The organism is Thermomicrobiales bacterium, assembly GCA_041390825.1.
In the GTDB taxonomy this organism is placed as follows: Bacteria; Chloroflexota; Chloroflexia; order Thermomicrobiales; family UBA6265; genus JAMLHN01.
In genome coordinates this window covers 1-174,781 of record JAWKPF010000010.1, presented here as the reverse complement: position 1 = coordinate 174,781, position 174,781 = coordinate 1, and the positions used below count along the sequence as shown (strand labels likewise).

General features: G+C 62.4%; 151 protein-coding genes and 1 pseudogene. 69 read left to right on the top strand and 83 right to left on the bottom strand.

Going from position 1 to position 174,781, the window contains the following annotated elements; all coding sequences use genetic code 11:
• Positions 1 to 153: 153 nt before the first annotated feature.
• Positions 154 to 399, top strand: a complete 246-nt coding sequence (locus tag R2855_06970) for a type II toxin-antitoxin system Phd/YefM family antitoxin (protein ID MEZ4530759.1) — start codon at positions 154 to 156, stop codon at positions 397 to 399.
• A gap of 423 nt (positions 400 to 822) precedes the next feature.
• Here R2855_06970 and R2855_06965 read toward each other — a convergent pair whose 3' ends face one another.
• Entirely contained in the window at positions 823 to 1,086 is a 264-nt protein-coding gene (locus R2855_06965) for a hypothetical protein (protein MEZ4530758.1), read from the bottom strand.
• 111 nt (positions 1,087 to 1,197) lie between these two features.
• On the opposite strand from R2855_06965, the gene R2855_06960 reads away from it, so the two are divergent.
• On the top strand, positions 1,198 to 1,527 hold the full coding sequence (locus tag R2855_06960; protein MEZ4530757.1) for a hypothetical protein: 330 nt from the start codon (positions 1,198 to 1,200) through the stop codon (positions 1,525 to 1,527).
• A gap of 177 nt (positions 1,528 to 1,704) precedes the next feature.
• On the opposite strand, the gene R2855_06955 is transcribed toward R2855_06960, so the two are convergent.
• Positions 1,705 to 4,227 (bottom strand): hypothetical protein, encoded by a 2,523-nt coding sequence (locus R2855_06955; GenBank protein ID MEZ4530756.1) that lies wholly within the window; start codon positions 4,225 to 4,227, stop codon positions 1,705 to 1,707.
• Positions 4,228 to 4,540: 313 nt separating this feature from the next.
• Between R2855_06955 and R2855_06950 the strand changes: the two genes are divergently transcribed.
• The 3 genes from R2855_06950 to R2855_06940 all read left to right on the top strand — a co-directional run bounded on the left by R2855_06950 (position 4,541) and on the right by R2855_06940 (position 8,278).
• Positions 4,541 to 6,301: an ABC transporter ATP-binding protein gene (locus tag R2855_06950; GenBank protein ID MEZ4530755.1), complete on the top strand. Its 1,761-nt coding sequence runs from the start codon at positions 4,541 to 4,543 to the stop codon at positions 6,299 to 6,301.
• A gap of 120 nt (positions 6,302 to 6,421) precedes the next feature.
• On the top strand, positions 6,422 to 7,438 hold the full coding sequence (locus tag R2855_06945; protein ID MEZ4530754.1) for a cation diffusion facilitator family transporter: 1,017 nt from the start codon (positions 6,422 to 6,424) through the stop codon (positions 7,436 to 7,438).
• Positions 7,439 to 7,489: 51 nt separating this feature from the next.
• Positions 7,490 to 8,278, top strand: coding sequence for a DUF305 domain-containing protein (locus R2855_06940; GenBank protein ID MEZ4530753.1), 789 nt, complete (start codon positions 7,490 to 7,492; stop codon positions 8,276 to 8,278).
• Here R2855_06940 and R2855_06935 read toward each other — a convergent pair.
• The 5 genes from R2855_06935 to R2855_06915 form a co-directional block, all read right to left on the bottom strand.
• Complete coding sequence (locus R2855_06935) at positions 8,184 to 8,681, bottom strand: hypothetical protein (protein MEZ4530752.1); 498 nt, start codon at positions 8,679 to 8,681, stop codon at positions 8,184 to 8,186. The genes R2855_06940 and R2855_06935 overlap by 95 nt on opposite strands.
• 54 nt (positions 8,682 to 8,735) lie before the next feature.
• Positions 8,736 to 9,575, bottom strand: a complete 840-nt coding sequence (locus R2855_06930) for a class I SAM-dependent methyltransferase (protein ID MEZ4530751.1) — start codon at positions 9,573 to 9,575, stop codon at positions 8,736 to 8,738.
• Positions 9,576 to 9,876: 301 nt separating this feature from the next.
• Positions 9,877 to 10,713 (bottom strand): KilA-N domain-containing protein, encoded by an 837-nt coding sequence (locus R2855_06925; GenBank protein MEZ4530750.1) that lies wholly within the window; start codon positions 10,711 to 10,713, stop codon positions 9,877 to 9,879.
• A 120-nt stretch (positions 10,714 to 10,833) separates the two neighbouring features.
• Positions 10,834 to 11,016 carry a hypothetical protein gene (locus R2855_06920; GenBank protein MEZ4530749.1) on the bottom strand — a complete coding sequence of 61 codons (183 nt, stop codon included), beginning with the start codon at positions 11,014 to 11,016 and terminating at the stop codon, positions 10,834 to 10,836.
• Positions 11,017 to 11,242: 226 nt separating this feature from the next.
• The gene (locus tag R2855_06915; protein MEZ4530748.1) at positions 11,243 to 11,491 is read right to left on the bottom strand and encodes a hypothetical protein; all 249 of its coding nucleotides are present in this window, start codon (positions 11,489 to 11,491) and stop codon (positions 11,243 to 11,245) included.
• 70 nt (positions 11,492 to 11,561) lie between these two features.
• Between R2855_06915 and R2855_06910 the strand changes: the two genes are divergently transcribed.
• The 3 genes and pseudogenes from R2855_06910 to R2855_06900 all read left to right on the top strand — a co-directional run bounded on the left by R2855_06910 (position 11,562) and on the right by R2855_06900 (position 14,388).
• Positions 11,562 to 12,824, top strand: coding sequence for an aromatic ring-hydroxylating dioxygenase subunit alpha (locus R2855_06910; protein ID MEZ4530747.1), 1,263 nt, complete (start codon positions 11,562 to 11,564; stop codon positions 12,822 to 12,824).
• A 56-nt stretch (positions 12,825 to 12,880) separates the two neighbouring features.
• A pseudogene (locus R2855_06905) lies at positions 12,881 to 13,252 on the top strand (sigma factor-like helix-turn-helix DNA-binding protein).
• Complete coding sequence (locus R2855_06900) at positions 13,249 to 14,388, top strand: anti-sigma factor (protein ID MEZ4530746.1); 1,140 nt, start codon at positions 13,249 to 13,251, stop codon at positions 14,386 to 14,388. Before R2855_06905 ends, R2855_06900 begins: the two are co-directional and overlap by 4 nt.
• Before the next feature lie 136 nt (positions 14,389 to 14,524).
• Here the strand turns inward: R2855_06900 and R2855_06895 are convergent, their stop codons facing one another.
• Together R2855_06895 and R2855_06890 are read right to left on the bottom strand one after the other, a co-directional pair.
• The gene (locus R2855_06895) at positions 14,525 to 15,271 is read right to left on the bottom strand and encodes a sulfite exporter TauE/SafE family protein (GenBank protein MEZ4530745.1); all 747 of its coding nucleotides are present in this window, start codon (positions 15,269 to 15,271) and stop codon (positions 14,525 to 14,527) included.
• On the bottom strand, positions 15,268 to 16,008 hold the full coding sequence (locus tag R2855_06890; protein MEZ4530744.1) for a sulfite exporter TauE/SafE family protein: 741 nt from the start codon (positions 16,006 to 16,008) through the stop codon (positions 15,268 to 15,270). Before R2855_06890 ends, R2855_06895 begins: the two co-directional genes overlap by 4 nt.
• Positions 16,009 to 16,268: 260 nt before the next feature.
• Here R2855_06890 and R2855_06885 point away from each other — a divergent pair, with 260 nt between their 5' ends.
• From R2855_06885 to R2855_06850, 8 genes are all read left to right on the top strand, one after another.
• The gene (locus R2855_06885) at positions 16,269 to 17,252 is read left to right on the top strand and encodes a hypothetical protein (GenBank protein ID MEZ4530743.1); all 984 of its coding nucleotides are present in this window, start codon (positions 16,269 to 16,271) and stop codon (positions 17,250 to 17,252) included.
• A gap of 186 nt (positions 17,253 to 17,438) precedes the next feature.
• Positions 17,439 to 17,981, top strand: coding sequence for a hypothetical protein (locus R2855_06880; protein ID MEZ4530742.1), 543 nt, complete (start codon positions 17,439 to 17,441; stop codon positions 17,979 to 17,981).
• A 156-nt stretch (positions 17,982 to 18,137) separates the two neighbouring features.
• The gene (locus tag R2855_06875) at positions 18,138 to 18,647 is read left to right on the top strand and encodes a pyridoxamine 5'-phosphate oxidase family protein (protein MEZ4530741.1); all 510 of its coding nucleotides are present in this window, start codon (positions 18,138 to 18,140) and stop codon (positions 18,645 to 18,647) included.
• A 55-nt stretch (positions 18,648 to 18,702) separates the two neighbouring features.
• A complete protein-coding gene (locus R2855_06870; protein ID MEZ4530740.1) occupies positions 18,703 to 19,740 on the top strand; it encodes a phosphotransferase in 1,038 nt (345 codons plus the stop codon).
• A complete protein-coding gene (gene eno / locus R2855_06865) occupies positions 19,741 to 21,300 on the top strand; it encodes a phosphopyruvate hydratase (GenBank protein MEZ4530739.1) in 1,560 nt (519 codons plus the stop codon). It abuts the gene before it with no gap.
• Positions 21,281 to 22,378 (top strand): tRNA 2-thiouridine(34) synthase MnmA, encoded by a 1,098-nt coding sequence (mnmA, locus tag R2855_06860; GenBank protein MEZ4530738.1) that lies wholly within the window; start codon positions 21,281 to 21,283, stop codon positions 22,376 to 22,378. The genes eno and mnmA overlap by 20 nt, the downstream gene beginning before the upstream one ends.
• A gap of 37 nt (positions 22,379 to 22,415) precedes the next feature.
• Positions 22,416 to 22,967 carry a hypothetical protein gene (locus R2855_06855; GenBank protein ID MEZ4530737.1) on the top strand — a complete coding sequence of 184 codons (552 nt, stop codon included), beginning with the start codon at positions 22,416 to 22,418 and terminating at the stop codon, positions 22,965 to 22,967.
• Positions 22,964 to 23,428 (top strand): GNAT family N-acetyltransferase, encoded by a 465-nt coding sequence (locus tag R2855_06850; GenBank protein ID MEZ4530736.1) that lies wholly within the window; start codon positions 22,964 to 22,966, stop codon positions 23,426 to 23,428. Before R2855_06855 ends, R2855_06850 begins: the two co-directional genes overlap by 4 nt.
• A gap of 310 nt (positions 23,429 to 23,738) precedes the next feature.
• Here the strand turns inward: R2855_06850 and R2855_06845 are convergent, their stop codons facing one another.
• From R2855_06845 to R2855_06835, 3 genes are all read right to left on the bottom strand, one after another.
• Positions 23,739 to 24,986: a serpin family protein gene (locus tag R2855_06845; protein ID MEZ4530735.1), complete on the bottom strand. Its 1,248-nt coding sequence runs from the start codon at positions 24,984 to 24,986 to the stop codon at positions 23,739 to 23,741.
• Between the two features lie 103 nt (positions 24,987 to 25,089).
• Positions 25,090 to 25,467, bottom strand: a complete 378-nt coding sequence (locus R2855_06840) for a VOC family protein (GenBank protein ID MEZ4530734.1) — start codon at positions 25,465 to 25,467, stop codon at positions 25,090 to 25,092.
• A 74-nt stretch (positions 25,468 to 25,541) separates the two neighbouring features.
• A complete protein-coding gene (locus R2855_06835) occupies positions 25,542 to 25,700 on the bottom strand; it encodes a hypothetical protein (protein MEZ4530733.1) in 159 nt (52 codons plus the stop codon).
• A gap of 261 nt (positions 25,701 to 25,961) precedes the next feature.
• On the opposite strand from R2855_06835, the gene R2855_06830 reads away from it, so the two are divergent.
• From R2855_06830 to R2855_06820, 3 genes are all read left to right on the top strand, one after another.
• The gene (locus R2855_06830) at positions 25,962 to 28,745 is read left to right on the top strand and encodes a tetratricopeptide repeat protein (protein ID MEZ4530732.1); all 2,784 of its coding nucleotides are present in this window, start codon (positions 25,962 to 25,964) and stop codon (positions 28,743 to 28,745) included.
• 72 nt (positions 28,746 to 28,817) lie between these two features.
• Complete coding sequence (locus R2855_06825) at positions 28,818 to 29,579, top strand: hypothetical protein (GenBank protein ID MEZ4530731.1); 762 nt, start codon at positions 28,818 to 28,820, stop codon at positions 29,577 to 29,579.
• Positions 29,580 to 29,680: 101 nt separating this feature from the next.
• A complete protein-coding gene (locus R2855_06820; GenBank protein MEZ4530730.1) occupies positions 29,681 to 30,988 on the top strand; it encodes an MFS transporter in 1,308 nt (435 codons plus the stop codon).
• 44 nt (positions 30,989 to 31,032) lie between these two features.
• Here R2855_06820 and R2855_06815 read toward each other — a convergent pair whose 3' ends face one another.
• Positions 31,033 to 31,527: a hypothetical protein gene (locus R2855_06815; GenBank protein ID MEZ4530729.1), complete on the bottom strand. Its 495-nt coding sequence runs from the start codon at positions 31,525 to 31,527 to the stop codon at positions 31,033 to 31,035.
• A 196-nt stretch (positions 31,528 to 31,723) separates the two neighbouring features.
• Positions 31,724 to 32,254, bottom strand: a complete 531-nt coding sequence (locus R2855_06810; GenBank protein ID MEZ4530728.1) for a hypothetical protein — start codon at positions 32,252 to 32,254, stop codon at positions 31,724 to 31,726.
• A gap of 306 nt (positions 32,255 to 32,560) precedes the next feature.
• Here R2855_06810 and R2855_06805 point away from each other — a divergent pair, with 306 nt between their 5' ends.
• The 6 genes from R2855_06805 to R2855_06780 all read left to right on the top strand — a co-directional run bounded on the left by R2855_06805 (position 32,561) and on the right by R2855_06780 (position 37,198).
• Positions 32,561 to 33,211 (top strand): SH3 domain-containing protein, encoded by a 651-nt coding sequence (locus R2855_06805; GenBank protein ID MEZ4530727.1) that lies wholly within the window; start codon positions 32,561 to 32,563, stop codon positions 33,209 to 33,211.
• A 97-nt stretch (positions 33,212 to 33,308) separates the two neighbouring features.
• Complete coding sequence (locus R2855_06800; protein MEZ4530726.1) at positions 33,309 to 34,034, top strand: YceI family protein; 726 nt, start codon at positions 33,309 to 33,311, stop codon at positions 34,032 to 34,034.
• Between the two features lie 66 nt (positions 34,035 to 34,100).
• Complete coding sequence (locus tag R2855_06795; protein ID MEZ4530725.1) at positions 34,101 to 34,334, top strand: hypothetical protein; 234 nt, start codon at positions 34,101 to 34,103, stop codon at positions 34,332 to 34,334.
• 45 nt (positions 34,335 to 34,379) lie between these two features.
• Positions 34,380 to 35,108, top strand: a complete 729-nt coding sequence (locus R2855_06790; protein ID MEZ4530724.1) for a response regulator transcription factor — start codon at positions 34,380 to 34,382, stop codon at positions 35,106 to 35,108.
• Between the two features lie 63 nt (positions 35,109 to 35,171).
• Positions 35,172 to 36,707, top strand: a complete 1,536-nt coding sequence (locus R2855_06785) for a HAMP domain-containing sensor histidine kinase (GenBank protein MEZ4530723.1) — start codon at positions 35,172 to 35,174, stop codon at positions 36,705 to 36,707.
• A 230-nt stretch (positions 36,708 to 36,937) separates the two neighbouring features.
• Positions 36,938 to 37,198 carry a GlsB/YeaQ/YmgE family stress response membrane protein gene (locus R2855_06780; GenBank protein ID MEZ4530722.1) on the top strand — a complete coding sequence of 87 codons (261 nt, stop codon included), beginning with the start codon at positions 36,938 to 36,940 and terminating at the stop codon, positions 37,196 to 37,198.
• A 131-nt stretch (positions 37,199 to 37,329) separates the two neighbouring features.
• Here R2855_06780 and R2855_06775 read toward each other — a convergent pair whose 3' ends face one another.
• Positions 37,330 to 38,139, bottom strand: coding sequence for a DUF3224 domain-containing protein (locus tag R2855_06775; protein ID MEZ4530721.1), 810 nt, complete (start codon positions 38,137 to 38,139; stop codon positions 37,330 to 37,332).
• 149 nt (positions 38,140 to 38,288) lie between these two features.
• Between R2855_06775 and R2855_06770 the strand changes: the two genes are divergently transcribed.
• Entirely contained in the window at positions 38,289 to 38,897 is a 609-nt protein-coding gene (locus tag R2855_06770) for a hypothetical protein (protein MEZ4530720.1), read from the top strand.
• Between the two features lie 56 nt (positions 38,898 to 38,953).
• Here R2855_06770 and R2855_06765 read toward each other — a convergent pair whose 3' ends face one another.
• The 11 genes from R2855_06765 to R2855_06715 all read right to left on the bottom strand — a co-directional run bounded on the left by R2855_06765 (position 38,954) and on the right by R2855_06715 (position 51,485).
• Entirely contained in the window at positions 38,954 to 40,096 is a 1,143-nt protein-coding gene (locus tag R2855_06765; GenBank protein MEZ4530719.1) for an amidohydrolase/deacetylase family metallohydrolase, read from the bottom strand.
• 514 nt (positions 40,097 to 40,610) lie between these two features.
• Positions 40,611 to 40,907, bottom strand: a complete 297-nt coding sequence (locus R2855_06760) for a GIY-YIG nuclease family protein (GenBank protein ID MEZ4530718.1) — start codon at positions 40,905 to 40,907, stop codon at positions 40,611 to 40,613.
• 79 nt (positions 40,908 to 40,986) lie between these two features.
• Positions 40,987 to 42,060 carry an LLM class flavin-dependent oxidoreductase gene (locus R2855_06755; protein ID MEZ4530717.1) on the bottom strand — a complete coding sequence of 358 codons (1,074 nt, stop codon included), beginning with the start codon at positions 42,058 to 42,060 and terminating at the stop codon, positions 40,987 to 40,989.
• Positions 42,061 to 42,266: 206 nt separating this feature from the next.
• Complete coding sequence (locus R2855_06750; protein ID MEZ4530716.1) at positions 42,267 to 43,397, bottom strand: NAD(P)-dependent oxidoreductase; 1,131 nt, start codon at positions 43,395 to 43,397, stop codon at positions 42,267 to 42,269.
• Between the two features lie 185 nt (positions 43,398 to 43,582).
• Positions 43,583 to 44,782: a Gfo/Idh/MocA family oxidoreductase gene (locus R2855_06745; protein ID MEZ4530715.1), complete on the bottom strand. Its 1,200-nt coding sequence runs from the start codon at positions 44,780 to 44,782 to the stop codon at positions 43,583 to 43,585.
• Complete coding sequence (locus R2855_06740; protein ID MEZ4530714.1) at positions 44,779 to 45,573, bottom strand: sugar phosphate isomerase/epimerase; 795 nt, start codon at positions 45,571 to 45,573, stop codon at positions 44,779 to 44,781. The genes R2855_06745 and R2855_06740 overlap by 4 nt, the downstream gene beginning before the upstream one ends.
• Before the next feature lie 8 nt (positions 45,574 to 45,581).
• Positions 45,582 to 46,418 carry a carbohydrate ABC transporter permease gene (locus R2855_06735; GenBank protein ID MEZ4530713.1) on the bottom strand — a complete coding sequence of 279 codons (837 nt, stop codon included), beginning with the start codon at positions 46,416 to 46,418 and terminating at the stop codon, positions 45,582 to 45,584.
• Positions 46,415 to 47,374: a sugar ABC transporter permease gene (locus tag R2855_06730; protein ID MEZ4530712.1), complete on the bottom strand. Its 960-nt coding sequence runs from the start codon at positions 47,372 to 47,374 to the stop codon at positions 46,415 to 46,417. The genes R2855_06735 and R2855_06730 overlap by 4 nt, the downstream gene beginning before the upstream one ends.
• Positions 47,375 to 47,474: 100 nt before the next feature.
• A complete protein-coding gene (locus R2855_06725) occupies positions 47,475 to 48,770 on the bottom strand; it encodes a sugar ABC transporter substrate-binding protein (protein ID MEZ4530711.1) in 1,296 nt (431 codons plus the stop codon).
• A gap of 485 nt (positions 48,771 to 49,255) precedes the next feature.
• A complete protein-coding gene (locus R2855_06720; GenBank protein ID MEZ4530710.1) occupies positions 49,256 to 50,404 on the bottom strand; it encodes an aminotransferase class I/II-fold pyridoxal phosphate-dependent enzyme in 1,149 nt (382 codons plus the stop codon).
• A gap of 133 nt (positions 50,405 to 50,537) precedes the next feature.
• Positions 50,538 to 51,485, bottom strand: a complete 948-nt coding sequence (locus R2855_06715; protein ID MEZ4530709.1) for a hypothetical protein — start codon at positions 51,483 to 51,485, stop codon at positions 50,538 to 50,540.
• 276 nt (positions 51,486 to 51,761) lie between these two features.
• On the opposite strand from R2855_06715, the gene R2855_06710 reads away from it, so the two are divergent.
• Entirely contained in the window at positions 51,762 to 52,628 is an 867-nt protein-coding gene (locus tag R2855_06710; GenBank protein MEZ4530708.1) for a hypothetical protein, read from the top strand.
• Between the two features lie 8 nt (positions 52,629 to 52,636).
• On the opposite strand, the gene R2855_06705 is transcribed toward R2855_06710, so the two are convergent.
• The 14 genes from R2855_06705 to R2855_06640 all read right to left on the bottom strand — a co-directional run bounded on the left by R2855_06705 (position 52,637) and on the right by R2855_06640 (position 68,374).
• Positions 52,637 to 54,343: a DUF885 family protein gene (locus R2855_06705; protein ID MEZ4530707.1), complete on the bottom strand. Its 1,707-nt coding sequence runs from the start codon at positions 54,341 to 54,343 to the stop codon at positions 52,637 to 52,639.
• Positions 54,336 to 54,929: a YdeI/OmpD-associated family protein gene (locus R2855_06700; GenBank protein MEZ4530706.1), complete on the bottom strand. Its 594-nt coding sequence runs from the start codon at positions 54,927 to 54,929 to the stop codon at positions 54,336 to 54,338. Before R2855_06700 ends, R2855_06705 begins: the two co-directional genes overlap by 8 nt.
• 27 nt (positions 54,930 to 54,956) lie before the next feature.
• Positions 54,957 to 55,568 carry a carbonic anhydrase gene (locus R2855_06695; protein ID MEZ4530705.1) on the bottom strand — a complete coding sequence of 204 codons (612 nt, stop codon included), beginning with the start codon at positions 55,566 to 55,568 and terminating at the stop codon, positions 54,957 to 54,959.
• A 103-nt stretch (positions 55,569 to 55,671) separates the two neighbouring features.
• Entirely contained in the window at positions 55,672 to 57,042 is a 1,371-nt protein-coding gene (locus tag R2855_06690; protein ID MEZ4530704.1) for a dihydrolipoamide acetyltransferase family protein, read from the bottom strand.
• Positions 57,043 to 57,354: 312 nt separating this feature from the next.
• Positions 57,355 to 58,365, bottom strand: coding sequence for an alpha-ketoacid dehydrogenase subunit beta (locus R2855_06685; GenBank protein ID MEZ4530703.1), 1,011 nt, complete (start codon positions 58,363 to 58,365; stop codon positions 57,355 to 57,357).
• 85 nt (positions 58,366 to 58,450) lie between these two features.
• Positions 58,451 to 59,446, bottom strand: coding sequence for a thiamine pyrophosphate-dependent dehydrogenase E1 component subunit alpha (locus tag R2855_06680; protein ID MEZ4530702.1), 996 nt, complete (start codon positions 59,444 to 59,446; stop codon positions 58,451 to 58,453).
• A complete protein-coding gene (locus R2855_06675) occupies positions 59,447 to 60,592 on the bottom strand; it encodes a M24 family metallopeptidase (protein MEZ4530701.1) in 1,146 nt (381 codons plus the stop codon).
• A gap of 77 nt (positions 60,593 to 60,669) precedes the next feature.
• A complete protein-coding gene (locus R2855_06670) occupies positions 60,670 to 61,566 on the bottom strand; it encodes an LLM class flavin-dependent oxidoreductase (protein MEZ4530700.1) in 897 nt (298 codons plus the stop codon).
• Between the two features lie 273 nt (positions 61,567 to 61,839).
• Positions 61,840 to 62,874, bottom strand: a complete 1,035-nt coding sequence (locus R2855_06665; protein ID MEZ4530699.1) for a C-terminal binding protein — start codon at positions 62,872 to 62,874, stop codon at positions 61,840 to 61,842.
• Positions 62,875 to 63,002: 128 nt separating this feature from the next.
• The gene (locus tag R2855_06660; protein ID MEZ4530698.1) at positions 63,003 to 63,902 is read right to left on the bottom strand and encodes a carbohydrate ABC transporter permease; all 900 of its coding nucleotides are present in this window, start codon (positions 63,900 to 63,902) and stop codon (positions 63,003 to 63,005) included.
• Positions 63,899 to 64,840, bottom strand: a complete 942-nt coding sequence (locus R2855_06655) for a sugar ABC transporter permease (GenBank protein MEZ4530697.1) — start codon at positions 64,838 to 64,840, stop codon at positions 63,899 to 63,901. Before R2855_06655 ends, R2855_06660 begins: the two co-directional genes overlap by 4 nt.
• Positions 64,841 to 65,260: 420 nt before the next feature.
• A complete protein-coding gene (locus R2855_06650; protein MEZ4530696.1) occupies positions 65,261 to 66,589 on the bottom strand; it encodes an extracellular solute-binding protein in 1,329 nt (442 codons plus the stop codon).
• Between the two features lie 203 nt (positions 66,590 to 66,792).
• Positions 66,793 to 67,617, bottom strand: coding sequence for a glucose 1-dehydrogenase (locus tag R2855_06645; GenBank protein ID MEZ4530695.1), 825 nt, complete (start codon positions 67,615 to 67,617; stop codon positions 66,793 to 66,795).
• Positions 67,607 to 68,374: a GntR family transcriptional regulator gene (locus tag R2855_06640; GenBank protein MEZ4530694.1), complete on the bottom strand. Its 768-nt coding sequence runs from the start codon at positions 68,372 to 68,374 to the stop codon at positions 67,607 to 67,609. Before R2855_06640 ends, R2855_06645 begins: the two co-directional genes overlap by 11 nt.
• Before the next feature lie 339 nt (positions 68,375 to 68,713).
• Here R2855_06640 and R2855_06635 point away from each other — a divergent pair, with 339 nt between their 5' ends.
• The 4 genes from R2855_06635 (at position 68,714) to R2855_06620 (ending at position 72,830) form a co-directional block, all read left to right on the top strand.
• Positions 68,714 to 69,976: a hypothetical protein gene (locus R2855_06635; GenBank protein ID MEZ4530693.1), complete on the top strand. Its 1,263-nt coding sequence runs from the start codon at positions 68,714 to 68,716 to the stop codon at positions 69,974 to 69,976.
• Between the two features lie 325 nt (positions 69,977 to 70,301).
• On the top strand, positions 70,302 to 71,531 hold the full coding sequence (locus R2855_06630) for a hypothetical protein (protein ID MEZ4530692.1): 1,230 nt from the start codon (positions 70,302 to 70,304) through the stop codon (positions 71,529 to 71,531).
• A 35-nt stretch (positions 71,532 to 71,566) separates the two neighbouring features.
• Positions 71,567 to 71,743 (top strand): hypothetical protein, encoded by a 177-nt coding sequence (locus R2855_06625; protein MEZ4530691.1) that lies wholly within the window; start codon positions 71,567 to 71,569, stop codon positions 71,741 to 71,743.
• A gap of 529 nt (positions 71,744 to 72,272) precedes the next feature.
• Positions 72,273 to 72,830 carry a transposase gene (locus R2855_06620; protein ID MEZ4530690.1) on the top strand — a complete coding sequence of 186 codons (558 nt, stop codon included), beginning with the start codon at positions 72,273 to 72,275 and terminating at the stop codon, positions 72,828 to 72,830.
• A gap of 646 nt (positions 72,831 to 73,476) precedes the next feature.
• Here R2855_06620 and R2855_06615 read toward each other — a convergent pair.
• Genes R2855_06615 through R2855_06600 form a run of 4 tightly spaced genes read right to left on the bottom strand, consistent with a single transcriptional unit; the run spans position 73,477 to position 77,356 of the window.
• The gene (locus R2855_06615; GenBank protein ID MEZ4530689.1) at positions 73,477 to 74,586 is read right to left on the bottom strand and encodes a metal ABC transporter permease; all 1,110 of its coding nucleotides are present in this window, start codon (positions 74,584 to 74,586) and stop codon (positions 73,477 to 73,479) included.
• Positions 74,583 to 75,575: an iron chelate uptake ABC transporter family permease subunit gene (locus R2855_06610; protein ID MEZ4530688.1), complete on the bottom strand. Its 993-nt coding sequence runs from the start codon at positions 75,573 to 75,575 to the stop codon at positions 74,583 to 74,585. The genes R2855_06615 and R2855_06610 overlap by 4 nt, the downstream gene beginning before the upstream one ends.
• A 3-nt stretch (positions 75,576 to 75,578) precedes the next feature.
• On the bottom strand, positions 75,579 to 76,376 hold the full coding sequence (locus R2855_06605; GenBank protein MEZ4530687.1) for a metal ABC transporter ATP-binding protein: 798 nt from the start codon (positions 76,374 to 76,376) through the stop codon (positions 75,579 to 75,581).
• Positions 76,373 to 77,356: a zinc ABC transporter substrate-binding protein gene (locus R2855_06600; GenBank protein MEZ4530686.1), complete on the bottom strand. Its 984-nt coding sequence runs from the start codon at positions 77,354 to 77,356 to the stop codon at positions 76,373 to 76,375. Before R2855_06600 ends, R2855_06605 begins: the two co-directional genes overlap by 4 nt.
• A gap of 281 nt (positions 77,357 to 77,637) precedes the next feature.
• Here R2855_06600 and R2855_06595 point away from each other — a divergent pair, with 281 nt between their 5' ends.
• On the top strand, positions 77,638 to 78,993 hold the full coding sequence (locus R2855_06595; protein ID MEZ4530685.1) for a hemolysin family protein: 1,356 nt from the start codon (positions 77,638 to 77,640) through the stop codon (positions 78,991 to 78,993).
• Between the two features lie 159 nt (positions 78,994 to 79,152).
• Here R2855_06595 and R2855_06590 read toward each other — a convergent pair whose 3' ends face one another.
• From R2855_06590 to R2855_06570, 5 genes are all read right to left on the bottom strand, one after another.
• Positions 79,153 to 79,989 carry a cyclase family protein gene (locus R2855_06590; GenBank protein MEZ4530684.1) on the bottom strand — a complete coding sequence of 279 codons (837 nt, stop codon included), beginning with the start codon at positions 79,987 to 79,989 and terminating at the stop codon, positions 79,153 to 79,155.
• A gap of 210 nt (positions 79,990 to 80,199) precedes the next feature.
• Entirely contained in the window at positions 80,200 to 80,505 is a 306-nt protein-coding gene (locus tag R2855_06585) for an XRE family transcriptional regulator (protein ID MEZ4530683.1), read from the bottom strand.
• 182 nt (positions 80,506 to 80,687) lie between these two features.
• The gene (locus tag R2855_06580) at positions 80,688 to 81,722 is read right to left on the bottom strand and encodes an ABC transporter permease (protein ID MEZ4530682.1); all 1,035 of its coding nucleotides are present in this window, start codon (positions 81,720 to 81,722) and stop codon (positions 80,688 to 80,690) included.
• 43 nt (positions 81,723 to 81,765) lie between these two features.
• The gene (locus R2855_06575) at positions 81,766 to 83,307 is read right to left on the bottom strand and encodes a sugar ABC transporter ATP-binding protein (protein ID MEZ4530681.1); all 1,542 of its coding nucleotides are present in this window, start codon (positions 83,305 to 83,307) and stop codon (positions 81,766 to 81,768) included.
• A 107-nt stretch (positions 83,308 to 83,414) separates the two neighbouring features.
• Positions 83,415 to 84,515, bottom strand: a complete 1,101-nt coding sequence (locus tag R2855_06570; protein MEZ4530680.1) for a sugar ABC transporter substrate-binding protein — start codon at positions 84,513 to 84,515, stop codon at positions 83,415 to 83,417.
• 513 nt (positions 84,516 to 85,028) lie between these two features.
• Here R2855_06570 and R2855_06565 point away from each other — a divergent pair.
• Together R2855_06565 and R2855_06560 are read left to right on the top strand one after the other, a co-directional pair.
• On the top strand, positions 85,029 to 85,805 hold the full coding sequence (locus tag R2855_06565) for an SDR family oxidoreductase (protein MEZ4530679.1): 777 nt from the start codon (positions 85,029 to 85,031) through the stop codon (positions 85,803 to 85,805).
• A gap of 112 nt (positions 85,806 to 85,917) precedes the next feature.
• Positions 85,918 to 87,069 (top strand): PQQ-dependent sugar dehydrogenase, encoded by a 1,152-nt coding sequence (locus R2855_06560; GenBank protein ID MEZ4530678.1) that lies wholly within the window; start codon positions 85,918 to 85,920, stop codon positions 87,067 to 87,069.
• Between the two features lie 27 nt (positions 87,070 to 87,096).
• Here R2855_06560 and R2855_06555 read toward each other — a convergent pair whose 3' ends face one another.
• Entirely contained in the window at positions 87,097 to 87,474 is a 378-nt protein-coding gene (locus R2855_06555) for a cupin domain-containing protein (protein ID MEZ4530677.1), read from the bottom strand.
• 114 nt (positions 87,475 to 87,588) lie between these two features.
• Here R2855_06555 and R2855_06550 point away from each other — a divergent pair, with 114 nt between their 5' ends.
• Positions 87,589 to 88,062: a MarR family winged helix-turn-helix transcriptional regulator gene (locus tag R2855_06550; protein MEZ4530676.1), complete on the top strand. Its 474-nt coding sequence runs from the start codon at positions 87,589 to 87,591 to the stop codon at positions 88,060 to 88,062.
• Positions 88,063 to 88,295: 233 nt separating this feature from the next.
• Here the strand turns inward: R2855_06550 and R2855_06545 are convergent, their stop codons facing one another.
• The 6 genes from R2855_06545 to R2855_06520 form a co-directional block, all read right to left on the bottom strand.
• Positions 88,296 to 88,868 (bottom strand): sigma-70 family RNA polymerase sigma factor, encoded by a 573-nt coding sequence (locus tag R2855_06545; GenBank protein ID MEZ4530675.1) that lies wholly within the window; start codon positions 88,866 to 88,868, stop codon positions 88,296 to 88,298.
• A 221-nt stretch (positions 88,869 to 89,089) separates the two neighbouring features.
• The gene (locus R2855_06540) at positions 89,090 to 90,553 is read right to left on the bottom strand and encodes a GMC family oxidoreductase (protein ID MEZ4530674.1); all 1,464 of its coding nucleotides are present in this window, start codon (positions 90,551 to 90,553) and stop codon (positions 89,090 to 89,092) included.
• Positions 90,463 to 90,714 (bottom strand): FAD-binding protein, encoded by a 252-nt coding sequence (locus R2855_06535; protein ID MEZ4530673.1) that lies wholly within the window; start codon positions 90,712 to 90,714, stop codon positions 90,463 to 90,465. Before R2855_06535 ends, R2855_06540 begins: the two co-directional genes overlap by 91 nt.
• Positions 90,711 to 91,223: a hypothetical protein gene (locus tag R2855_06530; protein ID MEZ4530672.1), complete on the bottom strand. Its 513-nt coding sequence runs from the start codon at positions 91,221 to 91,223 to the stop codon at positions 90,711 to 90,713. Before R2855_06530 ends, R2855_06535 begins: the two co-directional genes overlap by 4 nt.
• 42 nt (positions 91,224 to 91,265) lie before the next feature.
• Entirely contained in the window at positions 91,266 to 92,276 is a 1,011-nt protein-coding gene (locus R2855_06525; GenBank protein MEZ4530671.1) for a hypothetical protein, read from the bottom strand.
• Positions 92,277 to 92,476: 200 nt separating this feature from the next.
• On the bottom strand, positions 92,477 to 93,421 hold the full coding sequence (locus R2855_06520; GenBank protein MEZ4530670.1) for a hypothetical protein: 945 nt from the start codon (positions 93,419 to 93,421) through the stop codon (positions 92,477 to 92,479).
• A gap of 287 nt (positions 93,422 to 93,708) precedes the next feature.
• Here R2855_06520 and R2855_06515 point away from each other — a divergent pair, with 287 nt between their 5' ends.
• Both R2855_06515 and R2855_06510 read left to right on the top strand, forming a co-directional pair.
• The gene (locus tag R2855_06515; protein ID MEZ4530669.1) at positions 93,709 to 94,476 is read left to right on the top strand and encodes an MBL fold metallo-hydrolase; all 768 of its coding nucleotides are present in this window, start codon (positions 93,709 to 93,711) and stop codon (positions 94,474 to 94,476) included.
• A gap of 88 nt (positions 94,477 to 94,564) precedes the next feature.
• On the top strand, positions 94,565 to 95,548 hold the full coding sequence (locus R2855_06510; protein ID MEZ4530668.1) for a DMT family transporter: 984 nt from the start codon (positions 94,565 to 94,567) through the stop codon (positions 95,546 to 95,548).
• 962 nt (positions 95,549 to 96,510) lie between these two features.
• Here the strand turns inward: R2855_06510 and nadE are convergent.
• Together nadE and R2855_06500 are read right to left on the bottom strand one after the other, a co-directional pair.
• Complete coding sequence (gene nadE / locus R2855_06505; GenBank protein ID MEZ4530667.1) at positions 96,511 to 98,406, bottom strand: NAD(+) synthase; 1,896 nt, start codon at positions 98,404 to 98,406, stop codon at positions 96,511 to 96,513.
• 109 nt (positions 98,407 to 98,515) lie between these two features.
• Positions 98,516 to 99,463 (bottom strand): universal stress protein, encoded by a 948-nt coding sequence (locus R2855_06500; protein MEZ4530666.1) that lies wholly within the window; start codon positions 99,461 to 99,463, stop codon positions 98,516 to 98,518.
• A 168-nt stretch (positions 99,464 to 99,631) separates the two neighbouring features.
• Between R2855_06500 and R2855_06495 the strand changes: the two genes are divergently transcribed.
• Positions 99,632 to 100,696 carry an SIS domain-containing protein gene (locus tag R2855_06495; GenBank protein ID MEZ4530665.1) on the top strand — a complete coding sequence of 355 codons (1,065 nt, stop codon included), beginning with the start codon at positions 99,632 to 99,634 and terminating at the stop codon, positions 100,694 to 100,696.
• A gap of 123 nt (positions 100,697 to 100,819) precedes the next feature.
• Here R2855_06495 and R2855_06490 read toward each other — a convergent pair whose 3' ends face one another.
• Both R2855_06490 and R2855_06485 read right to left on the bottom strand, forming a co-directional pair.
• Positions 100,820 to 102,001 (bottom strand): AI-2E family transporter, encoded by a 1,182-nt coding sequence (locus R2855_06490; GenBank protein ID MEZ4530664.1) that lies wholly within the window; start codon positions 101,999 to 102,001, stop codon positions 100,820 to 100,822.
• Positions 102,002 to 102,127: 126 nt separating this feature from the next.
• The gene (locus R2855_06485) at positions 102,128 to 103,615 is read right to left on the bottom strand and encodes a helix-turn-helix domain-containing protein (GenBank protein ID MEZ4530663.1); all 1,488 of its coding nucleotides are present in this window, start codon (positions 103,613 to 103,615) and stop codon (positions 102,128 to 102,130) included.
• A 193-nt stretch (positions 103,616 to 103,808) separates the two neighbouring features.
• On the opposite strand from R2855_06485, the gene R2855_06480 reads away from it, so the two are divergent.
• Positions 103,809 to 104,591, top strand: coding sequence for an ECF transporter S component (locus R2855_06480; protein MEZ4530662.1), 783 nt, complete (start codon positions 103,809 to 103,811; stop codon positions 104,589 to 104,591).
• Between the two features lie 135 nt (positions 104,592 to 104,726).
• Here R2855_06480 and R2855_06475 read toward each other — a convergent pair whose 3' ends face one another.
• Positions 104,727 to 107,537 carry an ABC transporter substrate-binding protein gene (locus R2855_06475; GenBank protein ID MEZ4530661.1) on the bottom strand — a complete coding sequence of 937 codons (2,811 nt, stop codon included), beginning with the start codon at positions 107,535 to 107,537 and terminating at the stop codon, positions 104,727 to 104,729.
• A 792-nt stretch (positions 107,538 to 108,329) separates the two neighbouring features.
• Between R2855_06475 and R2855_06470 the strand changes: the two genes are divergently transcribed.
• Complete coding sequence (locus R2855_06470; protein ID MEZ4530660.1) at positions 108,330 to 113,990, top strand: LAGLIDADG family homing endonuclease; 5,661 nt, start codon at positions 108,330 to 108,332, stop codon at positions 113,988 to 113,990.
• Positions 113,991 to 114,286: 296 nt separating this feature from the next.
• Here the strand turns inward: R2855_06470 and R2855_06465 are convergent, their stop codons facing one another.
• The 6 genes from R2855_06465 to R2855_06440 all read right to left on the bottom strand — a co-directional run bounded on the left by R2855_06465 (position 114,287) and on the right by R2855_06440 (position 118,385).
• A complete protein-coding gene (locus R2855_06465) occupies positions 114,287 to 114,529 on the bottom strand; it encodes a hypothetical protein (GenBank protein MEZ4530659.1) in 243 nt (80 codons plus the stop codon).
• On the bottom strand, positions 114,526 to 114,849 hold the full coding sequence (locus tag R2855_06460; GenBank protein MEZ4530658.1) for an AbrB/MazE/SpoVT family DNA-binding domain-containing protein: 324 nt from the start codon (positions 114,847 to 114,849) through the stop codon (positions 114,526 to 114,528). Before R2855_06460 ends, R2855_06465 begins: the two co-directional genes overlap by 4 nt.
• Positions 114,850 to 114,942: 93 nt before the next feature.
• Entirely contained in the window at positions 114,943 to 115,560 is a 618-nt protein-coding gene (locus R2855_06455) for a dihydrofolate reductase family protein (GenBank protein ID MEZ4530657.1), read from the bottom strand.
• Positions 115,561 to 115,816: 256 nt separating this feature from the next.
• Positions 115,817 to 116,572, bottom strand: a complete 756-nt coding sequence (locus R2855_06450) for a hypothetical protein (GenBank protein MEZ4530656.1) — start codon at positions 116,570 to 116,572, stop codon at positions 115,817 to 115,819.
• Between the two features lie 187 nt (positions 116,573 to 116,759).
• A complete protein-coding gene (locus R2855_06445; protein ID MEZ4530655.1) occupies positions 116,760 to 117,851 on the bottom strand; it encodes an amidohydrolase family protein in 1,092 nt (363 codons plus the stop codon).
• 69 nt (positions 117,852 to 117,920) lie between these two features.
• Positions 117,921 to 118,385, bottom strand: coding sequence for a hypothetical protein (locus tag R2855_06440; GenBank protein ID MEZ4530654.1), 465 nt, complete (start codon positions 118,383 to 118,385; stop codon positions 117,921 to 117,923).
• Positions 118,386 to 118,792: 407 nt separating this feature from the next.
• Between R2855_06440 and R2855_06435 the strand changes: the two genes are divergently transcribed.
• The 8 genes from R2855_06435 to R2855_06400 all read left to right on the top strand — a co-directional run bounded on the left by R2855_06435 (position 118,793) and on the right by R2855_06400 (position 130,974).
• Positions 118,793 to 120,547 (top strand): DUF4352 domain-containing protein, encoded by a 1,755-nt coding sequence (locus R2855_06435; GenBank protein MEZ4530653.1) that lies wholly within the window; start codon positions 118,793 to 118,795, stop codon positions 120,545 to 120,547.
• A complete protein-coding gene (locus R2855_06430) occupies positions 120,544 to 121,698 on the top strand; it encodes an iron-containing alcohol dehydrogenase (GenBank protein ID MEZ4530652.1) in 1,155 nt (384 codons plus the stop codon). The genes R2855_06435 and R2855_06430 overlap by 4 nt, the downstream gene beginning before the upstream one ends.
• A gap of 191 nt (positions 121,699 to 121,889) precedes the next feature.
• Positions 121,890 to 123,719 (top strand): DUF349 domain-containing protein, encoded by a 1,830-nt coding sequence (locus R2855_06425; protein ID MEZ4530651.1) that lies wholly within the window; start codon positions 121,890 to 121,892, stop codon positions 123,717 to 123,719.
• A gap of 178 nt (positions 123,720 to 123,897) precedes the next feature.
• Positions 123,898 to 124,848, top strand: coding sequence for an LLM class flavin-dependent oxidoreductase (locus tag R2855_06420; GenBank protein ID MEZ4530650.1), 951 nt, complete (start codon positions 123,898 to 123,900; stop codon positions 124,846 to 124,848).
• Between the two features lie 1,125 nt (positions 124,849 to 125,973).
• Positions 125,974 to 126,921 (top strand): LLM class flavin-dependent oxidoreductase, encoded by a 948-nt coding sequence (locus R2855_06415; protein MEZ4530649.1) that lies wholly within the window; start codon positions 125,974 to 125,976, stop codon positions 126,919 to 126,921.
• 191 nt (positions 126,922 to 127,112) lie between these two features.
• Positions 127,113 to 129,392: a LuxR C-terminal-related transcriptional regulator gene (locus tag R2855_06410; GenBank protein MEZ4530648.1), complete on the top strand. Its 2,280-nt coding sequence runs from the start codon at positions 127,113 to 127,115 to the stop codon at positions 129,390 to 129,392.
• A 246-nt stretch (positions 129,393 to 129,638) separates the two neighbouring features.
• On the top strand, positions 129,639 to 130,184 hold the full coding sequence (locus R2855_06405) for a hypothetical protein (GenBank protein MEZ4530647.1): 546 nt from the start codon (positions 129,639 to 129,641) through the stop codon (positions 130,182 to 130,184).
• Between the two features lie 73 nt (positions 130,185 to 130,257).
• A complete protein-coding gene (locus R2855_06400; GenBank protein MEZ4530646.1) occupies positions 130,258 to 130,974 on the top strand; it encodes an isochorismatase family cysteine hydrolase in 717 nt (238 codons plus the stop codon).
• Here R2855_06400 and R2855_06395 read toward each other — a convergent pair.
• Complete coding sequence (locus tag R2855_06395) at positions 130,895 to 131,689, bottom strand: ABC transporter permease (protein ID MEZ4530645.1); 795 nt, start codon at positions 131,687 to 131,689, stop codon at positions 130,895 to 130,897. The genes R2855_06400 and R2855_06395 overlap by 80 nt on opposite strands.
• Entirely contained in the window at positions 131,689 to 132,492 is an 804-nt protein-coding gene (locus R2855_06390; GenBank protein ID MEZ4530644.1) for an ABC transporter ATP-binding protein, read from the bottom strand. The genes R2855_06395 and R2855_06390 overlap by 1 nt, the downstream gene beginning before the upstream one ends.
• Positions 132,493 to 132,677: 185 nt before the next feature.
• Here R2855_06390 and R2855_06385 point away from each other — a divergent pair, with 185 nt between their 5' ends.
• The 4 genes from R2855_06385 (at position 132,678) to R2855_06370 (ending at position 138,657) form a co-directional block, all read left to right on the top strand.
• Positions 132,678 to 133,718 carry an ABC transporter substrate-binding protein gene (locus tag R2855_06385; GenBank protein ID MEZ4530643.1) on the top strand — a complete coding sequence of 347 codons (1,041 nt, stop codon included), beginning with the start codon at positions 132,678 to 132,680 and terminating at the stop codon, positions 133,716 to 133,718.
• A 172-nt stretch (positions 133,719 to 133,890) separates the two neighbouring features.
• Entirely contained in the window at positions 133,891 to 135,327 is a 1,437-nt protein-coding gene (locus R2855_06380; protein MEZ4530642.1) for an HD domain-containing protein, read from the top strand.
• A 67-nt stretch (positions 135,328 to 135,394) separates the two neighbouring features.
• Positions 135,395 to 135,610 (top strand): hypothetical protein, encoded by a 216-nt coding sequence (locus R2855_06375; protein ID MEZ4530641.1) that lies wholly within the window; start codon positions 135,395 to 135,397, stop codon positions 135,608 to 135,610.
• A 170-nt stretch (positions 135,611 to 135,780) separates the two neighbouring features.
• The gene (locus R2855_06370; GenBank protein ID MEZ4530640.1) at positions 135,781 to 138,657 is read left to right on the top strand and encodes an AAA family ATPase; all 2,877 of its coding nucleotides are present in this window, start codon (positions 135,781 to 135,783) and stop codon (positions 138,655 to 138,657) included.
• Positions 138,658 to 139,029: 372 nt separating this feature from the next.
• Here the strand turns inward: R2855_06370 and R2855_06365 are convergent, their stop codons facing one another.
• A complete protein-coding gene (locus R2855_06365) occupies positions 139,030 to 139,446 on the bottom strand; it encodes a hypothetical protein (protein ID MEZ4530639.1) in 417 nt (138 codons plus the stop codon).
• A gap of 859 nt (positions 139,447 to 140,305) precedes the next feature.
• Between R2855_06365 and R2855_06360 the strand changes: the two genes are divergently transcribed.
• Entirely contained in the window at positions 140,306 to 140,812 is a 507-nt protein-coding gene (locus tag R2855_06360; GenBank protein ID MEZ4530638.1) for a hypothetical protein, read from the top strand.
• 633 nt (positions 140,813 to 141,445) lie between these two features.
• Here R2855_06360 and R2855_06355 read toward each other — a convergent pair.
• The 6 genes from R2855_06355 to R2855_06330 all read right to left on the bottom strand — a co-directional run bounded on the left by R2855_06355 (position 141,446) and on the right by R2855_06330 (position 146,963).
• Positions 141,446 to 141,778, bottom strand: a complete 333-nt coding sequence (locus tag R2855_06355) for an IclR family transcriptional regulator C-terminal domain-containing protein (GenBank protein ID MEZ4530637.1) — start codon at positions 141,776 to 141,778, stop codon at positions 141,446 to 141,448.
• 245 nt (positions 141,779 to 142,023) lie between these two features.
• Positions 142,024 to 142,758, bottom strand: a complete 735-nt coding sequence (locus R2855_06350; GenBank protein MEZ4530636.1) for a hypothetical protein — start codon at positions 142,756 to 142,758, stop codon at positions 142,024 to 142,026.
• A 157-nt stretch (positions 142,759 to 142,915) separates the two neighbouring features.
• Positions 142,916 to 144,223, bottom strand: a complete 1,308-nt coding sequence (locus R2855_06345; protein ID MEZ4530635.1) for a dihydrolipoamide acetyltransferase family protein — start codon at positions 144,221 to 144,223, stop codon at positions 142,916 to 142,918.
• Complete coding sequence (locus tag R2855_06340) at positions 144,220 to 145,206, bottom strand: alpha-ketoacid dehydrogenase subunit beta (protein ID MEZ4530634.1); 987 nt, start codon at positions 145,204 to 145,206, stop codon at positions 144,220 to 144,222. Before R2855_06340 ends, R2855_06345 begins: the two co-directional genes overlap by 4 nt.
• A gap of 21 nt (positions 145,207 to 145,227) precedes the next feature.
• Positions 145,228 to 146,295 carry a thiamine pyrophosphate-dependent enzyme gene (locus tag R2855_06335; protein ID MEZ4530633.1) on the bottom strand — a complete coding sequence of 356 codons (1,068 nt, stop codon included), beginning with the start codon at positions 146,293 to 146,295 and terminating at the stop codon, positions 145,228 to 145,230.
• A gap of 257 nt (positions 146,296 to 146,552) precedes the next feature.
• On the bottom strand, positions 146,553 to 146,963 hold the full coding sequence (locus R2855_06330; protein ID MEZ4530632.1) for a hypothetical protein: 411 nt from the start codon (positions 146,961 to 146,963) through the stop codon (positions 146,553 to 146,555).
• 1,860 nt (positions 146,964 to 148,823) lie between these two features.
• Between R2855_06330 and glnA the strand changes: the two genes are divergently transcribed.
• The 8 genes from glnA (at position 148,824) to R2855_06290 (ending at position 159,451) form a co-directional block, all read left to right on the top strand.
• Positions 148,824 to 150,248, top strand: coding sequence for a type I glutamate--ammonia ligase (glnA, locus tag R2855_06325; protein ID MEZ4530631.1), 1,425 nt, complete (start codon positions 148,824 to 148,826; stop codon positions 150,246 to 150,248).
• Positions 150,249 to 150,451: 203 nt separating this feature from the next.
• The gene (locus tag R2855_06320; GenBank protein MEZ4530630.1) at positions 150,452 to 151,819 is read left to right on the top strand and encodes a glutamine synthetase family protein; all 1,368 of its coding nucleotides are present in this window, start codon (positions 150,452 to 150,454) and stop codon (positions 151,817 to 151,819) included.
• Between the two features lie 226 nt (positions 151,820 to 152,045).
• The gene (locus R2855_06315; GenBank protein MEZ4530629.1) at positions 152,046 to 153,659 is read left to right on the top strand and encodes an NB-ARC domain-containing protein; all 1,614 of its coding nucleotides are present in this window, start codon (positions 152,046 to 152,048) and stop codon (positions 153,657 to 153,659) included.
• A gap of 1,032 nt (positions 153,660 to 154,691) precedes the next feature.
• Entirely contained in the window at positions 154,692 to 155,006 is a 315-nt protein-coding gene (locus R2855_06310; protein MEZ4530628.1) for a hypothetical protein, read from the top strand.
• 879 nt (positions 155,007 to 155,885) lie between these two features.
• Positions 155,886 to 156,488 carry a hypothetical protein gene (locus R2855_06305; GenBank protein ID MEZ4530627.1) on the top strand — a complete coding sequence of 201 codons (603 nt, stop codon included), beginning with the start codon at positions 155,886 to 155,888 and terminating at the stop codon, positions 156,486 to 156,488.
• A gap of 2,002 nt (positions 156,489 to 158,490) precedes the next feature.
• Complete coding sequence (locus R2855_06300) at positions 158,491 to 158,637, top strand: hypothetical protein (GenBank protein MEZ4530626.1); 147 nt, start codon at positions 158,491 to 158,493, stop codon at positions 158,635 to 158,637.
• A 313-nt stretch (positions 158,638 to 158,950) separates the two neighbouring features.
• Positions 158,951 to 159,097: a hypothetical protein gene (locus R2855_06295; protein ID MEZ4530625.1), complete on the top strand. Its 147-nt coding sequence runs from the start codon at positions 158,951 to 158,953 to the stop codon at positions 159,095 to 159,097.
• A 99-nt stretch (positions 159,098 to 159,196) separates the two neighbouring features.
• Positions 159,197 to 159,451, top strand: a complete 255-nt coding sequence (locus R2855_06290) for a hypothetical protein (protein ID MEZ4530624.1) — start codon at positions 159,197 to 159,199, stop codon at positions 159,449 to 159,451.
• A 216-nt stretch (positions 159,452 to 159,667) separates the two neighbouring features.
• Here R2855_06290 and R2855_06285 read toward each other — a convergent pair whose 3' ends face one another.
• From R2855_06285 to aceB, 5 genes are all read right to left on the bottom strand, one after another.
• Entirely contained in the window at positions 159,668 to 160,066 is a 399-nt protein-coding gene (locus R2855_06285; protein MEZ4530623.1) for a hypothetical protein, read from the bottom strand.
• 24 nt (positions 160,067 to 160,090) lie between these two features.
• Positions 160,091 to 160,252 carry a hypothetical protein gene (locus R2855_06280; protein MEZ4530622.1) on the bottom strand — a complete coding sequence of 54 codons (162 nt, stop codon included), beginning with the start codon at positions 160,250 to 160,252 and terminating at the stop codon, positions 160,091 to 160,093.
• A 519-nt stretch (positions 160,253 to 160,771) separates the two neighbouring features.
• A complete protein-coding gene (locus R2855_06275) occupies positions 160,772 to 161,500 on the bottom strand; it encodes a PH domain-containing protein (protein MEZ4530621.1) in 729 nt (242 codons plus the stop codon).
• 41 nt (positions 161,501 to 161,541) lie between these two features.
• Positions 161,542 to 162,078: a PH domain-containing protein gene (locus tag R2855_06270; GenBank protein ID MEZ4530620.1), complete on the bottom strand. Its 537-nt coding sequence runs from the start codon at positions 162,076 to 162,078 to the stop codon at positions 161,542 to 161,544.
• Positions 162,079 to 162,399: 321 nt separating this feature from the next.
• Positions 162,400 to 163,968 carry a malate synthase A gene (aceB, locus tag R2855_06265; GenBank protein ID MEZ4530619.1) on the bottom strand — a complete coding sequence of 523 codons (1,569 nt, stop codon included), beginning with the start codon at positions 163,966 to 163,968 and terminating at the stop codon, positions 162,400 to 162,402.
• A gap of 142 nt (positions 163,969 to 164,110) precedes the next feature.
• On the opposite strand from aceB, the gene R2855_06260 reads away from it, so the two are divergent.
• Both R2855_06260 and hxpB read left to right on the top strand, forming a co-directional pair.
• Positions 164,111 to 164,959: a potassium channel family protein gene (locus R2855_06260; GenBank protein ID MEZ4530618.1), complete on the top strand. Its 849-nt coding sequence runs from the start codon at positions 164,111 to 164,113 to the stop codon at positions 164,957 to 164,959.
• A 7-nt stretch (positions 164,960 to 164,966) separates the two neighbouring features.
• Positions 164,967 to 165,629, top strand: coding sequence for a hexitol phosphatase HxpB (gene hxpB, locus R2855_06255; protein MEZ4530617.1), 663 nt, complete (start codon positions 164,967 to 164,969; stop codon positions 165,627 to 165,629).
• Between the two features lie 247 nt (positions 165,630 to 165,876).
• Here the strand turns inward: hxpB and R2855_06250 are convergent, their stop codons facing one another.
• Together R2855_06250 and R2855_06245 are read right to left on the bottom strand one after the other, a co-directional pair.
• The gene (locus tag R2855_06250; protein ID MEZ4530616.1) at positions 165,877 to 166,602 is read right to left on the bottom strand and encodes a PIG-L family deacetylase; all 726 of its coding nucleotides are present in this window, start codon (positions 166,600 to 166,602) and stop codon (positions 165,877 to 165,879) included.
• Entirely contained in the window at positions 166,599 to 167,882 is a 1,284-nt protein-coding gene (locus R2855_06245; GenBank protein MEZ4530615.1) for an ROK family transcriptional regulator, read from the bottom strand. Before R2855_06245 ends, R2855_06250 begins: the two co-directional genes overlap by 4 nt.
• A gap of 257 nt (positions 167,883 to 168,139) precedes the next feature.
• Here R2855_06245 and R2855_06240 point away from each other — a divergent pair, with 257 nt between their 5' ends.
• The 6 genes from R2855_06240 to R2855_06215 form a co-directional block, all read left to right on the top strand.
• A complete protein-coding gene (locus R2855_06240) occupies positions 168,140 to 169,732 on the top strand; it encodes an ABC transporter substrate-binding protein (GenBank protein MEZ4530614.1) in 1,593 nt (530 codons plus the stop codon).
• A gap of 117 nt (positions 169,733 to 169,849) precedes the next feature.
• Complete coding sequence (locus tag R2855_06235; GenBank protein ID MEZ4530613.1) at positions 169,850 to 170,773, top strand: ABC transporter permease; 924 nt, start codon at positions 169,850 to 169,852, stop codon at positions 170,771 to 170,773.
• Between the two features lie 3 nt (positions 170,774 to 170,776).
• A complete protein-coding gene (locus R2855_06230) occupies positions 170,777 to 171,712 on the top strand; it encodes an ABC transporter permease (protein MEZ4530612.1) in 936 nt (311 codons plus the stop codon).
• The gene (locus R2855_06225; protein MEZ4530611.1) at positions 171,709 to 172,719 is read left to right on the top strand and encodes an ABC transporter ATP-binding protein; all 1,011 of its coding nucleotides are present in this window, start codon (positions 171,709 to 171,711) and stop codon (positions 172,717 to 172,719) included. Before R2855_06230 ends, R2855_06225 begins: the two co-directional genes overlap by 4 nt.
• A complete protein-coding gene (locus R2855_06220; protein MEZ4530610.1) occupies positions 172,716 to 173,729 on the top strand; it encodes an ATP-binding cassette domain-containing protein in 1,014 nt (337 codons plus the stop codon). Before R2855_06225 ends, R2855_06220 begins: the two co-directional genes overlap by 4 nt.
• Positions 173,726 to 174,781, top strand: a 1,056-nt coding sequence (locus tag R2855_06215) for a methyltransferase (protein ID MEZ4530609.1), incomplete at its 3' end; no start/stop codon positions are given. The genes R2855_06220 and R2855_06215, both read left to right, overlap by 4 nt.

Here is a 174,781-nt window from a genome sequence, read left to right as displayed (position 1 = left end):
ACTCCTGAAGACCCTGGCCAGCGCCCATCTTCCGCTGCAAAACCCATCGGGTGTTCGAGCCCGTCCGCGGACACCGCTCGAGATCGGCCATTGACGATACCAGCCGGACGCAATACAGTTATCTGGCTAGATGAGCTAGACAGGACGTGCCCAATGATGGAATGGCAGTTGGCGGATGCCAAGAATCGATTTAGTGAAGTCATTACAAAGGCTGAGACCGAAGGGCCGCAAAAGGTGCTCCGGCGCGGTGTGCCGGTTGCCATGGTGGTGTCGATCGAGGAATACGAACGCCTCCGAGGACCCAAACGGTCACTCAAGGATTTGCTACTCAATGGCCCGGACCTGAGTGGTGTCGAGCTCGAACGCAACCAGGCCCCGTCTCGTGAGTTCGATTGGTGAATGTCCTTCTCGACACCTGTGTGATCTCTGAAATCCGGCGACCAAATGCGAATCCGCGGGTTGTGAATGCCGTCGAAGGAATCGACGAGTCAGCGATTTACCTGAGCGCGATCACGATCGGAGAAATCGTCCGAGGGATCGAGCGACTTGAATCTGGCCGGAGACGATCCGGTCTCGAAGTCTGGCTTGAAGAAATCGAGCGGAACTGGGAAAAGCGAATTCTCCCGATAGATTCCGCCGTTGCGCGGATTTGGGGAGAGGTTTCTGCGCGACTCGCTCGATCGGGCATCGTGGTGACCGATGCCGATGGCCTCATCGCTGCCTCAGCGATCCACTATGAGATCCCCGTAATGACCAGGAATGTTCGGCATTTCCAGCATTGGGGAATCCAGGTTATCGACCCATGGTCTCGGTAAGCCCCAGTTACGCCACGGGCCGATCCGATGCGCGCACGTCCACCAATCCATGGTCCCTCGCGTACGGACCGATCTCCCGCCAGTCTTCCAGCCCCCATCGATCACAAATCCGCCCGGCAATCTCATAGACCGAGCTGAGACCACGATCGCGGCGTGCCGCCACGGTGGCGATGTCGCATCCGTCCGCGAGTTCGCGCACCACGCTCATCTGGCGTTTGGTCAACTTGCGCGGGACGAAGCCGTTCTGTGAGTTCAGAGACGATTCAGACATGAGAACTCCCCCTGCCGGCTGTACTGCCGAACAGCCAACTTCGACACGAACCCCGCCCCCCTAACCCCGCCGCACGTGGGAGATGTGACTCCGCGGACTCGGGATCGGATAGTGAAATCCGAGCGAGCCTGCGTGGCGGGGCAGGGGCAGGACAGGCCGGATGCCGATCAGACCGTCGTGGTCCTTTCGACGCCCGGTGAGGAAAATGGAAACCGGGAGCTGGCCGGCTTCCATGCGACAGAGACCGATCGGGTGATCGCGTGCCGGGTCATCCAGGTGTTCGCCCGCATACCCAGCGCAACCGTGATCAGCTCCAGCATCGCCAAAAACAGGAACACCCCCGGCATCTCGCTGGTGACAGCGCTCATTCGCAGCAGTGTGGCGGCATCGGCTGACAAACAGCGCAGATCCCCCGGCCACAACCGTGATGCTGCTCCGTGAAGGAGTGGGCGACTTAAGCGGTATCCTCCCAGCGGCTCGACGCAAACACGCCGTCCGGGGGCAAGGCCAAGAAACCATCAGGTACATTCCTTGTTCATCAACGATAATGAGCCAAACTCTCGATGTTGACAAGAGCAGAATGTGGAATTTCGATCCGGATTTTCCGGGTTTCGCCGATTATTTCGGCGGAACGAAGCCAGGCCGCGCTTTAGGCGGGCTCACCAGGCCGTTGTTCACTGCAAATGGGCCGATTTCGTCCCAAGCGGTGAGCGAGAGCCGATCGAGAATGCGGTCCACCAGTTCATACGTTGCGCTCAAGCTGCGTCCCCGGCGGTGCGCAATCGTGGGAATGTCATAACCCTGCACCAGGTCTTGCACGACGGTCAGTTGCCGTCGCGTGAGCCTGGGCACCGGTTGCGCGGCGGCCGTGAGCTGATGCGGAAGTTCGACCGAGTCGGCCAGAGCGGCTTCCACAACGGCGTCGGGCGCAGCTCGTCCCGCATCGTAGGCGGCCTGCCAGTCCGCTGCAGGCATCTGCGCTTTGAGCTCGGCCTCGGTTTCGTGGTGCGTCATGAGCTCGCTTGGGAGCAGCGAGCCGCCGACCCGGTCCATTAGCACCCCAGCCGCACCGAAGTAGGTGGCGGCCTGGGAGTTCGCTCCCTGCATCGCGGCGATACACGCCAGACCGGACAATGCTCCCCCCGCGCCCCAGAAATCGCCCATGACCCAAAACTGGCGCAACGCATCGTAAAGTAACGCGGTGGCTTCCGGAATGCGGGCGCGGTCGGTTTCCGCGAGATCGCGCATCGCTTCGGCGGCGAAATAGCGTCCTGCGGCCATGCCCCATTCGTAGCTGGTCTCGGTGTGGAGGGCTTGCGCGTCCTCGAAAAGTGTGAGCGCTTGCTCGGTATCCCCGGTAAGCCGGCAGACCTGTCCATAGATGAGGTAGCAGGCGCCGAGACCGTTGTTGTCGTTCCCCAGCCGGAAGAGCCGCTCCGCTTCCTCCACGCACTCCATCATCGAAAGGACGTTTTCCAGGCCCTTACGGAACTCCTGCAACGCCATGACGAGATAGAGCATGGCGCGCGCTCCATAGAACTTTGTCGGATTCGCCGCCGCTAGCCCGGCGTCCACCACCTGTTGGCAACGCGCGTCGTCTCCCTGAATCCAGGTAAGGAAGGCAAGCCCCGGCATATGGCTGCAGTAACACCACTGCGGCAGACCCGGCCGGAAGATCCAATCGTCGATATAGCCGCGCCCTTCGGTGACCAGTCCGCGGGTTTGCCAGTAGTTCCAGAGGCCGCCCGAAAGCCGTATGCCAATTTCGCCACCGGCATCGCCCAGTGTTGCCGCCCAGGCCAGCGCCGCGCGCAAGTTCTGGAGGTCCGCGTCGATGCGCTCCCGTCCCCATTCGCGGTATTGCTTATGCCAGAATCCTTCGCACGATGCTTCGGCGAACGCGATCAGGGCGGCCGCGTGCGCATGCCGAACGGCTGGCAACAGATCGTCCCGTTCCAGTTGCCGCAATCCGAACTCGCGAATTGCCTCCAGCATGTCGAACCTGGGCGCCCCATCGATCTCGCCAGTTTGATAGACGAGCCGATGATCGACCAGGGTTGCCAGCGCAAGCACCGGGTCGGTTGCCAGAGAGGGCAGTGCTCGGGCAATCTCGGGGTCCTGAGGCCGCTCGGTAGGATTACCCAGCCCATCGATATCGAGTGCCCATGGCGCGGTGTACCCATCGGCAAAGGGATAGCCCGCGCCGGCCTCGCGCCCATGGGCCATCTTCTCGACGAAGTCCCGGCTGAATCCTCCAGAGAAGACCGACAAGCGCAGCATGAGCGCCTGCTCGTCCGCAGAAAGGAGTCCGAAGCTCCAGGCGATCGCATCCAGCAGGCTTTGGTGGCGGGGATCGGGCGCTGGCGTGCGGAACCTGAGTTGATCTGGTTTCCACTCCAATAACTCGCGCGGTGAGAGCACGGTCATCCAACTCGCCAGCAACTCGATCGCCAGCGGCAATCCGTCGTACCGTGCGCAGAGTTCCTCGATCACCGGCCCGTCGTTCGGCCGCAGCCGGAACAGGTCATTGGCTCGTTGCGCTCGCGTGACGAAAAGCTGCGCGGCATCGCTCAGCGTGCGACGGTCGCTCGGTTCGGAGCGATGCAGGGGCAGCGGATTCAGCTCCAGCCGCCACTCGTCGGGCAACCCGGAAGGTCGTCGCGAGGTGAGCACGATCCGCAGTTCGGGACAGTCCGCCAGCAACCGCGCTACGACTGGATTCGCCCCCGGGATGAGATGCTCATAGCAATCGAGCAGCAGGAGCGTGGGCGCCGCTGCCAGTTCCTCATGCACGATCGCGTCGAGCTTCTCCGATTGGTCGAGAATCCCCATCGCCCGCGCGATCTCGGGCACGATATCGTCCGGCCGTTCGATGGCCGCCAGGCGCACCACCAGCGCCGCGTCTGGAAACAGTTCGTCCGCGGCGCGTATTGCTTCCAACGTGAGCCGCGTCTTGCCGACGCCCGCGGTACCGATCACGGTGACCAACCGCCCCGGCGCCGTCTCGATGCCGAATCGCAGGTCCTCCAGCTCTTGTTTGCGTCCGATGAACGTATCGGTCGGGAAGACGTGTGGGTCCCCGCCAGTGTTGTACGACGGTCGTTCTTCTCGCACCAGCTGCGGCGAGTAGGTGAATGTCACAGCTTGCCTCGTGTGGCCTGCGAACGGTGTTCGAGTTGGCAGGCGCCTAAGCATTGGGAACGTGAATTGTGGGCTGCTTCAGCTTACCCGAAATCGCGATGATCTGCGTTGCGGATGGTGAGCGCGCGGCACGTTCCCTGAGGCGCCATTGCTGGGGTCAGCCTGGCGCGGTTCGGTACTCTGATACGCACCAGCATCTGCGAGTCACGCTCAGGTACGATAATGTGTGGCGTGCTGGAGCGCGGCTCGCGCGCCCATTGCCTTCGTTGCTTCCGGCCGCTGTTCCTGGCGGTCGTTCTGATCCAGAGGTCGTATGGCTGCCACGGCGGCGGATGCCGGAACGATTTCGCTCGTCCGCCAGTTCTTTGCCTATTACCGTCCGCACCGCGGGCTTTTCGCGCTCGATTTCACCTGCGCGGTGATCTCCGGCGTGCTCGAGCTGGCGTTTCCCCTGATGGCGGGTCTCTTCGTCGATCGCCTGCTGCCCGGCAAAGACTGGACGAAGATCATCCTCGCGGTCGTGGCGCTGCTGCTCGTCTACGTGCTCAATTCGCTGCTGATGATCGTGGTCACCTACTGGGGCCACAAGCTTGGCATCAGCATCGAGACCGAGATGCGGCGCCGCAGTTTCGACCACCTGCAGAAGTTGTCCTTCCGTTTCTATGACAACAACAAGACCGGGCATCTGGTCGGTCGTGTGACCAAGGACCTGGAGGAGATTGGCGAAGTCGCCCACCACGGGCCAGAAGATGCGTTCGTGGCGATCATGACCTTCGTCGGCGCGTTCGTGCTGATGTTCCTCGTCAATGCCAAGCTGGCGATCATCACGCTGCTCGTGGTGCCACCGGTCACCTTCGCCACCATTCACTACGGCGGCCGCATGGCGGTTACCTGGAAGAATCTCTTCCGCAGTGTCGGCGAGTTCAACCACCGCATCGAGGAAAACGTGGGCGGCATCCGCGTGGTGCAAGCGTTCGCAAACGAGGATCACGAGCGCTCCCTCTTTGCCAAGGACAACGATCGCTACCGTGACACCAAGCTGGACGCCTACCGCATCATGGCCGCCAGCATGACCCTCAACTACGCCAGCATGCGCTTCACGCAACTGGTGGTCATGATTGCCGGGGCCTACTTCGTCATCGACGGGCAGCTCAGCGAGGGCGAGTTCGTCACCTTCTTGTTGCTGGTCAATGTCTTCTTTCGGCCGATGGAAAAGATCATGGCCGTGCTGGAGATCTATCCCAAGGGAATCGCCGGCTTCCGCAGCTACACCGAACTGCTCGCCATCGAGCCGGATATCGCCGACAAACCGGATGCCATCGACGTCGGCCGGTTGCGTGGCGACATCCGCTTCGAGAAGGTCCGTTTTGGCTATAACTCGGAGCGCCCTATCCTCAAAGGCATCGATCTGGACATCCGCGCCGGAGAAACCGTCGCCTTCGTCGGTCCGTCCGGCGCCGGAAAGACCACCATCGCCTCACTACTGCCGCGGTTCTACGAGGTCGACGCCGGACGGATCACCATCGACGGTATCGATATTCGCGATATGACCCTTGCCTCACTGCGGCGCGAGATCGGCATCGTGCAGCAGGACGTTTTCCTCTTCGGCGGCACGATTCGCGAGAACATCGCCTATGGGCGGCTGGATGCCACCGATGAGGAGATCGAGCAGGCCGCGCGCCGCGCCAAGCTCGACACCATGATCGCCGAGCTGCCGGCCGGTTTCGAAACCGTCATCGGCGAACGCGGCGTGAAACTCTCCGGGGGCCAGAAGCAACGGCTCGCCATCGCGCGCATGTTCGTCAAGAACCCCCCGATCCTCATCCTGGACGAAGCCACCAGCGCGCTCGACACCCAAACGGAACGGCAGATCCAGGCCAGCCTGGAAGAACTCGCCGTGGGCCGCACCACCCTCATCATCGCTCACCGGCTGGCAACGATTCAGCATGCCGACCGCATTGTGGTCGTCGATGACAGTGGCGTGGTCGAGCAAGGCAGACACCAGGAACTCATCGCCCTCAACGGTGTTTATGGCCGCCTCCACGCCGCCCAGTTCGACCCGATCCCAGCCTGATCGAGTCCAGAGCCCTGGGTCCTGAGCCTGGAGACGTTTGCTGAGTTCCAGGTGAACGCCGCGCTTCGTTCGTCGCAGGCCCCAGAGCTCAGGGCCCAGGACTGCACTACCATTCCAGCAATGGACGACCACCACCTCGACGACCACGATCACGACGCCTCGCACAGTCACTCCGCGTTGGGGGACCGGTCCGCCAAGCGGAGACCGTTGACGATCGCGCTGGCGATCACCACGACCTTTCTCATCATCGAGGTCATCGGCGGTATCGTTGCCAACTCATTGGCGCTGCTTGCCGATGCCGGCCACATGGCCACCGATGCCGGGGCATTGCTCCTCTCGCTCTTCGCCGCCTGGCTGGCCGGACGACCAGCCACTCCACGCCGCTCGTTCGGGTTCATGCGCGCCGAGATCCTGGCCGCCGCGGTCAATGCCGCGGTCCTGATCATGCTGTCGCTCTACATCTTCTACGAAGCCTGGCAGCGCTTCTCCGATCCCCCCGAAATTCGCTCGGGTCTCATGCTCGCGGTCGCGGCGGCCGGACTCGGCGCCAATGTCCTCTCTGCCTGGGTGCTGTCCCGCGGGGGCGGTCATCAGCACGATCTCAACACGCGCGGCGCCTTTCTGCATGTGATCGGCGATCTGCTCGGATCGGTTGCCACCATCGTGGCCGCGCTCATCATCATGGCCACCGGCTGGACCGAGGCCGACCCTATTCTGTCCGTCGTCATTGGCGGGCTCATCGTCTTCAGCGCATGGAAGCTGCTCAAGGAAGCGGTCGATATCTTGCTGGAAGCGACCCCGAACGATATCGATCCGCAGGCTGTCCGTTCCGCCCTCAAGCGCGTTCCTGGCGTCGCCGAAGTTCACGACCTGCACGTCTGGACCGTGACCTCCGGCGTGGTCGCCGCGAGCGCGCATCTGGAAATCACCAACGCGCGCGACTGGTCACACATTCTGCAAGACGCCAGCCACCTGTTGGCTGACGAATTCGGCATTGCGCACACGACCCTGCAGCCCGAGTCGTACATTCCCGATAGCGCGGGCCCACGCGACTGCTCGCTCGATTCCGACGAGGGGCTGGCAATCTGCCAGACGGTGGGAGTGAAAACGGAGAAGATAGGAACCGCGAATTCGTAGCGATCCGAGATAGTGAGCGAAGTCCGCTCCCAGTCGCTGAAAGGTGTACCCATGGCCGAAGCCGAATCGTCTGCACGAACCAACATTCCCACCTGGGTGCCTGTTGCCCTGGGGGTGCTGGCGTTGGCCTTGGGCGCGCTGGCGCTCTACTTCTTCGTGCGGGATGAGAACGATCACCCCGCCAACGATTCCGCCGATGTTGGTTTCGTGCGCGATATGAGCGTGCATCACGCCCAGGCAGTAGAGATGGCCAACATTGCCTACCGACGCACCGACGATCCCGCCATCGCCCTGATGGCGCGGGATATTGCCGATACCCAGCAGTTCCAGATCGGCATGATGACCGGATGGCTCGATGTCTGGGGCTTGCCCGTTTCCGCTGGCGACCCAGTCATGTCCTGGATGGGCGACTACGACATGACGCTGCCCAGCCCGCCTCCCGGTCTCGAAGACGACGACATGGCCGGCATGGACCATTCCGCCACACCGGAGTCCGGCGGCGCAGAAACCCCGCTCATGCCCGGCATGGCGACACCGTCCGAGGTCGCCGCGCTTGAGACGCTCCCGGTCGACGAGATGAATGCCCAGTTCCTGCGGCTCATGATTCGCCATCACCAGGGCGGTGTGGCGATGGCCCAGGCCGAGCTCGAGCTCGGCAAGGACGAAATGGTCAAGAACTTCGCTCAGCAGGTGGTCAACACCCAGGACGCCGAGATCGCCACCATGACCACCATGCTGAACGAGCTCACCGCCGGTGGCGCTGCGCCGGACGACGGTTCGATGCCGGACATGGCGACTCCGATCGCGGCAACCCCGGAATCAACAGCCGAAGGGCAATAAAGGCCAGGGCGGCTTCCATGGCACGGTCGCCACCGTCATCCCAATTGGCGATAACCCAGGCCGGAGCGCGATGGCCGAGAACGGGGTTCATCCCGGAAAACCATGCTCGCGCGGTCGGTTCATCGTCGACCAGCGAGATCAGCACGGCGATCTGATAGGCGTCTCGCAGCTTGCGCTCGCTCTCAGGTTGCGGTTTGCGCCCTCCGTTGGCCCACTTGCCGACCGCCCTGGCATCCGAAACACCCGCGAGATACGCGGTCCATTTCTGACCGAGCAACTGCTGGACATACGACGCCACGTCGGCGATCGATGCGCGCACTGCCAGTTCATGCGCGCGGCGAAGCTGTTGCTTCGCGATATGCTCGGAATCGAGCGGTGCAGTCGGATCGTTGATGGCTGACATGACGATGCCTTCAGGTTGCCAGGAGACTACCCGAAACACCACCCGAAATACCATCTACACGCGCTCGAACACCCCCTGCACCACCGTGATCCGGCCGCTTGCCAGATTGCGGCCGACGTTCTGAATTCGCTCCACGAAGGCGGGACCGAACAGGATCATCGCTCCCGGCGGTTGCTGTGACGGACCGCTCCGCTCACCCGGCGTGCTTCCCTGGCCGCGGTCGATGAAGGCGAGCACCTTCTGTGACTCATCGATCCAGGCCAGTTCCCGAAACCCGTGTGCCGAAATCAGGTTTCGCATTTCCTCAGCGGGACGCAGGAAGCTATACCGGGGATCGCTTGCCCATGGCATCGGATAGTCCACCGCTTCACCATTCCCCAGCATCACCTCATGCATCGCCAGACGTCCGCCCGGCGTCAGCACGCGGTGAATCTCGGTATAGAGCGCGTCCTTGTCCGCGATGTTCATCGTGCTGTGTTGCGTCCAGACGCCATCGAAACTGGCGTCTGCGAACGGCATGGCCGTGCCATCGCCCTCTTCGAAATCGACCAGGTCGCTCAATCCCACCCGCTCGGTCAGGACCCGGCCTTGCATCACGAACGTTGGTGTGAGATCGAGCACCGTCACATGCGCGCCCGAGCGTGCCGCCAGTACCCGCGCCGGACCACCCAACCCGCCGCCGACATCGAGCACCCGAGCGCCGGCGGGAAACTCCGCCAGCGACATCAGATCGACCGTGGCTGCCATTCCGCGCGCATGGAAGTTGTCGAACGGCGCCAGGGCATCGAGGGTGGGATGTTCCGGGTCGATCCCCTGCGCGCGCAGTTGCTGATCGATGCGCGCCAGCGCATCTTCGGACGAGTAGTGCGATGCAATCGGATTGGTTGTGGACATGCGACGCTCCGGACGGTGACAGGGACGAAGAGAGGACGTACCGGTTCCAGGATCATAGTCCCCTCCTGCCCAAAATGGAACACTCTGCCCTGACGAGGTTCGGTTCAGGTCTCACGATCGCGACTTACTGAAGAGTCGTTCACGGCGTCTCCTGCGTTGGATCGTGACTTGCGAACGAACCACCAGGGAAAAACGCGCTCCGCCCCCTCCCGTCATCGTTCGACTTTGGGTCGAGCACCCTTCCAACCAGAATGTTCGGCGCGCCGTCGATGCGCCGCCTTGTATCGCTATCGCGCGCGTTCTATCCCTGGAGCTTTCGAAGTGTCGACGAGTGGTTGATCATTGCGCTCATGTGCCGAATTGCAGTTTCGTTCAACCGCTGAAGCCGTTCTTCTGCTGAGATCCCTTCGCGAATGTACTCGGCGTTCAAATTTTCCAGGTTGGAGAGCACGACGAGCTGTTCCACAGTCGCATAGTCGCGGATGTTTCCATCCTGCTGTGGATTCTGATCCCGCCACTGCCTCGCAGTCATACCGAAGAGCGCGAGGTTCAGCAAATCCGCCTCATTGGCATATGTGATCGCCGCTTCCTGAGCATCGATCATCGCTGGTATCAGGTGACTCTTGATTGCATCGGTGTGGATTCGGTAGTTGATCTTCGCAAGTGACCGCTTCAGGTCCCACCCGTCAGCCAGGCGCTGACTCTCTTCTGCCTTGAGCCGCTGGAACTCCTTGATGAGGTAAAGCTTGAACTCGACGGAGACCCAGGTCGCGAACTCGAAGGCGATGTCAGAGTGAGCGAAAGTGCCTCCATACCTCCCAGGACGCGACACGATTCCAATTGCCGCCGTCCGCTCGATCCATTGTTTCGGTGTCAATGCGAAGGTGTTCAGCCCCGCCTGCATTCTAATCCCGTCGAATTCGACGGGATTAAAACTGGGGTTGTTCAAGATCTCCCAGGTTCCAAGGAACTCCAGTGTGGTTCGGCTGCGAATCCAGTTCCGAATGAGATCATCAGACTGGTCGGGATTCTTCGATCGAGCGATATCGGTGAGGCTGATGTAATCTCCGCCCTCCTCCGAACGAACGGCAATGGCCGTCCCTTTGACATCGATGGTTGCTTTGGCGCCCTTACGCATCGGAAATCCTCACACTCCAAATAGGCCTAAAGAGATATGATCGTTGATGAACTCCGGCCTGATAGCCCCTAATTCCATGGGCACAACTCGACGGCCTTTGGTCCTGAAAAGCCGGACTCGTCACCAGGCCGGCGTAGCCCTCGCATCGATGATGCGCCGAACCGGGTTGTTCGTCGCATGCGCCTCGACGAAGTGCTCGATCGCCGGCAAATCCCGGTCCAGCTCGTGGAAGACTTCACCCAGTGCGTACAACTGGTGATGCGTCATCGGTACCCCAGGTGCGAGCCGAACATTCGCGGGCACGTCATCATCCGGGTAGAATCGCCATCCCGTCTCATCCGACAACGCATTGATCCCGATATGTGCAAGCACTTCTTTGGCAGCCGCCAGGTTCCGAAATCCGGACGATGTTTCTCGGCAACCGGGAGTTCTTTCTCCATCCGCAGAGTCTGTTTCCCCAGAAAGCATGGGGTATGTGGAGCCCCGACCCTGCCCCCCATACGATTCGTGAGTGGTTAGTCGGCAGTCGTCAAACGCGCATCACGATTTCCCATCCCCAGCATCGTCCCAGGTCCAGGACTGCACGGGTTCCCTTCACTCCAGTCGGGATGACGTTCGAGAGCGACACGGCCCACCAAGCCAGTACTCTTGCCCATTGCCCATTGCCCATTGCCCATTGCCCATTGCCCATTGCCCATTGCCCATTGCCCATTGCCCATTGCCCATTGCCCGTTGCCCGTTGCCCGCCAACAACTGCCAACTGACGACTGACAACCAATCACCATCCGCCGCGTGCTACTCTTCCGGCACTCCTCAATTGGAAGTAACTCGTCGAAGGGCCTATGGCAATGGTCGAGCAAAGAGATCGGGGAACGCAGCCACCAGTTTCGCCGGTGTCGGCGGCTGAAGTCGCGCGAACGCGCGTCGATCTCCGTCGCGCCTCGCTTCTGCCACCCGCGGTCTATCACGATCCGGCCATTCTGGAATACGAGCAGGAAGCCTGGTTTGCCGATGGGTGGGTTTGCGTTGGGCGGGACGAGGATATCCAGCGCAAAGGCGACTACTTCCTCACCCAGCTCTGCGGGGAAAACATCATCGTCGTACGGGACAACGACCAGAACGTGCGCGCCTTTTTCAACTTCTGCCGCCATCGCGGCGCAACCATCGTCAAGGAAGAGAAAGGACGCGTGCCCCGCTTCCAGTGTCCATATCACGCCTGGGTCTACGATCTCGACGGCGCGTTGCACATGCCGCGGTTCTGCGACCAGCTCGAGCACTTCGACCTGAAGGAGTGGGGACTCGTTCCGGTCAATGTCGGCGTCTGGCAGGGGCTCATCTTCCTCAATATCAACAACAATGCCGCCCCGCTGCTGGAATCGCTGGGCGACATGCCGCAGTTCTTCGACCGGTTCGATCTCGCCGCGCTCCGGCGGGCGCAACTCATCGAATACGATGTCCAGGCAAACTGGAAAGCCATCATCGAAAACTACTCCGAGTGCTACCACTGCCCCGGCGTGCATCCACAGCTGAACAAGATCACCCCATTCAACATGGGCGACTGGATCGAAACCGAAGGCCCCTGGCGCGCGAGCTGGATGCCGGTGGTCGGCGACTACGACACGCTCACGATGGACGGCCAGATGACCGAGCATGGACGCGGTTTCCTGGACGGCATCACCGAGGATGACCACAAAAAGGTCTACTACTTCGTCGTTTGGCCGAACCTGCTCATCAGCTTGCACCCCGACTATCTCATGACCCACCGCGTCGTCCCGATCACCCCGGGTCGCACCTATGTCGCCTGCGAGTTCTTTTTCGACCCGGAGCAGATGGCGCAACCCGGTTTCGACCCCTCCGACGCCACCGAGTTTTGGGACCTCACCAACCGGCAGGATTGGGAAGTTTGCGAACTGCAACAGCAAGGCACCGCCTCGCGGGCGTACACTGCCGGACGATTCACCGCCATGGAAGGCGGGGTCTATGCGTTCGATGTGAAGGTCGCCGACCGCTATGCCAACGACGGCGTCGTCACGCATATCGAGGAAATCAGCAAAGCCGATGCCAGCGCCAAGCTTGTCGGCAGGATCAAGAGCCGTGCTGTTGCCGATTGACCCATATTCCGTGGAATCCGCAGTGATCCTCGCGCCTCGTTTCTGCGTACTGCAGGTGGACGGAAATCGCACGGGCGATTTCCTACCCAACGCGCAGGCCGAGGCGTCCCGTGCAGGTTCATGCGAATGTTGCCAGCCAAAGGAGCTCGCGCCAGGTGTCTGACGCCGACCTCCCGGAAGCTGGTTCGGAGCCGGATATGAAAGCGGTGTTGAATGCCGCGCTTTCCCGGCTGCCCGCGGAACAGCGCGAGGCGATCGAATTGGCAGTCGGCGCGCGCATGAACTATCGACAAATCGCCGAGCGAACCGGCGTTCAGGGCATCACCGTCCAGCGTCGCATCAATCGCGGTCTGCTTGCGCTGCAGGTAGCCCTGCGCGACTACCCAATGCTCGAATCGTTCAGTTATCCGGAAAGCGACCGATCGTGACGCACGATGATGTAACTCCCGCCCCCAATCAGGAACAGGACGACGCCGCCCTGTCGCACGATGCGATCGGGGCGTACATCCTGGGCGCGCTGCCGGATGACGAGCGCGCCGAGTTCGAAGCCCACCTGCGTGGTTGCCCGGCTTGCCAGCAGGAACTGCGCGAGCTGGGTCCCATCGCCGCCCTGCTGCCGCGTCTCTACGACGACCTCGACCTGCCTGGAATCGATCCCCTCCCGGTCGATCTCGATGCCTCTGCCGGCGTGCGCGAGCGTATCGTGGCCGAGGCGGTCTCCACTGGCGTCGCCGGAAGAACCGCCGTCGAATCGATCGACGTCACCGAGCTCGTAGGCGAGCCGCCCACCATCGAGGCGGTCGATGCCTCGGTGGAAGCGACGGTGCCAGAACTCACCGATCCGGTCGTCCCCTCGATCGCGAGTCCGGCCGTCGACGCTGCCGTGGCGATGGACGAAGCTGCCATCGCCGCGCAAGTCGCGGCCGACGAGGCCGCCGCCAGTGTCGACGATGCAGCGTCTGCTGTCGCCGCCCCGAAACGGCGGCCGCGCGGACGCATCGCGCCGGGCGAAGCGCCACCGGAGGCCAACGTCGTCTCGCTTCCGAAGCAGCGCAGTTCGATCTTGCCCTGGGCCATTGCGGCCGCCAGCCTGATTCTGGCTGTGGGCTCGATTCTCTGGGCGCTGGCGATGATGGGCCAGATCGACGATCTCGAGGCCGAGCGAGATTTCCAGGATCAGCAAGTCGCGCAGCTCAATAGCGAGCGCGAGGCGTACCTGGCGGATACCCCGGCATTGGTCTATCCCATGGTCTCGACGACGACTGGCTCGACCGATGCGCGCGGCATGGTCTATATGGATCCCGACCCCAGCGGTTGGGGTGGCATCATCGCATTCCGCGGCATGGGCCAACCTCCCTCCGGGCAGGTTTATCAACTCTGGATGATCGAGAACGGTCAGGCCGTTCCCGGCCCGACCTTCATGCCCGATTCCAGCGGAGAAGCGATGGTGCAGGTTCCTGGCGACGCCGCTACCTCGCAAGCCATGGCTGTCACCATGGAGCCAGACGGCGGTAGCCAGACGCCATCCACGACCCCCATTCTGCAGGGAGATTTGACGGCATAGCCGACGTGTCGGGGAAGTGGAATGCCGACTGGTGATCCACACGCACGCTGCCTGTTCCCCATCGGGTGAGCGCTTGTTCCCGGGCGACGCCATTGCATGGACTCCGCATGGAACATGCCCCCGGCATGGACTCGCGCTATCGGAGAGACACTACCGCCGCGGTCGCGCCGACCAAACCGGACACCAGCAACAGCCCGAACACAATCGTTCGGAACCGCTCCACCGACAATCGACGCACCAGACGTTGCCCGATCATCGTCCCAAGTACGACGGGCGGGACGACTACAAGCGAGCGCACGAAATCCTCCCGGCCCAATAGCCCCTGCTGCACCAGCGCCACAATCGTCACAGGAATGATGAGGTAGTAGTAGACGGTGATCGTCGAGCGAAACGCCGAAACGCTGTAGTCCCGGCTGCTGAGCAGGAAAACCACCGGCGTTCCATCCATCCCGGTCGTTGGCGACAGAATTCCGCTCAGCAGTCCGGCGACTGGTCCGGCGGCGGGGTCGTGCGCGTGTTTGGGACGCCACCCGCGCATGAGCAGTAGTGCCGCCACGATCACGACCAGGCTCGCCAGGAGCTTGATGTACTCCGGTTCGACCGCCCGCACGATCAGAATTCCGATCCCAATCCCCAGCCAGGCGGCAGGCAGCATTGCCCCGATCGTGCGCAGATTCGTCGTCTGCCAGGTATCGGTCAGCAGCATCCAGCGGGTGGCCAGCGCCAGGATGAGCAACATCGCCGTCACCTGCACCGGCTCATACAGCAGCAGAAGGGGAGGCGCCGCCACCAGGGAAAAGCCGAATCCCGCGGTGGCGGCCACGATCCCGCCGAACAGAGCGATCAGGAGCGTCAGGACGAGCGTGCGGTCGAGCTCGATCATCCGAACAGCGCCTGCAACGCGGTCACGATGCCGGTCGTTCCGGTCAGCAGCAGCATCACGAGGGTGATCTTGCGGAACTGCGATTGAGAGACGTATCGCAGGACACGTCTCCCGACGAAACCTCCGATGATCGCCGCTGGCAGCAGGCGAACTGCCACCTCGATTTGCTCCCACCCGACGATGCCGCGCGCGATCAGCAACGAGAGCCCGATGAAATTGACGTAATAGAAGTAGGCGGTGATGCTCCCCCGGAACTGCTGCATATCGTATTGCCGGGTGGTGAAGAGCAGGACCACGGGCGGGCCGGACATTCCCGTGGAGGTGCTCAGCGTTCCGGACGCCAACCCGGCCAGCGGCGCGGCAAATGGGTGATGCACCGCGTCGATACGCCAGCCGCGCAGCACCGAGATCGCGAACAGGATCACCACCATTCCGGCAATGAGCTTGATCAGCGCCGGCTCCAGCCGGTGCAAGAGCACCGTCCCGACAAAGACCCCAATCGTCGCGCCGGGGATGAGGGCGCCCACGGTGCGAATCTGCACCGTCCGCCAGGTGCTGAGCAGCACGATCCAACCGCTCGCCAGCGCGAGCGAGCTCCCGACTGTGGTCACGGTGGCGGGAGGAAAAAGCATGAGCAGCAACGGAACCGTCACCAACCCGAAACCGAACCCGGCCAATCCGGAGACGATTCCGCCGACCAGAGCGATGAGCATTGCAAGCAAAATGGTTTCCGACATCCGCTCCCCTCGCGCGGCATCGTATCCCGCCGCGCGGGGGAGCGTCTGCAGACATACGCTGAACTCAGTAGACCGCGAAATCCCGCAAACGACGTATGGTTCTGGCGAGCGGTCTGGATTACGATCTGAAACAGAGATCGATGCCTTGCGTGGTCTGCGGAGAGGAGGGCGAAACAATCGAGCGGACTCGAGCGGAATAAGCGGTGTCGAAGATAAGGCGTTGTGTGAGAACCACCATTATTGTTGGAGGACGAAATAGCGTGAAAGCTCGAATTGTTGTCTTGGCGGGTCTTGTATTGGCCCTCGGATTGCTTGCTCCGGTAACGGCTGGATCCCGCGTGCGTGCGCAGGAACCGGTCGATTGCCGCGGATTGCAGGCGTATGCTGATCAATACCATGCCGTCGGGCAGACGTATCAGCAAGCGATGTCCGGGATCGATACCTCGAACATCGAGGGCTGGACTGCCACCGAGTTCGCGGCCGCGCATGCCGCGGTCGATACGGCGATTGCCGGTGTGAACGCGTTGACCCCGCCTGCCATCGCGGTCGAGATGCAGGCCCAGGCAGTTTCCTCGCTCGAACTCTTCAAAGAGATGTTGACCGCAATCGAGCAGGAAGGCATGCTCGGAGCGCTCCCGTATATCGACCAGATCAACTCCGCGGGTGATGCGCTCGACGCGATCGTGCTTCCCATCGAAGAGCACTGCAATGTCGCCATTCTGGACAACGATGACGACGGAACCCCGGAAGTGGGTGTTGGCGTGGCGCTCGATCCGGCGCTCGATCCCAGCGCGCCACTCGGTGACTACACCAACCCCATCCCGGTGGGAACGGCACAGCAGACCGTCGATAGCTGGACGATCCAGGTCGTCTCGGTCACGCCGGACGGTACACAGGCTGTTCTGAACGAGAACTCGTTCAACGAAGCGCCAGACGCGGGTCGCCAGTTCTTCATTGCCACCATCACGGCCGTCAATACTGGCGCCGCTCCGGCCACCTTCGATGGCAACTTCCGCTTGCGGGCGCGTGGCGCCGATGGCACGATCTATACCGCCTTTGGCGATGCCTGTGGCGTGACGCCAAATGAATGGGATCAGGACATGAACGTGGCGCCGGGCGCTTCCCAGACGGCCAACCTTTGCTGGTCGGTTCCCTCGGACCAGGTGCAGAATCTGCGCATGTTCGACAAGCAAGCCGAAAGCTCCGGGCTCGTCTACTGGTCGCTCGGCCAGGACGTCGTCTAGCGAGGCGCATTGTCGCGAACTGCTCGGGCGGCGGGGGCCAGATGGCTCCCGCCGTTGTTGTTTATCCCAACGTGTCCGGTTCATCGGCGCGCATCGATCTGGGCTATGCCAATCGGGAGCACTCTGGTAAAGTCCGATCAGGTCCGACTATGGGATCTGTTTTCGTGTGCATCTGGGGGAACGTGGATGAAACGTAGTCTTGGAATGATCCTGGCGCTGGCAGTGCTGGCGCTGAGCATGAACGGGCTCATGAGTGGCGCAATCGCTCAGGATGCGACGCCGACGGTCGATCCGGCCATGGTCGAAGCTTCGCCCATCACCGAAGAAGATTGCACCGGCGTTACCGAATACGCGCGCATTCTGGTCGTGCTGGCCTCAGGGCTCGCCGCGGCTGCATATGGTCTGCCGTCCCAGCAGATCTCCGAATGGTCCGATGAGGCGTACACCAAATTCATCGCAGCGCTCACCTGGGTCATCGAAGAGCTCACCGGCGCAACACCGCCGGAAGCAGCCCAGAAGCTGAACGACTACGCCATCGTGGCCATCAAGACGGTCCAGGGCGCAATCGTCTTCATCCGCACGTCTGGTGTCGGCGGCATGCTGCCGTTCGCCGATCAGCTCGACAAAGTCGACGACGTGCTCACCACGATCATCACCACCCTGGAAGAGGCTTGCCCAGGTAGCACCGAAGGCATCGGCACCCCGATCGCCTCGCCGGCCACCGCCTGACACCCCGGCGCTCGCGCAGATTCAGAAGGAACCGCCTGGTCGATTCGGCCAGGCGGTTCTCTTGTCTCGATCTCGATGTCGAAACCGCTTCGCTGCGAACGACAATGACGCAGGATCTGGAACGATCGGTCATGGCGGGAAGAAGGTGAACTGAACGTGGACGCAATCGATTTCGCGGCGTTGCCTCAGGGGGATCTGCGATTGCTGCACGCTCCAGCCGCGCAGGAGATGCTGCATTCGCTGGAACCGGCTCGGGTGGCCTATCTCGGGCCTGACGGTTACCCCCGCGTGTCCACCATGCAGTTTCACTGGACCGGAGAGGAACTGGTGGTGACCTCGGTAGCGTCACTTCCGAAGGTGCGCGCCATTCGCGCGCATCCGCGGGTGCAGGCAACCATCGACACCTTTGCCATTACCTCCGGTGTGCCGATGCGCGTGCTTGCCATTCGGGGTGACGCATCGGTGACCGAGGTCGAGGGCGTGGTGGAGGAAGCCTATCTGGCCAATTGCCGCTATATCGGCAAGGACGCTGCCGATGGCTGGGCGCAGTGGATCAGTCAGCCGGGCACACGAATTGCCCGCATCGCGATTCGTCCGCGGTGGGTGAGCCTGCTCGACTATCAGACGCGCTTTCCCGAGGGTTGGCCCGACCACCTGCGCCCGTGATCCGAAGGGCAGCGTGCCCTTTGCAATGACGCCACGGCTCGGGATAATGCGTCGTATGGATGACGCATTGGACATCGAGCGCGCACCCGAGTTGCTTGCCTGGCTTCGAGCACACGGTTGGATCGGTCCGGACGAGCAACCAGCCATCGAGGTGCTGCACGGCGGTGTCTCCAACAAGACGGTGCTGGTCGAACGGGCCAATGGCGATGCCTGGGTGCTCAAGCAGGCGCTTCCCAAACTGCGCGTGCAGGTCGATTGGTTCTCGCCGGTCGAGCGGGTGCATCGGGAAGCGCTTGGGCTCCGCTGGCTGGAGCGCATCGCCCCGCCAGGAACGATCACGCCCCTCGTCTTCGAAGACGTTCCCCAGCATTGCATTGCCATGGCTGCCGTTCCGCAACCGCATGAGAACTGGAAGCAGATGCTCCTGCGCGGTGAGGTCGTTCCCGATCATGTCGACCAGTTCGCCACCCTGCTTGCCACCATTCATCGCGACAGCGCGCTCCGGAGGGCCGAGCTGGAGCCGGTCTTTGACGACCGCAGCTTTTTCGAGAGCCTGCGCCTGGAACCCTATTTCGGCTTCACCGCCGGGGAGGCGCCAGCAGCCCGTCGATTCCTGCTCGATTTGATCGAAGAAACCCGCGCGCACGTCGAAACGCTGGTGCATGGCGACTACAGCCCGAAGAATGTCCTGGTCCATGATGGGCGGCTCGTGCTGCTCGACCACGAGGTCATCCACTTTGGCGATCCCACCTTCGATCTGGGCTTTTCCCTGACACACTTCCTCTCGAAAGCGCATCATCTTCCATCTCGACGTGATGCCTTCGCCGAGGCGACGCGGCAGTACTGGGAACGCTATCGACAGTTGGTCGCGGAAGAACCATGGGCGGACGATCTGGAGGGCCGCGCGGTGCGCAAGACGCTGGGCGTCATGCTTGCCCGGGCGCGCGGCCGCTCTCCTCTTGAGTATCTCGACCAGGCCGCGCGCGATCGCCAGGCAACCGCCATCATTGCGCTGATGTCGGCTCCGCCAGCCACTGTGCCGGCACTCACCGACGCATTCCTCGATCGTATTTCCGCACTGGAGTCTGCCTAGATGCCCGCCATTCGTACCCTGACTGCTCAGGAAATCCTCGACAGCCGGGGCCGCCCGACGGTCGAAGTCTGCTGCACGCTGGAAAGCGGCGCGCGCGCTTGTGCGTCGGTACCGTCCGGCGCATCGACAGGCTCGGCGGAAGCCCTGGAGCTCCGCGACGACGATCCCGGGCGCTATCGCGGGCTGGGATGCCGCACGGCCGTGCACAACGTCGAGCGTCCCATTGCCAGCGCCGTCGGCGGAATCGAATTCGAGAACCAACGGGAACTCGATGCCACCCTGATCGCGCTGGATGGCACTCCGAACAAGTCCCGCCTGGGCGCGAACGCCATTCTGGGAGTGTCGCTTGCCTACGCTCGTGCCGTTGCCGCCGAGCGCGGCGTTCCGCTCTATCGCCAGTTCGCCGACATCTTCGAGCCGAACATGGACCTTCGGTATCTGCCCCGTCCCACCGTCAATCTCTTCTCCGGTGGCAAGCATGCTGGCGGTCAGGTGGAGATTCAGGACATTCTGCTGGTCGCCAATGGGGCGGAGACGATCGACGATGCTCTCGCATGGACCTGGGCGGTCTACCAGACAGCGGCCGAGCTGATCGCGCAGCGCTACGGTGAGCGCGCGCTGAAAGCCGACGAAGGCGGATTGGCGCCCTCGGCCAAATCGATCGAAGAGTTGTTCGAGCTCGCCATCGATGCCATCACCGACAGCGGCTTTCGACCGGGAATCGACCTTTCGCTCTGTCTCGATGTCGCGGCCAGTCACTTCACGAGCGGAGAGGGGTATCGGATCGCGGGAGAGTGGGTCTTTCCAGGTGGGCTGATCGACCGCATTGGCCGATGGGTCGACACCTATCCGATCGTCAGCGTCGAGGATGGGCTCGCAGAGAACGATTGGGACAACTGGCCGGCGCTCCTCGAACGGATTTCCCCCCGGGCGATCGTGCTTGGCGACGACTTGCTCACCACGAACCCACGCCGTATCGAGAAGGCCATCGAGACCGGCGCGGCGAATGCCCTCTTGCTCAAGGTCAATCAGATTGGCACGCTTTCGGAAGCGGCCGAAGCCGCGCGTATTGCGCGCGCGGCTGATTGGAAGATCGTCGTCTCGGCGCGTTCCGGTGAAACCGAAGACAACTGGTTGGCCGATCTCGCGCTCGGCTGGCAGGGTGACGACGCTCAAGGTCGGCCCGTCACCCAATCCGAACGTCTCGCCAAATGGAACCGTCTGCGCTCGAACGGGAAACCGGTCTCCCCGTCACTCCCTGGCCAAACGGCGCCTGATTCGCGTCGCTGTCCCGGCGCTCCCATTGCGGCCGCCGTTTGGGCGTCCACGACCGTTCCAGCGCCGGACCAACGTCCCCTATACTTACCGGCTGCAATTCGGGCGGACTCGCCACAGCATCGAACGAACCAACATGTCCCTCCAGCTCAAGCCCATCATCAATCCAGGCCACCCTGCCGACCTCCCGACCGACGCCGAATCGCTCCTTTCCGAGGAGAAGATCGGGCCACGGGACGGGGCAGGCAAGACGGTTGTGGTTGCCATGAGCGGCGGGGTGGATAGCGCGGTGACCGCGCTCATCATGCGCGAGCGCGGCTACCGCGTGATCGGCATGAATCTGCGCCTCTTCTCGCCGGACGATCCGGAGCACTCGGTCAATCCCTGTTGCGGTATCCCGGCCATGGACGATGCGCGCGCCACCTGCGCGCTGATCGGCGTCCCGTTTTACGCGATCAACATGGAAACCGAGTTCGGGCAGCATGTGGTCGACAAGTTCGTCGATGAGTATGCCCACGGCCGCACTCCAAACCCGTGCCTGGAGTGCAACCGGCATGTCAAGTTCCGCCATCTGGTGCAGCGCGCTCGCATGCTCGGGGCCGATTGCCTGGCGACCGGGCACTACGCGCGCGTGGTCCACGGAACCGACGGTCAGCCGCACCGGCTGTATCGTGCTGTCGACCAGCGCAAGGACCAGAGCTACGTTCTCTACACGATGGATCAGGACCAGCTCGGTTACATCACCTTCCCGCTCGGCAACTTGATCAAGCCGGAGGTTCGCCAGTTGGCGCGCATCTTTGGCCTGCCCGTCGCCGAGAAGGAGGAGAGCCAGGAGATCTGCTTCGTCGGCAAGGGATCGTATGCCGATTTCGTGGCCAAGCGGCGCCCCGATGTCACCCGTCCCGGCGAGATCGTGACCACCGACGGAACCGCCATCGGTCAGCACAAGGGACTGGTGCATCACACCATCGGGCAGCGCAAGGGAATCGGCGTGCCCCGCCCGGAACCGCTCTATGCGTTGCGGCTCGATCTGGCGGAAAACCGGCTCGTGGTCGGTTCCCGGACCGAGGCGGAGGCCGTGCGCGTGACGGCTGAGAGCGTCTCCCTGACCCAGGGAACCTGGCCGGAATTGCCGCTGGAGGTCACGGTATCGGTACGCTATCGAGGCACGCCCATGCCGGCAACCGTCTCGTTTGGGTCCGAGGCCGAGCGATTGGCAACCATCGAATTCGATACCGACCGGCCGATTGCCGCGCCGGGACAGGCCGTTGTCTTTTATGATGGAGATGAAGTGCTCGGCGGCGGTACGATTGCCACGGTCCAGCGCGCCTGGGAAGGCGCTGAGGCGAAGGCGGCCGGCTGACGCCGCAGGTCCAGAGTCCAGAGGGTGAGGGACGGGATTGACTGACACGTATATGGGAGGCAATCGGGACGACGACCCGATCTTTGCCTCCAGCAATCCATCGGTGCAGCCGGTTCCGCCCGGGTTCGAGCCAATCACCGATCCATACGCGCAGCCCGATCTGGAAACCCGTCTCATGGGCCAGACCGAGGAACAGAAGAACACCACCCTCTACTTCATCCTTGGCGGCACCGTTATCCTGCTCCTCTTCATCGCGCTCACCGCGTTTCTCTACTACCTCGGTGGCGACGATCAATCCGCCCTCGAGCGGCTGATGAACATCGCGGTGATCTATATCGTCTTCCTCTCGGCGGCAATCGTCATCCTGCTGGCTGCGGCGACAGTTGCCTTCGTCTTCCTGACCCTCCAGTTGCGCGACAAAGCGTTGCCGGCGATGGACGAGCTCACCAGAACGCTCAAGAACGTGCGCGGGACAACCGAGTTCATGAGCGAGGAAGCTGTCAAGCCGGTCATCCAGGCGGCTGGCAAAGCGGCCCAGGTGGGCGCCGCCTTCCGGGTCTTCCGCAACGCCAGCAAGCGAAAGTGGTGAGCGAGCACCAGATCATCCGGCCGGTGCGCATCGACGAGGCGCAGGCTTTGCACGAGCTGACCCAGCGCTCGACGATGCATTGGGGGTACGAGCCGGAATTTCTCGAATGGGAACCGGAAGCGATCGCCGTTACGCCTGAGTTTCTGGAAAATGCGCTTGCCAGCTTCGCGCTGGAAGAGCACGGGACCCTTGTCGGCTACTACACCATCACCGGCACGGCCGAGCATGCGCATCTCGACAAGCTCTTCGTCGATGCTCCCTACATTGGCGCCGGCCGCGGCAAGCTCTTGTGGAATCACGCCATCGCTACCGCGAAATGGCTGAACGTGCAGAAGCTCGATTTCTATGCCGATCCGAACGCAGCCCCCTTCTACCGCGCGATGGGCGCTGTCTGGATCGGCGAAGAAGAAACCTCCCGCCCGGGCTGGAACCTGCAGTTCTTCGAGGTCCCGCTGCGGTAGCCCCCCCACCGAGCACCCATCCCGCCATCCCAGCCCCCGTCCCGCCACCCCACCCACTACCCCGTAGTCCCGCACATGCACCCTGCCATCGCGCAAACCATCCCGTCATCCCGAGCTTGCCGAGGGATCTCTTGTTGCGCTGAAACCTGCTCTCCGAGAGGGTGCCATGTGACCGGGGAACAAGAGATCCCTCCACTTCGGTCGGGATGACGGAGGGGTGGCAGCGGGCTCCAGTCGGGATGACGGAGGGGTGGCTGCGGTCAGGGCAGGCTCTCCACATCGGTCGGGATGACGGAGGGACGCGTGCGGACTACGTTCCGCTTGGATCCATCACCCGGCCGATGAAGAGGATCGTGCCCGTTTGCATGTCGCGGATCAGGAAGATGAACGGGCGATCGATGTTGACCTCCAACGGCGGATCGGTGGGCGCGGCCGCGCCGACCATCAGCACCGCGGTCGCCGCGGCCGCCTCGGTGCCCTCTTCGTCGACACTGATGAACGCCTTGTGCAACACATCGCCGATCCAGAGCGGTTCCGTCGATCCCGCTTCCTGCATGCCGGAGAAATCAGCCAAACTACTATTGAACGCGTCGGTCATGCCCATCGCCTGGAGCGTGATTGCCAGGCTGGTGGAGTAGTCGAACTCGAACTTCGGCATGGAGAGAACGAGTTCGCGGCTTCCGGTGCTGGCCAGCGCGGCGGCGAGCGATTCCGGATTCAGGTCCGCCTCCACCTCGCCGAACCGTCCATCGTCCGGCAGGATCACGGTAAAGGCGAATTGGCTCTCGGCATAGGGCAACTGGATAACCTGATATCCCTCACCGGCGGCATAGCTGAAGAACTCCTGCTGGTGCATGAAGGGCACACTGGTGGTCGAGCCGTCTGCACGGTGGAAGTCGCCATTCGCGGTTTGGTTGACGTCGAACGTATCCAGCCATCCACCGTAGAAATAGATCGCGTTCGCGAGCACCATGCGGGAGTCTCTGGTGATCGCGCCCTCGGGCACGATGTTCTGAATCTTGTCCTCGGTGTGCTGAGCCACCCAATCGTTGATCTCTTCCCGGACGCCATCTGGATCGTTCTGGAAGTCCGCCGGTTGCAACCCCGCGCCGTAGTGTTCGGCCAGGGTGTCGCTGAAGATCGAGCTAAACGGGAAGGTCTGCTCGCCCCAGAGCCCGTTGGCGATCTGCAGCGATCGGGGCGGGTAGCCATAGTCGGTATTGGCTGGTCCCGTTCCACGGGTCACCAGATCGTCGTTCAGCGTCTGAAAGGCAACAGGCACCCGATCCGGACCCAGAGTGAAGTGGAGCACCTCGGCCATTTGCTTGGCGGTCGCTCCTTCGGCTCCGGCGTAGGTCATCGCCAGCGCCTGGGAGATGCTGTAGGGCGAGATGAACAGGTTGCCGTCGTCGCTGTTCATTGCCGCATAGAGATCGAGCGCGAATGCGGTGTTTCCATCGACAAGTTCAGTGACCGGATCGCTCTGCGCCACGACGCCGAGTCCTCCGGAAAACGTGAGCACCAGGGCCAGCGCCAGCAGCGGAAGGTTTCGTCGCATTGCATCCTCCTTTTCACGAAGAACGTATCCGGATGATACCGGGAGCGTCCTGAGAGGGAAACGTGCGGGGCGGGAGAAATGTTCCGGACAGCGTGTCCGTCGTTCACACCCACTGGACGAGCTGATAGATGATGCCACCTGGATCGAGCACCTGGAAATAGCGCTCGCCCCACGGTTCGGTCTGGATGGTGGTCGGGAAGATCAGGTCCTGACCCTGTAGCCGCTCCCACTCGGCGTCGATCTCGTCCACGACGAACACCACCAACAGGCCCATGCCGGCCGCCGCCGCGTGTGTGGCCGGCTTGAAGCTCGGCAAACCCACTTCCAGGAAGATGATGTTGAAGCCGGCATCATCACGAGTGAGCGAGATGAAGCCGGTCGATTCCATCTCTCGTCGAAAGCCGAACAGCGTCTCCAGAAACTCTGCAGATCGTTCCACATTGGGAACATTGAGGGAAATGGCGGATTGGGTGATGCGCATTTGTCCTCCATTCATTGGTCGGAAGCAGAGGCGCGTAGAACGCGGCAGCGTACGACCCGTGAGACGGAACGAGCCTATGCGCGGTTCTGCCGCAACACGCTCGACAGCACTCCCATCCCCAGCCCAATGACGATTCCCAACAGAAGATGATCGAACATCACCCCGATTGCCACCCCAATCACGAGTCCCGCCAGCCATATTCCGGCAGCGGTCTTGATGTCGAAGTCGTTCATCGGTTCATTCCACGTTCCGCATTCTGATCGAGGGAGTGCTTCGGCCGCTTCCTTTTGTTATCGGGCACGCGCGCTTGCCCGCATGGTCCAGTCTGCCAGAAACGGGAAGCTCGAGCTTGCCTCTCGTTGCCCACGACTCCCGCAGGAAGGCGTCACGACCGATGCTCACCCACGTGTACAATCCGAAAAACACAAGGCATTTGGAGGTCTGACATCGACGTCAACGAGACCGCCACGGTCGCCCACTCGTCTGACGGGCCAGTGCCGCTTCGGCGCACCTTTCTTTTCACCGATATCGAAGGCAGCTACCGGCAATGGGAGCGCCATCCGATTGCGATGCCCGCTGCGCTTGCAGTCCATGATGCGATCCTGCAACGAGCGGTGGCGGCGCAGAATGGGCACGTCTTCAAGACCATCGGCGACGCTATATGCGCGGTGTTCGACCACCCGCTGGATGGCGTTCGCGCGGCCATAGCCGCCCAGCAGGAACTCTTCGCAACCGATTGGCAGGTCCTCGGGCTCGTCCAGCCGATCCGCGTGCGCATGGCGCTGCAGGACGGCGAGGTGGTGGAACACGACGGCGATTTCTCCGGCCTGGTGCTCAACCGCATCTCCCGGCTCTTGCGCGCCGGGCACGGTGGACAGGTACTCCTCAGCCGTTCGGTGGCAGATCAGATCGAACGGGCCGGTATCGATCAGGTCGGGCTGCGCGATCTGGGCGAGCGCCGCCTGCGCGATGTCCCCGGCGCGCATCACATCTACCAACTCGAGATTGCTGGCTTGCCGCACGCGTTTCCACCGCTGGAGACACTCGATGCGGTTGCCCACAATCTGCCGGTGGCGCTCAATACCTGTCTCGACCGCGAGGCCGAGTTGGCCGAGATCCGCCGTCTGCTCCTCGATTCGCCTGCCCGGCTGGTGACGCTGCTTGGTCCGGGCGGCATCGGGAAGACCCGGCTGGCGCTGCATGCCGCTTCCCAACTGATCGACGTCTTTCCGGGAGGCATCTGGTTTGTCGATCTTTCCGGCATTCGCGACACCGCGTTGATCTCCACCGCGGTCGCCTCGGTGCTCAGTGTGCGCGTCGAACCAGGGATCGATACCCAGCGCGCGCTCATCGAAGCGATCGGCGACCGGGAAATGCTCCTCGTGCTCGACAACTGCGAGCAAATCGTCGATGGCATCGCCCGGTTCATTGCCGGACTCCTGCCGACCGTGCCTCGGCTGCGCGTGCTGGCCACCAGCCGGGCGCCGCTCGAATTGCGGGGCGAGCAGCGGATCGAGATTGGGCCGCTTCCCATCGAGAAGAACGACGATGCCGGTCCTGCCGTGCAACTGTTCATCGAGCGAGCCCAGCAGATCCGCCCGTCGTTCGAAATGACCGAGACCAATCAGGAATCGGTCTACGAAATTTGCCGCCGCGTCGATGGCATCCCATTGGCGCTCGAGTTGGCCGCCGCGCGCGTGGCCGTGCTCAGCCCGGAGGCATTGCGCGCCCGGCTCTCCTCCCGGCTCACGCTCCTCACGTCCACCAGCCGTGACCTTCCCGAACGCCACCAGACGCTGCGCGGCGCGATCGAGTGGTCCTACGCGCTACTGAGCCCCGAAGAGCAGAGCGCCTTCCGCACCCTTTCCGTTTTCCAGGGCGGTTGGTCCCTCGCCGGCGCCCAGGCGGTCATCGGCCTGGACGATGTGGCCACCATGGAAATCCTCGCCTCCCTCTGCGACAAGAGCCTCGTCCGCCTCTCCGAATCCGACGACGCCGAACCGCGCTACTCCATGCTCGAAACGATCCAGGAGTATGGAATGGAGCTGTTGACGGCGAGCGGTGATCTGGATACGAAGCGAGTGGCGCACGCCGAGTTCTTTGTCGATCTCTCCGCGGAAGCGTCGCAATTCATTCAGGGCGGACCGCACCAGATGCGATGGCTCGGCATTCTGGACAGAGAGATCGCAAATCTCCGGGTCGCCCTGGAGGGAGCGCTCGACTTGGGCCATGCCGCATCGGCGGTCGATCTCTCGATCAACCTCTGGTACTACTGGTCGACGCGGGGACTCCTGGAAGAAGGCCAGCGCCGGCTAGCGAGCGCGCTCAATCTCGCCTCGGAGGTGGATCAGCGGTTGCGTGCTCGTGCGCTCCTGGCGCTCGGCAATCTTTGCGTAGAGCGGGGGGAGTTACCAGCAGCCGAGGTGCTCTACCGTCAAGCGCTGCAGATTTCACGATCCGAAGACTATGCGCTCGGCATAGCCCAATCACTTTCAGTTCTTGGTATGGTCTCGGGTATGCAAGGGCAGTCCGAGGAAGAGTATGCGTACCAGATCGAAGCGCTCGATCGTTGTCGGTCGCTTGGCGTTCCCCGGGGAATCGCGTCCTCGCTGGTCAATTTGGCGGTGTGGGCGCTCAACATGGGCAAGTTCGACGATGCCCTGGCATACCTGGATCAGGTCCGCGCGGAACAGGAACGGCTACAAGACGATGTCGGACTGACGTTCGGCAAGGCGTACAGAGCGTATGTCTTGCAGAGCATGGGCAAGTTCGACGAGGCAGCGAACCTCTTCGAGGAAGCTGAGGAAGAGTCGCTTCGCAGCGATATGCTCGATGGAGTCTGCTTCGCACAGGTTGGCCGGGCGGTGGTCGAACTGGAACGCGGCAATCTTGCGCTCGCATTGCTGTTGGCGGAAGAAGCGCTTGCGGGTTCACGGATCCGCGGCGATCGAATCTTCATCGCGAATGCGTTCGATGTGCTGGCCATGGTCTGCTCGAAATCCGGAGACCCGCAACAGGGCGCCGAAGCGCTGGGTGCAGCGCATCATCTTCGGACCGTGACGAATACGCCCACGCCAGCATACTGGGCGCCTCGTGTCGCTCATGCGCGTTCGAACCTGGAGGCGTTGCTCGGTTCTCGCGAGTTTGCGAGGCATTGGGAGCGTGGCCGTCAGACAGAGATGCGCTCGAACTGGCTCGTCGTTGCTCCTCCCGAGCTGCTCGAGCTGGTCGCAAGCGCTCCTCACGAGTCTCGCTCTTGCCCCGCGGCCGCGCCATGATATGCTGTCGCCAGCCCACAACGTACAGGTCATTCTGAGTCGAGCCGCGGTCGAACCGGCTGAGGAGCACGCATGTCTCTCTTCGATTATCCGTTGGTATTGGAAGCACGGATTCCGTTCATCATCGAAGCGGCCGCGCGCTATCGGTTGCAGGCCTGGGAGCTGAATCTCACCAGGAGTGGATGTGATGACGAGGGCGAAACCTACGACGTGCCAGCGGGGCTTGGCGCGGGATACCTTGGGATTGTGTGGGATGGATCAGTCAGCCTGACGGTACGAGATGACGACACCCGATCGCATGAGGTCACATCGGGACTCGGCATTTTCTTGTTCGACACCATTGCAAAAATTGGTTTGGGCGCCGGTGCATCGGCGGCACGGGTAGCAGTTGTCGCGGTTCTCGATTGGGATGCTCCGGACCCAAGTCTGGGACTGCCGGAACGAGGGAAATGTGGCGAACTGCCGTTGCCCGACTTCCCAAGCAGTGGACAGACCGTCATCGCAATCCTTCGGCAATTGCAGTTTTGGGACGATCAGAACCCAACGCCCAATCCACAAGAGCCGGAGCTTTGGCCTCGTCCAGGGTTTTTTCTGACAACGATCGACGGACCGCAGGCGGGCCGGCAGTGTGAGCGAGTCCTCGAAGCTGATGACGATGGTGGTCTTGATTTCATCATGCTCCCCCAAGAACAGAACGCGTCATACAGTATCGGGAATGGCGGAAGCCCCTTGGCGTATGTGCTCGACTTCTATGTCGAGGGCGACGACGTCCCCACGAGAGGAAGCGGCGGTGGCACGGAGCCTGGATGCAAGATCCGTTGTTGGGGACCGTGAGTATCGCTGGTGGTTGGATATCTCCAGCACTGAATAGACCGAGAACCCCGTATAGTTCCCGATTGGCCGGGTAGTCGTCCGGCAATCGTCAGGGACTCACCGTGCTCCGCCTCCGACGCCCGCAGCTTGGGCTTCCACAACCCGTCGTGCCCATCTTCTGGGCGCTCATCCTGATCGAGTCCGCCTACGGGGCGTATCTCGGCATCCTGCCGCTCTGGATCGAGAAGCTCGGCGCGCCGATTGCCATCGTCGGTCTGTTGCTTGGGGCCAATGGCATCCTGCGCCTCTTCGTCCTCTTTCCTTCGGCCAATATCGCCAACCGTTTTGGCTATCGGCGCACCATCATGGTGGCTCGAGCAGCGGCCCTGGTTGGCCTGGTGGCGGCCGCGCTGGCGACCCATTGGCAGCAGCTGCTTGTGCTCATCATTGGCATCGCCATCGGTGAGATCGTCTTTCCGCTGCTGCAAACCCTGGTCGCTGCCGAAGCGGGCGAGCAGCGAATGCGCGCCTTCGCGCTCATCTTCACGGTCGGTCCGTCAGTCGCGCTGGCGATCGGGCCGATCATTGCCGGCGCGCTGGTGGCCGTGGCGGGTATGCGCGCCGCATTTCTGCTGGCCGCAGCGCTCACCGCGGCCTCGTTCTACTGGCTGCGCAAGATCGAAGAACCTGTCTCACACAAGGAACGCGATCTCTCGCAGCAATCCGGCTACCGGGAAGCGATCGCCGATTACCGCATCCGCACCATCACATTGCTGCTGCTGGGCGTGGTCTTCACCTGCTCGTTGGGCGTCGCCTTTATTCCGACCTTCCTGGAGGACGTGCGCGGGTACCAACCGGCATCGATCGCCACGTTCTCGGCGCTCGGCGCGGTTGGCTCGGCGCTCTTCGGCATGGCGGTCGCACGCACACGCAAGCTGCAGAAAGAGCCCTTCCTGGCGGTTGCCATCTCGCTCGGGATGATCGTGATCTCGCTCGTGCTGTTCCACGCCAGCGCGCTCCTGCCGGTCATCCTGTTTGCCTATCTGCTGCGCGGCGGCTTCTTTTCCGCCTGGGCCATGCTCAACGCGTCGCTTGGGGTGAACGCTCCCGCCCGGCACCGTGCCCGCGGTTTCGCCATCGTGGAGATGGCCGGTGGTCTGGCGTCGTCGTTCGGTCCCATCGTGGGCGGGGTGCTCTATGCGAAACGCAACACTCTGACGTTCGAAGTCGCCATCCTGCTTGGCATCTGCCTCATCCCGGTCGTCCTCTGGGTCAACCGCACCGCGCGCCATTGGCCGCATGGGGACACGGAACCGGCGCCATCCATCGAAGACGAGCCCATCATTGGCGAGATTCCCGAGATTGCCCCCGAGATCGTTCTCGAGACCGCCACTGTTCCGCAGTCCGTCGGGGCAGGATCGGAGAGCTGAAGCCCGAGACGATTCCGGCCGCGAACGGCGGCTGGGCGCTTCGGCTATCGGCTTCGGATGACGCCGATTCCCTGACGAACTTCCCCCAGGTGATACGCGCTATGCGCGGCCAGCGCGAACGCGCCGCCAACGAGATCGGCGTTCCAGTCATGGGTCTCACGTGCAAAGGTCACGACCCATTCGTAGGAGTCGTTCAGCCGTCCGATCAATGCTTGCCATTGGGTGTCATCGACTGGTGCGATCTGCCACGATCCCTCCCAATCGGCCTTGGCGGTGAAGTTGGTGGCCAACCCTTCGCGCAGCGCCTCCACGTAATACGCGGTGTGCTGCACCTGCGCGGCCAGGCTCGCCGACTGGTTCGACACGGGACTGTTCGCCTCCTCGGCGGTGATGTCCGCAAGCGTGTCGAAGAACGAGTTGTCATCATCCAACAGGTAATGCGGCCCGGTCGTGTGCTGGAAGATCTCGTTCCAGATCGCGAGGAATTGGTCGCGGAAGTCATTGACGGCGATTTCGTTGGTGATCGTGCGTTCGGTCACGGGTTGGCTCCTGCTGCCTCGAATGCGTGCGCTCGGTTGATTCGTCAATGAAACGGGGGAGCGCTCGATTTGTCAGAAGCCGGCAGCTTGTCCAGCCGAATCTGACGGGACTCGCAGGAACGGCCCATCGTCACTCCGCGCGCTCCCGCTGTTGAAACGCTGGGCAACAACGCTCAGCAATCACCTCGATTCCGTATCAGGTGGGCAGATTGCCGACCTCTTTCAGGATCGACCAGCAGTTGATGGCAGAGTTGATCAACAGGAGAAAGATCGGCAGCACCATCCAGTCGATCAGGGTGCTCTGGTCCAGGATCAAGCTGCACCCAATGGCGCAGGCCGCGACATAGGCGGCAATGATGTAGCTGAATCGCTTCAACCCGGCATGGTTCTTCGACCAGCGCGGATCCGGATCGGTACGCAAACTGCGCATGTCCAGCCAGACCTGCCGGAGCCCGAGCAGCGACACCGCCGCAATCGGGATGCCGAGCCCCGGACCCGACGGATCGGGTATCAGGAAGAGCAGCGAGAACGTGAGCATGAGCATCAGCCCATGGAACGTTTCCGAGCACCAGATGCGCAGGCCAGGCGGTGACGAATCGCTCATGATCCTCGGACTGAGCGCCAGCGCCACGAAGAGCAACCCAACCAGCACCCCGGCGATTCCGGCCACCGCGGAATAGAAGGCTGACCAGTCCTGCAGTTCGCTTTCGATGCTCAACACAGCCATAGAACGGTCCGCAAGTGAAGCCAATGGATCCATGCATCACCGTACCTGTTTGGCTGGAAAGACACAATCCCTGGGAAATGGGAAATGGGAAATGGGAAATGGGAAATGGGAAATGGGAAACGGCGCACCAGGATTGACTCCAAGCGTATTCTCAGGAAAGCTGCAGAACACCCACAGAGACGAGTCCTAGGATAGTCCCAGATCGATCGAAGTCACGATCGAACGAACAGGGAACATGCGGCTCGGTCGCGACCCTCCCCGGGGCCGAGCCGCCTCGGAAGAGGATGAAAGGAACGGAGGACGGCCATGAACTCCCACACATTGATCAAGGGCGTCTCTGTTGTTGCAACCGCATTGGCCATCGCGCTCGGCGGAGTCGGAGTGGTGTCGCCGGAGACCGGTCTGGTCCGCGTTGCCGCACAGGCATCCGCCACCGCTGCCTTCACCGTTGGGCAAGCGGTGGTTGTGAACGCGGATGCGCTGAACATGCGCGCGGATGCCTCGATCGACGCTGAAATCGTCACCACCTTGCAAAACGGCACCTGGGCCACCGTTGTGGACGGCCCGGTCACCGGTGGCGACTACTCCTGGTATCAGGTCGAGTACGACGACGACACCGGATGGGTCGCGGCTGAATATCTGGTCGATGCCGCCACGGGCGGGTCATTGACCGCTGGATCGACGGTCATCGTCAATACCGAAGCGCTCAACCTGCGAAGCGCCGCCGGCAGCTCGTCCGAGGTCGTCATGATCCTGGACGGCTCGACCGAAGGCAGCGTGGTGAGCGGACCGGAGACCGCCGATGACATGGACTGGTACCAGGTCGATTTCGACGGCACGCAAGGATGGGTGAGCCGCACCTATCTGGCGGTTCCCGCCACCGAAGCCGATGCAACTGGCACGGTGACCGGTGTGCTTGCGACCGCAACCGCGGTTGCTACGGACGACGCAATCTAGCGTCACATTGCATGAAGCGATTGGCAGACTGGGTTTGTTGCGCGCTCACGGTGAGTCGGCGCCCACCTGCTGAAGGCACTATGGAGGTAGTGTACGGATGAATCTCGATCTTCTCGCTCGCCGGGCTCCCGGCCTCACCATGACCGGCCTCGCGCTTGCTGGCGCTGCGGTCACCTTGCTCCCGGGCGCCGCTGCCGCGCAGACCCCGACCGCCTATGGTGTGCTGGACACCGAGCCGGCGACCATCGACTGCTCGGCTATCGAGACCGACCCTGCCGCGCTCGGCGCCGCTTCGATCTATGTGGTCGACCCCGCCCAGTCCGAAGCCCGCTATATCGCCGAAGAGGAACTGGCCAACGTGGGCGCGAACACCGCCGTTGGATCCACCAACACCATCCAGGGAGCGTTCCTGTTCGACGCGGACGGCAACCCGATTCCCTGCTCGACTATCTATGTCGACGTCCGCACCTTCGAGAGCGATTCGTCCCGGCGTGACAACTTCCTGCGCGGCAACACCCTGCAGAGCGACCAGTACCCACTGGCTGAGTTCGTGGTGACAGAGATTCAGGACTTCACCATGCCGGCCGATGGCGAGGAGACCACGTTTACCCTCGTGGGCAACTTCACACTCCACGGTGTCACCAAGACGGTTGCCTGGGAGACGACCGCCACCCGCACTGGCGACACCCTCACGGGCTCGGCGAATACCGAATTCGACATGGCCGATTTCGACATCGAGAAGCCGATCGTTGGCTCGGTGCTCTCCATCGAGGACATCATCCAGCTGGAGATCGACCTCGTGGCGGTAAACTCGGCTGCCTAGCATGACCACACGGCTGTCCGCGCCCTCGAATGGGCGTGGGCAGCCTGCCGCGCGGGAGAGATGACGATGAAGCAGAACAACCGGAAGTGGGTCATCGCCGCGATTGCGATCGTTATCCTTGTTCCGTTCGTTGTTATCGGTGGGTTCGGGCTTTACGGGTTGAGCCAGACGGATCAGCTTCCCTGGCAAACAGCGCCAACCCGCATTCCGATCACTCCGGTAGAGATGCCGAGCTTTGGCTCCATCGGCGGCACGCCGGTACCAACCTCGGTTCCCGAATCCAGTCTTCCCGCAGCCTGATCGCCAGACCGGCACATGCCAGTCCCTTCGTGAAAGAACTCCCAAATGCAGACAATGACCCCAGACCAAATGACCGGCAAGCGAATCCTGATCGTCGATGACGAAGAGCCGATTCGCGAACTGCTCACGACCGCGCTGCGGTTTACCGGATACCAGGTCGAAAGCGCGGCCAGCGGACTGGAGGCCCTGCGCGCGGTATCCAGCTCGCCCGATCTCATCGTCCTCGATGTCAATCTGCCGGATCTCGATGGTTTCGAGGTCTGCCGCAAGATTCGCAGCGGCGGCGATCTCACCCCCGTCATCTTCCTGACCGCGCGCGACGATGCGTCCGATCTGCGGGCCGGGTTCTCGCGCGGCGGCGACGACTACCTCACCAAGCCCTTTAGTCTCGAAGAGTTGCTGCTGCGTATCGGCGCGGTGCTCCGGCGCACGAGCGCTCCCGAAGTGGAGCTCTCCCGCTTGCAAGTGGGCGATGTCGTGCTCGATGAAGATTCGTTCCGCGTCTGGCGCGGCAATGAAGAGATCAATCTCTCTCCGACCGAGTTTCGTCTCCTGCGGTATCTCATGCTCAACCGGGAACGAGTGGTCTCGAAAACGCAGATCATCGATCATGTGTGGGATTACGATTTCGCGGGCGATCCGGCGTCGGTCGAAACCTATGTCTCCTACCTGCGGCGCAAGCTGCACGATCGCGATGCCCAGTTGATCCGAACCGTGCGGGGTTTTGGATACTCGATCCGGGTTCCGGACAGCGCCCCGGCCGGCATGCGTTAGGAACGCGGCCACGTTCCGGCGCCGCGCGCCGGGAGCCCAGATCATCGACACCTGGGGAGGTGTGTGGTGAGAATCCAAACCAGACTGACCCTGGCGATCGCGGGTGTGCTGCTGATCACCATAGCCTCACTTGGCTATGTGCTCGTGCGGGACACCCGCGCCGCGCTGGTGCAGGATGTGGATGACGACATCATCGCCAATGCCCAGAAGAAGGGTCCGAAACCCGGTGACCACAGCAGGTACCCAGCGAATGCGTACGGCACCCCGTACACGCTCGAGGGTCATGGGGGACCCCCGCCCTGGAAACCGGCCGAATGGACCAAAGCCACCCCGGTGCCGAACGCCGCAACCGTCATCGATGACAGCGATGATGACAGCACCCGCGAGGTTTTCGAGCGGAGCGTGGCCTCATTCTCGTTTGCGCCGGATGGCACGGTGATCTGGAGTGAGCCGAGCGGCTATACCGACGATCCGGATTCTCCGCCGCTTCTGCCGGAAGTGCCCAGCGCCGAGCTCACCGCGATGCTCAACCGGATTCAGACCGTTCCCTCGGAAGATGGAACGTTCGACTACCGCCTGCTCGTTTCCATGCGCGACAACGGTGACTATCTCTTTACCGCTCGCTCGTTGAAAGAGGTCGAAAACTCGATCGATCGGCTGATCCGCACCATTCTCGTCGCCGGTTCGCTTGCCGTCGCGGCGGCGGCTGTCGCTTCGTGGCTCGTCATGCGGCGCGGGTTCGAACCGGTCGATCAGATGATCGGCACCGCCGAGAAAATCGCCGCTGGTGACCTGACGCAGCGTGTGCCGGAAGGCGATCCGCATACTGAGCTCGGACGTCTTGGCAGCGCGCTCAACGAGATGCTGGGTCAGGTGGAGCAGGCCGCTCTGGCGCGGGAAGACAACGAAAACCGCCTGCGCCGCTTCGTGGCCGATGCCGCGCACGAGTTGCGCACCCCGCTCACCTCCCTGCGGGGTTATGCCGAGCTCTATCGCCAGGGCGCGTTGAAGACGCCGGAATCGGTGGATATGGCGATGGGCCGTATCGAAGCGGAGTCGCGCCGCATGGGCCGCCTGGTGGACGACTTGCTCTTGCTGGCACGGATGGACCAACAGCGCGGGTTGGAAATGGCCCCGGTCGACATCGGCGAAGTGGTCACCGAGGCCGTCACCGACTTCGAAGTGGTCGATCCAACGCGCCCGGTCAGCTATCAGCAGTCGGGCGATCCAACCGTCATTGGCGACCGCAACCGCTTGCGGCAGGTGATCGACAACCTGCTCACCAATGTCCGCACCCACACTCCGGCGGAAACACCGGTGCATGTGGTGGTGGCGCCGGAACCGGGATTCGTCGACATCTCGGTCGAGGACGAGGGCCCCGGTATTCCCCGGGAAGATCAGGAGCGTGTTTTCGAGCGCTTCTGGCGCGCGGATCCGGGTCGGGTGCGCAGCCGTGGCGGGACCGGGTTGGGACTCGCGATCGTCGCATCGCTCGTGCAGGCGCATGGGGGATCGGTAGCGGTCGAAAGTGAAGTGGGCCGTGGCACCAAGTTCACTGTGCGCCTCCCCATCGCTCCAGCCGCTATGGACGCCGACTAGCGCACAGGGAATCCCCAGCGTGACAGCGTTCTGCGCGGCTTGTGCCGAAAATGGCATACTACATCCCGAGCAGTAGCATTCGTACGCACGAAATTCGCGCATTTGCGAGCGCCTACCCTCTTGACGTTGTCAGTTGGGAACAGCATTATGAGATGGCGCACGAGTGCAACTGCTGGGGCGGACCAGCAAAGACGCTGGCGTGGAGAGTAGTTCAGAGGAGGTTGGGTTCCATGGGGTTGATTTCCTGGGTTATCTTCGGCGCCCTGGTCGGTTGGCTTGGCAGCAAGCTTGCCGGCACAGATAGCCAGCAAGGATGGATTGCCAACATCATCCTTGGCATCATCGGCGCGGTCTTGGGCGGCATTGTCTGGGGCTGGATCGATGATGAGAAGTTCGTTATCGACTGGTCGATCGGCAGCCTGATCCTTGGCGTCATCGGCGCGTTCGTGGTTTCGTGGGGGTATGCATACCTCATGGGCCGCAAGGCATAACGCCTGCTCGACGAAATCGCAAAGCGCCGGGGCAAGCGCCCTGGCGCTTTTTTCGTTGCCGTCGATTGCCCGATCGGCTGCGGAGCAGAACCCGCCCGTGACACCGGCGCCGGCGGCTCTGCCTGAGACGCTCAGGCGGCCTTGGCGCGCCGTTTGCGAACCGGTGTCGGTTCAGGGACCGGGATGGCAACCGGGGCCGGCGGCGGGAGCTGCTTGCGTCGCGATGGCCTCGAGGATGTTTTCTCCGGGGCTGGATCGGCTGAGGCAGCAATGGGAGCCGGAATGGGTGGCGGAGCCGCTTTCCGCGTTCGCCTGGGTTTCGGGGGATCGACGACGTTCTCGACCGGGGCGGCTGGTGGTGCTGCCGTGCGCGGCCGGGTTCGCCTCGGCGAAGCCGTGGTACTTGTCTCGTCTGCCGATGTTGCTGCTCTCGTGCCCGGTTTCCGTTTCCGGCTCTCCGTCGCGGCTTCCCGCATTTCAGACTCGGCAACCGGCTCCGGCGCCTCGACGTCCGCTGTGGCTGTCTTCGTTGCGGCACGCGGCTTGCGCAGATCGAATTCGAGTCGATACCGACCTGGCTTGCCATCTGGCAGAGAAAACGTGCCGCTGCCGCGGATATGCGCAAAGTCGCCCGATCCCGATCTTGGCACGATGGTCCATTCGCCACGCGGTTGCCCGTTGGTGTACGTGCCGGTCACGCTGAGGACGAAGGCGCCTTCCCGCTCGCCCAATCGGCCATAGACCCGTTGGAAGCCGTGGAAGCGGCCGTCTCCCTCGCGCGGGAGCACCGCGGTGAACTCCGCCATGCTTTCGCCTTCCAGTTGGCCGGTGAACCGGCAACTCTGGCTGATGCGGGCGATGCGTGGCGCTCCACTGATGCCGCCCAGGATGTCTTCCACCTGACCGTCGACGATGAATTGGCCGCTGGCGCGTTCGAGCATAGGACCCCTCCCAGTGTGCGAACAAATGTTCGCACACTTGGGCAATTGATTCAAGCCCAATCGTCTGCTGCAGCGCCATTGCAACTTCGAGAACTCCCCGGTAACGTGGTGATCATCAAACCCGTGACCGTTGGATATGAGCAGGCGCGATGACATACGAACAGACAGTCGATGTGCTGGCGATCGTTGGTCTCTTCCTGGGCATTGTGTTTGCCGCGTACTATCAACGCGCCACCGTTGCGCAAATGACCCGCGAGTCGGACGCTACGGTCGAGTCGTTGACCGCCCTCCACGCGCAAACTGTTCAGATGCAGCAGCAGACCGCCGAGATGCGTGCCGCGATGGCGAACGAATCGCGTCCGGTTCTCTTTGCCACGGTCGCGAATTCCGATCCGCCGACGCTCATCATCGGCAATCATGGCCGCAATCCCGCCAGCGACCTGCGCGTCTCGCTCAGCCTGCCGTTGCGGGACGCCCGTGGTCACACCATCGACGAAATCGACAGCTTTCCGGCGTTGCCCGGCTGGTATCGACTTGTGTTCGAGCTCGCGGCCCCGACGATCGAAGGGGTCGATCTCGCGAAGTCACAACCGGACGCTGGCGGAAACTGGGAGGTGCCGGAGGATTTCGTGCTGGAAGCGACCGTCAACTATCGCGACGCGCTCTCCGGTGCTGAATATTCACAGACGCTCAAAGCAGAGGTCACTGGCAACAATAGCCCGATCCGTCTGGAGCCGATCCCAAATGAAGAGGCGTGACCGTTCGGCTGTGAGTCCAGCGCCGCACGATGTTGCCACCGCGCAACGCCCGGGACTCATGCTTCGGTTCGCACCACACGCCCGCCCTTGACGACGACTGTTGGCACGAGCTTCATGGTCGTCTGCCGCACGACGCCATGCGAATCGACCAGATCGAAGCGTCCCTCGCGCTGATCGATCACCACAGCATCGCCTTCGGCTCCGACCGCAAGCGTCCCGATTCTCCCTGGCATTCCAACCGTCTTTGCCGGCTCGACGGTCACCCGCTGCAGCGCGTCATGCAACGGCATCCCGAGCAACAGGAATTTCGACACGGTCGTCAAGAGATCGAAAACCGGCCCCTCGACATTGTGGCTATGCAAATCGGACGAAATCGTGTCGGGCAGAAAGCCTTGTGCCATGGCTTTGGAGCAGACATCCCACGAGAACGATCCTTGCCCGTGACCGACATCGAAACGCACGCCCCGGTCGCGCGCCGCTTGCACGGCCGGTTGGATGCGGCCGTTTTCGTCCAGAATCCCATGCCGCAAGCCGTGGTACATGTGGGTCATGATGTCGTCTTTGCGCAGCACGGCCAGCACCTGATCGATCGAATCTGCCCATGAGTCCTGCGGGTGGATCATCAGGGGCAATCCGGCTGCGTCGGCAGCTTCCCGCGCGAGAAAGAGGGGGCGAATGCCCGACGCTTCGCTGCAATTCAGCCCGCGGGTGAGGCGGACCTTGACCCCCAGGATCACATCCCGATTTGCCTCGATCGTCGCCAGCGCCTTGGGAATGTCGGCCCACTTGATATCGTCCAGCTCGCCGACTTCTTCCGACAGCATCCCCATCGACGAGATATTCAGCATCGCGAGAATACGGGTTTCGCTTGCTTCGATGATGTACTTGCGGAAGCCCTTGAAGGTGTCGGCGCCGGCCGATCCGGCATCGAGCACCGTAGTGGCTCCGTGCGCCAGGCAGGTTGGATCGGGCGGGATTCCGTAGTGCGAGACCCCCTCGTAGACGTGCACATGCGCGTCCACCAATCCGGGTGTCACCAGCTTGTCGCGCGCATCGATGGTGACCGCGTCGCCGGGATCGATCCTGGGCGCAACTTCCGCCACTTTCCCATCGCGAAAGCCGATATCGAGGTATCCATCGACCCCGCTCCCCGGATCGATCACCCGCCCGTTCTGGATGACGAGATCGAAACGCTCCATGCTCACCCTCCGATGTCGAATCGAGTCGATGTCACTCTTGTCATTGAGGATTGTGCGTCCAATGCGAGTTGTCTGGTCGAGTGAACCGGTGATTGGACCGCGCCGCCGGGAGAGATTCTTCACTCCGTTCAGAATGACACCGGTTGGACAGATCGCTCATGCAAGTGCTCTGACACTCATACCTTGTCCCACCCCCGTCATTCTGAACGCAGTGAAGAATCTCGCTTCGTCGTCCTCGCCACACGAATCGGTCTCCACTGCGTTCCCTTGCCCCACCCCTGTCATTCTGAACGAAGTGAAGAATCTCGCTTCGTCGTCCTCGCCACACGAATCGGTCTCCACTGCGTTCCCTTGCCCCACCCCTGTCATTCTGAACGAAGTGAAGAATCTCTCTTCGTTGGAGTAGCCCAGAGACTCGATCGAGAAGTCAGAGAGGTTCAAAACACCGGACGATTGAACGACGTGAAGCATCTCTCCCTTTGCGTTTCCCAGCATCGCGACCAGGGTTCGAGTTTCAAGCGAACCAGTCGGCCGCGAGATCGAGCCAATGAGGGTTTGCTTCGCGCACCAAGGCGAGCTTTTTCTCCCGCTTCCAACCCTTGATTTGTTTCTCGCGCGCGATCGCGTCGTCGATCCGAGAACACGATTCGCAGTACACGAGCATGGTGCAGTTGTACTGCTGGGTGAATCCATTGTGGTTTTTCTGCCGATGCTCCCAGACGCGGCGGTGCAGGTCGTTGGTGACTCCGACATACAGCGTCCTGGAGATGTTGGACATGATGTACACGTGGTAAATGCGTTGGTTCGCCATCTGTCAATAGCTCCTGACGCAACCGACGGAGAGATTCTTCACTTCGTTCAGAATGACAGGGGTGGGGCACGGTCTCGCGTCAGGCGCGTTCGAAGCGTGGCGCGACCTGCTCTGCGAAGAGCTCCATGCCCGCCAGGTTCGGGGCGTCCATGAACCAAATCATGAAATGCGAGATGCCTTCGTCCATGTACTCCCGCAAGCGGGCCTCGACCTGGTCGGGGGTGCCGATTACCCAATCCTCCGCCAGGCGGCTCGGGATCGTGTCGCTCGCGCCGGAGACGAACGCCCTGAAGTCGTCGTCCGTGGCGTAGCTGCTGACGAATCCTTTCACCTGTCCGCGCTCATCGGCCGAGGCGTCGGCGAGCGTCGCCAGATCCCGCAGGCGCGCGCGAATTGCCTCGATGTCCTCCGCGACCAGCAATTGCGTTTCGAGACTCAGCTCGAGCTCATCGAAATCGCGATGTTTCCGCTCGCATGCCTCGCGCACCAGGCCGAGCCGGCGACGCAGCTCCGCAATCGACACCGGCGTCGAATTCCACCCCTGCCCATAGGTCGCGCAGGCATCGAGCGTGTTGGGATTGACCTCTCCGAACCAGATCGGCGGGTGCGGCTGCTGGATCGGATGCGGGGTGCAGAGCGCTTCGTGGGTCGAATAGTGCGCCCCCTGAAACGTGACCGGTTCGTCCGACGACCAAAGCTGCAGCATCAGTTCGGTCGCTTCGGTCAGCATCGCCACCCGTTTGTCGATCTCCTCGTCCCAGGGCAACCCATAGGCAAGGTATTCCCGTCCGCTGAACCCGCAGTCCATGAAATGAATCACGCGTCCGCCGGAGATTTGATCGAGGGTGGCAACCATCTTGGCGGTCAACGCGGGATTGCGGAAGAGCACCGCCAGATGGATCATGCCGAGCTTCGCGCGCGTCGTCGCGCCAGCCAGAGCGGAGAGCACCGTCCACCCTTCCAGGATGGCGTCGTCCTTCCCCAGCATCAGATGGTCCGCCACCCAGAGCGAGTCGTATCCGAGCTCGTCGGCGCGTTTCCCCATCGCCATGCAGGCAGCCGGGTCGATCTCCGCGAATCCCGGCGTGCGGAACAGATTCGGTCCCGGCGCGGCAAAGATCGGCAAACAGAACCCAAATCGAGTTGGCGGCATTGTTGACTCCTCTTCTCACCTACCGGTCGTAGCGAAGGGCCTCTGTACCCTCTCGTGGCGACGGGCTCTTGCAATTCCGCATGGTCGCCGACACGCCGTGATCGCGCTTCGCGCGATGGCAGGGCACAGAGTCCCTGCCCTACGATCGCGAACCGTTCCGGTCGTAGCAAAGGGCCTCCGTGCCCGATGATCGTGAACCGGCGCGGCTACACCAACCATTTCAACGGTTCACCCCGCAACGATCGCAAGACGTTGAACCAAATCTCCTGCGAGTCGCGCACCCAGGTCCATGGGCTTTGCCAGGCATCGTGCGGGGTGAGTGTGACGCGGTCGCCAGGGAGATCGTGCAGATCGAGCAGCGGATCGTCGATTGGCAACGGCTCCTCGTAATACACATCGAGCGCCACACCGCCGATCTTGCCGCTCGCAACCGCCTCGGTCAATGCACCCTGATCGACCAGCTTGCCACGCGCGGTATTGATGAAGAGCGACGTCGGTTTCATCAGCCCGATCTCACGCGCCCCGATGATGCCGCGGGTCTGATCGTTGAGCGCGAGTTGCACAGACAGAATGTCCGACTGGGCGAAAATCTCATCCCATGCGGCATAGGTGAGACCGTATTTCGCTTCCAGCTCCGGGAACCGCTCGATATCCCAATAGATGACCGGCATATCGAACGCTTGCGCGTATTTCGCGATCGGCCGGGCGATCTCGCCCATGCCGAGCAGACCAAGCGTGACATCGCCCGCGTACTGCACCCCGGGGAACATGCCCCAGTTCGCGGTGTAGTGCCGTTCGCGCATGTAATCGCGGATGGCGGGAAGCCGTTTGAGCCAGTTCAGCACGAAGGCCCAGACATGCTCGGCCACGGTGATGTAGTTCACCAGCGGGGTGGCCGCCGCGGGTACCCCGAGCTGCCGCGCGGCCTCGACCGGCATACCCCGATAGTCCTGCCCGAGATGCTGTACGAGTTTCAGGTTCTTCATCTCGAGCAGCGCCTCGGCGGGAAAGCGCTGCTTGTGAATCACCAGATAGTCGGCGTCCCTGGCCTCGGCCGCGATCTCGTCGATATCTTTGGTCGGACGCAGATTGGCTGCGTAGTCCTGACCGAGGGAGCCAAACGCGCCATAGGCCTCGTCCGCGCTGTTGAACCAGATCAACTCGACATCGTAGTCGGCAAAGAGCTCAGCGAAACTCCTGGCCCGTTTCGGGCCTGCCGGATCCTCGCGCAGAAAGTGCTCGACCTGGTTTGGCTCCCAGCTCGACCAGGGCCGCACCCCCAGCACCGTGTTCCCGATACTGTCCCAAACGACGATTTTCACCTTTTGCTTCGCCACGAATTCCCCCCGTACGCCGCCGGAATGGCGGCGCCCGTGGCCGCCAATCGGTGAATGCTCGAAAACGAATGTATCCACAACCATCCTCCGAATCAGAGGCATGGCTGTTGGCAACGATTTGGCGGCCTTCGGCCGCAGGCGGGCACGGGTCCCGCCACTACGGACGGCGGGCACAGGTCCCGCCACTACGACCGGACGAGCGCCTCCTCGACTTCACGTTGATAGGGCAAATCGTCGCTGGTCAGGAGTTCGTCGACCGAGACGAAGCGGCCCAGCCGGTCCGATTCGAGGAACCCGTACGAGATCGCCAGCGAACGCAGGCCGAATGCGCCGTCGACCTCGGGGTTTCTCCCGGTCAGGATGGCATCGGCGAAGTCGTCGAATTCGATGGCGAGCAAGTTGGCGTCGGTATCGGCCCAGGGGAGCGCGTAGGAGGTGAGACGATCTCCGCCGAAAAGCGCGGCGGTCGTCTCGTCCAGATGAACGTCGGGCACGAGCGCCAACAGGTCGGTGTCTGGAACGACGCGATCCTCGCCGTTGGCGCGCAGGCTCAAGCGCAACGGCTCTCCGGTTCGGTCTCCGGGAATACCCAGCGACCCTGACGTGCCGTAGACGGTGCGCGTGAAATGCCCCTCGCCGCGTCCGGCCACGTTCAGGATCATGGTCGCCAGCGCGCCGCTTTCATAACGACCCACCCCGATCGTGAGGTCTTCGGCATCGGCTGGGAACATCGTGCCGTCCGTGCCTTTACGCTCCCGGTCGATCACCGCCCCGAGTCCGGCGATGGTCTCCAGTGGGCCGAGCAGATACTCGAGGATGTCCGCGTAGTGCACGCCCATATCGATGGCGATACCGCAGGAGCGTTTCAGATGCCGCCAGGGGGTGATGATGACGTTCTCGCCTGACCCGGAGGACGATTGCACGATCAGGAAAGGCCGTCCCAGCACCCCGCCATCGATCAGGGCTTTCGCTAACCGATTGATCGGATCGCGCCGGTAGTTTTCGGCCACCGAGAGCACCCGGTCCCCTTGCGCCGCCAGCAACTCGCGTCCTTCGGCGATGGTGAGGGTGATCGGCTTTTCCATTTGCACATGCCGCCCGGCCCGCAGCGCCTCGATCCCGATGCGTGCGTGCAGATTCGGCGCGGTGGTGACATCGAGCGCAGTCACCTCGGCGGGCAAATTGGCGGGATCGGCATAGGTGGCTGGACGCGCGCCCAGCAACTCCTCGGCCAGATCGGCCATCGCGTTTGCGCTCGTGTCGATCGGGTCGCAAACGGCCACCAGGTCGAAGCGCAACCGGCCGATCTCCTGCAGTTTCTTCAGGCCGAGCACATGCCGGCGTCCCATGACGCCGCATCCGGCGATTGCGAGGGGGATGCTCATGAGGCAGGCAGCTCGAGCGAGTAGCCCAGCTTCTTGACGAACGCGGCGTTGGCGTGCGCGCTCGCCAGCGGAGAGACATCGCTGCGGCTTTGCTCGACGATGACCCAACCGGGGAAAGCGTTGTCGGTCAGTTCCCGGAAGATCGCGGCGAAGTCGATATCGACCGTCCCTTCGCCCATTTCCACGAACTTGCCCCGCGCCCAGTCCTTGAGATGGATGTAGCTGGTGCGGTCGCGATACTTGCGGATGTGCGCGATGGGATCCTCGTCGACCAACGCGATATGCGAGGCGTCGAGACAGAGGGTCAGCACCCTCGTCTGATCCATCAGCCGGTCGATCTCGTCCTCGGTCTCGATCGTGCAGGCCACATGCGGGTGATAGGCGACCGCAACGCCCTTGTCCGCGCCGTAGATTGCCAGTTCTTCGCAGAAGCTGGCCAAATCGGCATATTCCTCATTGCTGGGTGGACGCCAGCGCAACCGGCTGCCGCCGACGAGACCGATCGCTTCGGCCCCGAAGAGCGCGGCGTAGTCGATCTGATTCTTGAGTTTGGTCAGTTGGTCCTTGCTGGTCGGAACCTCGACCGCGCCGAAGTTGGTGGCCACCTGCAACCCGCCCAGCTTCTTCCGCAAGTGATCCGGTGTGCCGAGCCAGTCGAGCGGATGGACGAAGAGCTCCACCGCGCCCCAGCCAGCCTGGCGGATCTCGTCGAAGACTGCGTCCAGATCGGGGGTCGTGCCCCAGTTGATCGTGCTGTAGCCGAACCGAAGTGCATGTTTCTCCGATGTCACCTGCCTGGTTACCCCTTCTGTCCTGTCATTGCGATGCCTTCGACGAACCATCGTTGCGCCACGATGTAGAGGATGAGTATGGGCAGAATGGAAAGGGTGACGGCGGCCATCATCACCCCGCGGTCCTGGCTGCTGTTGGCGCTCAGTTCCGCCAGCACCATGGGGAGCACCTTCAGGTCGTCCGAGCGCACCACGATGACCGGCCAGAGGTACATCTTCCAGGCCGTCAGGAAGGTGATGACGGCGTAGGCCGTGATCACCGGGCGGGACAGCGGGATGGTGAACTTCCAGAACTGCTGCCAGTAGTTGGCTCCATCCAGCCGCGCGGCTTCGTACATCTCGTTCGGCAGGCGCAAGAAGAACTGCCGGAAGAGAAAGGTGCCAAACGCGCCCTGCGCCAGAATCGGCACGATCAGTCCCTGGTAGCTGTCGACCCATCCCAGCCTGACCACGACCAGGAAGGTGGGGATCAGCGTGACCTGCGGCGGGATCATCAGCGTGCTGAGATAGAGGACGAAGAAGAGATTGCGGTACGGGAAGTTGATCCGCGCGAACGCGAATCCGCCCATGGTCGTGAAGAGTCCCTGGAAGAAAACGATCGTCAACGCGAAAAAGGCGGAGTTGAAGAAGATGCGCCCGTTGACCTTGTCGAGCGCGTCCGGATAGTTGCTCCAGGCGATGGGGTCCGGCCACCAGGTGGGCGGGTAGAGATAGACCTCCTGGCTCGTTTTCAGCGACGTGACGAGCATCCAGTAGAAGGGAAAGAGCGCAATGAGCGCTCCCACGAAGAGAACGCCGAAGAGCACCGCTCGCTTCGAGATTCGGCGGGCTGGAGATTCCTTCATGCGTAGTGCACCCATCGCTTCTGCAGGATCCAGTTGAAGAGCGTGACCGCCAGCACACCCAGGAAGAGGACGTACGCCTGCGCCGAGGCGTATCCCATCTTGAAGTTCTCGAAGGCGTTCTTGTAGATGTCGTAGATGAGCACGTTGGTCGATTGCAGCGGGCCGCCCTGGGTCAGCACGTTGATCACGTCGAACCCGCCTACCAGCACGCCGATCATGGTAATGAGGAAAACGAAGAAGATCGTCGGTGTGATCATCGGCACGGTGACCGTGCGGAACTGCTGCACGCTCGACGCGCCATCCACTGCCGCCGCGTCATAGAGATCGCGCGGCACTTCCTGCAATCCCGCGGTGTAGAGAATGATGTTGAACGGCACCAACAGCCAAACCGACATCACGATCACCGCCGGCATCGACCAGGTGAGACTGAAGAGCCAGTCGATCGGCTTGATCCCGACCAGGCTCAACCCGTAATTGATCAGCCCGAAGTCCTTCGCGTACAGCCATTTCCAGATGGCGGCTGCCGCGACGGGCGATGTGACGATGGGGAGGATGTAGATCAGGCGCAACGGCCTGGTCAGCAGACCGGCATTGACGAGCAGAACGGCGACGATGAGCGGCAGGATGACGACCGGAATGGTGGTTCCCACCGCGTAGTAGATCGACCGCCAGATCAGATCGGGTGTCTTGGGACTGTTGAAGAAGTTGACATAGTTGTCCAGCCCGATCCACTTCTTGGGCTTGAGAACGCTGTAGTTGTAGAAGCTGATATAGAGCCCGTATCCCACGGGATAGGCCGTGAAGATTAGAAAGAGCACCAGATTGGGCCCGAGAAAGAGCAGCGCCCAAAGGGCCGCGTTCCAATCCTTCTTTTCCTTCACCTTGTAGCGATTGCGATGCCAGAAACGAGGATTCTCGAGAGCTTGAAGCTCGGATTCGGTTGCTGCGAGTTGCATGGACACGGAGCGCCTTTCGCCAGAGCGCGCATTCGATCGGGACAAAAACGGGATGGGAGTCCGTCACCGATCTCCCATCCCGCAACCGCAATCGTGAACCCTATTCCTGCAGCGAGGCGGTTGCTTCCGCTGCCATGTTGTTCACGGCTTCTTCGGGAGTCATCTGCCCAAGCAGCACGCCATCGACTCCGTCTTGCATCGCCTGGTTGAAGGGACCGGTGCTGTAGAACGGGAGCGGCGGCGGCACCATGGCGTCGTTGGTGGCGTCGACAAAGACCGCGTTGTTGGTTGGCGGCGGCGGAAGATCGCGCCAGGCCGGGTCGTCGTAGAACGTCTTGATCGGCGGAACCGTCAGGTAGTTCTCCATGAAGACGACCATGCCGTCCGTGAAGATGAACTGCATCAGTTGCCATGCGGCGCTGGGATCGGCGGTCTGGGAGGACATGGCGTAGCCCTGCGTGCCCATGCCGGTCTTGCGCATCACGCTCCCCTTGGGAACCACCTCGACATCCCAGTCGTCCTTGAGCTGGTCACGATAGGTTGGGGTGAGCGCGCGCACCGTGAAGGTCATGGCGGCCATGCCGTTGGCGAACGGAGTCCAGGGACCGCCGACCGTGTCCTGCACCGAAGGTGGAACGAACCAGCCGTTCTGCAATCCGGTGAAGATCACGTTCCAGGCCTTGATGCCTTCTGGCGAGTTGAAGACCGCTTCGGTGTTGTCCTCGCTGAGGATCTGGCCACCTTCGGCGATGACCATCGGCACCCAGTAGGCCCACCAATAGTAGGCGGCGGTGACACCGTATTGCGTGGTGGCGTCGCCGTCCTTGATGGTCAGCGCTTCGGCCGCCGCGAGCATATCGTCGTAGGTCCAATCGGGCGTCGGATAGGCCACACCGGCCGCATCGAACTTGGTCTTGTTGTAATAGGTGACCACCACGTCGGCAGCGCGCGGCAGGAAGCCGATCATGCCGTCGTACTCAGCCAGGGAGAGGAAGAGCGGGTCGAAATTGCTCAGGTCATACCCGGCGGCCTCGGCCAGCGGTTTGAGGTCCGCGGTCAATCCTGAATCGAAGAAGGGCTTGGTGAAGACATCGGCGCTGACGAAAAGATCGGGCAACGTGCCCGCCACGACGTCGGCCAGCAGCTTTTGGTCGTAGGTCGTGCCGTCGTACTTGAGTACGGTGACCTCGAAGTTCGGGTTCGCTGCCACGAACATATCGGTCACTTTTTGCAGCATCTCGGGCTCAGTGCCTTCGAGATTGTTCGTCGCCCAGGTCAGCTTGTGGGTTTCGTCCTGCGCGTACGTCTTACCGGTTGCGGTATAGGTGAAGAGGGCGCCGGCGCCCAGTGCGAGAGATCCCAGAACCTTTCGCCGTGTTGTGCGGTGAGAATCCAAAGCGTACCTCCGCCTCGTGCTTGCGAAATCGCAAATATCACCGAATCCGGCCTCGACGCCGGATGCTCTCCTCGAGCGTTGAATCGCGAGTATGTTCTGACCACCATTGGCGCTCTTGCCGGCCGAACGCGCACCGCCTTTCCGGTCGAAACCGCTGTAACAAAGTGAACGATCGGTACGATAGCATACCTATCCAGCGGTAGTGTCAATTGTCTACGAAATTGCGATGGTCGGCACGACGCTTCTGGAAGCTGTCCAGGCGAGACGAGACCGATCACGGAAAACGGGAGGAGTCTTTGGCATCGAGAAGATTCGAAGTGCTCGATCGAAAAGGCGTCTGCCCTGTTCCGTGCAGCCCAACCGCGACTTCATTCCGTTGGCGCCACTCGGACTGACAGACTTTCCCTCAGTCTTCCTCGCAGCTTCCTTCGAGGGACTTTCGAGCGGAATCAGTGATTGGCGCCGGGTGCACATGTCGTGCGGGACTATCCCGGAATCCGCTCCAGGGCGTTATCCAGATCGGCCAGCAGATCGGCCTCGTCCTCCAATCCGATCGAGAGACGCACCAGATCGGTGCCGTAGATCGGCCAGGCGAGCGACGATGTATCCCCCAAACTGGTCGCAAAGGTGATGACCTTCAGCGATTCGACGAAGGGCGCAATCGACTCCGCCCCGCCGTTCAGGGAGATCGTCAGCATTCCGCCCATGGGCGCATGCTCGCCCATCAACTTCACCGCGGTGGCATGACCGGGATCGTCCGGCAAGCCCGGGAAGTGCCAACGCGCCACTGCTGGATGCGCTGCCAGGAAGGCCGCGACGGCGCGCGCGTTGTGCGAGTGCCGTTCCATGCGCAGCGGCAGGGTGCGCATCCCGGTCATGATCAACCAGGCCGCAAACGGGCTGAGCGTGTTTCCAAGCCGCAGCCCTTTGACCCGAATCGGCGCGACTGCTTCCTTCGAACCCGAGACCACTCCGCCCAGCACCTCGCCATGCCCGGCCAGATACTTGGTGGCGCTGTGGATGACCAGATCGGCTCCATCTTCCAACGGCCGGTAGAGCGCCGGAGAGAGAAAGGTGTTGTCGATGATGAGTTTGAGGCCATGCTTGTGCGCCAGCTTGGCTAGCGCTGGCACATCGGCGACAACCAGCCCAGGATTGGAGAAGACTTCGGTGTAGATCGCCGTGGTTTGCGGGGTGATGGCCGCTTCCACTGCGTCCAGATCGGTGATATCCACCCGGCTGAACGTGATGCCGTACTGGGGCAGATCTTCGTTCACCAGCTTGTTGGCCGTGTTGTAGATCTGGTCCGCCATCACGATATGGCCGCCACCGGCGCCCACGGTCAGCAAGGTCGCGCTGATCGCGCCCATACCGGAAGCAGCTGCCACGCACGATTCGGCCCCTTCCAGATCGGCGACCTTGCGCTCCAGGTGGTCGACCGTCGGATTGCCGTCGCGGGTATACCCCCAGATGTTGGGCGCGCCCTCCCAAAACTCATCGAACCGCTGCATCGTTCCCAATGCAAACGTGCTGTTCTGGTAGATCGGCACACCGTGCGCTCCGGTGAGCGGGTCGGCTTCCTCACCGGCATGAATCGCGCGTGTCGTGAATCCGAGCTTGTTGGGGGTGGTCATAGTGATGTGCTCCTCAAGTGGAAATGGGAAATAGGAAATAGGAGATAGAAATGGTTTGAATAGCGAGGGGGCGTGCTTACGACGCCGGCCGAGCTATTTCCCATTTCCTATCTCCTATTTCCGCATGCGTGCGTTAGTGCTTCGTCGAATACTCGAGTCCCTGCGCTGCGCACCATGCTTTGTAGTCGGCCTCGATGTGATCGGCCCAGACGGGAACGTCGATTTCGCCGCTGGTGTACTTGCCCTTGTCCAGCGTGTCCTTGCCGAAGACATCGCGTTGGCGCGTATCCTCGGAATGGAGCACGACTTCCTCCGCCAGGTGCGCGGGCACGAAGGTAATGCCCTCGCGGGTGCCCAGAACGACATCGCCCGGCATCGCGGTCGCGTTCCCGATCCTGATAGGAATGTTGACGCCTACCAAGGTAACTTCCGCGATGGCTGTTGGGTCCACGCCACGGCAATAGACCGGGAAATCGGTGAGTTCCAGGATGCGCGCGTAGTCGCGGATGCCGCCATGAATCACCATGCCGGTGCCGGTGCGGCGTCGCGCGGCGGTGGAGAGGTTGTCGCCGATGAACGTGCCGTCATGGATTTTGCCGAAGAGATCGACCACCAGCACATCGTTTGGCAGGAGCTGGTCGATGATCCAGGTGTTCTGGCCGCCGGTGCGCCCCTCATCTGCCCCAATGCCTTGCACCATGTCTTGCAGGTCTTGCCGTTGCGGCACGAACTGCGCGGTCACGACCCGGCCTGCCAGCGGGACATCCGGCTGGGTTTGCAGCCACTCGCCCTCGAACTGGAAGTTGTAGTTGGTGTGCGCTTTCTCCAGAATGCCCCAGGCTTCGTCGTTGGTCACGAGCTTCATCCGCTCGATGATGTCATCCGACACCTTGGGACGGCCGTCCTCGAGTCGTTCGCCGGTCCAGGCCGCGGTGAGCGCGGCCACACGCTCGGGGGAATTGAAGATCATCCTTGCTCCCTTCGGGGTCGTCACCAGTCCGGTTTTCGATTCGGCGATAGTGAAGGAACCGCGCCATTGCCGCAAGTCGATATCGGATTCGGTGATGATGGAGCGCAACAAGCGAATGCTGGACGCGGACAACTGCGCCGCAAGTGATATACAGTCAGCGCATGCGGGTACTGCAGAGCGGGTCCCGACCTCTCTTTTTTTATTCTCCCTTCGGCAACACAACGAGTCCAAACCCATCGTATCCGGTGTAGTTGGTGGACGGGTGCAAACCTGAAGCGATATGCGTGGCGTCGTTTGAACCGCTCCGGAACCTTCCCGACCCCGACGACGTTTCTATCTGTAGCGAGAGCTAACGCTCGCGCGACTACAACGAACGGAGACCGCCGAATGAAGCGCATAGCTGTGATCGCCCTCGCCTCCATCTTGCTCGTGGGAATAGGACGTTCGACCTCTGCCGCTCAGGACGGAACGCCCACCATCCTGCATGCCAACGGCTGCACGGTCGAACCCATGCCTCAAGACCGCATCGACGAGCTGGCCGCGCTGGCAGCCGCCTCGCCCGATGCCGGACTCCCGACCCAGGCGGTCGCCTTGCCAGATGGAACCTCGATCACCGCCGATGTCCAGGCGCAGCTCCGGGAGACCCTCATCCAGATCAGCGCCTGTTCGTGGGCGAACGATCTTCCCCGTTTGCTCTCGCTCTATAGCGAGCACTTCATCGTGTCGCAGTTCTTCGCTCCGGAGACCGTGCCGATCGTTCCCGCGCCGGAACGGACACCGGCCGATGCCGAGCCGGCGCCTATGCCGACCGACCAGCAGCCGATGATCTTTGCCGCAGTTCTGCTTCCCGACGGGCGCATCGCGGCGTTGGTCAGCCCGAACTCCTGGGGCAGCAACCGGCAGATCGTCTGGTTCGTGCAGCAGGATGGCCGCTGGGTGGTCGATCAAACGACGCCGGCCATGGAATCCGAACTTGGCGGAACGACTGGCGCGGACATTCCCACGGAGGCGCAACCAATGGTCGATCTCGTGCTCCAGGACGCCGCCGCTCAGCTCGGCGTCGACCTGGCGTCTCTCACCGTCATCGCCGTCGAAGCGGTCGATTGGCCCGATTCCTCGCTCGGCTGCCCCGAAGAGGGTGGGGTCTACGCCCAGGTCATTTCGCCGGGTTACCGAATCACCGTAACTGATGGCGCGACGACATTGGAGTACCACACCGGCCCGGACGATATCTTCGTGAACTGCTCCCAGTAGAGGCGACCTTACGAACCGGACACGTTCAGCATCGACGCGGCAGTCAGCGTGACCGGGATCGCCCCATAGCTCAGGAACGTGTCGTGAAATGCCCGCAGGTCGAATCGGGGGCCATCCCGGTCCTCGATCGTGCGGCGCAGCTCGTCGATTCCGGCCGCGCCAACCAGCTCGGCCATTCCGGCGCCCGGATGCATCGAAATCCAGACAGTTTGTTCCATTGCCTGGCTGGACGGCAGCCCCACTTCGTCTCGGTACATGCGCGCTACGCGCACGAACGTGAGCTCACCCGTGTGCAATCCGACATCTGCTACCGCCTGGGCGGCGATTTGCAACCGCCGCTGGGCTTCGGCCAAACGGAGCATCGGCGTCAAGACACCGGCTTCTTCCATCAGTTCGACCGCATAGCACGCCCACCCGTCCGAGATGGCGTTTCCGCTGAAGAAGAGTCGGCGTGTCGTTCCAACCGTGGCCGCCAACCGGCCGATCCGGGTAGGGGTGTGCCGGGCGGCCACGCTCTGCACATGGCGCCCGAGACCGGCGTTACGAATGGCGTAGTCGAGCAGGATGCGCGCGTCGTTCGTTTGCCGCAGGATCCGCTGTTGATCGGCGTCAGGCAGTGATCGATCCAACGCGGGGTAGAAGAGACGCGCTGTTCCGTCTGGTTGGAGGGGCGGAGCTCCGCGATAGACCGGAAAGCGGATCGCCTGCCAGAGGTCCGCTTCCATGGGAGCGATGGAAAGAAAGCGAACGGGTTCGCCCGGCCAATCGACCAACCGAGCCTGCACCGCAACCGCGCGGCCCTGCTCCCACGCGTCCGGGAATGCCGCGTCATATCGTTCGGCGTCGGGGTGGGTATCGGAGAGCCGTTGCACGAGTGTGCGGCTTCCTGCCCGCCAGTCGATGGCCCGCGCCAGCTCACGCAGCTCCTGGGTGGCTTCGATCAGTTCGGCATGCGCGTAGTCGAACCACCATGCTGGGTCCTGCGTGGCCGGCAGCAGATGCCCCTGGTGGAGATAACGGCTGAGCGCATCGCTCCCGGCCTCAGGGATACCGGTGCGCCGTTCCGCCAGGACATTGCGCAGCCAGGTCGCATGCTCTTCGAACGCATCTGCGGCGATCTGTGACGCAGCCACAACGTCCGGCTGCTCGTTCCCCGTTTCCGCAAGCCACCCGGGCAATCCGGTACGGAAATACGCCACGGCGGCGTCGGCCTGCCGTATCGCCAGTTCGGTCCAGGAGAGGGGAGCCGAGCGCAATCGCATTCTGGATGTTTCCAGGAACGCCGGAATCGCCTCCATCCGTGCGATCGACGCCTCGAGCGCTTCGCTGGATGGCCGATCGGCACCCAAGAGCAATGCCGCGACCGCGCCGATTGCCTCACTCGTGTGAAATGCGGGGTTGCCCGCCTGAAAGAATGGGGAACCCGTTTCCCAAAGCCAGAGTTGCAACGCGCCGCGCGCCAGGATGCGATCGTAGGTCTGCGCTTCGGAAAGACCCTCGGCGGGAATGGCATCGAGCGAGGCGATCAGCGCGCGAATCCGCTCGGTCCATGCCGTATCGCCTGAGGACGAGTAGTCCGGCAACGCATGGTCGTGCTGGTGTTCGCCCAACCAGGTCGCGTCGATGGGAAAGCGGCGGAACACATCGGCGAAAAAGCCATCGAGCCACGCATCGAACGCGGCGGCGGACGCAGCGGTCCGAGCGGGATCAGTCACGCATTCCTAACCCATCGAGAATCCTGGGGACGTATTTCTCGACCCGGTCGGCGCGGGTCTTGGACTGTTTCGCGCCGGAGAAATAGAGCAGGTACTCCCGTTGTCTCCCGGGGGTAAGCCCGGCGAATGCTGCGCGAAGCGCGGGATCGCCTGCCAGTCGCTGCTGAAACTCCTCCGGCATGGCCGTTGGCTCTTCGGCGTCGAGATCGACCGTCTTGCCCGACCGATGCGCCTCGATTGCCTGCTGAATGCACGCCTGCAATGCCCCAGTCCGTGCGGTGATTTGTTCCACATCGGTAAAGCGCGCTTGCCGCGCGATGCGGCTGTTCGCTCCCACCTTGACCAAAATGCCGTCCGGGTCATCCAGCAAGGCGCCGTTGAAAAAGAGCAAGGCGCAATACGCCTTGAATCCCTGGATCAGCACGATGTTGCCGCCGTTGTCGGTGTAGCAGGGCTTGCCCCACTTCATGTCTTCGGTCAGACCGCAGCCCAGCGCGATGGCGCGCAACTGCTCCGACTCGGCTTTCCATTGCGTTTGGCGAGCCAGATAGGCGTCGACTTTGGGATTCGTTGTTGGGTTCGTCACCGTCAGTCTTCTCTCGTTCTGGGGCGGTCAATCCACGAGCACCACGCGCCCGGTTTCGAGCTCATAGACCGCTCCGACCACGCGCGTCGTTCCATCGGCCTCGGCTTCGTTGATGACTGGCGAGATCGTGGTCAAACGCTGCACCTGCCGGCGGACATTCTCTTCGATTGCGGCGCGCAGCAGATCTTTGGGTTGTTTTTCCTTGGCAATATGCACCGCCGGTTCGACGGCATCGATCAGATATGGCAACCGTCCCGGCAGATGGGACCGCTCCTGCACGATCTTGACCGCGGTGGAGAGCGCCCCGCATTGGGTATGCCCCAACACGATCAACAACGGCACCTGCAGGAAACGTACCGCATATTCCAGGCTCGCCAGGCCGTATTCGCTGAGGAAGTTCCCGGCCACCCGCACCATGAAGAGATCGCCCGGTCCGCGCAGAAAAATCAACTCGGCGGCCACCCGGGCATCGGCGCAGCCGAGAATCGCCGCGATCGGTTCGTGATCGTCGACGGTGGCGGCGCGGCTGGCGGTGAAGTCGGTCAAATCCCAACCGCCCTGCACGTACCGCTCGTTGCCGGCGAGCAGTTCGGCCAGCGCCTGGTCGGGGGTGGGTCGCGCCACAGACGGATCGCTCATGGTTGGTTGCTCCTTCGTCGCGGCACGCATGCCCGGATCGTCCGCGCAAGTATCGACTGCGATCCCCGCGTGCTCCACCCCGTCCCAATGACGCCTCGCTCGCCTATCGCGTCAACGCAACCAACGGGTGTTCCACCATTCCCTTGATGCGCTGCAGGAAACGCGCCGCCGGCGCGCCATCGACCACCCGGTGATCGAAGGTCAGGCTGAGGTACATCATGCGCCGAACAGCGATTTCGCCCGTATCGACATCGATCACTACCGGTTTCGGCACGATCCGCCCGACGCCAAGAATTGCCGCTTCTGGCAGATTGATGATCGGGGTGAAGGCGTCGATCTCGAACATGCCCAGATTGCTGACCGTGAAGGTGCTTCCCGTGAGCTGGTCGCCGCCGATCGAACCGTTGCGCGTCCGTTCGATCAGCTCGGCGGATTCCGCGGCAATGTCGTGGATCGACTTGCGGTCGGCATCGCGCAGCACCGGGGCGAGCAATCCGCGCTCGGTATCGACCGCGATACCGATATGCGCGCCCGCGTACTGATAGAGCGTGTCGCCATCGAGCCGCACGTTCAGTTCCGGCCGATCGATGAGGACTAGGGCGGAGATGCGGACGATGAGATCGGTGATGGACGGCGCTCTTGGCCCTGTGTCCTGAGTCCTGGACCCTGCGACGAGATCGCGTTTCAGGCGCTCGCGGAAATCCCACAGGTCGGTGGCGTCGGCTTCGGTCGTGAGGGTGACCGGCGCGACCGTGCGCGCGGTTTCGCTCATGCGGTCGCGGATCGCGCGGCGGATCGGTCCGATCGGAGCCGATGTCCCGTCGGTGACTCCAGCGTATGGTGTCGCCTCACGGGTCACATCGGCGCGGGTGATGCGTCCGCTTGGGCGGCTGCTCGACACACTGCGCAGATCGACCCCGATCTCTTCTGCCAGTTTGCGCACGCTCGGCGTGGCGCGCGGTTCCGGCGCTGAAGCAGGCATCGCCGCAGCCGCCGCGCGCACATCTTGCTCGCGAATCCGGCCGCTCCGTCCGGTGCCGGTAACGGCCGCGAGATCGACGCCCAGCTCCACTGCCACCCGGCGCGCGCGCGGACTCACCGGCATGCTCCCGGCATGATTGCCATTGGCGTTCACTGGCCCGGTATTCGTCGGAATGTCATCGTCGATCGGCGAGCCAAGATCCTGCGGCTCAGGAGATTCGCTGCCAAACGCATAGGCAGGCGGCGCTTCGCCGGGGGCGAGAATGAACGCCAGTGTCGCGCCCACTGGCGCTTCCACTCCGATCGGCGTTCCGTCCGGAATATAGAGCACGCCGGAATCGAGCGATTCGACCTCGGTGATCGCCTTGTCGCTTTCGACCGCGAAGATATGCTCCCCGGCTTCCACCAGATCGCCGCTCGCTTTCAGCCACTCGACCACGGTGCCGGTTTCCATGGTCCAGCCGAGACGCGGCATCACGATTTCACTTGGCACCGTTGACTCCTTGCGGTTTCCTTGTTCGATGTTCGTCGTAGCGCAGAGACCCGTGCCCTGCGATCGGCCGAAGGCCGATACTGTCGCCCGACGGCCCGACTTCGAATCGGACACAAGGCGCTTGGCCACCTCGGTCATCGCGCTTCGCGCGATCGCAGGGCACAGGTCCCTGCGCTACGATCGGATGTAAATGTTGCCCGACGGCCCGGCTTCGAACCGGAATCACCGCGTATCGCAATGACGGTTATCGCGCTTCGCGCGATCGCAGGGCACAGGTCCCTGCGCTACGATCGGCGGCGGCTTTCGCGTCGACTATTCCGCCAGCAAGTCCCGCATCGCCTGCAGGATCTGCTCGCGCGACAACGTCACGGCGTTCTCCAGCACTGGCGAATAGGGCACCGGCGTGAAGATGCCGTTCAGGCGCTGGACCGGCGCGTCGAGCTCGTCGAACGCCTTTTCCATCACCACCGCGGAAATCTCCGCGCCCATGCCGCACGGTTGGAAGTCTTCGTCGACGATCAACAACCGACCTGTTTTCGCGACCGAGGCGAGAATGGTCTCCTCGTCCAGCGGCGCGATCGAGCGCAGGTCGATCACCTCGATCTCCACCCCTTCACCGGACAGGATCTCGGCCGCCTGGACCGACTTGTCGACCATCGCGCCAATGGCGACCACGGTTGCATCGGCGCCCTCGCGCCGGATCGCCGCTGTGCCGAACGGGATCAGCTCGTCCGCTTCGACCGGGGGCACCTCACCCTTCACATTCAGCAAGAGCTTGTGCTCCAGGAAGAGCACCGGGTCCGGTCCGCGCAGAGCAGTCTTGAGCAACCCCTTGGCGTCGCGCGGGGTGGTCGGAATCACCACCCGGAAACCGGGAAGATGCGCGAAAATCGGGTAGTAGTTGCCTGAGTGGTGCGTTGCCGACGCCCCGCCGATGCCGATGCACCCGCGCAGCACGATCGGCATTTCCAGCCGCCCGGACGACATGTATTGGATCTTGGCGATCTGGTTCACCATCTCGCCAAAGGCATCGAGCGCGAAGTCGAGAAACATGAAATCGACCACCGGCCGCGTGCCGGTCATGGCCGCTCCGGTGCACATACCGATGAAGCCGCGCTCCACGATCGGCGTGTCGCGCAACCGCTCCGGTCCGTACTTCTCGTAGAGTCCGAGTGTGGTGTTGAAATTGCCGCCGCGCTCGCCGATCCCTTCGCCCACCACGAAGATGCGCGGATTCCGCTCCATCTCCTCATCGAGCGCCTCGCGCGCCGCGGTGGTAAAGGTCAGCTCGCGCATCTCGGTCGATGTTCCATTCGAAGTCACGATCGCAACCATTGCGTCCTCATCATGTCGTCATCCCCCCACTCCTCATCTCTTCCCAACGGACTCCGGACTCCGGACTCCGGACTCAGGAACTCGTCCCATAGATGTGGAGCGCGGCGGTGTCCGGCTCCGGATAGGGACTGTTCCTGGCGAATTCCAGCCCCTCCGCCACCACGTCCTCGATCTCCTGCCGCACCTCGTCGATCTGCGCCTGGGTGGCGATTCCGCGATCGAGCAACCGCGCCTCCAGCAAGGCGATCGGGTCGCGTTGCTTCCAGGCCTCGATCTCCTCCATGGTCCGGTACCCGCCGTCACGCATTCCCTCGGCGTGCGGTCGGGTGCGATACGTCTTCCCTTCGATCAAGGATGGCCCGCCGCCGCGCCGGGCTCGGTCGATGGCAGCCGCGGCTGCTTCCGTGACCGCGAGCACGTCGTTGCCATCGACGGTCACACCCGGGATGCCGTAGGAGCGCGCCCGCTCGGCCACATCGGTATTGCGCGTGGCGTAGTCGAACGGCACTTCCGTCGCGAACTGGTTGTTCTCGCAAACGTAGACCACCGGCAATCCCCAAATGGCGGCCAGATTGACCCCTTCATGGAAGGCGCCGTTGTTCATCGCGCCGTCGCCGAAGAACGCGACGCTCACCTGATCGGTTTTCATGAGCTGGAAGCTGTACCCCGCGCCGGTGGCTTGCAGAATGTTCGGCCCGACGATGCCCGTCGTGCCCATCAGCCCAACCTCAGGCACGAAAAGGTGCATGCTCCCGCCCCGGCCTTTGGAAACGCCGGTCGCCTTGCCGAAGAGCTCGGCCATGACCTCCCTGGCCGGCGCGCCTTTGGCCAGCGCATGCCCATGACCGCGATGCGTGCTGAACACCACGTCATCGGCACGCAAATGCGCGCAGACGCCGACCGCGATCGCTTCCTGCCCGACATAGGTGTGACACGCCCCGGGAATCAGCCCCTGGGCGTACGACCGCGCCAGCGCTTCTTCCACCCGGCGAATGCGCAGCATCTCGCGCAAGAGCCAGAGCGCTTGCTCGGTCGTCAATTCGAGCGTGCCTCCAGTCGATACCGACATCTACGAAATCCCCCATGCGAAGGTCGAAAGAACTTCAGGACCGCTTGCGGTGACCAGCACCATCTTTTCCGAACGCGCGCCGAATGTGCCGTTCTTCCCTTGATAGGCTCCGGGCTCGACGGAAAAGACCATGCCCGGCTCGATTACGGAATGATCGTAGGGCACCAGCCGGGGCAGCTCGTTGACCGACACCCCGATCTGGTGGCCGGCGTAGTGCGCCATCGGTAACCCGTGCCTGGCAAAGGCGGCTTCCGCGGCATTGGCGGCGTCGCTCGCTTTGGCGCCTGGCTTGAGCGCGGCCATGGCGGCTTCGCAAGCGTCCTGTGAGGCCGTGGCATAGCGTTTCTCTTCCGAGGTCGGCCGTCCGGCCACGATGTGGGTATTGGTGCAGTCGAACCAGTAGCCCTGGAAGCGGCCGCTCAGATCCATCAACGCAGCATCGCCCACCGCGGTCACCCGGTTGCGCGGCCCATTGGGGTAGCGCACTTCGGTGGAACGCGGCCCGGTCACCAATTCGCCCGACAGGGGAATGTCCCGACCCGCTTCCATGAAGATCTGGTTGCTAATCTCGCACCACATGGCGATTTCGTTTCGCCCGGCTTCGTCACAAAGCCGGTCGAGGGTCGTGTGCCCGATATCGGCCAGCTTCGACGCGCCGCGCAACAAGCCGATCTCTCGCTCGGTCTTGATCCATCGCGCCCGTCGTAACGGTTCGGCCGCCTCGACCTGTTTGCCAGCAATCAGCGGCCCCGCGAGCAATGGCGCCGCTTCCGATTCGACCGCCACGGTCGCTTTGGCCGAATCGAGCCCGAGCTGGGCCAGCGCACTGGTCAAGCTGGCGGAGTAGACCCCGCGTGGATCGGTCGCCACGAAGCTATCGAAGGTCGGAAACCCGATCACCTCGAAGCCGGGCGCGTTTTCGCGCAGATTGGCAGCCACGCCATCCGGCGCGATCACGATGCCGCGCTCGTCCCGTGCGGAGATCACCGCCAGCCAGGGCGCCACCGTGGTCGCCGCCAACGCCCCAACCGGCACCGGCTGCTCCACGTTCGTCACATACGTGACGTTCTCGATCGAACCCAGCACCGCGCCATCGGCCCCGATCCGCCGTAGTTCCTCGCAGGTTTTCAGAAGTTCGTGGTTCATACGTTCCTTCGAGCGTGGAAATAGGAAATAGGAGATAGGAAATCGTTCTTCCTTTGCCTCCGGCTATTTCCCATTTCCTATTTCCTATTTCCGAACTCGGCCGCCACGTCCTCGAACAACCCCACCGCTTCCGTGTCCGGGAAGTCCATGAAGTTGATCTGCATGTAGTCGACGCCGGCGGCTTCGTATTCGCGCAGTTGGTCGCGTACTTCGTCCGGTGTCCCGGCAATCATGTGGATCCCCTCGCGCGGCGGCGTGCGCATGACCTTGTCCGGATCGGCCGAAAGGCTGAGCATGTTGAACGCGGTCGGCCGCACAGCATCGGCGGCACGTCCCGCGGCCACCGATTTGTCCCGCAGCAACGCCACCTTTTCCTTGAAGAGTTCAGGGGTGGCCAGATCGGCATTCCACCAATCGGCCTCGCGTGCCGCGATGCCCACCGTGCGGTTGCCGTTGCCCCCGATCATGATGGGCGGAAGCGGATCGGGCGCCGGCAGCGCGATAGCGTCGGTGACCCGGTAGTGCTTGCCCGTGACCGTCACGCGCTCTCCGGTCCAGAGCGCCTTGATGACCTGCAACGCTTCTTCGAGCTGGTCGAGCCGCACTTTCGGTTCGGGAAAGGCGTAGTCGTACGCCAGATACTCGTCCTCTTTCCAGCCGGCGCCGATTCCGAAGACCAATTTGCCGCGAGAGAGGAATTGCAATGTCGCGGCCATGTTCGCCAATTGCCCGGGATTCCGGTAACTCTGGCAGAGCACGATCGACCCCACCGTCAGGTCGGGAAAGCGGGCCGAGGTATGGACCATCTGCGTCCAACCTTCCAGGTACGGCATCTCGCCCGCTTGCAGGTGATCGACGAACCACAAGCCCCACCCGTTTCGGTTGGCGGCTTGCAAGATGACCTCGTTCGCCTCGACCATCTGCTGCATGGTGCCCGATCTGGGCACCGGCGAAACCATGACCCCGAATTCCATCGCTCTCCCGCTCTCTTCCGTTTCTGTTTCCGTTGCCGCATCCCTCTGTGGCTGCTCAGCCACCTCGGGCGCCTGCTCCGATTCAATCTCGTTCGCGTCCGTAGCCGCAGCCTTCCGTGGCTGCTTTCCTTGCCTCGATCGAAGCTCCTGAGACGAACATCGTTCATTGCCTTTTCGGCAGCCACGGAGGGCTGCAACTACGGGTTTGGTGCGGTCCGTCTCGGTCTCACAACGGCGGCGTCTTGTCGAGACTGGCAGCCACGAGGGCTGCACCTACGCAACTGGAGCGTTCGCCAATACCCGAGGCTGGGCCTCGTTCCGCGGAGCCGGCGGGGCATTGACCGGATACTTCGGCGCATGTCCGGTGAGCACCCGGAACGCTTCCTCCGCACCGCGCACCCGCACGTCATGCACGGCTTCCACCGACGATGCCGCCAGATGCGGAGTCACGATGATGCGTGGTTCGTGCAGCACGGGATCGTCGACCGGGCACGGCTCGACCGGCAGAACATCGATGCCTGCGCCGGCCAACTGCCCGGACTGCACGGCTGCCACCAGGGCTGGCACGTCGACCACCGGGCCTCGTGCGGTGTTCACCAGGAACGCGGTCGGTTTCATGAGCGACAGCGCGCGCGCATCGATCATGCCGCGCGTTTCCGCATTCAAGAGCACATGCAGCGAGATGATGTCCGCGGTCGCCATCAGGGTGTCGAAATCGACCGAAACCGCCCCGACCGAATCGAAATCGCCCTGGGGGATGTAGGGATCGTAGGCAATGACCGACATACCCAGGCCAGACGCTTTGCGCGCCGACGCTTTGCCGATGCGCCCCAACCCGATCACCCCGAAGGTCAGGTTCGCCAGCCGTTTGATGGGGGTGTGCCCCATATAGCGCCAGGTTCCCTCCTGCCCGGTCTGCCGGTGCTCGAAGAGATGCCGCACCAACGCCAACGAAAGCGCGATGGCATGGGTCGACACCTCGTCGATCGAGTAATCGGGCACATTGGTGACCCAGATACCGCGCTCGGCGGCGGCTTCGTAGTCGATCGCGTCGTACCCGGTGCCGACGCGGGTGATCAGCTCCAGGTTCGGCATCTGATCCATCATCTCGGCGGAGACGATGTGCAACCCGGTCAGCAACGCCGAGGCGTCCTGCACCTTCGGCCAAATGTCCGGATCGGTTAGTTGCTTGCCGGTGACCAGCCCACCCTTGGTGGCAATCACCTCGAAATCCCCTTTGCCGAGAATCTCCAGCTCCGGCCCGATCTCGTCCGGATTCGCATACGCCAGCACGATTTTCTTGGTCATTGGTCTCCTCTGAATGCGGAAATAGGAAATGGGACATAGGAATTTGTTTGTATGTTGTTCTGAACCAGTTCCCTTAGCTCATTCGAACTCCCATTTCCTATCTCCTATTTCCCATTTCCGCCCTGTCGTTAACCCTTCACCGCTCCGGCCGAGATGCCCGCCACGATATAGCGCTGCATCGCCAGGTAGAAGATCACCGGTGCGATCGAGAAGAGCGTGCCTGCTGCCAGCAGAAGCTGCACCGGGGTATCCAGCATGGTGATCATGTTGGCCAGGCCAACCGAAGCCGGTCGCAACTCCTTGCTCTGGATCATCGTCTGCGCGAAGAGATATTCGTTCCAGGCGTAGAAGAAGGCCACCACGCCCACGGCCACCACACCCGGCAGCGCGATCGGCATGACGATCTGGAAAAGGGTGCGCATTGGTCCCGCCCCGTCCACCATGGAGGCTTCCCGCACTTCGGTGGGCACGGTGTCGAACATGTTCTTCATAACCCAGACGCAGATCGGCAGAATGAAGGCTGCGTCGATCAACGCCAGCGCCGGCAAGCTGTTGCGAATGTCCTGGTGGATCAAGGGAAAGTCCGTGTAGATCTTGAAGATCGGCACGATGATGAGCGCTTCGGGAAGCATCTGCGTCATCAGCAGGAAGATGGCGAAGAGTCCCCGGCCCCGCCAACGCAACGCCGAGATGGCATAACCGCCAAGGATTGCCAGCAGCACGCAAATCACCGTGGTGACCGTGGAGAGATAAATCGAGTTCAGAATCCAGCGCGCCACCGGTTCCTTGTCGAAAACCTGCTGGAAAGCCGAGAGCGAGAACTCCTGCGGCCAGAGCTTCGGTGGGTAACGGAGCGTGATCTTGGTCGACTGCACCGTGGTGACCAACATCCAGTAGATCGGGAAGAAGGTGATGCCACAGATCACCAGCACTACCAGCGCGAACCCAAGCTTGCTCAGCCGGTCGCGAAGCGTGGGACCTTTCGCGCGGTGCGTCGCTGTTGGCAGGGGGGTGATGTTGGCGCTCATACGCGGCCTCCTTCCAGCTCCTGCCGTCGTTGGACATAGAGGAAGATCAACGAAATTGTCAGCACGATCAGGAACCCGGCCACGCCGATGGTGGCGGCATACGAAAAGTCATAGAAGCGGAATGCGGTCTGGTAGATCCGAATGACGATCGTCTCGGTCGCTCCGGCTGGACCGCCGCCTGTCATCAGCCAGATGATGGTGAACTGCTTGAAGGCGTAGATCGATGCCAGCACCACCAGCAGCATCAACGTCGGCGTGATGTACGGCAACGTCACCGCGCGGAATGCCTGCCACCTGGTGGCGCCGTCGACCCGAGCAGCCTCGGTCAGCTCGCTCGGCACCGTTTGCAGCGACGCCAGAATCACCAGGCTATAGAAGGGGAACCCCTTCCAGGCGGTGATGAGGATCAGCGAAATCAATGCCAGATTCGGGTCGAGCAGCCATTTCGGATTTGCATCGACCCACGGCAACCAGTTGGCGAAGACATTCATCACGCCGAACTGGGGATTGAGCATCCAAATGAAGATCAACACTGCTGGCACATCCGGAAACGCCCATGGCAGGGTGATGATGCCGCGCGCCGCCGAACGCCCGAAGAATGCCCGGTTCAGCACCACGGCGGAAAGCAAGCCAAACAAGATCGATACGACGATGACTCCGCCCATGAAGAGGAAGGTCTGCTTGACCGACCGCCAGAAGAACTCGTCGTCGATCAGACGCCGATAGTTTTTCAGCCCGACCCATGTTGGCGGGGTGCCCAGGTTTGCCTGGGTGTAGAAGCTCGATTTGATGCCCTGATAGATCGGATAGAGTACGAAGATCCCCTCGTAGAACAGAATCGGAATCGCGAGCAGATATGGCAAGAACGACGGCCTTCGTCGCTTGGCCGGCTGCGACCGATCGCTCGAAATCGATTGCGTCCCCACGGCTACTGACATCGCTTCGACATCCTGACGGCCCTTGCCATCCTGAAGAACGAAGGATCTCCCCGCCGCTGCGAGTGTCCCGTCGCGGTCTGGTTTCGCATACGGCGCAATCGGTTCCCCATTCGAATCTTCGGTGACCTCGTTCCCACGAAAGAGATGCTTCACTGCGTTCAGAGTGTCAATTCGGCCGGTCGTGTCCAGCCTCGGAGAGGCTTCGCGCTGTGAACCCCAGGCTTCGACCTGGGGAACGCGGCAGATTCCGGGAGCCTCCGGCCCAAAATGGCGAGAGGACACGGAGGTCCTCCACGACAGCCGGGCGAACAGGGTCGGAGACCCTTGGCTTCTCATAGCCCCACCGTTCAGGGTGGGGACAATGGTGTTGGACGAAGGCTTCCCGTCCGGCCAGTTGAGGCCGGACGGGGTTTGCATCGCCTATGCCGACAGCCGGCTGGCCAGTTCCTCCGCCTGCGACTGCGCGGCGGACATCGCGTCTTCCACCGACTGACCGCCGGAGAGGACGTTCTGGAAGTTCTGCAGCACGATCTGCCCGAACTCCTGGTTGTTGAAGATGAAATCGCCCACCATCTGCGGCGGAGTGGTCATGTTGATGCCCTGGAATCCGGTCAGCCAGTGGATGCTGGCGAAGTAGTCTTCCAGACCGCCGACCTCGTAAGCCGGGATCACGTCCAACTGGCGGGTGAGCAGGTTGCGATAGTTCTCCGGGGCGTACAGCCAGGTGAGGAACTCCATCGCCGCGTCGCCCTTCTCGCTCTGGTTGTTGATCGTGATCGGATGAATGCGCGCGATCGTCTTCTTGCTCTGCCACGGCAGCGCGTAGGTGTTCATGTTCGGGTAGAAGTCCGGCGCCGAGTCCTTGTAGACATTGGCGGCGGCCGAAACGATGAGCTGCTGCGCAATCTGCTGGTTCGCCCAGAGCTGGTTCGCGGTGGCGTTGTCCACGCCTTGCGGGAAGCTGTTGTCGTATGCCTGCTTGAAGAGGGTGAGCGCATCCAGAATCGGCTGGCTGGTAAGCAACGGAGTCGACCCGTCGGCCCAGACACCGTCGTAGATGCAGCCCCACTGCTGCAGCGTGAACCAGAACGACTCGGCTTCCGACATCAGGTGGTCGTTGAAGAGACCGAACTGATTCGGTCGATTGGTGAGAGATTGCGAAACTTCCATCCACTGCGCAGGATCGACCGGGAGTTCGGTAACACCGGCCGCTTCGAACAACGAGGTGTTGTAGAAGAGCCCGAAGACCACCGTCACCACGTCGAGACCCATCACACCGCCGTCGACAGTGATATAGTCGTGCGCCTGGCTGAGGGTAGTGATGTTGTTCGCTTCGAGCACCGGGTTCAGATTGGTGAGCACGCCCGCCTTGAGCAGACGCAGCACCAGGTCTGGCGTGGTCTGGAAGAGGTCGCCATCGAGTTTGCCGGCCTGGAGCTGGACGATGATGTTGTTCGTGAAGTCATCGAACGCCCAACCGGTCATGTTGACCTTGATGTCGCTCTGCGACGCTTCGAAATCGGCAATCATCTGGGTCCATGCGTCACCACGTCCCGGCTCGTTGTAGAACCAGGTGTAGTAGTCGAGCGTAATCGGCTCGCCCTGCAGCACAGCCGGCGCAGCAAAGACCTTGCTCGCCTTCGGATGCACTCCGGCCGCCAAACCGGCAGCGCCCGCCGCCGCGCCCGTCTTGAGGAACTTGCGGCGTGACCAGCTTGGGGTGACGATCGTCGTCTTCTTGTCGTTCATTGACTGAACCTCCTGAAAATGGTCCGTTCGATCGGCATCGATGCGAATGGGTTCATATGCGTTCGAGACGTGAGGCTGAATTGCCCTCCTTTCCGCAGTGTGCCGCCTGATTCAGGAAATGCGCTCCATCGAGTCCAGTGTCCGATGCCCCTCATCCTCGCTCCGGACTCCGGACTCCGGACTCCGGACCCTGAACCCCGAACCTACGCCGTCGTCCAGGTATGGCTCCCGCCTGCATTCAGCGCCAGATTGCCGCCGTCGACCGGGAGCAGCACGCCCGTCACCATCGATGCGGCATCGGATGCCAGGAAAATTGCCGGTCCGGCCATCTCCTCGGGCGTCGCCAGCCGGTTCATGGGAATGCCGGTCAGGAAACGGTCCATCAACGCCGGATCGAAGGTGGGCGAGTCGAGCCATTTCTGGAACCCGTTGGTCATGACCTGGCACGGCAGAATCGCGTTGACCCGGATTCCGTGCTTGGCCCATTCGACCGCCAGCTCCTTGGTCATCATGTTCAGCGCCCCTTTGTTGACGCTGTGCGAGAGATTTCCGCGGCCCAACGCCGCCGCACCCGCGATCGAGCTGATATTGATGATGCTTCCGCCGCGCCCACTTTCGGTCATGCGCCTGAAGGCGTGCTGAGCGCAGAGCAATGAGCCGGTCACCCCGATCGTCAGCACCGTGTTCCATTCGTCCAGCGGGTGATCTTCCGGACGGTGCCGTTTCGTGGCGCCGACGTTGTTGACGAGAATGTCGAGCTGGCCGAAGTTTTCGTCCACCGCCGCGAACATGCGCACGATATCGTCCGGACTGCCCATGTCGGCGGTCAGCGCCAGCGCGCGCCGTCCCTGGGCTTCGATTGCGGACCTGGTCTCGCCCAGCCAGTCATCCTGGAGGTCGCAAAAGACGACATCCGCTCCCGCGGCCGCCATGCCGATGGCAATCGCCTGTCCGATGCCATTGGCGCCTCCGGTGACCAACGCTACCTTGCCATCCAGCCGGAACAACTTGGCGGGATCAAAAACCACGAGCTGCGTTCTCCTTCGATGCTGCGGCGCTTGCCGCTTGTTGCTCGAGTTGCCGTTCCAGACTGCGGCTGACCCGCTCGTACGAGCCGCCCAGATGTTCCCGAAGATGTGAAACGGCGCCGTCCGGATCCGCCTGCGCGATGCAATCCAGCAGAACCTGATGCCCGCTCACCAGCATTTCGCGGAAATCGACATCGGCCACGTTGCGATTGAGCAGCAGGACATGAATCTGCGGACGCATATTGGTCCAGGTGTCCTTCAGCCGGCGATGGTTGGCCGCGTCGTAGATCAGGTCGTGAAACCCGAGATCGAATTCCGCCGCCTCTTGTTCGGTAATGCCGCGGTCGATCGCGTTCTGCATACCATCGATCACGGATTGCATCTTGCCGATCGCGACCGGGTCGGAGAACGTTGCCGCCCGTCGAATGGCCAGTTCCTCGATGGCCAGCCGCAAGGTGTAGAGCTCTTCCAGGTCGTTGCGGGAAAGCTGAGCCACCACTGCGCCGCGGTTGCGGTTGATCACCACCAGCCCCTGACGTTCCAGTTCGGCCAGCGCCTCGCGCACGGGGCCGCGGCTCACACCCAGGGCGCGAGCCAGAGCCTCCTCCCGCAAGCGTTCCCCGGGAGCGAACGCCCCGCTCAGGATCGCGGCTCGCAGGCGAGAGGCGACATCGTCGGAAAGCGCGCGCTTTTCCGGCATGGAAAGCACCGCGGCCAGATCGTTGCTGATTCGTTCGTTGCTGCTGCGTTGCGGCATAGCGCCCTCACCTTCGGGGGCTTGCGTCGGGTCGGAGTCGGCAGTGTTGCCTGTTGATTGTAAACAATCCGCCATGCTCGGGAACTTGTCAAGAGGGGAAAACCGCCTTGCGTCGATATGTTTCGAATCCGGCTCCAATCTCCGCAGATTTTCGGAAGACATGACATAACAGATCTGCTCTGTTGGCATCAGCCATCGACTGGTTCGCCTGCGTAACCTTCGCCGCTACGCATGCTGTCACGTTTCTTCTCCAAGATCCGTCCTCTCTGATAACCGGGGAGAACGCGATCGCTCTCCAGCCCTACGGAAGGCGCCTGAAATGACCATCGTTGGTCGTCTGTGGCACGTTCGAGCGCCGGAACCGTGATTCGGCCGGCGTTGCTGGTTGCTCTTGCGCTTGGTTTCTTGACCGCGTTCGCGGCCGGGCTGCTGGGCATGATTGTGGTCGCACCGGATTACTCGGAATCAGGAACGGCGATTCCGGCGCATCATACGGATCTGGTGGTCAAGGCCTTCTACAGCGACATCAATGCGTGGATCGCTGGCAAGGATCATGCGCTCGAGCACATGCTCGGCCCAGACTTCGTCGATCACACAACATCGGAATCCCCTGACCGGAACGCGACGGAGTTCTTGAGCTACCTGAGCACCATCCGGACATTCGAGCCGACGCTTCGCTTCAACGTCCTCTCGATCGAGGGAAGCGACGCGATCGTTTCTGTCGATCTCGAGCGTGTTGGGGTCCATCTTCCGTCCATAGAGGGATGGAGGATCGAGCTACCAGAGCAACCGCCGCTCCGCGAGATCTTACGGATCGAGGACAGTCTGATTCAGGAGCGCTGGGGTCCCGACGATCTCTGGCCTGGTATCGCAATGGCGGCCCAGCGTTCTGTCCCGATAGGGCCTGAGTTGTATCAGGAGCCGTCCATTCAGCGCTTCGAGCTGAACCCCGGCGCTCCCATCAACTTGATTGCGAAGGGCACGGTCATGCTCTGGGTCGAGTCAGGTGAGCTTGGGATCGACCTGAGCGGGACGGATCAGACAGGAGCGACCAAGTTTTCGGCAGAGCCACTTGCGGCGGGTGACATGCGGTTTGTGCGGCCCACTGGCGAACTGCGCGTGCGGGCGGTAGGTGAGGCGCGTGTTGCGCTGTGGACGGTGAGCGTGGGCAGGATCTTCGCGCGCTCGTACAAGATCAGCGGTCCTGAATCGGAGCTTGAGACGGGAATTCGGGCGGAGGCGATCATCAGACGCGCGGTCGATTTCCAGGCCGACACCGCCCAGCTTTCTGTGCTCATTGTTACGCTGCCAGTGGGGGCGACCCTCTCGACGGGTGCGGCGGATATGAACGCTGCCGCGGTCGTGGCGGGTGAGCTGCAAGCAGATCCGAAAACGGGAGAGGTCTTCTACTTCTTCGGCACAGTCGGATCTCGGATATTGAGGAGTGCGGTGACTGCCCTCTCTTCCGAAGGCTTTGCCAGCCGGGGCGGCAGCGCGGCGTCCTATCAGGTCGTGGGTTCCGCACCTGCCACGCTGGTGCTTCTCTCGGTTGACACCGAGTCCTCTGCAGATAGTCACCCGGTTCGCACCCGCTCTGGTTGACCGCGCTTTACGGCCACGCATCAACCTGTTGAGAGCTCGCATGCTTTCCGAAGTGGAAAGCCCCGCAGCCAAGCCGCAAACCAACCAGCCACTCTGTCGCAGCAGCAGGAACCCAAAGCGAATCGTTAGTGAAGCTCGATGATATGACATAACACTCGTGCTATGCTCTGAGTAGCCACCATGCGCAGAACGCGCATAGACCGTCACGTTTTCGCCCCGATCCGTTCACCAGGAACATTGGTGACCGCGGCCGCTCTTTCACTCGACGGAAGGCGCTTCCTATGACCACCACTTGCCGCATGCGGCACATTCGAGCACTGGTCCCGTGACCCGGCCGGCGTTGCTGGTTGCTCTTGCGCTTGGTTTCCTGACCGCGTTCGTGGCCGGTCTGCTGGGCATGGTTGTGGTCGAGTCGGGCCAGACCGAATCACGTTCAGCCGTTGAAGCGCAACCAACAGAACCGGTGGTCGAGGCTTTCTACGACGGCATCAACGCCTGGATTGCCGACAAAGACCCGGTGCTCGAGCAGGTGCTTGCCCCAGGATTCGTCGACCACACGGCATCAGAGTCATATGGCCGGAGCACGGAGGCGTTCCTCGGCTTCCTGAGTGATGTTCGGGCCGCCGCGCCATCGCTCCGCTTCGACATCCGTGCGATCGAAGGAAGCGGCGCGATCGTGTCCGTAGACCTCGAGCGGTCTGGAATGCAGATTCCTTCCATCGATGGATGGGAGATCGAACTTCCGGCGGAGCAGCTGTTTCGCGAGATCTTGCGGATCGAGCATGGTCTTGTCGCTGAGCGCTGGAGTCTCGACGGCGTGTGGCCCAAAGGCTTGGCGTCTGCCCAACGAACGATCTCGATTGGGTACGACGAGTATCAGCAACCATCCATCCAGCGCTTCGAGCTGGACCCGGAGGGGGCATTCAGTTTGGCCGCGCATGGGACGATCATGCTCTGGGTCGAGTCGGGGGAACTGGAGATCGACCTGAGCGGGACGGATCAGACAGGGACAGTCACACTTCCGACAGAACCGCTCGCACCGGGCGACGTGCGGTTCGTACAACCCGACGGCAACCTGGCCGTGCGCGCGCTTGGAAATGAGCGGGTTGCGCTGTGGACGGTAAGCGTGGACACAATACTCGTGCACGCCAATGCCATCAGTGTCCCGAATACGAGTCTCCCGACAGGAATCAGACAAGATGCAAGCGTTGGACTCCGAATCCAGCTTCCGTTCGACGCTGTCCGGCTTTCCATTTTCATCGTGACCTTGCCTGTGGGAGCGGCGATCTCGACGAACGCAGCGAGCATGCACGCCGTCGCGGTCGTTACGGGGGAGTTGCACACGCAACCCGAAACTGGCGAGATCTTCTACTGCTTCGGAGAATCCCGATCGCGATTGCTGTCGGATGCTGCAACCGCCCTCTCTTCCGAAGGCTTTGCCAACCAGAGCGGCAGCGCGGCGTCCTATCAGGTCGTGGGCTCCGCACCCGCCACGCTGGTGCTTCTCTCGATCGCTGCCGAGACTCCTGCGCGCAGCCATCTGGCCCTACCCTAACCCGGTCGATCAGAGTCCCCAGGAAAGCAGCGGCGATGCTCTCGCTCAAGAACGATCTTGCTGGAGTGGTTCTCAAGCTGTTAGGCGTGCTTCTCGCCGGTCAGCTCGGCTGGATGATGGCTGGAGCGTACGACGATGGCGGAAGCAACCCTCCGCCTGCCCGCGACGTGCGTCCCGTCGTGGAAGCGTTCTACGAAGTGATGAACTGCTGAGTCGCCCAACTCTCCCGAGCGCCCGTTTCCGGCGATGTCTTCTGCTACACCGACCAGGAGTCTCCTCGACTCCTCACGAGCGTCGAAACCGCCGACACCGGTCAGGGATTCGCTGCCGATTCCGGCGCCATTGCCACCTATCGAGCAATCGCGACGTCGTCCGTTCTGCTGCTCTCGATCGCTCCATCCGCAACCAACGCCACCCCAGCTCCTCCATCCGTGTCGGGCCACGATGCCCCCCTCTTTCCGTAGCTGCAGCCCTCCGTGGCTGCCATGCCCACATCGCAGGGTCCCCCTTCTTTCCGTAGCTGCATCCCTCTGTGCCTGCCATACCCACACCGCAGGGTCCGCCTTCTTTCCGTAGCTGCAGCCCTCCGTGGCTGCCATACCCACATCGCAGGGTCCGCCTTCTTTCCGTAGCTGCAGCCCTCCGTGACTGCCATTCCCTTACCGCGGGGTCCCCTTCCCAAGACCTTTCCAAACCTGTGGCTACCCCCCAAAGGCGACATCGCTGCGGTATCCTCGCGACATGACCGCCCCGCCTTATCGCCGCCGCAATCTGCGACTCCCCGCGTTCGACTATTCCACTCCCGGGACCTATTTCGTCACGATCTGCGTTCAGAATCGGGCATGCATCCTCGGAGACGTGGTCGACGGCGAGACCGTGCTCTCCAGCGTCGGACATTTGGCCGCAATCCATCTTCAGATGGCGGCGGATCGATTCAACGACGTCGAGCTCGATGCTCACGTGATCATGCCGAATCATGTCCACCTCTTGTTGAATCTTGGCTGGAATGTAGGCGCGCCTCTCGAACCGGTTCGAGCCGTAACCGAAGCACCCATGCCAATGCCAACCTCGCTCGACCGAATCGTGCACTGGTTCAAATCCGCAACCACCAACGAGTACATTCGGCGAGTGCGCTCTGAAGGTTGGCGCAGATTTCCCGGGACACTTTGGCAACGCAACTACTACGAACATGTCGTTCGCGATCAGTCTGACCTGGATCGGATTCGGACCTATATCGCGAACAATCCTGCAAAGTGGGAGATGGATACGGAATACCTCCCTGAGTGCAGGGGTTTCTAGACTCTCCCGTTTTCGCACCCCTCTTCCCGTCGCCGCAGCCCTCCGAGGCTGCCCTTGTCTCCCCGTAGCTGCAGCCCTCGGTGGCTGCCTTCCTCTCTGCGTAGCTGCAGCCCTCCGTGGCTGCTATGCCTACATCGCATTGCTCCCTTCCAGCGACCTCTTCATATCAGTAGCTGCAGCCCTCCGTGGCTGCCCTGTTTGCACCGCCATGCTCGCCCTCCTGAGGCCTTTTCATACCCCCGTAGCGGCAGCCCTCCGTGGCTGCTGTTCCCACTCAGTAGGACTCTTCCTCGTACGCCATAGGCAAGGTCCACCGTGGCATTCAATTGCGCGTCGCGAAAGCAGCCACAAAGGGCTGCGGCTACGGGGAGAGAGGAGGCAGCCACGGAGGGCTGCGGCTACGGGGAGAGAAGGAAGGCAGCCACGGAGGGCTGCGGCTACGGGGAGACAAGGGGCAGCCACGGAGGGCTGCGGCTACGAGAGGAAGGCCACGGAGGCGCGGCTGCGCAGAGAAGGAAGGGCAGCCACGGAGGGCTGCGGCTACGGGGAGAGAAGGAAGGCAGCCACGGAGGGCTGCGGCTACGGGAGAAGAGGGCAGCCACGGAGGGCTGCGGCTACGGGAAGAGGGTGCGAAAACGGGAAGGAGTTACCGCACCAACGCTGCCTGCGCACGGGCGCGGCCGGTGGCAGTCACCGACAACACCCCGTTCTCTTCGGTGACCACGCCGCGCCGCCGCGCCAGGTCCACAATCCGCGCCGTGAACCGCGGGTCCCAGTGCAAATGCTCGTCCAACCCATCGACCCGATTTTCGGTCAACGCCTCGGCGGTTCCCTCGTGGTTCATGACATGAATCGCCAGCATGGTTTGCGCGAACTCGACTTTCTGCCGCTCGCGGCGCAGAACTTGCGCTACCAACCCGCGTTGCGGCGCGAACAGCAACACACCCGCGAAGACGATGCCGATCATGGTCGCCATGGCGCCCGCAATCGAAGCGTCCAACCAGTGCGCCATCCAGTACCCGGCGATCGAGGAGAGCACCCCGATCGCCACGCTCAGCGCCAGCATCCGTTTCAGATCGTCGGTGAGCAGATACGCCGCCGCAGGCGGTCCGATCATCAGCGCGACCACGAGGATCGACCCGACCGCGTCGAACGCGCCCACCGCCGTCACCGACACCATCGACATCAGGCCATAGTGCAAGAGCGCTGGCGCGAAACCCAGGCTCGCCGCCAGCGCGGGGTCGAAGGTCGCCAGCTTGAGCTCTTTGAAGAACGCGATCACCAGCGCCACGTTCAACGCCAGAATCGTCCCCATTACCCAGAGCCCCATTGGCCCCAGATCCCATCCGCCGATCTGGAACCGGTCGAACGGCGCGAACGCCAACTCGCCCAGCAGCACCGCATCGATATCGAGATGCACATTCCCGGCATAGCGTGAGATCAGAATCACGCCGATGCTGAACAGCAGCGGAAAGACGATTCCGATCGCCGCGTCCTCGCGCACCAGCCCGGTGCGCTGCAACCATTCCACCAGCACCACCGTCAGGAGCCCGACCGCCGCGGCGAAGAAGATCAGGATGGGGGAGGTGGTGCTTTCCACCACGAAGAACCCGATCACAATCCCGAGCAGAATCGAGTGGCTGATCGCGTCGCTCATCATCGCCATGCGGCGCAATACAAGGAACACCCCTGGCAACGCGCAGGCAGCCGCGGTCGCCGCGGCAATCAACTGGATATCGAGCTGCGCGCTGCTCATCGCGCTCCTTCTCCCGGCAGGGTGCGCGGCCCGCCATGGGCAGCGTCGGCTGCCGCCATGGCGCGCATCAGTTCCTCCTTCTTCTTGCGCCGGGCGAACCAGGCCCAAAGCAGTCCGCGGTTCGGCGCGAAGCAGAGCGAGAAGAGCACGATGGCGCTCACGCACACCACGATCACCGGGCCGGTTGGGAGATGCTTTTCACTGGCGCTGATCGTTGCTCCGGAAACCCCGGCCAATGCTCCGAAGAGCGCCGAGAGCACCACCATGGTTCCAAGCCGGTCCGTCCATTGCCGCGCGGCTGCCGCGGGCGCCACGATCATGGCGCTCATCAGGATCACGCCGACCCCCTGCAATCCGATCACGATCGCCACCACGATCAAGGTCGTCAGCAGCACATCGAGCACCCGCACGGGGTAGCCGATGGTGGCCGCGAAATCGGCATCGAAGCTCAGCAGTTTGAACGACTTCCAGAGCGCCAGCAGGATGCCCAATGCCACCGCGCCCACCAGCGCCATGTTGCGCACTTCGCCCTGGATCATGGTGGCTGCTTGCCCGAAGAGAAATTTGTCCAGGCCGGCCTGCGACGCGTGCGGCTGCCGTTGGATATAGGTCAGCAACATGAGACCGAACCCGAAAAAGACCGAGAGCACCAGCCCGAGCGCGCTATCGAACTTGACCCGCGAGGTACGCACGATGCCGAGCACTGCCAGTGTCGCCAACCAGCCGGCAATCGCCGCGCCGGTCAGAAGAACGACGTTGCTCTTCTCGCCGGTGACGAGATAGGCGATGGCAATTCCCGGCAACGCGGCATGCGACATGGCGTCGCCCACCAGGCTCTGCCGCCGCAAGACGGCGAACGCGCCCAACGCCCCGGCCACGATGCCGATCACCGCCGCGCCCAATGCCACCGTGCGCAACGTGTAGTCGAAGATCAGATCGTGCAGTACGTCTGGCACGGCCAGCAGGTTTGCGATGACCAGGTGCTCCATCGATCAGGCCGCCGAATCGTCTTCGAGCCCCAGCGGATCGTGGGTATGCCCATTGCCGTTCCCGTTGAGATTGACGAAGGCCACCACACCGCCGTATGTGGCGCGCAGATTCTCGTCGGTGAAGACATCATCCACCGGACCGCTTGCGATCTTGCGCACATTCAGGAGCGTGACCCAATCGAAGTACTCCGGCACGGTCTGTAAATCGTGATGCACCGCCACCACGGTCTTCCCTGCCGCCCGCAGCTCGCGCAAGAGCTCGATGATCGCCCGCTCGGTGGTGGCGTCCACCCCCTGGAACGGTTCGTCCATCAGGTAGATGTCGGCGTCCTGCGCCAACGCCCGTGCCAGGAAAACACGCTGCTGCTGGCCGCCCGAGAGTTGGCTGATCTGCCGCGTGGCGAAGCTCGCCATACCGACCTTTTCCAGTGCCTGCAATGCTGCGTCGCGCTCCCGCTTGCCCGGCCGTTTCAGCCAGCCAAGCGCGCCATAGCGTCCCATTTCGACGACGTCGAGCACGTTGGTCGGAAAGTCCCAATCGACGCTGCCGCGCTGCGGCACATAGGCGACTTTCTCTCGTTGCTCCCTATACGGCTTCCCCTGGATCTGCACGCTTCCCGCCACGGGCTTGATCAATCCGAGAATGCACTTGATCAGGGTGGTCTTGCCCGCGCCGTTCGGTCCCACGATGGCCATCAACACACCTGCGGGGACCTGGAGATCGACGTCCCACAGCACCGGATGCTCGTGATACACCGCGGTCATGTCGGCCACGTCGATAGCCGGTCGTTGCTCGCTCATGATTCCGCTGCTCCGTCCTGCCTGAGTGCGTGCGCAATGGTGTCGATGTTGTGCCGCACCATGCCGATATAGGTTCCGTCCGGGGTACCCGGATCGCCCATGGCGTCCGAGTAGAGCGATCCGCCGATCTGCACGTCGTAACCCTGCGCGCGCACCGCTTCCTGCAGGGCGCGCACGGTGCGCGGGGAGACCGAGCTTTCCACGAAGATCGCCGGAATCTCGTTTTCCACGATGAAATTGGCCAGCGACTGCACATCGCCCGCGCCTGCCTCGGTCGCGGTGCTGACACCTTGCAAACCCAGAACGTCGAATCCGTAGGCCGCCGCGAAGTAGCCGAACGCATCGTGCGCGGTGATCAACACCCGCTTGTCTTCCGGAATCGTGTTCGCCTCGGCGCGCACATATTCGTCCAGCGCGGTCAGCTTTTCCTGATAGGCCTGGGCTCGTTCGTCGTACTCTGCCGCGTGGGTGGGATCGACCTCGACCAATGTGCGCCGCACCGACTCGACTGCATCCGACCACATCGAGACATCGAACCAGACATGCGGGTCATAGGTCGATGCTCCAGATCCGACCACATGCAGCTCGCTGCGCGGAATCAGGTCGGTGACGGGTACGGTCACGATACTGTCCCCCATCTTTTCGAAGACTTCCGCCAACTTCGCTTCCAGATGCAAGCCGGAATAGAAGACGATATCGGCTTCGTCCAGCCGCTCCACGTCCCCTTCGCTCGCCTTGTAGAGATGGGGATCGACGCCGGGTCCCATCAGCGTCGTCACGTTCAGGCGGTCTCCCCCGACTTCCTTGACGATATCGCCCACCATCCCCGTGGTCGTGACCACGTTGATCGTCCGGTCGGAAAAGTCGGGGGTCGTTTTTTCGGGAATTCGTCCGCAACCTGCCAGGATCAGCACCGCCAGCAGCGCAAGCAACAAGAATCGCCAGCCGCTGGCAACACCCCGCAATCGAACCCGATTCATGAACATCTTTTCTGGCAGTTTGCCTGCGAGCAGACTGCATCGAATGAGGAAACACCGCGATCCGCCGCACCGGCGCCGCGGTTTAGTCACGACTAATTTTCCATTTCCATTGCCAACTTGTCCAGCCCTGTCGATACAAACCTGCTTCTGGGAGAATTGACGCGGACGAGCGAATCTCTGCCGACGCCCATTTGCTCGGCGATTTGCTCCCGAAACGTTGGCCGGCCGCACGGACGATGTGGCCGCGCTCCGATTCCGCGAAAGGCTCTCACGCTCTCTCTATGACGCGCCTGTTGGTCGAACTCCTCGTCGTCGTGTTGCTCCTCGGCGTCAACGCGTTCCTGGCCGCTTCCGAGCTCGCGCTCGTCTCCGCCAGCAAACCGCGCCTGCGAGCACTCTCCGAAGAGGGAAACAAGTCCGCCGCGCGCGCGCTCGACCTGGCCGAGAATCCGGGCCGCTTTCTGGCGACCGTGCAGATCGGCATTACCGTAGCGGGGTTCTTCGCCGCCGCGGTGGGCGCTGTTACCTTGACCAACTATGTCGACGATGGACTGAGCGACGTTCCTGTGGGGTTCATTGCGAACAACGCCGCGGCCATCGCCTTCGTGGTGGTGACCATTCTGCTTTCGTTCTTCAGCATCGTGTACGGGGAGCTGGTTCCGAAGACGCTCGCGGTCAGCCATGCCGATTCGATCGCTCTCAAGATTGCCAAGCCCATTCACATTCTTTCCCGTCTCATGCGGCCCATTGTGCTGCTGCTCACCGGGGTCACCAATTTCACCCTGCGGCTGCTCGGCACCGACAAGCGGTCCAACATGCCAAGCGTGACCGAGGCCGAGATTCTCGCCATGATCGAAACCGCGCACGACGAAGGCGTGGTGGAAAAGAGCGAAGCCGACCTGGTGGAGGAAGCGCTCTCCTTCGGCGGTATTCAGGTGCGCAGCGTGATGGTGCACCGGGTCGATGTCGAGACGATTCCCGGCGATATGACGTTGCACGAGGCGATGCGTATCTTTTTCCGCACGGGGTTCTCACGCTTGCCGGTCTACCGCGACACTCCAGACGACATCATTGGCGTGCTGCACATCAAAGACTGTTTCCGGCTGCTCTTCGACAATCCCAACGCCGGAGCCATGCCAGCCGCTGAGCTGGTGCGTCCCGCCTTCGTGGTGCCGGAAACGCGCCCGATCGACGACACCTTGCAGGACCTGCGATCCCAGCGCACACACATCGCCATCGTGGTCGACGAATACGGCGGCTTGGCCGGGATCGTGACGCTGGAGGACCTGATCGAGGAGCTGGTCGGCGAGATTTCCGACGAGTTCGACCCCGGCTACGAACCGCTGCATGAGATCCAGCCCGATGTCTTCGACGTGGACGGCCGGCTTTCCTTGCTCGACCTGCTCGACCGGCTCGATCTCTCCCGCTCGGCGCTCGGTGAGGTCGATGCCGAGTCGGTCGGCGGTCTGGTCACCGATGCCCTCGAGCGCATCCCCGTCACCGGCGATGTGGTCACCATCGGTCCGCTCATCATGGAAGTCAAAGCGATGGACGGCTACCGCGCCGCTCTGGTCCGTGTCACCCACCACCATGAGGCGGCCGTCGACGACGCCGATCAACCGTTGCTGGACGCGTAGACGGGTTCGGGGTCCTGAGTCCGGAGACGGTCGAGTTGCTCGTTGCTGGTCGTCAGTAGTCAGTCGTCAGTTGTCAGAGAAACACTCAAGCCCGGATACGCGGAAACGTCTCCGGACTCAGGACTCCGGGCTCCGGACTCAGAACCCAGGACTCCGGACTCAGGCCCCCGCCGGCACCAATGCCACCGCCCGGCCCGGACCAGCGCTTCCGCCCCGAATGTTCAACGGCAGATAGACGAAATAGGCGCCTCGCTCGGGGATCGATTTCAGATTCGCCAGCAGCTCGATGTAGAGCATTCCTTTGCCCAATCCGAAATGATGCGCTGGCGCTGGGTCGTCCACCCCACCGACGCTCACGCCATCCAGCCCCAATGTCGTCACCCCGCGCTCCAGCAGCAACTCCAGGCAGGGAATCCCCGGCGCGGGCCAACCCTGTCCCTTTCCGGACAGGAATGGATCGGCCGCATACGCGCCGCCGTCCGGCATCGGCAGATAGAAATCGTCCCAGTCGCTCCGGAACAGAACGATATCGCCGGGTTCCAGTTTGCCGTGCTTCTCTTCGTGCGCCAGCACATGCTCCGGCATGATCTGCGGGCTCTTGCCGTCCGGACCGCCGGTCTTCAGGTCGGTGGCGTCGACCACCCGTGCCGGACCCATCATGCGTGCCAGCGGAACCTTGTCGAGCGTGACCAATCCCCATTCGCTGGCATGCGGGAGTCCCGAGTCCGGCGGCGGAATGAAGTGCGCCGGTGAATCGATATGCGTGCCGCAGTGTTCGTCCAGCATCAGAAAGGCCGTGTAGTAGGGGCCGCGAAACCCATGGAACGGTTGCTGCGGATGGCTCTGCGGCGCGTACCAGTTGTAGACCTTGCGCTGGAACGGCATGTGCGTTGGCCAGTTGCCCGGCAACCCTTCGGCCAGCGGCACCGTCAGGTCGACGATCTCCACATTCCCCAACGCCGCCGCCAGCGCGGCGAAACCCCCCTGATCGCTCATGACATCCTCCGTCGCCTTCGTCGACTCATGTGAAGATCGTACCGCAGGCAGCGGAAGTGGAAGCGGAGTTCAAATCGGTTGCCAAGACACGTGCCTGCCGTGCGAATGCCGTCATCCCGACTGAGGCGGAGTGGAGGGATCTCCTCGTCACAGCGAGGGCAACGACGCCACGCTTCGTTGAGATGGCCGGCATCTCTTTGCAGGACCGCTCTACGCGATCGTGTAGCGCGTATCTCCCAATTCGACCTCGATGCGCAGCTTCCCACCCAGCGACTCGACATACCGCCGCAGCGTTTCCACCCGCATTTGCTCGACATCGCTATGCTCGATCCGCACGATTGTGTCCTGACTCATGTGCAGATCTTTCGCCATATCGACCTGAGTCAGGCCATACGTCTCTCGCAGCTCACGCAGCCGGTAGCCACGCACCCTCGCCATCATCTCCGACCTTATCTCGTCGATGCGTTCGTAATCCGTCGCTCCTGCCAAAATCACTTCCTCAAACGATCTCGCCATCTCGATTGCTCCATGCTTACAGACGCTTGCCGTACATAGTACGCGGCGCTTCAGCACACCCATCTCGCTCAATTGGGGATATTCCCAGAGAGGCGCCTCTGCCGTACTGGAACGCTGGCCAGATCGGAAAACGCCCGTGTCCGAACTGGGACACGGGCGTTTTCGGCCGGAATCGAGATCGGTTACTCAGCTCGGCGCTGGTATTTCTCCAACCGCAGCGCCAGCACGTTGAGCAACAGGGCGCAGAGCAGGATGATGCCGGTCAATGCTTCCTTGAAGTAAATGCTGATGTCCGGCAGCAGGTTGAGCCCGTTGGACAGCACCGCGAAGATCAACAGACCGAGCACGGTGTTCAGCATGCCGCCTTCACCGCCGAAGAGCGAGGTCCCGCCCAGCACCACCGCTGCAATGGTGTCGATCAGCATGTTCTGACCACCAGCGGGGCTGGCCGAGCTCAGGCGCCCGATGAAGAGAATGCCGGCCATACCGGCGGTCAGCCCGGAAATCATCATGACCAGCATGATGACCCGGCGGGTATCGACACCGGACATCTCCGCCGCCTCGCGGTTGCCACCAGTCATGTAGACCTGCCGCCCGAAACGGGTATAGGCCAGCACGACGTGCCCAACGATCAAGACCGCCACCGCGATCCACCCGATCACCGGCATGCCCAGGAAGATGTTGCCGGCGCGCGCAATGCGCGGCAGCACATCCGGCACATCGAAGATCGGTTTACCGTCATTGATATAGGTAGCCAGACCACCGGCAATGGTGAGCATGGCCAGTGTCATCATGAAGGAGGGGATGCCGACGTAGGAGATGAAGAACCCGTTGATCAGACCCAGCAGCGCGGCGACCAGAATCGCAACCAGGATGCCCCAACTGCCCAGATTGATCGGATCGCCCACCCAGAACCATGCGCAAAGCATGCCGGCAAATGTCGCCACCGATGCGATGCTCAGGTCGATCTCCGCGCAGAGCAGCACGAAGGTGATGCCCGTCGCAGCCACGGCAATCGGCGCCACCTGCGTCACCACATTGCGGAAGTTGCTCAACCGCAAGAAGGTGTCGGTGGTGATCGAGAAGAAGATGATCAACACGACCAGGCTGAGCAACGGCGCAAGCAACCGCGCGTTGCGGGTTGCCAGGGCCATGATCGTATCGGACGAGCTCCGGCCACCCTGGCTTGGCTGAAGCGCTGGACTCACGTTGGACATCGTCGTTTTCCCACCTCTTCCTCGAACAGCCTCGAACAACGTACTACGCGTAGAGCAGCAGATCTTCCTTGCTCACCTGCTCATCGACGAACTCTTTGGTGATCTTTCCGCGCGACAGGACCAGGATGCGGTCCGATTCGGTCAGCACGGTTTCTGGCTCGGTCGAGAGGAGCAAGATCGCCACTCCTTCCGATTTCAGCTCTTTCACCAGGTCCAGCACCTCGCGCTTGGCGCCAACGTCCATACCGCGGGTCGGTTCGTTCAACATCAGGACCCGGGGTTGTTTGGTGAGCCATTTGGCGAGCACCACCTTTTGTTGATTGCCGCCGCTCAGGTGCCCTGCCAGCATGGTGGGGCTGCCGGGACGCACACCGGTTCGCTGCACCAGCGTGGTTGCCGTGCTGATCTCGGAATCGTGCCGGAAGACCGGTTTCACCAAATGGTCCAGGTGCGCGAGTGTGATGTTCTTGTAAATCTCGTGTTTCGGGAAGAGCGTGGCGCGCCGGTTCTCTGTCAGATAGGCGATTCCCAGTTTCTTGGCCGCCACAGGGCTCGAGGGTTTGATGACCTTGCCGTCCAAGGTCATCGTGCCGGATTTCGGCTTCAGGACGCCGAAGATGGCGCGGGCGATTTCTGTCATGCCCGCGCCGAGATAGCCGAAGAGTCCGAGGATCTCGCCCTCATGCAGGGTAAAGGAGATGTCCTCGAAATCACCGGGGGCGGTGAGCGCGTCGATCGTTAGCACGGGGTTGGTTTCGACGCGTGGCGGCAGATGCACACCCGCTTCGTATGACTCCGCCAACTGATCGGCGTCACGCCCGATCATGAGGTTGACCAACGCATGCTTGGACAGTTCCGATACCGGCATGGTGGTCACTTTTTTCGAGTTCTTGAGCACGGTCACCCGGTCGGCAACCGCCAGCACATCCTCCAGGAAGTGCGAAATGAAGATCAGGCTCTTGCCCTGGTCGCGCAGATCGCGCATGAGTTCGAAGAGACGCTCGGATTCCGGGACAGAAAGCGCCGAAGTCGGCTCGTCCAGGATGATCACATCCGCGCCGGAATTGATCACCCGCGCGATCTCGATGAGTTGCTGATTCCCCAGCGAGAGCTGTTTGACCCGCTCGTCGACATCGATATCGATATCGAAATCGGCCAACTGCCGTTTCGATTCGGTGCGAATCCGCTTCCAGTCGACCAATCCAAACCGGTTGCGCGGCTGCCGGCCCAGGAAAACGTTCTCGGCCACTGAGAGCGCCGGCATCAGGGTGAGCTCCTGATAGATCATGCCGATGCCCGCGGCCTTGGCCTCCGCCGGTGAGCGGAAGCGCACGACCTCGCCATTCAGCAGCATCTCGCCCGAGTCCGGTCGCTGCACCCCGCTCAGGATCTTCGACAGCGTGCTCTTGCCCGCGCCGTTCTCACCGATCAGTCCATGGATTTCGCCCGGCAAGAGGTCGAAATCGACATCGTCGAGCGCGGTCGCGCCGCCGAAGCGCTTGGTGACACCGCGCAACTCCAGGACGGGACGCGCCGCCTGCGCTGTTGGGGTGCCTGCAACCGGATCAGCCACACTGGAAGCCATGAAGTGAGTCCTGAGTCTTGAGTCCAGAGCCCTGAGACGAATGACCGGAGGCCGGAATCCTGGTGTGACTCAGGACTCCGGACCCCGGACTCAGGACAAACCGATGCCTAGTACTGGTAGTTGTCGTACAGCCAGATGTATCCCGCGGCGTTGTCGGCCGTGATCGGGCCGCCGTCGGCGCGGATGAACTTGGGAATCTCGCCGTCGTGGTTGTCGGTGCCGGAGGCGTTCAGGTAGCCGGCCCAGACCGAGCCGCCATGAATGCGGCCGGACGGGTTGATGACCGAGGCGTACAGCGTGCCGTCGAGGATAGCCTCGCAGGCGTTGCGTCCGCCGTCGACACCCACCAGCTTGACCTGATCGGCCATGCCAGCGCCGTCCACGATGCTGGCTGCGGCTAGCGCCATGTCGTCCGAGTGGAAGTAGCCGCCGACCACGTTCGGGAAGCGCTGCAGCAGGTCCTGCCACAGGCTGGCGACGATATCCGTCTGCCACTCGCCCGGGGTCTCGTCCACAACCTTGACATCCGGGTACTTGGCGACTACCTGCTGGAAGCCGTCATAGCGTCCTTGCGAACCGGTGTGACCGAGCTGGCCGCGGGTGTGGATGACCTCGCCCTGGTAGTTGATGGCCTTCATCAACTCTTCCGCCACCGTCGAGCCCATATAGATGTTGTCTGGCTCGATGAAGGTCAGGAAGTTGTATTCCATGTTGGCGTCCGGATCCTGGATGAGCCGGGTGTCCATGATGATCAATGGAATGTCATTGCCGATGATGGCATCGGTGCCATCGACCAGCGCATCGGACGATGCCGGGTGCAGGGCCACGAAGTCCCAATCTTCACCAGAGATCGTCTGCAGCGCTGAAAGCTGAAGCGCCGGGTCGAACTGACCGTCGAACGCCTCGACCTCGACACCCAGCAGGGAGCCAACGAACTTCGAGGTCTCGATACCGTGGGAAACCCAGGTCGACGCCGCGCCGACTTCGACTGTCGCCATGCGGTACTGCGGCGCCGGCAGGTCTTCCGGCAGGATGTTCAGATTCGCCAGCGCCTCGGCGTGGGTGACGCCGGGCCGCAATCCGGACGCAGCCACCAGGCCAGCCAACGCCGCGCCACCGCCGATGAAGCCACGGCGGCTAATCGACTGGAGCGCCGCGCGATGTTCCTTGCGCGACATCTCATGGAAACGGTTCCGAAGCTGAAGCATGGGTTCTCGATCCTCCTCGATCTTGGTGCTCGGTCCACCGGCGCGCGCGCGCCGGTACCGGTTGACCGCGCGTCAGTCCAGAGACGCAACGGGTATCCAGGCCATACGGAACTCCGTTCAGATGGATAGCTTGCGACACCGATTCGTGTCGGTCCGATCCACCGTCACGGACGAATTCTGACCCGCTTTGCGACAACCAATGAGTAGCGGGGTCTGGCGCCCAAGCCCAAGCTGTTCATTGCGTGTGCGACGCGTATCAGAGACACGCTGACGGTACCATAGGGCCCCAACCGCATTCAACCGAACATCGCATTTTGTTCCCGGTAGACACAGTGCCCTCGAAACCCGTTCATCGGTCGTGGGGACTCGCCGCGCCTCGTGAATCAGGGTCACCTATCCTCAGCAGCCATTACGCAACGTTTCAGTCTCCTCCCAGCCTGGAGGCCGAACATTGGTATGGTGAGCGGTGCGGCGCTTTGGCCGCGCTCACCAGGCAGGAGCAACGAGTCGGCAATGGACGTTCCACGAAATCTCGAGGGGAAGGTGGCGCTGGTGACCGGCGCCGGATCGGGCCTTGGCCAGGCAACGGCAGTCGAGCTCGCCCGCAGAGGCGCGCGCGTTGTGTTTACCGAGTTGCCGGACCGGCTCGACCGCGCGGGCGAAACGCTCGATCAGATCGAGTCTGCGGGCGGTTCCGGGCTGATTCTGGGACTCGACGTCACCGATCTCGAGAACATTCGCCAGGTGGCGGCAGCCACGGCGGCGGTCGACGGGCACATCGACATGCTGGTCAACAACGCTGGCATCAACATCCGGCAAGACGCATTCGATGTTACTGAGGAGGCGTGGGACAAGGTGATCGACACCGATCTCAAAGGCGTCTTCTTCATGGCTCAGGCCGTGGGGCGCATCATGCGCGACCAACATCCCCAGGGAGGCTCCATCGTCAATGTCGCGAGCGTCATGGGCCTCGGCGGATACTACCAGCGTTCGTCGTACTGCTCCGCCAAAGCCGGGGTCGTCAACCTGACCAAGGTGCTCGCCCTCGAATGGGGACCGGTGAACATCCGGGTCAATGCGGTCTGCCCGGCCTTTGTCGACACCCCGCTCACCCGGCCTATGTTCGAAAGCAATCCCGCATCGTATGACGACATCATCTACCGCACGCCATCCGGCCGCCTTGGCACGCCGCAAGAAGTCGCCAACGCCATCGCGTTCTTGTGCGGTCCGGAATCGTCCTATGTCAATGGCTTGCCACTGACCGTCGACGGCGGCTGGACCGCCACGTAGCGAGGTCCGGAGTCCGGAGCTCCGAGTCCGGAGAGACGCAACGGCCGCACGTCGTTGGGCTCAGGACCCAGGACTCAGGGCCCCGGACTCCAGACCAACCACAGGAGAACCCATGCGCCTCACGCGCCGAACCTTCATCGCCAGCCCGGTTGCGCTCGGGCTATTGACCGTTCCTGAGCTCGTGGTGGCGCAGGGGGTGGACGGACTGCCGATCGCGTTCGAGCAGATCTACGACGGGCTGGACCGCCCGGTGGGGTACATCGAATCGAACGACGGTTCGGGCCGGTTCTTCATTGTCGAGCAAGGCGGCCGGATTCTCGTCTCGGTCGGCGGCGACGTCTTGAGCACCCCCTTCCTCGATATCTCCGACCAGGTGTCGTCTGGCAACGAGCAGGGACTGCTCGGTATGGCGCTCGACCCCGGGTTCGGTGAGAACCGTCGCGTCTTCGTCTCATATACCGATACCGAGGGCAACTCCCAGATCGTGCGCTACACCGTCGGCGAGGAGAGCCCGAACCGGCTCGATCCCGATTCCGCCGTTACCATCATGACGCTGGAGCAACCCAACTCCAATCACAATGGCGGCCACATCGAGTTCGGTCCGGACGGGTTTCTCTATCTCGGCTTCGGCGATGGCGGCGGACAAGGCGATCCGGACGGAATCGCCCAGGACCCGGGCACACTCCTCGCCAAAATCTTGCGCATCGATGTCACCGGCGGCCAGGAACCGTACGGTATCCCCGCCGACAATCCCTTCGTCGACGATCCCAGTTTCGCCCCCGAGACCTTTGCCTGGGGATTCCGCAACCCGTGGCGCTTCAGCTTCGACCGCGAGACCGGCGACCTCTGGATCGGCGATGTTGGACAGAACGACATCGAGGAAATCGACCTCATCCCCGCCGGCTCCAGCGGTCAGAATTTCGGCTGGAGCGTGCTCGAAGGGAACGACTGCTACCAGGATCCCGATTGCGATCCGTCCGAGTACACCGCGCCGGTCGATCAATACACGCATGATTACGGTTGTTCCGTAACTGGCGGCTATGTCTACCGCGGCGGCTTCATCTCCGATCTGGCTGGAACCTATCTCTTCGCCGACTACTGCACCGGCTACTTGTGGGGACTCATTCCCAATGGCGATGGCTCCTACACTGCCACCGACTACATCGAAACGGAAATGAATCCCTCGTCGTTCGCCCAGGACATGTCTGGTGAGCTCTACATCATCGACCTCAATGGCGGCATCTACCGCATCGTTGCGGGGTAACGGGCGAACGGCATGGATGCATTGTCGCTACCGGGACCACACCGGCTCGGCTCGCTCTCCGTTCGCATGAAAGATCCCGATGCCCGCCGGAGCGATCAGCAACCACTCGGCTTCCGTATCCCCGGCATTCGCGAGCCGATGCTCGGTGCTGGCCGGGATCACCAGGGTGTCGCCTGCGTCGAGGACCACACGGTTGCCGCCGATGTGGACCTCGACGATACCCGCTGTCACGAGCATGACCTCTTCCCGGTCGTGCGTATGCGCCGGATTACCGCCACCGGGTTGCTGCCGTTGCCGGATCACACTCACCTCCCGCGCCCCGTGGTTTGGCGTGGCGATTCCGGCTGTGCGGTTGGCCCCTGGCGTCTCCACATAGGCGATCTCTGATGCTCGAATGATGTTCACGTCGAATCTCCCTGAAATGCGCATAGTCGACGGCTGGCCAGGCACGTGATACAGTCAACCAGGTTGTCTAACAAGAAAGTAAACCTGATTGTCCAATCTGTCAAGCGGCGTCGTATGACATCCCACGATCCGGAACACGACCAAATCCAGCACCTGCGTGACCACCACATCGGCCGCCTCTTCCTGCAAGCGCATCGGGTCTACAGCGCCCACGCCATCGACGCGCTGCGCGCCCGGGGATATTCCGAGCTTGGCGCCGCTCATGCCGCCATCCTGCCCCACATCGAGGTAAACGGCACCCGCACGACAGTCATTGCCGAGCGCGCTGGTGTGAGCAAGCAGGCTGCCGGGCAGGTGGTCGACGATCTGGCGCGCCAGGGGCTGGTCGAGCGGATTCCCGACCCAGCCGATGGGCGCGCGGCGCTGGTCGTCTTCACGGATGCAGGGTGGGAATATCTGCGCACCGCTTCATCGATCAAGCAGGAAATCGAATCCGACTACATTCATCTGCTCGGCGAAGCAGCGTTTCGCGCTCTTTGCGAGAACCTGGCTCGTATCATCGACCACGAGAAACACCGCGCCGATTGAGCGTTCCCGATTCCCGAGACGACGCACTCGAGCGCAATCGGCAGATCGCTCCGCGCCGATCCACCGTTGAAACGCTGGGCTCAACCCCCTGGCAATCACCCGGGTTCCGTTTTACACACCGGGACCGCCCCTTTTCGTCGCGCAGAGCACTGGATAAGGCACCCAGGGGGCGGGAGAGGGAAGCAACCCGAAGGCTCAGCCACGCTCCGGACTCCGGACTCCGGGCCCCGGACTCACGTCTCCTCGGTCAACTGCTGCCGCAGCTTCTTCAACCCCAACCGCATGCGGCCCTTCACCGTCCCGAGTGGAACGCCCGTCCGCTCCGCGATCTCCTGATGGGTCAAACCGTTGAAAAACGCGAGCGTGATGGCCTCGCGCTGCTCGTCAGGCAATCCCATGACCGCTGCCTGGATCTGCTCCGCCTGCAATGCCTCGACCGCCTGTTCGTGCGGATCGTCGTTGTCCCCCAGGAGATAGTCCACCTCCTCGAGCGGACGGTTCTGACGAGCTCTCCCCTCCCGGCCTCGATGCCGGTCGATAGCGGCATTGCGCACGATGGTCAGCAACCAACTCTTGACGCTTCCCCGCTCTGGGTGGAACGACGCATGGTTGCGCCAGACCTGCAGGAACGCGTCCTGCAGACAGTCCTCCGACGCTGCGGTGTCGTCCAGAATGCGATAGGCGACCGCCATCGCCACCCGGCGGTAGCGGTCGTAGAGCTGCCCGAGCGCATCGGCATCCCCCGCGCCGAGCGCGGCGATCAATGCTTCATCGGTCGGAGCGGGATCGGCGAATGAATCGATCATGCGCAAGCAGCTTTTCGAATCAAGAGCAACAGTGTCCAGTATGCGGCATTCAGCGCAACTATTTAGGTTTGCCTAAACAGGCAACCTCACCTACACGTATGATCGACCCCGCTGCGTCCCATTCATATCGGTCATTCGACCTATTCGCGGGCCCACTCGCTCTCTCTGGACCCTGGACCCTGGACTCTGGACCCAGAACTGATGACCTCGCCCGACCACCGCTAACCCGCGATCTCATCGATATTGGCCGCCAGGTGATCGGCGCAGCGCAACGCCACCGACCCGATCGTCGAGGTCGGGTTGATCGCCCCGCCGGTCGGCATCAGGCTCCCGTCCATGATGAAGAGGTTCGGAACCTCCCATGCCTGGCCGTACTGGTTCGTCACCGACGTTTCCGGATCGACACCCATGCGGCACGTTCCGTAGAGGTGGAAAGCTGGCGGCGCGTAGTCCCGCCCAAAGCGGTCCCAGCGGTTGACCTTGATCTCCCATGCGTCACATGCGTTCATCAGATCGACTGCCCGGTCGATGGCGAAATCCATCATCCGCCGGTCGTTCGCATGTAGGCGGTAGTCGATCTTCGGCGCTGGCAATCCGGACGAATCGGTCAGCGTTTCCGAGAGCGTGACCCGGTTCTCCGGCAACGGCAAATCGTCCCCCATGCAAACCACGCTGATCCCATGCCCGAACTTCTTCCGGAACTCTGCGTGATGCCCTGCTCCCCAGGGAATCGTGTTGCGCGAATGCGACCCGAGCGCCTGAAACCCGGCTCCGTTCATGCGCACGATGTGCATCGTGAAGCCATTGATGAACCCGCGCGAAACGTCGGTTTCCGCGAACTCGGACGAGATCAGCACTGCCGATTCCACCCCCTTGTGCGGGTCGGTGATCTCGTCCACCCATCCTTCGACGATAGCGAGTCCGTGGTGCATCAAATGCCGTCCGACCAGATCGTTTCCGTTGGCCAAGCCGTTCGGAAAGCGGTTCGTCGCGGAAAGAAGCAGCAACCGCGGCGTGCCCACGCCATTTGCTGCCATGACAACGACCCGCGCCGGCTGAAAGAAGCGCTGCCCGGACATGAGATCGACGTATTCGACCCCGGTTGCCCGGCCCGCGTCGTCGCTGGCGATCCGTTCAGCCCGCGCATAGGCGCGCAATTGCGCTCCGGCCGCCAGCGCCTTGGGCCAATAGGTAAACGACATGTCGTTCAGCGATCCGCGCGGACATCCCGACTGGCAATTGCCGCAGTTGTTGCATGGCAGGCGACCGTCGTACGGATCGGCGATGATCGCTTCCGGCATCGGCCACCAATGCCACCCGAGCCGGTCGAACCCCCGCGCCACCACCGGCCCGATCGGCCCAGGGGGGAGGGGGCGCGTCTGGTACGGCATCCGCTCCGGCATAGCCCGGTCGCCCATGCAGCCCGCGATCCCGCTGACGCGGTCGACCTGGTCGTAGAACGGCTCCAGGTCTTCGTACGTGAAGGGCCAATCGGGCTGGCAGCCGTGTTCGGTCCCCTTGCGGAAATCCGAGGGACGCAAACGCGGCCACGTCCCCGTGTAGTGCACGGTCGATCCGCCTACCCCGTTCCACATCAGGGTCGCTTCGTCGCGCGTATCGACCGGATAGTCCGTCTCCCACTGCCGAATGTTGGCGAGGTCGCGAAGCTGGTCAGCCGCTCCCATTCATAGTCCGGCCGTGCATGCGGATGCGCCGCAGGCGTCGTCCAGCCCCCTTGTTCCAGGCAGACGACCTGTAGACCCGCCTGCGCCAGGCGCAACGCGGCTACCGCCCCGGCCATCCCGGAACCGACGATCGCCACATCGACCGGATCGAACGCGCTCATGCGCGTTCCCTCCCAGTCGGCAGGTCCAGATCGGCCAAACTGGAGATGTCGATCCGTTCCATCATGAAGGTCCACTTGAACCAGCCCTTGGGTTCCAGCGGCAAATCGCGGCCGGGTACGAAGCCAAATGGGGTCAGCTCATATCCCAACGGCTGCGGCGCATCGTTGTAGATATGCCCATCGAGCCGGATCGCCTCGATCACCGGCGGTGTGGCGTAGTACGCCAGATAGGCTGCCATCAGCAGATACGCGAAGAACTCTGGCTTCTCCCTCTCCAGCCGCCGCAGGGCCGTCACCCGTTCATCGGGGGACAACTCGGGGAACGCCCGCCCCTCGATCGCCAGATCGTCGGCCAATCGATCGAAGATCCCTCCGCCGTAGCGCTCCCGCAACCGGTTCGCCACCACCGCCTGCGTTCCGGTCAGCGACGCCGCAGGATAGTTCCCGTCGCCGGGCAGCAAGGCATCGCAAAGTGCAGCCATCAGCTGAGCAGATTCGACCGGATTCATTGCGTCTCCCGTATGTCCCGAACCAGCTGGCTTTTGCGGCTGCTACCGATCGGTAGCAGCCGGCGTGCCGCTCGATTGGCCTGGCATCATCGACAGATAGACCCGCTCGTCGCTCGGACCATAGTTGTCGTAGAGCACCAGCGAATCCGCGTCGGCGCTTGCGATCGCCCAGCAGACATTACCCTCGATGGTTCCGCCTGTGAAGAGCTCGCGCGTCGGAAGCTCGTTGGGAATCGTGCCGCAGTCATCGTCGAATTGGTTGTACCCCACTGCCGATTGCCCAACGGCGTTGAGATCCGAGACATAGAACTGATCGGAGGTTGCTCCGACATAGGTGAGGCGCACAGTCGCCAAGAAATACTGTTGCCCGTCCGCGGGCGGTTCATTGAACGTGTTCTCTGCCAGGATCATCTCGGTTGCATCGGGAGTGACCGAAACCACGGTCAGCTCCCAATCCGGATGAATCCGCGCGGTTTCTCCCAAAGGGATCGGGTTCGCCCGGGTGCCGGCGCCAGTACTCGTCGTGCCGGTTGCGCTTTCGTCGGTCCCGGCCACCGGTGTCGCAGCGCTTTCTTCATCGTCGATCACGTCGGTCAGCTCGACTCCGCACGCGTCTTCGATTTGCTGCGCGGCGGCATCGAGATCCGTTTCGTTCGTTTCCAGCTGCTCGGCAAACATCAGCATGCCGAAAACTCCCGTAGTCGCCATGGTGGCGAACACGTCGCTCAGCAGCCCGAACTGTTGCAGCAAGAGCGCATGGAACTCTTCGGCGATCGCCGGCGGTTCGATCTCTCCGAAGGTTTCCTGCACGTTGGTGATTGCTTCGCTGGCGGCGGTGAATTGCTCGCTTGTCCAGGTATCGAGGTTGTCTTCATCCGATGCTGGGAACGTCTCTTCGAGCTCCTCGCCTGTTGCCTCCAACGTTGCGATGTACTCCTCGATGCCGGTGCAATCGGCGTCTTGCCGTGCTGCGGTAGGACTGGGTGCCAGGAAGCCTACCGCCGACAATGCGAGAATAAGACCCAACGAGAAGCGCCAGACCGCGGTGCTCACGATGTTCCTCCGATACCTTCCAACGATGACGTAAATGGTGCGCGGCGTGTTCGTATGACACCCCTGCGCGCACGATCCCGAAAATACCGCATACGGAACACAGATGCATTCCGGTGCCCGGAGAGCGGAGCGAATGGCCATACGTCGCGTGGGTCTATCTACGGTCTGCTACGGACAGGCGCCAATTGCAGCCACTAACCTCATCGATCTGCGGGCAGTACCGCGGACTTCTCCGCGTCCGACTCTGTCAACGCCAGGTACACACGGTCTTCCGGGGCTACGGAACTCGAATACATCACCAGTCCATCGATATCGCCTGTGCGGATCGACCAACAGATCCATCCATTCATCGTTTCCCCCGGTGAGATTTCGCGAATCGTGAGTGCGTCCGGGACCAATCCACAGTCATCATCGAATTGCCCATACACCACAGTCGATGGCCCCACCGCCCTGAGGCGGCCGACTGGAAAGGAGACCCCTTCCGCGCCATCGTTGGTCACTTCCATCCTGACGAGAACGTAGTGTTCACCATCTGGGGGCGGGTCGTTGAGCTCGTGGTGCGCCAGGATATCCTCGTCGCCGTCCGGAGTAACCTCAATCACGGTCACACTCCAGATACCGTCGTACACGACGGTGGATCCGATGGGAAACGGGGCGTCTCTACGGCCCGTAGCCGCGGGCGAAACGACGATCGACGCAGCTCCGATTCCGACCTCTTCGACACCATCGCCGTCGTGGTCGTAGATTGCAAGCGCACATTGTTGTTCCAACGCGAGCGCCTCATCAGCTATCCGCGCTGTCAAGTCGTCGACTTCTTCCTCCTTACCCAGGATGCCGAGAAACCCGATCACAGCCATGACATCGACCATGCTTGCCATCGCCTCGACTCCCTGTACCAGAAGGTCGTGGAAGGTCTGTGCGACTGCGGGCGGATCGAGCCTGTTCAGTTCTGCAAGATAGGTGCGTAAGAACTCCGCGGCAGCACGAAAATCGTCTTGTGTTGGTGGTTCGTCTGGGTCTCGCCCGACGTCGGTCGAGACGACTGCGCGATGACTCCCGATGGCAATCTCATCGAGATAAACAGCCAAAGCGGCGCATTCGGGTGGTTGGTTCCAAGCTGCGGCAATCGTGGTGAACGGGATCATACCCAAGACGATTCCGAGCAAAGCTGTACGTGCCAGTCTCCCTGCTGGCCGCAGATTGTGCTCTGCCATTGATTTCTGGGAGGCCATAGGACTCCTCTCGGGTCGCAAGTCGGCATGGTCAGTGTACCCAATCAGGCTGAGCATCTGCTCCGGGCACGCCTCGGTGATTCGAACCGTCCGGACCGGTCACGCGGACCGGCTCCGCGCGGTGTTCGGGGAACCGAGGGCCGCTATACTCGCCCAGGAACCGGGCCTTCCCGGACGAACAGGACTGCGCGCCGCTTTCGATGCTCACCCTCACATTCCTTGGCACCGGCACCTCCAACGGCGTGCCCATGATCGGCTGCGAGTGCGACGTTTGCACGTCCACTGATCCGCGCGATTTCCGCAACCGCACCTCCGCCTATCTCGTTTGGGGCAATCTCCATCTGCTCATCGACACCGCCACCGAGCTCCGCCTCCAGGCGCTGAACTTCGGCATCCGCGAGGTAGACGCGGTGCTTTTCACCCATGCCCACGCCGACCATACCGGCGGGTTCGACGAGTTGCGCCGCTTCAACGAGATCGCGCAGGCGCATCTTCCGGTCTATGCCGGTCCCGATACCGCTGCCGTCTTGCGCGAGCGATTTGCCTATGCGTTCGAAGACATCTTCCCCTTCTATGGAGGCAAACCCGATCTCACCCTGCACGAGGTGCGCGGTCCCTTTGAGATTCAGGGGAAAACCATCGTACCCATTCCCGTCGTTCATGGCCGCACCAATGTGCTCGGGTACCGATTCGGTCCGCTTGCCTATGTCACCGATGCCAAGATCGTGCCCGAGGAGTCGGTCGAGTTGCTGAAGGGGGTCGATACGCTCGTCATCAACGCCCTGCGTCAGAAACCGCATCCAACTCATCTCAGCTTCAGCGAGGCGATCGAACTCATCGAGTGCGTCTCCCCTCGTCGCGCCTACCTCATCCACCTTTCTCACGAAACGAGCCATGTGGCCGCCTCTGCCCTTCTTCCGGATGGCGTCGAGGTCGCGTATGACGGCCTGACGATCACCGTGGACTGACCTTCGTTCTCACAGGCGAAACCGTCGATCGTTCGTATTGGTAGTGCGATCTGCGCACGTCATCGGTAACCGGGAACAAGTGACAACCGTGACCACCCGAACTGAATCGATCGATTCCCGGCCAGCGCACCAATTCGCATTTCTCCCCGAACTTGCGCTCTTCTTTACCGTTTCGCTCTGGGCCTCGACCTTCATCGTCACCAAGGACGCGTTCACCCATTTCAACGTTATGGCGTTCGTTTTCGTCCGGTTCGGACTGATGATCGCCATGGCGTTCGCCATCCTGGCGGTCATCCGTGCGCGAAACCCTGCGACACGCACCCTCCCGGAACGAGCCGACCTGTTCCGATACCTTGGAGCCGGTTTGGCCGGGTTCACGGTCTATCAGCTCGGCTTCAATCTGGGACTCGACCGCACCTCGATCTTCTCCGCCTCCCTGTTGATCTCTACCAGCCCGCTCTTCACGATCCTCATACTGACGCTCATTGGCGAGCGCCCACCCGCTGCGGCCTGGATCGGGGTCGCCGTCGCGGTCATCGGCGTCGCGATCTTTCTCAGCGAGAAACAGGGCGGAGAGCATTCCGCCGCCGGCGACCTGCTCTGCATCATGGCCGCCATCGCGTTCGGCGTCTACGGTGTCATCAACCGTCCGTTGGTCGCGAGCTATCCAGCCGCCACCTACACCGCCTGGACCTTGTTGTTTGGCGGCGTTCCGCTCATGCTGGCCGCGCTTCCCGCGGCTCGCGATCAGAACTGGGGCGACCTGACCGGCCGCAGTTGGCTGGCGGTCATCTATATGGTCATCTTCCCGGTCTATGTGGCCTACATGCTCTGGAACTTCGGAATTGCCCGGCGCGGAGCTGCGGTCGCCACCAGCTTTGGGCTCCTCGTCCCCGTCATCGCTGGCATCCTCTCGGCGTTGCTCTACGACGAAACCTTCGGGCCCCGGAAGCTCATCGGCGCGGCGCTCGTTCTTGGCGGATTGCTTTTCATCCGCATTGGGCCGCGCTGGATCGGCCAACGTGCCGCCAAATCCACGATTCCTTCCAGAGGAAACCGGCTGGACGCTTGAGGACGGCCCGCCATCGCTCCGCGCAGTCCCACCGTTGAAACGCTGGGCTATACCCCTCAGCAATTCCCCGGATTCCGCATGAGATCCATCGCAACAAGCGTGATCCTATGGTGGCGATCTTTTTCTGATCGAGGAACAGGACAGCTATCTACGCGTGGCGTTGTTGCTCTCGGAAGGCGGAGCGTTGCATCACTCGGTCATGAGTGCATGGCGCGCAAGGCGCAAAGACTTCGGTGAGGTGCGAACGTGAGCAAAGCCGACGCAAATGTGATTCCAATTGAGAAACATGCAGGTGGACGTTGCTGGTTCGGCAAGCTTCTTCGAACGCTGAATTGACACGAAGAAGTAAGATAAGAGTGCTGGCTGCCTGAGGTAGAGAGTCTCCTATCTACGGTCGGATCAACCTGAAAAGGTAAGGCTATGCGGGAACGAGGAGCCCCGCCAGGCAGCTAGGTTTCTCTTTTCCACACCAGGCGACCTTGTCGGCCTTCGCGAGCATAGTCTTCGTGACGGGTTTGTCGCGCGCTGAGTATCGATGCGGCTAGCTCTTCTTTCAGGGGTAGCCAAATTGCTGCTCGCAGATAGTAGCTTCTCTCGTTGTCCAGGAGCCGCCAAAAGATGGCAATCTCTCCATCGCTCCTGTTCCGATGAATTTCGTCCGGATCGAGAGCAGTCGCAAGCACATGTGGAAGCAGGTGCCTGGTTTCTGGGTGCCGCGACAAGAGGTGTTCGAGCCGCTCGTGCGTCAAGATCATGCGGTCACTCTTGAGATCCGGCCAAGAGCGAAGCCGCTCTATGGGTAACCTCCCGATAGTCGCTAACTCACCCTGCCGCAGGAAGAGCACATTGCGTGCGATGCGTACTATTGAATCCTCGACTGTGAAAACTCGACGAACCGAGTCCGATTGCTCGTCAGGGGGATTCACCCCATGGCTTGACGTCATTTGGCTTTGTGATCGCAGCTACCGCGTCCACTCCGAACTCGTCACCACCGGCAGCTGCAACGCCCGTTCCCGCTCAAGATCCAGATTCCCGATGTGCAACGACAACGGCGACTGCACCCACTTGTAGATCGACTGCAGGAACAAGCGCACAAACTTCGCCACGTATCCATCGATTGTCTCGCGCGGGATCTCCGGGAACATCTCAGCGACGACGATCTCCACATCGGCCGGCGTCATCTTCTCCCCCGCAAAGAGATAGAAGCACGCGTCCAGCACCTTGAATGGCATCAACTCTTCTTCGCCGGTCTGATTTGGCGCCAATTCCGGACCGGCGGGTTTCTTCAGCACCGCAGCAATGCCCGGATACCCGCGCGTCTCCAGCAGATAGTCGAGCAGGTACATCACCACCGTCTTTGGCACATTCGCCAGCACCGCCAGGGCGCCCATCAGGTCGCCGCCAATCGTGGTGTACCCCACCGCTTTCTCGGTCATGTTCCCGGTTTGCAGGAAGAGACCCGACGCAGAATTCGACCAGTTCCACATACGCTGAGCCCGGATGCGCGCCTGGATGTTCTGTTGCGTGATCGGCGTGAGTGTCTGCCCCTCGTCCAGCATCGCCAGTGCGGCCTGCATCTCGCGCTCGAAGGCATCGTCGATCGACTCGATCGTCAGTGGCACGCCCAGATCGGCGCAAATCGTCTGCGCTGCAATCCTGGTCTCTTCTGATGAGAACCGCGACGGTTGATAGAACGCCCGGATCAGCGATCCTGGGTCATCCGGCCGCGCGGTGCTCGCATACCGATGCGCGATCAGGAGCGTAAGGAGCGAGTCGCGCCCGCCGGAGAGTGAAATGCCGATCAGCGCGAACGCCCGGTTCTTCTCGAAGTAGTCTCCGATCCCGAGCGCCAGCGCGTCCAGAATTTCCTCGCACAGCTGCGCTCGCGCCGAGACCATGGGAGCGTCCGCCGGCAAGAAAAAGCTCTTGTGGGCCGGAACCGGGTAGGTAAGGGTTGTCCGCTGCGCGGCAGTGGAAAAATCCTCGGCCGGAATCACCAGCATGTCCGGCGCGTCAAAGGTTTCCAGATAGTCGTGCAGGTCGTTGCGCCAGGTCGTGTTCTCGGCTCGCAGGCGCAAGGTGCGGTCCAGATCGACCACGGCGGTCGCGAACCCGCGCTGGAATCGCGTCGCTTCCAGCATGATCTTGCCGTTCTGGTTCACCCAGCCGCCGCCGTCGAAGATCAATCCGTCGTTCGAGCCGATCAGATTGGTGTACGCCAGGGTGCACTGGTTGTCCGCCGCACGGGTGGAAATCAACTCCCGCCGTGTCTGGAACACGCCAACCCGGAACGGCGACGCCGAGATATTGGCAATCAGCTCGGCGCCGGCATAGGTCCGCCGCCGCATGGGTCCTTCGGAGCTCCAGAGATCTTCACACACCTCCACGCCCAGGACGCCGAAATCGAACTGCACCACCAGATCGCCAAAGGGCACCCCCCGGTGCTCGTCGACGTGCAACGGCACCCCGCGCGACATCGTCCGCTGCTCGTAGAAGACGTTGTAGGTGGGTAGCTTCTCTTTGGGAACCAGCGCGCAGATCTCGCCCCCGGCGATCACCGCCGCGCAGTTGTAGTGCAACCCTTGATGATCGATTACGACCCCGGCCACCAATACCATTGGCAGATTGGCGGTGCGCGCCGCGACCGAGACCAGCGCGTCCCATTGCCGCTCCACGAACCCCTGCCATTGCACCAGGTCTTCGGGTTGATAGCCGCCGATCACCTGCTCGGGAAACAACCCGATCGTGACCGATTCCGCGGCCATCGCCTGTGCCATCGCCACCACCTGATCGGCGTTCGAATCGACCGCCCCCACCGTGGCATTGATATTCCCGAGCCCGATTTTGATGAGCCGCATGTGGCGTGTTCCTTATCGAGTCCAGTGTCCAAAGTTCAGAGATGGTCCTGAGCCCTGGGTCCTGAGTACTGAGATGACTCTGGACCGTTGTCGTCTCAGGGCCCAGAACTCAGGCCTCGGCACCCTCGCCCGTCGCCGGGACGAGCACCACCGGCGCGATCCGTTCGTTGATGATCTTCTGCGCCACGCTGCCAAGCAGGAACTTCCGGAACCCGGTGCGGCCATGACTCGTCATAACAATGAGATCGCCCGGCTCGGAGTAGTGATGAATCGCTTCCACGGTGCTCCCCTGCAACACGGTCTTGGTGATCCCGGCAGGAATATCTCCCAGCAGCTGCACGCCTTTGTCGAGCGCCTCGTCTGCTTGCGCAGCCAGATCGCTCTCGACCGAGTCGTAGAGTTCGGGAGTGATCGGCGCCAGGCCCTGACCCACCATCGAGAACTCGAGCGATGGATTGATGACCTGCACCAGCACCACCGGCGCCTTCGCTTCGCGCGCGAGCCGCGCCGCAACCGGCAACGCTTGCTCGGCAGTCTCGGAACCGTCCAGCGGGACCAGAATGCGGGTGATCGCCACCGATTGGATCGGATCATCCACCGGCGGCGCCGGGTGGATGATCAGGAGCGGCACCGGCGTCGAACGCATCAGCGTGTCGGCCACGCTCCCGAACGCCCAGCGGCTCAGCGCGCCCCGTCCGGAGCTGCTGATGGCCAGCATGGTCGCGTTGCGCTCACGCACGACGGCTTCGATCGCTTCCGCCGCGCTGCCGGCAAACGATTCCACTTCCGGTTTCTTCTTCAATACCGGATCCCAGCGCTCGCCGATCTCCGTCAGCCGCGCTTTCGCTGCCTCGCGTTCTTGCGCCACGAGGTCTTCCATTGTGATCTCCACATCGCCGAAGAGCCCGCGTGACGGACCGGAGGGGTAGACCGACTGGAAGAAGAGCAACGTGCCGCCCCGGTCGCGCAGCGCCTCGGCATAGGGGATCACCTGCTCGGATTGCTCAGATCCATCGAGCGGCACAACGATCAGCTCATGTTCGGGCGTCTTGGCCATGGACGATCCACCTTTCTCGAGATGGCGCGCCGGTTCTCGACCGGGCCGCGCGACGACTGCATTCCTGCGGTAAGTATCGGCGATCTGGTGCGTGCTCACCGGCCAACACCCAGACCTCTGCTACCATCGCCGCGCGACGTCGTATCTCATCGTTTCACAGGAGCATCCATGCCGCCGACAACTGATTCCTTCATGTACCAAACCATGCATCGCCAACCGGCCGATCTCCGCAACCTCATCGACAACGGTTGGGAACAGGCTGCCGAAGCAGCCGAAGTCATCGAGTCTGCTCGCCGGGTCTTCGTCACCGGCATTGGCACCAGCTACCATGCCGCCCTTGTCGGCGCCTGGTTCATCCGCGCCACTGGCAAGGACGCCCGCGCGGTCTCCTCGTTCGATCTCGCGTTCTATCCCGAATCCTGGACGCTGCATCCCGATGACGCCGTGGTGGTGATGGCCCACACCGGCGTCAAGACCTATTCGAAGGTCGCGCTCGAACGCGCGGTCGAGGCCGGCGCGGCGGTGATCTCCGTGGGTAGCGCCACCGCGGAGCACCCCGGCTCGCAGAAGATCATCCGCACCATCGAGCGGGAAAAGTCGGCCGCCTATACCTCGTCCCACCTCAGCGCCATGACCGCCCTCGCGCAGATGTCCTATCTCCTCGGCATGGAGTGGAATGCGTCCGGCATTCAGGGTTGGAAGGATCGGCTGACCGAGCTGCCCGATCTGATTCAGGGCATCCTCGACCGCCAGGATGACGTCAAGCCAATCGCCGCCAAAGCGATCGAGCGACGCACCTATGTTGCCGGCGCAGGACCGAACGAAGCGACCGCGCTCGAAGCAGTGATCAAAGTGCGCGAAGCCGCCTATGGCTGGATCGATGCGCTCGCCGCCGAGCAGTTCCTGCACGGTCCGCTCATCGGCGTCCACCCTGGCGATCTCGGGGTCATGATCAACGTTCCCGGAGCCGCGATTCAGCGCACGAGCGACATCGCCCGTGTGCTCGACGGCATCGGACTCGATCTCTGGCTCGTCGGCCAGGGTGTTCCCGCGATTCGCAATGCCACCGTCTTTGCCCTGCCCGACTTCCCCGAGATCCTGTCTCCGCTCCTGGCGGTGGTCCCCATGCAAATGCTCGCCTACGAGATGGCTGTCCTCAAGAACCTCAATCCGGACACCTTCCGCCGCGACGACGACACGTTCAAGAATGCATTGAGCGTGCTTACCTTGTAGCAGGCGGTAGGCAGCCGTCAGTAGTCAGTGGAGGCGGGGGCAGCGGCTGCGTGCCCTGACCGGGGTTGCAAAAACGGGTGTAGGAAGGCGGAAAGCGGCCATCTCGCCGCTACCGCTCTGCAGCTACGCCCCGCGTTCCCACACCTTGAGCGAGTTCATCTCGAATCCTATGGCGCCGCTCGGCAGCAGTCCTTCCTTGGCTGCGTCAGGACGCAGCCCATCCACCCGCCGCAACACATACACGCTGAGCGCCCGCAGGATCGCCGCTGCGGGGAGCGCCAGCACGACTCCCACCGCTCCGGCCACTTCGCCTCCAATCGCCAGCGCCAGCAGTACGATCACCGGCGGGAATTCGATCGAGTTCGACTGAATCTTGGGCGAGATGAACCACCCCTCCAGCGCCTGGATCAGTCCGAAGACCGCCACCATCCAAAGCGCCTTGTCCGGTTGGGTCACCAGCACGACCGGGAAGGAGACGACAAACGCGATCCACGGTCCCAGGATCGGCACGATCTCACCGAGAAAGGCGATCACCCCCAACGCCAACCACATCTCGATGCCGACTGCCCAGTACGCTGCCGCGGTAATCAGTCCTACCACCACCGAGCTGATGATCACCCCGCGGGTATATGCCGCCATGATGCCATCCGCGATCGCCGCCACCGCCAGTGTGTCATCCACCCAGCGTTCTGGCATCAGCTTGCGGATTTCCCGCTGCGCGCTCGGGCGATCGATCAACACATAGATCATGAAGACCGGCACGATGATGAAGGCAAGCACCGCCTCGATGATCGACCCGGTTGCGCTGAAGAGATAGTCGAGTAGTGTCGAGGCATAGTTCAACAGCGTCTGCCCCAGGTTGCTGAAGTTTTCGTTGATCCACGCCTGCGCCTCTTCGGGAGCCAATTCGTTGTACCAGTCGCTGATGCGCGAATCGGTCGTCAACTGGGTCCAGTACTCCGGGAACCGCTCGGCGATCTCATCGATATCGTCGATGACCGGTTGCGCAATGAGCGTGCCCAGCACGACCACCGAAACGATCAGGATCACCACCGACACCATCGTGGCGATCGGCCAGCGGAAACGCGCCAATCGTCCCTCTGCCGGCAAGCGTCCCGCGATCGCCCGCACCACCGGCAAGAGGAGATAGGAAAGGGTGATGGCGAGCAGATACGGGCCGAGCTTGCCGCGTGAGAGGTAGAGGATCGTCAGGGCGATGAGCACCAGAACGATCGTCACCAAGTGCCGCGGTTGAACGTCCCGCCACGTCGCGCTCTGCGTTTCCCGGTCCGCATCGTCTGGCATCCGCGCCCTTCTTCCCTACACTCGCTCGCCCAGATGGCAGGCAACGATCGAAGCGTACGTGAGGCGGGGGATGCTGCACACGCTCCGAAAGGAGTATCCGGGAGCAGGCGCTGGATGACGAATGCGCTATGGAGCCGGGGGCAGCATCGATGCCAACAACGCCATATGCAACGCCAGATGGCTTTCCGGGTTGATTGGCTCAGCGCCGGTCAATGTCCCGATCTGTTTCAGCCGGTACGAAAGGGTGTTGCGATGCACACCCAGCCGCGCAGCCGCTTCCACCTGCGAACCGCCCGCTTCCAGATAGGCCAGCAAGGTCGCCCGCAACGTCCCGCGCCGGTCGGCCGTCAGGAGCTTGCCCAGCGCATCGGATGCAAAGGCGTCGAGGTCCGGCGATCCCCAGAGCGGATAGAGGAGGCGATAAACCCCGACGTCGGCAACACGGTCGAACCGCACGGTCTCGCCGTCCACCAGCCCATGCTCGATCAACGCCGCCACGAAACGCGCCTGCCGCGCCGCTTCGGGAATTTGGCCTGCTCCGGACACTGGGCCCGAAATCGCTGACCAACGACCACGGGGAGCGGGAGGGCGCGGCGCTCCCGCAAGACGGGGCCTGCGCTCGGACTCCGGCGGTTTCACCCGTCCCCGCACCTCGATCAAGGTGGCGGCATAGGAGTCGAACTCGGCTGCGTCATGCACCGACCCATATGGCGCCAGATCACGCTGGATCGACAACCGGTCAGTGCCGCTCGAGCTCAGCACGACCCGATACGTCCCGCTCGCCGGAAGTCCAAGCGATGCTGCCCCGCGCGCCGCATCCGTTGCCGACGCAGAGAGGATTCCCGCCAGCGCCACCGCGCGCGCGCTTCCCCGCGGCCGAACGTCCACCGCATGCGCCAGGGCGGCTTCCACCGCTACGGCGAGACGGTCGGCCACCAATCGGGTCAAGGCTCGTCGATCGTTGGTTACCGGACCGAGCCAGAGCGTTTCGGAGCCCGCCAGCCGCGTGCCGTAATAGTCGCCATTCCAGGCGTGCGCGCCGGAGACCGCGCGCAGCCTGGGTGGGTTCCCGTTTTGCGGACCAGTCGATGCAACGAGCTCTGCATTCGCGCCGACCACCGCAACATCCATATCCAGATAGTCAGACGCCGACTTGAGCACATGCTCGACGTCGACACCCAGCGAATTCGCTTGTTGCAGAACGCGGCCGAGTTCGGTGCCAGATTGATAGATTGCGCCCCGCTGCTCGGTGAGCAGGCGGTTGACATCGCTCTCGAGATCGACCGGGATCGGATCGGCCAACAATCGCACCAACCCGCCCGGGGCGACGAACGGCGCATCGAAAATGATGCCGGTCGCGCCTCGGCTGGCGATTTCGCGCAAGAGCTCCTGCAAGGGGATGCCCGTATCCACGACGGTCCGTTGGGGAACGATGACGAGCTCGCCACCGCGCAAAGGGGGCAGCACCGGTTGCGACGCCCGCACCGTCACCACCCAGGTGACTTCGCGGTCCTCATCCGCGGCGCTGAGTTCGCTGCCGGCAAGGAGATCGTCGTGATAGAGCGATAGACGAGGTTCCCACGCGAGAAGATCGCCTATTGTAATTTCAGCCATCGCGACGTCACCTTGGAGCGTTGGGCGGCATTGTTAAGAGTGCACAGCGCCGGATCGATCATGTGCGGCCACATTATCACATTCGTCGTAGGGAATTGCGTGACAGGCGATCGTCTTGTCTGAGTTGCACAAATCGCACGCGGGGCGCCGGGAACACCACGGGCTCAGCGCCCAATCGTGGATTCTGGTCGGCGTGGCTTCGCTGGTTGGCGTTGCCGCCTTCCTCTATCCGTTTGTCGTGCCGATGCTCTCGCCAGCAGATGAGAATCGCGCCCGCGCTGGCGATGCGCCCATCCTGTTCGCGCTGGTCACCGTGCTTTGCCTGATCGCGATTGCCATCGAACTCGACCCGGCGGGCGAACGGCTCGGCGGGATCGCGGCATCCAAGCTGGTGGCGCTTCTCGGTGTGCTCGTGGCCGCCAATGCCTCGTTGCGCCTGATCCCGACGTTTCTTGGCGCCTCGCCCATCTTCGCGCTCATCATCCTGGTCGGGGCGGTCTTTGGTCCTGTTTTCGGCTTCCAGATGGGCGCGCTCACCCTCCTGGTCTCCGCGTTTCTCACCGGTGGAATCGGCCCGTGGCTCCCCTTTCAGATGTTGGGGGCGGGTTGGGTTGGCATGGCGGCGGGGTTCCTCCCACGGCCGGAGAATCAGCGTTCCCGTCTGCTAGTGCTGGCTGCCTTCGGTGCGCTTGCCGGATTTGCCTATGGCGCTCTGCTCAACCTCTCCTCCTGGCCCTTCGCCGCGCCAGGCGCCGGGCAGGATATCGGTCTCTACTGGAACCCTTCCCTTACGGCGGCCGAATCGGTCGAGCACTACGCCCGGTTCTATCTGGTCACCTCGCTCTGGTACGACAGTTTTCGCGCCGTCGCCAATGCCGCGATCATCCTGCTCATCGGAGCGCCGCTCCTGCGCACGCTCGATCGCTCCCGCGCTCATTTTTCGTGGCAGCCGTGGACGGCGCCAGACCACCGGTAGGCATGCTGGTCATGACGACAAGCTGGAACCGGTGCGGAAACACGTATTCCTGGACCGACGCCCTCGCGTAGGAGCAGTCCTCCGTGGCTGCCGAATTCAGCACCCATCGGACAGGCATATGTTCTCGGAGCAACGCTAAGATGCCGCCTCTGCCCCTGGATCGATTAGTTTGTCGAGGTCCGGATCGTTGTATCCCTTCAGCGTCCGCAGATCGAAATGATCGGGCCAGAACACCACGAGCGCCGATAGGGCCAGCACGATGCCCAGGATGATGACGACACCGGTGCGGATGTTGTCCTGCCCACCCGACAACCGCTCCCCTTCGCGGTAGACCAGGTAGTAGAGTCCCACCACTGCAGCGATTGTGAGCGGATACATCAGCCGGATGAACCCATCGAGGCGGCGCACGCGTCCGCGTCGTTTCGCCTTGTATGCCCGGTCGACCGCAATCGTCAGCAGCACGAGCACCGCGGACAGCGCGATATAGGCGTAGTACCCCCATTCGATGGCAACGTTATAGCCAATGTCCGGAAGCTGGCTCGAGATGGCATTGAGCATGACGGACGATGACAGCAGCGCTGTGATTGCAAAGCCCACGCGTGCGCCGGCTTGTTCCGCGGGGAACCAGATGGCGATATAGGTGACGAGGGTCAGCAGCGCAAGCGGCAGAAGATTCTTCGCGAGGAACGAGCTCACCTCGCGGCCGGTGTTCATCAGAACACGAAACTCGGAGTAGTAGACGATCCCTTCCGTGTCGTACGCATCTGCGGTGGAGGCAATCGACACCTGTTCGAACTCCAGATCGTGCACGATCCAGCTCGGAACGCGGTTGAAGGGGCGGGACAGATCGAATGAGCTTCGCAGCCGCTCTTCTTGCGTCATGGCGGTCGCTGCGGGATCGGCCACGTAGACGATGTCGTTTTGCGTCGAATCGGGGTTCTGGAAACGAATCGTCAATTGGTGTTGGTCCCAGGGATAGTCCGAAAAGTCCATCGGCTCGTTGAACGTTCCCTGAACACGAAAGAGCCGATAGTTCATCCCACTGGCCGTGACGGATTCAGAGAGCGGCTCCCCGAGCCCCAATGCGCTGTCAGCCGAGTTCGTGAACATGATGTTCAGCGGGGCATCGTCGCCGTTGTACCGGAAGTAGATATAGAAATCGGCGGTGTACGACTGACTCGATGTCGACAGGTCCCGCAGCTCGATCATCTCGACGCCGACATAGACCACCCGATAGCGGCGCACATAGTAGCCATCCAGCTCGATGACGCTGCCCGCGGCCAGCTCGGCTTCGATGTCGTAGTTCGTTTCGTTGTCGATGATGCGGTATTGCACCGGCGCGCTGATCAGCATTCTTTCGTCGAACATGCCGAGCGAAAGACCTTGCGGAGATCGGCCGCCCTCGGTGAAGTAGACCGGACCGGCCAGTCCCTGGAACCCGGTCGCTGGATCGGTCATCTTGCCCAGTTCACGGATGATCGTCGGACGAAGGTCGGGCAGTTCGGATCCCTCGGGAACATTCAGACCGCGTTGGGCGGCGAGCGCAAGCGCGTTCAGCGCGTCCCAGGTCTTCGCTGCGCGCCACCCCGGCGTTTTCTTGTATTCCTCCTTGTAGTTGTTGGCGAAGGAGAGCGTTGCTCCGCCCACCGAGTCGTACAAGAGCGGCGAAACAGCTACCAGGTTGTGCGTGAAGAAGCCGGGCTCGCTCTGTTCCTCGGTGAAAAACGCGAAGCGTTGCGCAAATCCCTGCGTGCCGATCGTCTCGGAACCGACGATGAGCGGATCGAGACCGGCCCTGCGGAGCTGCAGGATCATTTCGTAGGCATTGTCTTCGGTCAGCGCCAGGAAGAGCGTTCCCACATCGTCGGCTTCCTGCATCTCTTCGACGATCGACGCAATCGAGGCCTTTTGGTCGTCCCCAATCGTCCAGACATGCGAAATCGTGCCCTGTTGCCCGAACTTGTTCTCGAATGCAACGCCGAGCGACTCTTCGAAGGCGGAGGTTCCCTTCACGATGCTTGCCCGATCTTGTCCCAGATCGACCTGCAGATACTGGGTCAGAATCCGGGCCTCATCGGAGTTGGCGTAGATCGTGCGGAAGTAGTTTGGAAAGTCCGAGAGCGCATCGATCGTGGCCTGGCAGGTGATCACCGGCATGTCCGCCGCCGCATAGATCGGCGCGGCGGCCAACGAGGTGCCGCTCGTGCCGTGCCCCACCACGCCAACGATTCGGTCGTCGGCCACGATTTGCTTTGCGACCTCGACCGCCAGATCGGGATCGTTCTGGTCGTCGAAGAACACGAGCTCGACTTTGGGACCAACCGATATCGAGCTGTTGATGTCGTCTTGGGCAATCATGGCCGCGTTGCGCACTTCTCGGCCGATACTCGCATTCTCGCCGGTCAGCGGCGCCACCACGGCAAAGTGAATGGCATCCAGCGCTGGCTCGTCCGAACGAAGGAATGCGTACCAGGCGCCAACCAGGAGGAGCGCCGCGGCCGTGGCCAACGCAACCCAAACCCAGGGTCTCCGCAGCGGCGTGGCCGCGGGTCCGCTCGCCTTGTCGCTTGACCGGCGCCAAGGCAGCTTCTTGCGAAACGAGCTGGCGGTCGCGGGTTTTGCTGCCTGCAGGCTTGGCGGGAGGCCGGGCTTCGCCAGATCGCGGATCGCTGCTGGCACGGCAGGTTCGACGCGTGCCGTCCGCAGTGCTTCCCGTTTCGGGAGACCCGCGCTGTCGGGATTGATCGCCACCGCCCGGTCGAGGCAGTAGCGTTTCTCTCCCAGGTCGTCCGATGCCTCCGCGAGCCAGAGCCACGCAACCTCGTTCTCCGGCTCTTCCCGGAGCGCTTGCGCGAAGAGATCCCGCGCTCCTGCCAGATCGCCATCGTCGAATCTCTGGATACCGTGATTGAGCAGGCCCAAAGCCGACTTGGGATCACTATCCATCGGGGGTGGTTCTCCTGAGGCGCGCTGTCTTTCCTGTCGCCTATGTCGGAAACTCGATGAGCGCGCTGTGCATGCTCACAAGAGCTGAAGCTCCGCAAAACAGCTGATTGCCTGTGTCGTGCTGGGAACGGACGCAACAATGGCAATCGCGCAACGATCGGTAGCCGTTCGCCATTCTGCACATGTTTGACGAACGAAAATTCGCACAATGATACGTTGTTCTCGGTCGGTCATGTCCACCCCCCGGCGGACCTCTGCAGCTGCCCGTACAAGCTATGGCGGTTCCGATCGAGGTGTCGGCTTGACAGAACCGCTGTGCGACGCTGGGCCGAATCGAAAGAAATCCCCTTGATTTGCAGAGATTTGACTACTGTGATTTGCAGGCGCGTGCGAGGGGTCGACTCGATGTCACACCTTGGTTTTCGCATAACGCCCGATGGGAATTGCCAAGGGTCAATCCTGTACGTACACTCCTGAAAACTACAAGATGTGACCGCGTGGCAAGTGTTGAATTTGCGGCTGTGGGAACGTAGACTGAGTCGGACAGAAGTAGCATATCTAGTAACCCGACAGAGCGCTAGCTACTACTTCTTGTGGTTCCACTGTAAAAACTCGTGGGATCGATCTTGTCGGTGGGAGTGGGTGCACCGAGGGCGGCGTTGGCCGTCCCTTGGCGTCGCTGTCGCCGGGCGTCGCAGTGCGGTTTCGTCACACGCGCGGGTATGTGATGGCCATCGAGATGGACGGGCGGCCGGGCTGTGGGCCGCCGGTGGAAAGGTTCAGGCGGAGATCATGGAGAAAACGCGCAAGCGCGCCACCGTGAAGTCGAAGAAGGCGATGAAGGGACTCACCATTCCTCGCTACTACACGCAGGCGGGCGCCGATCCATTTGCTTCGACAGCCTGGACCATGCGCACCTCGCGCATCACGAATCCGGACGGATCGGTCGTTTTCGAAATGAAGGATGCCGAGATTCCGGCTGGCTGGTCGCAGGTCGCCGCGGACATCATGGTCTCCAAGTACTTCCGCAAAGCCGGCGTGCCGCAGTATGCCGCCGATGGCAGCATCATCCGCGATGAGAACGGCGAACCGGTCCTTGGCCCAGAGCGCTCCGCCAAGCAGGTGTTCAACCGTCTCGCCGGCTGTTGGCGATGGTGGGGCGAAACGCACGGCTACTTCGCCACCGAGGCCGATGCCCAGGCGTTCTACGATGAGCTCGTCTACATGCTCATCCACCAGATGGCCGCGCCCAACTCGCCCCAGTGGTTCAACACCGGCATCAACTACGCGTACGGCATTACCGGTCCCGCCCAGGGCCACTTCTACACCGACCCGATCACGGGCGAGGTGAAGGAGTCGGATGACGCTTACACCCACCCGCAACCCCACGCGTGCCAGCCATGGGAGGCCCGCGTTTCGACCCCAACTGGGCCGATGCCAATCGGCGACATCGTCGATCGCAATCTCGTTGGACTGCGCGTCTACGACGGCACGTCCAATGGTCTGGGCACGACGCGAGTCGTCGCGGTCAAAGCGAACGGCGAAAAGCCGGTCTGGCGCATCGTTCTCAAGAACGGTCAGGCGATCGAGGCAACACCGGATCACCTGATCCAGGTGCGCGCAAAGCGCCGCGCTCAGGCCATGTGGAAACGCGTCGACGAAATTGGCCCCGGCGACCGTCTCTTGCACGCCACCGTCACGCGCGTAACCGATCTGTCCACAGTCGAGGCGACCGATGAGGCCGCGCTGGTTGGATGGCTCCAGGGCGACGGATTCGTGGGGCAGTACGACCATGGCACGAACCGCAGCCTGACCATGGAATTCATCACGATCAACGATGACGAGTTCCGGCACGTCATGGAACGAGTCGAGCGGGTCTTCCCACGCCACCATGTCAAGGTCCGTGCTGTCGAGAGCGCGGACGATGCGCTCGATATCCGCCGCATCCGCCTCTATGGCGAAGAGCTGCGACCGTTTGTCGAGAAGTACGAGCTGTTGCGAGGCAACGACGAGCTGAAGGTTCCTGCCGCCATCGAGCGCGCGGGCGCCGAGGCGCAGCGCGCCTATCTGCAGTCGCTCTTCCAGGCCGATGGCACGGTCCGCTTGCGCCAGCGCGCGAGCCGCACGTCCGATATCGTGCTCACCACCGTTTCCCAGCCGTTGGCAGCAGGCGTGCAAACTCTGCTTGCCAACCATGGCATCTATTCCCGCATTAGTCGCGGCAGCGACAAGCGCGAAAATCGCCGCACGCCGTATCAGGTTTCGATTGACTACGCGACGGCTCGCAACCGATATGCCGAGATGATTGGGTTTGTCTCTTCTGATAAGAAGGGCAAGCTCGATCTCGCGTGCTCACCCGAGTTTCCGGGCAAGGAGCTACCGGCGCTTCGGGAGGAAGTTGTCGACCGCATCGAAATGACAGGCGTACGCCCGGTCTATGACATCCAGACCGAGAGCGGTCAGTACCTTTCCAACAACGTCATCGTCCACAACTGCTTCATCCAGTCCATCAATGACGATCTCGTCGGCGAAGGCGGCATTATGGATCTCTGGGTCCGTGAGGCGCGGCTCTTCAAGTACGGTTCCGGCACCGGCACGAACTTCTCCAACCTGCGGGGTGAAGGCGAGCCGCTTTCCGGCGGCGGATCGTCCTCTGGCCTGATGAGCTTCCTGCGCGTGGGCGACCGCGCCGCCGGGGCTATCAAGAGCGGCGGCACCACTCGCCGCGCTGCCAAGATGGTCTGCCTCGATGTCGATCACCCTGATGTCGAAGCCTTCATCGGCTGGAAAGCCAGCGAAGAGAAGAAAGTTCAGGCCCTCATCGACGCCGGTTACTCCGCCGATTTCAACGGTGAGGCATACGCTACCGTCTCTGGCCAAAACGCCAACAACTCGGTGCGCATCTCCAACGACTTCCTCGACGCCGTTCGCGCCGATAGCGATTGGAATCTCATCCGCCGCACCGACGGTTCGGTCCACAAGACCGTGCGCGCACGGGACATCTGGAACCAGATTGCCGAAGCCGCCTGGAAATCCGCCGATCCCGGAGTCCAGTACGACACCACCATCAACGAATGGCACACCTGCCCCGAATCCGGCCGGATCAACGCGTCGAACCCGTGCGTGACGGGCGATACCCTGGTGGCAACGACGTCCGGCCTCCGCCGAATTGAGGACTTGGTCGGCCAGACTGCTGAGATCGTTGCCGGCGATGGCGAAGCAGCTCAGGTCACGCGCATCTTCCCGACCGGGATCAAGCCGGTGTATCAGTTGCGCACCAAAGCGGGATTCGGGCTGCGGCTGACTGCCGATCACAGGGTTCAAACTGCAAACCGAGGTGATGTGCCAGCCTCAGAGCTCCAGCCGGGCGATCAACTCATGCTGCAGGGCGCGGGTTTCGGAAGTAGAAGCTTGCAAGCCGATGTTGCCGAAGTCATCGGTGCAGCGGTTGGTGATGGTTGCATGACCGGAGCTCAGGGGCACGTGTTCATCACCGTCAGCAAGAACGAGCGTGCGCTCGCAGAGCAGCTCGCGAATGGTCTCGCCGCGATCACTGCGCAGGACGAAGATGGCCGTGCACGCCGGACTCGTACCGTCACCGAAACGCCAACCTCGCTTCGGGTAGGCACGTCTGCAGCACCAGTGCGCAGCCTAATGAGCCGGTATGCGGTTATCGACCATGGTGCGGCTTCCAAGCAGTTCACAGACGCTATCTATGACCTTGACCGTGCTACCCAGGCGGCGATTCTGCGCGGACTATTCACAACGGATGGCACCGTCGCGGACTACGGGGACAAGTCGCAATACATTTCGCTCGATAGCACATCGATCGAGCTGCTGGAGCAGGTTCAACTCATGCTCCTCTCATTCGGCATCAAGGCGAAGCTCTATCGTGACCGCATGCCGGCTGGTGAGCGGGACGTCAAAGGTGCGGTCTACCAGCGTTCTGCAATACACAGCCTACGTATCAGCCGAAGTGGCCGTTTCCAGTTCGAACGGGAAATCGGTTTCATGTCGAGCAGCGATAAGGCGGCCAGGCTTGCTTCGCTGAACGCACGCGTCTCAACCTATTCCGAACCGATGACCGACACGATGGCCTCGCTCACGTTGATTGGCGATGAGCCGGTCTACGACCTGACCGAGCCACGCACGAATCACTTCGTGGCGAACGGCCTCGTTGTTCACAACTGCTCTGAGTACATGTTCCTCGACAACACGGCCTGCAATCTCGCCAGTCTCAACATGATGAAGTTCGTGGACGAGGAAACCGGCGCGGTCGATATCGAGGGCTACCTGCACGCGGTGCGTGTCTGGACCATTGTGCTCGAGATCTCGGTCCTTATGGCGCAGTTCCCGAGCAAGGAGATCGCCCGGCTCTCGTACGACTTCCGCACCCTCGGGCTCGGCTATGCCAACATCGGCACCGCGCTGATGCTGCGTGGGCTGGCCTACGATTCGGACGAGGCCCGCGCGTTCACCAGCGCCATGACCGCCATCATGACCGGCGAGTCGTATGCAACCTCCGCTGAGATGGCTCGGCTGCTCGGTCCCTTCAGGGAGTACGAAAAGAACGCGCCGCACATGTTGCGCGTCATTCGCAACCACCGCCGCGCCGCGTACAACGCCCCGGCCGCGGAGTACGAGGGACTGACCGTCGCGCCGATGGGTCTCGATGCCGATCTCGCCCCTGGCGAGCTGGTGGCCGCGGCCAAGGACGCCTGGGACCGCGCGCTGGAACTCGGCGAGCAGTACGGCTATCGCAACGCTCAAACCACCCTGCTGGCGCCCACCGGCACCATCGGTCTGCTCATGGACTGCGACACCACCGGCGTCGAGCCCGACTTCGCGCTCGTCAAGTTCAAGAAGCTTGCCGGCGGTGGCTATTTCAAGATCGCCAACCAGAGCATCGAGCCGGCCCTGCGTAACCTCGGCTACAGCGAGACCGAGCGCAAGGCGATTCTCGACTATGTGCTCGGCACCCTCACGCTCGATGGCGCGCCGTTCGTCAACCGCGCGTCGCTCACGGCCAAGGGGTTCACTGACGCCGATATCGACAAGGTCAACGCGACGTTGCCGGGCGTTTTCGAGCTTCCGTTCGCATTCAATGTCTGGACTCTGGGCGAAGAGGCGTTGGCCCGGGTTGGCATTTCCAAAGAGGAGAGCAGCGCGCCCGGATTTGATCTGCTCAAGCGGCTGGGCTTCACGCTGGCCGAGATCGAGGCAGCGAACGAGCACATCTGCGGCACCATGACCGTCGAAGGCGCGCCCTATCTGAAGGATGAAGACCTGCCGGTCTTCGACACCGCCAACAAGTGCGGCAAGAAGGGCACCCGCTTCATCCACTACATGGGGCATGTCAAGATGATGGCCGCCGCCCAGAGCTTCCTCTCCGGCGCGATCTCCAAGACGATCAATATGCCCAACGAAGCGACGGTCGAAGACATCCTGGATGCCTACGAACAGTCCTGGCACCAGAGCCTCAAGGCGATGGCGATCTATCGCGACGGGTCCAAGCTCAGCCAACCGCTCTCCACCAAGTCCGGTTCCGGCGCGGCTGCCGCCGTCAGCGAGGAAGCCATTCAGCAGCGGATCGATGATGCGGTCGCGGCAGCGGTTGCCGATGCGCTGGCCAAAGCCGAAGAGGAAAAGCAAGCCGCGGTGGCAGCCGCTGTCGCTGCAGCGATCGGCCACCCGGAACCGTATCGCCGCCGCCTCCCGGCGCGCCGCACCGGTTTCACCCAGGAATCGCGCGTGGCGGGACACAAGGTCTTCCTTCGCACGGGCGAGTACGAGGACGGCCGCCTTGGCGAGATCTTCATCGACATGCACAAGGAGGGCGCGGCCTTCCGCTCGATGATCAACTGCTTCGCCATCGCGGTCTCCAAGGGCCTGCAATACGGCGTGCCGCTGGAAGAGTTCGTGGAGACGTTCACCTTCACGCGCTTCGAGCCGCAGGGCATGGTCAGTGGCCACCCGAACATCAAGATGGCCACCTCGATCATCGACTACACCTTCCGCGTGCTCGGGTTGGAGTACCTCGGCCGTACCGATCTGGCGCAGGTTCCGCCCGATCTCGACGACGCTGACGATGAGCAGTACGGCACTCCGGAGTACAGCGAGCCCTTTCGGGCAGTAGCTGCCGAAGCGGAATCCGAAGCCGCAACGGCCGAGCCAGTGGCGGCGGTCGCGGTCCCGGTTGCCGAAGCAACCGCCAGGACCAACGGCCACACGAACGGCAACGGGAATGGCCAGAACGGTCACAGCCACTATGGGGAACTGGAAGTGAGCTACGAACGGAGCACCGCCACGCTTACCCTGAGCGGCGCGCTCGACGCCCAGCTCTCCGAGATGATGGGCGACGCCCCGTTCTGCGACAACTGCGGGCACATCACCGTTCGCAACGGCTCCTGCTACCGTTGTCTCAACTGCGGCAACAGCCTCGGCTGCTCGTAGCCAGTAACCAATCGAACCATGGGCGAGAGCCACCCAACGACTAAAGCTGGGCGGCTCTTGTTTGTCTGAAATCAAGGTGCTCAATGAGAATCACGCGTATATGGATAGAAAGCTGGCGCAATTTTCGTAACCTAGAGATCGTAGTGCCAAGAGAATCAAACCTTGTCTGGTCGCAATCAATTCCGCGGACCCAGCGACAGCGGTTGCGAGCGGATCTTGTCATCGTTTGCATCACGACAGATCCTCGGAATTTCATTCCAGTGCGACGCGATCGGCCTCAGCGAGGCTCATCCTGTTCAGCGCAGCCTTGAACGAATTGATCCTGAAAGTAGATCGAACTTTCGCGTGATGCTGGGACGCTCGAGCACATCCAGAATCTCGTCTTCGATCTCGTTCGAAATCACGATGGTGTAGGTCTCAGAGTGAACGAAGACGATCGCACCCCATGCGCTGCGTGGATTGATCAATGCGCGAACGAATCCGACTGCATCGATCACGAGACGCAGTGGCTCATCGTCCGTTCCGGATACTGAGCTCATTCGGCGTGAGAGGTCCTATGCTCGGCGCGAACCTCACGAACGGCCTCATCGATCCATTCATTGATCTCTTCTTCGGTGTATCCCTTGTCGATCGCTTCCTGACGGACCGGCGCGAATGCCTCATACAGTTCGCGCAGCCACGATGAGCCTCTCGGCCGGGTTTCGACGGGATGCAACGTCAAGTCGCCGCGTTCGGTCAGTGTCACCTCCATCAGGGAAGCATCCTCGATCCCGAGTTCCCGCCGGAACTCGATAGGGATCGTGATTTGCCCGCCGCGTAGAACGTGGACGGTGCGGCTCTTTGGTTTGCTGCTGACCATGGCACTCCTCCTGAGCATCTGCATCTACAAGAATACAGAATTACAGATTCCGGAGAAGCCGCGCAGCCAGTTCGAGCGTTCGATCGAGCGTCCCTAGCCCATCGTCCCGGTCGCGGGAATGCCATCCAGAAGCTCATAGTGCAGGATCACGGCTCCCGTCGGCGTGGTCACAGCCGGTTCGGCGAGTTTCAGATTCGTCGGAATCGTTCCATTCCCAAAGACCTTCTTTCCCGATCCGAGGGTGATGGGATAGACGATCAGTTTCAGCTGATCGAACAGCCGCTCTGAGAGCAACGTTTGCACGAAGTCGATGCTGCCGATGACGTGTACGCTCTCGTGCCGGTCCCGGATCTCGCCAATTGAAGCCGCAATGTCCGGACCGATCAGCGACGAACCGGTCCAGTCGAGCCGAGGGTTACTCCGCGAGGCGACGTACTTCGGGATGCGATTGAACAACCCCGCAATCCCGCCGGCGAAATCATCTGCTTTCGATGGCCAATACTCCGCGAAGGCTTCGTATGTCTTCCGCCCCAGCAACAGCGCGTCGGTCGTGAAGATACTTTGCTGGACTTGCTCGCCAACGACTTCGTCCATCATCGGTGCTTGCCATCCTCCGAATGCGAAACCGTCCTCCGGATCTTCGTCCGGTGCTCCCGGGGCCTGAGCAACCAGATCCAGCGTTGTGAAGAGATCGATCTGAATACGTCCCATTGTTTCTCCTTGCGTCCTTACGTCGGATGCAACATGGTCGAGCGTCTCGCGTGAAAATCGACATGGATCGCACCGGTCGCGGCATGTGCGGTTCGAACGGGGCATCTCCTGCCACGCCGAACATCGATAGCGCTGCTCTTCGGTTTGTTGCCCATCACTCGTGATGCGCCGTGCCCACGTCGGCGATACAGGGATGCAGCGTTACAGATGCTGTATCCAGCGATCACGATGCTTCCGCATGGTCTGGCGAATCGGTTTAGGTTGGCGGCAGTTGCAGACAGCCGTAGTTGTCACAGAACTGGTCGCATGCCTGCGCGCAGACGTATCCGCTCTCGCATTCGGCATCCGACGTGCACGTGCCGCCACAGAATCCGAGCTCGTGCGTTGCGCACGTGTTTGTCCCGTCGATATCAGGGCTGCACGCGTAGCCGCCGCCACCGACACATTGCGCGAGCTGTGGGTACAAGCCGCACACGCTGAAGTCGGCGATACAGGTGGTCGTCATGTTGAGACAGGTCCCCGAACCGCCGCCGCTGCACTCCCATCCCTCTGGGCAGCCACAAAAGATCGTGCCGCCGCAGCCGTCGTCGATCCCGGTGGTACAACTAAGGAGATAGTCTGGCCAAAGGTCCGCGCAGCTCTTTGGGGTGCAACAGGAACCGTTGTATCCGACCTCTCCCGGCAGACAGCAGAGCTCTTCGTCATAACAGGTTCCGAAGCAGCACGCGTTGTCGCAGCACTCGGTAATGTGTCGTGGACAGCACTCCGGACCGCAGGTAACGTCCAGTGGATCGCTGCACACGCATTTGCCGTCGATGTAGGTCTGTAGCAGGGGACAGGTTGGCGGCTTGGGAGTCGGAGTCGGACGCCGCGCGGCGCTCGATTCTCGCGGTTGCAGCGTTTTTCCGGCGATGACGGCCCAACCGACGCCGAGCGCTCCCTTGAGCGCTGCCCGGCGACTCTGCAATGTGCCGAGCGACTTTGCCAACGTATCGAAGCGACGATCGTCCATATGTGACCCTCCCTCGAAATGCGTTTCGCCGCGCAGTGCATGGCGTCGACTCGTTGGTCAGGGGCGGGGATACACAAAGCATACCCCGTAACGGCGCCATGGGCGCAAACGATCGACCGAGCGAATCCCATGCGCATGCAGTTGCCCTGCACGTATGGCGTGATCGATCGCTTCGCTGGGGAGGGGCCTATGAGAGCGAAAAGAGGTGGATCAGATTTCCACCCAGTATCGCACCCAGCTCTGAAGGTCGAATGACATCGCCCAGTATCCGCGGCAGATATTCCAGTGACTGTCGATAGGTGCAGTTGCGCTCGACATTCGGCATGTCCGAACCCCAGACCAGACGCGAGGCGCCCGCCAGGCGAAGTTGTTGTTCGATGACTGGACGCAACTCCGGCCACGGATAGTCGTGCAACCGTCCCCAGTGGATGGGGTAGAGCAGCTCGACCATCAGGTTCTCGCGCCCAAGCAGTCTCCGCACCGGATCGGGAATCGTCCCCTCCAGCAGCTCGGGGGCGAATCCATGTGTCAACACGCACGGGATATCCGGATACCGCTGCAGCCATCGATCGAGCCGGTCGAGCTCGCGGAGATAGGTCTCAGGTGTTGGCATCGGCACACCAAGGATTTCCCAGTAGATCGGAATTCCCAATGAGCGCACGGTTTCCCAATAGGGAGCGAGCGCGGGATCGTCGATGGCATGGAGATACCCGCCGGTGATGAATCCGCGGTTGGCGAAATAGACGCCGCGCAGCCCCATTTCCTGCACGGCATGCGTGAGCCGGGCACATTCGTCGGCAGTGTGCGCTTCGGATGGCCGCGCGTCCGCCAGCCCGATGAGCTTCCCTGGATGCGCCCGCACCGCTTCGGCGAATTCGGCATTCAGTCGCCCATAGAGTCCAGCGTTCTGCAGCACCGCGATGTCGACACCAGCACGCGCCATCGACTGCAGCAGAAAGTCGACCGGCGCCACCATATCTTGTAAGGAAGGCGGCAGGAACGAGCGATAGTGCGTCTCGCCCTCGAACTCCCACTCGAATCGCCCGCAGCGTCCAACGCGAAAACCGGCATCGTCGTTGAGCCGATCGAGCGAATCGAGTTTCCCCGAAAAGAGTACCGATGCCGCCTCCGGCACGATCGCCGAATCCCGCAGCCGATAGACCGGTTCCCCATGCGTGGCGATGTAGAGCTGAAGAAACCGCCGGTGATCCGCTTCCGACGGGTAGCCGCTCGCCCCGGCAAGCTGCGGAAAGATATGGGCATGGGCATCGACGATCATCGGCATCTCCGGAATTGAGCGAACGCCTGGTGCAGATGAGCAGCTAGCGCGAATCCGCGCATGTCGACACTACAGCTCCGGATCGCGTTCCTTGTCACGGATCAGCTTGCCCGCGACCAGCACCGCCGCCCCGGCGAGCGCCAATCCCGCAACGCGTTCAGTATCGTGTGGAATCCCAATCCCGGTGGCGGGCAAACTCGTTTCGGTGGCTATCGTGCAGATACCCTCGACGCAGGTAAGTCCTTCATCGGCGCAGCATGGAAAGTCGTCCACACACGGTTGCCCGTTGCCCACGCAACCGCGAGGAAGATCGCATATCGCCTCGAAGCAGGTGTACGGCGCCTGACAGCTTCCGTCCACCGGTTCGCACGGATCGCCGTAGGTCCCCGGTTCCGCTTGCGCCCTGGCAACGGTCGCTACACGAGAAAAACCGAGCGAACCCAGGACACCAGCCCCGATCCAGCGTAAAGCCTCCCGCCGGGTAGCGCGCGTGCCGAACCCCCGGGTCAGCGCGTCGAATCGTTGTGTGTCCATCTGATTTCGCACCCCAGCATGTGCTCGTGCATTCCCTCTGGAGATCAGAACGCATTGCGCTTGTGATTCGTTTCACAAAACGCCAGATCGGTCCCCAGAACGATCTTGCACTCACCTCTTGAGGTTCAGGGCATCGACCACGACGATTGGGAGCGTTGGCCTGGACTCTGACCGAAGCTCGTCCAGTCTGTCTCAGGAAATTCCCTGCTTGCAGACCCTCGTACCGGTAGACGTCCCTGTGCTAGACTGTACGTACACTGTGTACGTATGCCTGATTGTCACGGCTTGTCACAGCCCCCGCCCGAGCCGGTTCCCCGTCCCCCCAACGGTCACCGGAAACGAAAACCCGTTTACCGCGCGTGTTGCTGGAACGCGCGGATGCTGAACCGCTCGAGAGGGACTCACCCATGTCAGACGACTTGCCCATCGTTGGCCGCCCCCGCGGCAGCGCCTGGCGCCAACTCCAGGCCGAAGGCATTCTCTGGGAGGGGCAGATCCTCGTTGCGGGTGGTGACACCGATCTCGCCTGCCTCCTGGTCGTCACGAACGAGCGGTTGGCGCTCATCCGCGGCGGGGCGGTCGCGCTCGATATCCGGCACGAATGGCTCTATGCGCCACCAACCATGCGCCGCACCGGCAATGTCGGATTGCAAGTGCTCACTCCCGGGCAGCGGCTCCCCGAATCGATCACGATCATTGTGCGCGAGGGGCGTCTGGCCGCCGCCGAACTGGTCGATGTGCTCACTCCGAGAGAACGGTATGAGCCCGAATACCCGACCTGGGATTCGAGCATGTTCCTCGATGACGAACCGATCATTCCGGCGCGCCCCGCGCCCTATGGGCGCAAGCATAGCCCGGCGCCGGTCGATCCACTGCCCTCTTTCCCGGTCTATGCCGCTCTCGATGACGATGATTTTCCGCCAATCGCCCCACCGCCCGATCCCATGCCGGATTGGTCCGGCACGCCTCAACTGGCGGCCGGCGCGGTCGACCCTGCGGCAAATGTCATTCCGCGCCAGAACGACTGGAATCTCAAGCCGCTCGACGGCATGGATAACCGCGAACGCCGCAATCGCCGCGCCTGGGCCATGCGCTTTGCCGCCCTCTTCCTGGCGATCGCCGGAATCGCCGCCTGGCAAGGTGGGCTCCTGCCCGAGTACTCCGCAATTCGCGATCGGTTCGAAGACAACACTCCCGAGATTCAGACCGTGGCCGAGTTGCCACCAGGAACCCCGACGCAGGAACCAACGACCGAACCCAGGCAAACTGCGGTCCCTGAGCCGACGAAGACTCCTGTCACCGAAGACGATTCGGACGTCGCCAGCGGTCCAAGTTCCACGCAGGCCGAACCGACCTACTCGCCCGCTGAGCAGACTGCGGTGGCCCTTGGCGTCGGCGGCGGTGAAACCGATCCGCCCGGCACTGATGTGAACGCTGCCCAGGACGAACCGGCGGCAACCAACGCGCCAGTGATTGCCCCGCCGGATGCAACGGAAGCTCCGGCGACCGAGCCGACCACGGATCCGGCTGGCGCGGATGAACCTGCAGCCAGTGAAAACGCGCTTCCGGAAGACGAGGCGACCGAAACACCGGGCGACATCATCGAGCCAACCCAGGCGCCCGCCGAAAACACCGGCGTGCTCGACTTCGAGATCACCGATCTCCAGATGGGTGCATCACTGCCCGATCTGACGCTCGGCCCGTTGCAGGACGAACGCTGGGTGGTCGTGACGGTCGACGTCACGAACCCTGGTTCCAGCCCGGCTGTGCTCGATATGTCCCAGTTCAAGCTCGCGCGTGCTGAGGGAGAACCGCTCGATCTCGATTCCGCCACCGGCGCGGTCGCCGCATACCTTGGAATGACCGAGAACAATGGCGTGAATGACACGCGGGAGATCGGCCCCGGCGATCGCACGTCGGTCGTGCTGGTCTTCGTGCCACCCGCGGACGCGACCGGTCTCGCGCTCGACGCCGGAGAGGCGGAACTGCCTCTGGTGGCTGGCTCCACCGGGCAGAGCGGTGCTGGCACGGTCGCCGCGACAACCGAGCTCTCTGCTCAGCTGCTGGTCAACAATTTCAAGCAGTACTCGATCCTCACTCCAACCGCGACCCAAAACGCCAAGACGGCGCCTGCGTTCGCAAACCCGTGGGAGGCTGAGTGAGCGGCGCCTTTCGGGTTGCTCCAGCGATTCATTTCGGATACGGCGCCGCCGACCGAGCGGGAGCGTTGACGAGCGAGCTCGGCGTCTCCCGTGTGTTGATCGTTACCGATTCGGGCGTCCGGGCGGTTGGAATCTCCGGCCAGATCGAGGCCGCGCTCTCGGCGTCCGGCATCGCATTCGACATCTACGATCAGGTCAGCCCGAACCCGCGCGACTACGAGTGCCTTGCCGCGGCCGAACTGGCCCGCGCGACCGGCGCGGAAGCAATCGTTGCGATCGGTGGCGGCAGCCCGATCGATCTGGCCAAGGCCGCGGCTGGCCTGGCGACCAATAGCGGCACCGCGCTCGATTGGGTCGCCCCGCGCACGTTTGTCGAACCACCCCTGCCGCTCATCGCCATTCCGACCACAGCCGGAACCGGCAGTGAAGTCACCCGCAGCTCGGTCGTCAACGACACCACCCGGCAGATCAAAGTCTCCCTGCGTGACTGGGCGATCGCGCCAAGAATCGCCATCGTCGATCCGGGGCTCACGCTCGGCTTGCCGCCCCTGCTTACGGCCTCGACTGGTATGGACGCGCTGACCCACGCCATCGAGGCATACACCTGCACCCGCGGCACACCGATCAGCGACGGTCTGGCCTTGCACGCCATTCGCCTGATCGGTCCGAACCTGCCGATCGCCGTGGCGGACGGATCGAACACCGCCGCGCGCGAGCAGATGATGCTTGCCAGCACCATCGCCGGCATGGCGTTCAGCAATGCCGATGTCGCCGCGGTGCATTGCATCGCGGAAGCGCTCGGCGGCCGTTACGACACTCCGCACGGCATCGCGAATTCGACCTTTCTCCCCTGGATCTTCGCGTTCGACGCCCCCGCCGATCCGAAACGCCATGCCGATGTTGCGGTCGCCCTCGGCGTGGCCACCGAGGACGACGAGTTGGGGTACGCGGCCGAGCAGGCATCCCGGTATCTGGTCGATTTGGCGCAGCGGATCGGCATTCCGCGCTTCCGCGAGTTGCCCGGCGTGCGGGAAGACGACTTTCCCTGGATCGCGTCCGCGTCGGTCGCCAACCTCTCCAATGCCAGCAACGCTCGCGTCATGGACGAAGCCGACTACCTCGGGGTATTGGAATCAGCCTGGAACGCGTGAGAGCGCCATACGCCCGGAGTCATGTGAAGCAGCACCGGGAAGCACGGTCGAATGGTTCGTTCGGGGGATTCTGGGCGCCAAACACGGGATTCCTGCCCTGTCGTCTGTTGATCCCCTATCACGCATATGCTGAAAACCGCTAAACTCTTCCGACGCATCGGAGGTTTCGTGTGAGCTCTATGGAAGAAACAGTGATCGACCAAATCGAAGAAAAGCAAATGGAACCGGTCGACGAGGAAGCTGTCGCCGAGATTGCGGAGCAGAATTCCCTCGCGGCGGAGGTCGAGGCTCCTGTGTCGTCCAGTGAAGCCGAGGAACCAGCGATTGTCGTCGAGGAAGTCGACATCGAGACGATCGAGGTCGAGCTGCCGGAAGCGCCTGAGTCGATTGCGCCGGACGCCGAAATTGCCGCGGATGATTCCGCAGTGGCCGAATCCGAGGCGCCGGTAGGCGAATCGGTGGCCGCGGCCGACCTGATTGCCGCTGATGCGATCGTCGCGGCGGCCGAAGCCGATGCGGCTGCGGCCGAGGCTGAGGAGCCCGTCGTGCCGGTGGAAGTCCTCGCCTTTGGCTTCATCGACCAGAAGCGCAGGATTCACCAGAACACGACCGAACACTACCGCGGGCATGTCGTTGGCACGGCCTACGACAATCCAGAGAATCAGATCGCCGAGCTCGAAGCAGCATTCACTCAGTTCAGCAAAGACGCCGATCTGATCGAGTCGGATGCCGAGACCGCCAAGAACAAGGTCGGTATTCTCGGACGCATCCGCAAGCTCAAGGCAAGCGCTGGAAAGGCCGACGCGCTCGGCGATTTCGATGCGCTCTTCGCTCGGCTGCGCGCGCTGGAAGCCAAGCTGGTCGAGGAGATCGAGGCCAAGAAGCTTTCCAAGGAAGCGCTGATCGCCCGTGCCGAGGAGATCAAGGAATCGACCGACTGGCGCGTCACCGGCGAAGCCTACAAGGCCCTCTTCGAAGAATGGAAGCAAGTCGGCGCCACCGGCAAGGAGTCGGACGATTCGCTCTGGGCCCGCTTCATCGCCGCGCGCGAGTACTTCAACCAGCGGCGTTCCCAGCACTTCGAGCAACGCCAGGAGCAATGGGGCGCCAACGCTGCGCTCAAACAAGAACTGATCGTCAAAGCGCATGAGCTGAGCACCTCGGATGACTGGCGCGGCACCAGCGAGGCGTTGCGCAACCTCTTTGCCGAGTGGAAAAAGGTCGGCAGCGCTGGGCGCCAGCAGGACGAAGAGCTCTGGAAACAGTTCCGCGAGGCGCAACAGCATTTCTACGATCGCCGCACCGCTTTCTATGAGGACAACAAGTCCCGCAAGGAAGCCCTCGTGGCGCGCGCCAGGGAACTCTCCACATCGGAGGATTGGGAAGCCACCTTCGAAGAGATGAAGAGCATGATGGCCGATTGGCGCACGGTCGGCACTGCCGGCAACCGCGACCTCGACAACCGGCTCTGGGATCAGTTCCGCGGCGCGCAGAACGCCTTCTTCGACCGCCGGTTCGAGTCGCAGTCCAAGCGCGAGCAGGAAGCCCGCGAAGCCGTCAAGGGCAAGGAGCAGATCGTCGCCGCTATCGAGGCGCTGGCCTACTCTGGCGACCCAGTCGCCGCGCAGGACGAAGCCACACGTCTCAAGAGCGAATACGACGCGCTTCCGGCAATTCGCAAGGATCGGCAGGACCAGCTCGACCGCCGCGTGCGCAAGGCGCTTGGAGACATCAAGGTCAACGCCGCTGCCGAAGGCGCGCGCCGCGCCGTCACCTGGGAAGGGAAGATTCGGGAAGCGCTCTTCAAATCGCGAGAGCAGCTCGATGGTCTGAAGAACAGCGTCGCTGCCAACCAGCAGGCGCTCGCTGCCGCCCAGGCCGATCTTGCCACGGCATCAGGAGACGAGGCCACCGTCCTGCAGGACACCATCTCGGCCCTGCAGGAGTCGATCGCCGACAACAACGCCGAAATCGACCGGCTGGAAGCCTCCATCTCCGACATCGAGGAATCGCTGCGGTAACCGCACAGGTCGAAATGCGAGTGCGAACGGGTTCAGTACGACATATGCTGAACCCGTTCGCTTTGCCCGCACCACCCGCTCGACCGTCGATCATCACCGTCGATTTGCCCATCCTCCCGTACCCGACCGTCGCGCAGGGCCACCGCACCCTCACCATCCTCGAAAGGGACTCTCACACATGCAATTTGGATTCATGAAACTCACCCGCCTTCCCTACGCCGATCTGCAACGCGATGTGCAGGAAGCGGAAGCGATGGGTTTCGACAGCGCCTGGATCGACGATGACCTCTTCACCCCGAGCTACGCCGATTTCGACGTCTGGTCTGTGCTCGGCGGCCTGGCGGTCGCAACCGAGCGCATCCGGCTCGGCACCCTGGTCACAGTGCCCACCTTTCGTATTCCCTCGGTGATGGCCATGCAGGCTCTGACCATCGACCAGATGTCGAACGGGCGGCTGGAAGTGGCCATAGGAGCCGGTGGCGCGGCAGAAGGGAATCCGGCCATCGGCGCCGAGCCGTGGTCTCCGCGTGAGCGTTCGGATCGCTTCGGGGAGTTCGTGGAAATCGTCGCGCATATGCTGCGGGGCGAGCCGATCGACTACGCGGGGCACTACTACGGCGCGCAGGTCGACTTCGTCACCCCGCCGGTTCAGCGTCCACGGCCGCCGCTCACGGTTGCCGCCCACGGACCGCGCGGTATGCGCTACGCCGCCCGCTTCGCCGAAGGCTGGAACACCGTGGTCAACATGCACGAGCCGGGGAAGGAAGACACCAATCCCCCGGTCGATCTGGCCGCAGCGGTCGCGAAGCAGAAAGACCTCTGCGACAAATTCGACGCCATTTGCCGTGAAGAGGGTCGCGACCCCGCCACCGTGCGCCGCAGCATCCTGCTCGACCGTGCGCTGGTCGATCCATGGTCGTCGATCGATGCCTTCGATGAGTTCGTCGGTTCCTTCGCGGAAATCGGCATCGACTTGATCGCCTTCTATTGGCCGCCGCTTGGCAACACGATTCCCGACCCAACCGGCAAACCGCTCGGCCCTCTCGGCCGCGTTGCCGATATCCCCGTCTCCGCCGAACAACGCCGCGCCTTCGAACGCGTCGTCGCGGCACGCGTCTCGAACCGCTGACCCCACACGCCATCATCCCGGGCCTACCGAGGGATCTCGTATCGCCCCACCGTCATCCCGAGCTTGCCGAGGGATCTCGTGTTGTCCGAAGCTCGGCCTCCACATCAGGGACCGTGTCGCCGAGACAAGAGATTCCTCCACTTCGTCGGAATGACGCACCCCACCGTCATCCCGAGCGTGCCGAGGGATCTCTTGTTGTCCGAAGCTCGGCCTCCGGCGCGGAACCTCGTCGCCGGGATCCAGAGAGATTCCTCCACTTCGGTCGGAATGACGAATACACCCCACCGTCATCCCGAGCTTGTCGAGGGATCTCTTGTTGCCCGAAACCCGGCCTCCGGCGGACCTCGTCGCCGAGAACAAGAGATTCCTCCACTTCGGTCGGAATGACACCGGTCGATGACGAATACACCCCATCGTCATCCCGAGCCTGTCGAGGGATCTCTTGTTGCCCGAGACCCGGCCTCCGGCGCGGAACCTCGTCGCCGGGATCCAGAGAGATTCCCATTCGGCTGCGCTCAGGGCGGGCTCTCCACTTCGGTCGGAATGACGAATACACCCCATCGTCATCCCGAGCTTGTCGAGGGATCTCTTGTTGCCCGAAACCCGGCCTCCGGCGCGGAACCTCGTCGCCAGGATCCAGAGAGATTCCTCCACTTCGGTCGGAATGACGAAGGGCGCGCGGAATGACAAGGGGCGGTCGGAATGACGAAAGGCGCGGTCGGAATGACGAAGGGCGCGGTCGGAGCGACAAAGGGACGTAGCCCTCCTGCATGAGGCGGGGACATCCACTTTCGAAACACCGGACCGCTGGCCGGAAACAGATCGAACAAGCCCAGCGGTCGATGACATCCGGCCATCGACACGTCTCCGTCCTGCGTAGTGGGCCCTGCGGCAACCGGATGCCGTTGTCGGCGGTAAACTGGCAGCATCGCAAAGCTCAGCCGATAGCTGGCCGTTCAGGTGCTCTTGACGCGGTCCGGTTGCCAGACTTCGCTGGAGTGACGGCACAGCGCCGGCACGTCAGCATGGTTTGCGCTTGGCAACGCATGCGGGTCGGTGCGTGACAGACGGACTGCATGTGCCACGTTCCGATCCGCGACGGCCCGTCAGGTGAGGAGACATGCAATGGGCCAGATGCGTTTCGGGGTCATGAACTTTTGCCGGAGCCCGTATCGGGAACTCGTTCAGCGCATTCGCCAATTCGAGAGCATGGGGTTCGACAGCGCCTGGGTCGACGACGACGTGCTCACGCCAGCCTATGTGGATTACGAAGCGTGGACGCTGCTCGGCGCGCTGGCGGTCGAGACCAGGCGCATTCGGCTCGGGACCATGGTAACCGTGCCCCCGTTCCGGTTCCCGGCGGTATTGGCTGTCCAGGTCCATACAGTCGACCATATCAGCGGAGGGCGCATCGCGATCGGTCTGGGCGCCGGTGGCTATTCGAACAACTATGGGGCACTCGGTTACGACGACTGGGATCCGCGGGAACGCGCAGAACGGCTGGAAGAGTATGCGGCGATTCTTTCCCCACTCCTGCGGGGCGAGCAGGTCAGTTTCTCGGGCCGCTACTACACCGTGCGGGACGCCCAGGCAGGACAGCCGGTTCGATCCAGTCGACCGCCCTTGATCGTTGCCGCCCATGGCGAACGCGGACTCCGGACTGCTGCTCGCCACGCCGACGGATGGAACACGCTCGGCGGGCAGGCATATCCGGCCGCCCGGGATCCATCGGCGCGCATCTCCCTTGCAGAAGCAGTTGCCAGCACGAAGCGGCTCAGTGACCGTCTGGACGCAATCTGTGAGGAAGAGGGACGCGATCCCCGGAGTATCACGCGCAGCGTATTGGTCTATCGGACCCTCGACGATCCGCTCGCCTCGCTGGACGCATTCGATGAGTACGTTGGCGCATACCAGGAAATAGGTATCGAGGAAGTGATCTTCTACTGGCCTCCGCTCGACAATCTCTTTCCCAAGTCGGGAGAGGGCGTCGGGGGTTTCAGCTCTATTCCACTCGACACATCGCAGATCAACGCCTTCGAGCGGATTGTCGCCGGCCGGATCTCCAACCGCTGAGAGAGACGCAACGCGCAATATTCGTTACTCTGATTCCAGGCACTCTACGGTCCGATCTGCCGAAGAGACTCCTTCATGGCCGGAACATGGCGGGACACGAACACGGTGCGCTAACAACGAACGGGCGGAGCTCGCACAGAGACCGTGCAACCGGTAGTCCCACCGGGGGAAGCGATTCCGGCTGGCAGGGGATGTCGAGTTTCCCCGTTCCTCGCACCATGCTGATCGGCCGGGAGCAGGAACGGGCATGGATACGGCGAGCGATTTGCCAGGAGCGCTCGCCACTGATCACGCTTACCGGGCCCGGTGGTGTTGGCAAGACGCGCCTGGCCATCGCGGGAGCGGGAGATGCGCTCCGGTCCTTTTCCGACGACGTTCACTGGGTCGACCTGGAAGCCATTCGCGATCCCGTGCTGATCGAGCCATCCGTCGCGATGTCCTTTGGGATCACGCTGCCGCATGGGCGACCAGCGAGCGAAACGATTGCCCAGGCCCTTCGTAACCGAACATGTCTCCTGGTCTTGAACAATTGCGAGCATTTGATCGAAGCGTGTGCCGGCATCGTGGCAGATCTGCTCGTTCGGTGTGGCGGACTGCACGTGCTTGCCACCAGCCGCGCTCCACTGCGTATTCGCGCGGAGCGCGTTTTCCCGGTGAATCCGCTTTCGCCTCCGGCAGCATCGAGTCTGTTCATCGAACGCGCCCAGGCTGTGCGCCCCAACTTCGAGATCGAGATCGACGACGCGCAACGGCGCGACATCTCCGAGGTCTGCGATCGGCTGGACAACCTTCCGTTGGCGATCGAGCTGGCAGCGGCCCGTTGCAGAACGCGCTCGCCGGAAATGCTGCTGGCCGAGATACCAAATCGGCTCGATTGGTTGGGCGATGGTCCGCGGGATCTTCCCGATCGGCAACGCACCATGCGCGACACGATCGCATGGTCCTACGATCTGTTGCGCCCACCCGAACAAGGGCTGTTCCGGCGCTTGTCGGTTTTTGCGGGTGCATGCGCTCCCCCAGCGATCCAACGGCTCTGCGAGCGGGTTGATGGCTCAACGTGTGACCCCATGCCGGCCCTGACCGAGTTGGTCGATCAAGGCTTGCTCTATCAAACAGAATTCAGTTCGACTCCTCGATTTGCAATGCTCGAGTCGATTCGGGCATTTGGAATCGAGCAGCTCACCGCATCGAACGAAGCAGCTGTCATCGAGGCAGCGCACGCTGAGCACTTTCTCGATCTCGTCGAAGACCTTCATCCGAACCGCATCGATCCGCTCGAGCGTGTCGATTCGCGGATTCAACGCCTGGAGATCGAGCTCCCAAACGTACGGTCCGCGCTCGACTGGTTCGAACGGCACGGAGATGACCTCCGCCTCTTGCGCATGACTGGCGCTCTGGCAGTGTATTGGCACGCGCGCACCCATTTTCAGGAAGCGCGGCGCTGGCTCGAACGTGCGATCGCAATGAGCGAAGACGCGGCGACGGTTCACCGAGCACGCGCCCTCACCGGACTTGCCCTCATTTTGTGGGCAGAAGGCGCGTATGACGAAGCAGCCGTCATGGCCAATAGAGGTCTTGCCATTGCCGAACGCTTTGGTGACCTTGAGGTGATCGCCAATGCACGGCACGTGCTCGGCATGATCGAGGAAATTCAGGACCACTGGGAGGACGCTCGCGTTCACCTTGTGCGCGTGCGCGACGAATGGCACGCGCTGGGTGCGTCAGTTGAAGAGGCGTGGGCCGGTACCTTGCTCAGCCGTGTTGCGTTGGGACAAGGCGATCTTCCACTGGCCGTCCAATGCGCGGAAGATGCAGCGGAGTTGTTTCGCGCGGCTGGATATCCCAGTGGCATCGCGACCGCGCTCAGCCGATTGGCGGAAATTTCCCGCGCCAGAGGGCACGATCGAAACGCCGCCGCTGCTTTCCACGAGGCCCTGCTTCTCTGGTTCGATGCCGGAGAGCGCTGGCTCATCACGCTGGCGCTTGGCGGCCTGGCCGATCTGGCCGCAATGCACGGACAACCACGAACAGCAGCCAGCCTGGTCGGATTTCTCGATGCGCTGGCCCGGGAACACGGGGCGCCTCTCCTGTCGGCTGCACGTCTCAGCCGCGACCGGGCGCAGCGGGTAGCGACTATTCATCTCGGCGAAGAGATTGCATCTGAATACATCCAGTCCGGTCAGTCGATGACACTCGCTGCAGCCGTCGAACAAGCGTCGGCCGTCTCGGTTCCTCGTGTCGTCCAGCGCCGGCCGGCGGCCACTGGTGAGTTGACAGCCAGAGAGCGGGAAATCCTTCAACTAATGGCCGCAATGCAGACCGATCAGGAGATCGCCGAGCTTCTCTCCCTCAGCCGGCGCACCGTGAGCGGTCATGTTGCCCACATTCTTGCCAAGCTGGACGCGCCCAATCGACGTGCAGCCGTCGCCCGGGCGCGTGCGCTCGGATTGTTGGTTGGTCCGGGCGCATAGTCCAGGCGGTTCACGGCCGACGGCGTTGGTCCCGAGTCCTATGCGGTTGCATCCATGCGAGCGACGAGGCGCGGACACTCCGCAGGACCCCTCCCCGTTCCGAGATGCCTTGAAACCACGTATGTTCTCCGGAGGAAAAGCGCCGTTTCTCGTCGTAGCGTGATTACGTCCATTCGAAGTGGACCCAGCGCACCGCATTGGGCGGCCGTTGGCAGCGCGAAGCGATTACAGGAAGCGAGGAATGGAATGCTCAGTGTACGGAAGCTCGCGGCAATCATCGCGGTCGTTGTGATCGTTGGAGGCATCGCCATCAGCGGGATGCGCGATCTCCAGACCTCCGCTCAGGATGCAACGCCCGCTTCACTCGAGGGCCATCCCCTGATCGGAACCTGGATGGTCGATACCGACATTGCCACCGACACAGATCTCCCGGAGGTCGGCATTTTCACCTCGGACGGTTCGGTCTTCGGTTTGGGCGCCACCCGTTGGGTTTCCGGCGCCTGGGAAGCAACCGATGGCTCGACTGGATCGGTGACGATGGCTGGTGTGTTTGCCGCCGATGGAGGCGGCTACGCCGTACTTCGCGGACTCCATGTGGTCGATGAGACCGGCAACGCGTGGTCCTGCGACTGCACCTTCACCATCGTCGCGCCGGACGGCTCTGTCGTGGCCTCTGGCATGGCAACCGCGCATGCGACGCGACTTCCAATCGAGTCAGCTGATGCGGTTGGTTCGCCGCTCGCGGGCTTCCCCACCTGGACGCCCGCAACCGAGGCCACGCCGGCCGCGTAGTCACACCACTTGAACGGCGGAGATCGGTCTTGCACCGGTCTCCGCGCCGGTTCTCGTATCCCGGAGGCGTCCCATGGCCGACTTTGTCATCGATCCGTCACGCACGGCGCTCCTGACCATCGATTTTCAGAATCTCTTCGTCGAGGGACAACTGGCCGCGCCCGATGGCCTGGCGACCCTCGAACGAACGAACCGATTGGCGGCGAGCTGCCGGATGTTTGAGGTGTTGGTCATCCACACGAGGCATGTGCTCCGTGCTGATGGTTCGAATATGGGAATCCTGGGCGAACTCTCCGCCGCGGTGCGGGCCGGGATACTGAGCGACGGTGGTCATGCAACAGCCTGGCATCGTGACCTCGTCGTCGAACCGGGTGATCTGCTGGTGGAGAAACCACGCTATGGCGCCTTCCACGGCACTGATCTGGAATTGATCCTGCGGAACAAGCAGATCGATACCGTCATCGTCGCAGGGATCGCCACCAACATTTGTTGCGATACGACCGCCCGTGAGGCAGTCGCGCGCGATTTTCGCGTGTTCTTCCTGAGCGACGGCACGGCCACAGGCGAAACGGCCGGTCTGTCAGCCAGCTCGATGCAGGCAGCAACACTGGCGACGATCGACGACGCGTTCGGGTGGGTGCTTTCCACCGATCAAGCCATCGAAGCGATCGCCGCTGGCGCCAGAACCGGCGCGGCCAGCGTCGTCGGCGCTACTCCACCACCCATTTGCGCCACGGCATCGCCACCCGTTCGAGCACCGCAATCGCCCCAAACAACCCGATGGCCATGAGCGCCAGAACCAACACACAGGCAAAGACCAGATCCGTCTTGAGCGATGCGCTGTAGAGCGAAATGGCATGACCCAACCCGGCGCTCGATCCGGCCGATTCCCCGATAACCGCGCCGATCACCGCCACCGCCATACCGATCTTCGCTCCGGAGAAGAACGCCGGCAGTGCCGAAGGCGCTTCCACCAACCGGAATTGCTGCCAACCGTTCGCTCCCATCGTGCGCAGCAGATCGAGTGTTTCCCGGTCGGCGGAACGCAGGCCGTCCACCAAACTCACCACAATCGGGAAAAACGAGATCAGCGCCACCATCACCACTTTCGGCATGATCCCGTGTCCGAACCAGATCAACAGCAACGGCGCCAGCGCCACCAGCGGAATCGCCTGGGTCGCCACGACGAGGGGGTAGAGCGCCCGCTCGAGCACCGTCACCCGCTCGATCGCCACTGCCACCGGAATGGCGACCAGCACGGCAACGCCAAATCCGACCAGCACCTCTTGCAACGTCACCCAGGCATCGCTACGGATCGATTGCCAGTTATCGACGAGCGCATGCCACACCGCGCTTGGGGCTGGCAGATACCACTGCGGCGTGTCGCGCCAGCGGACCCAGAACTCCCACGCCAGCAGCAGGAGCCCGATCAGACCCAACGGCAACAACCAGCGGCCGACCCGGCTCATCCACGATTCACCCTGGACGGGCGTTTCCTCGTTCATCAGGCGGACTGCTCGTCGATCAACCCCAGCTCGCCGAGCAACCGGATCCGCATCTCGTTGAATTCCGGCGAGGTGAGGAAGGCGCGCGGCCGCGGCCGTGGGGTATCGATGGTCTCGACATATCGAACGGTCCCCGGCCGTTCGGAGAGCACCAGGATGCGGTCCGCGAGAACGATCGCTTCTTCGATATCGTGTGTCACCAGCACCACCGTGCGGGGATGCTCGGCCAGCAGCGATTGGAGCCATGCCTGGCTCGTCGCGCGGGTCATGGCATCGAGCGCCCCGAACGGTTCGTCCAGGAGCAGGGGAGACACTCCAGGCAGCATGGTGCGCAGAAACGCCACCCGTTGCCGCATCCCTCCCGAGAGTTGCGCCGGATAGCGCTCCTCGAAACCCTGCAATCCAAACGCGGGAAAGCTCTCCATCGCAATCTGCCGTGCCTGCGACCCTTCGATCCCCCGGACTTCCAACCCGAGCGCGGCGTTCTGCAACGCGGTGCGCCAGGGGAGCAGCAGATCGCGCTGATGCATATAGGCGGTTTTCCCCAGGCGTCCTGCCGCGTCGGTCGATCTGCCGTTCAACCGGACCTCACCGCTGTCCGGCGACAGCAACCCGGCCAAAATATCCAGCAAGGTCGTCTTGCCGCTTCCCGAAGGTCCCACGATTGCGACGAACTCGTTGGTCTGCACGGAAAACGAGACATCGCGCAGCACCTGTAGGCGGCGCCGATCCTCGACGAAGGTCGCCGAGAGATCGACGACTTCGAGCGCGGAACGAGCAGGATCTTTGGTCGCGTCGGGCACAGGACTTTCCGGCTGGGTGCGAGAACCTCCCGTCTGGGGAGGCGGAACCGCGATTTTACCGGGATTTGCCCACGCTTCCACGTGCGAACACGTCCTCACACAGATATCCGACTGTTTTAGTATGATATCTGTCGCTACGCGGATGCCCTTGGCGCCGCGACCGGTAGAGCTCGAAAGGACAGTTCGTGACCCTGCGTATCGATTCGACCGTTTCTCGCCGTGCCATGCTGGGCGGCATGAGTGCCCTGGCTGCCGCCGCGGTGCTGACGCCACGATCCGGCGCTCAGGACGCGTCCCCAGCCGCCGGCGAATGGGCCTATACCGACGTCCTTGGCACGACCGTGACCCTCCCGGAAGCCCCGGTGCGCATCGTCGCGAACATCGTCACGGCCGCCGCGCTTTGGGATCTCGGGATTCATCCGGTCGGCGTGTTCGACTGGACCGTCTCGAACTACCCCGACGGCAACCATATCGCCTGGGGCAATATCCCAGCCGACCAGGTCGTCAACGTCGGCAATGCCGATGGCAACATCGAGCCGGAAATGCTCCTCACGCTCGATCCGGATATCGTCCTCACCCAGACCTTCGACCGCACCGATCCGGCGCAAACCAACGGCGTTCCGCCCGATCTGCTCGAGCAGATCGATGCAATCGCGCCGGTGCTGGTGGTGACCGATATGGCTCCGACCGATGTGCTCGTCGATCGTCTGGTGCAGTTGGGTAGCTCCCTCGGCGCGGACCTGGACGCACCCGAGATAACCGCCGCGCGCGAGGCCTACGAAGCCAAGATCGCCGAATTCCAGCAGGTTGCCGCCGAGAAATCCGACGTGGCGAATCTCTTCGCCAACTTCGGCGCCGATCTCATCTATGTCGGCGGACCAAAGGACGTCTCCGAGTTGCAATGGCTCACCACCCTCGGCCTGAATTTCATCAATGCCGATTCCGAGATGGCGACCGAGTTCTGGGAAGAGCTGAGCACCGAACAAGCGATGCGCTACCCGGCGGATGTCATCTTCTCCGACGTCTATAGCGAATTGCTCACCGCCGAAGACCTGGCGGGCGAGCCGGTCTATGCCGTCATGCCCGCGGTTGTCGCCGGTCAGGTCGGTCTCTGGAACCGCGACTTTCCGGTCAGCTACGCCGGCGCCACCGCTTTTCTGGAAACCATCCTCGAAACCCTCCGCACCGCCGAGAAGGTGACAGACACAGCAACGCCGGCAGCCTAACTCGGGTCCTGTGTCCAGAGTCCAGGGTCCAGTGCTCGACGCCTGGACCCAGTTGCTTTGCACTGGACATCGGACCCTGGACACTGGACCATTCCCTCGATGCGGTAGACTGGCCGCTCGTTACCGGCGAGGGTTGCCGGTGCTCACGATTCTGGCCCGAGCTCCGACTGCAATGTCGCTTCCCATGCAACGTCAACCGTCCGCGGCGGTCATGCTTCAGCCTCGACATGCCCATGTGGTCGAACGGTTGGCCGCGGCATTTTCCGATGCCGGATACGAGCTCTCGCTGGTTGGCGGCATCGTGCGGGATGCGCTGCTCGGCTTCCAGGTCAACGATCTCGATCTCACCTCGAACGCGACTCCGGAACAGCTGAAAACCCTCGCTCCGGCCGTCGGCGCGTCCTCCATCTACGATATCGGGGAGAAGTTCGGCACCATCGGGTTCGTCTTTCGGGTCGAAAGCGACGACGAACCGATTCCGGTCGAAATCACGACCTACCGCTCCGAGCATTACCCTGACCAGACGCGCCATCCCCAGGTCGACTTTGGCGCCGACCTGATCGGCGACCTGGCCCGGCGCGATTTCACCATCAACGCCATGGCCGTCGACGTGCTTACCGGTGAGCTGATCGACCCCTTCGGGGGGCAACCCGATCTGCACCAGGGCATCATCCGTGCAGTCGGCGATCCGATTCAACGGTTCGATGAGGATCCGTTGCGTCTCTTGCGCGCTGCCCGTTTCGTCAGCCAGCTTGGTTTCATGATCGAGGTCGACACGCTGGATGCCATGCACGAAATGGCCCCCGAGATCGAGCGCATCAGCAAAGAACGGGTCTATGCCGAGCTCACCCGTCTCGTGACCGGCACCTATGCCTCCCATGCGCTCGAAACGCTGGCGCAGACCGGCTTGCTGGCGCTGACGATGCCCGGACTGGAACCGCTCTCGCTCGAGACGGGCGAACGCGGCTCGATTCATCGGGAAAAGGATCTCTGGGATCACACGAAAAAGGTCGTGGACAAGGCTCCGCAACGCCCGGTGGTGCGCTGGTCTGCCTTGATGCATGACGCCGCCAAACCGATGACGCGCGGTTACGATGCGCATGGCGAGATTCACTTCATCGGCCACGAGCGCGAAGGAGCCATCCTGGCGAAACAGGTGCTCGAAGGCTTGCACGCGGACCGCGCCACGGTGAACGCGGTCAGCCATATCGTCGAGCTTCATGGCCGCCCGGGCACCTATGAGCGCAGCTGGACCGATAGCGCCGTGCGACGGCTCATGCTCGATGCCGGTGACGAGCTGCACGATCTGCTGGATCTCGCCGCGGCCGATGTCACCTCCGCCCGCGCATTTCGCCAGCACGCCGCCGCGCAGCGTATCGCCGGGTTGCGGTCCCACATCGAGCGCCTGGAGGCCGAGCGCGAAGCCGATCAGTGGAAGAGCCCGCTCGATGGCGACGAATTGATGGCCGCGTTCGACCGCAAGCCGGGTCGTTGGATCGCCGAAATCAAGGATCATCTGCGCGAGCTGGTGCTCGATGGCGAGCTCGCTCCAGGCGACAAAGAGCGCGCCCTGGAGATCGCGCAGCGTCTGCTTGCCGATCGGGAGTGATCCTTCGGGTATCCTCTGTTGTCAGAATCGAACGGACGTCCCAGACGCTGGAAAAGGGAGCGCTTTCTTGGAAATCTACGATCACTCGGACAAATCGATGCAGGAACTGATGGCGCAGGAGACCCTGACGCCCAAAGAACTGGCGAAGCTGCTCAGCATCGACATCGATACGATCCTCACCGCCTGCTTCCGCGGTTCCCTCAAGTCTCATATCGTCGACCACGACGTCATCTCGATCGACCGCAAAGACGCCCTCGAATGGATGGCCAAAGGCCAGCCGTAAACGACCGGATTTGCAAGCTCGAGCGCTCATCACAGGGCGCCTAACGGGCGCCCTGCTCGCAAGCTGCGTACGGAGAACTTCGCAAGTGACCGGCGAGCGACCAGGCGCAGGCTATTGGCGGATTTCGGCTATGCTCATGCCAACGTAACCTGCATTCGAGAACTGGTGAGATGGAGCGTAGGACGACCGCTTTCCAGTCGCCGCAGCCCCAGCGTCTGGTTGGGCGAAACCGTGAAATCGCGCTCCTGAAGGGCGCGCTGCACGAGGCAGTGCGCGGTCACGGGCGCTTCATCTTGATCGGGGGGGAAGCGGGCATCGGCAAGACCAGTCTCCTACGGTCGCTCATGGCAACGGCACACGCGATGGGGCTTCCCGGCCTGCTCGGACAGTGCTTCGAATCGCTCGGCTCGACCCCATTAGCGCCCTGGATCGATTTGATCGCCGGTGTCGATCGCGAGCCCGACCCTGCGGAGGCCCGGGAAATCGAGCGAACGCTTCGAGGACTTCTGCAGCGTCCTAGCGTGCTTGCGCTGGAAGACCTCCATTGGGCCGATCGCGCCTCGGTCGACCTCCTTGCCCAGATCGCGCGCGGCATCGACGACTTCCCTGTCCTGCTGATCGGCACTTATCGCGATGTCGAGCTGGGAGAGCAGTCCGCTCTTGCCATTCGCCTGCCCGAAATTGTGCGTGAGTACCGTCCACTACGAGTGATGCCGAAGAAGCTCGATCGCGAAGCCATCGCGGACTTGATGGACGATCGGTATCCGGAAGGCGCGAATGCCTTGCGGCGAGTCGTGGATCTATTGGACCGCTATGCGGACGGAATTCCGCTCTTCATCGAGGAACTGCTGCTCACGCTCGAATTCCATGGCGTGTTGTCGAGCGGCGATGCGGAGGCTCCTGGCGGTGCCCTGGAGCTGCCCGCGGTCCCGCCGGTGGTGCAGCAAATAGTCGCCAACCACATTGCAACACTGAGTGACGCGACCGTTATGCAATTGCAGGCCGCCTCTGTCTTCGATGGGGTAATCCCGCTAGAACTCTGGCTGTCTCTGCTCGATCTCTCGGAAGACTCATTCGCCGCAGCAGTCGACGAAGCGCTTGCCGCGCGCCTCATCGTCGAGCTGCCGGATCTGAACGGATATGGCTTTCGCCATTCCCTGATTCGCGAGTCGTTTTACCGCCGCTTGAGTCTTCCGCGCCGTACCTTGCTCCATCGTCGGGTTGGTGAGTTACTCAGCCAGGGTATGGCTCCGGCAGGTGTCATTGCCGAGCAGTTTCGTTCGGCATCCGATCCGCGGGCAGGTGAGTGGCTGCTGCGTGCCGGGCGTGTCGCGCTAGCTGCCGATGCCGCCCCGGATGCCATCGCCCTTTTCGAGAAAGCGCTTGGCTCGCCCGGAGTCGCCGTCGAAGACTCGATACACGGTTGGCTCCTGCGAGAGCTCGCGGAATCGCACCGCTTTCATGCTCCGATGGACGGATTGCTGGCCGCCGGCAAAGCTCTGGCGATCGCCGAGCGTTGTGGTGATCGTGCTTTGCTGGTGGCCACTCGCTGGACCATGGCTCGGCTGCACGCGGTCATGGGCGAACCCGTGCTGGAGGCGATCCAATCCGCCTTCGATGCATGGGAGCTTCTGCCAAAGGAGGCAAGGGGAGATTTGGGAGACTCTGTTCCCAGCAATGTGCCGTCCCGGGGCGATCTGATTCAATGGAAGATGCTCTATGGTCGATATCGGGACGCGGCAGAAGCGGCGACTTCGCTCCTGGAGCAAGCCGTGGCAGAGCCCTCCGCCTTGTCGCCGCGAGAGCGCATTGCGGTCCTGATGGCGCTTGGCATTTCCAGCACCTTCCTTGGACACCCTCCCCGGGCGCGCGCCGCTTTGCGCGCGGCGCGCGACGTTGCGCGAGCGACCGGCAATGCGTTCGCCCGGGCCTGGGTGCTGAAATACGAGCTGCAGGACCTTGCGCTGACCTACTCCACGGACGATCTCGACGAACGGCAACGGCTCGTGGAGGAATACCGCATTGCCTTTGAAGAATCCGGCGGATTCTTTGCGCGCCAGACAAAGGATGCTCGGCAAAATCTCCTCCGCGTGCTCTATCTGGAGGGCGAATGGGACTTGGCAGTCGCTGCGACGTCGCGAGACCCCACGGCCGTTCTCTGGCGCCCCGAGGTCGATCTCGCACTCGAGCGAATTGATCTTGCGCGCGGCCGGTATGCGAGTGCCTGGGATCGACTGACGCCCTATCTGGCCGCTGGATCGTTGGGCACCCCAGATGGCAACCTGTATTTCGGAGTGATGTTGGCGCACCGGCGGCTAGCCGCCGAGCTCTCTCTGGTTGAAGGGGATCTCGATCGTGCCCGAGAATGGCTCGACGCGCACGAGCGCTGGGTGGAATGGTGTCAACACCTGCCCGAGCGCGCGCTGGGCGAAACGCTCCGAGGAGCATATTTCCGCGCTCTTGACGATGTCGATGCGGCCTCCGCTCACGCGAAGAGGGCCGTGGAGCTCGCCTCGTCTCCCCGGATGCCGCTCGCGTTGGCAGGGGCGCTGCGTCTGAGCGGCGTCGTCGCCACCGAGAGTGGCGATGAGATGGAAGCGCGTCGCTTCCTTTTCGATGCGTTCGAAATCGCAGAGGCGGCCCGTGCGAAGTACGAGCAGGCGCTTACCCAACTTGCAATCGCGCGGATGGAGATCCGATTCGGCGACCAGGAGCGAGCTGCCAAGCAAATCGACCAGGTCGAGGCAATATGCAAATCGCTGGGCGCTCGTCCGATCCTTGGACAGATCGAAACGATGCGTGCTGAAGTGACGTCGCATGTCGAGAATTTGAACGTCCGAGCCGGCGCAGGATTGCTGACCGATCGCGAATCTCAGGTGCTGACGCTCCTGGCGCAAGGTTTGGGGGACAGCGAGATCGGTCGACGATTGTTTATCAGTCCGCGAACCGTGGCCCGCCACTTACAGGCGATCTACGGAAAGCTCGATGTCCATTCCCGCACAGCGGCTATCGCGCGCGCCTCCGAGCTCGGACTTTTGTCGCGCTGATCGATGCTTCCGCTCATGCTATCCCCCGGCCCATTCGATGTATGGGCGAAATTGACCATACCGTCGGGTCAGCGTGCGCGCCCGCATTTGGGTAGTTCTTGCGATGGCGATCACCAGTCGCAGGGCTACCTTGAATCCAGGAATCCAGTGTTCTTGTAGTGGTGGGCGCTGGAAAGAATTTGGTCTGGGGACCGCATCGTGAATGGGAGTTCGATATGTACCGGTTGTATGTGGTGTTCGAGTTGTATCGCTATGAGCAGGAGTTGGTCGAGAAGCGTGCCATGCGCCGAGCAGCGCTGGACGAGGCGAAGCGCGGGAACCCGTGGGGCGAGGCACGTGACGAGAATTCCGGTCCTACGTTGAGCAAACGGCTTAACGAGGTCGTCGGCAGGTTGTCAGGGAGTCGGCTCCGAAAGGTGGAGCCAGCAGTCTAGAGATCTTATTGGTTTGCACGAAATGAATGGGTGAAGCATCGATATGGAGAGTAATAAGTTCGATCGATTCTCTCGTGTACTCGCTAGGCGATCGTCCCGTCGCCAAATGACCAGGATCGTCGGCGCCGGTGGCGTCGGAATGCTCGTTTCGAGTCGCGTCGGCTTGGACCGTGCCGCAGCGCAGATTGCCGAGTCGGTGTGCCGGATCGAGGTGAACGCAGCGGTGGTGGTCGGGAACGATCCGGGCCGCGACTGGTCGGGCGAAATCGAGCTGCGCATGCGTTCCGATGGGTCGATCGAGAGTGGTGTCCTTCATGCTCAGGGCGGCAATGCCATCGAAGTAGTTGGCGAACAATTGGGACACTCCCTGTCGCTTCGCGCCGGAGCGGGTGGCGATGCTCCGACGGTCTTCGCCGGCATTGGCAGAATGCCAATCGAGCAGTGCGCTGGGGCGGTCGATGGCACCTTCGCCGACACGAAGTCTGGCGAATTGGGAATTTGGACGGGCCGATTCATAGGACGAGCGTCTGAGGATTCAAAACCTGCCGGTGAAGGCGCTATCGTGGCAACGCCTGCCGGAACGGCGCTCGGCTCGGCCTGTGGCGAGCCGCTCTCGTGTCCAGACGAGTGGATGTGGGACGAAGCTGCGTGTGCCTGTGTCTGCCAATTCGGACTGGCAGAGTGCGGCGACACCTGTTGCCCCGAGGGAACGATCTGCGGTGCATCGGGTGAGTGCGTGTGCCGAACACCTGGAGACGAGAGGTGCGGCGGCGAGTGCTTTAGTCCCTGCACTGGAATTACATTCCGCAATCCGGAGACCTGCAACTGCGAGGACCCCTGTGCCGGGTATTCCTGCGCCCCGGGACAGGAACTGCGCCGTTCGAATGGCCAATGCGTTTGCCAGGACCTGTGTGAAGAAGCCATGGGGCCAAGCTGGGTGTTCTGCAATGACATGTGCCTTGACAGCCTGACGTTCCCATCCGATCCGAACAACTGCGGCTCGTGTGGAAATGTCTGCCCCCAGAATGCTGTCTGCCGATACGCCGAATGCGAATGTCAAGAGGGTCACATCTGGTGTCAGAATTTTGGAGCATGCATTCCCGGCGATAGTTGCTAGAGGCCAAAGGCGGACTGAGCTCCGCCGGCAAATTCACGTGTTCACGTGCGAAATGCTCGGACTACAAGCGTGAGCAGCAAATATATGGAGAAACTCTATGGAATCGAAAACACTCGAACGATGGTCGAAAGAACTTGCGAGGCGCAGCTCTCGCCGCGACATGACGAAGGCTGCAGGCATGGGTGGCCTGGGATTGATCCTCGCTGGGCTTATGCGCGGGCAACCGGGTGCGGCACAAGGCGATCTTCCCACGGAATGTGCGTTCGAAATCGAAGCGGCCGTCGCCACCGGTGACAACGCGGGAGCGGTCGCGCGTGGTCGGGTCAGTTTTGATCTGCAGAACGATTGGCGCTTCGAGAATGGTCGCTATGAGCCCGAGTTGGGCAAGCCGCTCGACCTCATTGGAACCGTGCGAGGCAACGCAATCGACCTGCGGATCGAGCGTCCCGATGCGCGCCCGATGATTCTTCATGGCGTGGGAGCCTTCCCGCTTTCCACATGCGTGGGGGATGTTGCGGGGAGTTTCGGTGACCTCGAGACTGGTGAGCTGGGCTACTGGCGTGGTTTCGATCTTGTAAAGGGAGACGGCAACGCGACCACTTAGAGGGACGCCGGAGCGACTGTCGCGGCAACCGCAACATCGTCCGGCGGATCGTCGACCTGCTCTGGGTCACCCGACGGTCCTGCGCCGTCATGTCCATTGTCCACACGGTGGGATGAGGCGCAGTGCGCGTGCGTCTGCGACGATGGAATGCTCACGTGCGGAGAGGGAGATTCTACATATTGCTGCCCGGAAGGTCAGGAATGCACCAACTACGGAGTGTGCACCTGCATCGAATCCGATTTGCAAGCTTGCGGCGGGAGCTGCCATTCACTCTGCGTCGGCCTCGAAGTGCGCAACTGGGACACATGTGCGTGCGTGCATGCATGCCCCGATCTGCAATGCGGTCCAGGATTTGAGCTCCGGTTCGACAGTGTCAACTGCTATTGCCGCGATCTTTGCTGGGAGCAAGCCCCTGCTGGGTACGTCTACTGCAACGGAATTTGCGTCGATAGCGCGCTCTATTCGACCGATCGATTCAACTGTGGCGGCTGTGGAATCCAGTGCGCGCAAAACGAACACTGCGATGCAGGCGCCTGTGAGTGCGACGAAGGCTTCACATATTGCCATCGATTCGATGCGTGCGTCCCGGGCGACTTATGCTGAAAATTGGGCTCGGAATCGGACCGTCGTTATTCAGGAGCGATACCCCAGCCGCTCACTTATTGCGGCGGCAGCCCGGCGCACGCCCGGGGCGATGCGTGGAATCCGGTCCTCGGTCATTCGGATGGTCGGACCGGAAACACTGATCGCCCCGACACATGCTCCGGTATGATCGAAAACAGGCGCCCCGACACACCGGGCGCCTGTCTCGATTTCCTCGTCATCGACGGAATAGCCTCGAAGACGGACCGAGTCCAGCTCGCGTTCGAGCGGGATTGGGCTGGTAATCGTTTGTGGCGTCTTCGGCAGCAAGACGAGCGAATCGATCTGCGTTCGCCGGTCGCCGCCCCAACTACTCGCGATCAATCAAGTGAGAGATGGAACCAGTGTCGATTGCAGACTGAATTCACAGTGCGGTAAGAGAGATTGGCCGCCCCGTTGCCCAAAGAAGGCATCCGTGGACTCTTCCTGCTCATCGTCATCATCCTGCAAAGCCGACTCACAAACACAGCTCGCGTCACGCGCTCGATGTAGGAGGGGTCATTCTTTGCGGCTGGCGGTTGGCGCTGGCCGAGTTCCCTTCTTCCCGTGAAAGCCAATCTGTGCTCGAGCTACGCGGTGAACCCCAACACCAGGGTAATCACCAGCCACTGCGCCATCGGAGCCGGAAACGTCCCCCCCGGCCAACGCCGCAATCCCCGGCAGACCAACGCCACCAACAAGCCAGCCGTCAGTCCGGCCGCAAACGCGATCGCCAGATTTCCGCCCTCAGCGCTCGCGCCCACCCGCAGCACATCCCCAAATCCCCAGGACACCGCGAAGAGCGCCGTGCCGATATCGATCCCGCGAACTCCGCGTTCGAACCCGAGCGGCACGATCCAGAAATTGATCGCGTGATACGCCGATGTCATGAACAACCCAAGCAGCGCGATCTTGACGACCTCATCGACCGGGCCGGCCAGCAACCGCGCGCCCAGCATCATGACCGGCACACCAATCAACAGATAGCGCGCCTGCTTGGCGATCCCGCCCGGCGCGTCTGGCACCCTGAGCGATGGCAGTGCGGTATCTTCGATCCCTCGCGCGGCTGCTCGGCGGATATACGCTAGCGCCAGCACTGTCGCCAGCAGCGGTCCCGCCAGCCGCCCGATGTACCAATCCCAGGGCGTGTCCTCCACGGCCACTTGCGGCGCGGCGAAGACCGCCACCAGCAACGGCCAAACCGCATGTTGCACGATCGTCAGATTGAACCAGCGGTAGATCTTCTTGAGGAATTGCAGACTCCCGCCCTGCAACGCCCGTCCAAAGATCCCCGGCTCCGACGGCGCCGGATGATTCATCCCCATCGCCGCCTCCGGCTCGCACCTCTATCTCCGCCAGCCTCGTCCGAGAACGCAGGAAACCCTTCGCTTCGCCCAGCACAACAAACAGGGGCAGCTTCGAACACCAAAAGCTGCCCCATGAATACTGCCGTTCTGCCTGCCGCCTGCCGCGTGCTGCCTGCTAGAGAACCAGCCGCAACGGCTTCTCCAGATACCCCTTCACCGCCTGCAGGAAGAGCGCGGCTTCGGCGCCATCGGAGATGCGATGGTCGGCCGAGAGGGTGATCTTCATCTTGTACGCAACCGCCAGTTCGCCGTCCCGAATGACCGGAACCTCGCTGATCGAACCGATCGCCAGGATCGCCGCTTGCGGCGGATTGATGATCGCCACGAATTCGGAAACGTCGTACATCCCCAGGTTGGAGATGGTGAACGTGCCGCCCTGGTATTCCTCCGGCAGCAGTCCGCCTTCGCGCGCGCGTCCGGCCAAATCCTTGGTCATCTTCGCGATCGTGCCAAGCGAGAGCTTGTCCGTGTCCGGCAGGAAGGGCGCAATCAGCCCGTTCTCGATCGCGACTGCAATATTGATGTCGATATTCGCGTGATCGAAGAGCGTCTCGCCTTCGAGACTCGCGTTCAGGTTCGGGAAATCGCGCAACGCCAATGCGGCAGCCTTGACGACCAGATCGTTGAACGACACCTTGGACGCCTTGTCCTCGATTTCGCTGTTGATCATCGCCCGGAACTCGCGCGCTTCGGTCATGTCGACCTCGGACACAACGTAGAAGTGGGGGATGGCCGCCTTGGATTCGGCCATCCGTTTGGCAGTCGTCTTGCGGATTCGGCTCTGCTCCCGCGCGATGCCGGCCGGACGTGTGCCACCGCCAGATGCAGCTACCGCTGGGGCTGGCGCCGCCGCGGGGACCGTGGCCGGAGCCGCCGGAGCGGGCTTGGGCCGCGCGCCGGTCAGATAGGGCGCCAAATCGTCCTTGATGATGCGTCCACCCGGACCGGTGCCCGGAATGCCGGAGAGATCGATATCGTGCTCGGCGGCTAGCCGCTTCACCAGCGGAGACGCGCGCAGCTTCTCGCCGTCTGCGCGTACTGGCGCGGTGGGCGTCGGTTCGGCTGCCGGAGCCGGAGCGGGCGCGCTGGCGGCGATCGGCTCTGGGGCGGGCGCCGGTGCGGCGGGTGCGGCTTCTGCCTTGGGCGCCTCCGCAACGGGAGCCGCTGCGGTCGGTGCCTCTCCCTGGGCGCCGATCTGGGCAATTGGCGTCCCGATCGGAACGGTTTGCCCCTCGCCCACCATGGTCTGGATCAGATAACCGCTTTCGGCTGCTTCGATCTCGAGCGCCACCTTGTCGGTCTCGATTTCGGCAATCGGGTCACCAGCGTCCACCTGGTCGCCCACCTGCTTCAGCCAGCGCAGCAGCGTCCCTTCTTCCATTCCGTCGCCCATTTTGGGCATGATCACCTGGGACACGGTCACGACCTCCGATAGAGCACGCGGTTCACCGCGTCGATGACATCGTCTTCACTGGGGAACGCCGCGATTTCCAGATTGCGGGCATACGGTGCTGGCACTTCCGCTCCGCTCACCCGCTCCACCGGAGCGTCGAGATAGTCGAATGCATGCTCGGCCAGATGCGCCGCCACTTCGGACGCGACGCTGAACCAACGCCATTGCTCTTCGACCACCACCGCGCGTCCGGTCTTTTCGACCGATTTCACGATCGTCACGGTGTCGAACGGGCGAATCGACCGCAGGTCCACGACCTCCGCATCGATGCCGTCGTCCTTCGCCAGCCGCTCGGCTGCTTTCAGCAGCAGATTCACCTGCCGGCCGTAACCAATCAAGGTCACGTCCGTGCCCTCGCGCGCGATGCGCGATTTGCCAAACGGAACCGTGTATTCCTCGTCCGGAACTTCGCCCTTGGTGCCGTAGAGCGCGCCGGCTTCCAGGATGAGCACCGGATCCGGGTCGCGGATCGCCTCGATCATCATGCCGTGCGCGTCGTATGGCGTGGCCGGCGCGACCACTTTGAGACCGGGAAAGTGCCCGTAGAACCCTTCCAGGCTATGCGTGTGTTGCGCCGAGAGCTGGACACCACCGCCGTTTGGACCGCGGATCACCAGCGGCACCGACGCCTGGCCGCCCGAGAAGTAACGGATCTTGGCCGCGTTCTGAATGATCTGATCGGCCGCCTGGAACGAGAAGTTCCAGGTCATCATTTCGACGATGGGGCGCATGCCCGCCATCGCCATGCCGATCGCCGCGCCGGTGAAGCCACCCTCGGCAATCGGGGTGTCCATCACCCGCTTCGGGCCGAACTTGTCCAGCAAGCCGTCGGTGACCAGATGCGTGCCGCCATAGAGGCCGATATCCTCGCCCATGACGACCACGCGCTCGTCGCGCTCCATCTCCTCCGACATGGCGGACTTGATGGCTTCGCGGTAGGTAATGACAGGCATCGAACGATACGTCCTTTCCTGCTACCCGACCGCTTCCGGTTCGGCGTAGACATCGGTGAGCAGCTCATCGAGCGATGGCTCGGGGCTCTCGTCGGCAAATTTGATCGCGTCCGCGGCAACTTGCTGGAACTCTTCGCGAATCCTGGCGATCTCGTCGTCGCTGGCGATATCGCGATCGAGCAATTTCTGCTCGGCAATGCCCAGCGGATCGCGCTTGCGCGCTTCGCGCACCTCGTCCTTGGAGCGGTATTTCTCCAGGAAGTCCGCTGCGCCATGGGGCGAAAGGCGATAGGTCATGGCTTCCAGCGCGTAGGGCGCGCCGGTTTCCCGCACCAGTTCGGTCAGGCGGACCGCGGCGGCGTACATCGCCTCGATATCCATGCCGTCGACCGATTCGTTGGGAATCGCGTACGAATCGAACTTCGAAATCAGGTTGGTATTGGCCGTGGCGCGCTCGATGCTGGTGCCCATACCGTACTGGTTGTTTTCCAGCACGAAGAGGCAGGGGTTGAGCCCCTGTTTGCCCCACAACCCAGCCAGATTCGCTCCTTCATGGAAGGCGCCGTTGTGAATGGCGCCGTCACCGAGATAGAGCTGCGTGATGCCGGTATTGTTCGGCAGATACCGTTGCGCATACGCCATGCCGACCCCGACCGGGATATGTCCTCCGACGATTCCGTATCCACCCCAGAAGTTGTTCTTGACATCGAACAGGTGCATCGACCCGCCCTTGCCCTTGACCAGCCCGGTGCCCTTGCCATAGAGCTCGGCCATCACTTCGTTGGGGGTGCTGCCCAGCAGCAGCACATGCGCGTGGTCGCGGTAGGCGGTGATCACCCGGTCGTCCGGCTGCACCGTTGCCAGCAGCGCGGTGGCGATCGCCTCCTGACCGATATACATGTGCAGGTATCCGCCGACCTTGCCCTGGCGGAAGGCCGTCTGGCAAGCCTCCTCGAAGTACCGCACCAGCACCATCTTGCGATAGAACTCGAGCAGTAGCTCCGGGGAGAGCTCGGGTACGTGCGGCTTGTCGCCATTGGTCGCGGCGGCAGAGCGCTTTTTCCTGGTTGATTCTCGCGATGTCGCCATTCTGATCTCCGATCGCTCCGGAATCTGGGCGGGTCCGTTCCCGCGGAAATCCGAAGCCGGTCGCCCCCGGCCTTCCTTATTCGATGAGCAACTCGCAGCAAGGATGGCCCGACAGCCTGGTTGTCAGATTGTACCCAACCCGGCAGCGATCCGTTCGGGGCGCCCGAACGGCAGCATGGCGCGAACCGCCGAATTTGCGGACATGACCAGGCGAATAATGTGTGATCTGACGGGATCGGCGATTGGCGCGCGGCGGATTACTCCGCGGCAAGCTGCCCCATTTGCAAGGCAAGCCCATCGGCGCCGGCTGCCAGCGCGGGGTCGTCCGCGGCAACGCCGTCACCCAGCGTGAACCATGGCGTCGGGCGACGCGGCGGGTTCTGCCAGGGATACGCCTTGCGGCTCTCCTCGAACGAGGCCGGCGCCTGCTCCCAATCGCTTGGCTCGGCAGCCTCGTCTGGCAGCGGCATCGCGTGCGAGAGTTCCTGGGCGGTCAGATATTGCGAGGCCGGTCGGGTCGGCGGACCCTTTGGCGCCGGCGCCTTGACCGACCACTGCCCAGGAATGGTCGACCGATCGGGCGCCGAACCTGGCTTGAGCATGGTCTTCATGCCACCCGGCGCCTCCGGGGTCGTCGTGCTGCGATTTGCCGGTCTTGCGTTGCCCATGTCTCACCCGAAACGTACCGCGCCCCCGCGAGCGCTCCACTCCATCGACCGTCCAATTCTCGCACGTTGCATGGGCAATGTGCGTCGGACCTGTCGTTCTGCCAGGAATCAGGAGTCAGCCAAGACTACTTTACGTAACAAATCTCCGCTGATAGAGTTGACCCACAACTCCAACCGAACATGGACATCGATCTCATCGTCAGACTCTGGAGCAACGATGTTCGGACCGTAGTGGAGGAAAAGCCAGATGGATAATCGTTCGTTCGATACGTTCGTCAAGGCTGTGGCTTCGGGCGTCAATCGTCGAACGCTGCTCAAGGGCCTGCTCGGTCTGGGCGGTACGGCCGTGGGAGCGTCCCAATTTGGTGAAGCGCATGCGGCCCGACGTCCGACGCCGACTCCGAAGCCGGCCAAGTGTCCCGGGGTGCAGGCGCTGGTGAATGGCGTTTGCACCTGTCCCGGTTCCGCACCGGACAAGTGCGGACCCGACTGCTGCAACCCAGCCGGTATCGGGGCGTCCCATAGTGAATGCTGCGACAACGCCTGCTGCTACGGCGTCTGCTATGGCGAAGAGCTCTGCTGCCCCTATCCGCGGGTACATTGCCCTGCCGACCACGTCTCGCGCGATCTTTGCTGTGATGAAGGATCGCTCTGTTGTGGCGAAGGCACCGCGACCCCCTTCTGCGTTCCGGACCTCCCCGGAGCCTGCTGCGCCGATAGCGACTGTCCTCAGGTTGGGACTGCCTGTGGCGCATGTGTAGACAATCTCTGCACGGTCCTGCCGTGCGGCGCGTGCCAGGTCTGTTCCAACGGCGAGTGCGTCGGCTGCGAACTGGCAGGCTATGGCTGCTGCAACAGCGACGATGCCTGTGTGGAGTGCTGCTTGTCCGAGCAGTGTGGACCCTATTTCGATTGCGATCTCTATATTTGCGAGCCGTGTGAGGTAGAAGGGCGAGTGCCATGCGGGGAGCCTCCTTGTATCGAAGGTCCCGGCAGCCGAGCCAATTGTTGCTGTGAGGCATGCAGCTCGAACGCCGACTGCCCGTCCTGCCATGCGTGCTTCGATGGCGCATGTCGCCGGTGCGACGAAATGGGGCTCGAATGCTATAGCGGTGTCTGTGGGGAGTGCGGAAGCAGCGAGGACTGCGGTCCATATTTCGACTGCGATCTATACACGTGCCTGACCTGCGAGGAAGCAGGGATGGCGTCGTGCGGGTCAGCGCCTTGTCCCTCGTGGTCGTTCAATTGTTGTTGCGACGCCTGCGCGCAAGACAGCGAGTGCGACTATTGCGAAGCGTGCAGTCAGGGAGCGTGCGTGCCGTGCTCGGAGGTAGGTCTCCAATGCGCCGGTGCCTATGGATGCGGTGAATGCAGGTCCTCGGCGGAGTGCGGGCCCTACTACGATTGCGACCTGTACATCTGCCTGACTTGCGAGGAAGCAGGCATGGTGCCCTGCGGCGAACCGCCGTGCACCGGGCCCGACGCAGGAAACAACTGCTGCTGTCCCATATAGCACCCGCATGACGTGCCAGCGCATCGATCGACTCCGAAACAAGAGACCCGGCCATCTGGCCGGCGCCTCGATTCGGGGCGGCGTGCGCCGGCATGCGGTTCGCAACGCACAAAATATCGTGAGAAACCATGCGTGGGCTTGTGCAATGCCAGTTATTCCGAGTTCTGTCTTCGTGCCATCCGCACGGATTTGGACAATGCGCACAGGTTTCGGTCTGAATTCCCCTCCTGCACGATGACGTGATTTCGCCCAGTCCCTAGAGTTTCGGGTTGTTGTGGGCCGAACGGCGGCCCGAACGCAGTCCACCGAGCACGTTTCATGCGGTTCGGGTCAAGAGGGGAGCACCGATGGCGAAATCGCCGGCCGACGTGATGAAGATGGCCAAGGATGCGGGAGTCAAGATCGTCGACTTCCGGTTCACCGACCTTCTCGGCACCTGGCAACACACCTCCAAATCGATCGCCGATGTGGACGAGGACATCTTCGAGGACGGCGTCGGCTTCGACGGTTCGTCGATCCGTGGCTTCCAGGCCATCAACGAATCCGACATGCTGATGATGCCGGATCCCACCACAGCCCAAATCGATCCATACACGCAGATCCCAACGATGTACATCCTCTGCGACATCTACGATCCGCGTTCCGGCGTCCGCTACTCCCGCGATCCGCGTGGCGTCGCGCAACGCGCCGAGGAATACCTGAAGGCGACCGGGCTTGGCGATACCGCCTACTTCGGTCCAGAACCCGAATTCTTCGTCTTCGACAATGTGCAGTACGCCCACACGAATGAATCGTCGTTCCACGCGGTCGATTCGGTCGAAGGTTTCTGGAACACCGGTCGCGACGAAGAGCCGAACCTCGGCTACAAGATTCGCCCCAAGGCAGGCTACTACCCGGTCCCGCCGCATGACACGCTGATGGATCTGCGCTCGCAAATGGTGCTGACCATGGCCGAGCTCGGCATCCCGGTCGAAATCCACCATCACGAGGTCGGCACCGCCGGTCAGTGCGAAATCGACATGCGCTTCGACACGCTGGTCAAAATGGGCGACAACACCCAGACCTACAAATATGTCGTACGCAACGAGGCCCGCGCTGCCGGTAAGGTCGCCACCTTCATGCCGAAGCCGATCTTTGCCGACAACGGCTCGGGTATGCACGTCCATCAGTCCATCTGGAAAGATGGCAAGAACCAGATGTTCGGCTCGCCGGACGACTACGCCGGCCTGAGCGAATTCGCCCGCTACTACATCGGCGGTCTGCTCAAGCACGGCCCGGCGTTGCTGGCCTTTGCCGCGCCGACGGTCAACTCCTATCGCCGCCTGGTTCCGGGCTTCGAGGCGCCGGTCAACCTGGTCTACTCCCAGGCGAACCGCTCTGCCGCGATCCGCATCCCCACCTACTCGAAGAGCGAGAAGAGCAAGCGCATCGAGTTCCGCTGCCCGGACACGTCGGCCAATCCATACCTCGCTTTCTCGGCTCTGCTGATGGCCGGTATCGATGGAGTCAAGAACAAGATCGATCCGGGCGCGCCGGCCGACTTCGACCTGTACGAGGCCAGCCCTGCGCAGCTGCGCCGCATCAAGAGCACCCCGGGTTCGCTCCCGGAGGCGTTGACCGCGCTGGAGCGCGATCACGACTTCCTGCTCGAAGGCGGTGTCTTCTCGCCAGAGTTGATCGAATCGTGGATCAGCTACAAGCGGGCCAATGAGGTCGATCCTATCGCCCTCCGTCCGACTCCGTACGAGTTCTACCTGTACTTCGACGTCTAGACCGTCGAATCCGCGGGGGACGCACAGTGGCGTGGCGCACGAGATTCTCCGTGCGCCACGTTTCCACGAGAAGCGTCCGCGCTATCGCGGCTCGCGTCGCACCCGAATGGAACGCTCGGCAGCGGACATAATGGTCCGCTCCCACGGACAACCATGAAGCTCGCGCGGCGCAACGTCGCGAGCGATCGCCGAAACGAGGAAGAATGACCATGGCGCCAAAACACGCCCCCGTTCCCGTTCCGACCAAGGAAGAAATCCTGGCACGTGTCGAGGAAGACGGGATCCAGTTCATCAATCTTCAGTTCACCGATGTCATGGGCATCGTCAAGAGCGTCACCATCCCGGCGTCGGTCTTTGGGCATGTCATCGACGGTGGCCAGTGGATCGACGGCTCGTCGATCGCCGGATTCACCCGCATCGCAGAGTCGGACATGTACCTCGTGCCCGATCTTTCCACCTATGCCGAACTCCCCTGGGACCGTTCCACCTTCCCGACGGCACGGGTGATCTGCTGGGTCTACAACCCGAACGGCGATCCCTTCCCCGGCGACCCGCGCGCGGTGCTGCAGCGCCAGCTCGACCGGATCGACAAACTCGGTTACCGGTTCATGACCGGTCCCGAGCTCGAATTCTTCCTCTTCCAGACATCGGACGGTGAGATCCTCCCATTGCCGCACGACCGCGGCAGCTACTTCGACTTCTCCACCGATCCCGCAAGCACCATCCGCAAGGAGATGGTGCAGGTGCTCGCCCAAATGGGCATCGAGGTCGAGGCCAGCCATCACGAGGTTGCCATCGGCCAGCACGAAATCGGCTTCCAGTACGGCGACGCGCTGACGACCGCCGACCGCGCCGTCACCTTCAAGTACGTGCTCAAAGCCGTCGCCCAGGCGCATGACCTGCACGCGACCTTCATGCCCAAACCGCTGGAAGGCATCGCTGGCTCGGGTATGCACGTCCATCAGAGCCTGGCCTCGATCGTCACCGGTCAAAATGCCTTCGTCGACACCAGCGATCCCTATGGGCTCTCCCCGCTCGCCAAACAGTTCATTGCCGGCCAGTTGGCGCATGCCCGCGCCATGTGCGGGGTGCTTGCGCCCCTGGTGAATTCTTATCGGCGGCTGGTGCCCGGGTTCGAAGCGCCGGTTTACGTCTCCTGGGCGCGCACCAACCGATCGGCGCTGCTGCGCGTGCCGGCCATCCGTGGTGGTCAGGTTGCCGCGACCCGGCTGGAGTTACGCTGCCCCGATCCTTCGTGCAATCCCTATCTCGCGTTCGCGGTCATGCTGGCCGCTGGGCTCGACGGAATCGAAAACGATCTCAACCTGCCGGAGCCAGTAGAGGAGAACCTCTACCACTTCAGCGACGACGATCTGCGCCGCCGCAATATCCCCACCCTGCCGTCCACGCTCGGTGAAGCAATCGACGAAATGGAGCGCGATGAGGTCGTCCGCCGCGCGTTGGGCGACCACGTCTTCGAGCGGCTTATCGAAGCCCAGCGCATCGAATGGAACGCCTTCCGCAAGCACGTCTCCGGCTGGGAACGCGACCGCTACCTCGAGGTCTACTAGCCGTCGGTCAGCAGCGCGGACCTCGCGCGGACATCGAAGCAAACCATTCATCCGCGGGCTGGACTCTCTGGGATCCAGCCCGCGGTCGTGTTGTATGGCGCAGCGCTCTTCGTGACGCGGAATTCCCGCACCAGTGCGGCATGCCGGCGGCGCGTGTTGTTGACGGAAGAGCCCATGGGTCGCATGATCGGTGCAGCGGCGACAGCCAACACCGAGGACTGCCATCGTGGCCTCATCGAACGATGCCCCACCAGTCTGGTTCACCCCGTTCATTGGACGCGAACGTGAGATAACCCGCATTCGAGCGCTTCTGCAGCGTGAGGATGTCCGTTTGGTAACCTTGACGGGTCCGGGTGGGGTAGGCAAGACCCGCCTCGCGCATGTCGCCGGCGAAGTAGCAGCGTCGGATGCCCAATGGCGATTGGTGCGCGTCGATCTCAGCGCGATCGCCGACGAACAGTTCGTCCTCCAGGCGATCGCGCAAAGCCTCGGCCTGCGGGACACGGGGCGTGCCGCGCTGGAACATCAGGTCGTCGACGAGCTGCGCAAGCAACCGACGCTCCTCCTGCTGGACAACTTCGAGCAGATAATCGAGGCTGCGCCGCTGCTGGCGCGGCTTCTCGTTGCCGCGCCCGAGCTCGAGCTCCTCGTCACCAGCCGGCAACGGTTGCGCCTCTCGGCAGAACACGTCTTCGAGGTTCCACCCCTCACACTGCCCGATTCAGCCGCCGGCCAATCCACCGAACAGCTCATGCAATTCGAGGCTGTGCGGCTGTTCGTCGAGCGGGCCGCCGCGTCGGATCGGGACTTCGCCCTGACCGAGCGCAACGCCCCGATCATTGCCGCCATCTGCACGCAACTGGATGGATTGCCGCTCGCGATCGAGTTGGCGGCCGCCCGCGTGCAGTCGCTCCCGCCCTCTTCGTTGCTGGAGCAGCTGAGCCAGGGTCTCCCGGTGCTGACGGCCGGCCCGCTCGATCAACCGTCGCGACAACGGACGATGCGGGACGCTATCGCCTGGAGCTACGACCTCCTTCCCGACGATGAACGTGCTCTGTTTCGCCGTCTTTCCATCTTTGCTGGCGGGTTCACCCTGGAGGAAGCTGGGGGAGTCGGCCTGACTCCGGTGCTCGATGGGCTCCTCTCGCTGGTCGACAAGAGCCTGATTCGGCAAGAGGAGCAGCCAGACGGCCAGCCGCGGTTTCGCATGCTCGAAACCGTCAGAGCCTTTGGGCACGAGCAACTCGTTGCGTGGCGCGAGATCGACGACGTGCGAGATCGCCATGCATCCCTGTTCCTCGAGTTGGCCGAAGCGCGCGATCCAACGATCCCGATTCCGGGAGACTTCGCCTGGACCACTCGTTTGACGCCCGAGCAGGACAACCTCAGACTCGCGTTGACCACGCTCCACGATGCCGGCGAATGGCGCAGGCTGCTTCGCCTGGCGGTTGCGCTCGACGACTTTTGGCAGATCGGTGGTCAGTATGTCGAAGCAAATCGCTGGATTCGCCATTCGCTCGAACACGATCCGGATGCTCCAGCAGACATCAAGGTGAAAGGGCTGGCCGCGCTGGGCCAGCTTGCCTACTTCCAGGGCAACTACGAGGAAGCGCGCTCGTACTGGGAGGAAGAACTGACGCTTGCCCATGATGCCGGTCTGGACCACGTGGTTGCGGACAAGCTGGCCCGACTCGGCGCACTGGCATTTCGCATGAACGATCTCGATCGCGGCGCCCCACTCCTGATCGAGGCGCTCGCACGCTTCCAGCACCTCCGGCCTGACGGGACGCCCACCCTGAAGATGATCGGCCGCATCCACGCGCTCCTGGAGTCGCCATGATCATGCAAGAACCGACCCGCCGCGGCGTACTTCGAGCAGGCGATCGCGCATATGCGAGCGGCAGACGACTCCTGGATGCTCGTCGACGCCCTCGGCGGAATGGGTGTCGTCGGCGTCATGCGCGGCGATCCGGTCAGCGCCGGGAGCGCTACCTGAAGCGCTCGAGATCGGACCGAGCGACCGCTCATCTGCAGCACAGCACCAGCGTGCTGAACGGGCTCACCGCCGCGGCTGTTGATCTGGGACAACCCGAACGCGCGGCCTCGCTTGCTGGGAAAGCGGCTGAGGCACCGCGGGAACGCATTGGCGCGGCCGTCTTATCCGCGTGACCGAGCCGATGTTCGATGAGCGCCAGATCGCGTTGCAACTCGCTCGACGACGCAGAAACACTCGCGACTCTTCGAGAAGACGGTGGTCACTTGCTGCCAGAGCAAATCGTGGCCGAAACACGCGCAATGCTGGAGACGCACGCACGCGCCGACGCGCTTCAGCTCGCGCCTGCTGGGACCGTTCCGGCTCACCGGCGCGTGAGTCTCGACGTGCTCCGGCTCCTGGCCGAACAACGCTCCGATCACGAGATCGCGGAGACAAGCTCTTCATCGAAGCCGGAGAACAGTCACCACGCACACATCGAGCATCTTTACCAAGCTCGGTGTCTTCCAACCGACACGAGGCGGCAGCCTTGGCGGTGCGCCGCGGGCTTGCGTAGCACCTCAGTCGAGCGTTCGGCAGAGAAATACGTATCGATCTCAGTACCCGGTACGATGTTTGGTCGTGATGGGTCGCGAACAATCACCGTAGGCCTGCGTGCGCTCCCCCAGGTACCGCGCACCGGCGCCGAGGAGGTGCTGTATGCGGCGAACCATGGCCAACTCGCTCTTGTTCTCGTTCTTGACCGGCGCCACGCCTGGACCCTGCGCAATCTGCCGACTCTGCGCAGCTCCGCAGCCGGATCGACGCGGGTTCCCCGCTCGCGGTGTCGAAAGTGCGCGCCTACTACCTTGCGGTACAGAGCTACGTCGAAACCGCGACATGTCCGGCATCCGCGCGGTCGTCCACCCGAGCTTGCTTGCTGGTGCGCCGTCCGACGCCGGCGAGCATGATCTTCTGCTCTATCTGCGCGGGCTACCGACGGCGTTCCCCGCGCTGCGATTCGCGGTCGAAGAACTGACTGCCAGCAACGAAATCGTTGTCGCCCGGATCTCACTCGACTACGGAACGGTTCCGAGTCTCCTCACCCCGTTGACGCTTGCGCCAGCGCGGCAGCAGATCGATACCTTCCGCGTTGTCGATGGAAGCATTACGGAGGAAGCCCACGGGCGCCGCCTCAGGACTCGTTGCATCTGACGGTGGGTCCGACTACGCTCGAGATTCATGAGCCGCGCAGACTGGTCGTGGCGCGTATCTCGTTTGCGGCGGGGAGCACCGGGCATGTTGCCATCCAGGCCCTGCTCTCCTGATTCCCGAACGAGGGAGCGCAGTTCCGGGATACCGGCCTGGCGGTCGTTTCCTCGACGCTCGCCAATCCAGAGGAGCGCAACCCGTCACTGGACGGCACATTCACGGTAGGTATCGAATCGATCCGTATCCCCCGGGGACACATCGTATTGAGCGCGGCGACATCGGAAGCGTGGTCTCGCTCATTGCAGTCTTGTTCGTTCCGCTCGTGTTCACACCCGCCCGACCATGAGGTTCATGCGCCGTACCTCTGCCGAGCAGCTTCTGGACCACGGAACGAGTGGCCTCATCGGTCCTGAATCTCGGATCGAGCTGCTCGGAACGGGCTGACACAGCGATAAAGGGGACTATTCAGCTCGTCGCCGGAGTTGCGCGCTGCTGGAGCCTGGCGGCGGGATCGTCATACAGGAGAACCTGGAATCTGTCGTCGTTCTGCCACGACGGGTTCGGTCGCAGAAAACGCGGAACGCCGCCGCTCACCATCAGGGATTGATCAATGTAGGCAAGGTGGTGGCATCGGCCCGGATCGTTGGAGCGCAGGGGCGTGATGCCTTCGAGGCGCGTTTTTGGCGAAATCAATCCACATGGCGTCGATCCGTCCTCTCCCATGCGACTCACATGCTGACTGCTAAGCTTCCCGCATGAACACGATCGAGCTTTGGTACCGACTACCTGCGCATCGCCTTCGGCATCGAGCGGCACTTTCCCGGATTCATCGACGCCTACGTCGGCCCAGACGAGCTCAAAGCCGCCGCCGACATGGAGCCGATGCCGCCGCTCGCTGCGCTTCACCACCAGGTCCGTGTTGCACGAGGCACCCCGTCGCAGGGCTATCCCGCCACTCGGCAGCAGTACCTCGACAAGCAACTCACCGCCATCGATATGGTCGTGCGCATGCTGCAAGGCGACGTTGTGTATCGCGACGAAGTTGCCGCCTGCTTCGATATCGACATCGCGATGGAGCCAGAATCCACCTTGCCGCGGCAATTGCCGAGCTGGAAGAGATCGTTCCAGGCCGTGCACTGCTGCTGGAACGAACGAACGCGCGGGCGCGATCAGTACATCGTTGACAACGCCACGGCGCGCGCCGGGTTCGACCTGATTCTCAACGAAACCAGAATCGCACGCTCGATATCGTCGGATCTCCGGGCCGGCGAGGACGGAGCCTGCCTTGTCGTCGACAAGCCCTGGTCGGGATACAACTGGTATCTCGGGAACGCCAAATCGCTGGTGGAAATCAATGTCGATCTTCCGCCGCGTGCCAATGCCATGACCGACCTCACTCGCTCACGAAGGCTATCCCGGCTACCTTCACACCCGAGCATTCCCTCAAGGACCGCGCAATCTCTATCAGCGCGTGGTTGGCGCTGAGCACGCCATTCTGGGTCTCATCAACACCCCGGAGTGCGTCATCAGCGAAGGCATCGCAACTGTCGCCGAGGAACAGATTTTCCCGGGCGATGAGGCACGTCTTCAAACTGAGGTGTCGGTTCCCGCCAAGGGTGTGCAGGGTGACCCGAACGTGAGGAACGGATCGAGACGCTCAAGTGCTGCGCGCGGTGGCCGGCAATGCCGCCATCTTGCGTCACGAGCAGGCGCGACCGAGTCGGAAGTCATCGACTACCCGATGCGCTGGGAACTCACACCGAAAGAACGCGCTTACGCCGGTTTCGCTTCATCGACGATTCCCTTTGGCGTCCATACATCTCTTCACCTACTTCGCCGGACGACCTTGTGCGCGACCACCAGGCAACGGCCCACGTTCCCAGCGCATCGAGCGCTTCCGCTACGCCCTGACTGAGCAGATCACACCCTCCCCGCTACGCGCGCATCGGGATACCGCCATTTGGATAGCCGGGACGGAGCAGCCGTCGTTAAGGTGAATGTCTTACACTCGCCGCGACGTCGTGTCGCGCCGGATTCAGTCACCTCGGTGTCCAACCGGATCGAGCGAACCGTCCCGTTGGTCGTCGATCGATTTCGTGCTGGTGGCGATTCCTGGTGATCCGAATCCGTCTGCTCCTCGTTGCCATGCCGCCATGCTCGCCGCATTTGTGCCGGCGATGCCTGTTTCGCTCACTCATGCCCAGGATGAGGAGTGGCAAGAAGACACCGGCGAGGCCTCTGGAGGAAGAGCTTTACCACGAGGAAGAGCCCACCTACGACGATGCGGCCCCGCAGGACGATGGCTCCACGGAAGAACCAGCCGGACGATCTTCTCCTGGTTGCCCAATACCCCATACGAACCGCTCGACTTCTCACCCTTCGAAGAAGGATTGGCCAAGATTTCCTTGAGCGCATGCTCGAGCTCCAGGCCATGATCAATGAGGCAGACGTGCAGTAACTGCAGGGGCTTCTGGAACGCGCAAGCTGACCTCTCAGAACTCGTGCTTCTATGTCGACCGCATCCGCACCTACGATGCCGGGCAGCTCAATTCCGTCTCCCAACTCAACCCGGACGCGCTTTACCTGGCCCATTTCAAGCCGATGTGCAGCGCGCCAACGGGGAGGTAAAGGGCAATTCGCAGGGCATTCCGGTCTTGCTCAAGAGAACATCGCTACCGGAGCGACTCGATGGCCACCACCGCCGGCGCGGTCGCGCTGAGCCGACAGTCTGGCCGTTCACGATGCCTACCTGGAGGCAACAGTTGCGGGACGCCGGCGCGGTCATTCTCGGCAAGACGAACATGACCGAGTGGGCCAACTGGATGCACATGTCGATCGCCAATGGCTATAGCGCCTACGGCGGCCAGACTGACACTTTCGGCGGCGATCCCAGCGGTTCGAGTACAGCAATGCGGTGGCGGTCACATCGAACTTCGCGCCCCTGGCGATTGGCACCGAAACCATCGGCTCCATCGTCTTCCTCGTCGGCCTATGCCTCCATCGGCCGGGTAAGGCACCGGACCGTGGGCCTGGTGAGTGCAGACAACATCATTCCCCTCTCGCCCGTCTGGGATTCTGCCGGGCCGATGGGCAAGATTCGTGTCTCCGATGTCGCTATGACCATGACCGTCTTCGCCAGCAACCTCGACGAAGCCGATGCACGCTCTTCCGCGGCATCCGGTCGCCGGTATCGATTTCATCGCAGCGCTCGATCCCAACGCTCTGCAGGGCGCGCGAATCGGTCTGGTCGGACCCGACCCATCCATGAGTGACGAAGAGGGTGATTGCCGGGTTCAGCACCAATGGCGTGCTCGATGCGCCTGAAGCCGCAGGCGCGGAAGCCGTGGTCGTGCAACAGTCAGGGCATCGAAGAGCCCGATTGGTGGCAAATCATCACGTGCGGTTTGCGCGATGGTGTCAACGCCTACTTGTCCGAAACCAGCTGCAAGACTCAAAACGCCCGCGCGGACATCATCGCGATCAAATGGTGAAGCAACCGAGATATCTGGGCTGCCCGGGCCGTAATCCCGGCTGGAAGAAGCGGAAGCCTGCACTCACGGCAGCGGAAGAGGCGGAGATGGCCGCCGCGGCCACCGAAGTTGCTCAGACGTATATCGATGACCTGCTGGTCTGAACGATGTCGATGCGCTTGTTTCGCTCGACATTCGTGGTCGCTCTACTACGGTCTGGCGGGCTACCTCCCGCTATCACGGTGCCACGGGTTTGATTGGCGATTGGCGCGGGGCTCACGTTCATCGGCGCGAGTTGCACCGATGCGCGGTTGGTCGGCTATGCCTACGCCTTTGAGACCACCGCCGTACCGGGCTGCGCCAAATCTGGAGGCAACCGAGGAGGCGACTCCAGAAGGGCGAAGCCTGAACCGCCGCAACGCGATGCGGTACCCTTTGAGGTCGGTTCGGTCAACCAACAGGAGGTGAGGGAGCACTATGGCTGAAGAGCAAAAGGACGAAACGGTCGAAGTCGTCGAAACCGTCACGGAAGTTGTCGAGGCGCCGGCTGACACCTATTCCAAAGAAGAGCTTGCCACGCTGACCAGCGCTTGGCGCAGTGGTGCTCGGCGCCGGCATGAGTGAAAAGAGCGGCGCTTTTGGGCTCATGCGCGAGATCATGGCCGCAATGCGCGCCTCGGCGATCTTCGTCGGCGATTCCAGCAATCCTCTCCGAAACAGATTGTGACCGACACCGATCCGTCCGACATCGATCAAGCGAAAGCAGGCCAAGAGCACACCGGAATCCGCGCAGTTGCAGTCGAGGACGGAATCGCCGCCGCGAAATCGTCGCACGAGCTCATTCTCGCGAAGGGCAACGCCGACGATGCCGATGCCTGGGCGCAAGCGTTGCTGCTCTGCACCGCCGCCAATGCCGCCGTGAAGGCAACCAAGACCGGTGGCTTCCTTGGGTTCGGTGGAGAAGATCACGACGTCTGAAGCCGCATATGCAGCAACTGGCCGATACCTCGGCTACAAGAAAGAAACTGCTCTGATCTGGGTCGAGCCGGTCCACGGACCAGCCCTCGCACCACATCGTCGAAATTCGTAATCGCCGGCGCCCAGGCCGGCGATTGTTCATTCCGCTCGAACTTTCCTCGATTGCCGTGAAAAGTCAATGATGGAATCATGTGGAGTCCGAAACTGCACTTGGGTTTAGCCCAGCGTCTCACCGGTGGGTCCTGGACGAGCCGGGCAATCCGTCAAAACGCTTCGAACGGCAACCGGAACGACCCAGTCCATCGCCCCCGACGTTCGCTCACACGACATGCGGCCGATACTGCGGCTGATCTGGCTGAGGTCCCATCTGGCTTTCAGCAACTCGTCTGTTTCGGCTCGTGGCAGGCCGCGAATCCGCAGGCGCCCATCGTAAATCGGCCACCCGGTTCCGATGATCCCTTCCCCGTCCCATCGACCTTCCCGGATGCTGCCACGTATGCCACCAGCGGCTCCGCCCGGTTTGCGGAATGGCAAGGTCATCTGCTTGATGCCGCGCCATTGCAACCGATCGACGGGACAGACGATGGTACGCCGGTTGATATTTCGTTCCCGCACGCATCATCTCACGGTCGGAATCGATCAGCCATGCCGCGTCTCGAACTGCCTGCGGCCATAGAGATATCCCGGAATCGCCAGCAGCGCCAGTCCCAGGAACGTGAGATGCTCGAACTGAACGTCAGGCGAGAGATAGTCGACCGCCAGAGACGCCGTCAGGCCGAGAATGCGGTACGGCCAGAACATCGTGCACGTCCGCTTGTACGTTGGCGTACATGCTGGAATTGCTGAATCTCACGGGCAAGATTCTCGAAGAACGCCCGCCGAACAATCTCTCCAGCGTCGCCAATGCTCGCTCTGGCAACGACGGGAGCGCATCTTCTTCGCTCGAGCGTCTTCTGTTGCGAACCGGCCAGCTCCATGCGTATCGACCCGGTGTTGCGCCACTCCCTGAATCGGGGTTTTGACGAACGTGATCGCTTGCACCCGTGGCAGCAGCACCGCGCGCCAGCGCCGGGTCACCAAACCATGCTCGATCAACGCCAGATGCCCTGCCCGTTCGAGCCGGAACCGACTGAACGCGGCGGCGTAAGTGACGATCGACAAGAGCCAGAACACCAGCAGCAACAGCAGGGTGAAGTCGACCAGGTCGCAAGCGCATGCTTCTGTTCGATCGCTTACGAACCAGTGAATCAGGTCGTTGCGCCAATTTCTTGAGAAACGATTTGCTGAACAGGTGGAACGCGGCGATAGCCCCCACGAAACTCAGCCTGATCTCGAAACTGTCCCTGCCGCAATGAGCTGTCCGGTGGTGATGCTGGCAAGCTGCACCTGCTCGCGCTCCTGCCCGAGTTCGGCGAATCCGTCCGCCAGAATTGTGTGCGTCGCCCCCAGCATGATGCGCTGAATCTGAATCGCTTCTGATGTGGGAATTGCCGCCAACCGGATACTCGCCACCGACCGGTCCGGCGCGCCAGAAACGAACTCCACCGAGCGGAGATCGAGGATCCGGTCGAGCCAACTCGAAGAAAGCTCGAGCGATTGCACCCGCGCCATGGGCAAGCGGCGTTCCCATTTCCAGAAGATGCCGCCCCGAATCCAGATATCCTCGCTATCGACTCCATACGTGGTGGTGCGCCACTGGAGCGTTCGCACCGCAATCCACATCACTGCCACTAGGCCGATGATGATCGTGAGTTCCGGGTGATACCGGTTGCTGCGCAGTTGATCGATGATCGGCCCGGCGCCTTGCATCTCGTAATCGATGACGTCCTGAAGCACCGTATCTCGCAGGAAAGACGGCAGCTCCTCGCCGTACTCGTAGAACAGCCCGAATCCGATCACCAGGATCAACGCGATCACGCCAGGCAGGAGCGTGAACAGCGTTACCAGACCAATCGTGATTGGCAGTGTTTTCCAGTAGGTATACAGCGAGAACCAGTGCAGCGGACGGTCGATGATCGGATCGATCGGCGCATCCGACTCATCGACCACTCTCGGTTCGATGCGGCGCAAACGGCCACGCAGCCTGGATGTCATCGGTGCATGAGGGGAACGAGCGGCTGATTCAGCCGCACCCGTTCGAGGATCGTTGCGGCATCTTCCGGACCGAGAGCATAGACACGCACTCCCCCTGCGGATGATTGCAGAACGAGCTCGGTCAGGTTCAAGCCCGCCATGGCGGGCGTGGTGACGACATCCACTTGCTGCACCCGGTCGAAAGGCACGAACACGCGGGTCGAAAAGAGGATGCCCCGTTCCACCATTAGCTCACGCTCCCCGATTGCCACCAGCCATCGGCGGGGATAGAGCGCCCCCCAGAGCAGATGCGCAAGCAAGAGCAGGAGAGCAATCGCGAGAAGTCCGGCGGGAACCGGATCGGAGATCGGCACTTCGAACCAGAAGACCCAGAGCATCGCCGCGATGATGAATGGCAAAGTCCAGAACAATCCACGCAACAGCCCATGACGCAGAAACCAACGCCGCTCGGCCTTCCCCGGCCGCAGCAGAATCCAGTCGCCGTCGGGAAGCGCTCCCGGAGCCGACTGCGCTGTTGGCGGCGAAGCGCTCATCCGTTCATCCTGACCATTCTCGTCTCTTCGAGCCACTGTCATTCCGAGCCATCGTCATTCCGAGCTTGCCGAGGAATCTCTCGCTCCCCTTCGTCATTCCGAGCCATCGTCATTCCGAGCTTGTCGAGGAATCTCTCGTTCCACGCAACCCGTTCCCCGGACCACAACCCCGCCCGATCGAAACCAGACGCCGCCGTGCCCGTCCATTCTCGTCATTCCGCGCCTTCGTCATTCCGAGCTTGCCGAGGAATCTCTCGTTCCCCGCAACCCGTTCCCCGGACCACAACCCCGCCCGGTCTTGCGTTCCGCTCGTTCATGTTCCTAGTCCAGCAACGCATACGCCGGAATCGTCAGGAACGGGATGAAATCATCCGATTCCACCAGCAGATCGAGCACACCCGCCGCCTGCTCCAGCGTCGGCGTGCGCCCCAGCTTGTCCAGCTCCTCATCACGCACCGCGCGATACCGCTCGATCGTAATCGCCTCGCCATCGTCGGTCGTGCTGTTGGTGCGAATCCATTGCCAAATCTGCGCGCGCGAGATCTCCGCCGTCGCCGCGTCCTCCATCAGATTGTTGATCGCCGCCGCGCCGTTGCCACGCAACCACGAATCGATGTACTGCATGCCAACACTGACATTCATGCGCAGCCCATCGTCCGTGATCGACGACCCTGGGATCTTCGTATCCACCAATTGCCATGGCTCGACGGCGACATCCTCGCGCAGATTTTCTTTCTGGTTCGGTTTCTCACCGAGTTTGGCGTCGAACACTTCGTTGGCGGTCGGCACCAGATCGGGATGCGCCAGCCACGTGCCGTCGTACCCCGCATTTGCTTCGCGTTCCTTGTCTTCCCGTACCTTCGCCAGCGCCACCCGGTTGACTTCCGGATCGCGCCGGCTGGGAATGAACGCTGCCATTCCGCCGATCGCATGCGCGCCGCGCTTGTGGCAGGTGCGCACGAGCAGTTCGGTATAGGCGCGCATGAACGGCACCGCCATCGTCACCTGCACCCGGTCGGGCAGCACGTGATTCGGACTGGTGCGAAAGGTCTTGATCAGGCTGAAGATGTAGTCCCAACGACCGGCATTCAGACCGGCGGAGTGATCGCGCAGCTCATACAGAATGTCCTCCATCTGAAACGAGCCCATGATCGTTTCGATCAGCACCGTCGCGCGCACCGAACCCTGCGGCACACCGAGCGCATCCTGTGCCGCTACGAAAACATCGTTCCAGAGCCGGGCTTCCAGATAACTCTCCAGCTTCGGCAGGTAGTAGAACGGCCCCTCGCCGCGATCGAGCCGCTCCCGCGCGTTGTGAAAAAACGAGAGCCCGAAATCGAACAGGCTGGCCGACATCGGCTCACCGTCCACCGTCACATGCCGTTCGTCCAAATGCCACCCACGAGGCCGGATCACCAGCGTGGCGGTTTCATCGTTGAGCGCGTACTTGCGGCCGTCCGGGTTCTCGAACGAGATCGTCCCGCGCACCGCGTCCATGATGTTGCGCTGACCGTCGATCACATTCCACCAGTTGGGGGAAAGTGAATCCTCCAGATCGACCATGAAAACCTTTGCGCCCGAGTTGAGCGCGTTGATCATCATCTTGCGGTCGGTGGGACCGGTGATCTCTGAACGGCGGTCGTTCAGCGCCGGAGCGGCCGGCGCCACCTGCCAGGAACCCTCGCGCACGACTGGATCGGGATTTTGCAGTGCCGCGTAGTCTCCCGCCACCAATGCGGCCGCCCGCGCCGGGCGCAACCCCAGCAGCTCCTTCCGCCGCCCATTGAATCGCCGCTGCAGCGCCGCGACGAAGCTCAGCGCTTCGGGACGCAGGACATCGGTGAGATCGCCGGGCACAGGCCCCAAAATCTCGACGCCTTCGACATGCATCCGTCCGTTGTCCTTTCGCTTGCCAGGATATCCGCCTGGTACTGCAGATCATCGCATAGCCTGTCCGGCACTGCGCTATGATGCCGCCATCCCGCAAGCGATACGTCGACCGTTCCATCGAACTGGAAGAGCCGCCTGCGAAATGATCCCCAGCGAGGTAACCGAGCAAGTCCAGGAGGACGCCCAAGTCGGGCGTTTCGAGCGCTACCGGTCCAAGGCCGACCCTGCCATCGCCGTAGTCAGCGCGTTCTATCTCGTGCTGCTCCTCACCCCGCGGGTTGCCATCACCTCGCTCGAATCGTCACAGGCAATCTGGATCGCGGACATCGTCTTCTGGGCCATTCTGGTGGCCGACACCGCCTATCGGGTTGTCCTGACGAACGATTCACGCGTGCGGGCCTATCGCGTTGCCGCCCTGGCGCTGCTCATGACCGGCCCGCTGGTGCTCTTTCAGGTTTCAGAGACGACCAGAGATCTGGTCCGCCTGGCGTTGATCGTCGTCGCGGCATTCCGTGCGGTCAACAGCATCCGGTTCTTCTTCCGTCTGCGCTCGCTCTTCTATATCGGCAGCGCGGTCTTCCTCATCGTGCTGGCCTTTGGCGTCTCCATGACGGCTACCGAACGGCAATATCCGCAATCGAATATTCGATCGCTGAGCGACGGTCTCTGGTGGGCGGTTTCGACCGTCTCCACCGTCGGATACGGCGACAAATTCCCGGTCTCCAATCCCGGCCGCGTCATCGCCACCGGGTTGATGTTCATCGGCGTCGCCCTGTTCAGTATCCTGACTGCAACGCTGGCGAGCTCGTTCGCAGCGAAATCGGACGAGAATACTGCAGAGCAGTTTCAGAGCATTCACGTTCGGCTCGACCGTATCGAGCGCAATCAACGGGCCGGGATGCCCGTGCGGCGTGTTCGTCCGCCAGTGCGTCCCCGGCGTGGCACGCCACCGCCAACCATCGGCGGGGCGCAATCGGTTCCCAGGGAGTAACGCGCGCGTGATCGAAGCAGTCATTTTCGACATGGATGGGTTGTTGATCGATTCCGAACCCCTCTGGCGCATCGCCGAAACGCGCGCCATGAACGCCATCGGCGTGCCCATGGTGGAAGAAGACGGTTTCCTCACCATGGGGCTGCGCACCGATGAGGTCGTCGAGTTCTGGTATGCCCGCCATCCGTGGAGCGAACCCTCCAAACGCGAAGTCGAAGGCGCCATCGTCGGCAATGTCATCGCCCTGATCGAAGAGCGGGGCGCAGCCCTTCCCGGCGCGGTCGAGGCCGTGCGCGCCGCGCATGCTGCCGGATACGCGGTCGGACTTGCCTCCTCCTCGGCGATGGAGATCATCGAGGCTGTGCTCGGAAAAATCGGCCTGCGCGGCGACTTCGCCGTGTTGCAATCCGCCGAGCACGAGCCGTACGGCAAACCCCACCCCGCGGTGTATATCGAATGCGCGCGCCGTCTTGCAGTCTCGCCTGCCAACTGCCTGGCCCTGGAAGACTCGCCCGCAGGTGTCCTCGCTGCCAAAGCCGCCAAGATGACCTGTATCGCCATCCCGCCTCATGAACTCCGCGACGACCACCGCTATTGCATCGCCGACCTGCAACTCGACTCGATCGAGCTGTTCACCCCGGAGACGATCACCGCTCTCGACAACCATTGATCAAGGGAAGATCCGCCACCCAGCGTAGCCGCAGCCCTCTGTGGCTGCCCCATCAACCGGCCCTTTCCGCGTAGCCGCAGCCCTCTGTGGCTGCCCCATCAACCTGACCATCCCGCGTAGCCGCAGCCCTCCGTGGCTGCCCCCGTCAACCTGACCATCCCGCGTAGCCGCAGCCCTCCGTGGCTGCCCAGTCATCTTGCCTGCCAAATCGGCTCACCTCGGACACCGGCCACCGCTCGGTATCGCGCTACTCGAGCGGAAGCAACCGATAATCTCGCGCCCGCGGAAACGTCTCCAACGCCCGGAACCCTTCCGCATACCGCACGCCCGCTTGCAGCCCACGAAACGCGGTCTGCACTTCCATCATCTGGGCAATGCTTCGGCCCTCGAAAACATCGCTGATCCAGGCATTCTGGCTCTTGTGGCAGGCCAGCATCTGCTGCTTGATCGAGAACGTCTCCGTAACGTCCACGTAGACCTCTGGCACGAAGTTGATCCCGGCCATGGTGTCGTAGAAGAAGTGGGTGGGAATCTTCTTGAGATAGGCGGAAGCCGTGACGATCAACGGGACGCCGGTCATGATGCGCGCATCGCGGGCGGCCATCCCGCTCAACGAATGATCGGGGTGATAGTCGTCGGTCCAATGACCGAGCACCACATCCGGTGCTGCATACCGAATGACTTCGATCATGTGGCGACGGGTGGACTCGTCATAAAAGAAGAACTCGTCGTGATAATCCATCCAGATCAACTCCGCGCCGATCATCGCGGCCGAATCGAGCGCTTCCTGCTTGCGGATGGCCGCGATCTCCTCCATCGAGTGCGTCGCAGAGCCGATATCCCCGTTGGTGACCACGGCCATCACCACCGTGTCCCCCCGCGCGGCATACTTCGCCAGCGTGCCGCCACAGTAGAACTCGAGATCGTCGGGGTGGGCCCCGATCGCCAGCACGCGCAACGGTTGTCGACTCATGAGGGTGCTCCTTCTGGTGTTGGCAACGGGTTGGCCAAGACGGGATCTGTTCTCCGGCGGCGTGGAATTGGTGGCGCCGCACCACCCGCCGCGCCAAAGAGTTGGTTGAGCATCAGAGTTGCGGCTCCCAGCGCGCCCGAGTTTGCCAGCGGGCTGCTCGTCACGATGCGCGCGCTGCCAAACGGTTGTTCCAACGATTCCGCCTGTGCGCGAGTTCGGGCGGCCTCCATGTACACCGTCGATTGGGTGGCGCGTCCTCCGATCACGATCAATGCGGGGGAAAGGAGGTTGAGCAGGATGGCAATCACCCGTCCCAGCGCTTCTCCGCCCTCGATAAGGATTCGGCCCACGCCATCGCCCGAGTCCTGCGCGCGTTCGATCAGGTCGGACATCGAACCGATCTCCGGGTCGAAGTCGTGTCCCTTGCGCAGCATAGCGCTCGTGGAGGCATACATTTCCACGCAGCCGCGCCGCCCGCAACCGCAGACCGGCCCATCGAGATCGAGTGTGATGTGACCCACCTCGCCTGCCAGGTGGCCCGGTCCGATATAGGGCCGCCCATCGATCATGAGCGCCGCCCCCAACCCCGAATCGGCCAGCACGTAGACGAAATCGTCGACACCTCGCGCGTTGCCATACTGCCGTTCCGCGGCAGCCAGGGCGCGGACCGTGTCGTCGATGACCAACCGATCCCAGGGGAGCGCTCGGGCGAGCTCCCCGCGAACGTCGAAATTGGCCCACTCCGGCGACCACGAAGGCGTCTCCGGACCGGCGCTGATGACCCCGGAAACCGGGTCGATGATCGCGCGCACACCAACGCCAACCCCCAACACATCCGATCGCGTCGCTCCGCTGTCCTCGATAGCCCGATCGATCAAATCGGCCAACCGTTCGATGATTTGCGCCCGGGTTCCCGGAAGCGATCCGGTGGCATGCGCGGAACCAACCACAGATCCGCTCAAGCTCGTCACGACCGCCTCTTGCGCGAGACCGCCAACGTCCAGACCCACCACAAAGTGCGTATCTTCCGCCAATGCCAGCAGCTCGGTTGGACGACCCTCGACCAATGGCAACCGCGGTTCGACCGTCACGATGCTGCGCGCGATGAGCGGTGCGGTGAGGCGGCTGACCTGGCTCGCGCTCGTGTGCAACAGGCTGCCGATTTCGTTGCGCGTGATGACGCCATGGTCGCGGATGATGCGCAGAACCTCGAGCTGGCGCGGGGTATCGGCCAACATCGATCCGATGGGCTGAGTTCGACCGGACTTGCCGCTGACCACGCCACGACTCCTGGGCAGGTGGGCTTGCTGCTTCGTTGCTCCCGTTGGTTGCCGAATCTCCTTTTTGCTTTTACCGCGTTTTTTGCTATGATGCAAGTAACTCGACTCTAGTTCATGCATCACACGCCCCAGGTCCAGCGTTCGCGGAGTCATTTGCGCGAGAGTCCGATCGTAGGAACAGCAGGAAAGGACGGGAACATCACCAGAACGTTGTCATGTCGTAGGTGTTGACGTTCGACGCAAAGGAGCGAATCACAGTGGAAAAAGCACGCGAACTCGAACTGAATGAGCTCCGCCAGGCGATTGCCAGCGGAACCATGACCCGGCGCGAAGCGCTCAAGCGCGCTGCGGCGCTGGGACTCTCCCTTTCCGGAGCGGTCGCGCTCCTCTCTGAGACGTCGGTCTCGGGCGTGAGCGCCCAGACGGCGCCCAGCGGCACGCTCGTTATCGCGAATGCCGAACCCCCGACCTCGGCGCAGTGGGACTCCTACACGGTCTTTGGACTGGTCGATGCCCAGGTGGCTTCCCTGGTCCACGACTCGTTGCTCGGCTATGACAGCGCCGATGGCACGATCGTCGGGCACCTCGCCACGGCCTGGGAAATGACCGACCCGACCACCATGAGACTCACCCTGCGCGAGGGTGTCACCTTCCACGACGGCTCGCCGGTAACCGCCGAGGATGTCAAAGCCACCCTCGACCGCGCCGGCAACCCCGATGCGGGGATGGCCTGGCACGGACTGATCTTCCCGGTCATGTCGGTCAACATCGTGGATGCCACCACGGTCGAGGTCGTCACCGCGGAAGTCTTCGGCCCGCTCGAGAAATCGCTTGCGGTCGCGCCGATCTTCCCGGCCGCGGACATCGCCGATCCCACCCTCTTCACCCAGCGTGCCATGGGCGCTGGTCCGTACAAGTGGATCAGCTACGACGAGAACAAGGTCACGCTCGAAGCCAACACCGACTACTGGGCTGGCGCGCCCGGTATTCAGACCGTCGTCTTCGACTACATCCAGGACGCCAACGCGCGCGTCAGCGCCCTGCTGACCGGCCAGGCCGACATCATCACCCGTTGCTCGTCCGAGCAGCTCGACCGGGTGAAGGATGACGACAATTACTACGTCATCGACGTTCCGCCCCTGACCCAGATCGTCTGCATCTACCAGAATCAGGGCAATCTCGCCGCCCAGGAAATCCGCCAGGCGCTCGCCTTCGCTGTGGACCGCCAGGCGATTGTCGATGGGATTCTGCTGGGCGTCGGCAAGGTTCCCTATTCGTCGATTGCCACCAACTCCCCTGGATACGAGGAGCAGCCTGAGCGCTTCGACTTCGATCCGGACAAGGCCAAGGAGCTCCTGGCAAACGCCGCCGTGGGCGAGGACTTCACCCTGACGATGGCCACCACGACCCTGGTGCCGCATCAGAAGGAAATCGACCAGGCGATCGCTCAGTTCCTCCAGGATGTCGGCATCAACGTCGATATCACCACCCTGGAAGTCGGCGCATACCGCACCAGCTACAACCAGTACGACCTCACGCTCAACACGTTGGCCAGCTTCAACTACGATCCCGATTTCGTCCTCGGGTTCTATGCCGGGCCGACGGCGGAGGCCGTCTTCCACCTGGACGATCCGGCCATTCCGCCAATGATCGAGGCCCAGCGCACCTCCACCGGTGACGAGCGCCTGGCCAAGATCAATGACCTCGCTGGTTACCTCTGGGACATTCAGCCGTCGCTCTACCTCTCGGACGAGCTGTGGCCGTTCATCGTTTCCAGCAAGGTGCAAAATTACAATCGCGTTCCGCTGGTGGGCGAACCGCTTCTGCGCTTCGCGACCAAGTCGGAGTAGCATCGCGTTTGTCGATCGAATCCGTGGGCGGCTCAACAGCCGCCCACGGAGTTCTCTTCGGCATCATCGATCGTGTTATGTGGCGCGCACGCGCGCGCCTGACGAACCAGGATCGTCATGCGGAAAGTCATTCTTCGACGCCTGGCTCAGAACGTCATTCTGGTCGTCGTCATCGTGCTCGTTGTCTTCGTGCTCATGCGGTTGACCGCCGGCGACCCGGCCCGCATGAAAGCGCCGGTCTTCGCCAGCGACGAGATTCTGCAAAGCTACCGGGAACAGTTCGGCACCGATCGGCCCTTGACGACCCAGTTGTGGGAGTTCGTTTCTGGCATCCCGCGCGGCGACTTCGGCACCTCGTTTCGCTACCAGCAACCGGTGTTCGAGCTGATCTGGCAACGGGTGCCAGAAACCGCGCTGCTTGCGCTGACCTCGTTGACCCTCGCGCTGATCGTGGCAATCACGCTCGGTGTGGCTGGCGCGCGTCATCCCGGCAGCGCCATCGACCGGTTCGGCATTGTCGCCAGCACGCTCGGCCAGTCGGCCCCCACCTTTTGGGTCGCGCTGATGCTCGTGCTCGTCTTTTCGGTCCATTTCGGCTGGTTTCCCGCGGTGGGTTTCGATGGCTGGAAAAGCCTGGTGCTCCCCGCGATCGCGGTGGCCTTCGCCGTCTTCCCGGCCGATCTTCGCGTATTGCGCGCCTCCATGATCGATACATTCCATCAGGAGCATGTGCGCACCGCGCGCGCCTTTGGCATTTCCAACCGGCGGATCACCTGGCTCTACGCTTTCCGCAATGCCGCGCTGCCGCTCATCACCGTCGTCGGCATCGATCTCGGTTATCTGCTCGGTGGGACTATCGTGGCGGAAGTGGTGTTCAACTATCCGGGTGTCGGCCAATTGGCTATCGACTCCGTCAACGCGCGTGACTACCCATTGATTCAGGCCATCACGATTCTGACGGCTATGGTCTTTGTCTTCGTCAATCTTGGAATCGACCTGCTCTACATGGTGCTCGATCCCAGAATCCGTATCGAGGCGTAACGCATGGAGTTGGTTGGCGTTCCAGGAGACATCGATAGCGCTCCCCTCATTCCGGAGAGCCGGGGCAAACGGTGGGCGGAGAAATGGCGCTCGTTTCTCCAGCGCGAGGGAAGTCGCACCCTCTTGGCCGGGTTGCTCCTCTTCTGCCTGATGGCGGGCGCAGCGTTGGCCGCTCCATTGATTACCGATCACGACCCCTCGCGCAACAACATCACCGCACGGTTGCGCCCGCCGTTCTGGGATACCGCTGATCGCGGCTCGACAGAATTCCCGCTCGGAACGGACGGTCTCGGCCGCGACATGCTCTCGCGCATCCTCTACGGCTTGCGCGTTTCGCTCGTGCTGGCGTTCGCGGGACTCTGTCTTTCGATGGCGCTCGGTGTCACGCTCGGGTTGATCAGCGGGCTGTTTGGCGGCAGAACCGACGCAATCCTGATGCGCGTGGTCGATCTCCAGCTTGCCTTTCCCTACATCGTGCTCGCGATGGCTATCGTGGCCGCGACCAAGACCTCGATCCCCATTCTGATCGTGCTGCTGGGATTGGCCGGCTGGGTCTACTTCGCCCGGGTCGTGCGCGGTGTGGTCTTGCAGGAGATGCAGCGCGACTATGTCCGTTCCGCGCAGGTGCTCGGCGCAAGCCGCTGGCGTATCGGCATCCGCTATGTGCTTCCCAACGTGCTTCCGGCGATCGCTATCATCGCGACGCTCCAACTGCCGGGATTGATCATCTTCGAAGCAACCTTGAGCTTTCTCGGGCTTGGCATTCAGCCCCCAACGCCATCGCTGGGTGGCATGATGCTGGACGGCACGCAATACATCGCCAGTGCTTGGTGGGTCATCACGTTGCCTGGTCTGGCCATCCTGTTGGTCACCCTGAGTCTCAACATCATGAGCGACGGCTTGCGCCAGTTGCTCGATCCACGGTTGCAAACGGCATGAGCGAAACGACGCAACCGCGGCTCGCGGTTCGCAATCTCACCACGGTCTTCCATACGCGCAACGGACGCTTCGTCGCGGTCGACGATGTCTCGTTCGAGGTCTATCCCGGCGAATGCCTTGGCATCGTGGGGGAGAGTGGTAGCGGCAAGAGCGTCGCCGCGCTGTCGATCATGGGTCTGGTCGACTATCCGGGACAGATCGAGTCCGGGCGTATCGAATTCGGCGGTGTCGACCTGCGTTCCCTTTCCGAGGATCAGCTTCGCCGCATGCGCGGAGAGGAGATCGGCATCATCTTTCAGGACCCGCAAACATCGCTGAATCCGCTCTTCACCGTCGGCGCCCAGCTCACCGATGTCGTGCGGGCGCACCGCAAGGTGTCGAAGTCAGATGCCGCAGCGCTCGCCATCGAAAAACTGAAACTGGTCGGCATCTCGGCGCCGGAATCGCGCATGAAGTCCTATCCCTGGGAGTTGAGCGGAGGCCAGCGTCAACGGGTCGCCATTGCCATGGCGCTCCTCCTGGGACCGAAACTGATCATTGCCGACGAGCCAACCACCGCCCTCGACGTGTCCATTCAGGCGCAGATCGTCGATCTTCTGATCTCGCTCAAGAACGAGCTCGACTTTTCGCTGATCTTCGTCAGCCACGACCTTGGAGTCATTCAAACCGTGGCCAACCGGGTGATGGTGATGTACGCCGGCCGTATGATGGAATCTGGCGACGTCGGAAGTCTCTTCCGCGATCCCGTTCATCCCTACACAGCAGCGTTGCTGGCGTCGGCGCCTACGTTGCGCACCAACCGGGAGCTCCCGCTGCAGGCGATCGAGGGACGGCTGCCCTCTCCAGGAAATCTGCCGCCCGGATGCGTTTTCGCGCCACGTTGTCGCTACGTGCAGGACGATTGCCTGACAGGGCAGCCGCCCTTGTCCCCGATAGGCGATCGCGGGCGAGCGGTTGCATGTATTCATCCGTTGACGGCTGGAGCTGCGGAGGCGGGGGTTCGATGAGCGGGGAGCCCGTTGTCGTCATCGAGAATCTGGTCAAGGAATACCCGGTGCGAGGCGCTGCGGAAGGCGTCATGCTGGTCGCCCTCGACGATGTGAACCTCACCGTCGAACGGGGCGAGATCCTGGGAATCATGGGCGAAAGCGGGTGTGGCAAGAGCACCCTGGCCAAGGTGCTGCTTCGCCTCGAGGCGCCCACATCAGGACAGGTCACGGTCGATTCCGAGGACATCGTCCGCTTGAGCAAATCCCAGGCGCGTGACTACCCCCGCAAGGTGCAGATGGTCTTCCAGGATCCCTATGCCGCGCTTGCGCCGCGCATGCGCATCGGCACGGCCCTCGAGGAGCCATTGCGCATCCATCATCTGGGAGACAAGGCGCAACGCCGCAAACGGGTGGAGGAGCTGCTGGCGCTCGTCGGGCTCGACAAGAGCCTGGCCAACCGCTATCCCCATCAGCTGAGCGGCGGCCAGCGCCAGCGGGTCAACATTGCGCGCGCATTGGCGCTCGATCCGGAAGTGCTGGTGCTCGACGAACCCGTGTCCGCCCTCGATGTTTCGATCCAGGCGCAAGTGCTCAATCTCTTGCGCGACGTGCACCAGCGTCTCGGCGTCACCTATCTGTTCATCTCGCATGACCTGCGCGTGGTGCGCTATCTCTGTGAGCGAGTCGGGGTCATGTATCTGGGCGGAATTGTCGAAGACGGCCCATCGGAAGAGGTCTTTTCGTCGCCGATGCACCCGTATACGCTTGCCCTGCTGCATTCGATTCCCGACCATCAGGAATCGGAAACGACCACCACGTCATTTCGGTTGAAAGGCGAAGTCCCGAATCCGATCGACCGGCCATCCGGGTGCGCATTCCATCCGCGCTGTCCGATCGCGAAACCCATTTGCGCGCAAGAACGGCCACCGCTGCGTTCGGTCGGAGGTACGCGGCTATCCGCCTGCCACTTTGCAGAAGAGGTTCCAGAGCTCGAACGACAGTTGGCGCAGCAGGCGGTTGCATCATGACCGGTGCTCGTCTCTTTCCCGAACGAGAAAGCATTGCGCTCATCCGCTCCGCGCTCGACCGGCATGGGTTCGACTTGGCGCACGAGATGCTGCGCCCCGACTATCTGACGTCTCCATTCCCGAATCTGGAGACATTTCTCCCCGTGCTCGACCAGCTCGATCCCACGCTACGGTTGCTCTTGCGTCTCTACACCCTCGGCGAGCCGCTTGCGCTGGACGTGGTCGAATCGATTCTCGGACGAGATCTGCTGGAAGCGAATCTGGCGACGGGATTGCTGGCAATCGATGCGTCTGGCGACGGCGTCTCGACCGCCGGCCTGCAACTCGTCAGCCGGCTCGGACAGTACTTCGTGGTTTCCACCAGTCGCGCCTATCCCGGCTTCGACCCTGACCTTGCCGATATCTACCTGGGTCCGGAGTCCTACACGCTCGCAAACTATCTGCAGCGGCGGTCCGGCTCTCTGCCGTCGTCCGGGTACGCGCTCGATCTTTGCACGGGCTCGGGCATCGCTGCGCAGGTCCTGAGCTCCCTCCGCCGGGGAATCGTCTGGACCGGGGTCGATCTTTCTGATCGAGCGATCGAAGCGGCCACGTTCAATGCGATGTTGAACGAGACTCAGGATCGCTTCACCGCCGTTTCCGGCAATCTCTACGCACCGGTAGACCAGAATCGCTTTGCGCTGATTGTGGCCAACCCGCCCTTCGTGCCGGTACCGGCATCGATCGATTTCCCGGTCTATGGCGACGGCGGAGAGGACGGACTCCTTGTGCTGCGGCCATTGCTTTCGGGTCTCCGCGAGCATCTCATGCCGTCCGGCCGCGCAATCGTCTACGCAGAAGGCTTGGGCGACGATCGCGGACCGGTGGTGCTGGATCTCCTTGAATCGGTCTCCCAGTCTGGCTTGACGATCGGTATCACCCTCATCTCGACCATCACTGCCGAGCATGCGCTCTTCACCATCGGCCGCATGCTGTCGGCGCAAACCCCGTCGCGCCTGGATGAACTCGGAGCGTGGCACGAGCTGTTTGCCCGTCTCGGGACGACGCGCTAT

Coding starts and splice junctions, on each gene's coding strand:
- R2855_06890 (MEZ4530744.1), bottom strand. CDS start 16,008: ATGTCGGAAACCATTTTGCTTGCAATGCTCATCGCTCTGGTCGGCGGA.
- R2855_06880 (MEZ4530742.1), top strand. CDS start 17,439: ATGAAACGTAGTCTTGGAATGATCCTGGCGCTGGCAGTGCTGGCGCTG.
- R2855_06765 (MEZ4530719.1), bottom strand. CDS start 40,096: ATGGAGCGTTTCGATCTCGTCATCCAGAACGGGCGGGTGATCGATCCG.
- R2855_06600 (MEZ4530686.1), bottom strand. CDS start 77,356: ATGAATCGGGTTCGATTGCGGGGTGTTGCCAGCGGCTGGCGATTCTTG.
- R2855_06590 (MEZ4530684.1), bottom strand. CDS start 79,989: ATGAGCGATCAGGGGGGTTTCGCCGCGCTGGCGGCGGCGTTGGGGAAT.
- R2855_06565 (MEZ4530679.1), top strand. CDS start 85,029: ATGGACGTTCCACGAAATCTCGAGGGGAAGGTGGCGCTGGTGACCGGC.
- R2855_06580 (MEZ4530682.1), bottom strand. CDS start 81,722: ATGTCCAACGTGAGTCCAGCGCTTCAGCCAAGCCAGGGTGGCCGGAGC.
- R2855_06595 (MEZ4530685.1), top strand. CDS start 77,638: ATGACGCGCCTGTTGGTCGAACTCCTCGTCGTCGTGTTGCTCCTCGGC.
- R2855_06470 (MEZ4530660.1), top strand. CDS start 108,330: ATGGAGAAAACGCGCAAGCGCGCCACCGTGAAGTCGAAGAAGGCGATG.
- R2855_06735 (MEZ4530713.1), bottom strand. CDS start 46,418: ATGAAGGAATCTCCAGCCCGCCGAATCTCGAAGCGAGCGGTGCTCTTC.
- R2855_06610 (MEZ4530688.1), bottom strand. CDS start 75,575: ATGGAGCACCTGGTCATCGCAAACCTGCTGGCCGTGCCAGACGTACTG.
- R2855_06230 (MEZ4530612.1), top strand. CDS start 170,777: ATGGAGTTGGTTGGCGTTCCAGGAGACATCGATAGCGCTCCCCTCATT.
- R2855_06760 (MEZ4530718.1), bottom strand. CDS start 40,907: ATGGCGAACCAACGCATTTACCACGTGTACATCATGTCCAACATCTCC.
- R2855_06435 (MEZ4530653.1), top strand. CDS start 118,793: ATGTCAGACGACTTGCCCATCGTTGGCCGCCCCCGCGGCAGCGCCTGG.
- R2855_06295 (MEZ4530625.1), top strand. CDS start 158,951: ATGGCTGAAGAGCAAAAGGACGAAACGGTCGAAGTCGTCGAAACCGTC.
- R2855_06440 (MEZ4530654.1), bottom strand. CDS start 118,385: ATGGACACACAACGATTCGACGCGCTGACCCGGGGGTTCGGCACGCGC.
- R2855_06895 (MEZ4530745.1), bottom strand. CDS start 15,271: ATGATCGAGCTCGACCGCACGCTCGTCCTGACGCTCCTGATCGCTCTG.
- R2855_06535 (MEZ4530673.1), bottom strand. CDS start 90,714: ATGAGCGCGTTCGATCCGGTCGATGTGGCGATCGTCGGTTCCGGGATG.
- R2855_06625 (MEZ4530691.1), top strand. CDS start 71,567: ATGCTCTCGCTCAAGAACGATCTTGCTGGAGTGGTTCTCAAGCTGTTA.
- R2855_06400 (MEZ4530646.1), top strand. CDS start 130,258: ATGGCCGACTTTGTCATCGATCCGTCACGCACGGCGCTCCTGACCATC.
- R2855_06925 (MEZ4530750.1), bottom strand. CDS start 10,713: ATGCGTAAGGGCGCCAAAGCAACCATCGATGTCAAAGGGACGGCCATT.
- R2855_06945 (MEZ4530754.1), top strand. CDS start 6,422: ATGGACGACCACCACCTCGACGACCACGATCACGACGCCTCGCACAGT.
- R2855_06455 (MEZ4530657.1), bottom strand. CDS start 115,560: ATGGGACGTATTCAGATCGATCTCTTCACAACGCTGGATCTGGTTGCT.
- R2855_06930 (MEZ4530751.1), bottom strand. CDS start 9,575: ATGTCCACAACCAATCCGATTGCATCGCACTACTCGTCCGAAGATGCG.
- R2855_06370 (MEZ4530640.1), top strand. CDS start 135,781: ATGGAGCGTAGGACGACCGCTTTCCAGTCGCCGCAGCCCCAGCGTCTG.
- R2855_06330 (MEZ4530632.1), bottom strand. CDS start 146,963: ATGGGCAACGCAAGACCGGCAAATCGCAGCACGACGACCCCGGAGGCG.
- R2855_06640 (MEZ4530694.1), bottom strand. CDS start 68,374: ATGCCGCAACGCAGCAGCAACGAACGAATCAGCAACGATCTGGCCGCG.
- R2855_06710 (MEZ4530708.1), top strand. CDS start 51,762: ATGAAGCGCATAGCTGTGATCGCCCTCGCCTCCATCTTGCTCGTGGGA.
- R2855_06445 (MEZ4530655.1), bottom strand. CDS start 117,851: ATGATCGTCGATGCCCATGCCCATATCTTTCCGCAGCTTGCCGGGGCG.
- R2855_06420 (MEZ4530650.1), top strand. CDS start 123,898: ATGCAATTTGGATTCATGAAACTCACCCGCCTTCCCTACGCCGATCTG.
- R2855_06320 (MEZ4530630.1), top strand. CDS start 150,452: ATGACCATGGCGCCAAAACACGCCCCCGTTCCCGTTCCGACCAAGGAA.
- R2855_06475 (MEZ4530661.1), bottom strand. CDS start 107,537: ATGGATAGTGATCCCAAGTCGGCTTTGGGCCTGCTCAATCACGGTATC.
- R2855_06730 (MEZ4530712.1), bottom strand. CDS start 47,374: ATGCAACTCGCAGCAACCGAATCCGAGCTTCAAGCTCTCGAGAATCCT.
- R2855_06415 (MEZ4530649.1), top strand. CDS start 125,974: ATGGGCCAGATGCGTTTCGGGGTCATGAACTTTTGCCGGAGCCCGTAT.
- R2855_06260 (MEZ4530618.1), top strand. CDS start 164,111: ATGATCCCCAGCGAGGTAACCGAGCAAGTCCAGGAGGACGCCCAAGTC.
- R2855_06575 (MEZ4530681.1), bottom strand. CDS start 83,307: ATGGCTTCCAGTGTGGCTGATCCGGTTGCAGGCACCCCAACAGCGCAG.
- R2855_06780 (MEZ4530722.1), top strand. CDS start 36,938: ATGGGGTTGATTTCCTGGGTTATCTTCGGCGCCCTGGTCGGTTGGCTT.
- R2855_06940 (MEZ4530753.1), top strand. CDS start 7,490: ATGGCCGAAGCCGAATCGTCTGCACGAACCAACATTCCCACCTGGGTG.
- R2855_06950 (MEZ4530755.1), top strand. CDS start 4,541: ATGGCTGCCACGGCGGCGGATGCCGGAACGATTTCGCTCGTCCGCCAG.
- R2855_06495 (MEZ4530665.1), top strand. CDS start 99,632: ATGCCGCCGACAACTGATTCCTTCATGTACCAAACCATGCATCGCCAA.
- R2855_06530 (MEZ4530672.1), bottom strand. CDS start 91,223: ATGAATCCGGTCGAATCTGCTCAGCTGATGGCTGCACTTTGCGATGCC.
- R2855_06540 (MEZ4530674.1), bottom strand. CDS start 90,553: ATGGGAGCGGCTGACCAGCTTCGCGACCTCGCCAACATTCGGCAGTGG.
- R2855_06790 (MEZ4530724.1), top strand. CDS start 34,380: ATGCAGACAATGACCCCAGACCAAATGACCGGCAAGCGAATCCTGATC.
- R2855_06410 (MEZ4530648.1), top strand. CDS start 127,113: ATGTCGAGTTTCCCCGTTCCTCGCACCATGCTGATCGGCCGGGAGCAG.
- R2855_06935 (MEZ4530752.1), bottom strand. CDS start 8,681: ATGTCAGCCATCAACGATCCGACTGCACCGCTCGATTCCGAGCATATC.
- R2855_06810 (MEZ4530728.1), bottom strand. CDS start 32,254: ATGGCTGTGTTGAGCATCGAAAGCGAACTGCAGGACTGGTCAGCCTTC.
- nadE (MEZ4530667.1), bottom strand. CDS start 98,406: ATGCGGCTCATCAAAATCGGGCTCGGGAATATCAATGCCACGGTGGGG.
- R2855_06800 (MEZ4530726.1), top strand. CDS start 33,309: ATGAATCTCGATCTTCTCGCTCGCCGGGCTCCCGGCCTCACCATGACC.
- R2855_06650 (MEZ4530696.1), bottom strand. CDS start 66,589: ATGAACGACAAGAAGACGACGATCGTCACCCCAAGCTGGTCACGCCGC.
- R2855_06460 (MEZ4530658.1), bottom strand. CDS start 114,849: ATGGTCAGCAGCAAACCAAAGAGCCGCACCGTCCACGTTCTACGCGGC.
- R2855_06620 (MEZ4530690.1), top strand. CDS start 72,273: ATGACCGCCCCGCCTTATCGCCGCCGCAATCTGCGACTCCCCGCGTTC.
- R2855_06545 (MEZ4530675.1), bottom strand. CDS start 88,868: ATGATCGATTCATTCGCCGATCCCGCTCCGACCGATGAAGCATTGATC.
- R2855_06395 (MEZ4530645.1), bottom strand. CDS start 131,689: ATGAACGAGGAAACGCCCGTCCAGGGTGAATCGTGGATGAGCCGGGTC.
- R2855_06235 (MEZ4530613.1), top strand. CDS start 169,850: ATGCGGAAAGTCATTCTTCGACGCCTGGCTCAGAACGTCATTCTGGTC.
- R2855_06605 (MEZ4530687.1), bottom strand. CDS start 76,376: ATGAGCGAGCAACGACCGGCTATCGACGTGGCCGACATGACCGCGGTG.
- R2855_06795 (MEZ4530725.1), top strand. CDS start 34,101: ATGAAGCAGAACAACCGGAAGTGGGTCATCGCCGCGATTGCGATCGTT.
- R2855_06270 (MEZ4530620.1), bottom strand. CDS start 162,078: ATGAGCGCTTCGCCGCCAACAGCGCAGTCGGCTCCGGGAGCGCTTCCC.
- R2855_06515 (MEZ4530669.1), top strand. CDS start 93,709: ATGCTCACCCTCACATTCCTTGGCACCGGCACCTCCAACGGCGTGCCC.
- R2855_06910 (MEZ4530747.1), top strand. CDS start 11,562: ATGGTCGAGCAAAGAGATCGGGGAACGCAGCCACCAGTTTCGCCGGTG.
- R2855_06550 (MEZ4530676.1), top strand. CDS start 87,589: ATGACATCCCACGATCCGGAACACGACCAAATCCAGCACCTGCGTGAC.
- R2855_06340 (MEZ4530634.1), bottom strand. CDS start 145,206: ATGCCTGTCATTACCTACCGCGAAGCCATCAAGTCCGCCATGTCGGAG.
- R2855_06805 (MEZ4530727.1), top strand. CDS start 32,561: ATGAACTCCCACACATTGATCAAGGGCGTCTCTGTTGTTGCAACCGCA.
- R2855_06825 (MEZ4530731.1), top strand. CDS start 28,818: ATGTCTCTCTTCGATTATCCGTTGGTATTGGAAGCACGGATTCCGTTC.
- R2855_06870 (MEZ4530740.1), top strand. CDS start 18,703: ATGGATGACGCATTGGACATCGAGCGCGCACCCGAGTTGCTTGCCTGG.
- R2855_06745 (MEZ4530715.1), bottom strand. CDS start 44,782: ATGAGCATCCCCCTCGCAATCGCCGGATGCGGCGTCATGGGACGCCGG.
- eno (MEZ4530739.1), top strand. CDS start 19,741: ATGCCCGCCATTCGTACCCTGACTGCTCAGGAAATCCTCGACAGCCGG.
- R2855_06775 (MEZ4530721.1), bottom strand. CDS start 38,139: ATGCTCGAACGCGCCAGCGGCCAATTCATCGTCGACGGTCAGGTGGAA.
- R2855_06380 (MEZ4530642.1), top strand. CDS start 133,891: ATGTCGCTTCCCATGCAACGTCAACCGTCCGCGGCGGTCATGCTTCAG.
- R2855_06655 (MEZ4530697.1), bottom strand. CDS start 64,840: ATGTCAGTAGCCGTGGGGACGCAATCGATTTCGAGCGATCGGTCGCAG.
- R2855_06570 (MEZ4530680.1), bottom strand. CDS start 84,515: ATGCTTCAGCTTCGGAACCGTTTCCATGAGATGTCGCGCAAGGAACAT.
- R2855_06405 (MEZ4530647.1), top strand. CDS start 129,639: ATGCTCAGTGTACGGAAGCTCGCGGCAATCATCGCGGTCGTTGTGATC.
- R2855_06695 (MEZ4530705.1), bottom strand. CDS start 55,568: ATGAGCGATCCGTCTGTGGCGCGACCCACCCCCGACCAGGCGCTGGCC.
- R2855_06665 (MEZ4530699.1), bottom strand. CDS start 62,874: ATGACCAAGAAAATCGTGCTGGCGTATGCGAATCCGGACGAGATCGGG.
- R2855_06585 (MEZ4530683.1), bottom strand. CDS start 80,505: ATGGCGAGATCGTTTGAGGAAGTGATTTTGGCAGGAGCGACGGATTAC.
- R2855_06335 (MEZ4530633.1), bottom strand. CDS start 146,295: ATGGCGACATCGCGAGAATCAACCAGGAAAAAGCGCTCTGCCGCCGCG.
- R2855_06680 (MEZ4530702.1), bottom strand. CDS start 59,446: ATGTCGGTATCGACTGGAGGCACGCTCGAATTGACGACCGAGCAAGCG.
- R2855_06840 (MEZ4530734.1), bottom strand. CDS start 25,467: ATGCGCATCACCCAATCCGCCATTTCCCTCAATGTTCCCAATGTGGAA.
- R2855_06615 (MEZ4530689.1), bottom strand. CDS start 74,586: ATGAGCAGCGCGCAGCTCGATATCCAGTTGATTGCCGCGGCGACCGCG.
- R2855_06770 (MEZ4530720.1), top strand. CDS start 38,289: ATGACATACGAACAGACAGTCGATGTGCTGGCGATCGTTGGTCTCTTC.
- R2855_06360 (MEZ4530638.1), top strand. CDS start 140,306: ATGGAATCGAAAACACTCGAACGATGGTCGAAAGAACTTGCGAGGCGC.
- R2855_06485 (MEZ4530663.1), bottom strand. CDS start 103,615: ATGGCTGAAATTACAATAGGCGATCTTCTCGCGTGGGAACCTCGTCTA.
- R2855_06670 (MEZ4530700.1), bottom strand. CDS start 61,566: ATGGAATTCGGGGTCATGGTTTCGCCGGTGCCCAGATCGGGCACCATG.
- R2855_06560 (MEZ4530678.1), top strand. CDS start 85,918: ATGCGCCTCACGCGCCGAACCTTCATCGCCAGCCCGGTTGCGCTCGGG.
- R2855_06490 (MEZ4530664.1), bottom strand. CDS start 102,001: ATGCCAGACGATGCGGACCGGGAAACGCAGAGCGCGACGTGGCGGGAC.
- R2855_06520 (MEZ4530670.1), bottom strand. CDS start 93,421: ATGATCCCGTTCACCACGATTGCCGCAGCTTGGAACCAACCACCCGAA.
- R2855_06220 (MEZ4530610.1), top strand. CDS start 172,716: ATGAGCGGGGAGCCCGTTGTCGTCATCGAGAATCTGGTCAAGGAATAC.
- glnA (MEZ4530631.1), top strand. CDS start 148,824: ATGGCGAAATCGCCGGCCGACGTGATGAAGATGGCCAAGGATGCGGGA.
- R2855_06755 (MEZ4530717.1), bottom strand. CDS start 42,060: ATGCCGCCAACTCGATTTGGGTTCTGTTTGCCGATCTTTGCCGCGCCG.
- R2855_06965 (MEZ4530758.1), bottom strand. CDS start 1,086: ATGTCTGAATCGTCTCTGAACTCACAGAACGGCTTCGTCCCGCGCAAG.
- aceB (MEZ4530619.1), bottom strand. CDS start 163,968: ATGCATGTCGAAGGCGTCGAGATTTTGGGGCCTGTGCCCGGCGATCTC.
- R2855_06350 (MEZ4530636.1), bottom strand. CDS start 142,758: ATGGGGATGAATCATCCGGCGCCGTCGGAGCCGGGGATCTTTGGACGG.
- R2855_06450 (MEZ4530656.1), bottom strand. CDS start 116,572: ATGGACGATCGTCGCTTCGATACGTTGGCAAAGTCGCTCGGCACATTG.
- R2855_06845 (MEZ4530735.1), bottom strand. CDS start 24,986: ATGCGACGAAACCTTCCGCTGCTGGCGCTGGCCCTGGTGCTCACGTTT.
- R2855_06500 (MEZ4530666.1), bottom strand. CDS start 99,463: ATGGCCAAGACGCCCGAACATGAGCTGATCGTTGTGCCGCTCGATGGA.
- R2855_06280 (MEZ4530622.1), bottom strand. CDS start 160,252: ATGTTCTGGCCGTACCGCATTCTCGGCCTGACGGCGTCTCTGGCGGTC.
- R2855_06660 (MEZ4530698.1), bottom strand. CDS start 63,902: ATGAGCGCCAACATCACCCCCCTGCCAACAGCGACGCACCGCGCGAAA.
- R2855_06835 (MEZ4530733.1), bottom strand. CDS start 25,700: ATGAACGACTTCGACATCAAGACCGCTGCCGGAATATGGCTGGCGGGA.
- mnmA (MEZ4530738.1), top strand. CDS start 21,281: ATGAGCGGCGGGGTGGATAGCGCGGTGACCGCGCTCATCATGCGCGAG.
- R2855_06310 (MEZ4530628.1), top strand. CDS start 154,692: ATGTCCGGCATCCGCGCGGTCGTCCACCCGAGCTTGCTTGCTGGTGCG.
- R2855_06970 (MEZ4530759.1), top strand. CDS start 154: ATGATGGAATGGCAGTTGGCGGATGCCAAGAATCGATTTAGTGAAGTC.
- R2855_06305 (MEZ4530627.1), top strand. CDS start 155,886: ATGCCGCCGCTCGCTGCGCTTCACCACCAGGTCCGTGTTGCACGAGGC.
- R2855_06675 (MEZ4530701.1), bottom strand. CDS start 60,592: ATGAACCACGAACTTCTGAAAACCTGCGAGGAACTACGGCGGATCGGG.
- R2855_06720 (MEZ4530710.1), bottom strand. CDS start 50,404: ATGACCACCCCCAACAAGCTCGGATTCACGACACGCGCGATTCATGCC.
- R2855_06225 (MEZ4530611.1), top strand. CDS start 171,709: ATGAGCGAAACGACGCAACCGCGGCTCGCGGTTCGCAATCTCACCACG.
- R2855_06465 (MEZ4530659.1), bottom strand. CDS start 114,529: ATGAGCTCAGTATCCGGAACGGACGATGAGCCACTGCGTCTCGTGATC.
- R2855_06250 (MEZ4530616.1), bottom strand. CDS start 166,602: ATGAGTCGACAACCGTTGCGCGTGCTGGCGATCGGGGCCCACCCCGAC.